The 230,686-nt window shown below is 37.1% G+C and carries 241 protein-coding genes, 5 tRNA genes and 4 pseudogenes (2 of these 250 cut by a window edge); 115 read left to right on the forward strand and 135 right to left on the reverse strand.

From position 1 onward, the window contains the following. The 5 genes in view from D1868_RS08155 to D1868_RS08175 are tightly spaced (at most 45 nt apart) and all read right to left on the reverse strand, a layout consistent with a single transcriptional unit that may run on beyond the window. A protein-coding gene (locus tag D1868_RS08155) for a 50S ribosomal protein L16 (RefSeq protein WP_156007284.1) crosses the window boundary here: on the reverse strand, positions 1 to 104 show its 5' end (the start). Its footprint begins 427 nt before the window's first position; the window shows 104 of its 531 coding nt (coding positions 1–104); it begins with the start codon at positions 102 to 104; its stop codon lies beyond the left edge, outside the window. A 45-nt stretch (positions 105 to 149) separates the two neighbouring features. After that, positions 150 to 398, reverse strand: a complete 249-nt coding sequence (locus D1868_RS08160; RefSeq protein ID WP_156007286.1) for a KEOPS complex subunit Pcc1 — start codon at positions 396 to 398, stop codon at positions 150 to 152. Then, the gene (locus D1868_RS08165; RefSeq protein ID WP_156007288.1) at positions 370 to 1,410 is read right to left on the reverse strand and encodes an SSO0295 family DNA-binding domain-containing protein; all 1,041 of its coding nucleotides are present in this window, start codon (positions 1,408 to 1,410) and stop codon (positions 370 to 372) included. The genes D1868_RS08160 and D1868_RS08165 overlap by 29 nt, the downstream gene beginning before the upstream one ends. After that, positions 1,395 to 2,306, reverse strand: a complete 912-nt coding sequence (locus tag D1868_RS08170) for a lysylphosphatidylglycerol synthase transmembrane domain-containing protein (protein WP_231112347.1) — start codon at positions 2,304 to 2,306, stop codon at positions 1,395 to 1,397. Before D1868_RS08170 ends, D1868_RS08165 begins: the two co-directional genes overlap by 16 nt. Before the next feature lie 7 nt (positions 2,307 to 2,313). Next, entirely contained in the window at positions 2,314 to 3,192 is an 879-nt protein-coding gene (locus tag D1868_RS08175) for a HesA/MoeB/ThiF family protein (protein ID WP_156007292.1), read from the reverse strand. A gap of 68 nt (positions 3,193 to 3,260) precedes the next feature. Here D1868_RS08175 and D1868_RS08180 point away from each other — a divergent pair, with 68 nt between their 5' ends. The 10 genes from D1868_RS08180 to D1868_RS08225 are packed head-to-tail and all read left to right on the forward strand — an operon-like array spanning position 3,261 to position 12,663. After that, complete coding sequence (locus D1868_RS08180; RefSeq protein WP_156007294.1) at positions 3,261 to 4,082, forward strand: transketolase; 822 nt, start codon at positions 3,261 to 3,263, stop codon at positions 4,080 to 4,082. Further along, on the forward strand, positions 4,051 to 4,992 hold the full coding sequence (locus D1868_RS08185; protein ID WP_156007296.1) for a transketolase family protein: 942 nt from the start codon (positions 4,051 to 4,053) through the stop codon (positions 4,990 to 4,992). The genes D1868_RS08180 and D1868_RS08185 overlap by 32 nt, the downstream gene beginning before the upstream one ends. Continuing rightward, positions 4,993 to 6,027, forward strand: a complete 1,035-nt coding sequence (locus tag D1868_RS08190) for a chorismate mutase (RefSeq protein WP_156007298.1) — start codon at positions 4,993 to 4,995, stop codon at positions 6,025 to 6,027. A gap of 1 nt (position 6,028) precedes the next feature. Next, a complete protein-coding gene (gene aroF, locus D1868_RS08195) occupies positions 6,029 to 7,021 on the forward strand; it encodes a 3-deoxy-7-phosphoheptulonate synthase (RefSeq protein WP_156007300.1) in 993 nt (330 codons plus the stop codon). After that, entirely contained in the window at positions 7,018 to 8,079 is a 1,062-nt protein-coding gene (gene aroB / locus D1868_RS08200) for a 3-dehydroquinate synthase (protein ID WP_156007302.1), read from the forward strand. The genes aroF and aroB overlap by 4 nt, the downstream gene beginning before the upstream one ends. Further along, on the forward strand, positions 8,067 to 8,858 hold the full coding sequence (locus D1868_RS08205; RefSeq protein WP_156007304.1) for a shikimate dehydrogenase family protein: 792 nt from the start codon (positions 8,067 to 8,069) through the stop codon (positions 8,856 to 8,858). Before aroB ends, D1868_RS08205 begins: the two co-directional genes overlap by 13 nt. Then, positions 8,836 to 10,008, forward strand: coding sequence for a chorismate synthase (gene aroC / locus D1868_RS08210; protein ID WP_156007306.1), 1,173 nt, complete (start codon positions 8,836 to 8,838; stop codon positions 10,006 to 10,008). The genes D1868_RS08205 and aroC overlap by 23 nt, the downstream gene beginning before the upstream one ends. Next, positions 9,981 to 10,793, forward strand: a complete 813-nt coding sequence (locus D1868_RS08215; protein WP_156007308.1) for a shikimate kinase — start codon at positions 9,981 to 9,983, stop codon at positions 10,791 to 10,793. The genes aroC and D1868_RS08215 overlap by 28 nt, the downstream gene beginning before the upstream one ends. Beyond that, the gene (aroA, locus tag D1868_RS08220) at positions 10,766 to 12,001 is read left to right on the forward strand and encodes a 3-phosphoshikimate 1-carboxyvinyltransferase (protein ID WP_156007310.1); all 1,236 of its coding nucleotides are present in this window, start codon (positions 10,766 to 10,768) and stop codon (positions 11,999 to 12,001) included. Before D1868_RS08215 ends, aroA begins: the two co-directional genes overlap by 28 nt. Then, positions 11,998 to 12,663: a type I 3-dehydroquinate dehydratase gene (locus tag D1868_RS08225; RefSeq protein WP_156007312.1), complete on the forward strand. Its 666-nt coding sequence runs from the start codon at positions 11,998 to 12,000 to the stop codon at positions 12,661 to 12,663. Before aroA ends, D1868_RS08225 begins: the two co-directional genes overlap by 4 nt. Here D1868_RS08225 and D1868_RS08230 read toward each other — a convergent pair. Then, positions 12,647 to 12,949: a Rieske (2Fe-2S) protein gene (locus tag D1868_RS08230; RefSeq protein WP_156007314.1), complete on the reverse strand. Its 303-nt coding sequence runs from the start codon at positions 12,947 to 12,949 to the stop codon at positions 12,647 to 12,649. The genes D1868_RS08225 and D1868_RS08230 overlap by 17 nt on opposite strands. A gap of 158 nt (positions 12,950 to 13,107) precedes the next feature. Between D1868_RS08230 and D1868_RS08235 the strand changes: the two genes are divergently transcribed. The 4 genes from D1868_RS08235 to D1868_RS08250 are packed head-to-tail and all read left to right on the forward strand — an operon-like array spanning position 13,108 to position 16,103. Further along, the gene (locus D1868_RS08235) at positions 13,108 to 13,401 is read left to right on the forward strand and encodes a hypothetical protein (RefSeq protein ID WP_156007316.1); all 294 of its coding nucleotides are present in this window, start codon (positions 13,108 to 13,110) and stop codon (positions 13,399 to 13,401) included. Further along, the gene (locus D1868_RS08240) at positions 13,385 to 15,058 is read left to right on the forward strand and encodes a helicase C-terminal domain-containing protein (protein ID WP_231112348.1); all 1,674 of its coding nucleotides are present in this window, start codon (positions 13,385 to 13,387) and stop codon (positions 15,056 to 15,058) included. Before D1868_RS08235 ends, D1868_RS08240 begins: the two co-directional genes overlap by 17 nt. After that, the gene (locus D1868_RS08245; protein WP_156007318.1) at positions 15,055 to 15,852 is read left to right on the forward strand and encodes a thioredoxin family protein; all 798 of its coding nucleotides are present in this window, start codon (positions 15,055 to 15,057) and stop codon (positions 15,850 to 15,852) included. Before D1868_RS08240 ends, D1868_RS08245 begins: the two co-directional genes overlap by 4 nt. A gap of 23 nt (positions 15,853 to 15,875) precedes the next feature. Beyond that, the gene (locus tag D1868_RS08250; RefSeq protein ID WP_156007320.1) at positions 15,876 to 16,103 is read left to right on the forward strand and encodes a sulfurtransferase TusA family protein; all 228 of its coding nucleotides are present in this window, start codon (positions 15,876 to 15,878) and stop codon (positions 16,101 to 16,103) included. Between the two features lie 32 nt (positions 16,104 to 16,135). On the opposite strand, the gene D1868_RS08255 is transcribed toward D1868_RS08250, so the two are convergent. Continuing rightward, positions 16,136 to 17,974 carry a hypothetical protein gene (locus D1868_RS08255; RefSeq protein WP_156007322.1) on the reverse strand — a complete coding sequence of 613 codons (1,839 nt, stop codon included), beginning with the start codon at positions 17,972 to 17,974 and terminating at the stop codon, positions 16,136 to 16,138. 231 nt (positions 17,975 to 18,205) lie between these two features. On the opposite strand from D1868_RS08255, the gene D1868_RS08260 reads away from it, so the two are divergent. Genes D1868_RS08260 through D1868_RS08300 form a run of 9 tightly spaced genes read left to right on the forward strand, consistent with a single transcriptional unit; the run spans position 18,206 to position 26,138 of the window. Then, positions 18,206 to 18,841 (forward strand): superoxide dismutase, encoded by a 636-nt coding sequence (locus tag D1868_RS08260; RefSeq protein WP_156007324.1) that lies wholly within the window; start codon positions 18,206 to 18,208, stop codon positions 18,839 to 18,841. Between the two features lie 30 nt (positions 18,842 to 18,871). Beyond that, entirely contained in the window at positions 18,872 to 19,963 is a 1,092-nt protein-coding gene (locus D1868_RS08265; protein ID WP_156007326.1) for a nucleotidyltransferase family protein, read from the forward strand. Positions 19,964 to 20,006: 43 nt separating this feature from the next. After that, complete coding sequence (locus D1868_RS08270; protein ID WP_196770232.1) at positions 20,007 to 20,666, forward strand: hypothetical protein; 660 nt, start codon at positions 20,007 to 20,009, stop codon at positions 20,664 to 20,666. Between the two features lie 32 nt (positions 20,667 to 20,698). After that, entirely contained in the window at positions 20,699 to 22,597 is a 1,899-nt protein-coding gene (locus D1868_RS08275) for a thioredoxin domain-containing protein (RefSeq protein WP_156007330.1), read from the forward strand. Between the two features lie 13 nt (positions 22,598 to 22,610). After that, positions 22,611 to 23,312 (forward strand): SDR family NAD(P)-dependent oxidoreductase, encoded by a 702-nt coding sequence (locus D1868_RS08280; protein ID WP_156007332.1) that lies wholly within the window; start codon positions 22,611 to 22,613, stop codon positions 23,310 to 23,312. Between the two features lie 47 nt (positions 23,313 to 23,359). Then, a complete protein-coding gene (locus D1868_RS08285) occupies positions 23,360 to 23,965 on the forward strand; it encodes a hypothetical protein (protein ID WP_156007334.1) in 606 nt (201 codons plus the stop codon). Between the two features lie 58 nt (positions 23,966 to 24,023). After that, positions 24,024 to 24,809 carry an endonuclease NucS gene (nucS, locus tag D1868_RS08290; RefSeq protein ID WP_156007336.1) on the forward strand — a complete coding sequence of 262 codons (786 nt, stop codon included), beginning with the start codon at positions 24,024 to 24,026 and terminating at the stop codon, positions 24,807 to 24,809. Continuing rightward, positions 24,700 to 25,737 (forward strand): glycosyltransferase family 2 protein, encoded by a 1,038-nt coding sequence (locus tag D1868_RS08295; RefSeq protein WP_156007338.1) that lies wholly within the window; start codon positions 24,700 to 24,702, stop codon positions 25,735 to 25,737. Before nucS ends, D1868_RS08295 begins: the two co-directional genes overlap by 110 nt. Then, positions 25,734 to 26,138, forward strand: coding sequence for a hypothetical protein (locus D1868_RS08300; RefSeq protein ID WP_156007340.1), 405 nt, complete (start codon positions 25,734 to 25,736; stop codon positions 26,136 to 26,138). The genes D1868_RS08295 and D1868_RS08300 overlap by 4 nt, the downstream gene beginning before the upstream one ends. A 48-nt stretch (positions 26,139 to 26,186) precedes the next feature. Here the strand turns inward: D1868_RS08300 and D1868_RS08305 are convergent, their stop codons facing one another. From D1868_RS08305 to D1868_RS08320, 4 genes are all read right to left on the reverse strand, one after another. Further along, positions 26,187 to 26,612, reverse strand: a complete 426-nt coding sequence (locus D1868_RS08305) for a hypothetical protein (protein WP_156007342.1) — start codon at positions 26,610 to 26,612, stop codon at positions 26,187 to 26,189. After that, a complete protein-coding gene (locus D1868_RS08310; RefSeq protein WP_156007995.1) occupies positions 26,612 to 27,271 on the reverse strand; it encodes a ParA family protein in 660 nt (219 codons plus the stop codon). Before D1868_RS08310 ends, D1868_RS08305 begins: the two co-directional genes overlap by 1 nt. 95 nt (positions 27,272 to 27,366) lie before the next feature. Next, complete coding sequence (locus D1868_RS08315) at positions 27,367 to 28,332, reverse strand: (Fe-S)-binding protein (protein WP_156007344.1); 966 nt, start codon at positions 28,330 to 28,332, stop codon at positions 27,367 to 27,369. Next, the gene (locus D1868_RS08320; protein WP_156007346.1) at positions 28,323 to 29,699 is read right to left on the reverse strand and encodes an FAD-binding oxidoreductase; all 1,377 of its coding nucleotides are present in this window, start codon (positions 29,697 to 29,699) and stop codon (positions 28,323 to 28,325) included. Before D1868_RS08320 ends, D1868_RS08315 begins: the two co-directional genes overlap by 10 nt. A gap of 43 nt (positions 29,700 to 29,742) precedes the next feature. Here D1868_RS08320 and D1868_RS08325 point away from each other — a divergent pair, with 43 nt between their 5' ends. Both D1868_RS08325 and D1868_RS08330 read left to right on the forward strand, forming a co-directional pair. After that, a complete protein-coding gene (locus D1868_RS08325; RefSeq protein WP_156007348.1) occupies positions 29,743 to 30,723 on the forward strand; it encodes an FAD-binding oxidoreductase in 981 nt (326 codons plus the stop codon). Next, positions 30,713 to 31,195: a hypothetical protein gene (locus tag D1868_RS08330; protein WP_156007350.1), complete on the forward strand. Its 483-nt coding sequence runs from the start codon at positions 30,713 to 30,715 to the stop codon at positions 31,193 to 31,195. Before D1868_RS08325 ends, D1868_RS08330 begins: the two co-directional genes overlap by 11 nt. Here the strand turns inward: D1868_RS08330 and D1868_RS08335 are convergent. After that, positions 31,192 to 32,121 carry a 2-oxoacid:ferredoxin oxidoreductase subunit beta gene (locus D1868_RS08335; protein WP_156007352.1) on the reverse strand — a complete coding sequence of 310 codons (930 nt, stop codon included), beginning with the start codon at positions 32,119 to 32,121 and terminating at the stop codon, positions 31,192 to 31,194. The genes D1868_RS08330 and D1868_RS08335 overlap by 4 nt on opposite strands. Beyond that, positions 32,108 to 33,991: pseudogene (locus D1868_RS08340) on the reverse strand (2-oxoacid:ferredoxin oxidoreductase subunit alpha). The gene D1868_RS08335 and the pseudogene D1868_RS08340 overlap by 14 nt, the downstream one beginning before the upstream one ends. 158 nt (positions 33,992 to 34,149) lie before the next feature. Here D1868_RS08340 and D1868_RS08345 point away from each other — a divergent pair. After that, positions 34,150 to 36,243, forward strand: a complete 2,094-nt coding sequence (locus D1868_RS08345) for a xanthine dehydrogenase family protein molybdopterin-binding subunit (protein ID WP_156007354.1) — start codon at positions 34,150 to 34,152, stop codon at positions 36,241 to 36,243. Here the strand turns inward: D1868_RS08345 and D1868_RS08350 are convergent. After that, positions 36,229 to 36,945: a hypothetical protein gene (locus D1868_RS08350; RefSeq protein ID WP_231112349.1), complete on the reverse strand. Its 717-nt coding sequence runs from the start codon at positions 36,943 to 36,945 to the stop codon at positions 36,229 to 36,231. The two genes, D1868_RS08345 and D1868_RS08350, sit on opposite strands and share 15 nt — an antisense overlap. A gap of 237 nt (positions 36,946 to 37,182) precedes the next feature. Here D1868_RS08350 and D1868_RS08355 point away from each other — a divergent pair, with 237 nt between their 5' ends. Next, on the forward strand, positions 37,183 to 37,683 hold the full coding sequence (locus D1868_RS08355) for a hypothetical protein (RefSeq protein ID WP_156007357.1): 501 nt from the start codon (positions 37,183 to 37,185) through the stop codon (positions 37,681 to 37,683). Between the two features lie 103 nt (positions 37,684 to 37,786). Here D1868_RS08355 and D1868_RS08360 read toward each other — a convergent pair whose 3' ends face one another. Both D1868_RS08360 and D1868_RS08365 read right to left on the reverse strand, forming a co-directional pair. Beyond that, positions 37,787 to 38,500: a carbon-nitrogen hydrolase family protein gene (locus D1868_RS08360; protein WP_156007359.1), complete on the reverse strand. Its 714-nt coding sequence runs from the start codon at positions 38,498 to 38,500 to the stop codon at positions 37,787 to 37,789. Beyond that, a complete protein-coding gene (locus D1868_RS08365; RefSeq protein ID WP_156007361.1) occupies positions 38,497 to 39,627 on the reverse strand; it encodes a CBS domain-containing protein in 1,131 nt (376 codons plus the stop codon). The genes D1868_RS08360 and D1868_RS08365 overlap by 4 nt, the downstream gene beginning before the upstream one ends. A gap of 52 nt (positions 39,628 to 39,679) precedes the next feature. Here D1868_RS08365 and D1868_RS08370 point away from each other — a divergent pair, with 52 nt between their 5' ends. Then, positions 39,680 to 40,723 (forward strand): acetoin utilization protein AcuC, encoded by a 1,044-nt coding sequence (locus D1868_RS08370; RefSeq protein ID WP_156007363.1) that lies wholly within the window; start codon positions 39,680 to 39,682, stop codon positions 40,721 to 40,723. On the opposite strand, the gene purT is transcribed toward D1868_RS08370, so the two are convergent. Both purT and D1868_RS08380 read right to left on the reverse strand, forming a co-directional pair. After that, the gene (purT, locus tag D1868_RS08375; RefSeq protein ID WP_156007365.1) at positions 40,718 to 41,914 is read right to left on the reverse strand and encodes a formate-dependent phosphoribosylglycinamide formyltransferase; all 1,197 of its coding nucleotides are present in this window, start codon (positions 41,912 to 41,914) and stop codon (positions 40,718 to 40,720) included. The genes D1868_RS08370 and purT overlap by 6 nt on opposite strands. A gap of 58 nt (positions 41,915 to 41,972) precedes the next feature. Continuing rightward, complete coding sequence (locus D1868_RS08380) at positions 41,973 to 42,578, reverse strand: hypothetical protein (protein ID WP_156007367.1); 606 nt, start codon at positions 42,576 to 42,578, stop codon at positions 41,973 to 41,975. A gap of 49 nt (positions 42,579 to 42,627) precedes the next feature. Here D1868_RS08380 and D1868_RS08385 point away from each other — a divergent pair, with 49 nt between their 5' ends. Beyond that, positions 42,628 to 43,272, forward strand: coding sequence for a phosphatidate cytidylyltransferase (locus D1868_RS08385; RefSeq protein WP_156007369.1), 645 nt, complete (start codon positions 42,628 to 42,630; stop codon positions 43,270 to 43,272). On the opposite strand, the gene D1868_RS08390 is transcribed toward D1868_RS08385, so the two are convergent. After that, entirely contained in the window at positions 43,246 to 43,911 is a 666-nt protein-coding gene (locus D1868_RS08390; protein ID WP_231112350.1) for a hypothetical protein, read from the reverse strand. The two genes, D1868_RS08385 and D1868_RS08390, sit on opposite strands and share 27 nt — an antisense overlap. A gap of 71 nt (positions 43,912 to 43,982) precedes the next feature. On the opposite strand from D1868_RS08390, the gene D1868_RS08395 reads away from it, so the two are divergent. Further along, positions 43,983 to 44,423 (forward strand): hypothetical protein, encoded by a 441-nt coding sequence (locus tag D1868_RS08395; RefSeq protein ID WP_156007371.1) that lies wholly within the window; start codon positions 43,983 to 43,985, stop codon positions 44,421 to 44,423. Here the strand turns inward: D1868_RS08395 and D1868_RS08400 are convergent. Next, positions 44,420 to 45,409 carry an FAD-binding oxidoreductase/lyase gene (locus tag D1868_RS08400; RefSeq protein ID WP_156007373.1) on the reverse strand — a complete coding sequence of 330 codons (990 nt, stop codon included), beginning with the start codon at positions 45,407 to 45,409 and terminating at the stop codon, positions 44,420 to 44,422. The two genes, D1868_RS08395 and D1868_RS08400, sit on opposite strands and share 4 nt — an antisense overlap. Positions 45,410 to 45,444: 35 nt before the next feature. Between D1868_RS08400 and D1868_RS08405 the strand changes: the two genes are divergently transcribed. Then, entirely contained in the window at positions 45,445 to 46,239 is a 795-nt protein-coding gene (locus tag D1868_RS08405) for a hypothetical protein (RefSeq protein WP_156007375.1), read from the forward strand. Further along, positions 46,236 to 46,772 carry a MogA/MoaB family molybdenum cofactor biosynthesis protein gene (locus D1868_RS08410; RefSeq protein WP_156007377.1) on the forward strand — a complete coding sequence of 179 codons (537 nt, stop codon included), beginning with the start codon at positions 46,236 to 46,238 and terminating at the stop codon, positions 46,770 to 46,772. The genes D1868_RS08405 and D1868_RS08410 overlap by 4 nt, the downstream gene beginning before the upstream one ends. On the opposite strand, the gene D1868_RS08415 is transcribed toward D1868_RS08410, so the two are convergent. After that, positions 46,749 to 48,641, reverse strand: a complete 1,893-nt coding sequence (locus D1868_RS08415) for a 4Fe-4S dicluster domain-containing protein (protein WP_156007379.1) — start codon at positions 48,639 to 48,641, stop codon at positions 46,749 to 46,751. The genes D1868_RS08410 and D1868_RS08415 overlap by 24 nt on opposite strands. A gap of 262 nt (positions 48,642 to 48,903) precedes the next feature. Between D1868_RS08415 and D1868_RS08420 the strand changes: the two genes are divergently transcribed. Continuing rightward, entirely contained in the window at positions 48,904 to 49,386 is a 483-nt protein-coding gene (locus D1868_RS08420) for an AAA-associated domain-containing protein (protein ID WP_156007381.1), read from the forward strand. Positions 49,387 to 49,449: 63 nt separating this feature from the next. Continuing rightward, positions 49,450 to 50,181, forward strand: a complete 732-nt coding sequence (locus tag D1868_RS08425) for a VIT1/CCC1 transporter family protein (RefSeq protein WP_156007383.1) — start codon at positions 49,450 to 49,452, stop codon at positions 50,179 to 50,181. On the opposite strand, the gene D1868_RS08430 is transcribed toward D1868_RS08425, so the two are convergent. Next, entirely contained in the window at positions 50,162 to 51,088 is a 927-nt protein-coding gene (locus D1868_RS08430) for an MBL fold metallo-hydrolase (protein ID WP_156007385.1), read from the reverse strand. The genes D1868_RS08425 and D1868_RS08430 overlap by 20 nt on opposite strands. 22 nt (positions 51,089 to 51,110) lie before the next feature. Continuing rightward, positions 51,111 to 51,368, reverse strand: a complete 258-nt coding sequence (locus D1868_RS08435) for a hypothetical protein (RefSeq protein WP_156007387.1) — start codon at positions 51,366 to 51,368, stop codon at positions 51,111 to 51,113. Positions 51,369 to 51,494: 126 nt separating this feature from the next. On the opposite strand from D1868_RS08435, the gene D1868_RS08440 reads away from it, so the two are divergent. The 7 genes from D1868_RS08440 (at position 51,495) to D1868_RS08470 (ending at position 57,789) form a co-directional block, all read left to right on the forward strand. Next, positions 51,495 to 52,679: a glycosyltransferase family 2 protein gene (locus tag D1868_RS08440; protein ID WP_156007389.1), complete on the forward strand. Its 1,185-nt coding sequence runs from the start codon at positions 51,495 to 51,497 to the stop codon at positions 52,677 to 52,679. Between the two features lie 2 nt (positions 52,680 to 52,681). Continuing rightward, positions 52,682 to 53,290, forward strand: coding sequence for a CRISPR-associated protein Cas4 (cas4, locus tag D1868_RS08445; RefSeq protein ID WP_156007391.1), 609 nt, complete (start codon positions 52,682 to 52,684; stop codon positions 53,288 to 53,290). Between the two features lie 49 nt (positions 53,291 to 53,339). Next, positions 53,340 to 54,554 (forward strand): bifunctional hydroxymethylpyrimidine kinase/phosphomethylpyrimidine kinase, encoded by a 1,215-nt coding sequence (gene thiD, locus D1868_RS08450; RefSeq protein ID WP_231112351.1) that lies wholly within the window; start codon positions 53,340 to 53,342, stop codon positions 54,552 to 54,554. Then, positions 54,551 to 55,420, forward strand: coding sequence for a ribokinase (locus tag D1868_RS08455; RefSeq protein ID WP_156007393.1), 870 nt, complete (start codon positions 54,551 to 54,553; stop codon positions 55,418 to 55,420). The genes thiD and D1868_RS08455 overlap by 4 nt, the downstream gene beginning before the upstream one ends. A 96-nt stretch (positions 55,421 to 55,516) precedes the next feature. Then, positions 55,517 to 56,212 carry an MBL fold metallo-hydrolase gene (locus D1868_RS08460; protein ID WP_156007395.1) on the forward strand — a complete coding sequence of 232 codons (696 nt, stop codon included), beginning with the start codon at positions 55,517 to 55,519 and terminating at the stop codon, positions 56,210 to 56,212. Further along, positions 56,205 to 56,930, forward strand: a complete 726-nt coding sequence (locus tag D1868_RS08465; protein ID WP_156007397.1) for a class II glutamine amidotransferase — start codon at positions 56,205 to 56,207, stop codon at positions 56,928 to 56,930. The genes D1868_RS08460 and D1868_RS08465 overlap by 8 nt, the downstream gene beginning before the upstream one ends. A gap of 34 nt (positions 56,931 to 56,964) precedes the next feature. Then, the gene (locus D1868_RS08470) at positions 56,965 to 57,789 is read left to right on the forward strand and encodes a zinc ribbon domain-containing protein (RefSeq protein WP_156007399.1); all 825 of its coding nucleotides are present in this window, start codon (positions 56,965 to 56,967) and stop codon (positions 57,787 to 57,789) included. On the opposite strand, the gene D1868_RS08475 is transcribed toward D1868_RS08470, so the two are convergent. Continuing rightward, a complete protein-coding gene (locus D1868_RS08475) occupies positions 57,786 to 58,769 on the reverse strand; it encodes a histone deacetylase family protein (protein WP_156007401.1) in 984 nt (327 codons plus the stop codon). The two genes, D1868_RS08470 and D1868_RS08475, sit on opposite strands and share 4 nt — an antisense overlap. A 35-nt stretch (positions 58,770 to 58,804) precedes the next feature. Here D1868_RS08475 and D1868_RS08480 point away from each other — a divergent pair, with 35 nt between their 5' ends. Continuing rightward, positions 58,805 to 59,866, forward strand: a complete 1,062-nt coding sequence (locus D1868_RS08480; protein WP_156007403.1) for a M24 family metallopeptidase — start codon at positions 58,805 to 58,807, stop codon at positions 59,864 to 59,866. On the opposite strand, the gene D1868_RS08485 is transcribed toward D1868_RS08480, so the two are convergent. Further along, positions 59,863 to 61,002 (reverse strand): aminotransferase-like domain-containing protein, encoded by a 1,140-nt coding sequence (locus D1868_RS08485; protein ID WP_156007405.1) that lies wholly within the window; start codon positions 61,000 to 61,002, stop codon positions 59,863 to 59,865. The two genes, D1868_RS08480 and D1868_RS08485, sit on opposite strands and share 4 nt — an antisense overlap. Next, the gene (locus tag D1868_RS08490) at positions 60,975 to 61,928 is read right to left on the reverse strand and encodes an ornithine cyclodeaminase family protein (RefSeq protein WP_156007407.1); all 954 of its coding nucleotides are present in this window, start codon (positions 61,926 to 61,928) and stop codon (positions 60,975 to 60,977) included. The genes D1868_RS08485 and D1868_RS08490 overlap by 28 nt, the downstream gene beginning before the upstream one ends. A gap of 60 nt (positions 61,929 to 61,988) precedes the next feature. On the opposite strand from D1868_RS08490, the gene D1868_RS08495 reads away from it, so the two are divergent. Then, on the forward strand, positions 61,989 to 62,303 hold the full coding sequence (locus D1868_RS08495) for a Sul12a family chromatin-organizing protein (protein WP_156007409.1): 315 nt from the start codon (positions 61,989 to 61,991) through the stop codon (positions 62,301 to 62,303). Here the strand turns inward: D1868_RS08495 and D1868_RS08500 are convergent. From D1868_RS08500 to sul7s, 4 genes are all read right to left on the reverse strand, one after another. Further along, positions 62,293 to 62,976, reverse strand: coding sequence for a polyprenol monophosphomannose synthase (locus tag D1868_RS08500; RefSeq protein WP_156007411.1), 684 nt, complete (start codon positions 62,974 to 62,976; stop codon positions 62,293 to 62,295). The genes D1868_RS08495 and D1868_RS08500 overlap by 11 nt on opposite strands. Further along, positions 62,948 to 63,427, reverse strand: a complete 480-nt coding sequence (locus tag D1868_RS08505; RefSeq protein ID WP_156007413.1) for an RNA-binding protein — start codon at positions 63,425 to 63,427, stop codon at positions 62,948 to 62,950. Before D1868_RS08505 ends, D1868_RS08500 begins: the two co-directional genes overlap by 29 nt. A gap of 3 nt (positions 63,428 to 63,430) precedes the next feature. After that, on the reverse strand, positions 63,431 to 65,551 hold the full coding sequence (gene cutA / locus D1868_RS08510) for a glyceraldehyde dehydrogenase subunit alpha (RefSeq protein ID WP_156007415.1): 2,121 nt from the start codon (positions 65,549 to 65,551) through the stop codon (positions 63,431 to 63,433). A 64-nt stretch (positions 65,552 to 65,615) separates the two neighbouring features. Next, positions 65,616 to 65,804: a winged-helix single-stranded DNA-binding protein Sul7s gene (sul7s, locus tag D1868_RS08515; protein WP_156007416.1), complete on the reverse strand. Its 189-nt coding sequence runs from the start codon at positions 65,802 to 65,804 to the stop codon at positions 65,616 to 65,618. Positions 65,805 to 65,874: 70 nt separating this feature from the next. Here sul7s and D1868_RS08520 point away from each other — a divergent pair, with 70 nt between their 5' ends. Beyond that, positions 65,875 to 66,234, forward strand: a complete 360-nt coding sequence (locus D1868_RS08520) for a hypothetical protein (protein ID WP_156007418.1) — start codon at positions 65,875 to 65,877, stop codon at positions 66,232 to 66,234. Here D1868_RS08520 and queC read toward each other — a convergent pair. Further along, positions 66,231 to 67,622, reverse strand: a complete 1,392-nt coding sequence (gene queC, locus D1868_RS08525) for a 7-cyano-7-deazaguanine synthase QueC (RefSeq protein WP_156007421.1) — start codon at positions 67,620 to 67,622, stop codon at positions 66,231 to 66,233. The genes D1868_RS08520 and queC overlap by 4 nt on opposite strands. Before the next feature lie 44 nt (positions 67,623 to 67,666). On the opposite strand from queC, the gene D1868_RS08530 reads away from it, so the two are divergent. Further along, on the forward strand, positions 67,667 to 69,904 hold the full coding sequence (locus D1868_RS08530; protein WP_156007423.1) for a DEAD/DEAH box helicase: 2,238 nt from the start codon (positions 67,667 to 67,669) through the stop codon (positions 69,902 to 69,904). On the opposite strand, the gene D1868_RS08535 is transcribed toward D1868_RS08530, so the two are convergent. Beyond that, a complete protein-coding gene (locus D1868_RS08535; protein WP_196770233.1) occupies positions 69,901 to 70,383 on the reverse strand; it encodes a M48 family metallopeptidase in 483 nt (160 codons plus the stop codon). The genes D1868_RS08530 and D1868_RS08535 overlap by 4 nt on opposite strands. Before the next feature lie 157 nt (positions 70,384 to 70,540). Between D1868_RS08535 and D1868_RS08540 the strand changes: the two genes are divergently transcribed. Continuing rightward, a complete protein-coding gene (locus D1868_RS08540) occupies positions 70,541 to 71,560 on the forward strand; it encodes a zinc-dependent dehydrogenase (protein WP_156007427.1) in 1,020 nt (339 codons plus the stop codon). Here the strand turns inward: D1868_RS08540 and D1868_RS08545 are convergent. After that, positions 71,483 to 72,400: a cobalamin biosynthesis protein gene (locus tag D1868_RS08545; RefSeq protein ID WP_156007429.1), complete on the reverse strand. Its 918-nt coding sequence runs from the start codon at positions 72,398 to 72,400 to the stop codon at positions 71,483 to 71,485. The two genes, D1868_RS08540 and D1868_RS08545, sit on opposite strands and share 78 nt — an antisense overlap. Then, complete coding sequence (locus tag D1868_RS08550; RefSeq protein WP_156007431.1) at positions 72,355 to 73,104, reverse strand: adenosylcobinamide-GDP ribazoletransferase; 750 nt, start codon at positions 73,102 to 73,104, stop codon at positions 72,355 to 72,357. Before D1868_RS08550 ends, D1868_RS08545 begins: the two co-directional genes overlap by 46 nt. 18 nt (positions 73,105 to 73,122) lie before the next feature. Here D1868_RS08550 and D1868_RS08555 point away from each other — a divergent pair, with 18 nt between their 5' ends. Together D1868_RS08555 and D1868_RS08560 are read left to right on the forward strand one after the other, a co-directional pair. Beyond that, entirely contained in the window at positions 73,123 to 74,508 is a 1,386-nt protein-coding gene (locus tag D1868_RS08555) for a cobyric acid synthase (RefSeq protein ID WP_156007433.1), read from the forward strand. A gap of 48 nt (positions 74,509 to 74,556) precedes the next feature. Continuing rightward, positions 74,557 to 75,675, forward strand: coding sequence for a GMP synthase (glutamine-hydrolyzing) (locus D1868_RS08560; protein WP_196770311.1), 1,119 nt, complete (start codon positions 74,557 to 74,559; stop codon positions 75,673 to 75,675). Positions 75,676 to 75,700: 25 nt separating this feature from the next. Here the strand turns inward: D1868_RS08560 and htpX are convergent, their stop codons facing one another. After that, a complete protein-coding gene (gene htpX, locus D1868_RS08565) occupies positions 75,701 to 76,669 on the reverse strand; it encodes a zinc metalloprotease HtpX (RefSeq protein ID WP_156007437.1) in 969 nt (322 codons plus the stop codon). A 154-nt stretch (positions 76,670 to 76,823) separates the two neighbouring features. On the opposite strand from htpX, the gene D1868_RS08570 reads away from it, so the two are divergent. Both D1868_RS08570 and D1868_RS08575 read left to right on the forward strand, forming a co-directional pair. Beyond that, entirely contained in the window at positions 76,824 to 77,219 is a 396-nt protein-coding gene (locus tag D1868_RS08570; RefSeq protein ID WP_156007439.1) for a CBS domain-containing protein, read from the forward strand. A gap of 109 nt (positions 77,220 to 77,328) precedes the next feature. Continuing rightward, entirely contained in the window at positions 77,329 to 78,096 is a 768-nt protein-coding gene (locus tag D1868_RS08575; RefSeq protein ID WP_156007441.1) for a cytochrome C oxidase assembly protein, read from the forward strand. A gap of 130 nt (positions 78,097 to 78,226) precedes the next feature. Here the strand turns inward: D1868_RS08575 and D1868_RS08580 are convergent, their stop codons facing one another. The 3 genes from D1868_RS08580 to D1868_RS08590 are packed head-to-tail and all read right to left on the reverse strand — an operon-like array spanning position 78,227 to position 81,127. Next, the gene (locus tag D1868_RS08580; RefSeq protein WP_156007443.1) at positions 78,227 to 80,524 is read right to left on the reverse strand and encodes a tRNA(Met) cytidine acetyltransferase TmcA; all 2,298 of its coding nucleotides are present in this window, start codon (positions 80,522 to 80,524) and stop codon (positions 78,227 to 78,229) included. A 5-nt stretch (positions 80,525 to 80,529) separates the two neighbouring features. After that, positions 80,530 to 80,775 carry a MazG nucleotide pyrophosphohydrolase domain-containing protein gene (locus tag D1868_RS08585; protein ID WP_156007445.1) on the reverse strand — a complete coding sequence of 82 codons (246 nt, stop codon included), beginning with the start codon at positions 80,773 to 80,775 and terminating at the stop codon, positions 80,530 to 80,532. Continuing rightward, entirely contained in the window at positions 80,765 to 81,127 is a 363-nt protein-coding gene (locus D1868_RS08590) for a hypothetical protein (protein WP_156007447.1), read from the reverse strand. Before D1868_RS08590 ends, D1868_RS08585 begins: the two co-directional genes overlap by 11 nt. 77 nt (positions 81,128 to 81,204) lie before the next feature. Between D1868_RS08590 and D1868_RS08595 the strand changes: the two genes are divergently transcribed. Next, positions 81,205 to 82,617 carry a gamma-glutamyltransferase family protein gene (locus D1868_RS08595; RefSeq protein ID WP_156007449.1) on the forward strand — a complete coding sequence of 471 codons (1,413 nt, stop codon included), beginning with the start codon at positions 81,205 to 81,207 and terminating at the stop codon, positions 82,615 to 82,617. Here the strand turns inward: D1868_RS08595 and D1868_RS08600 are convergent. Further along, positions 82,603 to 83,502, reverse strand: coding sequence for a BadF/BadG/BcrA/BcrD ATPase family protein (locus D1868_RS08600; RefSeq protein ID WP_156007451.1), 900 nt, complete (start codon positions 83,500 to 83,502; stop codon positions 82,603 to 82,605). The two genes, D1868_RS08595 and D1868_RS08600, sit on opposite strands and share 15 nt — an antisense overlap. 41 nt (positions 83,503 to 83,543) lie before the next feature. Here D1868_RS08600 and agl3 point away from each other — a divergent pair, with 41 nt between their 5' ends. Next, positions 83,544 to 84,707 (forward strand): UDP-sulfoquinovose synthase, encoded by a 1,164-nt coding sequence (gene agl3, locus D1868_RS08605; protein ID WP_156007453.1) that lies wholly within the window; start codon positions 83,544 to 83,546, stop codon positions 84,705 to 84,707. Here agl3 and D1868_RS08610 read toward each other — a convergent pair. From D1868_RS08610 to D1868_RS08625, 4 genes are read right to left on the reverse strand one after another with little or no spacing between them, the layout of a single operon-like run. Next, on the reverse strand, positions 84,688 to 85,455 hold the full coding sequence (locus tag D1868_RS08610; RefSeq protein WP_156007455.1) for a nucleotidyltransferase family protein: 768 nt from the start codon (positions 85,453 to 85,455) through the stop codon (positions 84,688 to 84,690). The two genes, agl3 and D1868_RS08610, sit on opposite strands and share 20 nt — an antisense overlap. Continuing rightward, positions 85,445 to 86,626: a glycosyltransferase family 39 protein gene (locus D1868_RS08615; RefSeq protein WP_156007457.1), complete on the reverse strand. Its 1,182-nt coding sequence runs from the start codon at positions 86,624 to 86,626 to the stop codon at positions 85,445 to 85,447. The genes D1868_RS08610 and D1868_RS08615 overlap by 11 nt, the downstream gene beginning before the upstream one ends. Positions 86,627 to 86,638: 12 nt before the next feature. Next, positions 86,639 to 87,457 carry a class I fructose-bisphosphate aldolase gene (locus D1868_RS08620; protein WP_156007459.1) on the reverse strand — a complete coding sequence of 273 codons (819 nt, stop codon included), beginning with the start codon at positions 87,455 to 87,457 and terminating at the stop codon, positions 86,639 to 86,641. Between the two features lie 9 nt (positions 87,458 to 87,466). Then, complete coding sequence (locus D1868_RS08625; RefSeq protein WP_156007461.1) at positions 87,467 to 88,969, reverse strand: MATE family efflux transporter; 1,503 nt, start codon at positions 88,967 to 88,969, stop codon at positions 87,467 to 87,469. 171 nt (positions 88,970 to 89,140) lie between these two features. Between D1868_RS08625 and D1868_RS08630 the strand changes: the two genes are divergently transcribed. The 3 genes from D1868_RS08630 (at position 89,141) to D1868_RS08640 (ending at position 92,070) form a co-directional block, all read left to right on the forward strand. Then, on the forward strand, positions 89,141 to 89,455 hold the full coding sequence (locus D1868_RS08630) for a hypothetical protein (RefSeq protein WP_156007463.1): 315 nt from the start codon (positions 89,141 to 89,143) through the stop codon (positions 89,453 to 89,455). Positions 89,456 to 89,662: 207 nt separating this feature from the next. Next, complete coding sequence (locus tag D1868_RS08635) at positions 89,663 to 91,078, forward strand: APC family permease (protein ID WP_156007465.1); 1,416 nt, start codon at positions 89,663 to 89,665, stop codon at positions 91,076 to 91,078. Positions 91,079 to 91,176: 98 nt separating this feature from the next. Further along, on the forward strand, positions 91,177 to 92,070 hold the full coding sequence (locus D1868_RS08640; protein WP_156007467.1) for a metallophosphoesterase: 894 nt from the start codon (positions 91,177 to 91,179) through the stop codon (positions 92,068 to 92,070). 22 nt (positions 92,071 to 92,092) lie between these two features. Here D1868_RS08640 and D1868_RS08645 read toward each other — a convergent pair whose 3' ends face one another. The 13 genes and pseudogenes from D1868_RS08645 to D1868_RS08705 all read right to left on the reverse strand — a co-directional run bounded on the left by D1868_RS08645 (position 92,093) and on the right by D1868_RS08705 (position 107,025). Further along, positions 92,093 to 93,283 carry a mandelate racemase/muconate lactonizing enzyme family protein gene (locus tag D1868_RS08645; protein ID WP_156007470.1) on the reverse strand — a complete coding sequence of 397 codons (1,191 nt, stop codon included), beginning with the start codon at positions 93,281 to 93,283 and terminating at the stop codon, positions 92,093 to 92,095. Between the two features lie 69 nt (positions 93,284 to 93,352). Then, a complete protein-coding gene (locus tag D1868_RS08650; RefSeq protein ID WP_156007998.1) occupies positions 93,353 to 95,119 on the reverse strand; it encodes a peptide-N4-asparagine amidase in 1,767 nt (588 codons plus the stop codon). Between the two features lies 1 nt (position 95,120). Then, positions 95,121 to 99,032, reverse strand: a complete 3,912-nt coding sequence (locus tag D1868_RS08655) for a protease pro-enzyme activation domain-containing protein (protein ID WP_156007472.1) — start codon at positions 99,030 to 99,032, stop codon at positions 95,121 to 95,123. Between the two features lie 567 nt (positions 99,033 to 99,599). Continuing rightward, positions 99,600 to 101,069 (reverse strand): MFS transporter, encoded by a 1,470-nt coding sequence (locus D1868_RS08660; RefSeq protein ID WP_156007474.1) that lies wholly within the window; start codon positions 101,067 to 101,069, stop codon positions 99,600 to 99,602. A 192-nt stretch (positions 101,070 to 101,261) separates the two neighbouring features. Further along, positions 101,262 to 101,711, reverse strand: coding sequence for an alanyl-tRNA editing protein (locus tag D1868_RS08665; RefSeq protein ID WP_156007476.1), 450 nt, complete (start codon positions 101,709 to 101,711; stop codon positions 101,262 to 101,264). Between the two features lie 74 nt (positions 101,712 to 101,785). After that, the gene (locus tag D1868_RS08670) at positions 101,786 to 102,178 is read right to left on the reverse strand and encodes a universal stress protein (protein WP_156007478.1); all 393 of its coding nucleotides are present in this window, start codon (positions 102,176 to 102,178) and stop codon (positions 101,786 to 101,788) included. 131 nt (positions 102,179 to 102,309) lie between these two features. Then, a complete protein-coding gene (locus D1868_RS08675; RefSeq protein ID WP_156007480.1) occupies positions 102,310 to 102,873 on the reverse strand; it encodes a DUF3501 family protein in 564 nt (187 codons plus the stop codon). Continuing rightward, positions 102,866 to 104,050 (reverse strand): annotated as a pseudogene (locus tag D1868_RS11370) (heterodisulfide reductase-related iron-sulfur binding cluster). The gene D1868_RS08675 and the pseudogene D1868_RS11370 overlap by 8 nt, the downstream one beginning before the upstream one ends. Next, complete coding sequence (locus tag D1868_RS08685; protein WP_156007482.1) at positions 104,047 to 104,481, reverse strand: rubrerythrin family protein; 435 nt, start codon at positions 104,479 to 104,481, stop codon at positions 104,047 to 104,049. Before D1868_RS08685 ends, D1868_RS11370 begins: the two are co-directional and overlap by 4 nt. A 73-nt stretch (positions 104,482 to 104,554) precedes the next feature. After that, on the reverse strand, positions 104,555 to 104,950 hold the full coding sequence (locus D1868_RS08690; RefSeq protein ID WP_196770234.1) for a CBS domain-containing protein: 396 nt from the start codon (positions 104,948 to 104,950) through the stop codon (positions 104,555 to 104,557). After that, complete coding sequence (locus D1868_RS08695; protein ID WP_156007483.1) at positions 104,947 to 105,762, reverse strand: helix-turn-helix transcriptional regulator; 816 nt, start codon at positions 105,760 to 105,762, stop codon at positions 104,947 to 104,949. Before D1868_RS08695 ends, D1868_RS08690 begins: the two co-directional genes overlap by 4 nt. A gap of 71 nt (positions 105,763 to 105,833) precedes the next feature. Then, positions 105,834 to 106,175 carry a DUF1634 domain-containing protein gene (locus D1868_RS08700; protein WP_196770235.1) on the reverse strand — a complete coding sequence of 114 codons (342 nt, stop codon included), beginning with the start codon at positions 106,173 to 106,175 and terminating at the stop codon, positions 105,834 to 105,836. Then, positions 106,168 to 107,025, reverse strand: coding sequence for a sulfite exporter TauE/SafE family protein (locus D1868_RS08705; RefSeq protein ID WP_156007487.1), 858 nt, complete (start codon positions 107,023 to 107,025; stop codon positions 106,168 to 106,170). The genes D1868_RS08700 and D1868_RS08705 overlap by 8 nt, the downstream gene beginning before the upstream one ends. Positions 107,026 to 107,214: 189 nt before the next feature. Here D1868_RS08705 and D1868_RS08710 point away from each other — a divergent pair, with 189 nt between their 5' ends. Both D1868_RS08710 and D1868_RS08715 read left to right on the forward strand, forming a co-directional pair. Continuing rightward, complete coding sequence (locus tag D1868_RS08710) at positions 107,215 to 108,075, forward strand: sulfite exporter TauE/SafE family protein (protein ID WP_156007489.1); 861 nt, start codon at positions 107,215 to 107,217, stop codon at positions 108,073 to 108,075. After that, positions 108,065 to 108,448 (forward strand): DUF1634 domain-containing protein, encoded by a 384-nt coding sequence (locus D1868_RS08715; protein WP_156007491.1) that lies wholly within the window; start codon positions 108,065 to 108,067, stop codon positions 108,446 to 108,448. The genes D1868_RS08710 and D1868_RS08715 overlap by 11 nt, the downstream gene beginning before the upstream one ends. A 137-nt stretch (positions 108,449 to 108,585) precedes the next feature. On the opposite strand, the gene D1868_RS08720 is transcribed toward D1868_RS08715, so the two are convergent. Beyond that, complete coding sequence (locus D1868_RS08720) at positions 108,586 to 109,044, reverse strand: hypothetical protein (RefSeq protein WP_156007493.1); 459 nt, start codon at positions 109,042 to 109,044, stop codon at positions 108,586 to 108,588. A gap of 33 nt (positions 109,045 to 109,077) precedes the next feature. Here D1868_RS08720 and D1868_RS08725 point away from each other — a divergent pair, with 33 nt between their 5' ends. From D1868_RS08725 to D1868_RS08745, 5 genes are read left to right on the forward strand one after another with little or no spacing between them, the layout of a single operon-like run. Beyond that, positions 109,078 to 109,329: a hypothetical protein gene (locus D1868_RS08725; RefSeq protein WP_156007494.1), complete on the forward strand. Its 252-nt coding sequence runs from the start codon at positions 109,078 to 109,080 to the stop codon at positions 109,327 to 109,329. Beyond that, entirely contained in the window at positions 109,298 to 109,960 is a 663-nt protein-coding gene (locus tag D1868_RS08730) for a hypothetical protein (protein WP_156007496.1), read from the forward strand. Before D1868_RS08725 ends, D1868_RS08730 begins: the two co-directional genes overlap by 32 nt. A gap of 9 nt (positions 109,961 to 109,969) precedes the next feature. Further along, positions 109,970 to 110,485, forward strand: coding sequence for a hypothetical protein (locus D1868_RS08735; protein ID WP_156007498.1), 516 nt, complete (start codon positions 109,970 to 109,972; stop codon positions 110,483 to 110,485). After that, positions 110,482 to 110,925 (forward strand): hypothetical protein, encoded by a 444-nt coding sequence (locus D1868_RS08740; protein ID WP_156007500.1) that lies wholly within the window; start codon positions 110,482 to 110,484, stop codon positions 110,923 to 110,925. Before D1868_RS08735 ends, D1868_RS08740 begins: the two co-directional genes overlap by 4 nt. 30 nt (positions 110,926 to 110,955) lie before the next feature. Further along, positions 110,956 to 111,849, forward strand: coding sequence for a mechanosensitive ion channel domain-containing protein (locus tag D1868_RS08745; protein ID WP_156007502.1), 894 nt, complete (start codon positions 110,956 to 110,958; stop codon positions 111,847 to 111,849). Here the strand turns inward: D1868_RS08745 and D1868_RS08750 are convergent. Next, positions 111,833 to 112,417 (reverse strand): DedA family protein, encoded by a 585-nt coding sequence (locus D1868_RS08750; protein ID WP_156007504.1) that lies wholly within the window; start codon positions 112,415 to 112,417, stop codon positions 111,833 to 111,835. The two genes, D1868_RS08745 and D1868_RS08750, sit on opposite strands and share 17 nt — an antisense overlap. A 41-nt stretch (positions 112,418 to 112,458) precedes the next feature. On the opposite strand from D1868_RS08750, the gene D1868_RS08755 reads away from it, so the two are divergent. Further along, positions 112,459 to 113,958, forward strand: a complete 1,500-nt coding sequence (locus D1868_RS08755) for a cation:proton antiporter domain-containing protein (RefSeq protein WP_196770236.1) — start codon at positions 112,459 to 112,461, stop codon at positions 113,956 to 113,958. A 57-nt stretch (positions 113,959 to 114,015) separates the two neighbouring features. On the opposite strand, the gene D1868_RS08760 is transcribed toward D1868_RS08755, so the two are convergent. Continuing rightward, positions 114,016 to 115,608, reverse strand: coding sequence for an APC family permease (locus D1868_RS08760; protein WP_156007505.1), 1,593 nt, complete (start codon positions 115,606 to 115,608; stop codon positions 114,016 to 114,018). Positions 115,609 to 115,912: 304 nt separating this feature from the next. Here D1868_RS08760 and D1868_RS08765 point away from each other — a divergent pair, with 304 nt between their 5' ends. Continuing rightward, positions 115,913 to 116,431, forward strand: coding sequence for a hypothetical protein (locus D1868_RS08765; protein ID WP_156007507.1), 519 nt, complete (start codon positions 115,913 to 115,915; stop codon positions 116,429 to 116,431). Here D1868_RS08765 and D1868_RS08770 read toward each other — a convergent pair. Next, positions 116,424 to 117,536, reverse strand: coding sequence for an MFS transporter (locus D1868_RS08770; protein WP_156007509.1), 1,113 nt, complete (start codon positions 117,534 to 117,536; stop codon positions 116,424 to 116,426). The two genes, D1868_RS08765 and D1868_RS08770, sit on opposite strands and share 8 nt — an antisense overlap. A 61-nt stretch (positions 117,537 to 117,597) precedes the next feature. Between D1868_RS08770 and D1868_RS11255 the strand changes: the two genes are divergently transcribed. Continuing rightward, complete coding sequence (locus tag D1868_RS11255; protein ID WP_269194903.1) at positions 117,598 to 117,726, forward strand: hypothetical protein; 129 nt, start codon at positions 117,598 to 117,600, stop codon at positions 117,724 to 117,726. Positions 117,727 to 117,811: 85 nt separating this feature from the next. Then, entirely contained in the window at positions 117,812 to 118,144 is a 333-nt protein-coding gene (locus tag D1868_RS08775) for a hypothetical protein (protein WP_156007511.1), read from the forward strand. Positions 118,145 to 118,494: 350 nt separating this feature from the next. Here the strand turns inward: D1868_RS08775 and D1868_RS08780 are convergent. Beyond that, positions 118,495 to 118,586, reverse strand: a tRNA-Asn gene (locus D1868_RS08780). Positions 118,587 to 119,682: 1,096 nt separating this feature from the next. On the opposite strand from D1868_RS08780, the gene D1868_RS08785 reads away from it, so the two are divergent. Continuing rightward, positions 119,683 to 121,974, forward strand: a complete 2,292-nt coding sequence (locus D1868_RS08785; protein ID WP_156007513.1) for a hypothetical protein — start codon at positions 119,683 to 119,685, stop codon at positions 121,972 to 121,974. 42 nt (positions 121,975 to 122,016) lie between these two features. Here the strand turns inward: D1868_RS08785 and D1868_RS08790 are convergent, their stop codons facing one another. Further along, positions 122,017 to 122,397 carry a putative metallopeptidase gene (locus D1868_RS08790; RefSeq protein ID WP_231112356.1) on the reverse strand — a complete coding sequence of 127 codons (381 nt, stop codon included), beginning with the start codon at positions 122,395 to 122,397 and terminating at the stop codon, positions 122,017 to 122,019. 51 nt (positions 122,398 to 122,448) lie between these two features. After that, positions 122,449 to 123,003, reverse strand: a complete 555-nt coding sequence (locus D1868_RS08795) for a metallophosphoesterase family protein (protein ID WP_156007515.1) — start codon at positions 123,001 to 123,003, stop codon at positions 122,449 to 122,451. 55 nt (positions 123,004 to 123,058) lie between these two features. On the opposite strand from D1868_RS08795, the gene D1868_RS08800 reads away from it, so the two are divergent. Next, positions 123,059 to 124,168, forward strand: a complete 1,110-nt coding sequence (locus D1868_RS08800) for a tRNA sulfurtransferase (protein WP_156007517.1) — start codon at positions 123,059 to 123,061, stop codon at positions 124,166 to 124,168. Positions 124,169 to 124,206: 38 nt separating this feature from the next. Here the strand turns inward: D1868_RS08800 and D1868_RS08805 are convergent, their stop codons facing one another. The 12 genes from D1868_RS08805 to D1868_RS08860 form a co-directional block, all read right to left on the reverse strand. After that, positions 124,207 to 125,262, reverse strand: coding sequence for an inositol-3-phosphate synthase (locus D1868_RS08805; RefSeq protein WP_156007519.1), 1,056 nt, complete (start codon positions 125,260 to 125,262; stop codon positions 124,207 to 124,209). Continuing rightward, positions 125,259 to 126,653: an NADH-quinone oxidoreductase subunit NuoN gene (nuoN, locus tag D1868_RS08810; protein WP_156007521.1), complete on the reverse strand. Its 1,395-nt coding sequence runs from the start codon at positions 126,651 to 126,653 to the stop codon at positions 125,259 to 125,261. Before nuoN ends, D1868_RS08805 begins: the two co-directional genes overlap by 4 nt. 4 nt (positions 126,654 to 126,657) lie before the next feature. Beyond that, complete coding sequence (locus tag D1868_RS08815; RefSeq protein WP_156007523.1) at positions 126,658 to 130,074, reverse strand: proton-conducting transporter transmembrane domain-containing protein; 3,417 nt, start codon at positions 130,072 to 130,074, stop codon at positions 126,658 to 126,660. A 3-nt stretch (positions 130,075 to 130,077) separates the two neighbouring features. Beyond that, positions 130,078 to 130,362 (reverse strand): NADH-quinone oxidoreductase subunit K, encoded by a 285-nt coding sequence (locus D1868_RS08820; RefSeq protein WP_156007525.1) that lies wholly within the window; start codon positions 130,360 to 130,362, stop codon positions 130,078 to 130,080. Then, positions 130,359 to 130,868: an NADH-quinone oxidoreductase subunit J family protein gene (locus tag D1868_RS08825; RefSeq protein ID WP_156007527.1), complete on the reverse strand. Its 510-nt coding sequence runs from the start codon at positions 130,866 to 130,868 to the stop codon at positions 130,359 to 130,361. Before D1868_RS08825 ends, D1868_RS08820 begins: the two co-directional genes overlap by 4 nt. Beyond that, on the reverse strand, positions 130,852 to 131,373 hold the full coding sequence (gene nuoI / locus D1868_RS08830) for an NADH-quinone oxidoreductase subunit NuoI (protein WP_156007529.1): 522 nt from the start codon (positions 131,371 to 131,373) through the stop codon (positions 130,852 to 130,854). Before nuoI ends, D1868_RS08825 begins: the two co-directional genes overlap by 17 nt. Then, positions 131,361 to 132,431 carry an NADH-quinone oxidoreductase subunit NuoH gene (gene nuoH / locus D1868_RS08835; RefSeq protein ID WP_156007531.1) on the reverse strand — a complete coding sequence of 357 codons (1,071 nt, stop codon included), beginning with the start codon at positions 132,429 to 132,431 and terminating at the stop codon, positions 131,361 to 131,363. The genes nuoI and nuoH overlap by 13 nt, the downstream gene beginning before the upstream one ends. Further along, positions 132,431 to 133,636, reverse strand: coding sequence for an NADH-quinone oxidoreductase subunit D (locus D1868_RS08840; protein WP_156007533.1), 1,206 nt, complete (start codon positions 133,634 to 133,636; stop codon positions 132,431 to 132,433). The genes nuoH and D1868_RS08840 overlap by 1 nt, the downstream gene beginning before the upstream one ends. Then, positions 133,620 to 134,126, reverse strand: coding sequence for an NADH-quinone oxidoreductase subunit C (locus D1868_RS08845; protein ID WP_156007535.1), 507 nt, complete (start codon positions 134,124 to 134,126; stop codon positions 133,620 to 133,622). The genes D1868_RS08840 and D1868_RS08845 overlap by 17 nt, the downstream gene beginning before the upstream one ends. A gap of 4 nt (positions 134,127 to 134,130) precedes the next feature. After that, the gene (locus D1868_RS08850; protein WP_156007537.1) at positions 134,131 to 134,520 is read right to left on the reverse strand and encodes an NADH dehydrogenase subunit 3; all 390 of its coding nucleotides are present in this window, start codon (positions 134,518 to 134,520) and stop codon (positions 134,131 to 134,133) included. A 130-nt stretch (positions 134,521 to 134,650) separates the two neighbouring features. Continuing rightward, on the reverse strand, positions 134,651 to 135,406 hold the full coding sequence (thyX, locus tag D1868_RS08855) for an FAD-dependent thymidylate synthase (RefSeq protein ID WP_156007538.1): 756 nt from the start codon (positions 135,404 to 135,406) through the stop codon (positions 134,651 to 134,653). A 112-nt stretch (positions 135,407 to 135,518) separates the two neighbouring features. Next, a complete protein-coding gene (locus D1868_RS08860) occupies positions 135,519 to 135,857 on the reverse strand; it encodes a DUF2175 domain-containing protein (protein ID WP_156007540.1) in 339 nt (112 codons plus the stop codon). A 44-nt stretch (positions 135,858 to 135,901) separates the two neighbouring features. Between D1868_RS08860 and D1868_RS08865 the strand changes: the two genes are divergently transcribed. Beyond that, a complete protein-coding gene (locus D1868_RS08865) occupies positions 135,902 to 137,062 on the forward strand; it encodes a YyaL domain-containing protein (protein WP_156007542.1) in 1,161 nt (386 codons plus the stop codon). A gap of 4 nt (positions 137,063 to 137,066) precedes the next feature. Here the strand turns inward: D1868_RS08865 and D1868_RS08870 are convergent, their stop codons facing one another. Continuing rightward, on the reverse strand, positions 137,067 to 137,771 hold the full coding sequence (locus D1868_RS08870) for a Rossmann-like domain-containing protein (protein WP_156007543.1): 705 nt from the start codon (positions 137,769 to 137,771) through the stop codon (positions 137,067 to 137,069). A 207-nt stretch (positions 137,772 to 137,978) separates the two neighbouring features. After that, the gene (locus tag D1868_RS08875; RefSeq protein WP_156007544.1) at positions 137,979 to 139,124 is read right to left on the reverse strand and encodes an NAD(P)/FAD-dependent oxidoreductase; all 1,146 of its coding nucleotides are present in this window, start codon (positions 139,122 to 139,124) and stop codon (positions 137,979 to 137,981) included. Between the two features lie 104 nt (positions 139,125 to 139,228). Between D1868_RS08875 and D1868_RS08880 the strand changes: the two genes are divergently transcribed. Further along, positions 139,229 to 139,675, forward strand: coding sequence for a PadR family transcriptional regulator (locus tag D1868_RS08880; RefSeq protein ID WP_156007545.1), 447 nt, complete (start codon positions 139,229 to 139,231; stop codon positions 139,673 to 139,675). Here D1868_RS08880 and D1868_RS08885 read toward each other — a convergent pair. The 3 genes from D1868_RS08885 to D1868_RS08895 form a co-directional block, all read right to left on the reverse strand. After that, on the reverse strand, positions 139,665 to 140,219 hold the full coding sequence (locus tag D1868_RS08885; RefSeq protein ID WP_156007546.1) for a thiamine-phosphate synthase family protein: 555 nt from the start codon (positions 140,217 to 140,219) through the stop codon (positions 139,665 to 139,667). The two genes, D1868_RS08880 and D1868_RS08885, sit on opposite strands and share 11 nt — an antisense overlap. A gap of 89 nt (positions 140,220 to 140,308) precedes the next feature. Continuing rightward, on the reverse strand, positions 140,309 to 141,088 hold the full coding sequence (locus tag D1868_RS08890) for a slipin family protein (protein ID WP_156007547.1): 780 nt from the start codon (positions 141,086 to 141,088) through the stop codon (positions 140,309 to 140,311). Between the two features lie 16 nt (positions 141,089 to 141,104). Continuing rightward, a complete protein-coding gene (locus tag D1868_RS08895; protein ID WP_231112357.1) occupies positions 141,105 to 142,409 on the reverse strand; it encodes a thermopsin family protease in 1,305 nt (434 codons plus the stop codon). A 33-nt stretch (positions 142,410 to 142,442) separates the two neighbouring features. On the opposite strand from D1868_RS08895, the gene D1868_RS08900 reads away from it, so the two are divergent. From D1868_RS08900 to D1868_RS08910, 3 genes are read left to right on the forward strand one after another with little or no spacing between them, the layout of a single operon-like run. Beyond that, a complete protein-coding gene (locus D1868_RS08900; protein WP_156007548.1) occupies positions 142,443 to 142,805 on the forward strand; it encodes an NfeD family protein in 363 nt (120 codons plus the stop codon). Continuing rightward, positions 142,792 to 143,112: a hypothetical protein gene (locus tag D1868_RS08905; protein ID WP_156007549.1), complete on the forward strand. Its 321-nt coding sequence runs from the start codon at positions 142,792 to 142,794 to the stop codon at positions 143,110 to 143,112. The genes D1868_RS08900 and D1868_RS08905 overlap by 14 nt, the downstream gene beginning before the upstream one ends. Next, the gene (locus tag D1868_RS08910; RefSeq protein ID WP_156007550.1) at positions 143,105 to 143,932 is read left to right on the forward strand and encodes a gamma-glutamylcyclotransferase family protein; all 828 of its coding nucleotides are present in this window, start codon (positions 143,105 to 143,107) and stop codon (positions 143,930 to 143,932) included. The genes D1868_RS08905 and D1868_RS08910 overlap by 8 nt, the downstream gene beginning before the upstream one ends. A gap of 132 nt (positions 143,933 to 144,064) precedes the next feature. On the opposite strand, the gene D1868_RS08915 is transcribed toward D1868_RS08910, so the two are convergent. Together D1868_RS08915 and cimA are read right to left on the reverse strand one after the other, a co-directional pair. After that, positions 144,065 to 144,964, reverse strand: coding sequence for a 4-hydroxybenzoate octaprenyltransferase (locus D1868_RS08915; protein WP_156007551.1), 900 nt, complete (start codon positions 144,962 to 144,964; stop codon positions 144,065 to 144,067). Positions 144,965 to 144,967: 3 nt separating this feature from the next. Further along, a complete protein-coding gene (cimA, locus tag D1868_RS08920) occupies positions 144,968 to 146,542 on the reverse strand; it encodes a citramalate synthase (RefSeq protein WP_156007552.1) in 1,575 nt (524 codons plus the stop codon). 62 nt (positions 146,543 to 146,604) lie between these two features. Here cimA and D1868_RS08925 point away from each other — a divergent pair, with 62 nt between their 5' ends. Further along, on the forward strand, positions 146,605 to 147,171 hold the full coding sequence (locus tag D1868_RS08925) for a hypothetical protein (protein ID WP_156007553.1): 567 nt from the start codon (positions 146,605 to 146,607) through the stop codon (positions 147,169 to 147,171). Positions 147,172 to 147,197: 26 nt separating this feature from the next. Here D1868_RS08925 and D1868_RS08930 read toward each other — a convergent pair whose 3' ends face one another. The 4 genes from D1868_RS08930 to D1868_RS08945 form a co-directional block, all read right to left on the reverse strand. Further along, on the reverse strand, positions 147,198 to 148,019 hold the full coding sequence (locus tag D1868_RS08930; RefSeq protein WP_156007554.1) for an ABC transporter substrate-binding protein: 822 nt from the start codon (positions 148,017 to 148,019) through the stop codon (positions 147,198 to 147,200). Continuing rightward, positions 148,016 to 148,822 carry a hypothetical protein gene (locus tag D1868_RS08935; RefSeq protein ID WP_231112358.1) on the reverse strand — a complete coding sequence of 269 codons (807 nt, stop codon included), beginning with the start codon at positions 148,820 to 148,822 and terminating at the stop codon, positions 148,016 to 148,018. The genes D1868_RS08930 and D1868_RS08935 overlap by 4 nt, the downstream gene beginning before the upstream one ends. A gap of 114 nt (positions 148,823 to 148,936) precedes the next feature. Beyond that, positions 148,937 to 150,913, reverse strand: a complete 1,977-nt coding sequence (locus D1868_RS08940) for a class II glutamine amidotransferase (RefSeq protein ID WP_156007556.1) — start codon at positions 150,911 to 150,913, stop codon at positions 148,937 to 148,939. After that, a complete protein-coding gene (locus D1868_RS08945) occupies positions 150,910 to 153,051 on the reverse strand; it encodes a glutamate synthase-related protein (protein ID WP_156007557.1) in 2,142 nt (713 codons plus the stop codon). The genes D1868_RS08940 and D1868_RS08945 overlap by 4 nt, the downstream gene beginning before the upstream one ends. Positions 153,052 to 153,439: 388 nt before the next feature. Here D1868_RS08945 and D1868_RS11170 point away from each other — a divergent pair, with 388 nt between their 5' ends. Continuing rightward, positions 153,440 to 153,508 carry a hypothetical protein gene (locus tag D1868_RS11170; RefSeq protein ID WP_231112507.1) on the forward strand — a complete coding sequence of 23 codons (69 nt, stop codon included), beginning with the start codon at positions 153,440 to 153,442 and terminating at the stop codon, positions 153,506 to 153,508. A gap of 29 nt (positions 153,509 to 153,537) precedes the next feature. On the opposite strand, the gene D1868_RS08955 is transcribed toward D1868_RS11170, so the two are convergent. From D1868_RS08955 to slaA, 3 genes are all read right to left on the reverse strand, one after another. Beyond that, positions 153,538 to 153,613: transfer RNA gene (locus D1868_RS08955), tRNA-Gly, on the reverse strand. Positions 153,614 to 153,742: 129 nt separating this feature from the next. Further along, positions 153,743 to 155,191, reverse strand: coding sequence for a hypothetical protein (locus D1868_RS08960; RefSeq protein WP_156007558.1), 1,449 nt, complete (start codon positions 155,189 to 155,191; stop codon positions 153,743 to 153,745). Positions 155,192 to 155,274: 83 nt separating this feature from the next. After that, positions 155,275 to 159,858 (reverse strand): S-layer protein SlaA, encoded by a 4,584-nt coding sequence (slaA, locus tag D1868_RS08965; protein WP_156007559.1) that lies wholly within the window; start codon positions 159,856 to 159,858, stop codon positions 155,275 to 155,277. Positions 159,859 to 160,333: 475 nt separating this feature from the next. On the opposite strand from slaA, the gene D1868_RS08970 reads away from it, so the two are divergent. Beyond that, a complete protein-coding gene (locus D1868_RS08970) occupies positions 160,334 to 162,277 on the forward strand; it encodes a hypothetical protein (RefSeq protein WP_156007560.1) in 1,944 nt (647 codons plus the stop codon). A gap of 145 nt (positions 162,278 to 162,422) precedes the next feature. Here the strand turns inward: D1868_RS08970 and D1868_RS08975 are convergent, their stop codons facing one another. Next, a complete protein-coding gene (locus D1868_RS08975; protein WP_156007561.1) occupies positions 162,423 to 163,115 on the reverse strand; it encodes a helix-turn-helix domain-containing protein in 693 nt (230 codons plus the stop codon). Between the two features lie 36 nt (positions 163,116 to 163,151). On the opposite strand from D1868_RS08975, the gene D1868_RS08980 reads away from it, so the two are divergent. The 3 genes from D1868_RS08980 (at position 163,152) to D1868_RS08990 (ending at position 163,595) form a co-directional block, all read left to right on the forward strand. Continuing rightward, positions 163,152 to 163,227, forward strand: a tRNA-Pro gene (locus D1868_RS08980). Positions 163,228 to 163,294: 67 nt separating this feature from the next. Further along, positions 163,295 to 163,368, forward strand: a tRNA-Ala gene (locus tag D1868_RS08985). Positions 163,369 to 163,521: 153 nt separating this feature from the next. Beyond that, positions 163,522 to 163,595: transfer RNA gene (locus D1868_RS08990), tRNA-Ala, on the forward strand. Positions 163,596 to 163,851: 256 nt separating this feature from the next. Here the strand turns inward: D1868_RS08990 and D1868_RS08995 are convergent. Then, positions 163,852 to 164,166 carry a nascent polypeptide-associated complex protein gene (locus D1868_RS08995; protein ID WP_231112508.1) on the reverse strand — a complete coding sequence of 105 codons (315 nt, stop codon included), beginning with the start codon at positions 164,164 to 164,166 and terminating at the stop codon, positions 163,852 to 163,854. A 94-nt stretch (positions 164,167 to 164,260) separates the two neighbouring features. Here D1868_RS08995 and D1868_RS09000 point away from each other — a divergent pair, with 94 nt between their 5' ends. Together D1868_RS09000 and D1868_RS09005 are read left to right on the forward strand one after the other, a co-directional pair. Then, positions 164,261 to 165,529: an MBL fold metallo-hydrolase gene (locus D1868_RS09000; RefSeq protein WP_156007563.1), complete on the forward strand. Its 1,269-nt coding sequence runs from the start codon at positions 164,261 to 164,263 to the stop codon at positions 165,527 to 165,529. After that, complete coding sequence (locus tag D1868_RS09005; RefSeq protein ID WP_156007564.1) at positions 165,526 to 166,695, forward strand: threonyl-tRNA synthetase editing domain-containing protein; 1,170 nt, start codon at positions 165,526 to 165,528, stop codon at positions 166,693 to 166,695. Before D1868_RS09000 ends, D1868_RS09005 begins: the two co-directional genes overlap by 4 nt. On the opposite strand, the gene glmS is transcribed toward D1868_RS09005, so the two are convergent. Beyond that, positions 166,682 to 168,451, reverse strand: coding sequence for a glutamine--fructose-6-phosphate transaminase (isomerizing) (gene glmS, locus D1868_RS09010; RefSeq protein ID WP_156007565.1), 1,770 nt, complete (start codon positions 168,449 to 168,451; stop codon positions 166,682 to 166,684). The two genes, D1868_RS09005 and glmS, sit on opposite strands and share 14 nt — an antisense overlap. Before the next feature lie 23 nt (positions 168,452 to 168,474). After that, positions 168,475 to 169,437 carry a mevalonate kinase gene (gene mvk, locus D1868_RS09015; RefSeq protein ID WP_156007566.1) on the reverse strand — a complete coding sequence of 321 codons (963 nt, stop codon included), beginning with the start codon at positions 169,435 to 169,437 and terminating at the stop codon, positions 168,475 to 168,477. Between the two features lie 31 nt (positions 169,438 to 169,468). On the opposite strand from mvk, the gene D1868_RS09020 reads away from it, so the two are divergent. Beyond that, on the forward strand, positions 169,469 to 170,542 hold the full coding sequence (locus tag D1868_RS09020; RefSeq protein WP_156007567.1) for a nucleotidyltransferase family protein: 1,074 nt from the start codon (positions 169,469 to 169,471) through the stop codon (positions 170,540 to 170,542). Here D1868_RS09020 and D1868_RS09025 read toward each other — a convergent pair whose 3' ends face one another. Then, positions 170,543 to 171,379 carry a DMT family transporter gene (locus D1868_RS09025; protein WP_231112359.1) on the reverse strand — a complete coding sequence of 279 codons (837 nt, stop codon included), beginning with the start codon at positions 171,377 to 171,379 and terminating at the stop codon, positions 170,543 to 170,545. Positions 171,380 to 171,432: 53 nt separating this feature from the next. On the opposite strand from D1868_RS09025, the gene D1868_RS09030 reads away from it, so the two are divergent. Next, the gene (locus tag D1868_RS09030; protein WP_156007568.1) at positions 171,433 to 171,951 is read left to right on the forward strand and encodes a cob(I)yrinic acid a,c-diamide adenosyltransferase; all 519 of its coding nucleotides are present in this window, start codon (positions 171,433 to 171,435) and stop codon (positions 171,949 to 171,951) included. On the opposite strand, the gene D1868_RS09035 is transcribed toward D1868_RS09030, so the two are convergent. Beyond that, positions 171,944 to 172,864 (reverse strand): ornithine cyclodeaminase family protein, encoded by a 921-nt coding sequence (locus D1868_RS09035; RefSeq protein ID WP_156007569.1) that lies wholly within the window; start codon positions 172,862 to 172,864, stop codon positions 171,944 to 171,946. The two genes, D1868_RS09030 and D1868_RS09035, sit on opposite strands and share 8 nt — an antisense overlap. A 92-nt stretch (positions 172,865 to 172,956) precedes the next feature. Between D1868_RS09035 and D1868_RS09040 the strand changes: the two genes are divergently transcribed. From D1868_RS09040 to D1868_RS11180, 3 genes and pseudogenes are all read left to right on the forward strand, one after another. Then, complete coding sequence (locus D1868_RS09040) at positions 172,957 to 173,757, forward strand: hypothetical protein (RefSeq protein WP_156007570.1); 801 nt, start codon at positions 172,957 to 172,959, stop codon at positions 173,755 to 173,757. Positions 173,758 to 173,944: 187 nt separating this feature from the next. Continuing rightward, positions 173,945 to 174,207 (forward strand): annotated as a pseudogene (locus tag D1868_RS11175) (oxygen-binding di-iron domain-containing protein). 32 nt (positions 174,208 to 174,239) lie between these two features. Further along, entirely contained in the window at positions 174,240 to 174,485 is a 246-nt protein-coding gene (locus tag D1868_RS11180; protein WP_231112361.1) for an oxygen-binding di-iron domain-containing protein, read from the forward strand. On the opposite strand, the gene D1868_RS09050 is transcribed toward D1868_RS11180, so the two are convergent. Continuing rightward, entirely contained in the window at positions 174,462 to 175,061 is a 600-nt protein-coding gene (locus tag D1868_RS09050; RefSeq protein WP_156007571.1) for a hypothetical protein, read from the reverse strand. The genes D1868_RS11180 and D1868_RS09050 overlap by 24 nt on opposite strands. 34 nt (positions 175,062 to 175,095) lie before the next feature. Between D1868_RS09050 and D1868_RS09055 the strand changes: the two genes are divergently transcribed. The 4 genes from D1868_RS09055 (at position 175,096) to D1868_RS09070 (ending at position 179,607) form a co-directional block, all read left to right on the forward strand. Further along, positions 175,096 to 175,836 carry a class I SAM-dependent methyltransferase gene (locus tag D1868_RS09055; RefSeq protein ID WP_156007572.1) on the forward strand — a complete coding sequence of 247 codons (741 nt, stop codon included), beginning with the start codon at positions 175,096 to 175,098 and terminating at the stop codon, positions 175,834 to 175,836. Positions 175,837 to 175,881: 45 nt separating this feature from the next. After that, the gene (gene ilvD, locus D1868_RS09060) at positions 175,882 to 177,567 is read left to right on the forward strand and encodes a dihydroxy-acid dehydratase (protein WP_156007573.1); all 1,686 of its coding nucleotides are present in this window, start codon (positions 175,882 to 175,884) and stop codon (positions 177,565 to 177,567) included. Between the two features lie 79 nt (positions 177,568 to 177,646). Continuing rightward, entirely contained in the window at positions 177,647 to 178,723 is a 1,077-nt protein-coding gene (gene asd / locus D1868_RS09065) for an aspartate-semialdehyde dehydrogenase (RefSeq protein WP_156007574.1), read from the forward strand. A gap of 101 nt (positions 178,724 to 178,824) precedes the next feature. Next, entirely contained in the window at positions 178,825 to 179,607 is a 783-nt protein-coding gene (locus D1868_RS09070) for a hypothetical protein (protein ID WP_156007575.1), read from the forward strand. Between the two features lie 3 nt (positions 179,608 to 179,610). Here D1868_RS09070 and D1868_RS09075 read toward each other — a convergent pair whose 3' ends face one another. Continuing rightward, entirely contained in the window at positions 179,611 to 180,555 is a 945-nt protein-coding gene (locus D1868_RS09075; protein WP_156007576.1) for a 2-hydroxyacid dehydrogenase, read from the reverse strand. 58 nt (positions 180,556 to 180,613) lie between these two features. Here D1868_RS09075 and D1868_RS09080 point away from each other — a divergent pair, with 58 nt between their 5' ends. Beyond that, a complete protein-coding gene (locus D1868_RS09080; protein ID WP_156007577.1) occupies positions 180,614 to 181,978 on the forward strand; it encodes a coiled-coil domain-containing protein in 1,365 nt (454 codons plus the stop codon). A gap of 9 nt (positions 181,979 to 181,987) precedes the next feature. Here D1868_RS09080 and D1868_RS09085 read toward each other — a convergent pair whose 3' ends face one another. Together D1868_RS09085 and D1868_RS09090 are read right to left on the reverse strand one after the other, a co-directional pair. Further along, on the reverse strand, positions 181,988 to 182,335 hold the full coding sequence (locus D1868_RS09085) for a hypothetical protein (RefSeq protein ID WP_156007578.1): 348 nt from the start codon (positions 182,333 to 182,335) through the stop codon (positions 181,988 to 181,990). Positions 182,336 to 182,457: 122 nt separating this feature from the next. Next, a complete protein-coding gene (locus D1868_RS09090; RefSeq protein WP_156007579.1) occupies positions 182,458 to 185,694 on the reverse strand; it encodes a protease pro-enzyme activation domain-containing protein in 3,237 nt (1,078 codons plus the stop codon). An 81-nt stretch (positions 185,695 to 185,775) separates the two neighbouring features. Here D1868_RS09090 and D1868_RS09095 point away from each other — a divergent pair, with 81 nt between their 5' ends. From D1868_RS09095 to D1868_RS09115, 5 genes are all read left to right on the forward strand, one after another. Then, on the forward strand, positions 185,776 to 187,002 hold the full coding sequence (locus tag D1868_RS09095; RefSeq protein ID WP_156008004.1) for an NADP-dependent isocitrate dehydrogenase: 1,227 nt from the start codon (positions 185,776 to 185,778) through the stop codon (positions 187,000 to 187,002). A gap of 438 nt (positions 187,003 to 187,440) precedes the next feature. Continuing rightward, positions 187,441 to 188,601: a Cdc6/Cdc18 family protein gene (locus D1868_RS09100; protein ID WP_156007580.1), complete on the forward strand. Its 1,161-nt coding sequence runs from the start codon at positions 187,441 to 187,443 to the stop codon at positions 188,599 to 188,601. Between the two features lie 24 nt (positions 188,602 to 188,625). Next, a complete protein-coding gene (locus tag D1868_RS09105) occupies positions 188,626 to 188,955 on the forward strand; it encodes a DUF6788 family protein (RefSeq protein WP_156007581.1) in 330 nt (109 codons plus the stop codon). Between the two features lie 51 nt (positions 188,956 to 189,006). Continuing rightward, positions 189,007 to 189,825, forward strand: coding sequence for a mechanosensitive ion channel family protein (locus tag D1868_RS09110; RefSeq protein WP_156007582.1), 819 nt, complete (start codon positions 189,007 to 189,009; stop codon positions 189,823 to 189,825). A gap of 74 nt (positions 189,826 to 189,899) precedes the next feature. Beyond that, on the forward strand, positions 189,900 to 190,178 hold the full coding sequence (locus D1868_RS09115; RefSeq protein ID WP_156007583.1) for a 4a-hydroxytetrahydrobiopterin dehydratase: 279 nt from the start codon (positions 189,900 to 189,902) through the stop codon (positions 190,176 to 190,178). Between the two features lie 32 nt (positions 190,179 to 190,210). On the opposite strand, the gene D1868_RS09120 is transcribed toward D1868_RS09115, so the two are convergent. The 9 genes from D1868_RS09120 to D1868_RS09155 form a co-directional block, all read right to left on the reverse strand. After that, positions 190,211 to 190,681, reverse strand: coding sequence for a hypothetical protein (locus D1868_RS09120; RefSeq protein WP_231112362.1), 471 nt, complete (start codon positions 190,679 to 190,681; stop codon positions 190,211 to 190,213). Positions 190,682 to 190,684: 3 nt separating this feature from the next. Continuing rightward, positions 190,685 to 191,401, reverse strand: coding sequence for a hypothetical protein (locus D1868_RS09125; protein ID WP_156007584.1), 717 nt, complete (start codon positions 191,399 to 191,401; stop codon positions 190,685 to 190,687). Between the two features lie 66 nt (positions 191,402 to 191,467). Further along, positions 191,468 to 191,716 carry an ArsR/SmtB family transcription factor gene (locus D1868_RS09130; protein ID WP_156007585.1) on the reverse strand — a complete coding sequence of 83 codons (249 nt, stop codon included), beginning with the start codon at positions 191,714 to 191,716 and terminating at the stop codon, positions 191,468 to 191,470. Positions 191,717 to 191,796: 80 nt separating this feature from the next. Further along, positions 191,797 to 192,081: a hypothetical protein gene (locus D1868_RS09135; protein ID WP_156007586.1), complete on the reverse strand. Its 285-nt coding sequence runs from the start codon at positions 192,079 to 192,081 to the stop codon at positions 191,797 to 191,799. A gap of 32 nt (positions 192,082 to 192,113) precedes the next feature. Continuing rightward, complete coding sequence (locus D1868_RS09140; protein ID WP_156007587.1) at positions 192,114 to 192,923, reverse strand: nitrilase-related carbon-nitrogen hydrolase; 810 nt, start codon at positions 192,921 to 192,923, stop codon at positions 192,114 to 192,116. Then, complete coding sequence (locus tag D1868_RS09145; RefSeq protein WP_156007588.1) at positions 192,914 to 193,756, reverse strand: NAD+ synthase; 843 nt, start codon at positions 193,754 to 193,756, stop codon at positions 192,914 to 192,916. Before D1868_RS09145 ends, D1868_RS09140 begins: the two co-directional genes overlap by 10 nt. A 3-nt stretch (positions 193,757 to 193,759) precedes the next feature. Then, positions 193,760 to 194,434 (reverse strand): hypothetical protein, encoded by a 675-nt coding sequence (locus D1868_RS11185; protein ID WP_231112363.1) that lies wholly within the window; start codon positions 194,432 to 194,434, stop codon positions 193,760 to 193,762. Between the two features lie 74 nt (positions 194,435 to 194,508). Then, positions 194,509 to 195,360 carry a hypothetical protein gene (locus D1868_RS11190; protein WP_231112364.1) on the reverse strand — a complete coding sequence of 284 codons (852 nt, stop codon included), beginning with the start codon at positions 195,358 to 195,360 and terminating at the stop codon, positions 194,509 to 194,511. A gap of 52 nt (positions 195,361 to 195,412) precedes the next feature. Beyond that, positions 195,413 to 195,925, reverse strand: coding sequence for an NTPase (locus D1868_RS09155; protein WP_156007589.1), 513 nt, complete (start codon positions 195,923 to 195,925; stop codon positions 195,413 to 195,415). 117 nt (positions 195,926 to 196,042) lie between these two features. On the opposite strand from D1868_RS09155, the gene D1868_RS09160 reads away from it, so the two are divergent. Then, positions 196,043 to 196,723, forward strand: coding sequence for a chlorite dismutase family protein (locus D1868_RS09160; protein WP_156007590.1), 681 nt, complete (start codon positions 196,043 to 196,045; stop codon positions 196,721 to 196,723). Here D1868_RS09160 and D1868_RS09165 read toward each other — a convergent pair. Both D1868_RS09165 and D1868_RS09170 read right to left on the reverse strand, forming a co-directional pair. Further along, positions 196,680 to 197,204, reverse strand: coding sequence for an NUDIX hydrolase (locus D1868_RS09165; protein WP_156007591.1), 525 nt, complete (start codon positions 197,202 to 197,204; stop codon positions 196,680 to 196,682). The two genes, D1868_RS09160 and D1868_RS09165, sit on opposite strands and share 44 nt — an antisense overlap. 7 nt (positions 197,205 to 197,211) lie before the next feature. Further along, complete coding sequence (locus D1868_RS09170; protein WP_231112365.1) at positions 197,212 to 197,811, reverse strand: hypothetical protein; 600 nt, start codon at positions 197,809 to 197,811, stop codon at positions 197,212 to 197,214. Positions 197,812 to 197,992: 181 nt separating this feature from the next. Here D1868_RS09170 and D1868_RS09175 point away from each other — a divergent pair. The 3 genes and pseudogenes from D1868_RS09175 (at position 197,993) to D1868_RS09185 (ending at position 202,546) form a co-directional block, all read left to right on the forward strand. Then, positions 197,993 to 201,008: pseudogene (locus D1868_RS09175) on the forward strand (FAD-binding protein). 42 nt (positions 201,009 to 201,050) lie between these two features. Beyond that, positions 201,051 to 201,884 carry a TIM barrel protein gene (locus D1868_RS09180; RefSeq protein WP_156007593.1) on the forward strand — a complete coding sequence of 278 codons (834 nt, stop codon included), beginning with the start codon at positions 201,051 to 201,053 and terminating at the stop codon, positions 201,882 to 201,884. Further along, positions 201,884 to 202,546: a phosphoglycolate phosphatase gene (locus D1868_RS09185; RefSeq protein ID WP_156007594.1), complete on the forward strand. Its 663-nt coding sequence runs from the start codon at positions 201,884 to 201,886 to the stop codon at positions 202,544 to 202,546. The genes D1868_RS09180 and D1868_RS09185 overlap by 1 nt, the downstream gene beginning before the upstream one ends. On the opposite strand, the gene D1868_RS09190 is transcribed toward D1868_RS09185, so the two are convergent. From D1868_RS09190 to cobT, 4 genes are read right to left on the reverse strand one after another with little or no spacing between them, the layout of a single operon-like run. Next, positions 202,523 to 203,155: an METTL5 family protein gene (locus D1868_RS09190; RefSeq protein WP_156007595.1), complete on the reverse strand. Its 633-nt coding sequence runs from the start codon at positions 203,153 to 203,155 to the stop codon at positions 202,523 to 202,525. The genes D1868_RS09185 and D1868_RS09190 overlap by 24 nt on opposite strands. Further along, positions 203,122 to 203,781 carry an HAD family hydrolase gene (locus D1868_RS09195; RefSeq protein WP_156007596.1) on the reverse strand — a complete coding sequence of 220 codons (660 nt, stop codon included), beginning with the start codon at positions 203,779 to 203,781 and terminating at the stop codon, positions 203,122 to 203,124. Before D1868_RS09195 ends, D1868_RS09190 begins: the two co-directional genes overlap by 34 nt. After that, positions 203,778 to 204,098 carry a transcriptional regulator gene (locus D1868_RS09200; protein ID WP_156007597.1) on the reverse strand — a complete coding sequence of 107 codons (321 nt, stop codon included), beginning with the start codon at positions 204,096 to 204,098 and terminating at the stop codon, positions 203,778 to 203,780. The genes D1868_RS09195 and D1868_RS09200 overlap by 4 nt, the downstream gene beginning before the upstream one ends. Before the next feature lie 3 nt (positions 204,099 to 204,101). Then, complete coding sequence (gene cobT, locus D1868_RS09205) at positions 204,102 to 205,139, reverse strand: nicotinate mononucleotide-dependent phosphoribosyltransferase CobT (protein ID WP_156007598.1); 1,038 nt, start codon at positions 205,137 to 205,139, stop codon at positions 204,102 to 204,104. 37 nt (positions 205,140 to 205,176) lie between these two features. Between cobT and D1868_RS09210 the strand changes: the two genes are divergently transcribed. Together D1868_RS09210 and nadA are read left to right on the forward strand one after the other, a co-directional pair. After that, a complete protein-coding gene (locus D1868_RS09210; RefSeq protein ID WP_156007599.1) occupies positions 205,177 to 205,542 on the forward strand; it encodes a hypothetical protein in 366 nt (121 codons plus the stop codon). A gap of 26 nt (positions 205,543 to 205,568) precedes the next feature. After that, positions 205,569 to 206,513, forward strand: coding sequence for a quinolinate synthase NadA (gene nadA, locus D1868_RS09215; RefSeq protein WP_156007600.1), 945 nt, complete (start codon positions 205,569 to 205,571; stop codon positions 206,511 to 206,513). Here nadA and D1868_RS09220 read toward each other — a convergent pair. The 6 genes from D1868_RS09220 to D1868_RS09245 all read right to left on the reverse strand — a co-directional run bounded on the left by D1868_RS09220 (position 206,488) and on the right by D1868_RS09245 (position 211,871). Beyond that, complete coding sequence (locus D1868_RS09220; protein WP_156007601.1) at positions 206,488 to 207,612, reverse strand: aminotransferase class V-fold PLP-dependent enzyme; 1,125 nt, start codon at positions 207,610 to 207,612, stop codon at positions 206,488 to 206,490. The genes nadA and D1868_RS09220 overlap by 26 nt on opposite strands. Continuing rightward, on the reverse strand, positions 207,599 to 209,317 hold the full coding sequence (locus D1868_RS09225; RefSeq protein ID WP_156007602.1) for an AMP-binding protein: 1,719 nt from the start codon (positions 209,315 to 209,317) through the stop codon (positions 207,599 to 207,601). The genes D1868_RS09220 and D1868_RS09225 overlap by 14 nt, the downstream gene beginning before the upstream one ends. 3 nt (positions 209,318 to 209,320) lie before the next feature. After that, positions 209,321 to 210,211: a hypothetical protein gene (locus D1868_RS09230; RefSeq protein ID WP_156007603.1), complete on the reverse strand. Its 891-nt coding sequence runs from the start codon at positions 210,209 to 210,211 to the stop codon at positions 209,321 to 209,323. A gap of 78 nt (positions 210,212 to 210,289) precedes the next feature. Continuing rightward, complete coding sequence (locus D1868_RS09235; protein WP_156007604.1) at positions 210,290 to 210,766, reverse strand: NOB1 family endonuclease; 477 nt, start codon at positions 210,764 to 210,766, stop codon at positions 210,290 to 210,292. Next, positions 210,766 to 211,509: an NAD(+)/NADH kinase gene (locus D1868_RS09240; protein WP_156007605.1), complete on the reverse strand. Its 744-nt coding sequence runs from the start codon at positions 211,507 to 211,509 to the stop codon at positions 210,766 to 210,768. Before D1868_RS09240 ends, D1868_RS09235 begins: the two co-directional genes overlap by 1 nt. A 5-nt stretch (positions 211,510 to 211,514) precedes the next feature. After that, entirely contained in the window at positions 211,515 to 211,871 is a 357-nt protein-coding gene (locus D1868_RS09245; protein ID WP_156007606.1) for a hypothetical protein, read from the reverse strand. Between the two features lie 87 nt (positions 211,872 to 211,958). Here D1868_RS09245 and D1868_RS09250 point away from each other — a divergent pair, with 87 nt between their 5' ends. Together D1868_RS09250 and D1868_RS09255 are read left to right on the forward strand one after the other, a co-directional pair. Then, positions 211,959 to 212,942, forward strand: a complete 984-nt coding sequence (locus tag D1868_RS09250; RefSeq protein ID WP_420824487.1) for an NAD(P)/FAD-dependent oxidoreductase — start codon at positions 211,959 to 211,961, stop codon at positions 212,940 to 212,942. Between the two features lie 68 nt (positions 212,943 to 213,010). Next, positions 213,011 to 213,772, forward strand: coding sequence for a methyltransferase domain-containing protein (locus tag D1868_RS09255; RefSeq protein WP_196770237.1), 762 nt, complete (start codon positions 213,011 to 213,013; stop codon positions 213,770 to 213,772). Here D1868_RS09255 and D1868_RS09260 read toward each other — a convergent pair. Genes D1868_RS09260 through D1868_RS09270 form a run of 3 tightly spaced genes read right to left on the reverse strand, consistent with a single transcriptional unit; the run spans position 213,680 to position 214,683 of the window. After that, positions 213,680 to 214,159, reverse strand: a complete 480-nt coding sequence (locus tag D1868_RS09260; protein WP_156007609.1) for a DUF371 domain-containing protein — start codon at positions 214,157 to 214,159, stop codon at positions 213,680 to 213,682. The genes D1868_RS09255 and D1868_RS09260 overlap by 93 nt on opposite strands. Further along, positions 214,152 to 214,421 (reverse strand): YhbY family RNA-binding protein, encoded by a 270-nt coding sequence (locus tag D1868_RS09265; RefSeq protein WP_156007610.1) that lies wholly within the window; start codon positions 214,419 to 214,421, stop codon positions 214,152 to 214,154. Before D1868_RS09265 ends, D1868_RS09260 begins: the two co-directional genes overlap by 8 nt. Then, positions 214,372 to 214,683: a ribonuclease P protein component 4 gene (locus D1868_RS09270; protein ID WP_156007611.1), complete on the reverse strand. Its 312-nt coding sequence runs from the start codon at positions 214,681 to 214,683 to the stop codon at positions 214,372 to 214,374. Before D1868_RS09270 ends, D1868_RS09265 begins: the two co-directional genes overlap by 50 nt. A gap of 26 nt (positions 214,684 to 214,709) precedes the next feature. Here D1868_RS09270 and D1868_RS09275 point away from each other — a divergent pair, with 26 nt between their 5' ends. Then, positions 214,710 to 215,369, forward strand: a complete 660-nt coding sequence (locus D1868_RS09275) for a 16S rRNA methyltransferase (protein ID WP_156008005.1) — start codon at positions 214,710 to 214,712, stop codon at positions 215,367 to 215,369. Here the strand turns inward: D1868_RS09275 and D1868_RS09280 are convergent. The 3 genes from D1868_RS09280 to D1868_RS09285 form a co-directional block, all read right to left on the reverse strand. Beyond that, on the reverse strand, positions 215,343 to 215,942 hold the full coding sequence (locus tag D1868_RS09280; protein ID WP_156007612.1) for a hypothetical protein: 600 nt from the start codon (positions 215,940 to 215,942) through the stop codon (positions 215,343 to 215,345). The two genes, D1868_RS09275 and D1868_RS09280, sit on opposite strands and share 27 nt — an antisense overlap. A 62-nt stretch (positions 215,943 to 216,004) precedes the next feature. Continuing rightward, entirely contained in the window at positions 216,005 to 216,160 is a 156-nt protein-coding gene (locus D1868_RS10945) for a hypothetical protein (RefSeq protein WP_196770238.1), read from the reverse strand. A 129-nt stretch (positions 216,161 to 216,289) separates the two neighbouring features. After that, positions 216,290 to 217,330, reverse strand: a complete 1,041-nt coding sequence (locus D1868_RS09285) for a hypothetical protein (RefSeq protein WP_156007613.1) — start codon at positions 217,328 to 217,330, stop codon at positions 216,290 to 216,292. Positions 217,331 to 217,508: 178 nt separating this feature from the next. On the opposite strand from D1868_RS09285, the gene D1868_RS09290 reads away from it, so the two are divergent. After that, entirely contained in the window at positions 217,509 to 218,078 is a 570-nt protein-coding gene (locus D1868_RS09290) for a hypothetical protein (protein ID WP_156007614.1), read from the forward strand. Here the strand turns inward: D1868_RS09290 and D1868_RS09295 are convergent. Beyond that, a complete protein-coding gene (locus D1868_RS09295) occupies positions 218,075 to 218,941 on the reverse strand; it encodes a menaquinone biosynthesis family protein (RefSeq protein WP_156007615.1) in 867 nt (288 codons plus the stop codon). The genes D1868_RS09290 and D1868_RS09295 overlap by 4 nt on opposite strands. A 28-nt stretch (positions 218,942 to 218,969) precedes the next feature. Here D1868_RS09295 and D1868_RS09300 point away from each other — a divergent pair, with 28 nt between their 5' ends. The 3 genes from D1868_RS09300 to D1868_RS11205 are packed head-to-tail and all read left to right on the forward strand — an operon-like array spanning position 218,970 to position 220,650. Next, a complete protein-coding gene (locus D1868_RS09300) occupies positions 218,970 to 219,482 on the forward strand; it encodes a DUF84 family protein (RefSeq protein ID WP_156007616.1) in 513 nt (170 codons plus the stop codon). Then, positions 219,482 to 220,132: an FAD-dependent oxidoreductase gene (locus D1868_RS11200; RefSeq protein WP_231112368.1), complete on the forward strand. Its 651-nt coding sequence runs from the start codon at positions 219,482 to 219,484 to the stop codon at positions 220,130 to 220,132. The genes D1868_RS09300 and D1868_RS11200 overlap by 1 nt, the downstream gene beginning before the upstream one ends. Before the next feature lie 23 nt (positions 220,133 to 220,155). Beyond that, on the forward strand, positions 220,156 to 220,650 hold the full coding sequence (locus D1868_RS11205) for an NAD(P)/FAD-dependent oxidoreductase (protein ID WP_338055781.1): 495 nt from the start codon (positions 220,156 to 220,158) through the stop codon (positions 220,648 to 220,650). A gap of 11 nt (positions 220,651 to 220,661) precedes the next feature. On the opposite strand, the gene D1868_RS09310 is transcribed toward D1868_RS11205, so the two are convergent. Continuing rightward, complete coding sequence (locus D1868_RS09310) at positions 220,662 to 221,312, reverse strand: hypothetical protein (protein WP_156007617.1); 651 nt, start codon at positions 221,310 to 221,312, stop codon at positions 220,662 to 220,664. A 1-nt stretch (position 221,313) separates the two neighbouring features. Next, positions 221,314 to 221,730 (reverse strand): thioredoxin, encoded by a 417-nt coding sequence (gene trxA / locus D1868_RS09315; protein WP_156007618.1) that lies wholly within the window; start codon positions 221,728 to 221,730, stop codon positions 221,314 to 221,316. Positions 221,731 to 221,798: 68 nt separating this feature from the next. On the opposite strand from trxA, the gene D1868_RS09320 reads away from it, so the two are divergent. Continuing rightward, on the forward strand, positions 221,799 to 222,728 hold the full coding sequence (locus D1868_RS09320) for an FAD-dependent oxidoreductase (protein ID WP_156007619.1): 930 nt from the start codon (positions 221,799 to 221,801) through the stop codon (positions 222,726 to 222,728). Beyond that, positions 222,725 to 223,444 (forward strand): D-aminoacyl-tRNA deacylase, encoded by a 720-nt coding sequence (locus D1868_RS09325; protein WP_156007620.1) that lies wholly within the window; start codon positions 222,725 to 222,727, stop codon positions 223,442 to 223,444. Before D1868_RS09320 ends, D1868_RS09325 begins: the two co-directional genes overlap by 4 nt. Here the strand turns inward: D1868_RS09325 and D1868_RS09330 are convergent. Continuing rightward, positions 223,430 to 224,047 carry a 2,3-diphosphoglycerate-dependent phosphoglycerate mutase gene (locus D1868_RS09330; RefSeq protein ID WP_156007621.1) on the reverse strand — a complete coding sequence of 206 codons (618 nt, stop codon included), beginning with the start codon at positions 224,045 to 224,047 and terminating at the stop codon, positions 223,430 to 223,432. The two genes, D1868_RS09325 and D1868_RS09330, sit on opposite strands and share 15 nt — an antisense overlap. Positions 224,048 to 224,164: 117 nt before the next feature. Here D1868_RS09330 and D1868_RS09335 point away from each other — a divergent pair, with 117 nt between their 5' ends. Beyond that, complete coding sequence (locus D1868_RS09335; RefSeq protein ID WP_156007622.1) at positions 224,165 to 224,659, forward strand: CBS domain-containing protein; 495 nt, start codon at positions 224,165 to 224,167, stop codon at positions 224,657 to 224,659. Positions 224,660 to 224,690: 31 nt separating this feature from the next. After that, the gene (locus D1868_RS09340; RefSeq protein WP_156007623.1) at positions 224,691 to 225,038 is read left to right on the forward strand and encodes a hypothetical protein; all 348 of its coding nucleotides are present in this window, start codon (positions 224,691 to 224,693) and stop codon (positions 225,036 to 225,038) included. 77 nt (positions 225,039 to 225,115) lie between these two features. On the opposite strand, the gene D1868_RS09345 is transcribed toward D1868_RS09340, so the two are convergent. Then, positions 225,116 to 226,864 (reverse strand): archaea-specific SMC-related protein, encoded by a 1,749-nt coding sequence (locus tag D1868_RS09345; RefSeq protein ID WP_156007624.1) that lies wholly within the window; start codon positions 226,862 to 226,864, stop codon positions 225,116 to 225,118. Between the two features lie 242 nt (positions 226,865 to 227,106). Here D1868_RS09345 and D1868_RS09350 point away from each other — a divergent pair, with 242 nt between their 5' ends. Beyond that, positions 227,107 to 228,030, forward strand: a complete 924-nt coding sequence (locus D1868_RS09350; protein ID WP_156007625.1) for a nucleoside hydrolase — start codon at positions 227,107 to 227,109, stop codon at positions 228,028 to 228,030. On the opposite strand, the gene D1868_RS09355 is transcribed toward D1868_RS09350, so the two are convergent. Next, entirely contained in the window at positions 227,993 to 228,415 is a 423-nt protein-coding gene (locus D1868_RS09355) for a Fur family transcriptional regulator (protein WP_156007626.1), read from the reverse strand. The two genes, D1868_RS09350 and D1868_RS09355, sit on opposite strands and share 38 nt — an antisense overlap. Before the next feature lie 254 nt (positions 228,416 to 228,669). After that, complete coding sequence (locus D1868_RS09360) at positions 228,670 to 229,176, reverse strand: hypothetical protein (protein WP_156007627.1); 507 nt, start codon at positions 229,174 to 229,176, stop codon at positions 228,670 to 228,672. 49 nt (positions 229,177 to 229,225) lie between these two features. On the opposite strand from D1868_RS09360, the gene D1868_RS09365 reads away from it, so the two are divergent. Continuing rightward, on the forward strand, positions 229,226 to 230,032 hold the full coding sequence (locus D1868_RS09365; RefSeq protein ID WP_156007628.1) for a CBS domain-containing protein: 807 nt from the start codon (positions 229,226 to 229,228) through the stop codon (positions 230,030 to 230,032). Here the strand turns inward: D1868_RS09365 and D1868_RS09370 are convergent. Continuing rightward, positions 230,022 to 230,324, reverse strand: a complete 303-nt coding sequence (locus D1868_RS09370; RefSeq protein ID WP_156007629.1) for an MTH1187 family thiamine-binding protein — start codon at positions 230,322 to 230,324, stop codon at positions 230,022 to 230,024. The genes D1868_RS09365 and D1868_RS09370 overlap by 11 nt on opposite strands. A gap of 37 nt (positions 230,325 to 230,361) precedes the next feature. Next, positions 230,362 to 230,686 carry the 3' end of a DNA double-strand break repair nuclease NurA gene (gene nurA / locus D1868_RS09375; RefSeq protein WP_156007630.1) on the reverse strand. It continues 677 nt past the right edge of the window, so 325 of the gene's 1,002 nt are visible here — the last part of the coding sequence; the start codon falls outside the window, past its right edge; its stop codon occupies positions 230,362 to 230,364.

Consider the following 230,686-nt stretch of genomic DNA (forward strand, 5'->3'; position numbering starts at 1 on the left):
GTGAATTTTGTTATTTTAGGCATTGGTACTCCAGGTATGTACTCCTTTCTCGTATAAGCTGGGCCGGAGAAGTGCCTGTAACATCTTCCAGGTCTTAGTGGCATAATTACACACTGTCTACTACTAATTTAAAACTTTCCCTTGAATGTTTACCTTACCTTATTTAGGGTCTTCTCTATCAAGTTTATCTGCTGTATGATTTCGTCAGCAGTGTTCTTTAACGTCAAGATGTCACTAGGTTTCTCTATATTCATTGACACAATAACTATTAAGTCATCATCAGTTGGCTCCACTTTTATTTCCATCCCTCTGGGAATATTTATATTGTCCACATTAACTATCTTTGCCACATTATTAGGCTGCGAAGTCCTAATCCTTAGAGTTATACTTATCTTCAACTCTTATCAACCCTTCTTTTCCGGAATTAACGTAGAAATATCTGCTTGTAAATAAGCCCTCTTGAGTCTTTATAAATATTGGTTTATCTCTTCTGACACGGCCTTGTTGTATGAATATTAGTTGAAGTAGTATCGGCGACCTCAGTGTTGAATCCACAATGTAATACTGTGTAGTCTCGGTTAATCCGTTTATTTTAAAACCCTTGGCCATGTCGTCCCTGAACTTAGTTATTAAGGTCTCGGCATAGTTCGGTGTATAAACGAGTTGAAATAGGTCTCCAATCCCTCTAACGTCTAAAAAATACAAGGTCGTAAAGGCCAGTTCTAAAGTATCGTACTCCATATAGTAAACTCTATCGGTTATCAGGTCTGTTCTATCGAATTTTGGATTAACCTTCATAACACTCGAAGCTATCCTCATCATAAGTGTGTTCAGTTTCGCCTCATCTAGATCCTCCAGTTTATCCGTAGCTTGGATTCCAAGTTCGTCTAACGCCTTTATTGTATCTTCTCTATTCCCAGTCATATCCGGTATATACGGATCTATGGACATTGTTAAAGATGAAAATAATGGCAAGTGTTTATAGTTAGGTATCTTGATATTTTTCTCTACTGAAACTCCTAAATTTTCCATTTGTGATACTACGTTACGTTCATATTCTGTCAAGGGTCTTCTCTCTAAGACCACTGACGAGAACATACCGGCAAGTATTGGAATTAAGTCATCTACTGATATGGGAAACAATGACGAAAATGAAGTTTGTCCTATGTTATACTGCTTGTCGAAAATAGTAATAACTCTACCAGAAGGGGTAATTTCTAATTTTATAGGACATTCTCCCCTGAGGCTTAGAGCAAACTCATCACCTTCGCTATTTGCATACTTACTAATTAAAAACGAAAATATTATGGCGTCCGGGTTATAAGGAGCTTTAATACACCTTACCTTTGACGCTATGATTTCGCTCGTTATTTGTTTGTCCGGACTAGGCTCTTTTAGATAGTTTTCCAAACTTCCTTCACCTCTTTTCTGATCTCATTAATACTAATTTCCCTAACATAAACAAAGCCTAATGAATATGACAGTAGCTCAAGAACTCTTATCTGAAGAACTAAGAGAGGAGGAACTAATGCAGTTAATGCAAGCTCAGATATCCCTGCTGCAGAAGGTATTGGCACTAATAAAGCGACTTGATAAGTAGTATTAATCAAAATTGATTCTATTAATGACCTTGAAACCAGATAAAAAGGCAAGGATTGTACTACATAGCTAAGAACTGTGAGAAACACCGACGATATAGTTAGAAAAGGGCTGCTTAACCTTTCTTTCATCTCACCCTTAGCGTTCAAGTAAGCCTCCTGCAAGGGCTTAAGATATTTAATAGAAAATATCTTTTGTTCTATTCTATTTAAGTTATAGTTAGATGTACCGTAAATATATCCTACCCCAAAGAACCAAAGTAAAACGTTTCCCAATGCTGTAAGAACCAAAATTATCTCGAAAGCTGAAAACTTAAACCAGATAAATACTAAGAACATTACCGCTATTACATTCACGTCATAAAATGATTCTAAAAGAGAGAGGGAAAATGCTTTATCGATACCTACCCCTTTCCTGACATAAATTACAGCTCTGGCTAGATCAGGACCCATTGCTCCTGGAATTATAAGACTTACACTATTTGCAAATAATCTTGCTTTAAACGCTGTATAGAAATCTATTCCTACTATCATCGAGTCCCTTAAAGACACTATTAAAATTTGGGTGAGATAAGCCACAAAGAAGAATATCACGAAATAAGGATCCAAATTCAAGAATACATTTAGAATATCAATCTTAAATATTTCAGAATATACTCCTATGATTATGATTGGAAGAAGTATGGCTAATACTAATTTTTTATCCACGTCTTCATTAGCGAGAAACTTTTTTAAAACATTTTCCGTCAGGATAACAAATAATAAATCCATCCTTCACTTTCTCTGTTTTTACGCCCTGATTTTTATATATATATCCTTCGGAAGTTCTTAGTCTCTTTATACCACAGCTCACTTCAAGCCTTGAGTTAAGATAAACATATTCACCCTTTGAACAAGCTTCACATTGGCTGCTCCTTTCGATACGTATTTTATCTAGTCTAAGGCTCTTCATGTCCAGGTAGTACAAATTTCCGTCGATTTCACCCATTAAATGTTTCAGCATTAATTGAACTTGCAGACTTGCGGTCACATCGATAACAGTATTTAAAGTACCTATTGTCTCACAAGCGTTTGTATCCGCCTCATTTGAGTAGTTCATAAAACAAGACAAACAAGATGTAATTTTGGGAACTATTATTTTTACGGATGAGTATTCTCCCATTACTCCACCGTAAATTAAGGGGATCCCAAGCTTTACGCATGCGTCATTTAAGACAAGTCTGTAGAATAAACTGTCCAGAGCGTCAAATACATAGTCACTACCCTTTATTAACTCCTCTACGTTGGTTTGATCAACAACATCGATTACTGCATCTATCTTTATACCTGAATTTATTTTAGCTAATCTATCCTTGCATACAAGAGCCTTAGGTTTTCCTACATCCTCTTCCGTGAAAAGCCTAGTTCTATGAAGATTACTGATTTCTACTATATCTGCATCGATAATTTTAATATAACCTACTCCCAGCCTTGTTAGGAGTTCAGCTAAGGCTGTGCCTAACGCTCCGCAACCAACAATAGTAACCTTTAATCCAGCTAGCTTCTGCTGTACTTCAAAGCCTAATACTAATATTTGCCTTGAGTATCTTTCCACACAATCTTGTATAACAAAGCTTATAATTAAGTGTTTGGAAGATGTGATGGGGGCTTGATTTTGCACCAATGGAAAAAGGTGGAAGTGATGGAACTCCAATATCATTAGAGGAATTAAATAAGCTCAAGTCAATAGCAGAAAGAGCTAGAAGGAATGTAATAAGGATGCTATTTTACGACCAGACAATCCATGTGGGTTCTTCACTAAGTAGTATAGAAATATTAACAACATTGTTCTTCAGGTATCTAAGGGAAGGTAAAGACCCGATTAACCGGGACTGGTTAATATTAAGTAAAGGACATGCCGCTCCCGCATTATATGCAGTATTAGCTGAGAAGGGTTACATAAGCGAAGATGAGCTATGGAAAATTCAAGATATCTCAGGACTACTTCAAGGACACCCAGAAATCTTCATACCGGGTGTGGACATGGCTACCGGTAGCTTAGGTCAGGGCTTAAGCTTCGGAATAGGAGTTGCCCAAGGAATTAAGATGAAGGGAGGTACTGGGAGAGTTTTCGTAATAATGGGCGATGGCGAGCAAGACGAGGGTGAAATATGGGAAGCCATGACACATGCCGTCACGAGAAAGTTAGACAACTTAGTTGCCTTCATAGAGATGAACGGGTTCCAGCTGGACGATTCGACGAGTAATGTAAAGCCTAAGGACTTCTTACCCGATGTCTGGAAAGCTGTCGGTTGGAAGACATTAAGCTGTGACGGACATGACTTCGTAAGTATAATAAACACAATAGATGAGGCACTCAAAGTAAAAGCACCAGTGGTTATATTTGCAAAGACAATGAGGGGAAAAGGTTTCCCAGTCATCGAAAACTCTAAGAGACAGAGGTCGAGTCCAGATGATGCAAGGAAGTTCCTACTCAATGCGTGATACTTTTGGTAAGTTATTAGCGGAGTTAGGAGAGAAGAACAAGGATATAGTAGTAATTACTGCTGATGTAGGGGACTCTACAAGGGCAATGTACTTCAGGGAAAAATTCCCTGATAGATATTTCAACGTAGGTATTTCAGAGCAAGACATGATTAACTTTGCTGCGGGTCTATCTGCAGTAGGATTTAAACCGTTAATAGTAAACTTTTCCATGTTCGTAATGAGGGCATGGGAGCAAATTAGGAACTCAGTAGCCAGAATGAACTTAGACGTAAAGATACTTGTAACTCATGCGGGCTATAGCGACAGCGGTGATGGATCAAGCCACCAGAGTTTAGAGGACATAGCATTGATGAGAGTTCTACCGAACATGAAGGTTATAGTGCCTGCTGATCCGGATGATATAAAGAGAAGTTTGCCCGTAGTAATTCAGGAACTGAGGGGGCCGCTTTACTACCGTATGGGCAGAGAATACTCGCCATCAATAACGACGGGAGTAGATTACGACTTCAAACTCGGTAAAGCATACGTGCTTAGAGACGGAGATGATGTAGCTATAATGGGTGCCGGAGTCGTACTATGGGACGCATTAAAAGCTGCAGAAGAATTAGAAAAGATAGGTATAAGCGCTGCTGTAATCAACTTATTCTCTATAAAGCCGATAGACGAAGATACGATAGAATATTATGCAAGAAAAACTGGAAGAGTGGTAACAATAGAGGAACATAGCATATATGGTGGTATAGGTTCTGCTGTAGCTGAAGTGTTAGCAAAAAGATATCCGACTAAGATGAGGTTTATAGGAGCCACCACTTTTGGCAGGAGTGCGAGAAGTCAAAGGGATCTCCTAGATTACTACGGAATCAATTACAAATCCGTCATAAGCGCTGCGCTGGAGCTAGTGAAATGAATGAGCACAGAGCTGGAAAAGCTGAGAAAGGAGATAGAGGATATTGACAATCAGATATTAGAGTTATTACACAGAAGGCTTAAGGTCTCTGCGAAGATAGGAGAAATTAAGAGGAGGACAGGGAAAGAAGTTACAGACGCAAAAAGAGAGGAATACGTTAAGACTTATTGGCTCGAAAAGGCAAGGTATTTGGGAATACCAGAGTCAATGGTGAATCTTATTTTACCTATTTTATTCTCTTATTCTAAACTTTATCAAATTTCCCCCGGGAAAAAGAAGAAAGTCGTGATAGTCGGATACGGGGGAATGTCACGTTCACTCACTTCACTTCTCACCCTCGCCGGTCACAACGTTGTTATAACGGGAAGGAATCCAAAAAAAGCTGAATCGTTGTCAAGACAGTTTAACGCTGTATTCATGGAACCAGAACAAGCACTTAATTGGGGGGAATATATAATTCTAGCCCTCTCTCCTTCCGCAGTAGATTACATTTCATCCCTCCTTAGTAAAGTACCTCAAGGAAAGGTCGTCATGGATATATTTTCCTCTAAAGTGGGTACTTTTAAACAACTCGAGGAAATGTCCGTAAAGAACAGGTTTAAGTTCGTGTCAACCCACCCGCTATTCGGACCCATATTATATCCTGTTGGTGAGAGAATTGCAATTATACCCTCATCTACTTCAGGAGATATAACTGAAATAGTAGAATTCTGGAGGGACGTAGGACTTCAACCCGTAGTCACTACAGTTGAAGAACACGAGAAGGCTATGGCTATAGTTCAAGTCCTCACTCACTTTTTTATTTTGGGCTTAAATAAGGCAATTCCGAGCCTTCAAAAGGAGCTTGAGATAAGTGATAACCATCTGAAAGAATTACAAACAACTAATTTTAGGGAAGTATCAAAGATAATCTCCAGAGTGAACGAGTTATACCAAGTGGTTATAGAAATACAAAAGAGTAACCCTTATGCTTATAAGGCTAGAGAAATAGGGATTATGAAGTTAAAACAAGTTAAAGACGAGCTAGGTGAGTAGATTGTTATTTATCCTAAAACACGGGGTAGATTATTCTACACTAAATGAGAAGTTAAAGGAATCCTCAGCTTCTTATAAATTCCTTGATCTGTATGGAAAAAAAATAGTAATAGCGTGGCCAGACGCATATGTTGAAAACATCACAGATCCGTCTATAGAAATAGCCGTAAAGCCGAAAAGACCTTTCCAATTAGCCAGTAACGAATGGAAAAAAGAACCTACGGAAGTTGACGTCAAGGGAGTAAAGATAGGAGGGGATAAGGTTGTAGTAGCTGCAGGTCCTTGTGCTGTAGAAGATGAAGAGCAAGTATTAACCGTGGCAAAAGCTGTCAAGAGAGCTGGAGCATCATTACTTAGAGGAGGAGCATTTAAACCGAGGACTAGCCCTTACTCCTTTCAAGGTCTCGGTGAAAAGGGTCTTCAGATATTAAGAAAAGTAGGAGACGAGGTAGGTTTACCCGTAGTATCTGAAATAATGGACACCAGACAAATAGATATGTTCAAGAAATACGTAGACATGCTCCAAATCGGGGCAAGAAACGCCCAAAACTTTGACTTGCTAAAGGTAGCTGGACAATCTGGGTTGCCAGTTCTTCTTAAGAGAGGGATGGGTAACACAGTCGAAGAGTGGATATTGACTTCAGAATACATACTTTCGGAAGGAAACGGGAACGTTGTTCTTTGTGAGAGGGGGATCAGAACTTTTGAAAAAGCCACAAGATTTACTATTGATATAGGTGGAATGGTAGCAGCTAAATTACAGACCCACCTACCTATATGTGCTGACCCCAGCCATCCGGCTGGGAAGAGAGAACTGGTTCACTCCCTCGCATTAGCTTCAGTTGCAGCTGGTGCAGACATGTTATTAATAGAAGTCCATCCTCATCCCGAGAAAGCTTTAAGTGACTCAGAGCAACAGTTAACCCCTGAGTCCTTTGAGGTCTTAATGAATAGAATTAAGGCGTTAACTAACGCTCTAGGTAGAACTGCATGATTAAAATAAGTGAAGATTTTTGCAACACGACTACCCATGTCATAATCGGTAAGGGTTCAGTCTCATCTCTTTCCGAAATAATAGGAGACAAGAAAGTTGCGTTGTATTACTCGAGAAAACTGAACGTTGACAAGGTCAAAGAAAATTTGAAGAATTATTATGAATTCCCCATGGATGACGGTGAAGAAGTCAAGGATATATTATACTCGTTAAAATTGATAAGAGAATTATTCGAGAAAGGATTCGATAGAGGAGATTATGTAATTGCAGTAGGAGGAGGGACGGTAACAGACGTAGTAGGCTTCATAGCATCGATATACATGAGGGGATTAAACCTAATTAACATACCAACCACGTTGCTGGGAATGGTAGATGCTGCAATAGGAGGTAAAACCGGTGTTAATTTCGAGAACGTTAAGAACGTATTGGGAACGTTCTACCAACCATCCTTTATAATCTCCGACATAGAATTTCTTGAGACACTTCCTCTGGAGGAAATAAAGAAGGGTATGGCTGAAGTAATCAAATACGGCTTGGTGCTAGACAAGGAGCTTTACGATTACTTGGCTATGCATAAGGATGAAATATACTCTAAAGAACCGGAAGCTTTAGAGACTGTGGTATATAAATCAGCATTGAATAAACTAGCAGTAGTAAAGGAGGACGAAAGAGAGACTAAAGGCATTAGGATAGTCCTGAACTTCGGCCATACAATTGGTCACGCTATTGAAGCGGGTTCCAACTTCAGGATCCCTCACGGTTACGCCATATCAGTTGGAATGGTATGTGAGGCGAAAATAGCTGAGGAAATGGGATATGCAGAGGAAGGAGTTGTAGAAGACACTACGTGGATGTTAACCCATTACGAATTACCTATAACAATAGACTCGTTGAAGGAAAATATTGACCTCAGGAAAGCAATTGAAGCTCTGACCAAAGACAAAAAAGTCAGGGGAGGTAAAGTCCTTATGCCTTTCCCGACTAGAATTGGTAACTGGAAAAAGGTAGAAGTACCGTTAGAAACTCTGAAGGGGTTTGCGGAACAATGCTTGAAATAAATTACAATACTAAACTACTGGGTGTAGTTGGAGAGAATATACCTTACACCTTATCTCCAGCAATACATAATTACGTGTTTCAAAAACTTGAGATAAATGCCGTTTACCTTGCGTTCGATATTAAGAAAGAGAAATTCCATGATACTTTCCCCGGTTTACTTAACATAAGCCACGGATTGAATATAACAATTCCCTACAAGGAGGATGCATTGAGATACGTAAGACCAGAAAAAGAAGCGGAAATGATAAGAGCTGTAAACACAATCTTTGAGAGAAGAGGCTATAATACGGATTATGTAGCCTTAAACACATTAATCAGAGAAAAAATAGATGTAAACGAGATTAAAGTATGTACTGTATTCGGTGCTGGTGGAGCATCAAGGGCAGTTATATACTCCTTACTTAACGCGGGTTGTGAGGTATTCGTGATCAATAGGAGCAAAGAAAGGGCAGAGAAATTGAGGGAAGAGGTATCACGGAATGGATTCAGTATTAAGATTGTGGAGACATGCCCTAAAAGCGACGTAGTAGTAAATACTACTCCAGACCCTAACTTCGTACCTGATGAGTGTGTTGAGGGAAAGTTGGTGATAGATTTCGTATACAAACCTGTAAAGACCTCACTTATTGTTAAAGCTGAAAAAAGAGGAATAAATACAATAAACGGGATCGAAATTCTTGTAGAGCAGGCTTTAGAGGCTGATAAAATTTGGTTCGGCAAAAGGTTAGATAGGAATGAAGTAATGGGGTATTTATATGCCAGGCAGCTCGTTCGGTGAAATGTTCAGAATAACTACATTTGGAGAGAGTCACGGTCCTGAAGTAGGAGTGGTTATTGATGGAGTCCCTGCAGGGTTATACTTGAGTAAAGACGACATACAGTTTGAACTCCTCTTCAGGAGACCGGGCAGACAATATGTAACCGGTAGACGTGAGAAGGACGAACCTGAGATCGTAAGTGGAATATATAACGGGAGGACTACGGGGGCACCAATAGCAATAATAGTAAAGAACTCAGACGTTATCTCGTCACTATACGAGGAAATAAGATATAAACCGAGACCGGGACATGCAGATTTACCTTACATTATGAAATACGGTTATGAAAACTGGGATTATAGAGGGGGTGGGAGGGCTAGTGCGAGAGAAACAGTTAGCAGAGTAGCTGCTGGTGCAGTAGCTAAAAAGTTGTTGATGCTTACTGACACGGTAATTGGTGGACACCTAAAGAGTCTGGGACCTATAGAGCTAAACGAAGATGTTACCTTTGAGGAGATTCTTTGCTCAAAGTATAGCCCCGTCAGGGCTAGTAAAAAGTGGTTGGAGGAAAAATTCGAAGAACTTATCAAACAAGCTACAGTAGAAGGAGATAGTTGGGGAGGAATTGCCGAAATTGTGGTCAAAAACCCACCATCAGGCTTAGGTGAACCAGTTTTCGATAAACTAAAAGCAGACCTAGCTAAAGCCATACTCTCAATTCCTGCTGTTACAGGTTTTGAATACGGACTTGGCTTTAAAGCGGGAAGAATGAGAGGTAGTGAAGCAAATGACGAAATTATCGTTAAGGACGGAAGACTCAGGTGGAAAAACAATACTTCAGGAGGGATCTTAGGAGGGTTGTCTAACGGAGAAGATATAATATTACGTTGTGCTTTTAAGCCTACTAGCTCCATAAGAAAACCCCAGAAAACAGTAGATTTAAGGACTTACGAAGAGACTACGATATCTGTTATAGGTAGACACGATCCTGCAGTAGCAATTAGGGGAGTCTCAGTAGCTGAAGCGATGGTAGCCCTAGTCTTAGTAGACCATGCGATGAGGACTGGGTATATACCTACTGTAAAACTAACTGAGGAGCAAGCAAAAATAATAGAGGAAAGGTGGAGGAGGTACGTTGAGTTATGCAAACCTATGCAGGGGTCTCAGTAGTTAACGCACTTCCAAGTTGGTACGGCTCATCAATGGCTATAAACGTTAAGGTTGACGTAAAAATAAGAAAGAGCAATGAGTGTACTACCCACCCATCTCAGCTGATAAACGAGATTGTGTCCTATTTTAGGGAGAACTATAATATACCTTGTATTGAAGTGGAGGTTAACTCCGAGATACCCCCGAAGAGCGGACTAAAAAGTAGTAGTGCTGTTTCCTCTGCTTTGATAGGGGAAATCGTAGAAAAGTTCCAGTTACCTCTAAAAGTCTGGGACGTACCAGTCCTCTCCGCAATTTTGTCTCTGAAGTCCCGTGTTTCGTATACCGGCGCGTTAGACGATGCCTCAGCTTCGTTCTTTGGAGGGGTATCTTATACGTATAATAAGGAATTTAAAATCATCGACATGAAAGAGCCACCCTCAGAGATCTCGATCATAGTCATACCAAGAGGCAACAGAGCTGTATCGGTGGATATGGCTAAGCTAAGAAAATTCGAACCCCTCTTTAGGGAGATCTTCACCTTAGCTAGACAAGATGTAATTACAGCCATGAAACTTAATGGGCTTGCTGTGGGAATAATCATGGGGTACGACCTTACTTTAGCGAACGAAGCTCTGAAAAAAGGTGCATTGGCAGCCGGTATTTCAGGAAACGGACCTTCCATGTTTGCTGTAACTAAGATAGGTGATGAAGGAGTTATTTTAGACCTTTTCGAAAAACATGCTGAGAAACCCATTATAGTCCAACCGGTGGGACTATGCGAGCAGAGATTAAGAAATCGATAATAAGAGGAAAAATAAAAGCCCCAACGTCAAAGAGTTTCGGCATCAGATTAATTCTTTACTCCTTATTAGCAAATGTCAAGTTAAAAAACGTCTCAGAACCCTCCGACGACATTCAAATTGCAAAAGAAGTGGTTAAAGAGCTAGGTATAAGTGAAAAAGGAGAGTTTAAGTTCATATCAAACAAATCAGAATTGAAAGTACCATCGTCATTATACTTCGGAGGTTCGGCAACGACACTGAGAATGATAATACCAATATTAGCAATATTAGGAGGGAAAGCCCTCTTAGACGGTGACACAAGTTTAAGAAGAAGACCCCTAAACGCTATTATCGAAGCATTAAAACCTTACGTCACTTTCTCCTCCACTAACTTACCTACGGTAATAGAGGGAAAGCTAAACACTGATCACGTTAGAATTAGCGGAAGTGAAAGTAGCCAGTACATATCTGGGTTCATATACGCTTTTTCTCTAAAGGGTGGGGGAGAAATAGAAATTATCCCACCTATCTCGTCTAAGAGTTACATAAACATGACAATCGACCTCATTAACTCCTTAGGTGGCAGAGTTACGATGAAGGGGAACAAAATAATAGTTGAGGAGGGAGAGTTTAAGGAATACGAAGGCGAAATACCCGGGGATTACGCCCTTTCCTCTTTTTACGCCATTGCCTCAGTCGTTACCGGGGGAGAGATAGATATATACAACCTTTATCCAATACCCTACTACGAGGGTGATCACAGCATAGTAAAGATACTAAGAGACATGGGGGTGAGGACTGTAGTTGAGGATGGTTCGTGGAGTGTTAGAGGAGCAGAAAAGTTAAGAGGGATAAGAATTAACGTTGACGATTTCCCAGACTTAGCACCCTCAATAGCGTCTATAGCCCCCTTCGCTGGGAGTGAAACCGTGATAGAAGGAATTAAGAGGTTAAAGACGAAAGAAAGTGACAGGGTCCATACTATCACCTCAACTCTGAAAAGTTTCTCTGTTAACGTTGAAAGTGATGACCAGAAAATTGTAATTTACCCCTCTGACGTTAAGGAGGGTCATATAGAATGTCCAAATGATCATAGAATTGCGATGTTAGCTGGAGTTCTTTCACTAACTTCAGGAGGAACGGTCTCCAATGCAGAGTGTGTAAGTAAAAGTAACCCCCATTTCTGGAAAGACTTAATTTACTTAGGGGCTAATATTAGACTAGAATGACGTGCGTAGTAGCGTCTTTACCGGTTAGAAGTATAGCAGAGTTAAATGAGAGGATAAAGAGGTTAAGGGATGCAGACCTAATAGAATTAAGGCTAGATTATATGCACGAATTACCACCAGTTGATGAGTTCATTAAAAAAGTTGAGGATTTCAAAGATAAAACTATAGTTACCGTAAGAGATGTAAACGAAGGGGGAGTTAATAAAATATCCGAATCTTCGAAAGCAGATTTTCTAAAAGCGATTTACAAAGAGGGCATTATTTACGACGTAGAGGTCAGGTTCCTTAAAAGAAATATCGTACCTTACGAGAATATGATAGTATCGATCCACTACTTTGACTACCTTCCTACCTTTGAAGAAGTGAGAAATAACTTGTCATCTTATGCAAATAGAGCCCTAGTAAAAGTAGCTGTAATCGGGACTGGAAAATATAAGCAACTCTTAGCCAGGGTCTTAGAGGAGTTTCCAAATTCAGCTGTAATGCCAATGGGTGTTAACCCGTTAGAGAGGATAGCCTTCAGCCTTCTGGGTTCAAAACTTATATATGCTCATACGGGAGAGGAAACAGCTAAAGGCCAAATGTATTATAAGGATGTTAAAAACATCCTTTCTTATTTCAACGTTGAATGTGAGAAATTGTTCCCTAATCCTCGATTATGATGTCTTCCTTTTCCACTGTCACCTTATAAGTCTTTATAGGTTTTTTGGTAGCTCCCTTAATTGCCTTTCCATCTACAAGGGAGAAATGAGTAAAGTGACACTGGCACACTAGTTCTTCCCTTATCACTACACCGACCTTACTTAGGTCGCATCCTAGATGAGGACACTTACTGTCAACAGCGTAAAATTTATCTGCACCTAAGTATATGATGAGTAGTTCTTTATCGTTAACCTTTATTTTTCTTCTATCTCCCGGTTTAAAATCAGACTTAGGGATCCTAATCATCGAATCCAATAATTTTTAAAAGATTTAAGGCTAATCATACGTGATGTCTAAGTCTACGGCCCAATTTGTGATATTTTTATACGGTTTGTCATATTTTATATACGATTAATTTATAATGTTAAAATGCTATATACATAATAGCAAAGAGGTGTGAAAGAATGACTACAACTATTGAGGAAAGAATTGCTAATAAAGTAGACTATAGGCTAATAGAGATAAATAATATTTCCCCGTCAGCTGAAGTACAAGCTATAATAATAACGTCAAGACCGCCATCCTCTGATATAGTTGAGGACGTTAAAAGAGTAGGTCACATTATAGCAGTGTTTCCGTTCTTATCTACCATAAAAGTCAAGGGCAAGGTAAAAGACATATTATCACTTACCGAGAAGGATTACGTTAAATATATAATGCTAGAGGAGATATTAGCTAAAATTGAGGAATTTTTCTAACATAGAGCTAAGAGAGTGGCAAAAGAAACTAAAAGAAAAAATTAAGAGTGCTATTAACAACAATAAGCTGGTATTTTTAAACTCCCCGACAGGGAGTGGGAAGACATTATTTTCTCTTTTAGTAGGACTTGAAACAAAAGGTAAGGTTCTTTTCTTAGTAAGAACACACAACGAATATAACCCCGTTTTCAGGGATTTCCTGAAAATTAACACTGATAAAAACCTGAAATTCTCATTCCTCATGGGAAAACCTACCGCTTGTTTATTTTCCGAAGGGGATGCAAGCACAGATGATATAAACTGTAACTTATGCAGTTTTAAAACTTCTATTATAGATCTAGAAGTGGAAAAATATCCCAATGAATTTGTTAAGGAGTTAAAAAAACAAGGTATTGAAGAAGGGTTTTGCCCTTATTTCTCTCTTTTTAACGACATAGGTAAAGCCGACGTAATAGTCCTTACATATCCTTACTTTTTCATAGACAAGTTCAGGGAATCTTTAGGTATAGAATTTGAGGATTATTTAATAGTAGTGGATGAAGCTCATAATGTCGAAAAAATAGGGGATTTTGAAGAGAGAACGCTCTCAAGCCATTTACTCGATATGGCTATAAAACAAGCCAAAAATGAGTTTGTTAAGTTCATATTGCAGAGAATAAAGGACGAGTTAATTAGAATAGCTTCTAATGTAGAGAGTTACATTAGAGCGAATGAGATTCCTGAAATCTCAGATGATGAAATAGAGGTTCTCAAAGAAGAGTATGAAGAACTAAGAGAGCAAATGATAAAGGAGAGGAAAATAAAAAGGATATATTTGGGTTCTGTAATTAAATTCTATGAAAGCTACAAAGATGATGAAGAACTAGTACCTTTTATTCATAAAAATAAAATAGTTCTGAAGAGCGTTGATATATCAAATTTCTTGCAAATACTAAACGATGATAACCTAACATTTCTATTAATGTCTGGAACTCTTCCACCTGAAGATTATATCAAAAAGATCTGGAATATAACGAGGAGTTTAATTTATATTAACGTCGAGAGGGAAATTAAGGAAAAAGTGTCTGGTGATTATGAATGTATTCTAGCAACCGATGTAACTTCTAAATACGACAGTAGAGGAGACGTAATGTGGAAAAAATATGGAGATTACTTGCTAAAAGTGTATTATCAAGCTAAGGCTCACGTGTTATCTGTATTTCCCTCATATGAGATAATGAATAAGGTGATGGGGTTTATACAAGTGCCAAAATACTTAGAAGATGAGGACTCCGAAATAGAGACATTATACTCGTTTGTACAAAAATTCAACAAGACTATAATAGGGGCAGTAGGTAGGGGGAAACTGACGGAAGGGGTAGAACTTGTGAAAGACGGGAGGAGTTTGATCAGTGACGTTGTGATAGTGGGAATTCCATATCCGCCACCAGACGATTATACTAAGTTAGTTGCTCAAAAAATATCGGAAAGATTAGGAAGAAAAATTGATGAGTACCTTTACAAAATCCCCGCATTAATGACTGTGAGACAATCCATAGGAAGGGGGATTAGAGGAATTAATGATCATGTAAAAGTATGGCTCTTAGACAGAAGGTTCGACAGCTTATGGTGGAAGAAAAACCTAAATTGCTTCAATCCAAAAAAGACTCGATTATGAAAGTAGAAATCTTTACTCACAAAACCTGCACTGAATGCAACTTACTGTTAGAATATCTAGAGAAAGAAGGACTATTAGGCAAAGTAATAGTAATTGATACACAACTTTATCCCTTCATAGCTTTGGAAAGGGGAGTGATATCTACTCCTTCTGTTTTCATAGACGGGAAATTAGTATATGCAGGTGTAGTGGATTTTGAAGAACTGGGTAAGATGATAAGAGAAGGTAAAGTAGTTACTCAACAAATCAATAAAGACAAACTCGTGGACAAACTGATGACCGGTATAATCAACTCTTTTGCTGCAACTGCATGGCTATTTGTGAATAGAGATTTCGACGCTTTTATGGCTCAAAAAGACTTCGTATACGCTGTTACAGGCCTCTCACTTACTGACGAAAACACTGCATCTGAAATGTATAATTACTTACGTAACGTGATGGTAAAGGAAGGAGAGTATTATATGGATAAATGGAAAGAACAGTTCTTTAGAGTTATATCTGTTAATTTCATCCGTGAACTGTACTATTTATACAGAAGAAAATTGACTTCTGAAGAGATAACTAAAAAATATCCGGTAGAAGTATTCGCCCACTGGCTAATGGTTAGGGGAGGGACTGTAGGAAGGGTAGGACTGAGGATTCATCCCTTGAATGAGGAAGATACTATGAAGAGGATCAGTGAGGCTTATACTTATATGCTATTAAATGTGGAAAAGTTTTGGTCCAAGGTTATGAGTGAGGATGAACTTTTATCAAAATCTAGCAGAGAAGAAGTTAGATTCATAAGTTTTTAAACTATAATTATTTAATGTTATTTATGACGCAAGAAATAAAATTGGATTTAAGAGGAAAATCTTGTGAAGAATTTATATTGGAAATCTCTAAAATTTTAGTTTCTATGAAACCAGGTGATATATTGAATATAGTCGCTGATCAAGACAGAGTACTTTGCACACACCAGTTGTTAAGAAATGCTAGAAACTTTCTATATAAAGGGGACGTAGTTGGTGATCATGCTGAAATAAGCATAAGGAGGCTGAGATAAAACAGTAATGAGTTTAAAAATTATTCCCAAAATTATTCCCCGTAAGTTCCATTTCTTAATATAATTTTATTACCTTCAAGTTTAGCAATAACTCCTCTATTATTTAGAGCTTTAACCAAAAAGTCTGCATATTTCTGATTTATTCCTAATTCTTCCAATTCTATAACACCTTTCCCCTTAATTTGAGGAAGTATTGCATCTATTATTTCTTCCAATTGCAGAATTACATCTCTTTCTCTTACGTATTCCATTATCTGTTGGACATTGGCTAAAGAGCTGTAAAGCCTATTTACTTTTTCACAATAAGGAGTATCTGCTGCCTGGAAAGTTATAACCAATGAATTCATTATTTCTTCAAGACTCTTTAGTTCAGGAGTAGAGAACCTAGTAGATATATCCTTAAACACACTATAAGACATTGACAATTCAGATAAGATCACATTTGTGAATCTTTCTAAAACTTTCGACGATTGTACTAGTTTATTTATTGTAAACTGTTGCAAAGGCAGAGTAGCGATATCTTTCTTTAGCTCAAACGTATCCGGTGTTGTTAGTAAAATTCCACTTATTTCAGTGGCTTTACTAAGACAAAGATTTAGCTTAGTATTTATGTCTTTTATATCTATGTTCTCGACTTTTTCTATTATACTATCCATATTGATGACTTTTACCTTTTGTATATAGATTCCAAGAGTCCGAGACAAGTTATCTATTAAGTTATTTACTATATTAGTAGCTGTTAAGATGTTTTTATCAATTACATTCTTTAGATTATGATAAAAATCTAAGAACTCCTCTATCTTTATTTCTTCCTTAGGATACTCCAACTCAGGAATGTTTATACCTAAGAATTTTAATCTCTCAGAGAAGTCATTATATGACTTTATTTCATCAAATATTATGTTATTCAATTCTATGGCTATTATTCTCCTCACATTACTTAGCTTGTTTTTTACCTCTTCTTCGCATTCAACGTTCTTACACTGTAGAACTTCCTCTTGAAGCTTAGTTATTTGAGTTATGTACCCATTAATTGCATTATTTATATCCGAGTTTTCTTTTGCCATTTCAGCCTTCAGATTATAGAGTATAGAGCTAATATTTTTCAGATCTTGTGTTAAGCTATTCTTCAACGTCTCATAAGCTTTCTTGTTTTCAAACTGAGAACTTAATATTGAGATCATCAAACTAGAAGAGTATATAGCTAGACTTACTACTACTGATAGAATAGATATAGTATAGCCTAATTTTGTCAACAACACATATGCCAACGTAACAAAGACTGCACCAACTAATCCGTAGTACGATTTTATAGTATAAGTAAGTGCAGCTATTATTATCATTACAACTACCACAATTCCTAAGAAATTACCGTAAAAGTACAAAGGAAATATTATGGCTATAGGGATAGCCGAAAGCACATTAATAATGTAATTATCAGATTGAGATATTCCACTAAATAACAGTAATGACCAAATAGGGTTAAACTGGGATAACAGTATGGATCCACTTGTGATAAAAGATCTAGAACTTCTGAATCTAACTAAGGATATTAGAGGTATTACAAATAAAAATATCAAAGATAGTAAAAATACTTCGAAATTAGAATTAAAGTAGAATTTCCCTGATAAAATGATAGAAGCTAGATAATTTTGGTATTTTGTTAAAATTCCACCTATTACTGTAAATGGAATTAGTATATCTCCTATTAAAAACGACAATGCAAAAATTATAGCTGATAAAATTTCTGCTGAACCAGTGTTTTTAATTAGTGAAAATGAAATCTCATATGTAAGTAATCCATTGGTGATCATTGTCAGAGCTTTCCTGATTAATGTGTTAGCTTCACCTAGACCACGTATACTATCCAACATTGGTTATAATTATATTTAAAACTTATAAAAAACATATCGTATTTAGGATGATTTATTTTCTATGATGAGAACATAAATAAAATTAGAACTGCTCCATAATAATTTTAATGACATGATTATTAAGAAAATCACACAACTCGCTTCACCAAAAACGACTTACATTAAAATGCCTTCATTGCCTAATTATTTAAACCAAAATATTTAACCTATCTCTAACACTCTCTCTATATGGCTCAAACAATTCAATTTAAAAAATACGAACTGCCTCCGTTACCCTATAAGATAGATGCATTAGAACCATACATAAGCAAAGACATAATAGATGTACACTACAACGGACACCATAAAGGGTATGTAAATGGTGCAAATACTTTCTTAGAAAGAATGGAAAAAATCCTTAACGGGCAACTGACCTCAGGACAATATGATATTCAAGGTTTACTTAGAGGACTAGTATTCAATATAAACGGACACAAGTTACACGCTTTATATTGGAAAAATATGGCTCCTGCTGGTAAAGGAGGAGGGAAACCTGGAGGAGTATTAGGAGACTTAATTGAAAAACAGTATGGAAGCTTTGAGAAGTTCAAACAAGTATTCACAGAAGCCGCTAATAGCTTACCCGGTACAGGTTGGACAGTATTATATTACGATACTGAGTCAGGTAATCTAGAGATAATGACGTTTGAAAACCACTTCCAGAATCATATAGCCGAGCTACCGATAATCTTAATCCTCGATGAGTTTGAACATGCTTACTACTTGCAATACAAGAACAAGAGAGCCGATTATATAAACGCATGGTGGAACGTAGTTAACTGGGACGATGCGGACAAAAAGCTTCAGAAGTACCTAAACAAGTAAATTTTTTATTATATTTTCTAAATTTTATATATGGTCTCCGCAATAGTTCTGGCTGGTGGTTATGCCACAAGGCTTAGACCTTTAAGCTTGACTAAGCCGAAAGCGCTGCTCCCGATACTAGATAAACCACTTATAGACTATATACTAGATGCTCTAGAGTCTTCACAAGTCGATAATGTATACCTATCTCTACGTGTGATGGCGGATAAGATCCTAGAGCATGTAAAGGCTACTAATAGGAACGTAATACCAATAGTTGAAAAGGAAAGGTTAGGCGATGCAGGACCCCTGAGGATGATAAGTAGGCAGTACGAACTATCTGAAGACGTTATAGTCGTTTACGGAGACATTTATAATGAGGTTGACTACAAAAGGCTTATAGAATTCCACCAAAGTAAGGGGTGCGATGCAACAATCGTAGGAACTCAAGTTGAAGATCCTAAAAGATATGGAGTTCTAGTAGTTGATGACTACAAGTTAGTTCAAATTACAGAGAAACCCAAAATACCGGTAAGTAACTTAATTAATGCAGGAATTTATGTTTTTAAGAAAAAGTTATTCGATAAAATAGACGGATTAGAAAATGGGAATAGAATTTCGATAGCTAGAGATTTTTTACCAAGACTTATATCTTCTGGGACATGCATTGCAGTTTATCCTTACAAAGGTCTATGGATGGATATAGGAATTCCTTCCGATTATATGAGAATTAACCTCGAGCTTTTAGCCCTTAAGTTCCCTAAAGGTTACGTTAGTGAAAACGCTAAAGTGAGCGAAAAGGCTGAGCTCAAACCACCTTTCTACATAGGCAACGAGGTTATAGTAAATGACGACTCGGTAATTAGGAATTCCATAATAGGTAGTAGAGGGAAGATCGGAAAGGGAGACTATATAGAAGAGAGCATATTAATGCAGGAAGCTAATATAGGAGATTTTACGGTCATAGCCGAGAGTATTCTAGGTGATAGTGTCACTGTAGGTAAGTGGAACAGGGTAGAGAGTTCGATATTAGCTGACGAAGTTTTAACATATGACAATATTTTGATCAATAAGCACACTAAAATACTGCCTAATAAAGAAGTGTCTGAATCCATATACGAAATCGGGAACATAATACTTTAAGTTTCGTACGCGTCCCTCTCTTTTTATGAGCTACTGAAATCATATGAAATTATTCTCCTTTATGTTATTCTCACTCGTTATCATACAAGCGTTGTATCCCTACGTTTTAACCTCCCTTGGTGAGACATCTTATCTAGTCAAGTTTTTACTAGAAGGACCAGTAATCGTGAACATCATCTATAATAACTCAAATATTTTAATAGACTCTAACACTACGTTAACCCTATCAGGTAAAATCACACTTAAGGCACTTCCTACATCACTAGGGTATGTCGTGCTCATAGACGGGAGAAAAGTTAGTAACACTTCATTGAATATTAACGGACCTACAACAATTAACATCACAGCAATACCGAGCTACGTAAATTTGTCTGTCTATGTTTTCGGAAAGGGCGTAGTAACTGTACAGTTGAGCAACGGAAGTTCGTACTCTATCTCAGAAAACAAAACGTTCACAGTCAAAAATTACACCTTCGTATATATAAATGCCCCCTTTAATCAGAACGTGATTTTTAATCACAATATAGAGAGTAACTTTTACGTCGTGCTTTTAAACGGCTCAACCAGTATAAACGTAACTTTTCTACCAAACAAAAATATTTCACCCCAATCTAAAACGCAGTTGAACCTTACAGGCATTGCCCTTGGTATAATAGCTCTGGCTTTTTACTTGTTTTTCAGGAGAAAAAGTTCTTCTAACTAACCGTTATTAACATGGAATACGCAAAATACTGTATGAATAGATTAAAAGACGCTGAAAGTGCATTTCTTAGACTATCAGCCGATAGTGAAATAGATTGGTATCCGTGGAGTGTTGAGGCCTTTAAAAAGGCTAGGGAAGAGGATAAACCAATCTTAGTAGACGTAGGCGCTTCATGGTGCCATTGGTGCCACGTAATGGACGAAACTACATATAAAGACAGAGAAGTGATAGAACTGATCAACAAGCACTACGTCGCTATAAAAGTGGATAGGGACGAGATGCCAGACTTAGATAAACAGCTTCAGCTCGCCGTAAGTTCACTGACTGGAGAATCTGGCTGGCCCTTAACTGTTTTTATGACTCCTGACGGTAAAGTCTTTTACGGGGGAACTTATTTCCCTCCTGAGGACGCTTATGGGAGAATAGGTTTCAAAAGGCTTTTACAAGAACTCAATAGAATCTGGAGGGAAGAAAGAGATAAAATACTACAAGTATCTTCGACCCTTCACTCTTCTTTGAAGAATATAGAGTATTCAGTAGACAACCCCGATTGGGATAAGGTAGAGGAAGTCGTATCAGCAATAGTCTCTAACTACGACTTTGATCATGGTGGTCTTCAAGGAACAATGAAGTTCCCGCACCCAACAATAGACGAGCTACTAATGGCATATTCCTACTACACAAAGGATGATACCGAGCTGAAACTTTCAACTTACACTTTAAAGAAGATGTACTATGGAGGGATCTTTGATCAGGTAGGAGGAGGATTTCACAGATATACTGTAGATGATGAATGGTATGTACCTCATTTCGAAAAGCTACTAATAGACAATGCTGAGTTATTATTAGACTACACACATGCTTACCAATTAACTCAAGACCCAGAAATCTTAGACGCTTTAAACTTGACTTCGCAGTTTATATTAAGAGAGTTGTTTATCGGTGAAGGATTTGCTAATAGCTTAGACGCGGATTCTGAGGGAAAAGAAGGGTATTATTATACGTGGACGGAAGATGAATTTAAAGAGGCATTACAAGGTGAAGACTACAGATTATGGATAAAGGTTTTTAACGTCGATAGAGGTGAAGAGGTTGAAGGAAAGAAAGTATTGAGGAGGATAATGCACGTTAAGGATCTATCAAAATTCGTCAACAACACTTTGGGCAAACTTAGCGAGATTAGGATGAAACTTCTAGAGTATAGAATGAAGAATAGGAAACCACCTTTCAGAGACGATAACGTTTACACTTATCCTAATGCCCGTGTCGCACAAGCACTTTTAGAGTCGAGCGTAATAACTGGCAAAGGATTAAACGAAGCGTTGAGAGTAATAGATAAATTCTCTCCTAAAATAACTAGAAGAATAGGAGGAGGAAAAGACGGACTTCCAGAGGACTATGCCACAGCCTTGTTGGCACTAATTTCAGCGTATGAAGTAACAGGAAACGTAAAGTACAAGGATCTAATATTCGCGTTAGAAGAAAAACTAAGGAGTCTAGACTACAGTTATCCTATTGACTCTCCAAATGAGTCAGTAGCCTCACTGACACTTAAAGGACTTTTGAAGACCAGCGTCATGAAAGGAGAGATAGCGAACGTAAAGGTTCCTTTCGCTCCAAGCCCATTATTCGTTGCAGGGATAACTCACGTTACTGCGTCATTAGTTAAAGGAACGGCTCATATAGTAATTATAGATGAAAAAGACGGAAAGGCTGATGAACTTCATAAAACCGCACTACTCGCTTATCACCCCATGAAAATGGTTGAGAAAGTTAGCCCCGATAACGCAGACTTCCTTCCATCATTTATCAAAGCGATGATAAAGTTTAACCAAGGAACAAGTAGGGCTTACGTATGTAAGGGGACTTCGTGTAGTATGCCTATAACATCGCCTGAAAAAATTAAATTATTACTTAAATTAAACGGTTAACTATAGTTTTATAATGGGAAGGCTGGAAGGAAAGAAAGTTTTTGTTGTAGGGACAAGTAAAGGACTAGGGTACGCTATAGCCTATTTTTCCTCAATTGAAGGAGCTGAGGTTATAATAAATTCAAGGAATGAAAAGAAGCTCAAAGAGATATGCGAAAATATACGAAACTGCAAATATTTTGTGGGAGACGTATCGACTCCGCAAAAAGCTGAAGAGGTCATAAACAAAGCGGGAGACTTCACTGATCTGGTGATAACAGTGGGCGGTTACGTAGAAGACAAAATAGATGACCTCAAGGGGTTAGACGAAATGTTGACTAATCACATTAAAGTCCCTCTATACGTAGTGAAGAGTTCCCTCTCTAGACTAAGGAAAGGATCTACGATAGTATTAATTTCAGCAATAAGAGGAATATATACTCCTCTACCTTTCCAACTATCTTACAGTATAGCAAAAGCTGGAATAGCAAAGGCAGTAGAGACTTTAGCCTCCGAGTTAATAGACCAAGGAATAAGAGTTGTGGGTATTGCACCAAGTGTAATAGATGGGGAATTTGTCCCAGGTAGGGATTGGAAGAAGATGAGAAAATTGGGAGACTTTAAGGCTCCGCCAGAAGACTTTGCGAAAGTTGTAGTATGGTTATTAACTGATGAGGCAGAATGGATAAATGGTGTAGTTATACCCGTAGATGGAGGGGCTAGGTTGAGAACATGAGCGAGGTTAGCTTCACATTTCGTTGCTCGGAGAGTTCAGTTGAATTCATGTACAACTATAAGCTAATAAATCTAGAGACTTCCCTCAGGAATAATACCAAAATAATAAAACTCCAAACTAGTAGCTCTAGAGTCAGTTTTGAAAACGGTAGATTCTTCGACCCTCACAATTTGATAGTTAAAAAAGGGAACGAGGCTGAAGAGTCCATTAAGGCAGAGCTAAAGAACATAAGAGAAATTATCATAGATGGTTTAACTAAAGCTTCCATAGAGTTCGACTTACCAGTATCTCTAATCAAACGTTATGTAGAAGACTTAGTGGAAAAACCTACTGCTATTAAACCTACTAGCTATTTGGACTTTGAGGTTTCAGAGCTGGAAATAGAACTTAACAAGATCTTCTTTGACAGGAACTTAAACATGCCAGGTGATGTAGTACCTCAAAGAATCCTTAAACTGTCTATAAGAACTAATAAAGGATGTACCAAGCTCAAGTTAAAGGAGAAATCTAACGTGACTCTTGAGTATGCTGAAGACTGCGAAACGTGGAGTGAAGAGTCACTAAAGGTTCTCTCTGTACTCTCGTCTCTACACCCTACTATTTTTGAAGTTAAGGAGATAATAGACTATCTGAAAAAGATGTGCAGAGTATAATTAGAGACTCTTCACTCTTCAGTAACTATTTAAATATCATTTTAAGTTTGGTAATACTGTGTATGAGGTATTACTAAATCCTAATTTTGAGGAGACAAAGTATTTTATTGAGAGAAATCTTAGCAAGTCACTAATTACGATTCTAGCAGAATGCGAAATATTATATGAGGGTAGAGCTTTTTCCAAAGCTTCCTCATCGAGAAGGCTTATTATAGTTAAGGCTGATGGAAGCGTTATTGTTCACGAGAGTACTAAAAGAGAACCAATTAATTGGCAGCCACCTGGCTCGAGAATAGAGGTAAGTATAGAAAGCGAAGTCTTCAAAATTAAGGCTATAAGGAAGAGACCGAAGGAAAAACTCGAGATTCTAGTGTCTAGAGTATTCTTTATAACCTCTTCTGTAGTAGAAGAAGGGGACTTCATGCTGGTGGGAAGTGAAAAAGACGAAGTGGACTTGGTAATTTCAAAACCTGAGCTAATTGAGGAGGGATTTAAACCTTTACAAAGAGAATATAGTACACCTTACGGTAAGATAGACTTGTTGGGTAAAGATAATAAAGGCAATTATGTTGTACTAGAATTTAAACGTGCTAAGGCAACTCTACAAGCTGTGTCACAGCTTTATCGATATGTGATGTATTTTCGAGAAAGAGGTCAATTAGTAAGGGGAATTCTTGTAGCTCCAGGAATTAGTGAAAACGCTTTAAACTTACTTAGACGTCTTGTATTAGAATATGTTGATCTACGTAGTATTATTGACTTTACCAATAATGGCAGACATACTGTTACTTTATCAAATAGTAAAGGAAATCAAGCTCAAGAGATCGGTCAGAGGGGACTTTAAAGGAAAAGTCTCGGTAATAGTTCCCGTAAGAGGTGTTGATATAAACGCTGATAATAATATTAAGTCCTTACTTAGTCAGGATTATGAGGATTATGAGGTTATTTATGTTGTGGATGAGCTAAGAGACCCGATTGTAGACGTATTGAAGAAATATAACGTTAAGATTGTAGTTTCCGAGGAAACTTGTTCCCATTGCAGTGGTAAAATTAGGGCACAACTGACCGGTTTAAAATACGCTAAAGGAGATATAATCGTCTTTGCAGACTCGGATACGTATTATCCTAAAAACTGGTTAAAAGATCTGGTTTCACCCTTATCAAACTACGTTGCTACTACAGTTTTCTCATGGCCTAAGCCATATAGACTCAGTATAAAAAACCTAATAAGGGCAGGATTTTGGACTTTCGGTTTTGAGTCACAAGCGATTGGTGGAACTTTTCTTTGGGGAGGTTCTATGGCTTTCAGAAGGGATTTCTTTAACAATGATGTTATGGAAGACCTTAAGACACAGTGGTGCGACGATTGTACCCTATCTAGGTTAGCAAAGGAAAGAGGCAAAATAGGTTTCGTATTTAATGCTATGCCTTTAAACGTTTTCGATGAAAAAGACTTACTCAGATGGGCCAAAAGACAGATACTAACGGTCAGAATGTATTCTAACAAAGGATACAAAGGGTTCTTAATAGTAGCTTTCTTCTTCTCACTTTTTATCTTCTTGTTCTTTCTAACCAATAACGATTTTTTCCTTACACCAATGTTGATATGGATAATAAAGAATTTAATAAGAGGAAGTTTTACGATAGGTATCACTAATTCTATTATACCGTCAATTATGTCAGTCCCAGCAATTTTCTTCACTTTGGCAGTAGCAGTATTAGCTTACAAGGAAAAGAATATATTTTGGCGAGGCAAAGTTTACAAATTGTGATTAAGTGGAAAATTATATTACTGATATCAATTCTCTTGCTGATAATTAGTATCGGAGTTGGTGACTATCTTATTTATCATTATGAAGAAAAAATTACAGTACCTCCTAACTCCTCAATAGTAGTGACGAGTGCTGATATGTTAGTCCAAGGACAGCCTCCTGCTCTAGCTCCTGCTAGCCTTCAAGAAATAGGTAAGGTTCAAAACAACAATCAAGTAGACAATATTTATAGCGTATCACAAGCTACAATAACTAATACACATACAACATCATTTACAGTATTACTAATTCATACTTCTGTATTATTAGAGGTGGATTTCGTCATATTAGGAGTTGGATTACTACTTTTCATAATCTCTGCATTAGGTCTGGTTTACGTTAAGTTTGTGAAAAAGACATAAGATCTAACAATCTTAAGTTATGAATGAGTGTTGAGGCACGAAATACCTTTAAATTTTCTTTTCTTCTTTAGCTAATTCCGTTGCTATTTTAAATAGTTCAGGATACATTTCACTTAGACCTTTCTCTAGGGCTTCTTTAGCTACTTTGCTCATTTTAAAGCTAGGTACCGTGTGATAGAGGTACTGAAGCACTAAAAATGCTTGGTAGCTCCATACACCGATCTTAGGATCCTTTTGAATGAACTCTCTCATTTTCTCCTTTATTTCAAGCGATTTATCCTTATCGAATTTTACATCTGGAGACTTATCTTCCTTGTTGGAACTATTTAATTCTTGTGTAGAGTTCCCTTCTATTTTACTTACATCTTTTGTCTCAACAACTTGTTTAACTTCGGTTTCTGAATTTTCTTTTTTTACCTCATTGCTCCCAATGTCACTTTTTTTCCTTTTTATAATGAGATCTAACTCACTCATCACTCGATCACCATCTTAGCTAACTTTTCGTAAAGGCTTCCTAACTTAGGTTTCTTGACTCTGAACTCTTCATACCTAATTGCCGGAACACCGAGTCTAGTGGCTTCAGAGAATAGTTTAGATTGAGGTATTGCAATATCTATACTCTTCACTGCAGAATAATCAACATTTACAGCCTTCTTACTCATGTTAGTTACAGCGAAGGCTTTTTTGTTAAGACTTACGAGTCTAGAGTCAAGATTTTTTGCCGCCTCGAGCACTAATGGCTGGGGGGTTATCGGCGTAACGATCTTATCTGCCGCCATCATAGCTGATACTGACAACGTACCTAAGTTTGGAGGCGTATCTATAACTAGGTAGTCAAAAGATTCGGCTATCTTACGTAGAGTAGAGACGGTAGACTCAATATCTCCGTTGAGTTCTACCTTTAATAGCCCAATATGGGCAGGGAACATCTCGACGTTAAAAATATTTACGCTTTTACCTCCTAGGGGATAATCTTTCTTTTCCCTTTTTATTCCAAAGGATACAGTGGCCCCTCCCTCAGGATCCAAATCTATTAACGCTGTATTTTTGGTTTTAGCCAAAGTATAAGCGAGATTTACGGAGGTAGTGGTCTTACCAACCCCACCCTTTTGGTTAATGACTGTTATTATCATGTCTAGACTCTTATCTTCGTAGTCTTTAATTCTGATTCTTCTCATAATACTTCTTAGTCTAAAAGGGTAAGAGAAGAGTGAAGCAAAAAGACTCGCTATTTAAAAATTAAATCAGCAATATGTGTTGGGTTTAAGCCCATTTTAATGAAAGCAATAGAACAAGAAGGATTTGTAGAGACTACTATATTCGCTCCGCTCTTCAGAGTCTTCTCTTTCTTAATTTGCATAACTTGACTAGCCATATCCTTATTGAAGATAAAGTAATCACCTCCAGCACCACATTCAAAAGACGGTTCCTCAGCTTCCCTAATCCTAATCCCCATCATTTCTAAAACTTGTCTGTCATACTTATCGATCCCTAATAAATGAGCGTGGCAGGGTTGGTGTAAAGTGACTTCCATATCCTTTTTAGGTAATTCCTTAATGAACTTGACTAAAAACTCCGAGAAGTCATACACGTTCAAACCCTTCTCTTTCATATGAGCAGAACAATTAGACGACAGAGAAACTATAGGCTTCTTAATTTCCTTCAGTTTACTTATTAGCTCTTCAGCTCTCCTAGTCTCTCCTACATGAGTGTGAGCCAGGCCACAACATCCGTTCAGAATCTTCACTCTATACCCACGACTCTTCAAAAACCTCAACGCATTCTCCACAGTACTCCTAAAGATTACGGACATTATACATCCCGGGAACAATACCAGATCATAATCCTCTTCCTCATGACTTAACGGGGTAGAGCCGTTCAACCTCAATACGGGTTTTATAAATGGAGTGAGTGTCTCTGGTCTCTCTAGCATTCTTACCAAAACTTTCTCTATTGCGTTGGGTTTACGAACTGAAGTTATTATATCTGAGTATTTCACCCCGCTAGGGCATGCAAGCTCGCATCTCCTGCAGAACATACAAGTGTTGAGACCTACACTGTCAATACCTAATTTCACGGCTGTAATCCTACCGCGTGGTGAATGAGTTTCTGACCTAGTTATTACGTAAGTAGGACAAGCCTCTAGACAGAACCCACAGTGCACACATTTAGAAAGTTCTTCTTTTAATCCCATTCCCATAACACCTTTAACTCTCTTGAACTTACTTTACAATTACCGAACATCTTACAAGGATTGAACAAACCTTCCGGATCGAACGTCATTTTCAACCTCTTCATTACATCCAAGCTTATCTCGTCGTAATATACTTCGAGATACTTTACCTTCTCGATCCCTATTCCGTGTTCACCTGAAGGTACACCACCGTTATTTAACACTAGCTTTTCTATTTCATCGCTCGCTTTGACTGCCCTATAAAAGCTATCGAAGTCTTCCGGATTATAGGAAATTAGAGGGTGTAGATTACCGTCCCCTGCATGAAACACGTTAGCAATATAAACATTATATTTCTTGGATATCTCCCTTATTTTTTCTAATGTTTCAGCTAAGTTACTTCTTAGCACGTTACAGTCCAGAGTTATATATGCGGGGGATATAGTTCCCATAGCAGGAAAAGCACCTTTCCTTGCATTCCAATACTTCGACTCGTCCTTAGTGTTTATTATTTCTCCTCTATTATTACTTATCACATATTTCACTCTACTCTCTTCCTCGGCTACTTGCGAACCGTCAAGCTCTATTAATAGCAGTGCTTCGCTCTCTGGCAAACCTGCCTTATATCTGCTCTTTTCTATAGCTATAATCGAGTATCTGTCCATCATCTCTAAGGCTGAAGGTATTACACCGCTTCTGAATATCTCCACTATCGCATTCGCAGCATCCCTTAATGAGTTAAATGAAGCTATTACAGTTTTTCTCTCCTTAGGTCGCACGAATAATCTAAGTCTAGCTCTAAGTATAGCTCCGAGCGTACCCTCTGCTCCTATAAATATACTACTCGGGTTGAGAAACGGTGAAGGCTTAAATTCCTCAACCTCACCATTCGGCAAAATTACCTTTAATCTTATTACACTGTTGTAAGTAGGGCCGTACTTAACAACATGAATACCTCCCGAGTCATGCGATATGTTACCCCCGATGCTTGAAACTTGGTAACTTGCAGGATCTGGTGCGTAAAATAAGTGAGGAGGAGCGTTTTTAGTAACCATGGCGTTAACTATACCCGGACCTACTTCTATTTCTAAGCCTTCTATACTGTATACTTTGTTAATCCTGCTTAAGCCTACAACTACTTCATCGCCATTAAGCGGAACTGTAGCTCCACTAAGACTGGTACCTGAACCTCTGACTATCACTTTCTTTCTCCGTGAAATTAACAACCTTATTACCTTAACGACCTCATCTTCGCTTCCCGGTAGAATAACAAGTTCTGGTTCTCCCTTAACAGCGGATAGACCATCAAAACCGTATAGCCTTTTTTCATCAGAAGAAATCACCCACTCCTCTCCTACGATCTGCTTTAGCTCCTCAATTAATTGCACAAGCTTAAATTGTTATTATGGTTTAAAATGTTTATACACAATCATGGAATGTAAAGAATTGTTTGAACCTACAAGTTATGAAGAGATCTTAGAAATCGTAAGAAACGCTAATGATAGCGGTAAGAAAGTTCACATTCTGGGACTGGAAACTCATCACGTAGTCGAAAAACCATTCGAAATTTGTATATCCACTATAAGGTTAGACAAGATCTTAGAAAGTTCTACTTCTGACCTATACGTGTCTGTTCAAAGCGGGGTTAGGTTCAATGACCTTCAAGAACATCTGTCCAATAACAACTTGTTCTTTCCTGCATTTTACGAAGGTACTATCGGTGGTCTGATATCAACTAATTTACCCTCGCCGTTCTCCCTATGGTACCCTTATCCTAGAGACTTAATATTAGGGGCGAAAATAGTCACAGGTGACGGAAAATTAATAAAGAGCGGAGGAAAGACTACAAAGTTCTCTAGTGGTTACAAGATTTGGAAAGCTCTCTCGGGAGCATTAGGAACCTTGGGTATTTACCTAGAACTTTATATCAAAGTTTTACCTAAACCCGAGAAAATAATATCAGTAAAAGTCGACAGACCTGAAGATATTATACGAGAAAACCCATGGGGAATAATATCGTTTCTAGATTCTTCAAAGATCTCCACCTATGCAATTTTTGCAGGATTTTCAAGTTATATTGAAAAGATCTCGAAAAACTCAGAAGTAATAGAAGGCATTTTACCAACGGATATGAAATGCGAAAGGATCTACGGGGTAGTTACAGCCAGAGGTGAAGAATTACAACTTTTAAAAAAATTCTCCTCTGGGATAGCGTTTTACGGAAGTGGATATGTTAGAACGTGTGACGAAAAAGCTCTTTCATTACGCAGCGAGGATTACACTGTAGTGATCGAAAAGGGGTGTAGAGATAGTGAGGATTGTTTGGGTTATTCCTATACCTCTCTAAGGTTACTGAAAAATTCATTAGATCCAAATCACGTTTTATGTTCGGGTATAGCTTTTGACTGTTGAAGAGTACTTCTTAAATTATAACGGCGAGAAGATTTTTGTAGTCCTACTAGGTTTTGCATCTAACAAGTACTACTTCTATTATCCGAAAGGCGATACGCTTGTAATTATTGATAATGAAGGAAAAGTTGAAATGAAAGAAATATTAGAAGTAGTAGGCACAGCTCCAGCAGGGTTTAAGGTCGGAGAAGTAGTTGAACCTTGGGAGAAAGTCAAGGCAAGACCGGTAGTATGGAGAGTATTAGATAAAGAAATACAAGCTGATAACATTTACGCTGTTTACTCAACCTTTCAAGACTATAAAGTGCTGGAAAGCTCCGTTCCAGATAGGTTAAAGTCGTTTTTCCTTAGAGATCAAGATCCATGGGATTATAAGGACTGGTGCTGTGTCATGATCGCCTCACAGAAAGACTTAACCAACTTGCCACCTACCTTCAAAAAAATCTATTTAAAAAACGGTAAACTTGAGATCTAATTCTCTACTTTCTTCTCTTTCAGGATCTCGTCTATAAGGGTATTTAATTTACCTTCTATCTCAATTGGTTGAGAGGAGGGGTAATATTGATAGTAAGAAGGTGCAGCTTGGCTAATTCTTTCCTCAAAAGATGGGATTGTTTCATTCTTATAGAATACTCCAATGGGTATCCTGTCTCCCCACTCTAGACTCTTCTCTATTGCTTTCTTTAGCTTATCCTTGACCTCGTTCTCATTCCTCACTACTGGATCCCAGTCAGGCTGTTCCTCAAGTTTATAGATCCTTTTATCGTACCATTCCTTAGTGTTTATATCATTATATGTTGGACAAGGTTGAAGTACATCTATTACTGCTAAACCCTTGTGCTTTATAGCCATCTTTATCAATTCTTTGAGATGTTTAACATCGTAGGCATATCCCCTAGCCACGAATGTATATCCAGAGGATAATGCCAAAAATAGAGGGTTAATCGCATCGTTAATATTAGGCTTAGGTAATGACTTAGTCTTTATTCCTCTCAGAAGTGTAGGAGAGGCTTGCCCTTTAGTGAGACCATAAACGCCGTTATCGTGAATTATTACCGTAATATCGATATTTCTTCTTCCTACTGAAACGAAATGACCGACTCCTATTCCCAGTAAGTCCCCGTCTCCACCATTCACTATTACTTCCAGTGAGGGATTAGCAAGCTTGATTCCAGTTGCAAATGCTATTGCTCTACCGTGTAGAGTATGGACTCCAGAGATTGGTACCCTCATGAAGTGCGGTAGTTTACCAGAACATCCGATTCCAGATACGATTACGACCCTTTCTAAATTTAGTCCTAGCTCCATTATTGCCTGCTGTTCAGCATTAAGTATGCCAAAATTACCGCAACCTGGACACCAGTCACTCCACTCAGGTTTGAACTGTTTAAGCGCCTCCATTTAAAACCACCTTTTTAACGTCCTCTTTAATAGTTTGCCTTAGCGCACTCTCTAACTCGTCCTTTAGGAACGGCCTTCCATTCCACTTCAAAATATAATTAGTAGGCTTAATTCCAGTAAACATCGTTACAAGTTTTGAGGCTTGAGCTAAATAATTTCCTTCAACAGCAATTATTTTTTCCTTACCACTGAGTATATTTGATACAAGCTTTGTAAGGAAAGGAGAGAACATTCTGAGTTGTAACACTAGAACGTCAATACCACCCTCGTTGATTATGTCTTCAAGGACTGAACCGCAAATCCCCATGTAACTACGACGTTCTTGGAATCGGTATCTCCGAATATCTTGACTCTAGACTCTTCCGAAATTTCACGGTCTGCTGTCTCGAGTTTTTTCATCCTTTTCTCATACATCAATGTTCTGTTCTCAGGGTCTTCAGATATGTGACCCATCTCGTTATGTTCGTCCCCCTGTATAATACATGAGAGCTCCTCCTAAAGGCGCTCTCGCTGATATTCCATCAGATGTCAACATAAACCTACGATATGTGAGGTCTGCTTTATATACTATCTTACCCCTATCTGCTTTTAACTCTTCTAACTTAAGTTCCTCCCTAGGTATTGTAGAATAGGAGTTAGCTAGAGTTTTCTCTACAAGGTGTATAACAGGCGTTTGATACCTTTCTGCCAGATTTAAAGCCCATACCGCGTCCCTAAACGCTTCTGCGTGGTCTCCAGAAGCTATTATTATTTTTGGGAATTCACCGTGTCCCGCAAACATTGGGAATAGGAGATCCGATTGACCTGTCCTTGTAGGCAATCCAGTAGAGGGGCCACCTCTTATATAATAGGTGATAACAACGGGCACTTCATTCATTCCTGCCCATCCCAAACCCTCAACCATTAATGAGAATCCCGGTCCAGACGTTGCAGTTGCTGATCTTACACCTGCTAATGCGGCTCCTATTGCCATGTTAACTGCAGATATTTCGTCTTCAGCCTGAACAACTACTACAGTACCTTTAATTTTATCGCCAGTCTTTGGATCTATCATCAGAACCTCTTGATGAGCTTCTATAAACGTGCTTTCATCCGAGGCAGGAGTAATAGGATAATATGACTGGAACCTGAGACCGCCGTATATTTTTCCTATTGCCACCGCTGTGTTCCCATCCAACCAATATCTTTCACTATTGGTCTTCAACGTTCTAAGGTTATAGACCGAGTCTGTTAGCGAAGAACCTTCCTCTATAGCTCTTGCGTTTAATTTCCTATAAAGATCCTGCTTAAACGTTCTATCACTTGCTTTGATTAGAAACTCTTTCTCTAATCCCAAGAGTTTGTAAGAAACAGCTATTCCTATAGTGTTTTTGACCCTCTCTACAACGGATAAGGGAAGCTTGAATTCGTCGACAATTTTCTTAGTTATCTCTTCATAGTTCACAGGAATTAACTTAACTCCTTTTTCTTGAGCTACCTTAAGAGCTGAATATACTGTCACTTCTTGAGAGTCTATGCGAAGAGACCTTTTTATTCTCTCCTTAGTTTCTTCCTCCATTGACTGAATAGAATCTAACTTGACATTTTCTACAGACTTATTGTATATTAAATAAGATGTAACGTCTGTAAAGTGGTGAAATATTGTTTCCGCGTCAAAGGATACAAGGATATCTACCTTTTGTGTATTGCTCTTTACCCTCTTATCTGAAATCGTTAGCGTAAAGTAACTATGCCTACCTTTTATATTAGAATAATACTATCTGTTTCCGAATACATAATACCCAGCTGAGGCTATGGCATTACCGAAAACAGTAGCCGACGTATCAATTCCAGTACCTTGTGCTCCTCCAATCATCCATGTTAATCTCATATCATCTTATAGTCTCGATGTTCCAGAATATAAATAATTTTGTAAATCAAATTAAACAATTGTTGAAAAATAAAAATTCTTTAAATAATTCCATTTATCTCATGAGGAATAGATCAGTTAAAAGAATGCTTTAAATACATTAGCACGATTACTTACACATGAGACGAAACGATGTATTAGATTTGCTTATAGGAAAAGGAAATTACGTAGACGATATACCGTATAAAGGTTATTTCGGTGTTTTCGTAAGGAGTCCATATCCCCATGCCCGAATTCTCAAGATAGATGCTGAGGAAGTGGTAAGGAAAGGAGGGCTCGTATTTACTGCAAAAGATCTCTATTTTAATAAAGGCGAAAAAGAAGAGAATGAAGGCACTGCACTCTTGACTCTACCCTTGGCTTTCAAAAAAGTAAGATATGAAGGGGAGCCTATAGCACTTGTCATAGCTGAAGATCCTTATAAAGCACAAGACCTTGCAGAGCTGGTTAGTATTGACTATGAAGTTTTACAACCGGTTTCTAGTGTAGAGGAAGCATTAAAGAACGAAGTACTGGTTTTCGAGGAGTTAAAGACTAACGTGGTATACGAAAAGACTTTAGAATATGGTACTATTCCTTTTGGTGACAAGGAGTTAGATTTAGACCTTTATTGGTCTAGATCTTCGGGAAACCCTATAGAGACCTTTGGTGCAATAGTGTATCCTGACGGAACAGTTTACTCTAATGCTCAAGCTCCAAAATTTTTGGCCGAAGAGATTAGCAAAATTAGCGGAAGAAAAGTTAAACTAATCCCGGTCAGAGCAGGTGGTAGTTTTGGCTCAAAGTTTTCATTAGCACCTTACATTTCAGTACTTGTTCAGGCTTCGGCTAAATTTAACGTACCTATAAAATGGATAGAGACCAGGAGTGAGCACTTAAAGGCATCTAACAGTTCAGGACCAGAAAGGACTTTCAAAATAAAAGTATACTACAAAGAGAACGGGTTAATAACGGGATTAGACTTTACCGTATTTGAAGACATAGGGGCTAGCTTATACAACGGACAAGCTTTCAAGCCTTCTGGTATTTTAGCTGGGCCTTACAAAATAAGAAACATCAGATACACTGCTAAACTTATAGCAACTAACAAAAATCCGCCGGGAGCATTTAGAGGAGCTGGAACTCCACCCCACACTTGGGCTTTAGAAAGAATAATGGACACATTAGCGGAAGAGCTTGGAATAAGCAAGAGCGAGATCAGAAAGAAGAACTTCATAGACAATTTCCCATATGAGGCTCCTTATACCTTATATGACTCAGGAGATCCGAATAGACTGCTATCTTTAGCCCTCGAAAGAACTGACTTATGGAACTTAAGAGAGAAGGGTTACGGTATTGGGTTGGCTTGTTCTACCGATCCCAGCACTCCATCAGGAACAGAAGGTGTTAAGATAGAGGTCAGAAACGGTAAAGTAGTTGTAAAAGTCGGTTACAGTCCGGAAGGACAAGGGAACGAACATACGGCTGTAAAGCTAGTCTCACAGTTTTTAGGTATACCAGAAGAACTAGTTACAGTGGAAACAATTGACAGTGACTCCTCTCCCCCTTCATTTGGCCCCGGAGGAAGCAGAATGGCAGTCTTTATGGCAGGTGCAATAAAAGGCGCTGTTGAAGAGCTGGTAAAGGTTATCTCCCAAAGGATAAGGAGGGAGTACGGAGAAGAAGTCGAGTTCTCTAATGGTTACTTCATTGCTAAAAACGGAGATAAGTTCCACATTTCTAAGTTTGAGGGCACAGAAGTAACATACACATTTAATCACCAAGGGAAGTACAGATTTACGGCTTATCCTTTTGCATGTGATATAGCTGTTGTTAAAGTGGATAGAGAAACTGGACTCATTAAACCAGTAAAGCTAGTAGTGTATATAGATCCGGGTACTCCTATTGACGAAGAGTTAGTTAAAGAGCAAGTAATAGGAGGTTCTGCTATTGGGGTTTCGCTTGCGTTATATGAGGCATACAAGTACGGAAAACAAGGTGAATTACTCACTACTTCATTAATAGATTACGGGCTTCCGTCAGCGTTAGATTTGCCAGAATTTGAGATTAATATAGTTCCAACACCATCACCTTATACTCCGTTAGGTGCAAAAGGTGTAGGAGAGATCCCAGTGGGAGTAGCAGCTGCTGCAATTACGAGTGCAGTTGAAGACCTAACAGGCAAGAAAATAAGAAGTGTACCTATTGATAAGGAAATTCTATATACCGGGTAATTTGTAAATGATACCGTTTATTATAGATTCTATTTCAAGTTTTTTACCAGCCTTGTAATCGTAGAATAGTTCAGCCTTACTCAGAGGATCGATCGTATCCCCATTAATCACCTCTTCCTTACTTGCCTTTCCTGATATGATTTCATATTCTAGGTTTTCTCCATTACGTGTAATTCTCACTCTATTAATCCACGGATATACGTTGTTTGCAATTACTGCTGCGAGGAGATATGTATCTAAGGTTGGGGCTAGAGTCACAATCACTTGCTCCTTAGACTGAAGAACTTCAGAAGTATTACGAAAATCAGTAAATATGTTTCTCTTCCTTTCATAATTAATCACTACTCCATTTTCGAACTCAACTATTATGTCGTCCTCGTTCTGAGTGTTTATTTTCTGTTCAAGTTCACTAAAGGTAGTATGGGGCATAAAGGTGAATCTAACTTTACCTCTGAGGATTATAGCTCTAGGTGGAACCCAATTATTCCTAACGATTGTGACTTCAACATTATCTATTGGGACTGCATAATAAATGTATTGAATATATTTTTTGTTTATGATTTTATCTTTTACACTTGCTAGCTTTTGGTCTTCTTCAACTAGAGTTTTAACTGCGTCTTGAATAAACCTTTCCCTATTGAATTTATTTTCCTGAAATAATTTACCGAGTTTATTATCTAATTTTTTGATTAAATTTCGCAACAATTTATCCTCAAGATAAAATGTAATAATTGGCTGTAAATCTAATTTATTTGAAAATTCAATAGTTTTCTCAACTAAATTTTTAATTTCATTTTTTGAGCTTAAAACACTTAATGATTTCACACCAAACTCTCATAGTGGAAAAATATATTATTTCTGTATCTGAAACACTATGAAACACTTTTTAACCTATGAAACCCTAATAAGGGTGAAACACGAAGTAATTTGTGACCAAAAATGAAATCACTACCCCTCTTGCTACTAATAGTGTCAAGTGTCGCAGCGACTGGTGTAATGATAGCTGGAATGCATGGCTACGGACCGCTAGGATATATATCGTATAATGTAATACAAACTAATAATAATAGTACTGAAATAATTCCTGCATACATAAATCTAGGCAATATAACAGCCGGTGAAACGGGAACAGTATCTGCAAATGCTACTCTTGTAATCTCATCTAATGGAACTTATGAAATAAAACTATTACACACAGAAAAACTGTCTAAAGTGTTCTCTTCTTTCAACGTAACGATATCCATCGGAAAAACTACATTAACTTTAACTTTAGATCATGACGAACAGGAACTCAACTTAACTACCGGTAAGTATAATGTAGTAATAACGATACATTACAAAGTGAGCGATAACCCACATGGAGACTTGAGTGTAAATAACGAGCCCCTATTAATAATTCATCCTTATGGAGACCACGAGAATTCAGAGGACAATTCGTAATCAACTGATAACTCTTTAGACACCTCCACTGAAAATAGTTGGTAAATCAATTAAATCCTTAATAATTTTTTAATTTATTTTTAATGATTATTTCTCTAGAAATTCAAATTTCGTTTATTTCAAAATTGGAGTACTCCTTTAGTCTATTTACTCTTAAATCCATATAATGAAGCGGGTTTATATCAACTACCAAGAAGTTTTCAGAAGATCCCATCTCTACAACTTTTTCAGCGTATACATATTTACCCTTTTTCACGGGAACATATACTACACTTTTACCTGGGTATTCTGGCAACTGTAAAGCGTTGGCGTTGACAATTGCTAACCTATTTTCGAGTACCCTAACTCTCAGATAATCCCTCCAAAGTTCCAATCCATCCTGAGGAATCTTCGATGGAATTAGTACTACTTCAACACCCTTTACGAACATCTGCCTTATTACCTCAGGAAAGTCAACATCGTAGCATATGACTATACCTATTTTTACACTCCTATATGTAAATATAATTGTTGAAGACCCAGGAAAAAGTCTGTTTTTTTCGTCTTCATAAAGGTGTATCTTTTTAGCTATTCCTTTTACTTCCCCGTTCGGGTCTATGACCGGTGAAACAACTGAGACACCGTCTTCTACGGCTCCAGGTATTACATAAGAGGTGTACTTTTTAGCAAGGCGTTGGAAATCCACTAAAGGTACATCGTCTAAGTGCTTAGTCCATTTCTCAGGTAACAACACTATTTCCGCTCCCGCCTTCAGTGCTTCCTCAGTAAGTTGTACTGCTGAGAAAGTGCTAGTAGGCTGAACTATTGCAAATTTCAACTCTCCTCTGCCTTTTGTTTCCTTCTAGTGGTCTCCATTTTTCTTAATTCCTTCTGTACTCTTTCTTCTAACCTTTCAACTGCTTTTCTTACGGCAGTTACTGGATCCCAATCACTGTCCTTAGTTACGAAGTCGCCTACTTTTGTTACAGCTCTGGCTGTTACTTGATATAGCTTCTTACCCTCGCTCTTGGACTCCTCTTTAAACGTCACTTTAAAGTTTATAATGTCCGTAAGTTTCTCTAATCTCGAAAGGTACCTCTCTAATATACCATCTATGAGAGCTTTCATATTCCCTTGTTTTAATTCACTTGTCAATCTTGCCTCAATAGGTATTTCCATCTGATACTTTTTAGCGATGATGGTTATTGCGTCAATACCACTAAACATACCTACTAAATATTCCCCCTCTAAGACCGGCGTTCCAGATATCTTCTTAGACAACATTGTCTCTACAGCCTTTTCTACACTATCGTCACCTTTTGCGGTTATAACTGGATAATTCATTATCTCCTTTACGGGTAATGACATCAACCTCTCTTCCTCTGTAAGGATTGAGGATTTTTTCTTACCCCCACTACTATAAAGCCTATCTACAATATCCCTAGCAGAGATGATTCCAGAAACTTTCTTTTCTTCCATTATTGGTAACTTCGTTATGTTGTTATTACTCATGAGCCATCTAGCTCTTGCTACCGAATCTTCAGCATTAACAGTTATAACTGGTGAGTTCATGTATTCCCTAACCTTTGCTTTTGCAAATTCACCACTACTTAAGAAATATGAAAGTAATCTCTCCCTAGTGATTATACCCACTAATCTTTTCTTATCATCAACAACTGGAATAGCCCTAGCCTTAGCCGTGTAGAACTTAGCCACTACTTTCTGAATATCGTCTTTTTCGCTTACCGAAAGCAAAGGGCTCATAAGGTTTATTACTTTAGACTCGGGACTGATCCTTTTTCTCAGCAGATCATTATAACTTAAAATCCCCACGACTTCTTTTTCTTTAATTACGGGTACTACCCACTGATTATTTTCCCTCATCTTGCTTACTATTTCCCTTATCCTATCGTTGTAAGTTGCTATTACCTTTGATTCCTCGATTAATTCTTTTATACTCATCATGGGAAAAAATCCAGTTTTACACTTATATAGTTTTTCGACGTAGATAATTGTAATGCACAAGACGGCATTCGTATGGGATGATCGTTATTTGGACTATTCTTTCCCTGGTGATCATCCTTTCAAATCACTCCGTGAGTCAATGACGAAAAAAATACTTGAAGAAAGAGGTGCATTTCACTATATAGATCTCGTAAAACCGGACATTATACCCGAGGAAATGTTGTACAAAGTTCACTCCAAGGAATATGTTGAGTTTGTGAAGAAAAAGAGTGAAGAAGGAAGAGGATATTTAGATGATGGTGATACACCTGCATTTAAAGGTATATTTGAATCCGCTTTGGTTAGAGTTAGTGGTACTGTGACCGCCGTAAAATTACTTGATAATTATGATCACACGATAAACATAGGCGGAGGATTCCACCACGCGAAATACACTTCAGCTTCCGGCTTTTGTGTATTTAATGATGTAGCCTTAGGGATAAAAATAGCCGAGGACAAATTCAACAGAATAGCTTTAGTAGATATAGACGGTCATCACGGTGATGGGACACAGCTACTCCTTGCAAATGATCCTAAAGTCCTTAAAATATCCCTTCACATGTACCATAAGGGCTTCTTCCCCGGTTCTGGAGACGTCGATGAGATAGGAGAAGGAGATGCAAAAGGGTTGACTATGAATATTCCTCTACCACCGGGGACTGCAGACGATATGTACTTATACGCATTCAACCAAGTTGTGGTACCTAAGCTTAATGAGTTTAAACCAGAACTAATTGTAATCCTGAACGGTGGAGACTCACACTTTACTGATCCTTTAGTTGAGTTAAAACTATCTAACAAAGGTTATTTAGACGTGATCAGAACTCTTCACAAACTTGCTCACGACTTTAATGCCAAGATTGTTATGACCGGAGGTGGAGGTTATAATTACGAGTCAACTGCAAAAATTTGGGCATTATCTATAGCGGAGTTAGCAAATCTAGACTTCACGGATTTCTTGGAACTTGAAGATTGTTGTTATTTAGCCTCATCTGGATTCGTGAAGAAAAGAGTAGTTGAGATAGTAGAAAAATTAAAGAAAATCCATGGGCTATGATACTAGTATAAGTGACGAAGCCTTTCTAACTTTCTCTTTAGCTTCCTCTACATCCTTACCAGTAGCTAGGACAACACCCATTCTCCTTTTATAGTAAGTAGAGGGTTTTCCGAAGAGCCTTATTTGAACACCAGGAATTTCTAGAGCTTTCTCTACATTAATGAATTTAGGGGCCCACTTTTCATTATTAGCCAAAATAACGTGAGCTGCTGCAGGTGTTACTAACTTGACCTCTGGAGTTGGAAGTCCTATTGCACTTCTCACGTGGATCTGAAACTCGTTAATATCCAGGCTTGCCATAGTCACTAGCCCAGTATCATGGGGTCTTGGAGATACTTCACTAAAGAGAACCCTATTACCGCTAATAAGTATCTCTACACCGAATATACCGAAACCACCTAGCTCGTCAACAACTCTCATTGCATATTCTCTAGCTCTGGCTGCTACGTCCTCTGGAACAGTCGAGGGATGCCATGATTCAACGTAGTAATATACGTCTTTAGGTCTCTGATGTTCTATCGGAGGTAAACTCTTCGTCTGAACTCCACCGTTAATCAATGGGTACCTATATGTAAGTACCGTAAGCTCTCTGTCAATATTTATGAACTCTTCGACTATAACTTTACTACTTTTTCCTCTGGCATGAGCTAATGCCTCCTTAAACTTTTCCTCAACTTCAGATTCATTATATATTACCTCATGACCATGCCCGCTTGAGCTCATCTCAGGTTTTACTATGCATGGATAACCTATGTCCTTACAAGCTTTTTTAACCTCCTCTGACGTCTCTGCAAAGGCATAAGCAGTAGTAGGCACTTTTACCTTCTCAGCAGCCAACATTCTAAGGTCTAGTCTGTTCATACAGATCTTCACGGCTCTAGCGTTAGGAATTACTCTAAAGCCCTCTTGTTCTAGTTCCAGCAATGCGTCAGTATTAATTGCCTCTATTTCAGTAATTATAGCGTCTGGATGTTCTTTTTTAATTATACTCTTTATTGCATTACCATCTAACATGTTCACTACATATTTTCTGTGAGCTACATGCATTGCAGGAGCCATATCATATCTGTCCACTACTACGGTCTCTAAACCCATCCTCTGGGCTTCTATCACCATTTCTTTACCCAGTTCTCCTCCGCCAAGCCAGAGGAGTTTTTTTGCACCTTCGAGAAGAGGCGTACCTATTTCCATACCCTCTCTTTACTTGCAAAATTTAAAAATTCACCTATTAACATAGGTTAATATTTACTTAACTAATTAAACTCCTTATATACCTCACTACCCTCTCATAATCCTTTAAAAAGTAGTAAAAGCAAACCCACCTTGAGGTCTTGCATGTGCCAGCCCAAGGGAAAACTATAACACCTTTAGAATATCTTCTCTCGTAGTCCCTAATTTGCTCTAACTCGTAAAGCCCTACCTTTGCTTCTACCACTACTTTGTCTTCAACTAACATGTCCGGTGTATTATGGTATGCTAAACCCAGTTTGGGCAAAGATATAATTCCCGAGTTTTTATACCTCTTGACGTTAAAGTAAGAGGATAAGACGGAATATACATATTCCTCAAATACGTAACCTACAAGTTGATTGAGTTTTAGTATTCTTATTTTGGGATCAGGAAAAGCTAAGGCATAATTTTCGTCAACAATAATTCCAGTAGCTTTCTCAAGTTCTTTTAATTTATTCAGGTGAGGTATTTCGTTTCCAAATAACTTGAACTTCACATCTTTTAGTTCTGAACCGCTATTACGATCGTAAACCTTAATGAGAAAGTTACTTACTGTTACTATGACATCTCCTTCTTGGGAAGGTAATAGGTAATCTCCAACCCTTTTATACAAAAAGACTTGCACGAGTAAGAATAGCTGAACTTATAATTTAATGTAACAGCTTTCATTATTGATGCTATTAACAATAGGAGACGTTGAATGGGGTATTGCATTAACAATCTGGGTGGCCTTCGTTACTCTTTACATATCAAAACTCATTAGCAAAATTACTACGACCTATGTGGCTAGAAAAGTTATGCACATATTAGGAGGAGGTGTTGTAGCCATACTTGCACCTTTTGTTTTCACCTCCCCACTTGTCCCTATTATAGCATCTTATGTTCTGATGGCATATTTAATATTTAACAGAGCGAAGAAAAACTACCTTAACTGGTTTCAGGATGAAGGAAATAGAGGTGAAGTCTACTATACTTTCTCCTTCGGAACATTACTCTTGATTATGGAATTTCTAGATCACGGCTACTGGTTAACTAAAGACGTATTCATTCCCTTGTTGCCAATTTATTACATGTCTTTCGGAGACGGTGTAACTGGAATTATTCGTAATTACGTGTACAAGAGGAGAGTGAAGGGACTTTGGGGAAGTGTAGGAATGGCTATCGTGTGTGTTCCTCTGGGTTATTACTTTTTCAGTATATACGGTGCAATATCTGGAGTAATAGCTACGCTAGTTGAGATCGCGCCTTTTTTGGACGATAACATAGGAGTGCCTTTTATATCCTTTGCCTTCTTATACCTGGCTATAAAAGTGCTTTAAAGTGGAGAAATTCTTTATATCAATCACTTTTACGTCCAATGTTTTAGTGTTTATAGTAATTATACCATTAATCTTGCTCGTCTTCACGTCGTCAAGAGTTACATCGGGAGATTTACTGTATTTCCTTATTAAGAACATTACTTTCCTAATATCTTCTTCCTTCCTTTCTTCTGGAGGGATTAATAGGGGCTCTGGAATTGGGGGAATGTAAAAGGAAGGAACGGCTATATAAAACTCGTGACCAACATTGCTATACCTAGCTGTTTTCAATGCTAATCTACCCATAAGGAATTCCTCAGCTGAAATAGCGTTGGTAGGAGGTACGTAACCTGTTTCGACCTCAATTGAAATATCTATTCCCTTTATTGCATATATATCTACTATACCACCCGATACTTCTACTTCAGCATAGACTTTAAACCCTTGATTTAAGAGGTGGGCTGCCAATATGATCTCTAAAACGGAATGGTTAATGTTCAATACTCCAGTCCTATGAAGACCAATAATTTTTCTCACGATATCGTCAAGACCATAAAGACTACCATACTTTTCAATTATCTTCTTCTGAACAGAAGTAATATCCCTTACGTAATCCATTTTCATACCAAACCCTCTCTCAGACAGGGAAGCGGTCTTCATCAGCTCTGTAAACCGTCACATCATCATTATTTAGAATCAAATTTATCACACTGGGTATATAAAGAGTTATTATGTTAAGCTGGATATTAGGCTCTCCTGCACCTCCTTGGCATTACCTAAGGGACATGTTTGAAGATTACAGGAACGTAGCAGTTTATCTAGATAGTAAGGGAAACATAGAGTTAGTAAAAGTTAGTGATCTCGATGAGTTTCACACTCCTACTTCTGTGTTGGTAAACGGGTACTATTTGTTGACGCTGAAGCCCTATTACATCAAAATGAAGAAGTTCGTAGCTTTTCCTACAACGAGATTAAAAGTAGTTAAAGAACTCTTAAAAAACCACGGTTGGAGGGCTATGGAATTTTATTACGGTGAGCAGTTCCTAAATGCGTGGATAGTGTATGACTGTGAAGACTGTGAAGAAAGACAAAGACTCCATTTAAAAATAAACGAAGAAGAACTAACTGATGACGAGTTAATAAATAAACACCTTGAAATATTTAGAAGTTAGAACTCATGAGGCTCTTTACTTATCTTAAATTCTTTTATCCCGTTAAATCTAGACGCAGAATAGTTCTTGTCTTCTTCTCCCTCTATAATGAAACGGAAGAGGATCTTTGCTAATCCTGGACCTACTTCTGCTCCGTACCCATTAAGACCACCTATGTAATATATCTTCTCAGTGAGCTGCCCATAGACTGGTCTCATGTCTGGAGTCCCCTCACAGTAACCATCCCCTTTGTAAAACGGTACAAGGGGTCCTAGCCTTTTACTTGCCTTTTCCACAGCCCTTTTGTCACCAACTTGTGGTGTGAAAGGAGAACACTCAATGATATCCCCATCTCCTACTATGGAAAGAAAAGAACCGATTCCAAGTACTGGTCTCGAATAAAACCCGAGTTCATAGTCGTATACGAATACTCTATCTAACTCTCTTTTAGGAGTAAGAACAGCCCAAGCCCAACAATAGTAGCTCTTAAGAGGGAGTTTAAAATCTGTAGATACAGAGTTCCACGCTCCAGAAGATAATATTATGATGTCATATTTACCACTAACCTCTTTTTCCTTGTTAATGAAAATCCTACCCTTAGCGTCCACATACACATTACCATGAGAATAAGGGACAGAGTCTACTAAGTTTTTGACACCTACAAGCCTGTCAGTTTTCTTCCCCTCTATGGCTGAAGTGTTCAACCAGTCCACGTATAGTTCTCTAACTTCGAATCCCCTCGTTAACCAATCGTCGAATACCTCTGAAGGTATTTCCCCTATAGTATAAGAGGGATACGAAAACAAAGGTACGTTATGAGATCGATAGAAATCCAGTGAATCTAAAGCTAAATCTATGTCCTTACCACGAAGTAATAAAGAATGAATTAGGGTAGGGTAAAATTTCCTAAAGCCCGATTCTATCACGTGGACTTGGTGTCCTTTTTCCCTAAATAGATAATATAATGTGCTACCGGCAATTCCTCTTCCTATAATTAATATTTTCACAAGATTTAAAGATTGGACGAACTCCTTTAAAGCTGATGATTACTGAGGGATATTTCCTCGTTTATAACAACGTTATTTGGGCTGTTAAAGGCTGTTTTCACCCTGATGGTTATGCAGTAGCTATTCCTCGAGTGTATAAGGGCAAAAAAATCAAGAGGTTAAACGATGCATTACTTCTCGTTAAGCAAAGATTTCCGCAACTCTTAAAATACCTATATGAGATCGGTTTCGAAGTCCCACTAATTCCCTTGGAAGAAAGTATCATCCTAGATCCTTTCGATCCAAAGAGAGAAAGACCCGAAATCGTTAAAAGATTTCTTAGTTATTTCGATGGGACAGTAGGAATAACTGGTAGTTTACTCTATGCTGATAAGTATAATGATATCGATTTTCTCTCGTTCAACCCGGCCCATTATTACACTCTAATGGAACTAAGAAGGAAAGGTATTACGAACCCACTGAATACTTCAAATGAAGAGGAAGTTGAAGTGCTTAGTAAAGAGGATTTTGAAACCCTAAAAAGAGATAGAGTACTTGAGGGAATATTTAATGGCACACCTTACACTTTCAAGATTGTAGAATGTATAGACTTTGGAGTGGTAATAGGAAAGAAAGAATTCAAGGGAATAGTAACGATCACTAAGGCAAAAAAATCTTATACTCTCCCTGTCATTTATGAAACAGCACAAGGTCTAACTCTGACCTCTTTTAGGACTAGATTTACCGAAATTAAGGAAGGTACAAGACTATATGTAGACGGAATATTACTCGAAAGAAATAAATTCCTCGACCTTGACTTAGACTTAGCCAAGGAGGTTAGAATTATATGACTCATGCTCACGAAAAACACAGAGAACATGCCCCTAAACAGATAAACTTTTACATAATAACGGTAAGCACATCAAGATACGAGAAACTGTCTAAAAAAGAACCCGTTGTTGATGAGTCTGGTGATATCATAAAACAGTTAGTTATTGAAGCTGGCTACACAGTTGTAGGCTACTCCTTGGTCCCTGACGACAAGGTTAAGATACTTAGAGCATTTGCGGAAGCGTTAGACGATCCAAGAGTTGACGTAATAATCTCTACTGGAGGGACTGGGTATGCACCTTCAGACCAGACTGTAGAGACAATAAGACCTCTTTTTGATAGAGAGATCGAAGGTTTCTCTGACGTATTTAGAAATATCAGTTATGGTGACCCTAAGGTGAGGGCTGCAGCGTATTTAACTAAAGCTAGCGCAGGGATAATTGGAAAAAAAGTCATCTACTTATTGCCAGGGTCTCCGGATGCTGTTAGGTTAGCAACAAAAGAATTAATTTTGCCAGAAGTAGGGCATTTACTTTATTTGGTCAGAGGCTAAAATTTTATTTACCTCTTTAATAATAACTTCTTTATCCTTCTCATTTATTTCGGCAAATTTGTCCATAAAGAAGTAAAGGGCCAGTAACTCTTCTTTGGTTAATCGACTGAGCTGAGTTGAAATTATCTTGTCAGCAACTTTTTTGAAAAGCTCCTCAGCTATATCCTCGTACCACTTTGCGTCATCCATTAACAAATCACCGCCCTCTGCTCCTTGGTGGAGTTTTGATATTGTATTCTTTAACGCCTCTAAGTTTAGAGCGGGAAAGACTGTATCTAATGGAGTCTTTATATTAAGTTTCCTAGCAGTTATTGGACATAACGTATATTTTGCTGGTAACTTACTTTCGACAGTTTTACCAGATATTTCCTCTAAGAAAGCAAGACTGCATTTGTTTAATTCTTTCTTTTCTGTCTTTATTCCAAGCATACATGGGATATGAAGATCTTTTCCTTCTATATCTGTATCCGGTAATATCAATTCTTCAACGAAGATAATATCGATTATTTTAAACCTCTTTATAGGTTGTAAATAGTGGTATTCTTCTGGAGTTATAGTCAATATTTCGTTTACTCCCTCTAATTTCTTAGATATATTCTCCCAATCAACCTTATCCAGCAACAAGTCTAAGACGTTAATATCCAGTTTTATTAGACCAACTTTTTTCCCCTTAGAGTGAAGATAAAGCAAAGCCCTGATTGCTCTATCTTCAAAGCCCTTACTTATAGGAGTAAGTACTATTACTGAAGTAGCAGGTAGCTCCCTCACTTCTGGTAATGAAGAGTCTATTTTATTATACCTCGCATACTTCCTTAAGTCAGAAATTATATCAAGCTTAGAAGGGCATACATCTACACACTTTCCACACATATGGCAGTTTATTAAACCTTCCGCAAATCCTAATGGTTGTAGCACGTAAAACCCTAATGGAGTATAAAGTGGGGAGCTCATCATTTCCCCGTAAGGACATACATCAACACATCTGCCGCAAAGTACACACCCGTTTAAATTGTTCTGCGCATCTGAGTCAGAATAAGATGTTAATTGGATTGTGTCAATGAATTTTAATGGAGTATTGGAGTAAATGGCAAAATAGACTTTTGTTCCCCTGAACCGAAGTATTGTTCTTTCGCTTAATTTCAAGTTTTCCTTCATCTGAAAAATACCGTCAAGGTCAGTAGTACCGTAATATCTATACTTGTGTCTCGGAGATAAATCTTCATACATCGGATCTACTTTCTGTAAATCAGAGATATACTTTAGCAAAAGTTGCTCTCTAGTGGACGGATAAGCGACGATTAACTTAGCTACTCCCCCTTGAATGTTAATTGCGATATCTCTAAACGCCGGAAAACCGTAGGAAAACCAATTCTTTAATTTGTACAATATTGCGTCTATGTCATCTGTAGTATAACCTTTGTAAACTAATTGTCGTTGCTCTTTCTTAATGTATACAGCGTATATTATACCTCCATTATATTTCCCTGTGTATTTAATTCCGTTAAGATACCCTTCTACCTCTACACGATCTTTAATCAGTCCGAATTCATTAAATCCGAACCCCGCATCACCAAAGAATACACTACCACCTACTGAGAAATCAAGATTACCGAATAATTCAGGGCTATATTTAATTACATCCCTCCAAGGAGTACCAGCTAATACTTTTAGCCTATCACCTAAATCCTCAACACCCTTCAACTCAGTCATATCTAATATTTCATTACCCTCTATACCTCTAGAAAACTCGTATCTAGGGACACCCCTTAATTTAGATAAATCAGAATAAGAATCAACTCTTATAATCTTTGGTAAAGATGAACTTCTTCTTGTTAATGATAACTGTGAATATAGTAAAGGCTCATCCATCAACGTATATATGTCATGGATGTATAAATTTTTTCTTTTTAGAATTGAATATGTTAAATCATATTTATTCTGATATTAAGTATACAACGAGAACTTTAATTTACTAATAAAAATCTAGATGATGATTACAATTCTAGCTTAAAATCGTTAACGAACGTAACAACAATGAAAGATATTTTTAATACTTTGGAGCAAACATGTTGTTGAATGTTAATGTAAATAAAGTTTTTATTAACTTACCAATACCTATTCTAAAGGGTATATGGCTACAAGTACATATAAGGTTATTCACCCTGATGCTAGAGTTGCAGATTTGTTAGGTTTGCTTACTACTTTACATAATACCTTTAATGATAAAGTGGATATATACATACTTGAGAAAGAGTTAGAAGTAGATATGGACGAACTAATGCCGATCCTTTATGCAGCAAATACGATGGGCTTTATAAATTTAGCTGAAGGTGATGTAATAATTACAGATAAAGGGCTGGATTTTCTTAAGGCAAATCTCAAAAAGAGAAAAGAGTTGCTGAGAGATTCAATAGATAGGCTCGAGCCTTTTTCAACGGCTAAGGAACTTAAATCTTTCACCGTAAAAGAGTTGCTAGAAAAACTTGAGGAAAAAGGGATCACAATTTATAGCAGCCCTACGGGCTACAACGATTTAGAGATCATTTTAGTTGAGTGGGGTATATACTCAGGATTTCTAGCTAGAGAAGGAGATCGCTACATAGTTAAAGTATAAATTACATTACGATTTTTCGTAATCCAAGAAGGGTTTAAAGATTTTTTAACAAACACACTAAACATGGAAGAGCCGGTAATACACTATACTAACGAGGCAGACACTTTTAGGACTAGAGTTTTCGGAATCCAAGATGGACTTATAGGTGTTGGTTCAATTGCTATAGGCGCTGCAGGTTATTCTCAAGACCCGTTACTAGTCCTTATTACGGGGTTAATTGCATCTATAGGACAAGCTTTTTCCATGGGTATAGGAGAATACATCTCTACGAGAGTCAGGATGCAAGTCATAGAAAATGAAATCAAAAAAGAGAGATTTGAAATTGAACACTATCCTGAAAAAGAGAAGGAGGAATTGAAGCAATTTTATATCCAAAAAGGTCTGCCAGAAGATGAAGCTGAAGAAATCTCAACTAGACTAATGAAAAACAAGAACATAGTACTACACGAAATGTTAATCCATGAGCTTAAACTGTTCCCAGAAGAATACGAGAGTCCAGTGAAATTAGGACTATTAATGTCTCTATATTTGATAATAGGCTCAATAATCCCACTATTCCCTTTTATTCTGTCACTATTCTTCAAGATTCCCTTCATCTATGACGTAGTCAGTTCAGTAGTGTTAATAACAATAACCTTGGGCATTTTCGGTTCTATGTCTTCAAAATATACTGGACTAAGTAAACATAGGGGAGCTTTCGAGCAGATAACAACGGGTATGTTAGCTATGGCGGGAAGCTACGTGGGAGGATTAATACTAGCTCACTTCTTACCTCTCACGAATCTCCCGCTGTAAGAAGTTTTGCTAGATTTCTAGGTATTTTGGCCGGTCTATTATCTTTTTGGAAAAGCTCTTTTCTCCTAGCCTCCAAGATCATAGGCTCCATTGACAAGTACTCTGCAGCAGTGATTACCCTACATCCTACTGACTTAGCTACTTCCTTCACAGGTTTAAGTATGTTTTCGTAGTTAAGATCACGCAAAACATGGTGATCGATAATAGCATATTGAAGACCGTTTTTAACTATATTTTCTAGATTCTTTATCTCAATGTCTAATTCTTCTTGTGATAATGCTCTACCTAATAAATAGCTTAATGGTCCATCTATAATTAGAAAGTTAGGCTTAACCTCATTGATAAATCTCACATGTCCTTCCTTTGGTGCACCCTCAATGTCAGAGGTGAAGAGAACTGTTCCGTCCTTATCATTAATTGCAACCTGAACCACATAGCCAAGTCTTTCATCAGCACCATGAGGAACCGCAGGAGAAAACTTTATCATCGTAGAGCCCAACCTTACTTCTTTCCCATCCGCACTCTCAATTACTTTAGGTCTATCTTTAACAGATTTTAGAAATCTAGGAGCTCTTTTGAACTTTTGGCTAGGGTTTATGTTATTCTGAGGGTCTTTGATAAATAGTACTTTTTTGTCGTAAATATCAATAGGAATTACGTAACCTGGATCATGATGGTCATAATGATAATGTGTAACAATGATTATATCAACATCTTTAGAAACCTCAAAGATTTTTCTAGCTAGCTCGCTTAGTCTGTCAACTTCTAATTGATGAGGGGGTAAATTATACCTCCTCGGAGCTAGTGAAACAGCAGGATCTACCAGAATTCTTACGTCTTTAGTCTCTATAAGTGTAGCCTGAGATCTCACCCCTAAGCTTTCAAAGGCTAGCGGTTTAACTTCCATAACTTTACTCTTCTCTCAAGGGTTAAAATCTCATTGTGTTTATGTCCAATATTGTTTCCCTTAAAGATCTTTTCATCTCTTGTATATCTCTGTACGCCATTCTGAGCCCGTAGTTCGTACGTCTTTCCATTAACTTACCTATTCCGTAAATTGTAAATCCAGAGATGGTAGTTATGTGAAAAGGATCATCAAGCCCGAAGGCGATAAATTTCCCTACAGCTTGGACTGTTCCTCCCTTTACTTCATAATCTCCTAATATCTCTTTAAACGTGTTTTTCATACTTATGATCTTTGTGGGGAAACGATTTAAAGGAGAACGCATCGTATCAAGGTATTTTAACGTAATAAGACCCATGTGTATTACCTTACAAAAGAATTTTAAACAAGATAAGACAGTGTTTAATTAATGCTAGATGATATCATTGCCATATTCAGTATCTTAGTCTCAGGCTGGAGTGTTTATAATTCACTTTTAGCTATGTATGGTTTCACATGGTCTCCTACGAAACTCACGAACTATTCTGGCAAGACATTTTCTATAATTATACCCGCTAAAAACGAGGAAAAAGTCTTACCGCGACTTCTAGATAGATTGATAAACCAAGAGTATGACAAGTCCAAATACGAAATAATAGTAGTTGAGGACGGTTCTACTGACAAAACATATGAAGTATGTAAACAATACGAAGAAACTTACACTAGAGATTTCATAAAATGTCTTAAGTTAGATCAGCCTAAAGTACCTAACGGGAAAAGTAGAGCTTTGAATTATGCATTAAAAATAGCCAATAATGAAATTATAGGAATTTTTGATGCAGACACAGTTCCGAAATTAGATGTCTTAAACCAAGCATCTTCTTGGTTTGATAATAACGAGGTAGTTGCTGTACAAGGGAAACTAATACCGATTAACGTAACGGAAAATATTGTGACAAGGTTTGCGAGCATTGAAGAACTCTTCCACGAATACTCTATTGCCGGTAGGGCACGCTTGGGCCTATTTGTGCCTCTTGAAGGGACTTGTACTTTCATAAGGAAAGAAACGCTGGAGAAAATAGGAGGATGGAATGAGTTCACCTTAACCGAGGACCTCGACTTAAGTATATCCTTAATCTCTCAAGGTTTCCAAATAAAATATGACCCTATGATAATAGCTTGGCGAGAAGTACCATCCAGCCTCAGATGGTTGGTCAAACAAAGGTTAAGATGGTATAGGGGACATTTCGAAGTAACGATAAGATTACCCCAAGGCAAAAAACTAGACCCTAGAATAATAGACGGATTCTTACTTATAGGTACGCCTTTATTCATGGTATTGAATTTAGTTAATTATTCATTAGTGTTAATCTACTCCACATCTCTGTTTGTTATAGCTGCATCCTTCGTTTCAGCAGCCTCGTTTATCTCATTCATAGCAACGGTCACTATTTCAAGAAAACATCTTATTGAGTTCTATTACTCAATATTATCACTCATTTACATGAATTTCGTTGTTCTCTTAAATTTAACAGCACTGTTTATGGAAATCGTCAGAGCACCTAAGGTCTGGATAAAGACGGAGAGGAGTGGAAAAATAACATCGGAGGTCTAGAGATGATAATAGATGAGTTAGTTAATTCAAAAATCAATGACACATTATCACATAAGCGTGAGGATAAAGTATTATACGTCACAGATCTAGTTAGATGTGCTCTTAAGATAAAATATGAAGAAAAATATAAGGAACTTTTCATAGCAGAGTCTATTAAACCGTCTACAATTCTCGGGGATTTAGTCCACGAAGGGCTGGAGAAATTCCTAGCTGAGAAATTTAATGCAAAGTTGGAAGTAGAAAGTGAGAAGCAAGTTACAGTAGCTCAAGACGTGTACAAAATAAAAGGTAGAGCAGACGCGATCATTGAGGGAGAAAAGAGAATAGTTATAGAGATTAAAACAGCTAGAGCTGATAAAGGCTTACCGTTAGAACATCATAAACAGCAGTTGAGGCTATACTTGTGGCTTTTCGACGCTAATGAAGGGATTTTAGTCTACATTACTCCGGATAGAGTAACGGAATATACTATCCGTAATAAGGCTGAAGATGACGAAGTAATGAGACTTGTAGAGGAGACAATCAAGTTGCTGAAAACCCCACGATATAACTGGGAATGCGGTTATTGCATCTTTAACGTAATATGCCCAGAGTCTAGGAAAAACAAGTAAAAACGTCTGTTATTATTTTATATTTTGATTGCCAGAGTCTTTACATAATATGGAAACCAGAAAAAGACCTACCGTAATGACTATAGCTGGAAGCGATTCTGGTGGAGGGGCTGGATTACAAGCGGATCTAAAAACCTTCACTTCTTTAGGAGTTTTCGGAACTACAATTGTTACTGGACTGACAGCTCAAAACACTCAAGGAGTTTATAAAGTCTTAGAAGTACCTCTAGATTTCATAGAAGCACAGTTCGACGTAGTAATGAAAGATCTCTCACCTCAATTTGCCAAGACGGGCATGTTAGCCAACTCGGCTATAGTCAAACTAGTGGAGAAAAAAGTCTTGGAGTATTCAATAAAACTAGTTTTAGACCCAGTGATGGTAGCCAAGAGCGGAGATCAACTTGTGACTGAGGACACCGTTGAGGCTTTGAAAAGCCTTATGAAACATTCCCTCATTACGACACCTAACAAGTTTGAAGCTGAGAAGCTCACGTCCCAGAAGATAAATAGTATAGAAGATTTGATGAAAGCTGCGAAAACAATCTATGAGGAGCACGGCGTGAACGTTGTTGTCAAAGGAGGGTCTACTTTAGGGGGAGTTGATGTCGCAATAATTAACGGAAACGTAATAACTCTAAGAGGGGATGAGATAAATACTACTAACACACATGGAAGTGGAGACGTGTTCTCAGCCGCAATTACAGCCTATCTGGCAAAAGGAGAGACCTTAGAGAATGCCTTGAGGCTAGCTAAAAATTATGTTAATGAAAGCATAAAGTTCTCTCTATCCCTCGGAAAAGGGCACGGTCCCGTAGATCCCTTCGCCCCTGTAGAAAGGATAGTAGAGAGAGAACAAGCAAGAAGTACTATCGAGAAAATATTATGGAGGATTGAAAAGGAACCAGAGTTACTCACTACCTTGTTAGATGAGGAGGATAAGTCGAATCTTGCAGTAGCAACAAGTTATGGAGATGTTGCGAGCCTTGCTGGAGGGATAATTAGATACCTTGACAAGCTAAAACTTGACGGACCAATATTAGTCAATATAAACAATAAAGTTACTGAAGTAGCTAGAAAATATAACAAAAAGATAGTATTATCCTTAACGGTTACAGATCGTCTATTGAAAAAAGCTGAAGAAGGAAAAATAATACCTACTACCAGTGGTAAGATCGGGGATGTTATAATTGAAGGCGGAAGAGCTTATCTGACAGCTTATAATTGCGAGGAATTAATAGGCAAATTAAGGGATTTGGTAAAATGATAACTGTCGTTGGAAGTTATAACGTGGACTTCATCTTAAAGGTAGATAAATTCCCTGAAGAAGGAGAGACTGTCTTCGCAAAAGATATTTATATAAGCCACGGCGGTAAGGGATCTAACCAAGCTGTCTCAGCATCAAGATTAGGAGCTAAAGTTAGATTAATTGCGGCTGTAGGTAACGATGAGTACGGTAGAAGGGCAATAAGCTTTTGGGAAGACGAGAAGATAGACGTGGGATATGTTAAAATAAAGAATGCACCTACCGGCTCGGCATATATTATTGTAAACGAGAACGGTCAGAATATGATAGTGGTAAACAGAGGAGCGAATATTTTTCTTTTACCTGAAGACTTAAACAGTGAATTAAAAGGTGAAGTGATGCTGACGCAGTTAGAAATAAGGGAAGACACTGTAAAAAAGGCTTTGAGAGAGTTTAACGGATTGAGAATTTTAAATCCAGCTCCTGCAACTCTTAACGATATTTCAATCTTGGACTATGTAGACATCCTCACTCCCAATGAAGTAGAATTTAAAGAGTTGAGTGGTGCTGACGATCTAGATTACGGTATCGAAGTGTTGTTAAAAAAAGTGAAAAAGGCTGTAATAATAACATTAGGAGAAAAAGGTGCACTAATAGGGATGAGGAATAAGAGAATAAGAGTGGAAACAATGAAGGTTAACGCTATTGACACAACTGGTGCTGGTGATGTATTTAACGCTACGTTGGCTGTGTATTTAGAAAAAGGTTATGAAATTGAGAGGGCAGTAAGAATAGCTAACATAATTGCAGCGTATTCGACCACTAAGATTGGAGCTTTAGGTCCTAGGTTAGAGGAGGTGAAAAGTTTAATTGAGGAAGAAGCTTAGAATCAAGAAAAATGAAGAAAAAGAAGAAGAAGGGCATAAGTGTATAGGTTTATGTTGTGATGATTTGGTAAGTATTGAAGAACGAGATGATGTGAAATGAAGATCATATTCTTAGGGACTGGTGCTGGAGCCACCTTCGGGAGTAGAAGAATGAAAGCGGGTATTTACGTAAAGGGAGAAAAAACTTCCGTAGTCTTAGATATGGGTACTGGGGCCAATTTTAAGTTAGAAGATATAGGATTACTGGACTTTTCGGCATTATTCATTACACATTTACACATCGATCACTTTAACGGAATTTTCGACCATTTAGTACAGAGAAAACTGAAGGGATTACAGACTTTGAGAATATATTCCCCTAAGGGTCTTACGGAAGTCCTTAACACGTATATAAAAAGTGGAAATAACATATACGCTGAAGTAATAGAATCTGATCTACCTTCGGCAGAAATTGGTGAACTACAAATTTACTCTGTAAAGGGATGTCATAGCATATATGATGTAGCGTATGTAATTTCTGATGGTAAGAAGAAAATACTTTACACTGGAGACACAGCTGAACCTTGTGAAGACATTCTTAAAGAGTCCGAAAAAGTAGACTTAGTAATCCACGAAAGCAGTTGTATAGATGACTGTTCGAAATGGGGACATACGTCTCTTAAACAACTCATGGAGCTTTTTCCGAGAAAGAAACTAATTCTTACTCACATCCCCGCTCAAATAGAAGATGAAATCAAAAATTTTGCTAAAGGATATAATATAGCTTTTGATGGTTTTATAATGGATGTGTAGATTACTGGCATTCGACGTAAAAGAGAAAGTCGAGTTAGAAGTGATTAAGGCCTTCGTAAATGCTGCTAAAAATGACATTTATTATAAATATATCTCACATTCTCACGGTTGGGGAATATCGGCGATAATCGAAATAAACGGTAAACACAAGTTAGTCTATTATAAATCTCCGGAACCAATATACGAGGATGAGTTCTTTTACAACGTGGTGAACTTACTAAAAGGTGATAGGGTTACCGGTATAATCCACGCTAGAAAGGCTGGGAAAGAATTCCTTATAGGGTTAAGGCATAATCACCCCTACCACATGAAAACTAAGACCCATGACCTTTACTTCGCTCATAACGGTTCAATAAACAGGAAGGCTTTCAGCCAGCCAGATTACCCTAGTACGGATAGCTATCTATTCTTTCTGGAGTTAGTAAAGGCCTTAGAGAGCTCTCAACAAGGGATAGAAAGAGCTTACAAACAAGTAATAGATAATTTAAGTAAGTTCTCTTCAAGCTTAAATTCGGCTCTCCTTACTTTTAACGAGATAGAGGGACCGGTAGTCTACTTCGCTCACTATTATAATAAGGAGAGGATTAAAGAGATGGAAGAATATTATAAAGTGTACAAGTACGGAAATTACGTCTTCTCTTCTACGGTAGGATATTATCTCAATAGAGACATCGAAAGTGTTGAATTGGGAAGTGTAATCAGATTGTTAAATGATTAAAGAATTTAAATAAACTAGATGAGAAATTTATTTTATGCCAAAAGAGGAGATAGTTGAAGCTAAAATTTTAGACTATGGTAAGCTAAAAACAATATATAGCTCAATCCAATTCGCCAGAGCTTATGCTAAAATAGTGAAAGACGGACCACCTCCTAGGGATATACCTAAAGAGCTGTACTATCAAGCTCTACAGTCTAACGAAATAAGATATGGACCGCTAAAGGTGATAAATAACGGAAATTTAATCAAGATAGCTGAAGTGAACGCTCTAGTTAAGTCCGATAGAGAAGGAATACCCCTCTACGCTATAGTGGATTTCACAGACGGAATCAAAGTATACCTTGCTTATGAAAAGCCAAAGACAGTCGTGGGTGTGGATATCGGTGTAAGACATTTATTTACTATCGTGGCAATCAGGGGGACGACAGCTTGGAAAGTAAGGTACTGGGGTAATGAAGTTATAATAAACGAAATGATTAAAATTTTAGGAGATCCACAAGGTTTACCAGAACTTAAAAACATGAGATCAAAAATAAAAGGAATCGTAGATGAGGTAGTAAAGTTTATAGATGAACTTGAGCCGAAAGTCGTGGCATTAGAAGACTTAAAACTATTTGAAGGTAAGGCAGGCCAAGCCCTAAGGGTAGTTGAGGAGATGTTGGAAGAAAAACTGTACAATGCTGGAATTAGGTATAGGAGGTTATCTCCGTTTAACACAAGCAAGATCTGCTCTAAGTGCGGATATAAGAAAGGAGAAATAATGGGACCTTTATTCGTATGTCCTTCCTGCGGATTTAAGTCCGAAAGAGATTATAACGCAGCCTATAATCTAGCTCTTCAGTGCTACTACCAATGCTAGATCTTCCAGTACTCCCTTAAGATCCTTTTTTCTGTAGAGAAGAATTCCACAAATTTACTTCTCGTTCTCTCAGCACTTTTAGTACCCGCATAGTCCTTTTTCTCACCCTCTAATCCCTCTACGAAAGCCTTTACGCCCCTCTTTAAACCAACGCTATACCCACCCTCTAATACGGCGTAAAACTTGTTTCCATATCCTAACAAACCTAGCGCATTATAAGTCCTTTCGGTAGCCCTGATACTAGCTAATCCGTCATCTTCGAAGGCGTCAAAACCGGCTGAAAATACTATGAGTGTCGGTTTAAAGTCGTCTAATATCGATTGGATTATAGGGAACAACTCCTCATATAAGTCGTCTCCGGCCAGTGGTGGCAAAAGTAGATTAACCTTAGTACCTTTAGCTTCTCCCCCACCTATCATATCAGGAAAACCAGTTCCCGGGTAAAGTGTATGAGGATCTTGATGAATATCTATGTGCACAACATCTGGATTATCCCAGAAGATTTCCTGTGTACCGTTGCCATAATGAACGTCAAAGTCTATGATGGCTACCCTTTTCAACTTAAATTTCAAGATGGGGTAAGCCACATTGTTAAAGATACAAAAACCTAAGGTAGGTGCACCAAAAGCTCTACCTGACTTACCTGCGTGATGACCCGGAGGGCGAACTAAAGCAAAACCCTTATTTTTATATGCTGTTAACGCTCCTCCTAAGGCTAACAATGCAGAATTCCACGTGTGTTCGTTAGTATATGTATCGGCGTCTAACCATTCCCCTCTCTTAGAAGATAATTTTACTAGATTTACGTAGTTCTCGTCATGAACAACTTTAGGCTCGTCCTCACCTACTTGCTCTGGAGAGATGATAGGATTCTCTTTCAGGACTGACAACACAGTCTTTAATCTTTCGGGATTCTCAGCGTGACTAGAGGGAGGTTGATGAAAAAGATATGTCTCGGAATAAACTAGCGGTATTTTCATTTACTTTAATACTTTCTCCTTGAGAATAAAAGTGTATGAATAGAGTGGCAAAAGTAAAGGAGTTAATGGTTAAAAACAACGTTGACTACATGTTGCTAGGTCCCGGAAGTAATATGTTCTATTTAAGTGGGTTCTCAGAAGAACAGATGGAAAGGCCTTTATTTCTTATCATTAGTCAATGGGACACTTACTTTTTAGCTCCGAAAATTTACGAGGAACAACTTGAAAAACTGAACTTTAACGTGGTTTCTTATAACGATGGAGAAAACCCCTATAAAAAGCTGAATATAGAGAAAGGTAAAAGTATAGCTATCGACGACACGCTATGGTCTGCCTTCACCATAGACATTTTAGATTCGTTTTCTCCTTCTCGCCTAATAAAGGCTAGTAGTATAATGAGAGAGGTAAGAATGATTAAAGATGATGAGGAGATCGCGATTATGAAAGAGGGGCTTAAGATCGCCGAAAAGTCCTTCCTTGAGACATTAGAAATAGTAAAAGAAGGGATGACTGAAAGAGAAATATCTACGTATTTAGTGCACAGGTTTATCGAAAACGGGGCTGACGGATATTCGTTCGAACCTATCATAACTTCTGGAAGTAATACATCGATGCCACACCTCCGCTCTACCAGTAAGAAAGTTAGAAACGGTGAGGTTATAATATTCGACTTTGGCGTGAAATACAAAGGATACTCGACAGATACTACGAGAGTCGCCTTTTTAGGAACTCCTACCGATGAAGTAAAGAAGATTTATGAGGTAGTCAAGGAAGCTCAAACGAAAGCTGAAGAATCCACAAGAGAAGGTATAAAAGCTTGCGAAGTTGACAAGATTGCTAGAGGAATAATATCTTACTACGGATATGGAGACAAATTTATTCATAGAACTGGCCACGGCATAGGAATAGATGTTCATGAAGAACCTTATATATCTCCCGACAACAAGAGAAACTTACAAAATAACATGACGTTCACTATCGAGCCTGGGATATATCTACCTGGAAAGTTCGGCATAAGGATTGAAGATATGGTTTACATTAAAAACGGAAAGTCTGTAATCATGAATGAGCTCGAGAAAGAGATATTTAGGATCTAAGAGTTTAACCATGCTTTTTTAAGTCTCTTTACACCTTCAACTATTTGTTCCTCTGTAGCTACGGATATGCTTAACCTAGCCATGGTCTCACCACCTCTTAAGAAGAAAGGCTTTGCGGGAACGAAGCTGAGCCCTAATTTGACCGCTTCTAAAAACACTTTCCATGAGTCCTTCTTTAAGTCTAACAGTAAAAAGAACCCGCATTTTGGAGGGTTAAAGTCCTTAAAACCTTCGTCTTGAAGTGAATCTGCAAGTATACTCATTTTCTTTCTGTAATGCTCCGATAACGACTTCATCCTACTTGTCACAATACCTTTTCTTATAAGCCTATCTACAACGTATTGATTTATTGTAGAAGTTGAGAAGTCCATTTGCTCCAGTAAAGCAAGTTTTTGTGATATATCCTCTCTAGCTATAACAAACCCTATCCTTAATCCAGGGGCTATTATTTTACTGAAAGAGCTGATGTAAATAACTCTACCTTCCTTATCGAAATACTTGATAGGTTTTGGAGTACTTCCAGCTATGGGCTTATAAGGATCATCCTCAAGGATATAAAAATCGTATTTACTTGCCAGCTCCACTAACTTTTTCCTTCTCTCCTCACATAAGTTAACTCCTGCTGGATTATGACAATTTGGTATAACATAAAGGAGCTTTATCTTCACTATCTTCAATAACATCTCGAGTTCATCGACATTAATTCCGTTTGAGTCTAAAGAAATGGGAACTATTACATTACTTCTCAGCTTAAGAGGAGTAAAGGTTTCGACAAAAGTAGGGTTTTCCACAGCTATTGTATCATTTTCGAGGAAGTACTTAGCTAATAACTCCATAGCATGTTGAGCTCCGCTCGTAACTACTATTTCGCTTTCTTTAGCTGATAAGTCGAGAGACGGTAATACGATATTTTTTATTTCCTTTATTAACTCCTCTTGACCACCAGCACCAGGATAAAAGAGAACTTTACTTCCGTATTCATCAATTACTTGTTCATAAGCTTCCTTTATTTCCTTCAGAGGCATAACTCTTGGATCTGGCGTCCCACTAGCTAAGTTTATCTCAACCTTCTTAGCTGTTTGTGAACCTAATTCTACTGGAGACAATTCTATTTCTTTTCCGATTCTGGAGACCATCTACCCTTCACCACTATCTCTGTACCTAAGCCTATTTTCTTAGCTTTTTCATATAATATTTTCATAACCACTACATCTTCCAGCCCTATCCCTAAGGATTTAAAAACTGTTATTTCGTCCTCGCTTTTCCTCTTTATTTGCCCATCTATAACGGAAGAAATCGGTACAACTTTGTTCCAGTCTAACATCTTCATTTTATCTGCTAAAATTAAGTCTCCCGCCTCTTCCTTAGCTTGTTGTAGATCTTCAACAACTATCAAAGATGCTACTTTGAGGACTTCTGGAAACAATTCCACCCTTTCTGGTAAATTAGAACCCATTGCGTTAACGTGAACACCTTTCTCTAGAAATTCGGATTTGAGAAAAGGATCCTTTGAATTAGTCACTGTGACTATTACTTCTGCATCCTTACACGCATCTTTGTAATCCTTGGCTTTTATCACGTTAAAGCCGTCCTTAAGTAACTGTTCCACTTCTAACTCTAGCTTCTCTCTGCTAAACACTTTAATAGTAACACCTTTCTTCAGTTCGTGAAATGCTCTAACTTGGAATTGACCTTGCCTCCCGAGACCTATGACCGTAATGTGAGAATAACTTGGTTTTGCTAAATAGTCAGCTGCAATTACTGAAATAACTCCCGTTCTAATTCTGGTCAGAAGATCTGCCTCGGTTATTAACAATAACTCCCCGTTCTCATCAAAGAGCATAGAAATGAAAGAACCTTTGAGAAATACCTTAAAGCCTAAATAACTGTCTATACCACCCGCTTGATAAGTCAGTACACTACCATGATACGATGTTCTCACCCTTTTCGTATTAGCGGCGAGACCAGAATTCAATTGTTTAAAAGCTCTGACTAGTGAATCATAAACTTCCCTATAGTTTAACACCTTTTCAACGTCATTCTCTCGGAGCAGTAATGCCATTTAGTCCCTATTATCTTATGCCTTTCTGCTTAAAAGTAAAACTAATATAATTTTTCAATCATGGAATTAACCCCGAGGTTACAAGATATTATATCAATTTTAAAAGAAAGGGGAACTGTAAACCTAAAAGATCTAGCCTTAGAACTTAAAATATCTCCAAAGACGGCTAAGGGTTACGCAAGGGAATTGTATCGGCTTGGTTTTGTAGAAATGGATGAAAATGATAACCTAAAGCTGAAGAATGAGAACCCTGATAGCGTAGAACATCTAAAGAAGACTGTCGAGATCCATGGTAACGAAATAGCTTTACTCAAGAAAGAAATTGAACAACTAAAAGAGGAAATAACGAGACTTAAAAAAGCCCCTAAGAAGTAAGCCCTAAGGATAGTTTCATGACATAAGAAAGCCATCTTAACATTTTTCCGTTATCAAGCTTACTATTCCCTTTTTCTCTGTCTCGGAATACTATTGGAACCTCGACAATACGTAAATTATTCCTCAATACTTTGTATATAGCACAAATTTGAAACTCATAACCACCGGCGTTCTGGCAAGATGAAACGACTTCAACAGCTTTAGCACTATAGACTCTATAACCCGAAGTGTTATCGTGAACGGAAGAACGAAGAAGTATTCTAGTGATCAAATTAGCCCCTTTACTTATGATTTTTCTTTTCAGAGGCCAGTTTTCGATCTTTCCGCCTTGTATGTACCTAGAGCCTATAACTAGATCAGCGTTCAAACTGACGTTAAACATTGAAGGTAAGAATGAGGGATCGTGACTGAGGTCTGCGTCCATAGTAGCGATATGTGACATCCCCATCTCAACAGCCTTTCTTAACCCGAACCTCAAGGCACTTCCTAGGCCTCTCTCGTTCGTTCTTACAAACACTACTGCACCCATCTGCTTGGCTATTTCTGCCGTATTATCCTCACTATTATCATCAACCACAATTACTACTACATCCTTTACCCTCTCCCTGATTTCCCTTATCAGCACCTTAATGTTGTCAGCTTCATTATACGTTGGAACTACTACTCCGTACATTGCACATATCCCATATTTTATCACTTACATAATGTAAATTTATTCCAAACTTTCCTTTCCTTTCAGCCATAGCTTTCTCCTTTGACATTACCACTTTTATTATGGATACAGGTAAACCGGTTTTCGTCTTTACCAAGACTATATCCCCCTCTTTACATTCACAATCGTAACTTACAATTCCAGGGGCAAACAAGTCAGCACCTTTAACCACGTGCTTCACCGCTCCTTCGTCAATAGTCACAGAAGGCATATTCAACTTAAACTTCTGTATCAAACATATTGTAGGAATGAGTTCTTCTGAGAAGAAAGCTAGTAAACCATCTATGAAATAGTATACTTCCTTTTTTTCCTTACCTATTTCCACTATACCGTTCAATTCCCAACCATACTTTTCTTTGACCCTAGATAAAAACTCCCTCTTATCCTTTTCAGACAACAAATGCTTCTGCAAGACTTACTTCACCAAGTCCTCAAATTTTACGGGCATTTTGTATATATGCTTGCCTACACATTGCTCAATTGCATTAATAATTGCTGGAGTTGCAGCTACCGCTCCAGCCTCGCCTATTCCTTTACTACCAGTTGGATGTGGAGACTTACCGAAGGTAATATAATGCCATTCAATCTCAGGGGCCTCCACGGCTGTAGGTAAAGGATAATCTGTAAAGTTAGAGTTTATCAGACCCCCGTTATCGTTAAACACAACCCCTTCAAGTATAGCCTGAGAAATCCCTTGCAATATACCACCAATAGCCTGACCCTCTGCTAGCAAGGGATTTATTACCACACCTACATCATCAATAGCTATATACTTCGTTACCTTTACCTTACCCGTCTCGTCAACGGTTACCTTAGCTAAATGAACACCATAAGGCGTTGTAGGTGGTGTGTTAACTTTATATACAGCAGTAAAGTCGAGACTTTCACCCATTGAATATGCGTTCTGGACTATCTCATCAAATTTAACCTCTCTACCGTCTTTCTTATGTCTAACTTTCCCTTCAGTGTATTCTACCTCTTCTACATCCGCGTTGAGAAGTTTAGCCCCTATTTCGATTAGTTTAGCCTTCAATTTTTCACTAGCTAAAATAACCGCCGAACCGCCAATTGTCACCGTTCTACTTCCCCAAGTACCTATTCCGTCTTCAATAATCTCTGTATCACCCCATCTTATCTCTATTTTTTCCATAGGTAACTGAAGGACATCTGCAGCAATCTGAACAAACGCGGTAGGATCTCCTTGACCATGAGGACCGGTTCCAGTTACAAGAGTTACTTTGCCATCACTTTTGACATATATTCTTGCTACTTCCCAAGGACCGAAAGCCGTGATTTCCACATATGTAGAAACACCTACACACCCATTGCCCTCATTCTTCAACTTTTCGTAATAACTCTTTCCGATCTCAAGAAGTTTCTTAACATCACCACTATCGTAAGTAATGCCGAAAATGTTTTTGTAAGGCAAAGAATCTATTACGTTCTTTAACCTGATTTCGTATTGGTCTATTCCGAGTTCGTTTGCAACTATATTCACTATTCTCTCTATAAAGTACGTACCTTCAGGTCTACCTGCACCGCGGTAAGACTGAGTGGGAGTTATGTTTGTGTGAACCGCGTAAGCGTCAATCTCGGCTCCGATCAGTTTATATAAGCCCGGAAGCATTCTAACTGAGCTCTTTACATTACCTAACTCATCGTCGTTCGCGTCATAATAAGGTGCACCTAGATTTCCTACTAGTCTTCCCTTTATACCTAATATTGTCCCATCCTTCTTAACGGCAACTTGGAAATCAAGGAACTTGTCTCTCCCATGACCTGCAGATATCATTTCCTCAGTCCTTGTAGGGATCCATTTTAAGGGTTTTCTAGTAATGATCGCTAACTTAGCTAAAGCATATTCTTCTGGATGAGCAATGATCTTACTTCCGAAAGCACCTCCAACGTCAGGTTGGATAACTCTGATGTTCTCCATTCCTAAGAAGCTTACTAAATTACGCCTCAAGTAATGAGCAGATTGTGTAGAAGAGTAGAAAGTTAACTTGGTGCCGTCATAATACGCCACAGCACCCCTTGTTTCTAAAGGAGAAGCGATGACCCTTTGATTGTAAAGTCTTCCAGATATTACCTTGTCAGCCTCCCTAAAAGCTTTCTCAACATCTCCACCTTTCCATGTGTGTTTATAAGCAATGTTACTCTCTAGCTTAGAGTACACTTTTACATGATCCTTTAAAGCCTCTTCTGGATCTAAGACGTGTTGAAGAGGCTCATAATCAACTTCAATACTCTCCAACATGTCATATGCCTCATATCTGTCCTTAGCAATTACTGCCGCAATAGGCTGACCCACGTAAGTAACCTCTTGTGAAGCTATAGGAAAGTCCTTTCCAGGGTTTATGTCCTCACCAGTATACACACCTTGAGTTTTCCTAACCCTTATCCTAGCATGAGGAGCTGTGCTCCTAAGAAAGGCAACAAATAACATCCCCGGAAATTCGATATCATCTACATAAACTCCTTTACCCGTAATTAACCTTACGTCTTCAACTCTCTTTATTGGTTTACCAACGTACATATCATATTTTTAAATATCAGTAAATTAAAAACTCTAGCATTAAAGTAAGTTAACGAAAGTGCGATTAATTCAAAGAATTTCGAACATAATGAAAGTACCTACCATGTCTGGTTATCTTATTTTCCTTCATTAACTCTATTAGGGCGTCGTTTACCTCTGGTGCTGGTCTGTTAACTAATTTCAATAGCTCATTAAAGGTTATCCAACCCCTCTCTTTCATTAGTCTCTCAACTTCGTCTTTCACTGAACTCATGCTAAGGTAAAGAAGTAATTACAGTTAAAAAATACACATAAAATAGAGATTATATAAATGTTAAACAAATATGAAGCTTTATTTTCCTATACTGGCTTCAGACGTAACAATAATTTTAGGTACAATACTCTTGCTCAATAAAGTCCCTTTTTTAATCACCGTTGGTAGTATAGTAGACATACTTTTGCTTACCATCGTCGCTTACCTAATTTATAAGGGCGTAAAATACTCGGATATTCTGGGGTTTGTCTTAAGCATAATTCAAATTCTAGGAAATTCTACTGATCCAGTTCATTTAAGAGCACTGAACGAGTTTGGCACTACATTATACTTGTCTGTTTTAGACATCTTAATGGTGTTGTCATTTTACGTGTTTCCTCTAACCTACATAATTATGTTTCTTATTAAGAGAAAAAATCCAGTCACTTAGCCTTCATATTCTACTGGGTCTTTTAATCCGTTAATTTCAAACGCTTTTTTCCTCATGTAACAAGGGCCACACCTACCACAATGTTTTTCACCACCCTCATAGCAACTCCACGTTAAATGTAACGGTGCACCTATCTCTACGCCTAACTTAACTATTTCATGTTTTACTAAATTCCCTACGGGCATCAACACGTCAACTTTCTTGTTAGGACCAGTAGCATAAGGTGATAGTTTGGCGAAAAGTCTCACAAACTCCATCTCGTTATCAGGATAAGCTCCCGCTTCCTCGAGATTTATTCCCGAGGCTATTGCATCATATCCATGTGCCTCAGCAATAGCCAATGCTACAGAAAAGAATACTAGGTTTCTAGCGGGAACCCACTCATGTGCGAACTCGGCTCCTTCTTCACCTCTTCTGTCTTTCACTATTTCTCCTCCACCCTTAAGTAGCGTAGAGTGTCCAACAATCTTGAAAAGGTCCGTGTCTATCATCATGTAAGGAACTTGCAAAAATTCAGCGATCTTCTTTACCGCCTCTTTCTCTTTTTCCTCCGCTTTGTGGTGATAATTGAAGTGTAGTAAAGTTACCTCATATCCATTCTTAAGTAAATAAGTAGCTGCAACAGTCGAGTCAAGCCCACCACTAGCTATCACTAGAACCTTCCTCTTTGGTTTCTCATCTAACAACGGGATTTCCTTTATTTCCATGTTGTTTGATACTTTAACGATTGAGTAGGGATTTAGCTTTCTGACAAAGACACTGTCTAAGGGCTTAATACTGAAATATTCGTCTAAAGAGGTAAAGAATATAGCCCCTAATTCTTTATCGTACATCATGTAAACAGGTTTAAAGTTTTGGGCGACGTAAATCGTGTTGGGATCTGACTTGTCACCTATTATGAAAGCAAAGCTACCCTTTACATCTTGAAGGATCTTCTTCAAGGCTTCAAGGTCTCCGTTCCATGCCTTATCTAAGATTGGAGGAATAACACTGCTATCTATCTTACTTTGCTTCCTGACTTTGTACTTCTTTTCGAGTTCTGAGTCATTAGCAATTATGCCATTGTGAGTAACGATATACCGTTCTCCTTCAAATGGCTGAATCTCGTTATAGTTCTTATCTTTTACATATTCCGTTGTGGGTTCAGCCCTATTATTGGCTATTACAACCCTACTGGTTTCATCTAAAATCCCTTTTAACTTCTCCTCATTTAACGAAGGTCTTCCGACCGACTTTACTACCTTAGTCTTACCATCACTCTGAATTACTGCAACTCCGAAACTATCCCTTCCTCTATCTTCCGCTTTCTTCAAAATCTCTATAAGCTTGACTTCGATCTCTTTATAGTTCTCAGGTTTAAGTATAAGTACTCCTGAAACACTACACATTAAAGGCACCTAGTTCATAGATATTTATAAAGTTAGTGAGAAAAATGTCACAAGACTATTTATTATCACGTGTTGAGGAGAGGCTTAGCTACTTTAATATAAAAATTGCACACGTATACACAGAAACAGCTCTAGAGCCCGACTTGGGAAGCGAAGTAGACCAATTAACTTACTTGCAGAAACAACTAATTGAAGAGCTGAAGAAAAACGGCATAAAGAGACTTTACAAATTTCAAGAGGAGGCGATAAAAAAGATCCTTGACGGAAAGAGTATCCTAATTATTTCTGGCACTGGAACGGGTAAAACTGAATCTTTCCTTATCCCAGCACTACAATTCGCACTAAACGGTAAGCGAAGCGTCTTTATCTACCCTACAAAGGCATTAGCGAGAGACCAACTAGATAGGATTAAGAAGTTTTCAAAAGACTTAGGAATTAGTGTAGGGGTATTCGACGGAGACACTCCTGATAAAGAGAGAGACAAGATGTATACAGACCCTCCTGATATACTCATTACAAACCCAGATATGATACACCTTGGACTTTCCTTAAGTTACAGGTTTAGAAATTTGGTAAGAGGTGCAGACTTGTTCGTATTCGACGAGGTACATGCTTATGAAGGGGTGTTAGGAGCACATATAAGGATGATAAGTGATAGGTTAAGAGAGTTTGGTAATGTTCAGATTGTAAGTTCTAGCGGGACTATTGATGCTTCTCCTTATCTGTTTTCTGAGTTGTTTGGGATAGAAGGGGAGATAGTAAAGGGAACCCTCAGGAGAAAGGGGGTAGCGATCCACTCTTTACTTAACATAGGTTCAGCAAGCAGGTGGACGATCTCAGCATTCTTAGCTTCATTTCTAATAAAAGAAGGATTAAAAGTTCTAGTTTTTACAGATTCCCAGCAAATGGCTGAGCTAATCGCAAAGATAGCATCTAAGTTCGGTGCTGACATAATGGTTCACAGGGCTGGGATCAGTAAAGAAGAAAGGAGAGTTGTGGAGGACGGAATCAAGAAGGGAAGAATTAATGGAATCGCAGCTACTTCCACATTGGAATTAGGAATAGACATAGGAGACCTTGATGCTGTTATCATGGCGCAAAATCCTCCCAGTTACACAAAATACTTGCAAAGAGCTGGTAGAGCGGGTAGGAGAAATAGAATAGGTTACATTTTTACCTTACTTGGTGATGATCCTATAGACTCCTATTACTTAAGAAGACCTAAAGAGTTCTTCGAGAGAAAATTGACACCGCTTACTTTCGACCCTACAAATATCGAAGTACTGAAAGTCCACGCGGCAGCATGTCTACTCGAGAAGGGTAAATTATCAGTGAGCGCCATTCCGCCTAACTGGGTTAAAGCGTTCAAGCTATTAGAAAGGGAGGGTATGGTAGTAATTAAAGGAGAGGTTATTTTGCCTACACAAAAGCTACTTCCATTTGTGAGGTCTTCACGTATAAGGAGTACCGGTCCTATTATAAGAATTTACGACGAGAGTGGAAAAGTTGTTGGAGAAAGAGAATTACCGGTCGCGTTATTCGACCTTTATCCAAGAGCGATCTACTTAATTTCAAAACATAATTATGTAGTAGAGTCAATCGATTTAGATAATCTTAAGGCTGTGGTCAAAAGGGTAAGAGATGACTTAGACTATTATACTAAGCCTATTTATTCCTCCCACTTAATGTCCATTGAGACTCTTGAAGAACGGAAAGTATACGGTTTACCAGTAAAGTACGGTAATGTAAGGATCATGGAAGTAGTTGAGGGCTACGCGATCTACGACCTAATGGGAAGGAAGGATAGACCTAGAGAGGAGATCTATTACAAAGAACCTATAACTTTCACTTACGAGACTAAAGGACTGTTAATAAAACATCCTATCCTACCAGAATTCAATGAAATTGATGCCATGGAAGCGTTTCACGCAACAGAGCACGTTCTGATATCAGCTGCTAGAGTCGTAGCTGGAGCTGGTATGACGGACTTATCGGGAATAAGTTACCCTAGTGGCCACGTAGTCATTTACGACTCTGTAGTCGGAGGGAGCGGTGTAGCTAAGCTACTATTCGAAAGGCTAGAAGATGCGTATTTAGTAGCTAAAGATATTACGAGTAGTTGTGATTGTGAGGACGGTTGTCCTAAATGCATTTACAGCCCGTTTTGCGGAAACAACAATAAGGTTTTATCAAGGAGGAAGTCCTTCAGGTTAATAAAGACGATAACTGAGGAAAGATTAGAGGAGAAAAACGACGAATTATTTGGAAAACCTATTGCCTAACTAGACAAGTTAGAAACCCTTGTCACAACAGATGGATGAGTAGAAAATACACTAGAAGACCTATCCCCGTATTTTAGGAGTAAACTCGCCATCTCGTTAACTCCCACAACCTTGCTTGCTAGCTTGTCAGCTTGCAGTTCCAATTTCCTTTGTATATACCTTTGTACAAATAAACTACTCATTAGGAAAATCACGAGAGTAGGAAATTGATTTAAGATACCCAATATAGCTCCCACAGTGACTGTAACTACCAACAAAATCTTATTTATTAAGTAATGCCTCAACTCCATATGTGCGAGTTCATGGGCTAATATCGCTCTTCTCTCATTTGGAGTTATTTCTAGAATTTTAGACGTTATTACAAGCTTATCTTTACCTAAGGTAAACGCGTTTATCTGGTCAGAGTTTTTTACATACACCTTAATTCCACTAACAGTAAATACGTACTTGGAACCCAGTAACGCTAATCTCTCTGACAATAATAACAGAGGGAGTAAAGTGAAAATAATCATTTTTAAGCTTTGATCCGCAGTATTACTATTAATATTTTTACATATATGAAAATTTCAGAATTATATTGCAACTCGACTAAATCTAAACGATGGGTTTAATATCTTTTTTACGATAGCATGATTAATGAAGGCTGTAGTCCTTGAAAACGGAAAAGCTGTAATAAAAGAACTACCGAAACCTACAATAAAGGATATAGGAGACGTCATAGTAAAGATGAAAGCTTGTGGTCTCTGCGGGACAGACGTGGAAAAAATATGCGGGCAATACACTGCTTCCCAACCCATTTTAGGACATGAACCTTCGGGAATTATAGAGGAATCTTCAGTAGATTTTTTACACAAGGGACAGAGGGTTTTTGCGCATCACCATGTGCCTTGTTATGAATGTTACTATTGTAAACACGGAAGTCCCACCATGTGTCCCTATTACAGAAAGACAAATCTAGATCCAGGAGGATTTGCGGAGTACTTTAGAGTTCCTGCATGGAACGTAGTAAGGGGAGGAATACTAGTCTTACCAGATAATGTGAGCTTTGATGAAGGGGCGTTTATAGAGCCGTTAGCTACAGTGGTAAGGGCTCAGAACAGAGTGAGGGTTAACAAGGGAGATAGCGTACTGGTAGTAGGGGCAGGACCTATGGGATTACTACACGTAATGATGGCTAAGGCACAAGGGGCGGGAACAGTGATAGCCTCTGACATAAGCGATTATAGAGTCGAGTATGCAAGTAAAGTGGGGGCAGATTATTCACTAAATTCTAGGAAAGGTGATGTAGTATCTGAAGTCAAGAAGTTAACTGATGGAAGGGGTGCTGATATCGCTATAATAGCCTCTGGTGCACCTCAGGCAATACTTACAGGTCTCTATGCCGTAAGAAAAGGGGGATACGTACTACTCTTCGGTGTTCCTTACAAGGGAACTATTCTGAATTACGATATCAGTGAATTGTTAAACAATGAGATCTCAATAATATCAAGCAATGCAGCAGTAGAAGAGGATACAAAGAAGGCATTAGAATTGATAGCCCAAAAGAAAGTCGATGTGGCGAAGTTAATCACTCATAGATTACCGCTTGATCAGTTCAATGAGGCCGTAAGGATAGCTAAAGAGGGCGAAGCCGTAAAGATAATAATATACGATTGAGATAACTAATAAATAAAAAAACAAGGTCAACTTGAACAATTTGAGAGCCCTTTTTAGGTCGTTCTCAGTAGGTAAATTACCCTTTCCCACTGTATAATATCCGGGTTTCTCCAGTTTTACACCTAGAATTATAGCGGCAGTTGTAATTGGATATTTGGCATTAAAACTTTCTATTTTACTTCTTCTAATTTCCTCAAAAATTCCATTGGCTTTGATCCCCATGATATATGCTGAGATAACCATAAATATAGACGTAAGCCTTGCAGGAATGTAATTGAGTAATGTATCGACCTTAGCTGAGAACCAACCTTCTTTAATCAGTTCAGGCGTTTTATATCCAACCATAGAATCCATGGTATTAGAAAGTCTCTGTAACAGGGCACCAGGAAATCCCAAAAGAAGAAACCAAAATAGGGGAGAAGTTATTCCATCTACAAGGCTTTCAAATAGAGACTCTATTGCAGCTGAAATAACGTGTCCTTCATCAAGCTCATATACGTTTCTTCTTACTAACTGCTGCGTATATTTTCTCGACTCCTCGTTAACTGGAACCGATTTTTTGACAAGTGTGTATAACATTTTAATCGAAAAAGTGGTCTTTAAGAAGATTATTGCTAAAATTAACTTTACAATAGGTACTGGGATTAAAAAAAGCAAGGAAAGGATAAAAAGTATTGGTAATACTGATACGAACCAGAGTAAAATTCCGTAAGCTTTACCTTTGTAAGGAACAATCAACCTTTCAGAAATTTTTCCGCTCCATACTACAGGATGAAACCAAAAGGGAGGTTCGCCTAATGCAAGATCAAGAGCAATTGCAAGATAGAGAATTGGCAACAAAGCTTCTCCGCAACTAATAAGTAAAGGGGAAAAGATAAAGTTATAACGAAACCCACATAATCACCAGAAGACCCCCTTAGTGTTGTCTTACACAGAAATAAGAAGAAGACTGTCAGTAAAAAGTAAGCGAGGAGTAGAGGTAAAGGGGAAAAGAGGAAAACCTCTACCTGGATCAGTACGAACTTCCACCATTTACCGTTCAACTTATCGTAAAAAACCTTAGCTAAAAAGCTGCCTTCAATTGGTGGTAATAACGCTAAAATAGATATAGCTGACGCTCTGCTTAGGACTTCTGCTGATAAGAGAATAAAAACAGAAAGTTTTAGGTTCATTGTAGCTACTATAAAGATTATCACATAAACTAAAAGAAGACCCACTGCTCCAGACCCGGTTTGAACGTCATGTAAAACCTTGAGTCTCTTTTGGTAGTCTTTAACCATCAGAGCATCGCCGTAATCCAAGAGCCCGTCAAGATGATGAAAACCCCTTATTATCTCTACGAAAGGTATTAAAAGAAGAAATGCTGTATTTCCTAAAAAGAAATGAAAAATATAGAGAAATAGAAAGTCCAAAACACCAGTGAACACTCCTACTACTAGTGGTGCTGTAAATGAAAACTCCGCTATCTCTTCTAAGGGAGCTGAAATAGTAGGGATAATTGTGAAAAAGGAAAGTTGAGCTAGAATCGCCTTAAATACCTTCATCCTAATTATCTGATAAGTATGGCTATTATAATTGCTTCTACGATGAGTGACTCGGGGAAATCTACTATAACCGCGGGTCTAGTAAGACTGTTTTCCGCTATCCCTTTTAAAGCCCAAAATATGTCACTGAACAGTTATCCTACATTAGATTACGGGGAAATAGCATTTATTCAAGCTTACCAAGCTATAGGCACCGGATTAAGACCAGAACGATATATGAACCCCGTCCTCCTGAAACCGGACGGGAAAGGAATAGAAATAGTTTTTATGGGTCAGCCTTTGGGTAGCTTCTCCGCGTCCTATTATTACGAACAATTTCTACCTAAAGTATGGGTTCAAGTGAAGGAGAGAATTAGGGATGATATGGTAATTGAATCTGCAGGGGGGATAGAACCAAACTTTGTCGAAAAGGACATAACCGCTGTAAAACTTTCGAAAGAACTACAAATCCCAATTATATTTACCTTAGACATAGATAGAGGAGGAGCTTTTACCTCAGCTTTAGGGGCTTATCTGAGTTTACCTCAAGAAGTAAGAAAAAAGGTTAAGGGGTTCATTATAAACAAGTTCAGAGGAGAAGAAAAATACCTCGAACCTGCAATAAAGTGGTTGGAAGAAAAAACTGGAATGAAGTATTTAGGCTACCTCCCTTTATTTGATGAGCCCCTTATAATGCCTGAAGACTCTATGAACGTCCGAAACTTAGGTGAAGGAGAACTCGATGTTGCGATAGTGTCTTATCCCTATATGAGTAATTTCAACGAATTTTACGCACTTAAGGACTCAAACGCGACAGTTAGGTTCATTAAAAAGCCAGCGGAAATTGCTAAAAGTGATTTGATAATTTTACCTGGGAGTAAAAATACTTTAGAGAGCTTAAAATATCTAATAGATAAAGGCTTCGTCGAAGTCCTCAAGAAAAAACAAATCCTCGGAATTTGTGGTGGATTTCAGATCATGGGAAGGAGGCTGAAAGACCCATATAATGTGGAGATTAGCGAAGGGGAGGTAAATGGGCTCGGATTACTTGATGTGGAAACGATTTATGAGAGGGATAAGATCGTATCTTTATCAGAGACAAACTTGTCGGTAAACGGCTACGAAATAAGAAGGGGGAGAATCAAGTATTTAGACTCTGGAAAACCCTTGTTTACTATAACTAAAAGGGGTTTGAAGGAGGTAGACGTACCGGACGGAGCTGAAAAAGATAATTACTTAGGCTACAGTATACACGGATCCATGTTCTCTGAGGGGGGTAAAAAACTCCTTAGGGAAAAATTTGGTATAAAAATAAACACGAAAAGTTTCAAAGATACTGTAAAAGACGAGGTCGAAAAATTAACTATTATCATGGAAAAATACTTATATTTGGACGAAATAAGAGACATTTACTTAGGTAAGTAAATAAATAGTAGGTTTTAATAGGAAGTATTTTACTCATTTATATAAATGCTGTTTGATCCCGTTAAGTTCATTGAGGAAGTAAAACCACAATTAGAACAGATAGTGGATGGAAAAGCTATAGCTGCGGTAAGCGGTGGAGTCGACAGTACCACTGCAGCAGCATTGGCCTATAGAATTCTTGGCGATAAGGTTATTCCCGTAATGATTGACACCGGATTCCTAAGAGAGAGAGAAGCGGAAAAAGTAAAGTCGATGGTAGGAAACCTTATGCCTTTACAAGTAGTTGACGTAAGCGAGAAGTTCATATCTGAGCTAGAAGGAATATCAGACGCTGAGGAGAAGAGAAAAAAATTTAGGGAGCTTTTCTATAATACATTATCAGAACTTGTTAAGAAGTATAATGCTAAATACCTAATCCAAGGTACCATTGCAGCCGACTGGGTGGAAACCCAAGGAGGGATAAAAACACAACACAACGTCCTAGTACAATTGGGTATAGATACTGAAAGGATGTGGGGATTTAAAGTAGTTGAACCTTTAGCTGACTTGTATAAAAATGAAGTAAGAGACCTAGCTAGGTATTTAGGGTTACCTAAGGAAATTTATAACAGACAACCGTTCCCCGGTCCAGGATTGCTAGTGAGAATAGTAGGTAAAGTTACGAAGGAAAAGCTAGAACTAGTGAGGAAGGCAACAAAGGTAGTAGAGAAGTACTTGGATAGCATGGATTACTCTCAATATTTTGCAGTTATTTTTGAATCGACTTCGAGTTACGAGCCTGAGATTTCTAAAGGAGTTGGTTGCGACGTATATACCTACACCGCTAAAGCTACCGGAGTAAAGGGAGATGTAAGGGCTTATGGGAGAATAGCCAAAGTTGAGTGTAATAATAAGGATTATGAAAAATTGAGAAAGGTTATGGAAAAAATTACCTCATACGATATAACTCACGTTACGGTAAAAGTAGGTGAGGATAACCCTGAGGGGAAGTACACTATAGGCATAAGGGCGGTTTTAACACAAGATTTTATGACTGCCGAATTTGCAAAAATTGACTGGGAGTTCCTCGAGAAAATGGAATCTGAGATCTCTTCACTCAGCAAGAATATAAAAGAAGTAGTTTATGACATAACTACTAAGCCTCCTGCTACGATAGAATTTGAATAATATCTTTTTAAGAAAAACTTTTATTTTAGCTAATAAATTTGTCTAGCATTTTAATCCTTTTTGCAGGATGAGGATGATCACTGAATATATCACTAAGTATACTTACTTTCTGCGTCTTCCACAGCTGTATTAATTCCTCTACATCTGATGAGCTTATCTCAGGTCTTTCCAAAGAAGAGAAGAATAGCATCTTACCTACACTGCCTCCCGCTGTTTTCTTAGCCTTTTCTAATACTCTTGGGTCAGTATATAGTACAATTTTAGCCAATGCTGTTTGAAGGTTCTTAGCTCCTTGAGGAATTGTTAAAGCTGCGTTGACATCAGCATAAGATTCTCTCATCCTATTCAGGAAAAGGACTAGAATATTGAAAAGGTAACTCACAGCGATCATTACTATACCTACTAGGAATAGAGAACCTCCATTATTATTCCTCCCATTTCCTCCTCCTAAAATTCCGCTCCACCAAAGAGAGTAACCTAGCCAGTAAAGTAGCGTTGGTATCAGACCTACGGCAAGTAAAAGCTCAGTGTCCCTATGCTTTAGATGACCAAGTTCGTGCCCCAGTACAGCCTTAATTTCTTCAGGAGATAATATTCTAAGTAATGGCAAAGTAATTGCAACATTCTTACCGTAAAGTGGACTGCTGAACGCGAATGCATTCGGAAAAGGAACATCTGCAATGTAAACTTTGGGAATTGACATCCTATTGTAGATAGAAACCTCTTGCACTATATTATACAACCAATTGTAATTAGGGTCTGATGGAGTAACCTCTCGCAATTTGTAGAACGATTTTATGAGAAGGGGGCCAAAAAGCCACTGTAATAATGTGATGGCCGTAAGAACTGATAATGCTCCAGTTATTATATAAGGAAGTTCTCCAAATCCTAAGAAATAGCCTAAAATTCCAAAAAGCAATACAAAACCCAATACTAATGTACCAATTACTGCAGTTATCATCCCTAATCTAAACTTTGTTAACTCTTTTATCATAGGTTTATTATCCTTCCACACTTTTAAAAACCTTATGCAAATATGAAAATTAAAGTGCAAAAACTTTTTATGATATTATAGTTCTCACTTATAAAGATATTAAACTGAGGGGTAAGCTAAGAAGTTTTATTAATCTCTAGAGATAGTGATTGTTATGGCAGAGGAAATTGTAAAAGAGTATATGAAAAGTTCAGTTGTCACAGTAAATAAGAACACTATCCTTTATGAAATAGCAAAGATAATGACTGAAAAGAATATAGGATCTGTTATCGTGGTCGAAAACGGTAAACCGGTAGGCATTATTACTGAACGTGATATTGTAAGGGCAATAGGTAAAGGAAAAAAGCTAGACACAAAAGCTGAGGAGATCATGACCGTTTCCCTGATAACAATTAAGGAAGATTCACCAGTTACGGGAGCATTAGCTTTAATGAGACAGTTTAACATAAGACATTTACCGGTAGTAAATGACAAGGGTGAGCTTACCGGTATAATTTCCATACGTGATATAGCTAGAGCTGTAGATGATATGTTTGAAAATCTTGAATAATTTTTTCTCGTCATTTTTGACATTTTATCAAAAATCTAAAATGAGAATAATCGTTACGCTTTAATTAACAGTGCAAGGTTTTTTAAACTAAATGTGGAAATTTTTACCTATGATACCCAATTTTGTATTTCCGACATTAGCTTATATAGACTCGGGGCTAGCAGCCACCACAATAATACTAGGCGGAATAGTAGAGGGATATGGTTATGGTTTGTCCTTAGGTACTAATTGGCCTTACACAAGAGATATTATGTCAGTAGCCATGAAAGGAGATCCTGAAGCTATACACAGGATTTCAGCAACATTAGTAGGTTTGATCTCCCTCACATTATTGGTCCTAGATTTTAACATGATAACTCTAATTGGCTTCGTCGGCATTATCTTTACAGCGCTTTTAGGCATGGCAACCTTGTACGTGTTAGCTGGAAAATTACCGTCTATATTTCAAGGACTCCATAACATTGCAGCTTACACGACATTTGTAAGTTACCTCTTATTAGCTACAAATTATCCAGCTTCACAATTCATAAGCTTCCTAGAAGATGCTATAATACCACCTCACTTTCTATACTTCGTCATATTCATGGGAGGAGTGGTTACCGGCACTAGAAGGATGAGATTGAGTATCGGAGATGTCAGAAGACCTAGGAATAAACTTCAGTGGGCTTGGGTTATACACGGTATTGCCACATTAATATTCTTCGTAGCCCTAATTTACCTTCAGATGTGGATAGCTTTAGCATTTGGAATTGCTGAAGCCATTATAGGAATATTGGCCTATAAGGCTATAAATAAGAACCCTGAAAAACCTGGAATTTTAATTGGGCTTCATCAGCTATTTTCATTGGCTGTAGTAGTTGCATTACTTTTCACATGAACTTTTAGATACATGATGTATGTTTTTCCTATTCTTATTGTTTTTAAGCAAGAATAAAAATAATTAAATATAACAAGATCGATCAGTCGAGGTGCACTTCTTCATCGATTCCGAGTTGTGAAATTCATCATTAACTTATATCTTTAAGTTCCACCCCGGTTTTAACATCAGCTGTTATCCCGTAGTACTTATAAAGAAGTTGAGCTACTATTTCATATAACATTTCATTAACATGTGTTCTGTTAGACCTTAGAGACGCTGATGTAAACCGCCATGGTCTCCCTTGTAGGACTTTGGCAATTAACAACATTTCTTCTTCCGGAGTTAAGCTCCAATCCCTTCTGACGTCCCAAAAATACTTGAGAGTTAACATGTGAATTCCGTCGGCAGAAGACTCATAAGGGCTAACCCCTTGTATGAAAGCCACGGCTTTGTCTATGTAGATCCTATTTATCTCTACGTCTTTATGAGCTCTTGTCCCATAGATTACTAGTCTAGCAACTTCAGGATCCATTCCGAAATATACGTCATGGATAGTATTGAGCAATTTATCCTTCAAAATGTAGGACGCAATTTCAACTGCTTTCTCAGCTACTTCGGTTAAAGGATAAATAACAACTACAGGAAAATCGCCAAGTTTTTCATTTCTCTTAGGCGATACATGCACTATTCTAAACCCATTCTTGATCCAGAAATTTATTACTTTTACATCACCCATGAAAGCTGAGCCTATCCAGTCCAATCCATGAGATTGCCCGCTTTCTATTACCATCTTTAACACTTCACTACCGAAACCTTTACCCTGAAGTTCCTGCATTACAGCTATTCTAACTATTCTCCAACCTTTCATCCTTCCGAATTCCTTCAACCTAGCGTGTTTAATGAGCCTATCAGGGATGAGGTCACCATCGAACGTAACCCCCTTTAGGGCTGACTCTATCATTTCCTCTGTGAGCCCTCCTTCCTCAGCAATTTGGACTACTCCTATGGGTATTCCGTCGGAAGTATTCAACGACACTAATCTATGGTGCACTCCGTCTCCCATTATCATCAGATCGTTAGGATTATTTCTATAATGAGCAGTAACTAGAATACCGTATACTTGTCTTAACTTCTCATCATCAGCAAATAACTCTTCTTGGTTTAACGTTTCGAACTGAAGTATAGTAAGCTTTTCTTTTTCCGGTTCCTTAGGCTCAGCATCCAACAAGAGAGTATCGTATAACCACTTCTCTATGGGATCTCCTTCACTGTATCTTAGCGGTCTTCTCATCTCCTGCCAGTAAACGGTAGACTTCCTTTGCTTTAGGACTCTGTTTAAATATCTAAGGAATGCCTTTCCAGATCCTTCATACCCGTGAACAGTAGTGACTAAAACCACTTTCCTCCAAATCTTAAGTGCTGAATCTATAATCCCTATGCCAACCGCAGCAGCTTCATCTACTACTAATATATCTCCTTCTGTCTCAAGTATCGCCTCAGGTGCTTCAAAGAAAACTCTAAAAAATTCTCCCTCTATCGAGTTAAGAAAACCCAAGTTAGACCTTTTCTCTCTATGCTTTATACCTAATACTTCCAAACCTTTCTTTAAAAATTCCATTGCCTGAGAAGTACTTGTAATCGAGGGAGCAGTTATAACTATTTTAAGCTTTTTTCCTCTTTCTCTCTCTGCGATTCTATAAAGATAACCAGCTAAACCTAAACCTGTTACTGCACTTTTTCCCCTCCCTCTGGATGCTGTAATTACTAAGACTCTTCTGTTGGATCCTCTAAGGTTTATAAACGATTCTAAGACCTTATTTTGATCAGGGCTCAAGCACAAGTTATGAAGAACCTCGGGCATTATTGGATTAGGCGGTATGAGTGGTCTAGGCTTATCTCCGATTTTACCCTTAAACGGTTTCGCATTATAAACCGAGTTAACGATCGTAAATATACCTTCATGCTCCTCCAATTTTCTCTTGAATCTCTTCTCGTATACATCCCTGACCTTTCCGTTCTTAATAAGTGAATTTCTGAAAAGTTTTCCTTCTGTTAAGGAGTTAGTATATAGAATTATTATACCTCCTCCTCTAACTAAATCCACCAACCTTCCTATATAATTTGGTTCGAAGTTGTCCACTAGATCTAGAATCACAACGTCAAATGTAGCTCCCAAATACCTCTCTGAGGCTGAGTAATCAATATCTACAAAATTTTTACATAGCGATCTCATTTCTTTCATTCTGTCTTTAGCTCCCTTAACCCAAGGATGAAATGCATAAGCAACTTGAGCTTCAGGATTTATAGACAAGTAAAGCGAGAGAACTTCTTTAACCAAATCGAGGTATTTCTCTGGGTCTTCAATATAAACAAGATTTCTGTAATATCTTTCCCTACTGTCCTCTATAGACTCCTTAAGGAGTTGAAAGAATTGCTCTTTTTCCACGGTGGTTAAATGTTATATTTCTTCCTTAAAGCTTCTTCTACATCTACACCTAGAAGATTTGCTACAGAAACTGTCCAAGCAATAACGTCAGCAATTTCCTCCTCTATTGCATCCCTATTTCCGCTCAATAATGCCTCAGCCAACTCTCCTACCTCTTCAACTAACCATGTAAAAGTGGCATAAGTCCCTCTCATCTTGTCTTTCTCAAAGAACATTTCCTTCATTTTTTCTTGGACATACTTAATTTCCAAGACCTATTTCCCTCCTAATGAGTTTTAGATCTTCTTTGTCTATCTTTATTTTAAAATTCATCTCCTCCCTAAACTGCTCGTCTACAAAATACACAACTACTTCACCATTCCTTTGAGTTACAGCCTCAACAAACTTCTTATCAACAGAATACTCTATTATAAGAGGATTTTCAGGATCGTCTTTAATTATATGCCTTAAAATCACACTTCCGCTCTCCCTATCCACTTCAAGATCCATCTCTACATCCAAACGTCTAGGTACATCTTTACTCATACATATGACTACGTTTTCATTACGTACTATACAAACTCCTTCGTTAAGCTGTTTCTTTATTTCCTCAGGCAAATCCATTTCAATATTAACCTATTGTCTTATTTTCCTCTTTTAAAAAATTAAATATAACATGAAAACAGCTATCGGAAAAAAAAATTGTTTCAACTCAAAATTATATAGCAACATATGTAGGGGTTAAGATTCTAGAGCAAGGTGGTAACGCATTTGATGCAGCTATCGGCATAAGTGCTGTGTTATCGGTCGTTATGCCCCATACCAGCGGATTAGGAGGTGACGGTTTCCTCTTAGCAAAAACTCCTGAAGGGATAATAGCTTATAATGCGTCAGGTTGGTCTCCTAAAAGACTTAACGTTGAAAAGATACCCTCAGTTAGGGATCCTTCTACGGTAGTAATACCAGGGTTAGTTGACCTATGGGATTTCGTATACAGACAATATATGACGATGGACTTATCAGAGGTCTTACGACCCGCGATATCTTTAGCTGCTAATGGGTTTTACGTGGGAAGAGAGTTAGCTAAAGTTATATCAAAATCAAATAATATGCCCAGAAGTTGGAGTGAAATTTTTGAAGGAAAAAGAATGGGAGATATTTTGAAACTCAGAGAACTTAGTGAAGTGTTAAAGATAATATCAAAAGACCCAAAAGATTTCTACGAGAGTAAACTCACAGAAGAGATAGTGAATGGCTTAAACTCTCAGGGTGTAAATGTAGAATTATCCGACTTCGCTGACTTTAAAGGGGAGGTGGTAAAGCCCTTAAAGTCCTCATATAGAGGTTACACTCTTTACGAATTACCTCCTAATAGCCAAGGGATTACTACACTTGAGTCATTAAAAATGGCTGAAATTCAAGAAACTTGGAAGTTAAGATTTGACGACACTAAAAGAGTTAAAGAACTCGTTAATATCTTCATATTAGCTTATGAAGATAGAAACAAGTTCGTTACGGATCCGAGGTTCTACTATCCTGAAGAAGACTTATTATCTGAAGAAAGGTTGAAAAGAAGACTTTCCAGTTACTCGGCATCTGAAATGAAAATGAACACAAAAGACACCACTTTCTTTGTAGTTTCGGATGGCGAAAATGAAGTTGGGTTCATACAGAGCTTGTTCTTTCCATTTGGCTCTGGAATAACAGTCAAAAATATCGTGTTCAACAACAGAGGTTACGGATTCACTGAAGGGCATAACAAACCTGAGCCTAGAAAGAGGCCCCTTCACACGCTCTCGATACTTATGGCTGAAAAAGACGATGAAAGTTTGATAATAGGTTGTGCTGGGGGTGACTTAAGACCACAAATCCACACTCAGGTATTGCAATATTATGTAGACTACGGATTGGAAATTGATGATGCTGTATATTATCCGCGGTTCGTATTCTTAGGAGACAGAATATTTCATGAAAAAAGAATGAATTTACCATTTCAAGAGCTTGACTTCTTTACTAACGAAGTAGGGGTAGTGCAAGCTCTGAAGAGAAAAAAGGACATATACATAGGTGTAGCTGACCCCAGAAGCGAGGGAGTAGCCTTACCTGCTAACTAACTTGGAAGGATTTAAACCAAGTTCTTTAAATGCTAATATTACAGCGCCTAGTTCTGGGGATCTAGTTCCTATATCCCCAGAAATATTGTATAGAGAAAGATAGTTTTTGAAAACCGATAAATATATTGGTGACTTAAACATTCCACCCTTTAGATAAACCTTGTCTACCCTCAGTTTCTTAGCAAGAGTCACTGCCTGATGAGCTAGGATTTCTGCACCTTGTTTTAGAATAGATATCGCTACATGATCTCCTTCCCTAGCTGCTCTATCTACTGCCTCCGCAATCGATGACACTATGTCTATATGACAGCTACTCGTGTATGCCCAAAGAACCAAATCGTCAAGATCTCTTACCCCGATTTTCGATGTCACGTAGTTAAAAAGAGGAGTTTTGTCTTCTAATCCGTCCATCATACGCATTATTTTTCTTAATGCTTCTCTTGATACCCAATACGCAGATCCGTCATCTGACAATAACCAACCTCTTCCACCCAGTCTGTAAAAATCCTTTCCATCATATCCTTCTACTACACTTCCAGTCCCTGCAATTACTACAACACCCGGTTGTCCTAGGGTTTCAGCAAATAATGCTATAACACCATCGTGCTTTATAATTACTTTCTTAGCTATGTTCATAGCTAAGGGTGAAAAGTTCTCCCAGTCATACCTAGAGTCAAGACCGGCTACACCCATTGCAACAACGTCTGGCTCTTTACCCTGGGTGGATTGGTAGATTGATTCTTTTATATGAGCAATAGCCTTGGATAAACCTACGTTGTGATAATTTCCTGAGCCAGAATTTCCTTCGCCTATTAGATTACCTTCCTCATCGTAAGCTACAGCCTTAGTTTTAGTGCCTCCAGCATCGACTCCTACTATTATCATTAGGAATAATCTTATATACGTTACTCATAAAGATTATGTAAATGAAGGTTCTAATACTAGGAATAGATGGATATCTGGGTTGGCCATTAGCCTTACGATTAGCTAGAAGGGGTCATGAAGTCATAGGTATAGATAATCTTTCCACAAGAAAGTTCTCACAAGAGGTAGGGGCAGATTCCGCTTTTCCGTTACCCGAGCCTGAAGAAAGAGTTAAAGAAGCGAAGAAACATCTTGGTGTCGATATAACGTTTTATAAAGGAGACGTCACGGACTATCCTTTCCTCAAGGAAATAGTTAGTAAACATAAGCCCGACGCTATTGTTCATTTCGCCGAGCAGAGGTCGGCCCCATACTCGATGATAGATATGGATCACTCAGTTTTTACCGTAATTAACAATGAGGTCGGAACCCTTAGGGTTATTCAGGCAATTTTAGAAGTAGACCCTACTATACATCTCCTTAAAATGGGAACAATGGGCGAGTACGGTACGCCTTCATTTAACATACCAGAAAGTATATACGTAGACGCCATAGTTAACGGAATGAAAGATAGAATAATAGTTCCTAGAAAAGGAAGTTCAATATATCACATTACTAAGATACATGATACTGACTTTATCCTTTACTTTAACGAGATCAGTAAAGAACTTACCGTAACAGATATAATGCAGGGACCAGTATACGGTACAAGGACTGAAGAGATAATAGAAGAGACATTAAGGACACGTTTTGACTTCGATGAAGTTTGGGGGACTGTTGTAAACAGATTTTGTGTAGAAGCCATAATAGGACAACCACTAACAGTTTACGGGAAAGGAGGTCAAACCAGAGGTTTTCTGTCTCTTGAAGATAGTATGCAAGCTTTAACACTACTTCTGGAACATCCTCCTAAACAAGGAGAATATAGGGTCGCTAACCAGTTTGCTGAGATTTACTCTGTTAGACAGATTGCTCAGATTGTGAAAAAAGCAGGAGAAGAACTTGGCTTAGATGTTCAGATAGGCAACTATCCTAATCCCAGAGTAGAGGCCGAAGAGCATTACTATAACCCAGAGATCAAAATCCTTCCGTCACTAGGTTTCTATCCTAAGAAAAGGTTGCCTGAAGAAGTTAAAATTATGATAAAAGACTTACTACCTTACAAAGAAAGGTTAGAGAGATATAGACACGTAATTCCTCCTAAAACTAAGTGGAGGAAGAAGTAAAAGTCCTACTCAACGCCTCATAATAACTTGCTGGATCTCCTACGTTAAGCCACTTCTCATCTTTTAGTAGTATTCCGTAAACTTCTCCACCATCATTAATAACTCCCTGAATTCCGTAGGTTAATTCCAGTTCTTTTCCCTCTTCAACGGTAATAGACTTTAACGCCCTGAACACTTTAGGAGTTAAAATATATACAGCTGATATAGCTATATTAGACTTAGGGTTTTCTGGCTTTTCTTCTGCTTCTAATACTTTGAATAACTTGTGATTCATGTATATACCTTTATCTTGCACAGTAACAACTCCATATCTCTTAGGATTCTTAACTTCTCTCAATAAGAGAACAGCTTCAGGTCTAATCTCACTGAAAAGTGAAGCAGCCTCCTTATACCCTCCAGTTAATACACCGTCATCTGCATGAACGAAAAAGGGATCAGAACCAGCAAAATCTTCGGCCTTTAAAACTGCATCCCCGAAACCCTTAGGCTCTTTTTGAAATACAAAAGTCACCTCCCTCTCGAATAAGTAATCCATCAGTAGTTTACCATGTTTACCAACTACTATGCAGAATTTCTCTACACTAGCAGCGTGAAGAGATTCGATTATTAAGTCTATTATAGGTCTCATAACTATTTTTCCGTCCTCGGCTTTAAATAAAGGTAATAATGCTTTTGGTAAAACCGAGGTTATGTATTTCATTCTGCTACCTTTACCTGCTGCTGTAATTACAGCTTTCTTAACTGACATTAGAAGGACTCCCAGAATTGTCTTGTTTTACAAAATTATTAACTTTCTCCGACCTCATCGTAGAGATCCATTTATAGAATTTAAAAATTGAGACTGGAACATAAACATTTATTATTCCAGCAAAGTCAGTAACATAAAAACTAAACAGTGTATGATTACCTAGAATATATACAACACAAAACGATAGCCATATTGTCCATGCAGACATCGTAAGTATAATACTTTTCAGGTCTCGTATTATGAACGCGAGGGGTGTAGTAACTACCCATGCCCACATTATAAATGGATTAGTACTCGCGTAGAAGTTATAGCCAACGTAAAAGGGGTGTATATCCAAAAACCAATCCCAAGGAGTCGATATCTGGTCTATAGCTGTAAGAGATATATGCCCATTTGTAGCATCCCAGCCTAGCATATATAAAAAGGAATTATGAATCCACCCCGATATACCATCGAAATAAATCATTATCGGAATTGATAGTATTGTAAATGCAGTAACTGGAATTCCTATACCATATACGGCCCTCTGTATAGGACTTCTCTTAAATTCTCCAATATAGTAGAGAAAGGGAAGGATTAGAGGAAACGCACTTTCCTTAGATGCAAATGCTAAACCTAAAGTAATAGAGGCTAGTAATAGATTATCACTGAGTAAAAAGTAAATAGATAATAATATGAAGAAACTTACGTAAATGTCTAGCATTGCTATACCATGCAGTAGCCATATATTAGGGGATAGTATTATTAGCATAGCGGCTACTAGACCCGCTATATTTCCTAACTCCCCTCCTACAAGTTTTCTAGCTAATAAGAAACCGACTACAATCATTAAGTCGCCCATTATCCAACTCCCTAATCTCCACGCTAGAGGTTTATAACCCATTAAGACTATGAAAATCGCCATTATATACTTCGCTAAAGGAGGATGTTCAGGGTTAATATAAGTCTGAATGTTAGACTCCTGAGGATAAGGATAATACATAGGAGGAGTTATGTGAAATATAAACTTCAGGATATTATAAGCAGCAGAAGGATACCACACTTCATCTCCAATATAACCGTTAATCGGGGCAAAGGTGATCACGGTAAAATACGTATACAAAAAGATCATTACTGCTAAAGCGATTTCTGATAGCAACTCAGATTTCTTTATAATAAACTCCTTTAGCATTAAGCAAAATGTCTATTTTAATACTTTTAAGATTTCTCCAAGATCTTTGTTATCGTGAACTAGGTAGGAAATTGCTCGAGCTAGTTTATCAGGATTATCGGATTGCCATAAGTTCCTTCCTACAGTAATTCCTTTAGCCCCCGCATCTAATGCTTCCTTCAACATTTTCAAGAATTCCTCATCAGAATTAGTTTTTGGACCTCCCCTTATAAGGATTGGCGCAAAAGCATAACTCACTACCTCCCTAAAAGATTCCTTGCTCCCCGTATAGTCCACTTTTAGTATATCGGCACCTATCTCTGATGCTAGCCTCGTTACATATTTTACCAACTCAGGCTCTTTTATAGAGTCAGGGTTATCCGGTGCAACAAATAAAGGCTCAATTATAAATGGTAACCCGTAGTCATTAGCCTCTCTTCTCAGAGCTGCCAAATAATCGACATTTACACCCTCAACTTGATCTTCACCGTATCCTACAACTAAGTAAGTCACTACAGCATCTGCTCCCGCCTCTATAGCGTCCCTAATAGTATAAACAACTGAATAGTAACCACTTTCATATTTTCTGTATTTTTGCCTCCAAACGTTAGCAGTGTCAAGCCTTGCTATCAACATCGGAGAAGATCTCGAGAAAAAGTTCTCCTTAAGGATCCTTACCATAGCTGGCGTCATTTGAAGAGCGTCAGGTCCTTTATCCGATATTTTTCTCACGGTCTCCGCAATTCTTTCCAAGCCTTTTAGGGGACCCATAACAAGACCGTGATCCAACGCTACCACAAATGCTCTGTTCTTCTCGAAGAGTTTTCTCATCCTAATTTCAAGACCGGTCATAGCACTTAATTAAATTCTCGACATAAGAATTTTTCTTATCTCCCTAAGGGAAGCTTTAACTAGATAACGGGCATAAGGGTTGAACAGATAAAGTAATCCTATGAACATAAATGTCGAAATCACGGCATTCAGCAACATCCATTCATAACTCACGTTTTTCGATAATTCCAACATAGCCAAAACCACTATCAACATTGCCGAAACTGAGGACGTAATTTCCTTGTAGGGAACACTGAAGTTATATAATCTTTTGCTTAATTTGTATGATGAAAATAGCATCCAGAGGGAGTTTATAAGAAGACCTATCGTCATTATAGCCGAGATCTCATAAGGTTTAGCTCCTTTGAATAAGTATACAAGAACCATTGAAACCGCAATTCCAATTATTGAAAACGTAAGATTCGATTTATTTAATGATGCCGTATATCCCTTAAATGAAAGATCGTCGTCAACTCCCATACTTTTATCGATCATGAACACGGAATAGTAAAAGATCGTGTATAGATTCCTTGCGAAATTAGATATTGACAGAAGTACAATGGTATAGATAGACATAACGTACTCAGGTCTTATATGATACAGAAATGCGTGAGCCTCGACAATAGTAAAGACCATAAAAAGCGCAGATGTAACAAAGTAAAGCTTTATTGAGGTTTCTACAACATCTTTAGATTTAGTTTCGCCTAGTTTTGCTATCAGACCGTCGTAAACTGATTGTGACCATCCTACAATATTTGCTATAATTAAGGCTGATTCAAAATAAGATACTATTTCAGCATCTCTAGTAATTATTAGAGTCAACCAAACTAATGATGCCTCCACTATCAACTGGATGTAATAAATAATAGTGATTAGTGACTTCTTTATTATAACCAATGTCGTTTTAAGATCTATTTTTAAGTTAGCATCAACGTATGAAATGTTATATAAAGTTTGCGCAACATATCCTATAACGTATGCTAGTGCTACTCCTATAATTGTCAAGTGCAAAAAGTAAAAAGCTAGAATTACGAAGCCAAGCCTAGAGATTTGAAACAAACTATAGCCTATACCTATTGTTATAGGTTTCCTACCTCTTGCTATAGCCATGACCACTTTATTAATATAGAACGTAATAATTACTAGAGAAGAAACTAGGAATGCGAAAGGATCATAATATCCTAATGTAGACATGAAATAAGGAATAAGAAGAATATAGACCATTGTTGCTATAATACCAGATACCAAATTCACTATTATTGCTCCACCAACAGGTCTATTTTCGGCAGCATATCTCGACGTTAGAAGGGAAAATATATCAGATGGAATTGTAAAATAGCCCGTCACTAAAACAAATATCGATTGCCATGTAGCGAAGAGCAGTACTCCATTCCTTAGACTACTTAAGTAGTGGGCTACTAAATACATAAAAACGAATGATAAAGGTGATGTAAATAACCTCAAACTCAAGTTAACCAGTCCAGTATAAACCAGTCTTACTCTACTTTTCTCGGTATTCCCTTGTTTTTCCATTCGAAATCAATTTGTTTAGTTCACAAATATAAAATGTTTCCAACACTTTATTATTAGTAGTATTACAATATTCACACCTTACCTCCAGTTAGTCCTTATGCTAAAGCTAATCATACCACCTAAAATACCTTCAGTTAAATCTTTAATCACATAATATTTATTTTAGGTTTAATGAGTGCTAAGGACATCTTGTGGAGACTGATAGATAACGATATACCTCTTTCTGATGACGATTTTAGAACATATTTAGTAAAAGATGGCATAATCACGGAAGAAGACCTTAAAGTATGGAATGAGGCGGTAAAAAAGGTCAAGGAGGCTTACAAAAACCTAACTGCTACGCATACCGCAGTAAAATTACTTAATGAATCCTTAAATCTATTAAATTCTATAAATCCTAAGAAGCCTTTTCCGCCTGACACTAAAGTCAGGTTCGAGGAAGTTAAGCAAAATATAAAGAAAGTAATAGAAGAACTAGAGAAATAACAATAGGAATAATTTAGTTTCATTTAATTTTTTGACAAAAAAGTCTGTTATCAATTTCCAAATAACTTTAAACATTTTTTAATCTCCCTATAAGCTAACTAAACATTTCCTCAACGTATTGTCTTATAAGCTTTGCTGATCCGGAAGGGATGAAAATTAGATAATTTTAAAAATAGTTTAGGACAGTAAAGCTTATAGGGAAGTTTTATGGGCCTCTCCAAGGCAAGTTTATCAATTAGAGAAGCTTACGGTCAAGCTATGGCAGTTACAGCACCATTGGGTAGTGTAGTTTCCACAACTACAGCTGCAATAGCTTATGCTGGACAAGCAGTAGTATTTGCAACAATCCTTGGTTTGATAGGAAGCGCATTATGGGTTTATACACTCACTAGATATTCAACCAAGTTAGCTTCAGCTGGCGGTTTCTACACGTATGGAGCAGCAGCGTGGAGAAGCAAAACAGTAGCCTATTATGAAGCTATATTTGAGATAATAGCTTACTCCAGCCTAAACGCAGTTAATGCTTTAACTATATATCTCGTTCTTAGCGTAATATTCCAGCTATTAAACATAACTTTACCTCCTTACACGCTAGGTTTGGCAATACTTGTGGGTTTAGCTTACCCTACAATAGCCTCATATCTTATTCACATCAGGAGATTACTTAGCTATATTGTTAGTGTGAGTGCAACGTTAGAGGTCGTTTTCCTTTACGCTCTCTTCGTTTACGCAGTAGCTACAAAAGGATTTAATCCTGCATTCTTTATCCCTGCCCCCGGTACTTCATTCAACGCAATAGGAACCGCAATGATCTTATCTATTGTAAGTATATCTGGAGCTGGGGCTGCTACTTATCTTGGCGAAGAAACTAAGACACCCAGAAAGAACATAACAGCCGGTATATGGTTAGCCTTAATATTAGGAGGAGGAGCAATATTAGCTGGAACTTATGGTTTAGTAGCATTATGGAACGGCTCTCTTTCTTCATTGTCAAATTATCCTCAACCGCTTTTATATGAACTGTTCAAATTCGGACTTCCTATTGTTATGCTAGGGCTTGTGTTGTCGATAAACAGCTTGCTGGCATCTAACATTGGAACAACTGTAGGAGCAGCTAGAGTACTATTCAACTTAGCTAGAGAAAAAGTAATGCCTAAAGTATTCGAAAAAGTTAACAAAGAAAATGAACCTATTGTTGCAACAATGATAGTTGGGCTAATATCAGCCTTATTCACATTAATCCCGCTAATTGTTACAGGTTCGCCAGAAAACGCGTTCACTGAAATAAGTGTAATAACAAGTATATTCTGGCTAAGCGGAAGGATAATTGATGGTTTTGGTGTTCCTTTTCTATACTGGTTCATAGGAAGACTAAATATAGCTACACTTGTTATTCCAGTGGCCTCATCCGTGATTAACTTGATCGGCATAGGTCTATCACTTCAGATACCTGATATATTCCAAACGACAACACTAATAGCTATCCTATCAGTAGCAACACTATGGTATGTCTTAAAAGGTAGGTACGGTAAGCCTGGAACGTTGGTAGTTGACGATAATAACGAATTGATTACAATCGATGAGTACTTAAAGAGATATAAACAAACGGCGACAATAACTTAACTTTTTTTGAGGAAAATTTTTCCTACTTTCCTACTTTTATTCCATCTATAATAAGACTCCTTAAACCTTTAAAATATATTTTATACAAATCATATAGTATGTCAAACGAAGAGCAAAGAGTGGAAGAACAAGAAAACATTTTCGAATTGCTTGAAAAAGCTAAGGATATATTCAAGCAATATGGAACATTCTTAGGGGAGTTTAAAGCACAAAAAGTTGTATTTATAGGTGACACACACGGTGCAATTGACATCACTAAGTACGCCTTTGACAACTTTTACGATAAAGTAGACCTAATGGTATTTCTAGGCGATTATGTAGACAGATACCCACCTCTAGGTGTTGAAAATTTACAACTTATATTAGAAAAAATGGTTCAAACAGATGGTAAAAAAGTTCTGGTTTTACGCGGAAATCACGAGAGCCCGATTACAAACTATTATTACGGCTTCTATGATGAAGTAAAGCAAAAGTTTGATGACGAGAATGCGTACGAAAAATTCAAAGACTTCTTCTCTTACATGCCTTACGCAGCTGTAGTTAACGGATATTTTTGTGTTCACGGAGGTTTACCGTCTAAAGTTGATAGTGACGGAAATCTAGTCTTAGGTATTAATAGCGTAGATGACATTAGAAAATTGCCTTACCCAGACACTGAACCTTCAGATAGTATAGCAATGCAGCTACTATGGAATGATCCAAGAGAAGGATTAGAAGAGCTAACATTTGTACCAAACATAAGAGGTGAGGGGATTTACTACTTCGGAAAAAAAGTAGTAGACCAGTTCCTATCACAAACCGGTCTTAAGGGGATTATAAGAGGACATGAGGCAGTAGACGGATTTAGAATCGATATAGATAAAAAGATAATTACAGTGTTCTCAAGCGTATACCACGGTCAGTCTGCGGGAATATTGTATAGGAATGGAGATGAAATAAAAAGAATATTTATAGGACAAGATAAAACAGTTTATGAACTAGACGGACTTTAAAAAGTCACTTTTATCAACGTTTTTAACTGAAATGCTTCCATGTACCCTTTACTACCCAAACTGGTTCATCTACAACATCCAATTCTTTAGGCTCTACTTTCATACTCTCGATCGCTTTTTCATTTATAGAGACACCTATTCCAGGTTTTTCAGGAATTTTTACATGTCCGTTATCGACCTTGGTCTCATCATATATTATATCTCTCTTCCACTGAGGGAACCAATCATAAAAGCTTTCCAATAAATACAAGTTTTTAACAGTTGCACTTAGGTGTAAGGAATAAGCGTTTTGGATAGAACCAAATGCATTATGAAAAGCCACTTCAACGTCATTAGCCTCAGCAAGATTTACAACCTTTCTACCTACAGTAATTCCACCAATATTACATAGGTCGGGCTGTATTATATCTACTAATCTTTCACCAATGTAAACCATTGCCTCCTTAAGACTCACTAACCTTTCACCTAATGCTACTTTGAGCGAAGTCACAACAGACTTGTATTTTCTTAAACCCTCTATATCCTCGTGGTGAACTGGTTCCTCCATAAAAACTGGATTATATTTTTCAAGTCTTTTTGCAATAGCTATTGCACTGTTAGCATTAAAACGCCCGTGATGTTCAATTAGTATATCCACTTGGTCACCAACTGCTTCTCTTACAGCCCTCACCCTAGCTTCTGCTTCCTTCAATCCTTTTTCGTCAATCCAGTCATAATAAGGACCGAAAGGATCAAATTTCAATGCTTTATATCCCATGTTCACTACTCTTTTAGCCTTTTCAGCAAAATCTTCAGGATATACAGCATCTTGATACCAACCGTTAGCATACACTGGTATTTTGTCCCTCACCTTACCGCCTAGTAATTTGTATATAGGGGCTCCTAATTCTTTCCCCAGTATATCCCATAGAGCCTGATCTATTGCACTAGTAGCTGTAGCTGACTCAAAAGATCTCGCTAAGTAGAAGTCTTGTTTATACCATTCATGATAATTTTTCTCAGGCTCCTCTGCTTCTTTTCCTATATAACTCTTAGCTACTTGTTTTATAGTATTATATACATTAATAACTCTAAGTGTAGGGACAGCTTCTCCATATCCTACCATTCCATCAGAGGTCACTACCCTTACAAGTATCATCACTGAAGCCCATGTGGCACTCCCTTTTTCGGGATTAGCTAATACTATAGGCACTATTTGAGAAATCTTTGACATAAGAAAAAATTCCTAATCTACAGTTTTAAGTTTATCAAAAAGCGGACAGACAAAAAAGTTGGGGAAAAATCAGCTAATCGGAATATAGTTCACTGAGATCTTAATGTAGTAGCCAGCTAAATTAGTAGTACTGTTTTGCAAAGCTTCAGCATTAAATAACTCTTTATAGCCTTCACCATTAACTAGGAACTCGGCGGTAAGGCTCTTTTCAGTTAGGGCATTATTAGATGTAAGACTTACTAATATTGCCCCACCATAACTGTTTATAATCTCTAGGATGCCACTGAACCCTCCTATACTTGTCTCATTTTCTTTGATCCACATAGTAGTATTACTCGAAGAATAGGAGGTGCTAAAGTAGTAATATAATCCTAATGATAGTGTACCGTTCTGAATATAAGTCAGGTTGTAAGGAATTACATTGGGATTAGATATTGGAGTTGCAAATGCAGAGAATTGTAACAGTATTGGATAGTAACCTCTTATGACCATTGAGGAGTTTACTAACCCTCTTTCTAATGAATATTCACTAAACTTTTCATCTAGGTATGCTTTCTCATATATATTATTAAAAGTCTGATATGCAGTAAACCTACCTTCTTGTGTTACTAGAGAATATTCAGTACCACTCTTAAACTTCAAAATTGCCGAGTAATTTAAGAGATAGTTCCCCACCTCTTGATAATATATTCCTGGGAACCCAGGGGTAAATATTGGAGTAGAGTCTATGTATCTTGCATAGCTCGTTAATAACTTACCTGAGATAAGTGGATTAGAAGTGTTAACCCATAGCATTAATACGCCTGCAACATCCCAATCAAAAGCAGTAGACCCAGTGATCTGTAATGCCTCCCTTAGATTTGTGACATGAACCGTAATAACACCCTTATTACCTAAAGCTAACATAGGAGTAAGGTCGATTATATACGGTGTATGAAATGCTAATGTATTAATGGATGGCATAGGTTTCCACCAGAATAGATCTATTCCTCCAGTATAGATAGTTTCGTAGGGGTTTACAACACCGACAAGGCTACCATTATAATATACTTCAATACTTCTTGTAGCAGGCTCATTAGCATACCAGAATTCATCAAGTCCTCCTCCTTCTTCATAAATCAGTAATTTCATCATATATGTTCCATTAGGAATATTAACTACCTGGCTAACGGAGGGGTTTAAAGGATTAAGAATGATATAAGAGTAGTTGTACTTAGATACGAAGAGAGGGATAAACATATTAGGTAAGCCTTTGGGTTTAATACCGGGATATAGTAACAGAGTAATATTAAGATGGTAAACACCTGTTATGCCTATCTTAGCATCATAGAAGTTCTCTATAACTGCTTGAAACGTAACATTTCTACCCACTAACAAATTCTCAAACATGGTTAAGTCTACAGAAGCAGTAGAATTATTGATCTCTTGTGTAGATCCCCAGAATATAGGGACACCATCAACAAATATGTAAACTGCCCTATCGTATTGAGTACCGTTACTTTCCGAAATACTCACGTTCATTATAATCATACTATAACTACCATTAGGAACCTCAACTGTGAAGTTCTCAGGCGTCAAACCGGTGTTATTAAATATTGCATTGGTGGCTACATGAATTATAACTGGTGTAACGTTAGGAGGCTTTACCTCGTAGGCCTGGAAGGAGTAATACTTAGGATCTGTAAACCCTTCAAGGATAGGAGAGGTGATGTTATATAAGAGTTGAGGCTTAGAGATTGTTAAGTTATTTTCATGAATATTTACAATATTTAGAGAGTAATATGTGGGAGAAAAAACTATAAGAAAAACTAGAAATAAAATAAAGAATTTTTTCATCTCATTTACCACTTTTACCACCTCCCTTCCTAAAGGTTATAATTATAGCTAAAACGGACAAGATTATAGCTACCAAACCTAACGCTAATGCTAATGTTCTAGTTGAACTAACCGAAGAAGCCACTGATGACGATAAACTCTGGAACGGATATTGATTATCCACACTAAAGGAAAGATCGTAATACATACCATTATAAACCTTGAGTAAGACAGTATTCACTCCAGAAGGCATCTCGGTTGAGTTGAACGGTATCTTAACTTCTACTCCGTTAATTCCCTGACTTACACTAAAGTTCACCGGTTTGCCATCCACTAGAACTTTTATGATTTTCAACACAGAGGTGTTATAATTGGTTATATTAACCAATATGTAGGAAGTAGGATAGGTGATTTGATTGGGGTAGGAAAGTTGAGGTGTTGGGAAGTTACTTATTTTACTAACATTTATAAAACTCGTACTGGATGTAACTATATTACTATTTACGTATTTCAGAGCTAGATTTATATTCTCAAATGTTATCGAACTTAATGTTATATTAGAATCTATTGAATATATTCCTACCTGACTATCCTCTATTTTAGTATTTTCCAACTCTAAATTGGAATTCAAAGAAGTAATAGTCGATATTGTTGATCCTTCTATAATCACTGTTGAATTCTGAGATACTAGCGAACCTATTATTGAATTCTGTATCATGTATTTTCCGTTTGAGAGATTTAGAGCTGGAATATAAACACCTTGAATCTCATAAGTACCATTTACCTCAGTTATAAACGGTGGTAAATACATTATTTTTGATGAGCCTAGATTTAGTGATGGCAAATAAACATAAGGTTCAACTTGAACATACTCTCCATAAGATAACGAGTTGTACCCATTATAGCTTGCCCCAGCTATAGCTATTTTCCAAGGACCAGCCAGAGAGTATAGAGAGTTCCCAGTATATACAGTAGCATTTATACCTCCCGGCACTCTAAGTAAACCAACCCACTCTTTCAATGTAGAGTTATATTGAAGTGGAACCCCGTTTTCAGACTCTAAAAAGATCTGTTGATTCTCGTTCTGATATGGTATTAGTGTAGCTGTAAATATACCAGTAGTTACTTCTGTTCCATTAGGATAAGTTATATTAGCGTAGACTTTTATGTATTGACCTTCAAATACTTCACCTACACTTTTAACATCTACAGATAAAGTCGAGGGGGAAACATAGAAGTAAGTAGTATAATTCATCTCTTCTAAGCCTATAGACCCGTTATAAACTCCTACTATTACTACTCTATAGAAACCTGGTGAAGCATTTGCTGGGATAGTAAAATTACCCTCTTGGAAACCGAACAAATTGTAGACGCCGAACTGCGTCGCTTCAGTTGCAGGCTTTAAGTTAACTTCGCCAACTAAATTCCCCTTAGGTGAGTATATATATGCAGTTACGTTACTCGTGAATATACCTAGTCCTGATTGATCAAATGTAAAGGCCAATATTGTAATGTTCTGGTTCGGTGAAATTGATGGAAATCCATCATCAATAGGAGTAAAGATGAAAGTGAATAAGTTGAGCCCTCCTATGGTCTCATAAGAGAATGCACAGCCATATGTATCATTAACGAACATTACAAAAACTCCTTCTTTAGATGGAGTGACCACAGCAAATACCCCTCTATATAAACCTGGAGTGGAAGTAGGTAAAAGTGTTACGTTATATACTATAGCATTATTTTGAACGAAATGAGCTTCTAAGGACACATTTGCAGGGGTTAAATTTGGATAATATACACACGCTTCGATTGAAAATGGAGTGTTAGGCGGTATAGATAGACTATAGGGGAAAGGCACTGGTGAAATTATGTTAACTGAGAGACCTACGTCTATCTCATAAGCTCCAACTCCACTTAAATTGCCAACTGTTCCGTTCACTACTATATACCATATGTTTGGAGGATCGCTAGGTGTAATTGTGTATTCTGCCTCCCAATAAGAGCCGTTAAAGATCAACGGTAACGAGGTAAGTAATCCTTTAATCGTGTATATGTAAGCATTAAAGCTTCCATTCGTAACCTCGGTTCCGTTAGGATAAGATATCTTTGCAAGAATTGTGAAAGTAGAATTATACATAAACCATGGATATTGTACGTTAGATTCTACAGCTGTAACGGATACATCTAGCCTTGGTATCGATTCGTAATATTCAACTGCCTTAAGTAACCAGTAATAATCAGGAGACCCTAAACCAGTTACCAAGTTATAGCCTGAATGAGCAGTATATAATCCGTTAAACCCAAATGTAATTTGATGGAAAGCTTTCTGATATAATGAAGAGTTAGAGTATATCCAGTAAAGTATGTTATTTAAGAGTCCTATTGGTTTGTGAGTCTGAGATATTATATCAGCTACAATACCGGCCCAAATAGGAGCGGATAAGCTAGTACCTCCTATTACTTCCTGCTGCCCTAAAACATATATTATTTCGCCAGTATTTGGATTAGCAACAGCTGCTACATCTGGATTTGGCCTAGTTGTACCGTTGATCATCATTTGATACCAAGGTTTAGGATATATTTCGCTATAACCTCCGTCAGAGGCTACATATGGGAAGTAGAACATGTTATCAAAAGACCAAGCTGTTTCATACCCGTAAGTCGCTGTAGAATTTTCTGTTGATAGATACCCCGATGTTACGTTAACGAATAATGTCGTTCCTCCTACAGCAGTTACAAAAGGACTTGTGGCTGGATAAGATACACCACTATAAGTTGAAAGTCCTCCTGCCGTCGCACCCTCGTCGCCAGATGATGCCAGAAAGGTTATACCTTCAACAGTTCCTAAGGCGAAGTAATAATCCCAATATGGTGTATTTGGATAAGCCGTTCCCTGAAAAACGACAAACAGTCCAGATGCACCTAAAACGTTCTCAGGAATACCAAAACTCATAGAAACTACTTGAGCAACATCATTAGAGACAATATAATCTATTGCCTCAGGTATAAACGTAACACTTGACGGGACCACCAAATCTATATGTGCATAAGGAGCTATAGCATGAGCTGTTTCAACATCTAAAGCTGTCTCAATATACCAACCAGTAGATAAGCCGAAAATAGGATCATAAGGACCTATTGGAATAATTGATATATTAGCTGGAGGTAAATGAAACTCCTTATCGAACAAAGCTAAGTCTTCTAATATTGTTGGATCCCCGTAAGGATCGATTATTGCTATTGTTACATTCTTTCCTCCTTGTGTAATGTTATAAGCACCTATTATATCTTGAGGAGTGTACATATTAGCGGCGAACGATAGGTACTTAAACCCAGTCACGTTAGCTATTTCAGGATTAACATTAGGTATAAGAGTATTCCCCTTTACTTTTCCTAAAACGATCAAGTTTAGTTGATAGTTTACGTTAGTATAATTAGTTAGACCTTGGATCATAACACCACTAAATTCGGATGGAACTATAGGTTTTGACGTAGGCATGTAATAGACAATATTACCATCTTTATATAGAGCTAATTCAGTATGAAACGCTTCTTTTACTTGATATACATATCCTTCAGCTATAATAGCGAAGGGACTCCTATAGACAAGATGGAAACCACTTTCATTCAAGAATTTTATTATCTGATCCTCCTTATCCTTTTGGGCAAACATTGAAAATAATTGCGAAGTAGGAATTGGCTTTATCTGATGATAAGCTACTTCCTGAGCTAATAAGTAAAGTTCATTCATATTTTTAGGCGGTATAAGGATACCTATACATATTGGCTGTTGAGGGTTCAAATAGCCTATAGGTTGTGAGTTCCCAATCTCTGGTCCTACATACGATGCATAAGTACTTGTAGATATGCCAAAGAATGTTAAGAGATTTATCATAAAAAGTATTAAAAGAATTACCGAATGTAGTTTTATCATATCATAAAATGTTTAAGTAAAGTAATATAAAAACGTTAAACTAAAAGCTCACTAATATATTTTCCATTTAGAAATCAGAAAGGATAGAAAATAAGAAAATGAGTAATAGAAAAAGCTTTTAGATGAAACTTAATAATATGTGTGGTAAACCTTGACTGATTACCCAATACTCATCTTCGACACTTCTTCTCAAATTTAGTCTGAGGACTTGTTTCTAGTATAAACTACATAGAGAAGGTATTTTACATCTCGACCCTTTGTCTTAATCCTTGAGTTCGCTTTTAAGAAATAGTACTAACTAAGCGCTTTTATTAATACATTGGAGCAGAAGAGGTAGTTTAGATGAGTAAAGGTAATAATATGAAGAAAAATTAACTATTCGATCTCAAGGACTTCTACTTGTTAGTAGCTGTTCTCAACTTAATATCGGTTAATCTGGTATTCACTACCACGTTTAAAGAACAAGTAGATCGAGTAGAGAGGGATTTTCTATCAAGATTTCTCATTTTCCTTAATAAATCAAGATGTTAACAGACTTTATATGAATGAAAAACATAAATTGTAAAGTCACTGACTAACTTCTATCTTTTCCCTTGAGGCTTCCTCTAGGGGTTTCATTTTAGGCTCTGGGACAAATGCATATGTTATTATGCCTCCTATCACGCTCAGTATCGCGAGCATTATAAGTATTTCCTTTATCCCTATTGTAGCTATTAATGATGGAAATAAATATGTGGTTATCGCAGCACCAATCTTGCCAGAAGCAGCTGATATACCATGACCAGTTGTTCTAAATTTAGTCGGATAAACTTCAGCTGGGATTACAAATGTAGTAGTATTTGGACCAAAATCTATGAAAAAGTAAGATAGGGAGTAAATGATAAACGCTAAAGTAGGAGGTATACTGAAACCTTCTACCTTTGTCCCATTCACAATCATAACTGAAGATACCACGGCATAAATTATTGCCATAGCGATAAATCCTTGAAGTTGTATCCATTTTCTACCGAGCTTATCTAACAAAGCAACAGCAGCAAAGTAGCCTGGAAATCCTACTAAGAAAGGTACTCCACCTATGAACAATGCTTTAGCTAAATCGGACTGAAACTCGCTAAGAGATAACGCTGTTGGATGGGATGGGAAGGGATTCCCGAACACTGGAGCTAAAGCAGAAGAAGAGTATATACCAGTTCCATAAAAGGCTATATCGAGTATAAACCATGTACCCGCAGTCCCTATCAGAACGGGTAAGTAAGTAGATAAGAACTCACTAACTCCTTTTATTCCGCTTCTCACATTAGAGTTTACCTCAATACCAGTTCCTAAAAATTTAGCTGCCTTCTTAGCTTCTTCTATGTTACCCTTAACTAAAAGAGAGTATCTAGGAGTCTCTGGGACTTTCCTCCTCAGATATATTACCGTTGCTGCGGGAATAGCTCCTAATCCTGCCATTACTCTCCAGGCTATATCAGGAGGAAGTATACTGACCGATATAACACCTACAGCAAGTGCAGCTAATGAACCCAAAGCTTGATTCGAAAAGACTAAGGCTATTAACTTTCCCCTATCTTTCACGTTTGCGTATTCACTCATTATTGTAGCAGATATTGGATAATCTCCACCTATCCCTAGTCCCATTATAGACCTAAAGAATATGAGGGAGGGTAAGTTCCATGCAAATGCACTTAACAAAGCACCAATTGTTAGCAAAGATGCCTCAACACCGTATACGGATTTCCTACCTAACTTATCTCCTAAAAACCCGAAGATTAGTTGGCCAAGTATTGCAGTTATTATCGCTGATGAAGCCAGAAGACCAATCCAAAAGTCGCTATTAGGGCCTACCAGGTAATTTGTGAAGCCCGGCACTGACATTCCGTAGTATTTATACGCATCTATAAACGTAGCCAATATATAGGATATAACCAATAAATCATAGGCATCAGTAAAAAAGCCCATTCCGGCTGTATACCATATCTTTATGTGGTTGAATGTTAACTTCAAAGAGTCCATGCTCTTAAAGGGATTATTTGACATTTCAAATTCCTATACTGGATATATGAATATAATATTTACCTTAGTAGTTTATATTTGAAAATATAGTCTATTGTCAACTATATATTTTATATAGTGTTTAAAATTTAGTAAAGTTTAACAAATTGTCACACACCAAATTCTCTCACGGAAACTCTAACTTAGAAGAACTATAAACACTTTGACAATTAATCATTACTCTATATCGAAAGATACCTCCAATAACTTTTTTGTATTTCTATACCTCCAATCATCTCCTATGATTCTACCTATCTCTCCAGTAGTTTTAGTGTGTTCTTTGTTACACGCGTTTATATTCCAGTCAGGTGGGATAATGACTATTTTTAGGATTTTAACCTCTGATGGGACAGGGAAGAGATCGTACATCTCGTCACCGTATTTCCTTTCAGCTTCTTCTCGAGGCAATTCCTCTATGATTATTGGTATGTTTTCATTTACCTTGGAATTTGCCAACTGGAAGACCTTTTCCATTTCTTCATCTGTGGGCTTTCTTTCGGACACGACTGTTATCCTGCCGTGGTTACCGTTAACGTAAGTGCTTGCCGTCCACTTAGTTTCCAAAACCTTCCTCAAAGCGCCCTTCACTATATGCAATGCCGTATGTGTTCTAACTTGAATATCCATATAAAGAATGTGTTACGTTAAACAATATAAAAAATTATATTTTGTTTGTGAGTTTATTTTTAATCAATTTAGGACTACTTTACTATAAGTACCGGAACGTGAGATTTATTTAAAATAGCTTGAGAAACACTACCTAGAACTATCCTCTTTAATCCTGTCAACCCCCTACTACCGGTAACTATCATATCACACCCTATTTTACTACAGTATTCTATTATTGCATCTGAGACGTCTAAACTTTCTAATATATCTGCCTTTACTTTAAAATCGGATAATTCCTTTATAATCTCCTTCTGTACTTCTTCTGCCTTACTTCGTTCCTCAATTATTTTCTGCTCCGGAGATTTAGGAGGTTCTTTAACTACTGTTACTAAATAGACCTCGTCTTCCTTCTTTAACATTTTAAGTAAAAATGATATTGCTTTTTTTGAATACTCAGATCCGTCATAAGCTACTACATATTTCATAAATTACCTTTCTCTCAGAATAGTATATAAATGTTGATCAGTAGAAGTTAAAAATAGTTTAGATTACACATAACTATTATTAAATTTTATTTTAAATCAATGTCTTTCAATAATGAGATTTTTAAAATATTTTAACATTCCTCGTTAGCCTCTTTGATAAGTTCTCTAGCCAAATCCCTATCTAACTTCTTCGACACACGATAGTTTTCGTGAATTATATGAACCTCTATATCGTCGCTTTTAGCCCCTTCTAAATCGAAAGTTAAGTACTGTACTGTGCTAAAAGCCTCACCTTGCTCTCTACCGGCTTCCGGTATTCCTTGAATTAATTTATCACCTACTTTCAGAAACACTGAGTTATATATACCCTTTAGCTCCTTAAAGACCTTCAACAAGCCTACTTGGTCAAAGGCGTTAATATAAAGGGTAGCCTTTATTTTACCTCCGCAAGGCAGTAAATCACTGTAAATCTTTATTTCCCTCTCGATATCTTCTTTCTTCTCCAGCCTGTCAAGATACACCATCTCTTGAATTTGATGTAATACAGTATCTCTGTTCTCGAAAAGAAGTGTCAACCTATCTCCTAAATCTATCCTTCTTCTACTTTTTACATTGACTATCCATTTAACCCTCTCCATTCTGATCTTTGCGTATTCGTTCCAAGGAATTATATCATAAAGAGTTATTTTACCCATTTTTCATCGCCTCCCTTATAACTTCTAATGGGTGAAGGGGTCTTCTTCCGCTCGCTTTAGTAATTTGAAGTCCAGCTAGTGGACACTCGGTCATAAATACTTCAGCCTTATTCTCCTTAAATGCAGCCATCATTTTACTCCCTACATTTTTAGCTTTCTCATAATTTCTCAATCCCCATCTATTCCAGAGCAACCCTTGTCTGAGATCTCTATCTTGGCTCCCATTCTCCTTAATAAATTCACTCCACTGTAACCTACTTTTAGATATTTCAAGTGACAAGGTGGATGGTAGAAAATAGACTTAGGGAATTTCCCTTTTATTTTTATTTTCCCCACGTTCCAGCTTTAATAAATACTCCAGCGAGTCATACACCTTTATCTCATCCTTACCAAGTATTAACGTGTATTCTTTGGATAGCATTAACGTACAAGTTGGGATAGGACACACTATATCATATCCTTCACTAACAAGTTTTTGCATTAACGCATAATTATGTTCTGCATTATCCTTTAGCCTCTTCACATCACCTACATCTAGCATAGGTGCTCCGCAGCATTTGAACTCCTTGACTATCTTTACTTCTATTCCCAGATTTCCGTAAACCTCAAGCAATGCTTCACCGATCTCGTGGTTAAAGTTGTCAACTAAACAAGTGTGGAAAAGGGCTACCTTCTTTATCGGTTTTCAACCTTCACGGGTTTTGCTATGAAAGTAAATACGTCCTTTTTCATCTCCGACATTGGTGCATCATCACTTATTTCCATAAGCCTCCTACTATGCGGATACATCTTAATAATGAAGCTTCTACCTATCTTACTATAGTCGAGCATCTCGTTTAAAAAATCCCTGAGCGTTAACGGCTTTCTGCCCTTGTAACTCAACCAAACCCACTCCATCAAGTGGGCAAAGTCCATTTCAAACTCGTGTGGGGTGTATAAGGACAATTTGTATAACACATTTTACAATGGAAACAGTCCGACGCAATATCAACGGCATCCTCATATGTTAGGTTTTTGGGTCCCTTAGAGTCGGTTAGCTTAAAAGTTTCGGAAAGACGTAACAGTAATTAAAGCAAAGTCTACACCCGTGACAAATTGAGGCTTGTCTCACAAACTCTGATGTGATTAAAGAAGTATCAAAAAAAGACTTGTCTTCTGGGTTCAACACCAGTTTCATTGCTCTCCCTTTAACATCTTAAGTACGTTCTGGAATTTTTCAGCGTGGCTTTTCTCTGCTCTCGCGAGGGTCTCAAACCACTCAGCTACTTCATTAAATCCCTCTTCCCTCGCTACCTTAGCAAAACCAGGATACATCTGGGTAAACTCGTAAGTTTCTCCAGCGATTGCAGATTCTAACATCTCCTCTAAAGTTCCTATGGGCTTGTCAGTAGCTGGATCTGTTAACCCTCCTTGTCTTATAAAGTCTAGGTAACCGAAAGCGTGGGCTGTTTCTCCCTCGGCAATACTCCTTAATAACTGAGCTATTTCTGGATAACCTTCTTCATCCGCTCTCTTGGCGAAGTAGAGATATCGTCTGTTAGCCATCGACTCTCCTATAAAGCCTTGTTTAAGGTTTTCAGCTGTTTTAGTACCTTTTAGGTTTACTATAGCTATTTATTAATTATTCTGAATGTAAAAACCTTTCTAGTTAAAGTTTATTTTTAATTAAAAATAATTCTAATTACCAAAAGGCTAGATCAAGTGCTATGCTACCTACAGCTTTAACGACGTCCTTAATAGAAATAACACCTACTACTTTACCTTCCTTATTTATGACTACGAGATGCCTAATTCCTCTTGAACTCATTAATGCCACAGCTTCGCTTATGTCAGCATCACCATCAATAGTAACGGGGTTTTGGCTCATTATCTGGTCTATTGAAGATTCTAGAGGAATTCCGTCAGCTATTGCGTAAATTATGTCCCTCTCTGTCACTATACCTATTGGATTATAATCTTTGTCAGTAATTACTATTGAACCCACACTTTCCCTTTTCATTATCTCTGCGGCTTGTTTGATACTTATTTCGGAATTAGCTGTGACTGGTCTTCGATTTACGAGTTGGATTATTTTCATATATTATTATCATTCTCACCTACATTTTTATTTGCAATGTATCTGATTTTATTCCTCTCTCTTATTTCCTCAACGTATCCAAGACTTATCAGTTTCTTAACCCTTCTATAGGCAGTAGTTCTAGGCAGGCCTGTTATCTTACTAATTTTAGCTAGAGTATCTGCCCCTTGTCTTATTGCTTCTAGAACTACTTTGTCTCTTTCATCTAGATTATTATTATCTATTTCTACTTCCACATTATCTAGATTTTCCCGGATTTTTTCTTTTCTAAAATTTTTGAGTAATAGGTAAGCAAGTGTTATTGTGGAAGTTACGCTAATTATCAGTAATACTACCAAAATAGTAAAAAGCCCGTTTGAATTTTGATTATACTTTATAGTTGAAGCAGAAGGTGAAAACACTATAGTTATATTTGAACCATAGAAAGTAAGATTTAGAAAGCCGCTTTGTGTTATGGTAGATGATATTGGGGCTGGATACAAGTATAGTAACTGAGTCTGATAAGGTAATATAATACAAATTGTGGAGTTATAAGGTTGTGAAATCTTTATTACTCCGTCAATTTTAGCTTGATAAGTTAGAACAGAATCGGGATTAGCTAGAATAACCTTATTATTCTGTAATGTGAAATGAGAACTAGCCTGCAATCTAGTTATGTTTTGCAATGGAAGATATACTACTGATTGATTATAAGTCCTTATTATTACAGTCCCGTTATAAAATATTGTTTCAGCAACTGAAGAGGAGACACCAGTAGATAATATAGATAAAGTCAGAAATGAGAGAAGCGTTACTAAGCCCAGTAGTTTCACACGTTATAATAAAACAACTAAGGAATTAAATTTAACATAAAATAGGGAAGTAGAAGGAAGAAAAAACTATCTTAATGCAACAATCTAGGCATTATAATTATCGCAAAGATCATTAACGACAAAACTACTAAACTAATAAGTATATAGATCTTATCTCTCTCTGTAGAGTATATTATTACTTGTTCTCCGACTATTAGAACCGGCAAGGAGATTAATACAATCAGACCATAAAGAGAAATATTCAAAGGATTGTTAAGGTTAAAGATATCAATATTTGATGTATTATATGCGTATATGTTAACAGAGGAGTTACTATGCAACACTATGAAAATTAGCATTCCACTTACAATTAGTATAGAAGATATAATAACCCCGTATCTAAGTGTTGAACTTATGACCTTTTTTTCATCCAAAAATACCAAGCCCCTTCAAAATTAGCTGGATTCCAAGAGCTACTAGGACTAAAGTAAATATTTGCCTTAACCTTCTACTCAAAAATCTGTTTAAATACCTTGATCCTAACGAAGCACCCAAAAATACGCCAGGGACAGTAGCCGCGATTATTATTGGATCTATGAGACCTAGTGCCCAATATACTCCTGAGCTAGTTGCCGCTGTTACACCAATCATAAAACTGCTAGTAGCGGTACTTACTTTAAAAGGTAGGTTCATTCCAAGATCCATAGCTAATACTTTTAGTGCACCAGAGCCAATACCTAATAATCCTGAAACGAGTCCAGCGATATACATTCCAGCTAGCCCAACAGGATATCTTACTCCATGATAACGGATCTTTTGTCTTAAAGCTTCGTCGTAATAGTCTCCTTCTAACTTCATTAATTTTGATAATCCGTCTGGACTTATATATGCTGGAATCTCACTAGACATTCTCATAAAATTAGGTATAGTTGAAAATATTAATACTATACCGAATATTATGTCCAAAATTGCAAATAACTTATATTTTTCAACCAAAAATTCTAGGAATGAACCAGTAATAGCACCAGCAGTTGTAGCTATTTCAAGAGATATAGCAATCCTCATGTTAGCTATTCCAGCATTTAGATATCTAGATCCTGAAGAGGCTGAGGTAGATATTGTAGATATTAGACTTGTTCCTACTGCGTAAGGCACTGGAACGCCTAAAAATAGAACTAATATTGGCGTTAATACTACTCCACCACCCAAACCTGTCAAACTCCCTAGTAACCCTGCGACTATCGCTGATAAAAATAGTAAAAACAAAAATAACTCAACTAACATTTCGATTACACACATTCCTTTTAGTGAATTAAAATTTTCCTTAATTTACATTTACATAAAAACGTCAATATGATCGTTATTTTATTTTATTAAAATTCCAAACTACAACTTTTATAAGATGTTGATTAAAGAGTTTTAATATAAATAAGAAGTGACAATTTTAAAACTAACAGATTAGAGTATTAAAGTATGTTAGAGCCATTACAGTTTTTTATTGTGATAGTTATTATAAGTGCTCTTTCTGGTATTCTTGGTGCATTAACCGGCCTAGGTGGAGCAACATTCCTTGTCCCTATTTATACCTTATATCTGGGAATTCCTATAGTTTATGCCTCAGGCGCCAGCTTAATTTCCACAATAGCGACATCTAGCGGTGCTGCTAGCGCATACATTAAAGATAGAATCACTAATATCAGAATAGGAATGGGATTAGAGATAGCAACTACTTCTGGTTCTATTGTGGGTTCCCTAACGACAGCTTATATTTACTCACACAACTTACAGTTTATCATATACATAGTTTTCGGTATAGTCTTACTCTCGCAAGTTTTTATCCAGATATCTAAATCTAAATATGAACTTCCCAAAGCCGTAAAACCGGACTGGACTACTAAGGTATTTGGCTTATATGGAAAATATTATGATACCGCCCTAAAAATGGAGGTCGAATATATAGGAATAAGATGGTGGCTTGGGGAAATAATAATGTTTTTTGCAGGGTTTATCTCAGGACTTTTAGGAATAGGATCGGGTGCGTTAAAAGTTCTGGGTATGGACTGGGCTATGAACTTACCTATGAAGGTAAGTACTACTACTAGCAATTTTATGATAGGGGTTACAGCAGCTACTGGTAGCTCGATTTACTGGTTATTTGGGTATATTCAACCTTTCCTAGCCGCTGGAACAGCTATTGGAGTCCTTATAGGAGCTTATATAGGAACTAAAATTTTAGTGAGAATTACCAATAAAGCCATAAGATACATCTTTACAGCGATTCTAGTATTTTTAGGAATACAAATGATAATGAGAGGGATGGGGTTTGGATTTTAATGATATTATAGGATATGCTTTAAGAATAGGAGTAATACTGAGTGCAATATTTATAATATTAGGTATAATCTTCCTTTTTACTTTTCAAGATTCAAACGGATTTAGCATAACTCAGATAGCATCTCCTAACTCAATAGTTAACAGTTCCATTTTTATGCCATACGAAATTCCTTCAGGATTATCTACCCTTAGTCCTCTAGATTATATATATTTAGGACTAATGATCTTAATAGCAACTCCCGTGATCAGAGTACTCTTAGGAATTATCCAATTCGCTATAGAAAGAAATAAGTTATATACTATTATAACAATTATTGTATTCTTTAATTTAATGTTTGCAATTTTCATATTACCCATATTAATAGGCAAATAGAGCATCTTTCTCAATGATTTTTGGTGTTTTTCGTTAGTTTTTACATAATTTTTTACATATTATTATGTTAATTCCTTTACTTATCAAGAATAGAATCTATCTTGCAAAATTCTATCCGTCATATGTAACAATGTATCCTATTCTTCATCACTCGAACTTACACTAATATTAACGGAAATTCCGCTTATATTTAAGTACCCAGAATAAACCACACTAAATTCCTCTTCTACTTTATAAACACCTTTATCTAACTCAATAGTAACAGATTCATTATGAGTCGTTAAGATTATCACTTTTTCTTCATGATGTCCTTCGTGTATTAATGTTATTATTACTAATGCATAAGTTATATTGTTACCATTATTAACTAGAGAGAAAGTGACTTGAGAATCATGTGCTAAGATCAATTTAACGGAACGGGTAAAAGATGATGTATAAGAATTGATTGAAGAGTGAGAACTTGCAAAAGAATTAGTAGAAATATTCCTAGCATAACCTATATATTGAGTCTGTATTACGTGCGATAATAAATAAGCTAAGTAGACATTAGTTAGGACGGAGATTACCAAAAGAATCGCCAGTAATTTAGTATTCACAAATAAATACTGTGAAAACGAAGTTTAAAAGATATGGTTAAAGCAACAGTAGGAATTCCTAGTTTGTTAAGAAAATCTCTGCATAAAACATTAAGGGCTTTAATGCAACAGTCAGAAGACGATTTTGATATTATAATCACCTATAAAGGTAACTTAACACGTGAATTTGAAGAGTACGAAAAAGTTCTTAACATACGGTTTCTAGAACAAAAAGAAGAACTTTTTGAAGAAGGACTGAATTTAGTTTTAGAAAATGCAGACGGAAAAAATACTATTAACTACTGATGATGCAATTCCCGACAAAAACTGGGTTATGGAACACGTAGAATTACACGAGAGTAATAAAGACGTAGGAGTTATTTCAGGAGAAATCATAGGAAAGAAATGGATCAATTATCCTAATAGTTTATACATGAGATTCAAAAATACAGAATTCATGCAAGAATATTCATCTATCTTCTCCGAATATAAAGCATATTTAACGAAGACAGGTTTCAGTGTTGACAAAGAGAAAGGTTACGGGAAAAGTATTGCAATAGCAGGGGTAAATATGAGCATTAAGAGAGAAGTGTACTCGAAAACAAGAGTTCTAACGTATAGCTTAAGAGGAAGTTATAATGAGTCCTATATTGCTGTAAATGCAATAAAATTAGGTTATCATTCAGTTGTGGTAAAAAAAGCTAAAGTAGTACACTTAGATAATGACTCCTTATCTAGACCATTGAATAACGATTGGGAATTAAGAATCGAGAAATTTACTTCTTCTTATATGTTTAACTTTCTTTTACCTATAGATTTGGATTTATTAAGGAGGTTACTTGACCAGGTTGAAATGGAGGAAGAAAAGATTGGAATAAGCACGGCAATTGAAGGGATTAAAAATAAATTACCCCCAAGAAATTTAGGGAGAGGTTGAAAGAGGTAATTGAAAAAAGTAGAAATATGTATTACAAAAGACAACAAAGTAGGAATTAAGGGCGAAAAAGAAGAAGTTCTCTATGTCGAAAACAACTCAATAAAAAGGACGAATAGTATAAAAGAATGCATAGTTACGGATTTCTCAATAAGCAGTGATATTCTAACTTTTCGCAAAATAGAAATTAAGTTACCATTCTCTAGTGAAGAACTAAACCTCTTAAAGGCTCTTTATATCGTAACTGGAAAGGCGAAACATGAAGTGTTAACTTATGATAAAAAAGTAAAAATCCACGTTGATATACCGTTCAGGGAACTAAAACTCAGTCAAAATATAGAAGTAAAATTTACAAGATTCTGTGGTGATTACGGCTTACTTTACCCTCACTATTGTATTTCCATGAACAATTTAGCGATCTACGGGCATAGCAGAGAAAAGGTTGTAGAAGCTTACTTTACCCTCAAAGAATCAGTGGAGGAGGTAGGAAAAGTTTTATTAAAACTAAAGGAAGAGGAAATTGAATGAGTCTTAGCAAAATTATCGATTATTATTCATATGTCATTGCACTAACAATATTACTTATAATCATAGCTCTAGCTTTTGGACCTTTAGCACCAATAGATGAACCTACGCATTTCCCTAATTACGACCTACAAATTCCAGTGGGTTTGTCTTTCTCCGGCTTTATCCTTCTTATGTTCTTCATTGTTTTCGCTGTCTTGTTCTGGGGATCTAAAAACATAATGATTAACTCATTAATAGATGCCTCTGCTCTTTCGTTTAGCATAATAAATTACCTGAATTTTTATTTAGTCTATACCATTTGGAAACCGGAAATGATAATCCTTCCCTTCTTTTTTTATATAAAATACAGTGCAGCATCGCCAGAATTGGTTCTTGACTTCGGTCAAATAACACTCATAGTATTTTTTTATAGATTATATAGAAGACTAAAGTCTAGTTAATCTTTTTAATAATACACTCTAACTACTTTTATGCAATGGAGGAATCAGCTCATTAAAATTTTAGTTATATTAGTAGCTTTATCAATACTTTACTACTTAACGGGAGTTATCCTAACTTTGCTAATACCAAATCTACCTAAGTCAATTGCTTCAACCGTATCTCAGTTAGAGCCAGACATAAAGACTGGAATCGGCGTCATTATTGTTGCTATAGGAGGTTATCTGGTAATAAGGTTGATTCAACAACTGCTTTCAATGACACTTCTTGCTAAACTTGAAAGAGGGTTAGCAAATATTATAAAATTCTCTTTAGATGTAGTGTTCTACACTATATTAGTTCTGGCTATACTTACAGCACTTCACGTAAACCTTACAGGTGTCGTAGTGGGAGGTGCTGTAGGTGGTATAGTAATAGGCCTTGCGGTTCAGACAGTAGCCCAAAACCTCCTTTCGGGTGTTTTAGTTACATCAAGCAGGACTCTAAGTCCAGGCGATGCAGTATCGTTAATTTCTTGGATTTGGGGATCTCCCATTATAGGAGAGGTAAAGAAAGTCTCTCTACTCTTTACAGAGGTTCTTACCATTAACGGGAACCTAGTAAAGATACCTAACTCAGCCTTTTTGGGTAACACAGTATTCTATAAACTAGAGAGAACTGAAGGGGGATTAGTTTATCCATTACAAGTCACTGTGAATGCTGATGTGGAAGGAGTGAAAGTTATGGAGAGAGTTAAGGATATCCTGAAGGATTACCTTAAAGATGAGAACCAACTTCCTAATATAGTTTTTTCTAGTAAAAACGGAGGAACAAACGTCTTTACGGTAATTATAAACTTAAATAACGTAAACAATCTTAACGATTTGATTAACATAGTAAATAAGGCTTTTGACCAAGCCTATTGGCAAATTAAGAATGGGAAGTGAACTTAAGTCTATACAAAATGTATATTGCAACTGCTATAACGAATACTACCAGTAACGCTTCTGAGAACCTCTCAGCCAACGTGATTACGTAATTGACTTGTTGGTAAAGCAGAAAACCTGCATAAGCCAACGAGGAATCCCAGATTAAATGACCTAAAAATGTGACAATTAAAAACTTTGCTAAATTCATCCCAGCCAATCCAGCAGGGAATGATATTAACGCTCTAAACTCAGGAATAAACCTGAATCCAAACACAGTTACTACACCATGCTTTTGAAACCATATGCTAAGTTTTCTTTCCTTTTCCTCATCAAACATAATGTATCTTCCAAACTTCCTCACGAATTTTGGCCCTAGCTTTAACGCTAAATAATAATCTATAATTGAGCCTATTAGGCTTCCGGTTGTACCTATTAATACTCCTATAACTATATCGAGATAACCAAGCTTTGAGAAATAGCCAACCAAAGGCATTATAACCTCACTGGGTATTGGAAAACCTATTCCTTCAAGAATCATTAAGGCCAAGACCGTGATGTAACCAGAAATTCCTTTAAATACATACATCGGTAGACTTTTTACCGGTAAAGCATAAAAAGTTCTTTGCTATGGACATTGCCGTAACCAGTCTATTATATCTGGGAGTATTGCTACTAACAGCTAAGTTGATAGAAGAGCTATTTGGAAGGCTTAACGTCGTAAGATTTGTAGGGCCAATACTTATAGGAATTATCTTAGGGCCTGGTCTTTTGGACCTAGTGAAACTTAACAATATTATATCGTTTATTGCATCGTTAGGAATAGTATTTTTACTTTTCCTTGCAGGAGCTGAGGAAATAGGTGAAAAATTTAACGTAGACAAAAAAGACTTACTAACATCACTAATAGAGATAATAATACCATTAATAGTGATCTCTTTAACCTTATATTATTTAGGAATGTTTGATTTAGTTATTGTAATACCTTTGGTAATGACTAGTGTAGGACCTTTAACAAGACTACTTACAGACATAGGTATAGCGAAGGAAAAATTGGGTATAAAGATCTTCAACCAATCAGTACTAAACGAGATCATATCGATCTTCACGTTTTCGATAATTACCCACCTTTCTCTCTTACAGCTTATAGGCACGATATTACTTGTAATCTTAATAACCGTTTCAGGTAAGTATATAGCGAAAACACTAGAAGCTGTAGAGGGGTATTTTAAAGTTAGGGAAGTAGAATTCGCAACAATAATATCAATTATTCTTATCGTAGGTTTCTTTGCGGAAATTTATGGATTTAACTCGGCTATAGCTGCCCTTTTCTTGGGCTTTTTACTTAGAGATTACTTTGCAGACAGACCCCATCTCAGGGAGAGATTGCATGCCTTTACCTATGGCTTTTTCGAGCCTCTTTTCTTCGTGAGTATAGGACTGTATTTTGTCAGGATAACTCCGCAACTCTTGTTCTTATCGGTAGCCTTGTTCTTAGCAGTCATTTCAAGTAAGTTCGTCTCGGGCTTTCTAATGGCGAAAGTTCATAACATAGACCCAATACTTAACGGAATAGGAACATCGATCAAAGGAGGAGTTGATGTCTCCTTGCTAATCACTGCATTGTCTTCAACACTTATATCTCAATTTCAGTACTCTTTAGCAACATTAACTATAACTTACGTCGCACTCTTCTTCCCTCTCATATTTAGGTTAAAGTATGGAAACCCTAAAGCTGAGACTAAGAAAAAATTGAATCTTAGTATACCAGTAAGAGAAGTGATAGAAGAAAAAGTGTTTGTAACATGTGATGATAATTTGAGACAAGTAGTAAACTTAATGAACGATAAGAGAGTTAGAGCGTTAGTAGTAGTTAATGAGGGAATGAAACCTACATCAATAATCACTGTGACTACTTTGTTAGAAATTGACCCAGCTGACTATGAGAGATTAAACGTTTGTGATGTAGAGTTAGAGGATGTAGAAATTGTAAATGAGCAAACAAAGGTGATAGACGTGCTTCGTAGGTTCAAAGAAAAGGAGACACCAGTGATAGCCGTAGTAGATAGAGAAGGTAAACTATTAGGTGTAATATATGAAAGGGAACTATTAAGAAAGATAATTCAGTAAAAAATTGGAATAAAAATAAGAATATCTTACTAACAAAAAACATTTAAATGATGGAAATTACTCTGGAGGAATTTCTTTGAACAATATACTTAGGTCTATCCCTTTTCTCTTATTATTAATGTAGGCTATCGTGTAAATTACAATACCAGAAGCATAAATTACCGCTAACGAAGCCAGGGTAGGTAAGTTTATCGGCAATAGCACTGGATTACCCCATGTAATATAAAGAATATACATTAGGAACGCAAACACACTGAACCCTATTATGCTAACTATCGGCACTTTACCTATGGTCTTTCTATAAACTACTGCATTTTTGAACAAATTTGCCCTTAAAATGGGCATAAGAGCTATTGAGAGAGCGAAAACAGCATATCCTATCTCGAACACGACAGTAATATCTACAATCGCTATTGGAGTATTAAATGCGTATAGTAAAACCCCTATTTCACCTAGTATCCCCACTAACACAGTAGACTTAACAGGAGCCTTTAGACTTTCGTTGACATCTGCCAGCCATGCAGGCATTATACGGTCAAAAGACCACGCAAACAAATACCTGACTAACGCTACTACTAGTGGTGGATTGCTGTAGAAGTTAGGTAGCCATAGTGCTATGAACATAATGATGAAGAGGGGTAAACTATGTATTGTTATAAACGCGAAATAAGGAGTGAAGTTGCCTATATTCTGTAAGGTGTTATATACTGTATCATTTACACCATTATTACTTATATAACTCCAGGCCGTTAGAAACTTGTAACCGAAAGCATTTAAGTTAAGATAAGTAAAGACAATGTAGTAAAGGGCTATAATCAAAATCGAAACTATAGTCGCATACAATACATTTTGTTTAGGCTTTCTCATTTCACCACTCCAAGACACAGGTAAGTTATACCATGTATAATAGTACCACACCACGGGTCCTGCCAACGCAGTAGCATAAAGTGTAGGATAAAATGATAAACCATTAGAAGTAGCGTCATTTATCACTTCATTATACGCGTTGGTTATACCGGTATTCTGTGCTAGTGCATTAGCAAATTCTGAAGGGTGAATAGTGGCTAACGCACCAAACATGATGACCGATGTTATTAGTGATATTATTCCCCCATAAACCACGAACTTCCACTGATAGCGCGTAAATGCCCCCAATAATGAGGATATAATTACTACTATAGTTCCCAGTAAGATCTCAGCTTGAGTAGTACCTAAGTAATTTCCTATTGATAAAAAATAAGAATTGTTATAAGCCAAACCTATCCCAGAGAACAAGTAGGAAAACCACTGGGCTGCCAAATAGCTGTAATAACCTAAAGATAGTGCAAACCCTATAAAAAGACCCCAATAATTGACAAAGCCTACAGCAGGGTGAATAGCCCTACTGTTAAACACGTAATCTCCTCCAGCCCTAGGCATGGAAACCCCAGCTATATAGAATAGGAAAGCCATACCCAGAGTCGCGGGTAACATGAATAAAAAAGAAAGTATCCAGTTAGCCCCAGGGGCTGTGAAGAGCCACGAAAGTATAAGGATTGGAACTCCACCGGTTACAAGACCGAATGTAGCTGACATTGATGCCCACGGGCTTACTTCCCTCACTAACCCGGAGCTTTCCCTGAGAAATAAGGACTTATTCTCTTGAGTCATTTCTCCATTTTTCACGCGTTACAACAGTTCTATTAAACTTAACTATATGAAGAGCCTTCAAAAAACCCTTAATTAAATTCTGTAAAGATTAAAACTCGTAAAAAAGAATCGAAATTAATTTCTAAAATAATACATTATATAAAACTTTTAAGTGAACAGTTATACTATCTACGTAACTCAATATTATTACAATGTATAAAGATAATTAAAATATAATTCTAGACTTATCTCCTTATACCTGAGAAAAAGAGATAATAAAACACACCACAAGGCTTTACATCTTAAAGTAATAAACAATATCTTAATGCCACGAATTGAAATTTACACTAACTTACTTGAATTTCGTAACTCCATCACAAATTACATAATGGGGGACGTTAATGAAGAGGGTTGGTATTACGTCATCGGCATAGAAGGGAAATATATTTACAAACAAGTAGGAAACTACGTGATACTTGTGACTACTGACTTTCCTAAAGAGAAACTAAAAGATCTAGAAAATATAAAACTCGAAAGACTGGCTGAAATTCTTGAAAAACCCGGAAATGTTAAGTACGTGCTACCGCTAGAACTAAGAAACTCCACCATATCTACCACTAGTGAACTATGTCTAACACCATTCCCAGGTGTTGATCTGGTAAACGATCTTACTAAAGACTTTCAATACAAGGAGAATGAAAATGGATGTTTGACAGTGGAGAGTGAAACTCATGACCTGAAAAAAGGTATTGAAAACGTAATAAAGGGGCTGTCCCTTTACTACAAAATAATAAGTGAACAAGAAGACATTGCAGTAAAGACAGCACTTTCATTTCTTAGCTGACAACCTTAGAAGAACTACTACCCTTTGTTACTAAGAAAATGAGTAAGAAACCGATCACGGCATTAATAAGGACAAAAAGCCTGGCGTAAAAAGGATCGTAGAGTAATAACAAGCTGAAAACAGTACTACCTAATACACCAGCTACAGCCTTTCCAGTATAGAGAATAGCATTATTAGAGGTAGAATATTTTTCCCCGAATATATCACCAGATAAAGCAAAGAAGAGAGTTATCATAGACCCTCCAAAAAAGCCTATTAATAATACAGAAGGAACTACGAGATTAAACAAGAAAAAAATACTACCTAGAATCATTACAAAAAGTACTGCAGAAGTAGTCCTCTCCCTGCCCAGTTTGTCCGAAATATAACCTATAATAGGTCTACTAATACCACTGAGCAAGGGAAAGATTGTAACTAATAAAACGAGGAGATCTTTAGGAGAAAGTACGGAAAGAGAGGAAGAGAGAACAGTTAGGGGCACGGCTGACGTTGCAAAGGAGACATATATCAACCACCATGTGAGTGTTCTGACCACTTTAGTTGGCTTTTTACCCTTCACTCTCTTGGGATAGTCTACTATGAATAATAAAACGGGCAGTATCATTAACTCTACGAGTCCAATCACAAGGGTCGGTAACCTGAAGTTTGTGGCTGAAGTAATAAAGGGATTTGCTATAGCTGAACCTAAGCCGAAACCCAAGGATACAAAGCCTGTTGCAAATCCTCTCTTTTTAGGAAACCACTTGACGGCAAGGTTAGCTGCTATCCCGTAAAGGATCCCTTCACCGATACTCCCGAGTGACCAGAACATGTAAAATTCGTAAATTGAAGAGCTAAAAGACGTCCCCAAAAAACCAAATGCCGAGAGTAAAGCCGAGATAATACCTATTCCTTTGGGTCCCCTATAATCAGCAATACTTCCCCCTATAATCTGGGAGGTCGTAGAAAATACTGTAAATAGAGTAAAGGCTACCTCGATCTCTACCAAGGAAGCATTAAACCCAGACTTAAATAACGGTAGCAGTGCATTCCAAGCATACTGATAAAGAGAGTTAAATGACATTACCACAAATCCTATTACTATAAATGTTCTACTCCTAACCATTTACTCCCTTACTTCTATTTTATGACAAAGTTTTATATACGGTTGTTGATAGGTTTTCAAAGTGGGTTATAAATCAAGACTCTATCATATAGGCAGGTGGAGATACTATTTGAGGGCAAGGTACCACCTGATGATGAGTAGGAAAATGGCAATAAAAGTGGCTAAGAGGAGATGGTTAGATAAGTTCTAGAGAGCAATCACATCGGCGTGTGGTCTATACAATTTTACAATTTTGTTGCTTAACACATTTTAATGACGAATTATAAAGATTCTTTATGGCAAAAGTACTCTTCCTAATAATGTCGGATGACCAAAAGTTCGATATGGGAATGAGAATGGCATATAACAGCCACTTTAAAAAGAGATATGAAGATGTGAAAGTAGCCTTCTTCGGGCCTAGCCAAAAGAGATTAACGAAACTCGAAGGAGAAACCAAAGAAATGTTTCAGAAAATGCTTGAGGAAAGAGTGATAGATTCCGCTTGTATTGGTGTTGCAAAGAATGAGGGGTTAGTAGAGAAACTGACCGAAATAGGAATAAGGCTCGAGCCAATGGGAGACAGAGTAGCATATTATGTTAACAACGGATATGAGGTAATAACATTCTGACTGAGAAACCACAGACGTTTTTCCTATAGACCATATATTAAGATTACTGTGATTTTTTGTAAAAATCTATTTAGCAGGCGGACATAAACTAATCCTAATTTATGACTAATACTTAGTGAAAAACCTTATTTTTCTATAATACTTCAGTAACTCGATCATACAGTTCTCTTGTTTAATATCGAGGTAAAAGGAAGTACTCATTATTGTTATCATCGGCGATAAGTCATCCAAAGGAAAAATAGTACTTTCATAATTTTTATAAATATCACAAAAAGTTCACAAGAATCTTCAAATTTTGAAAGAAGGACAACACTAATTTTTTTAAAAATCATGAGAAATTTCCTACAAGGCGCCGCGGGGTGGACTCGAACCACCGACCACCGGGTTTCTATGCCAAACCCGGTTTAACAGCCCGGCGCTCTGCCAACTGAGCTACCGCGGCACCGCGTTATTTATACATCAATTTAAACTTTAATGTTTTTCGATAAGTTTTCCAGTTGTGAAACCGTTATGAAGTCTAAGAAGGGAATAATAATACTGGTTAACATTTTGAAATCTTTGGAATTACATATACGTTGGTACAAAATAAGTGAGGAGTGAGTTATAAAGATATAATAAAGAGAAAGACTATTTAGAATTAATGGAGTAATTACTGTTCTATAAATCATTTCTACATCCAGCAGGCTACTCTTTATCTGTTTTTCTTAGTAGGATTTAACTCATAAATTCTATATAAAAAACTATAGCATTAGTATAGAATATTATACCGTATCTGAACAAGTGTTATCCTCTTATCTAAGCTATCCTCGTTCTTTTCTAGTACTTTCTCAGCTATTGAAGCCCAGGCTAAGGAATAGGGAATAAATGTTCTTAAAAGCGTTCTAAGAGAGGAGTAAATAGAATTAAAAGGACCTTATCCTCTCCTATTCTCAATTCCAGATTTTATAGCTATAAAATATACCCTCAATATCGATTGGACAGAAATAGATTATGAAAAGGGTGATAAGCACACAAGTCAATTAACTGAAGAAGTCTAGGAGGATTATAAAAATATTATAAGGAAGATAAGTGATAAGAATTCTATAAAGGAAGATGCAGTTTTTATGAGAGATGATTTATGTTAAAAGAATATACTGAGAACTATGCTAAGAAATTTCTCGGCTACATATTAATGTGAGTCTAAAATGTACGAGAAAGTGCAAAAAGATTTTTTGTCTGGATAAAATTAAATAACACAAATTCATTCGCTTATAGTCCTCCTAGTAGAACTAGACGAATAAATGATGAAGCTGAGAGTAACTAAGGTGGTTTACTTTCTTCTAATAAGTTTGTTATTCTAATAATACATAGCATTCCATACTTTTTCTTACGCTATGATTAACTAGCCTTAAAATATCCCCAATCTTTACGTTAATAAACACCAGAATTGAAACTATAGTAATTATGGATAAATACTATCTGTTTATCCTTATTAAAAGGGTGACATGATTTGGTAAAAAGTTTATAAACCTATTCTCGATACGTGTTTTCGAATTAAAATGGCGAAAGGTTCATCTATTGTCTTCGGGGTAGTAGTCGTAATATTATTAATAGTAGCTGCGTTAGGTTTTTATGAATACTCAATAGCAAATAGTAATTATTTAACTGCTGAATCTTCTCTATCAGCACTTAGTTCTAGTTCGGCAGCTCTTCAAAGCAGTTATAGTCAGCTAGCACATAACTATTCTGTATTAGAGCAAATGTATTCATCACTTATGCAGAAAACTGTTACTTCAACTGTTACAGTTACACAAACTGTTACAGCAACTTCAACACAAAGTATAACAACGACTTCAGCACCAATAACTATTTCACCCTCAGAGGGAGGCGCGTTAGCTGCTGTAATGCAATTCTACGACGGAATAGCTATTGAGAGCCCTGCTGATGTATTACCTTTCTTAGCTCCTAACTTTACAGCTACGATAACTGGAGAACCATTCCCTGGAACTTACAACTATATGACCTTTAACACAACATGGTTAGCTGACTTCTTCGGTACTTATGAAACAGTTTACTTCTACACTACAGCTTTACCTACAATAACGATGTTATCAAATGGAACTTATGAAGTAACTGATGTTGTTCAATATTTCGTGGCACCTACTAGCGATCCTATTTACCTGCAAGTATTCAATGCTTCTAATACCATAATTGTACAGAACATAGGAGGAAAATTATTAATGACGAAGTTAATTTGGAATGGTAATGAAGTTCTACCTTCAACTGTAATAGCTGGATATCCATCACAACATCAAATGCAGGCAAACCAGATTCTAGAGGAATACCTATGGGAGGTAAACTCCTTAGGCGCTGAGTTCCCTGGGAATGTGACAGCTAAGTATTTTGCTCCTAATGCAGTATTACAGATTAATGGTGTTTTACCTCCAGCTCTTAAGAACGGCACTTATTCAGGATTATCAAATATCGCAAACTTCTTTAACCAATGGGATAACAACTTTATTTTCGTCCTTGAGTACCTACAAGACTTAACACCTAGTGGTGTTGCAATCCCACCTACAGTTCAAGTTAACTTATCACCTAATGGTAATAATGCAACGTTAACAGTGAATGATACTGTAATATTCGGATTCTTAAATAAAGGCATCACTGGATTCCCAGCAATTTATGATATGCATATAAGTGTTACCAGTTACTACGTCTACAATTCTACTGCTATGGAGTGGCAGATAGAGAAGCAGATTTGGAACGTACAAGAGGTTCCAATCCCATCTGATACGGTATACTATCCATTAGGTCCAGCAACATTTAACGTAGTAGCTGAAGACACTGTAACAGTTAACGCGACTCAAGGTGCTGTATTACAAGCAGGAAACATAATAACTGTAATTCAGCCTGGAACTTATGCATATAATATGAAGCTGAACAAGACTTTTAGTGTTTACAACTTCTCACTAATAATATTCAGTATGACTGGAGTATATCCTCCTAATGGTACAGATCTAACGCCTTTATATGCATTTGCGTTTGCTATTAACGGTCAAATATCTCCTGTTTGGAGCTTAGTTACTAACGCAATGAAGCCAAGTCCAGCCTACACAATAGTGATGGGAGGTAATCCATACTGGACATCATGGACATGGTTCGGAGGTACATTTAACGGTACCACTTATGTAGGAGGTAGTTACAAGTTCGCTGACCATTGGATATACGGACAAGGCGTAATGGCTAACATACAGTTCTTCAAACCAGTAATATGGATATTCGAATCCTCACCTACACCAGTAGGAGTAGCCCCAACTCCAGTCTTAATGACACCATCTCCAGTATTCGGTCTTAATCCAGTAGCAAGCTACACTTACGAAGTTAATGCAACATATGGCGGCGTAATACAAGCTGGTAATATAATTACAATAATAAAGCCTGGATCTTATGTAATTGCTAATTCCACTGGAACTCCTATGAACCTAACAACTTATAACTTCTCAGAAATATTCTATCAGCTAAACAACGTACCAAACTACAATGGTGGAACTCCTGTTTTGGCATTTGCCTATGCAATTAATGGCTACGTAGGTACAAAGGATTTCTCAACACAACCATGGATAACGATAATAATGACACCGTCTAATGGTGCCAAGATGTACACATGGTTAGCTAGTGGATATGTGTTCCAAGATCCGATATTATATGGTAATGGAGTAGTAGTAAACTTGACTTTCTTCAGACCCGTGCCATGGATATTAACATTACCAGTTTCATCAACCTCATCATCTACAAGTAGTATGAGTTCAATGAGTTCTAGCACCTACTCGTCTACCGTAGGATATTGAGCCTAAATCAAATTTGATAAGTTTTTTCTTTTTTAAAAAATTTTATTTACAAATTTCCTTTGAAATTTTCTCACTTTTTCGCTTTATGACTTTGAAATCCTTATAGTTATGAGTTCTGAGACCACCACTCATATTTTTAGGTAAGTGAGTTAGTTCATGAAGAATCACACCTACTTTTTGTTGACAAGATAACATTTCATATCTCTCGGCTATTACTTCAACTATATAGAGGATATTGAGGTTTAACACAAATCTCCATTGAGAAGGCAACATAAGTACTCTAGCGATAGCGTTGCTTTTAGAGTTCCAACTTCTGATAAATACTACTTTGCTTAAATCTAGACCCAATTTACCAACTTCATTAACTTTAGTAGCAAGGAGTTCTACATCTTTAGCAAATTCGTATCTAATTCTTTTGCCCACGGACAATTAATTTATTTCCCACTTAAATGTATAACACTTTTAGAACAAAAGTTACAACCTAACAATCTCAACTCTGCCGTTAACGATCTTGACGTATCCTCTGTCATTATAAAGATTCCTTACGAGACTTAAAGTCCCGCTGTTTACACACTTGAGTTTTCTAAAGTTCACTAGGGCATGAGAATGTCCTAATATAAAATAATCGGAAAAATTACTCCTGAATATTCGAGCTAAAGTACAGAAACCTAAAGGTGGTAAATAATAATTGACTTTTTTCATTATTTTAGCCAATGAATACTGTGTTGATTCACTCAAAATTTGATGACCGTGAAAAAACACAAATTTCCTATTACCATTAACGACATCTAAGTATTCCGTATCGCCTTCTATTACGTCTTCATCTCCTTTAATGTACACTACTTCTTCGGCCTTAAGCTCTTTCAGAAAATTTCTATATTCTCCTCCTTCATTGACTACTATATCACCTAATAAGACTAGCAGTTGAGGCTTTTCTTTTTCCACTATTTTCTTGACCTCTTTCTCATCACAATAAGGGTAGTGAACGTCAGAGAGTACCAAGATTTTCCCGTTTACAAATTTTATCATTAATTAAAGATGACTTTATGGGAATAAAAATTGAGGAATAAATGTAGTATAGATCATGACATTAGTACTCATAAGACCTGCAGGAGAACTTATGATTAAGTCAAGCTATGTGAGGAAATATTTCCTTAGAAAATTAATTGCTAATGTTTCTTCTGTCATCACTGTTAAAAGCTGGAAGGCTGATCAGGGTTACGTTATTATAGAAGGGGAAGGAGACATAAACAAACTATCTCATGTTTTTGGCATATCTTATTACTATACTGCCGATGAGGTTAACTTTTCTAGCACTCAAGAACTAGCTGTAATGGCGCGTGAGAAGTTTAAAGAAATAGTTAAAGGTAAGAAGTTCGCGGTAAGGGTGAGAAGAAACGGTAAACATAACTTTACTAGTTTAGATGTAGCCAGGGAAGTTGGGAAGGAGTTATTACCCTTTAGTTCTGGCGTTGATCTTGACAATCCAGAAGTAGTTGTTAGAATAGATATCCTACAAAATAAGGCTTACCTTTATTCAGAAGAGCGAGAAGGCCCTAGAGGCTTTCCAGTGGGTAGTACAGGGAAAACTATAGTGTTATTTAGTGGAGGAATTGACTCACCAGTAGCAACATGGATGATGATGAAGAGGGGTGCTAGGCCTTTGTTATTAAACGTGATGCTAGGAGGAGATATACAAAAGAAGATTATAATAGAGGAAGCGAAAGTTTTGAGAGAATGGAGCGGAGTAGAAAAAATAAAAGTGTATTTTGTTGATGGAATAAAACTGTCTACTTATTTAGCAAACGTAAACAAGTTCATAAGAGTCATCATGCTAAAGAGACTAATGTATAAACTAGCTGATGAACTTGGAAAGAAATCGGGAGCTTACTCCATTACAACCGGAGAATCTCTATCCCAGGTCTCGTCTCAGACTATGAAAAACCTCTTCGTAAGTGAGTTTGGCATTAGTAGACCTGTATTTAGACCTTTAATAGGTATGGATAAAGAAGAGATTGTAGAGATAGCCAGGAAAATAGGCACTTTTGAACTTTCCTCAAAAATGCCCGAATATTGTATAATATCATCTAAGAACACAGTAAGAGCTAGATTAGGAGAAGTACTAGAAGACGAGAATAAGTTAAACATAGATATAAAAGAGTTACTGAGCCAAGCAGAAGTAGTTGAGATCTAGACAGTTAGGAAAATAGTATCAGCACTCATACGATTATATCACCTATCAAGCCGGGGTTCTGTCATCACTTTACTCAAATAATCCAACATTAATCTCCTTGACTCTTCCGTACTATCATATATAACTGGAGGTTTTTTAAAGTAATATCCACATATCTCTGGGATAGCCCCTCCTATCCCTTTATCTTTTAATACTTTCGCTATCCTTATCAAGTCTATCAGAGGGGTTACAGCATTAAAAGAATCATAAGACTTAAAAGATATGTCAACCCTTACGGGTATACCTATGGAGTACTCCCCCTCTATAACCATATAACTCACTCTTCTATCTCCTAGAAACTCAACATAGTCTGACGTCCCGGCGACAACACTTGCACCGTTCGAGTGCTTAGATATATATTGACTTTTTATTCCCTTCTTCAGATCCTTTCTCCATTCCTCAAGGGTGATTAGCGTCTCGGTAGTTCCAGAAATATCTATCTGATAAGTTCTTGTAACCCTTACACCTCTACTTTTAAGGAATTCAATAATTCCAGTGTGTAAAGCTGTTCCGCCTATTTGGCTTAATAGATCATCTCCTAGCAAAGGAATGTGTAAATCCTTAAACTTTCTATCTAAGATCTCAACTATCGAAGACGGAGTAGCGTTTATAAACGCTGAGGAAGCTATTAACGACTGTTGTGCATAATATTCGCTAGCCTTCTGTGCTCCAGTAGGCAACAAGTTCACTACTACATCTACTTTCTCCTTCTTTAACTCTTCTGAGACATTTGCTGGGGGGATCTCTGACTCTTCTATTATCCTCTCAAGTACTCCTTCCTTACCGTCTAACGTCTCTCCCCTCATAACAATTACGTCGCTCTTTACCTCCACATATTTAGGCACTACATTCGGCTTTTCGAAAATAGCTTGCGACAGCCTTTTTCCTACTTTTCTCTTATCTATATCAAAAGCCTTAACAACCTCAATATCTTCTGGTTTATAAGGAAGTGAGGTAAGAACACCGTATATAGGTTTGCCTTGTTTAACCCATTCAAGTGACTGTAGTAAAGCACTCGCCACATTGCCTATACCTACAAGAGCGACTCTTATCAAATTAACACCCCAAAAATTAATGGGGCTAATATTCCCACTATAATACTTAAGATTGACGCCACTAAAGCCGAACTTCTCTCAGGAGAACTTACTCGTTGGAAATTACCCTCTCTAAACATCTCCCTTATTGGCGGTATATAGTAACCTGCAGCTATTGCACTGTTCAAGAAACCAATTAGAGTGAGCCAAGGCTGAGAGAAAGAGGATTCCAACACGAAAAGCTTAGCCCAAAAACCTATAATAGGTGGTAAACCTAGTAAGCTCAGTAGCAATATTGACACTGCAAAGGCTAATGCCTTATCTACAGCTGCAACTCCTCTGAACCCCTCATAGGTACTACTTCCACTAATTTTTTCCACATGTGAAAGAGCTAGGAATAGACCAGCTTGAGCTATAGAATATGCTACTAAATATATCATTAATCCAGCTAATCCCACAATCTCGTCATACGGGAACATGGCTATCGGAATTAGCATAAAGCCTACTTGTGCTATACTGCTGTAAGATAACATAGCCGCAAAATCCCTTCTCGAAAAGGCTGAAACGTTTCCAAAGACCAAGTTTGCTACCGCGATAATAGTAAACATCACAAAAACGACTAAAGATACTGGGTAGCTCATAGGCTGTATGTAATATAGAATGACCACTAGAGGGGCTATACCGACGATTTTACCTACGCTAGAGACGAAAGCAACTGAAACTCTATCAGCCATTGAGTAAACGTCAGGCAACCACCCTTGGAACGGGAATGCCCCTATCTTGAACAGAAAAGCTACTGAGAAGAACAGTATACCTAAGATAGTTAGTGTCGGATAAGATATTGACGCATCTAAAGACAAGTTATTTATCCCTAGTACATAAAATGCTAAACCCGCTATCATGAGCGAGCTTGAGAGCAATCCCATTACAAGATATTTAATTCCAGCTTCAGTAGAGTTATAGTCCTTCTTAAGCATAGCTATTACGTAAGTTGCTGCCGATGCTATACCCCAGGAAGCAAATATCGTCAATACGTTATACGCAAAGGCTAAATAAACTATTCCAAGGTTTGTTAATGTAACCAGAGATAGGAATGAGCTTCTATTATCCCAATTCTTTAGTTCTGTAATTCCTCCACCTATCACTATTAATGATGCAAGTATAGAGGCTATAACTATGAAGTAGCCAAAAGGAGTCAAGTATACTGAGTTAGAGAACAGAGAATAATTATAGTACTTTAACAAGAAAGATGCTAAGAATACGAGAAGAGAGACTAATAAGGTCACAAAAGTAAGGTAGACTGACCGTAAGAACCCCTTTTCCTCTCCGTTATCAAGGAATAAGACTATAATTGATGACGCTACCATAATTAATGAAGGAATAACTAAAGGTAAGTAGAGAGAGAATTGCATCTATTCACACCCCCATTATAATTATTAAAATAATAAAGATCAGGACTACAAACCCACTTAAGTATAGTAAAATATAATCCCTCAAGATTCCCGTGTCTGTAACCTTGACCAAACGTGTTCCCACATTTATTATCCCTTGAGGTAATTTGACGTTTAGACCCATATCAATTACACCGTGTTCAAAGTTATTGTAAAGGCCCTGGGCGAACTTGAAGCTAGCAAACCCCAATAAATCGAGGATCGGATTTACATACCAGCCATAGTAAAGGAAGTTTGCCAAAGGTTGAAGAGGAGTCCTACCAATATCTATTCCATTAAGATACAGACCTAAGGATAACAACAAACCAACTAAAGCCCCTATTAATGATATCAAGTCCAGAGAGGTGTAACTAGCGTAAAGACCCAGTGACAATAAGTAAGGTTGGATAGATACGGTAAACAATAAGCCCAAAATAATTGAAGCTATAACTGTGAAGGCAGGGGCAACAACCATTAGAGGGTGAATATGGCCTTCTTCGTGGACTTCCTCACCATTTCTCCAAATGAATGTTTTCACTATATATCTGATTATGTAAACTCCGCCTAGTAATTCCACGATCGCGTAAAGAGCTAGTAAACCGGCGTCAGATACCAAGTTTCCTATAAGGTTGTGAGCCCAGAAACCTATCAAAGGCGGAACGCTAGCGAGGTTTAGAGCAGCTATTAACTGAAGTGTGAAGACTGAAGGTATTTTCTTGTAAAGTGTTCTGAAGACTCCCACGTATCTGTTTTCAGTGTAATGAATCGCACTTCCAGCATTCATGAATAGCGATGCCTTGTATAAGCCGTGGGCTATCATCTGTATTAAACCAACTATAATTCCTGAGGTTAGGAACACTAAATTGCCAGTGGTGGATGCTAGTAATGCACCAACTGATGAAGAGAGTATCATAAGTGATATTTGGTCTGCTGTTGAATAGGCAAGAATTATTTTTTGCTCGTTTGCTGCCAAAGCACCAGTACTGGTATAAATTGCAGTAAACATGGTTATTCCTACCATAATACTCATCAGTATAGTGGTTTGCGGATCAGGGTATAGGAGATAAGGATACATCAAGAACGTAAGAATAGCTCCTAAGTTTACCATAGTGGCAGCATGTATTAAAGCACTCACGGGCGTAGGACCTGTCATTGCTGTTAAAAGCCACTGTGTTAACGGGAACTGCGCACTCTTCCCCAGCCCACCTAGTAGTATCAAGAATAGTATAACCCATCCGTATGGTAAGAAATACACTGTATGTATAGCTGTAAACAGCCCTTGATATAATAGGGTAACTCCTGAGTAGTGAGTACCACTTGTGAGGAATAGCAAGTACCCAAGCCCAACAATTAGACCTACGTCTGCTAATCTTGTAAATATCATAGCCCTTATACCGCTTGTGGTTGGTCTCGACAAGTATTCTATTCCGAATACTTTCCTTCCAAAGTCACCTACTACATTCCTATCATTATCGTCGAGCCAGTAACTTATTAGTCCGTATGATGCCAAACTTGTTCCTTCCCAACCTGCTAAAAATAGTAACACGTTATCTGCGAATACAACGGTCAGCATAGAGGATACGAAGAACCCGAAGAACCCCCAATATCTTCTTAGCACGTTATCTTCCTTCATGTACCCTATACTGTACAAAGATATGAAGAAAGCTAAACCCGATACAAAGACTCCTATAATGCTCTGAATTAAGGAGGAACTGTAGACTAAATAACCGAATAGAGTAAATGCTTGTGTCTGACTGAACAACGGATTGCCGATGGAGGACACCAGATTCTCGACTGACAAAACTAGGGAAATACCTATGAGAAGAGTTATCACAACACCCCTTAAATCCTGATTAACACCCCTAGGAAGTAAGAGAGCTATAAGGGAGCCTAAAGCAGGTAGAATTGTAATCAGGAATAGAGAAATATCGGAACCTTGTATCGTTTGTAAGAAGTTCATGAAAGAGTGAACTAATAACTGAGGGAAGAAAAAGAAGAATATACTGGCTACAGCTATTATCGTCATAGGAATCGTGTATTCGTACGCTTTATCTAAGTCTTTCTTAACCTCCTTAACGCCACCATATACTTTTTTGAATAAATAAGTACCGTAGGCTGAAGACACTCCTATTGCTATCATCAGCAATGCGACAAGTAATATTAGCCAACCTAACCCTATTATCCCTGATAACTGACCTACAGCAAGCAATAACAAAACTTCACTAATCAGTCCAATCGAAGGAGGTAGACCTAGAATATTCAAAAGACCTATAAAGGCTAAAGTTGAATGGAGAGGCGACACGAGATATAATCCTCCCAGTTTTTCTATCTCTCTCTCTTCTAGTTCTGTAATTGATGCACCTGCACTCATGAAAAGTAAAGCCTTACCAAAACCGTGAGATACGTAAATTAATACTGACGCTAACACTCCTAACGGGAGGACTTGTAAAGTTGAGTTAATCCCCAAAAAGAAGGAGACCGAAGCACCCAATAGCATATAACCCATCTGTGAAACACTAGAGTAAGCTAAGAACCTCTTAAAGTCCCTTTGAACTAAAGCATTAAGACCTCCGTAAATCATCGTTATAATAGCCCATCCAATGAAGATGGGAGCTAGGTAGTAAAACGAAGGAAATAGGTAGTAGTATAATATTACAACGTAAATACCTAAACCTACCATGTTAGGGCTTAACAGTATCGATATGGGAGTAGGAGCCTCACCGTGCGCATAAGGTAACCAAATATTGAAACCGGCAATTGCACCCTTTATTAGCACTCCAATTACACCTATAAAGAAAATTAACTCTGCATAAGAGATAGTTGAATAATCGTAAGGAACTCCATAAGATGAATAAATGTCCATTTTACCGGTTGTCAAGCCCAAAACAACTATAGAGGTCAAAGTCAAGATTGTCCCTACATGAGTCCATATGAAATACATTAAACTAATTCTCCTTCTGTCACCATAGCCATAAAGAAGGATAAGTAGGAAAGAGGTGACTAGAGCTACCTCTAGGAATACATAAAGCTCCAGTAAATTAGTGGATATGACTACGTAAAGCATAGAAATCGCGAATAACGTGTATAGACCATAATATAGGCTCCATGACTCCTTACCTAACTCGTGGAACTTTTTCTCCATATATCGCGAGGAGTAATAAGTCGTTACGAGGGTTACCACCAAGATTGTAATCACAAAGGCGTAGTTGAAATTGTTTACAGTAAACCCAAAGCTCCCTATATTGCTCGCTACATAAAATGTGTAATAAAGACCGTACTTAAATACAAAATAGACGTTAACTAGGATAGATAATGCTGCTACAACCCCGCTTTGCTTACCTCTAACAAAAAAGGTAATTAAAGCGAGAGCGAAAGATATAATGAAAACAATTAAGGACAACATTCCTCATTCCACCTCTAAACTACCTTTGGACCTATAATATAGAAATATAGCTGCAAAAGCTACAACGACCTCGATAAGAGCCATACCAATTGCAAAAATAGAGAAAAATATGGGTAAATAAACTTTATTTAGGAGGGATGAAGCTGAAAAAACCATTAGGATTGAGGCATTAACAATAATCTCCGAGGATAGTAAGATTCTGATTATATTCTTGCTATTAACTAAACCATAAGCTCCTATAGCAAGTAGTATTGAGGCTACAGTTAAACCCAAATCACCTAGTATCATGCCTTCTCACCTCTAGCAAGAGACAAGGCTTCAATCACAGTAGTGAGTAAGGCTACTATTAGAATGACTGTTGGGAACCAATACTGTTGCAAAAAAGTATTTGCAAATTTCACTAAACTAAATACAGTTGACTCCGCTGAGGCTGGAGATATAGACGAGAACGTCACAAATAGCCCTATGTAAACTAAAGCCCCCACTATAACAGCAGCTACGCCAGCCCAAGGTATCTGCACCTCCTTTACTTCTAATCCTCTAAGTATTACAAGTGATATGGAAAGAAATACTACTGCAGAACCTACGTATAGGAGCAAGTGAAATACTGAGTAAAAAGCATAAGCCGACGGGCTTAGCAACGCTATAAGTACAGCTATACTTATTCCTAGAAAGGCAAGCCCTATAGAGGCGTAGAACACGTTTCTTTGTCTAGTTATAAATATTGCCGAAGCTATGCTTAAAATTGAAAATAAAAGAAATAACATTATTTGAAGATCATTCGTCTGGAACATATCTTATCCCCTTCTTTTCATCTATTATCGCTTTCACTTTCTTTACGACACCTTCTACCGGGGCTGGCTCATCGAAATCTTGACTAAACTTGTCTGGTCTAAACACTAGATCTCTTCTATTAGTAAATACAGCATCATGAACTCTAGTCTCCTTAAGAGCATCTACTGGGCATACATCGACACAGAAACCACAAAACACACACCTCCCATAGTTGATAGTTGGTAACTTTTTACCTTCCTCAGTGACCATTTTCATAGCATCCGCTGGACAAATTAATGCACATAAAGTACAACCTATACATATGTCCTTGTAAAGCCTTATCATTCCTCTATAACCAGTAGGCAGACTCAATGACTCTTCTGGGTACTTTAGTGTTATCCTTTGCGGAGATATCATATATTTAAGCCCTGTACCTACTGCTTGAAGGTGATCTGCAAAGAGCCTGAAGGGATTCTCCTTTTTATACTCCTTAATTTTATGGTTTTGTTCCTTTACCTGATCCATATCCAACCCACCACCAAACCTAAAATAATTGAGGAAAAAGCTACGGGTAATAAATACTTCCAAGACCCACGCAGGGCTTGGTCTATCCTGTATCTACCGTAAACACCCCTCAAAAAAACTGAAAACCATAAAACTGCTATTGCCTTTATTGACGTAATTAATGCTCCAGGTAGCCCTGAAAGAGGTGCCCAACCACCTAAAAACAGATCAGCAAATATGAAAGAATAAGCGAATGTGGCTATGTAACCTCCACCCATAGCTAGAACAAATAAGAAACCACTATACTCTGTTGCAGGCCCTACTACTAACTCACTTTCAGCTTCTACAATCTCGAATGGAAACCTACTAGTGGCCATTATCATCCCTACGAAGAATACTAAAGCCGCTAATGGATTAGCTATGATACCTGGAATTCCAGTAGTTACCACCCTTGCTATATCTAAAGTGTGGTACTCTAGGGCTATAGCTACAACTGCCATGAGTATTAGAACGTCGTAAGATACAGACAATAACGATTCCCTAACAGCACCTAAAATAGCAAATCTGTTATTAGTAGCCCAAGCTTGTAGAAGTATAAATATTGGAATTATAGCCAATATGCCAAGCACTAGAACCATATTATACTCGACAAAGTAACCTACTAAAACCCCTTGTCCTATTTCGGGGTCGTAAAAATCATGATAATAGGGTGAAAAAACAGAACCGCTTTGTGGTATTGATGAAAAGGGAATTAACACCATTGGTATAAAACTAAATGCTAATGGTAATATAGGGGCTAATACGTACAAGGTGGGATTTACTCCGTTAGGTATTATTATTTCTGAGAACACTAATCTAATTGCGTCTGCTACTAGCTGTAATATTCCTCCAGTCCTCTTGGAGACGTATAATGGACCTATCCTCATCTGCACTCTCGCAGCTGCTTTTCTCTCAAACCATATGGTTATCAACAGTATTATTGTAGTAAATATTAGCCCCGGAAATATTATTACTGCAAAAAATGAAGGATAAAAGAAATAGAACTTTATCAAACTAATTATATGGGAAAGGGACAACATTACCTATCCGCCTCCGGTGGGAAGTAATCTAAACTACCGTAAATTGCAACTAAATCTGCATATCTAGAGCCTTTAGCTAACTGCTTAAACACGTAAATCAAACGATATGAAGGTGTTATCATCCTTAGCCTGTAAGGTTTAGGTGAACCGTCACTTACTATATAATATAATAGTTCACCCCTAGCTGCCTCTACCCTACTTACAGCTTCCCCCTTAGGAGGTCTAAACGATGCATAATATCCAGGGAATACTATTTTTTTCTGACCTTCCCACCATTTCTTTAACCTAGTTGGTGGAATTTGTTTAAAGAACCTGTCACTTAGAATGTTACCCTCCGGAATTTCCTTTATAATTTGTTCAATCATCCTCATACTTTGCTCAACCTCTTCGAACCTGACTAATAGCCTAGCATAAGCATCGCCCTCTTTGTAAACGGGTATCTCAAAGTCTAGCTTACTATATGCTGCATAAGGCTCTATCTTCCGCACGTCATAATATACACCAGAAGCCCTAAGGTTAGGACCTACAGCTCCCCATTTTATCGCATTCTCATAAGTCATCACTCCGACGTTTTCTAATCTACTCCTTATATTAGGATTATTAACGAATATCTTATACCAGTCCTTAATTTTCCTTCTTTGATAAGCTAGGGCTTTTTCGATCATCTCCTTTATTGCTGGAGTTAGATCTCTCCTGACCCCGCCTGGGATAACATAGGAATTGGTAACTCTTGCCCCGGTTAAAGCTTGAAGAATCTCTACCCACACTTCTCTATCTCCAAATCCCCACATAAACCCCGTTGAGTGACCTAAGAAAATCGCAAGAATACCCGTACCGTAGAGGTGACTGGCTATTCTGTTTATTTCTGCAGCGAGAGACCTTAGATACTGTGCCCTTTCAGGCACATCTACCCCTAATATTTTCTCCACGGCAAGTATGTACCCCAAATTCATGTGTATTGAATCCAATATAGCAGGCCTTTCGACCAAAGGGATCAAATGCATATAGTTCCTTATTTCGCTTAGTTTTTCCACCGCTCTATGTACATATCCTACGTCTAAATCTACGTCCTCAATAATATCACCGTTGAGCTTTACATAGATTCTCATGTGCCCTGAACCAGGATGCTGAGGACCTACGTTAAGCTCTCCTCGCACTGGAATAATATCCACCTGTATACCTGAAGGTTCAGGTTGACTTGTCAATAAACAACCCCTCCTGTTTTAATTTAAAGCTCTTCCTCAGGGGATATACCCCTTCAAAGTCTTCATCTAAAAATAACCTTCTCAACTCAGGATGACCTTCAAATATAATCCCTAGCATTTCGTAAGTTTCCCTCTCACCAGTCCACACACTTTCCCAGACTGAATAAAGGGAAGGGAATTTAGGATCTTTGTAGCTCGTTTTAGACTTAACGGCTAATATGACTTTAGCGAGCTCAGGAACAGAATAAGAAGATACGTGGTAAACTACTTCAAATTGGTTCTGCTCGGGATAATCAATTCCTGTTACACTTTTAACGTGATCAAATCCTATTTCTTTTAGATAACTGGCTACTTGAATGATTTTAGATTTGTCTACCTCTACATACCCTCTAGTATCTGATTCAGCTTTTCCAGTAACCTTAAACTTTCCAATTAGGTCTTGAATAACTTTTGAGAGAAGAGATTGAGGGACTTGTTGAGAAGACGACATTATATCACCTCCTAATTATCCAATACTGTATTATATTAACTTGCTTTACTGCATAGTACAGAACCGGATAAAGGACAACTATAGTTGTAAATACTATTATTAGGAGATTCCTAAACAGTATAAACGAGGTAAAGTAGGATGCCTCAGATATCGAGAACAAAAGGACAATGATCGGTTCAATTGAGGTGTATACTAATAAGTACCCGTAATACTGAAGGGGAAACCAAAGCCTACCTTCTCCAAAAGGAATGTTGCCGGCTTCAAATCTACTAACCTTTAAAGGGTTAAATTTCCCTTCTACCACTAGAGATAGAACCTTATATCCGCCATAGCCTGCAGCTAAGAATAACACGAGAGGGAGACCAAAGGCCAGAATTGCCTGCGTAAACGCCATCAGGAATATTCTAATTTTATCACCTAAAATACCTTTCTATCAATTGTTAGGAAAAGATAACATAAACTAAAAAAGAGATTTAAACTATAACGTTCTATTTCTGTTTATTACCACTTGAAGATAAGACTAATTAATGTGATAGTTTTGAATTTTGTATGCATTTATAAATCCCTTCTTTCGGGACTCCTTCTATACAACGCCTTGATATAAACTCCGTCTTCTCACTTATCTCGTCAAGAGTTATAGGTGAATCACGGATGAAGTTTTCGTGAATAATGCAATTAGGTCCAGCATAGCGGAATAACTTGGGATGTACTTTCTTCACCTCTTCTAACATCTTCCACGCTATTTGGCGTATTTCCCACTGTGCCCTTGAACACAAACGCAAAGCGAAAAAGTTGTATAACTCTCTAGCATTCATAGTTACAACGACGTTTGTATTGACACCATTAGGCAAAACATAACGAGCATCTTCTTCAGGTACACCAGCCTCTAGGAGTTCATAGTAGTATTTGTACGCTTCTCTATATGCCTTCTCTACTGTTTGCCCAGCCCGATTCTTAGTAGAGGGTGGTATAACGGGTTGGTAGTATTCATCAACTGGTTTTGCAAAGCGATGACTCATTTGAGTGTATGAGGCAATTCTATGCCTCACCAGTTGATGAGATGCTACTCTCGAAATACCTTCAATCGAGAAAGTGTAGACTGAATGCTCAAGCACAGACCAATACCCGTGGATTATTGCGTCCCTTATCCACTCCTCTACTTCCTCATCACTCATAGTTTGTTCGTGGTACTCCCACCCTTTTCTCGATCTACTCATTTTTGCCGCAATTGCCACAACTCTCTCTCCGTCTCTAGTATAAGAAACTAATATGACTTTCATTTATATAAATACTTACTCATTGAATTAAATTATATCGTCTTGGACCTAGTATTACGTATTACCTCATCTAGAATCTTTTAGAATCTTTTAAAATAAACATAGAATAAAAAGGTTAACTTGTTATAGAGCTTAATTTCTCTACGAGCCGGGTGAGAATTGCAGCGTTCTTCTCAGCATCTTTTTCAGTCTGTTCTAATGCCTTTTTAACTTCTTCATTGTCACCAGCTTTTGATATCCTCTGTTTATACACTACTATTTTGTTTAACTCGTCTTGAAGCGAATCAAGAACTATGTTCATTGTGTCTTGGCTAACTCTTGCTGTTTTGAGCGCTTTCTCTTTTAGGCACGTGAAGTGTACTACTGCTTTATTTGATAAATAGGTGAATAATTCGTCCCAATATATTGGATTCCCGCATAGCCCGCAGCTCCATTTAGTTTGTGGTCTACTCATTAGAGAGAGTAAGTTATTAAACTGAAATAAGCATTACGGTATGTATGATATCCGAAAAGACTCTGGCTGACGCAAAATTCTATGGAAAATTATTAGCTATATTCTTTACTTCTGACAAATGTAATATATGTGATGAATTGTTTGAAAAGATAAGTAAATTACAAATAGCACAGAAGTTTTATTTGATAAAATTAAACTCCATAGAGTACTTACAATACACGGTAAGGTATAGTAGAGGTATAATACCATCTATAGGAATAATAAGTCCTGACGGTAGACTATTAGGAATAATAGAATCAGAAAAAGTAGATTATATAGAGGATAGACTAAGAGATATTTATTCAAATAAGGACAAGATCGCGGGAATATTACCCACAGTACCGCAGAGTGTAGAGGATGTTAACCCAGTAGAATTTTATGACATCATCAATTACGCTATTGACGGTAACCCGATAGACTTCAGAGGCATTCAGTTTCTAAAGTTTTATTCTAGACTACATAAAGAATACGAGAAAATCCTAAAACTAGTTACACCTGCAGACTCAGTTGCAAATTTTTTATTATCCGGAAAGAAGCCGAATTTAGACGAAAAATACACCTCTAATCTAGCGTTAAATGTAATATTGGGAATTGATACTGATGAGTATTCTAAAAAGCTAATGGAAAGAATTAAGGAAGACGGAAGCGTTATAAGGAGTAGTAGAAAAGAGGTGTCTGGTCTTTTAATAGACCAGGCTATGGTAGGAAATGCACTACTAACGTTGTATCAAAACTCCTTTAACGATAGTTACCTTAGCTTAGCTATTAAAGTAGCTGAATGGACATTGAATAACTTAGCTGATAATTTGGGTTTCAGAGATTGTAAAGCAGAAAATGACCTTGTGAAACTTCCGGTTTACGAACCTATTGCTAACTCTGAAGCTGCAATATTTTTTGCAAGACTATGGGCTGTAACTGATGACCAAAAGTACTTAGAAAATGCTAAGAAAGCTATGAACATAAGCTACACTTTAGGTACTGATATAAGGACTTTATCAAGAGTAGCTATAGCCTATCTCAAGATAAACGAACTAATAAAGAGTAAAGAAAAAGTGCCTGATGACATAAGGGTGGAAATCGTTAAAGATAACGGATGCCAGGGTTTAGAGTTTAAATTTAAGGACAAGTGTTATAAAAGTATTGACGAAATAAAGAGTACAATCTAATTTTTCAAAGCTTTGTATAGATTTTATATGTATATTTAGCTAGTTGCCTTCCTGAACCCCCTTCACACACAGTCCTAAAAGCTCTGAATTTATCAAAAGTCTCTACTTTGCTCACATACTCAAATCCGTAGCTTCTAAGAGTAGACGGCGCGTAAACTGAAGATACACCGCTCAAAATCAGGTGGTCAACTGATATCCTCTTAAGTATACTCTCCGTATAACCTGCTACCAATGCAGAAGCAAATATAACAGCAGTATTACATATCTCGGAAGTCAGTGAGGAATACGGTTTTACTATTACTTTGCCGAGGTTCTGAGTCTCGGGGTTTCTAAAATCATAAATAATGATCGAAGAGAATTTATTAGTTTCTACCGTAGGGGAGTAGCCAAATAGGCAAAGTTTATTTCCTTCCATAATATCCAATGGATCGCCCCTTTCAAAGGTCGGTAAAACACTTACCGCGTTTAACACCGATAATGCTACCGACCTCTCTAGCGGATTTGAAGTTAATTTTTCTACTACTTCCTCAGCTTCTTTGCCCATTATTTCTCCACTCATACTATTTTCTCCGTCCAGTATTGTGTGAGAAATCCCAAGACTTCCGTCACTAAGTAGACTTGCTGTAAAGGCAACACCTATACACGAATTTGTAATTTTTTTGCCTTTTAATGCGAACCGTAACTCATTTATTATCTCATCTAAAATCATTACTTACTTAATGATCTTGAAAAGTAAAAAATGAAATGATCACTTCACAGATGAGGATGTTCCACCCCTTGCGATCGGTGAGCTAAACCCGCAAATACTGATGATGAAGTGGGAAGAACCTGAGAAGTGAAGAACGCTCCTTGTCTGATTTTAGCTTAATTTATTTACCTCTTATGTTATAAATTATTGGCGTGATGACACCGGGCACTAACGAGTTTTGATGAGTTGAGGACCACCACTGAAGTATTTTCTTGTTATTTCAAGAAAAGGATCAATAGTTCCCTTTAACGATAACCAGTACAAACTTGTAAAGGATCTCTTAGCTGAGTGGAATATACTGGAAGGACCTAAAGCCCTGCTTTTATTATAGTTCATATAGATAAAGTAACCATTACCGTAACCTCCATACACAGCACACATTGCACTACCGTCAAACTTAATCTTACCAAAACCCATAATATCATTATATATACTGTGAGCGACGTGAATTGCACCATAATGGGCTATTGCTCCCGTCTTAGGAGGTAACATAATGTTAGTCACATCTCCTACAGCATAAATATTGTCAAAGTCATTCACCTTAAGAGTCTCCTTATCTACGGGGATAAAGCCCGAAGAGTCTACTAAGTTACTGAATTCCTCCGCTACATATATAGGAGTATCAATTAAGGCTAAATCGTAGCTTATCTTTTGTCCATCATCAGTTTGAATTACTTTATCTGAAACATTCACTGTCGATATCTTTGCTCCTCTTAAAATCTCTATTCCCAGTTCTTTACTCCTTTCGGCTAACTTCGAAGCCATTGGTTTTTGTAGTTCTGGAGGTTGTGCTACTGGATTAATAAGAGTAATTTTTGCTTCGGGGAACTTCTGTCTGAGTAAGAATGCAAACTCAAAGGGTGCGGCTGGACATTTGATAATACCATAGTATCCGATAACAATCTTTTTACCCGAGAAGGAGTCTATTATTTGCCTTAATTTTAAGGCATTCTCTTCGCTGTGCCAACTAGGTAATGCACCTTTCTTATTTTTAACCCCGGGGGAAAGAACTAAATAATCGAACTCTATTTCCTTACCTTTCTCAGTTACGACCTTTCCATTCTCAGGAGAGACTTTTACAACTCTGTCTTTAACTATTTTAACTCTTTTATCTAGAAGATTATTAATCTCTCTTTTTATGCTTTCAATCCTTTCGTGACCTACTACAAAATCGACTATACCGGGCTGATAAAGATTATAATCTGAAGGTTCTATCACCGTAATTTCCACTTTATCCCCTAGTTTTTTTGCCAACTCGTTTGCAACTGTAGTACCAGCATTCCCTGCTCCTACAATCACGACTCTTTTTTGCATATTTTATAAATCTTGATAATTTGATTTAAAGTTTTTTTACGAAAACTAAGAATTAGGGTATGCCTAAAATTATTTTTAATTTATCAGGGAATAAGTAATAGTGTATGAAAAGAGTAACGATAGAGCGTATGAAAAGAGGAGCATTACGATTTATGGTTCTCTCATCCCTCACTGAAAAACCCATGTATGTTTATGAAATTATAAAAAGCATAGAAGGGAAGACAAACGGTATATATAAGCCAAGCCCTGGCTCTATTTATCCAGTCCTGAGAACTTTGATCAAACAGAATTTAGTTAAAGTAGAAGAGAGAGAAGAAAAAAAGATATATATCTTAACAGAAGAAGGAAGGAAAAAGTTCGAGGAGATGAAAGCTGAAAAAGAATTACTAGTAGACGATAATCCATTGAAGAGAAAAATATTGGACTCACTATTCGAAATAGGTTTTATCCTATACAAACATAGAAAAAAACTAGACGAGAGAAAAATGCAACAAGTTATCGAGATCCTTGAGAAATGTAAACAAAACGTGGACGACCTTTTTAAGGACTGAGAAAGTTCAAAAGCTTCAGGCTTTTCTCAGCAACTATCACTGGGTCTTTATCAATAACATATATTGTTGGCTCCTTTCCTAAGTCTCCTAAGTCAACGATATACTGAGGGATTTTTCCGAACTTCTTGTAAGCCATTTCTACCATGAAGTTCATAGTGTGATGTTCAATTTTTCTACTTTCTTCGGGCTCTTGTTTTCTATCAAAAATATAGGTATCATCTGATGGTAAATTCCTCACTATTTCTTCGTAATACTTCAAGTTTATTGCACTCCTTTTTTCTTCCTCATGTTTCATAGCTGTTATTATAACCCTAGCAATGTGATCAGAAGCACCAAATGCCGGAGGTAAACAGTATATAACCCTATTAAAAGCTACAGTGAGCCTACCAGGAATCGCAGCTACATCTTCAGTAGTTTTAGCCTCTCTCAAAGCATAACCGAAATTTGTACGTATTTCGGGGATTAACAGATAAGACCTTTCGTTATTGGTAAAAATATCTACAGCTTCTTTTAACCTTTTTAAGACCTCCGCTCTTTCATCCATACTTAAATTTTCATTTGTAAAAATTAAAAATCATTATAAGGATGATGAGAAGACCACCTTTGAACCGTGAAATCTTCTAGTCCACCTGACTAAGTATTTGGCTTTGCCTTTAATACCGATAGAGCTGAATAGAGTTCTTGACCTGCTGGAACTACAATTACCATATTACCTCTTTGGGAAATGTCTGAAAGCATCTCTAAGAACCTTAACTGTAAAGCTACGGGATTATTCTGATAAAATGTCGAGGCTTCAGATAATATAGATGCCGCTTGTCTCTCTCCTTCACTCAGAATTATCTTAGCCCTTCTAAGCCTCTCTGCCTTAGCTTGTTCAGCCATAGCAGATAATAGTTCTTGAGATAACCTTATGTCCCTAACAGTCACATTCGTTACTTTTATACCCCATCCTTCTGTTACTTCATCGAGAATAGCTTGAAGCTTCTTGTTTATTTCTTCCCTCTTACTTAAAATCTCGTCTAGTTCCATCTGTCCTATTATATCCCTTAAAGAGGTCTGAGATATATTCAAGACAGCGGTTTGATAGTTACTTACAGAGACTACGGCTTTTAAGGGATCTATTACCTTGTAATACACTACAGCGTCTATTGTAACCGTAACGTTATCTTTTGTAACTATCGTCTGAGGAGGTACGTCAACGTTAACTATTCTTAAGTCTATTACCATGGGCTTATCAACAAATGGTATTAGAAATATTAATCCTGGTCCCTTGACTCCTAATACTCTGCCAAGCCTTAATACCACTGCTTTTTGCCATTCGGCAATAACACGAAGAGATAATGTTAAAAGTATAATAACAATTATTAGCAGGAAGATGATTCCTATAATATCTCCTATTAATGACACGCTCATACTCTAAATTATGTATTCAGTGTTTAAATTTTAATAGTATAGCTGATATAACGACTCCTATACTGAAAGCTAGAATATAGAGCAACAAAACGTAATTTATTGATACTTGCGCGGAATATTTAACTGTATCAGATTTATTACCGAAAAATGAAGATATTGTCTTCTTAAAATTATAATGAGCAATGAAGTTAGCCAACTGGTTATAAGTGGATTTTAAGACTGAAGAAAGCGAAGAAATATAAGGAACCGAAACATAATAAGTTGACGCTAAACTAAAGTTACCTGGAAAATATATTACATAAGTACTTAAGTTATAGTTAAACTCTACGACCCCGCTTGAGTTCGTAATATTTGTCCCAACTGTCGTGAGAATTGAAGGGAACGAGAACTTTTCTAACTCTATTTTTTGCCAATCCAGAGGTTTCCCATTATAGCTTAGTTTTACGAAAATTTTTGATCCATTATTTTCAACTTCTAGTTGAGGTTTAACTGGCCATAATACTTTTAGCTCGGCCTTACCGTAACTTAGTTCTGTATAGGGGGCACATATGTCTGTTAAATTTGATGAGGAGTTTATACCAATTGCACTTTCTGCCGTATCGAGACCTACGGAGAACGCTTGAGGAACTATTTCAAGTTTATTATCTGTCTTATAATATAGCTCCTCTGTACCATGGACGTACATCTGCACTACACTTCCTCCACCAGGTCCGCCAAACACCAACTCAAGATCGTTAGGAATTCCCCTAATCGACAAACCCCCTATCTGAAACAGACCCCCTATAGGTACACGATAGTATATCGACACGTTATTCCCTAATGCATATCCGAAGTCTAAATAAGTTGAGTTAACCGTCATAAAGAGTGCGAGGGAAAAGGGAGTATTAACCTTGAAAGTAGGGCCTAGATAACAGATAACACCTAGTCCTTGATAAGTAGATACGACCCCACTGCTAATATTGGTAGTGAAGGGGCCGCTTAAGTCCCATACATTAACGACAAATGTTACGTCAAAGGTACCATTATTAACTTGATGAAAGAGAGCAACGTCTTGTGCCCAATATAACCCATCTACCATAGCGTTTAGCTGCAAAGACGCGTTCCCGTATGTGAAGTATTGGCCATTAGGGAAATAACTACTACCTATATACATCGAGGTGATATTAACAACCCCTACAACTTCATCAGTATAGTATATCGACGTTAAAGGAAAAAATGACATACCAACTGGGTAAGCTATTTGGGACTGAGAATGAAATTCTAAAGCTAAGGCTATAGGTGCTATTAGAATAATTATCAAAAATATTGATAAAAGTTTCACAAACTTATTACTTCCCTTATTAATTTAAGTATTATGGTAAGCCATATTGCAATACCCATAATTCTCATTCTCGTTGTGATCTTGCTCCTAGTGTTAACGGGACAGTACGCTGATCCAATCGTCGCAGTACCCTCACTAGCAATTGTAGGTTTCATATCTTATAGAATTTTTTACGTAGTTTGGAAGACAAGAGGAAGGAATTTGTATACATATACCGGTAAAATAGGTAAAGCATTAGACGATATCTTACCCGGAAAAGAAGGCTACATTTTAATTGAGGGTGAAAGGTGGCTAGCAATATCGGATGAACCAATATCAGAGGGGGATGAAGTGATAGTAATAGGAATGGAGAACTTAAAACTAAGGGTTAAGAAATATACTCGTGTTAGAGCTTGAACTTAATAAAATTCTGAAATTACGTTCTTACCCTAATTACCAAGTTGAGGAACTGACAGAAACTGACGATAAAGGTGTAGAAAGGAAGATTATAATAATTACCTTCGTCCCTCCTAGTATTTCAGACGCGAGCGGTCTCGATAATGTGGATACGGAGCCTAAATACATAGAAATTAGGGGAGAAGTGAATGAAGTTACTAGAAAAGTAAAAATAGTAAAAGTTGAGATAATTGAGGGAAGTAGGAGGAGAAAACTGGACGAGACTGAACTACAACTTTGGGCGGAATACGTCATTGGAGGTGAGTAGAATTCCGTATTTGTTCGTTTACGGTTCATTAAGATTCGGCTTTGAGCTAAATCATTTTTTAAGAAACTCTAGGTTTGTGGGGTTAGGGTTTGCCGAAGGCTTTAAGATGTACGATCTGGGAAATTACCCAGGTGTAGTTAAAGGAGATGGAATAATCCACGGAGAAGTTTATGAGGTTTCCAATGAAACTCTCAGAATACTCGACCAGGTCGAGGATTTTAACGGAAGGCCTGACGACTTGTATATAAGGGAGAAAATAAAGGTGTATTTTGATTATAAAAGAAGATACAGTATAGACAACGTGAACATTTATGTTTACAATCAAACTATAGAAGGAAGAGAAGTTATAGAGGATGGTGACTATTCAAAATATGCAGGAATGCCAGTAATATTAAATTATTTTGCATATGCTGAAAACACCAACGAAGAGATACTTAAACAGAGAGGTGTCACAAAGATTTTCAAAAAGATACCAGCAATACTCCGAGGCTATAAGATAGTATTTAACACACCTTGTAGATGGGGCTATTGTGCAAATTTGAAGACTGAAGAAAAAGGAAAAGTATGTGGTTATATATACCTCATGTTAGAGAGTGAGCTTAACTCATTAGATAAAGCTGAAAAGCACCTCATAAGGTATATGCGAGACGTGGTAAAAGTTGAAGATGAAAACAATAACGTTTACTTTGCTTATACATACTTGTCTCCATCTGAAGAAGGAGAATTCGAGCCATCACACGAGTACGTTAATTATATACTGCAAGGAATAAAAAGCGGATGGAAGAATTGTATCAGTAGTGGATTGGAAAAATACACGTGATGACGCCCGCCCTCTAGTGAGTGAATGATATGAGAACCCGAGACTGATCTTTATTTTAGTAAAACTTCATTCTATTTTTCAGTGATGAACAAACCCCTGCCTGAATAATGATGATCCTGACCGATTCTGACATTAAATTAGCATCACATCTAATATTACACCCAATCCCAGAACTACCGAAGAGTATATATTATAATAGAAAGCTTTCCCGAAATTCCCTTTAGTAGCAAGGTAGTATGCATACGCCATTATTAGCCCGTGTAAAACAGTAGCTATATAGGCTATATATCCTAAGCCGTAAAAAATGTCCCCCATAAATGCTAATACTACAGACAATATCTGGTTAAAACCAGCAAAAGGCAGAGCCTTGTTTCCCAAAAGTACAGCAAAACTGTGAAGACCCATATTTCTGTCAAACTCCGCATCGGGTATATGATTATATAAATCAAATCCTACAGCCCAGAATATTGCAGATAGAACAAAAAACCACGGCACCCCCTCTAAAAGTGTGAAAAAGGAGTGAACGTATAGTCCTAGAGAAGCCACGGCACCGCTGAATATAGCTAACCCTTGAATAGTAGCTAAGTGATAATTTGCGAAAGCGGTATATCTCTTCATATAAGGATAGGTCATAACAACTAAGGCTACAAGGGGGGAGAGCAGGAAGGCGTAAATGTTTACAAAATAAGCAGACACGAAAAACCCCAAAAGTGAGAATACAATTAACATTTTAGCTTCCTTGACCGTTATCTTTCCAGTAACTAGAGGCCTCGTCCTAGTTCTCGGATTTCTAGCATCTATATCACGATCGGCTAAGTTATCATTAGTCATTCCAGCAGTTCTGAGGAAAAATAATGACAGAAAGATCAAGAATAATATTGAAACTGGAGGAATTTTCTTTATTGCGACAAAAGCACCTAAATATGCCATAGGTAAACTGAAAAATGTCTGTTCTATTCTTAAGAAACGGAAATAGATGTATACCTTACTTCTACTTTCAGTAGCCCCACCTGGATCCCAGCTGTGAACCATTTGTTAATTATTAACCTCAGGGACTTTTAATTTCTTGTTATTAAGTTGCAAATAATAATCTAACCCCTCAATTAATGCCATTACACTAGCCTCGATCACACTGGTAGATACTCCCTCGGTCCTCCACGTCTTCTCATTATCCGTAAACTCGATAGTGACCCTTACCACACTCTCTGTATTTTTGATCTCTCCGGGAAGTATAACCCTATAATCGGTCAGCTTAACTTTACCTATTTCAGGATAAACTTTCTGCAACGCTTTTCTCATGGCTATATCTACTGCATGTACGGGACCCACCCCCTCTGCTACTTCTAATTGTCCGTTTACTTTTACAACTGCTATTGCCAATTCCCTCTCGTTAATGACTTTCCAGTAATCTACTTTTATAAGTGGTTGGTACAACCCCAACTCCTTTAACGCTATTAGAATTGCCGATGCGGGAGCTAGATCAAAACTATACCCTCTGTTTTCAAGTTCTTTTATCTTTGCTAAGGCTGACCTTAACTTGGGATCTTTCTTGTCCACCCTTATTCCGACATTTTCTAGATAAGTTATTAAGTTAGATGAGCCTGAGACTTCAGATATTACAAACCTTCTTGTGTTTCCTACTAACGAGGGATCTATATGCTCATAAGCTCTACTCACTTTCATCACTGCATCAGCGTGTACTCCTGCCTTATGGGTAAAGGCGAAATCACCAACATAAGGCTGATATGGGTTCGGATGTAACCCGGCAATCTCGTAAACTATACGTGATACCTCTTTTAACCTCTTCAAACTCTCTTTTCCTCTCAAGACCTCGAAACCCATCTTCAAGGCTAGATTAGGAATTATCTGGATTAGATCGGCATTTCCAGTTCTTTCCCCTATACCGTTTATAGTACCTTGAACGTGTCTCGCCCCAGCAAGAACACCCATTAAAGTGTTAGCTACTGCACAACCAGAGTCATTATGCATGTGTAAGCCGACCTTAGTCTTCACGTTTTTTACCACATCGGCAGTTATTGTATAGACTTCGTGAGGCAGACTCCCCCCGTTTGTATCTGCTAACACAAGTACGTCGGCTCCTGCATCTTCAGCAGTCTTTAACACACTCAACGCGTAGTCTTTATCTTCCTTATAACCTTGATAGAAGTGCTCAGCATCGAATATTACCTTTAGTCCGTGAGATTTTAAGTAACTGATACTATCGTACACTAAATCCAAGTTTTCCTTTAAACCTATCTTTAGAACGTCTGTAACGTGAAGAGTCCAAGACTTTCCGAAAAGAACAGCAACTTCAACATCAGACTTGACTATGGCATTCAGGCTGGGATCTTCCTTTGCAGGGAATTCCTTCCTTCTCGTACTTCCGAATGCTGCTACCTTAGCTTTAATCAAACTATACTTCTTTATCTCTTTGAAGAACTCCTCATCCTTAGGGTTTGAACCCGGCCAACCCCCTTCTATATAATTTATGCCTAACTCGTCTAACAAGAGGGCTATTCTTATTTTATCATTTAAAGTAAAGGAGATATTTGCGGTTTGTGCTCCATCTCTTAATGTAGTATCCAATACCTCAACAGATTTCGTAAACACCGGTCATAGGTTTACATTAATTAAATAAGAATTTAAATTTTGAGTATAGGACAAGATATCCTATGAACAAAAACTTATCATTTGTATTAGTAGGTATTTTGATCTTTGTTATAGGTCTGGCAGGTAACTTGTTAATGCCTTTTTATTTACCCTATTACCACGAGTTAGATACCGAACTTGTTAACCACAGTGTAAACCTGAAAATTAACCCTGTAACCACCGAAAAAGTTATCAACGTAACAACTAACTCTGAAAATAATACCATATACGTAGTAACTAATAACACGAACGTGAATATTTTTGTATATTATAGTAACCTAACTCTAGCCTTAAACAACAGCAACGGTTTTATAGCAGCTAAGGTTTCTCCAGGTAATTACATAATTGCAGTAAACAACCCCACGCAGGTATCTCAATACGTGTCTTTTCATTACGCTGTCATACCTGCATATGAGTTGACAAACTTCAATAGCTATTCTTCAATAGCGGGTACGGCAACCGAATTTATAATGGCTATAGGAATAGTTATTGCTGGGATAGGTTTAATAAAGATAATGTTTGGTGGGAGATTAGGAACTAAACTCGATAAAATATTACAGACTCCAGAAAGAGGGAAGAAAAGAAAATAGAGGAAAGAGTTCACTTTAATTTCCACTCATTTAAATCCATTAACCGATTCGTAAAGGAACTTAATACCATCAATAATGAAACTAGGCCCCTGATGAGCTAAAAAGTCACCAACAGTGAAGACCACTTTCTTCTTCTTAACTAACTCTTCTAAACCTCTTTCTCTCATCCTTCTTTGAAATCTCTCCTTTTCATAATCCGTAAGCCTTTTCGGTTCATATATTATCAAATCTGGATCTCTCGACAAGACCTCGTCATCACGAGGAGTAAAATAAGCCTCGTCCTTATCATCGAATATATTCTTGCCTCCTACTAAGCTAATCGCGTCACTTACATGAGTAGGATAGCCTGGGGTTATAACACCGCCCAAGTCAAATTCTACATAAACATTCACTCTATTCTTAACATCCTTCTTTTTGTATCTAACTAGAGTATCAACTAAATATCCTGCGAGTTCTCTACCTCTTTCTTTAGCCCCAGTTACTAACGAGATTATTTCTACGTTAGTGATTATCCTGAACACTGAGTTAGTCACACCTAACGGATACACAGTATATCCCTTATTGATTAATCTCTTAGTAAGCTCCTTTTGGGCACCAGTAGTCGTAAAAATAATATCCGGCTTATTCTCCTCAAGAAAATTCTCGTTAACATGAGTATAGCTACCGATCTTAGGCTTTTTTCTAGCTTCCTCAGGCCTGTAACTGAAAGCATCAGTAGCTATTATTTTATCTCCTAACCCCATCATAAACAGCACTTCTGTAGTTGCGGGATCAAGACTTACAATCCTTTCAATCCTATCGGGTACAGAAACAAACTCATCAAGGATCTCATTATACACTTTTCTCATAATTTCAATACACCTAAGCAAGTTTCAAGACCTAAAGCCCTCTTAACACCTTTTAAAACAACCTTACCCCCGTAATTTAACAACAACGATTCACACGTATCGCCTTCAATTACAGACACTTCAGCACCTATTAACTTAGCTAGAGACTCTACCATTCTGTTTCTTACTCCCGTCACTATTACATCAATTCTTTTCTCATTAAGATAAATTGACTTTAACGTTAACTTAATACTATAAAGGATCACCTCAATTGGGATAGGTTGAATAAACTTCAAACCTACTATAACTTTATATGGTTTTAGGGTGAGTCCCTTACAACTGTTCTCCCCTATCAATATATCGGCGTCACAGGGAAAGTCAGCCTTCTCATATCCCTCGGGAAGTATCAACCCATCTATTCCAGAAGAGTATACATAAACCTTTCCCCTTTCTATCAACTTCCTATTCACGTCCCTTAACATTTCTCTCCTAGTCCAATACAACCCGTTTATCCATGAAAACTCCTGAACACTGTAAACACCCATCTCAGACGTTTTAGATGTCAAAACTAAAGTACCGTTTGTGATATCTGATATAATTGAAGCGATAAAAGATACTCCACTCTCAATATTAGTTAAAGGGACAACATATTCACCATTTTCAGATACTGAAATAACAGGTTTTGAATCAACATGTTTTACAGCCCTTGAAATAGGTCCTACCACTACTTTCAGATTCTCCCCTCTGTTTAACACGTAATAACCTAAAGTATCCAACCCCTCCTTAATCTTCTCTGCAGTTTCCGAATTACCTACAACTTTCACTCTAGTAAAATACAACTCGTAATACTAATACGTAAAGATATTATATAAACATTAACATGTAGAATAAAAACATTTAGAGGATTTTTTAATAAATTACCCTATTTAAATTAAAAATCATTTCCTACCCCTAGCTTTTATTACCGTAAACTTCTCCTTTAATATTTCAGTATAATCAGAACCAATATCCTTTGAGAACTCTTGCAAAACGGGTAACAACTCTTTATACTCCGCCTCACTAAGCTCCCTATACTCAAACTCAGGTATTCCTACTTTCTCTTCGAACAATCTCTTGGCGTACTCTTTAGCTTTTCCCTTAAGCAAGTCCATTATCTCTATATATTCACGTTCTAGTAAAGACTCAAACTCTTCCTCACTAATTAAGTTTTCTAGTAATAGCGCTTTTAACAACCTAACTACTTCGACCTTAGGTGGTTGTAGCCCTATTTTAGACGGGGAAACCTTACCCCTTATGTATATTCTACCGCCAACCATTCCGGTTCCTACAAAATTCCCTACCGGTTCACGCCTCACGTTGGTCCCTAGAACTACTATTACACCGCCAGCCATATACTCCCCGAGATAATCGTCCACCATACCCCCGATCACTAGGTAAGGTCTTCTGTCCTTATACTCACGCATCTGGATTCCAACTCTGTTCCCAGCATTACCCTTTACAAACACTTTACCATTTTGTAAAGTTTGAGCCAAAACGTCCCTCGCATCACCATATATAACTACCTTTCCTCCGTGCATTGTATCACAACAGTCGTCAGCTACATTCCCATAAACATAAAACTCGTTATTCTCGTTTAAGTTAGCCATAGCGTTACCTACAACTCCGTATAAATTCACCCTGATTCCGTTAATTCCCAAACGCTTAAAGCTAATTCCTATAAACCTGTGACCCATTACATTAGCCACAGTTACCTCTTTTTTGCCCTCATTCTTTACCACCGATGCGATCAATCTGTTTAGTTCATTATAGTTAACATTCTTAGCGTCAATATCATACTTCTCAGGTACAAATATTGGAGGAGGAGAAAACGAACTCCTCTCCTCTTCATCCCTCCCGTACTCTATTACACCTTTATTAAGAGAGGCAATAAAATACGAGCCAGGCTTCAAAGTCCAAACCTTAGCCTTAGGACTTATCTCCCTAATCTCGTTTTCTTCACTGGCAACATAATAATAGCTCTCGTCTTCACCTATTATAGCAGGCCTGAACTTAGACCTGTCAGCTAATGCTATTAAATAAAGATCGTCACCAGAATCGTAACCTATTACTGCTGTGAAAGGCCCATCAAGCCTAGCATTACGATAATAGTAATCTAACTCCTTGTTTATCACCGAAAACCTCCTTGAGGGATTTACTAAAATTCTCGTAGCCTCTTCCACCGTAAACCCCTCGCTCAACAACTCCTCGAAGAGAAAAGCGATTACCTCGCTATCAGTACCGACCATTCCCTCCCATCCTCTCTCCATTAAGAACTCTAAATTGGCACCAAACGAGCTTACATCACCGTTATGAACTATTGCTATATTAAAGGACGAGAAGGGATGAGACCAATAAGGATAATGACCGGGTGAGTTCGTAGGTTGTCTCGTATGAGCTAACCATAAGTCTCCTTCTAACTCTTCTACCTTGTAAGTAATCGCTACATCTCTGGGATATCCTACCCCCTTATAAACCTTTAAAGACGAACCTATACTATATATTCTCCCCATCCTACCTTGCTTCCACATTATCTCGTTTATGTTTCTAAAGGCCTTCCTTAACTGAGTCAAATCTGAAATCGTTATCTCATATTTACAATCACAAACGTCCCCATCCATATACTCGATCTCACGGGACTTTACCTTAATTCCGTGAGAAGCAAATATGGATTCGAGTTGGGAAGGATCCCTCTCAAAGAACACCTTAACCAAATATTTATTATTAGAACTCTTATCAAATACTGCAAAGCCTGCGCCCCTATCACTCCCCCTATATCTTACTCTTTCTATTCCCCTTACCACCACTTCGCCCTTAATCCTCGGTGCGTTTTTCTTCCTTAATACGCCTAAAACACCACAACCTGATGGATGGATCATAACGAACCAGCCACCTTAACTCTCAGTTTTTTCAACACGTAAGAGTTCAGGTTAACAGCCCTTAACAATTCCCTATTTCCAGTTAGGGAGGACTGTACACTATATACACCTGCAGCACCAGCTAACAATGCGATCTCCTTCTTAAACCCCGCTATCAAATTAAAGGCCTTATCCTTTAATCCCGACCTAGAACCTTCACCTATCGCTACATCCAATACCTTATGACTCATTATAACACTATCAGCTCCCAACGCCACAAACTTAAATACGTCTCCAGAGTCCCTTATCCTACTGGACTTCGCTATCAAGTCAAACTTCTTCCTTACTCCCATCTCTTTGAGCTTAGTATCAACTTCTGATATTACTATTTCTAGATCTTCATTGCCAATATCCTCGTTGAATATAAATCCTAGAACACCCTTCAACTCCATTACCTCTTCTATAGCCTCCGAAGAGGAAGGCAAACATACGTAAGTGAAAGGTTTATAATCCTGACTCCACGTCATAGCTCCTTTACCATCAGAGGTTATAGAAACTTCTGAGTATCTGATGTCCGTCTCCAATGAGAAAACTCCAGAGCTTAGAGCCAGAGCAGCCCAACTCAAAGCTTCCCTCACTTCAGACTGAGCATCAGTAACGTCAAATATTATAGGTAGAGACAAGTAGAACCTCCCTTGAGCCAGATAGAAGCTAGTGTCAATATCTTCTCTATAGGGGTCTATTGAGGGTCTTGTAACCTGAGCACCATCTGACCTAAGCCAGTCAACGATCCTAGCGGGTTTTTCTACATCAGGTGGTGCAGTACTCCCCATGCTTGTTATCACGGGCTCACCCTTGTTTATCAACTCGTGAAGATATACTTTCCTCCTCTTGCTCCAAAGCTCACCTAATTTCGGCGGTAACTCCTCCTCTTCACCTTCAATTCCTAAAACTTCAAGCGTCTCCCTTGATAGTCCCTTACCTACTAATAAATCCCTCCTATTCTTTAATTCCTTTAGACTACTAAGGCCCAGATTTTCGAGTATGTTAGCTAACTCCAATGTAAAGCCTCTAATGTAATTAGTTAGGGTCTTAAAGCCGAACTCCATATCAAGCTCTCTAGTCCCGTCTATCTTATTAGTCAAGGCTGAAGGGCACGAGCCAATATGACACTTATGGACCATTGCACAACCCATCGCTATTAAGGCACCAGTACCTATACTAACAACATCTGCTCCCAAAGCGATCAGTTTCGCCGCATCAGTCGCATCAGCTACCCTACCTGCAGCAATTATAGTAAACTTATCCCTCATACTCTGCTCCCTAAGTACACGATCGCTTATAGCCACAGCTAACTCTATTGGAATCCCCACGTTATCCCTTATTACCACGGGTGTAGCACCTGTACCTGCACCGTGACCATCTATTATTACTCCGTCAGCACCCATCCTCGCAACACCTGAAACTATATAGGGAATGTAGTTAGTCGCCGCTACTTTAACGAAAACCGGCTTACCGGTGGCTTCCTTAAGGGCTTCAATCCTCTGTCCTAAATCTTCTATCGAATATATATCGTGATGTGGGGCTGGGGAAATTGCGTCAATACCCACTGGAATCCTTCTGGTCATGGATATAGGTTCGGTAACTTTACTACCAGGCAAGTGCCCACCTATACCAGGCTTCGCTCCTTGGCCTATTTTTATTACAACAGCAGCACCATGGGATAGAACGTCGTAATCTACTCCGAATCTTGCCGAAGCCCATTGTACGAATATCCTCTTATATTTAGCGACTTCAGGATGAAGTCCACCTTCACCAGTACCTGCTAAAGTTTGAGTATAATCAGCTGCCTTAGCTATTACTATATTCGGATTACCGCTTAACGCTCCATAAGACATATCTCCCAAATACAATGGGGCTGACATGTATATTCCTGCTATTTCCGTAGAGGTGTCAGAACTCGGATTCTCTCTCAGCGTAGATTTCTCAATTTTAAACCTTACCCTATCTAAAATGCGGAGTGAATTACCCCAGTCAGGAAAAATTTTATACGGTTTCCCTGTTAGGGCAAGTTTCCTAATATGCTCTATCCTTTCTATGTTCCAAAATTCTCCGTCAAGCTGTTTAGGCAACGGAATATAATCCTTTATGATCAACAACAGAGGTCGCTGGTATTAATTTGCTCAATATCACTATATATTTGTTTATAAGAATAGAATCAAACTTTACGGTTTCATATTTCCTCATAATAGGTATTAATCCTCGTAAATTTATGTCCCATATTATGAAATTTAAGCTCAAGTTTTAAAAATTATAGATAAGAGCTAAAAAAATATGGAAAGTATTTAGTTATTTAAAGTATAAACTACCTAGATAAGATGCTAGTATCGTCATTTTATTAAAAATTTTTTAACTTTAATCAAAATGAAGGAAATGAAAGGGTGAATCCGTTATTTATCTAGAAATTGAAACATTAGATAAAATAAATCTAAAATAAGATCATAAGAAATCTATCCCGTTTTTAAGAAAGAGAACGTAAACGGTGAGATAAAGGAAACTTACATAGGCTCCTTAATTGACGTCGTTGGTATATCTGAAATTGAAATCGGGGTATAGGAGGTGTCCCCCACTCGGATATCCCCTAATGCGGCCGCCGGGATTTGAACCCGGGATTACCGGCTTGGGAGGCCGGCGTCCTAATCCAGACTAGACGACGGCCGCAATTAGATAGTTGAATAACGTCGTAATAAATTTTACTCCGGTAAAATGAAAAACAACGTTAAAACATAAAACCCTAAAAAGAAGATTTAGGAGAATTTTTGGAAAAAAAGTAAAATAGTTAAAAAAAGTTTAACTTATCTTCCTATAGACAAGGACTATAGCTATTATTGCTACTATTAAACCGAGTATACCTGCAATTATTCCTCCGTATACTAATGGTGTGATTCCGCTTACCTGAGATTTCAACTGGGATACGGTAGTATTTAGGCTTGATAACTCAGAGCTTAGTGTACTAACAGATGTCTCTAGGCTATTCACAGTCCCACTTAATCCACTTGCTGTCTCATTAACAGTGATTAACTCTTGGTTCAAGGTATTAACCTCTTTCGTCACTGTAGTTATGCTCTGGTTCAAGGAGGATAACGAAGTAGTTAGAGAGGTTATGCTTGCGTTCAATGCTTTGATCTCACTGTTCAGTGAATTGATCTCTGTTTGAATTTGTTCAATTAAGTGTTGCAAGTAAGCTAATGAATTGTAGTAGGCTTGTACAACTAATGGATTGGATTGTGTTAAAGTCATATAACTGGCGTTAATAGTTAAAGCAACTTCATATGGTGCTGAAGTAGTGTTAACTACCATAGCTTCTATAGTTATGTTATAGTCACCAGCATAGGGACCACTTGTAATTGGAGATACTGATAACACCTTTACTAGTGAAGGATATGCTGAGGAAGCCTGAACAGTAGCATTGCTAATTGGCATTCCAGCGAATTCTACTTTAACTATAATAGACGCAGGTATACCTTGGGTTACAACCACACTAGTTAAAGGAGCATTAACACTACTTGCGTCAACAACTGTTCCGTTCTGCATTACCATAAATGGTATTATTGTAAGCACAGCAGGATACAGTTTTATAACCTCAGTAACACTCTGGTTACCTACGATAGAGAAAGTAACAGAGCCATTTACGAACCCACTGGACATTGCTACTGCTTCAAATGTCTGAGTGAAGTTAAACGATATTACGGTGAAAGTTACAGTTCCAGAAGGCCCAGTAGTCCCTTCAGTGATCAGTTTATGAACACCGTTGGTCACGTTATATAGATATACCGTAGCTCCGCTTAATGGAGTACTAGTTTCTCCGTTAAGTACCTCTATAGTAACAGTGGCTTGAGCTGGAATGTACACAACTTGTATTACTCCAGTTTTAGTTCCTAAAGGACTTGGAGCTTGTACTGAGACAGCTATTGTATACGTGCCAGGTGTTGATAGTAATCCTTGTCCAAAAGTTCCCAGTGTTTCTATTATAAATCCTTGAGCATTTGTTTGGGCTGGAGGTAAGTCAACATTAACACCAGATGGAGTTGTTATAGTTATTGTTACTGGATCATTAGCATATTGAGAACCTGCAGATGCATTAAGGAACAACGTCTGACCATAATGATATACTTGCCCGTTAGTAGATGGGGAATAGAAAGTTATACCATTACTAGTATAGGCTGCATTAAAAACTGTAGCCATCGATATTGCTACTAAAACCAACATTATACCAGATATTAATGTAGGATTTTTCATATTTTACACCACCCATATATAATTCGGAAATTTTCAATAAATAAAAAAAGGATTTTTAACTTTTTTACCAAAACCCCCTCACTTCATGTAGTTATATTTACGTTAGTAAAGTACAACGATACTGGATATTCAGAGATAGTAGGTCCGCCAGCATAAGGTACTGCGAATAATATTATCACGTACTTCCCTGCAGGTAATGAAGATATACCGTTTAATTGTACGTACACTAGTAAGCTCTTTACACCTTGTGAAGTAGCCAGATAGTATAGATATGGCTTAGCTACTACTTGTGAGTAGGAGTAGTAGACTATCTCTGTCGGGTTAATTATCTTTCCAGTAGTTGCATTAAAGTCACTAGCTGGGTACACTAGTGCTTCTATGTAGAACTCTAACGGATATGGTAATACGCTAGTTACCCATATCTTTATTACTTGGTCGGTGGGCGTTATGGTTAATGATCCGTTGTAGTAATAGGTGAACTTGTTAGCACCGGGTATAATACCACTTGGATAGTTGAATGGTGCTAGTCTTATCGGAGTGAAGTTCAAGGCAGTCATATATGTCATTCCGCTATAGCTCTCTACTGGGTCAGACACAGTGTAGTATATTATTGCATTGAATCCTACTGATATGTTCCTGTATGGCACGCTAGGTAATAGGAAGTATCCAGCAGGTCCTAGTACATATTGTTTACCACCTAATATTATCGCAAGGCTTCCGTTAGTGTATACAGTAGTGTTGCTAGCAGTCTTTACTGTTACTGCAGTGCTATTAGGTACTATTATGAATGGTAACGTACCGTTGAATATTGTACTATTTGGAGCTGTCTCAGGTATCGTTGGCATCACGTCACCAGATACCGTAGTTGGCTTCCCGTATACGTTAACTACTACAGTCTGTCCACTTGTAGCATTATAGTATATCATAGCCTCATACTTAGGTCCTACAGTGTTATTGGTGACAATTGTTATGTTAGTTAACACTAAGGACAATTCTGAGGACACAGCACTGGCTGCATATTGTTTATCAGAGAATGACAAGAACGGCTGTGTATACACCTTCTCAGCTATGAACCATGGTGGAGCAAATGTTGGAACTGGGTAGAATGGATATGCAGTAAAGAAGAACTCTACTAGTCCAGGCTCCTGAACTATTGGCATAATACCTTGTTGAGCTAAGATCTTTGCAGTAGCTACCTTAGTTTGGCCAGTTATGTAGTCGTGATAAGATATAGACAAGTTGCTACCGTTTAATGCAGTGACCGTTGTGTGCAATATGCTCAATAAACCTGGAACGCTTATCTGGAAGTAGAAGGTACCGTTACAGTACATTTGTTCTTGTCCAATTAGGGATACGAACAATGTTGTCAAGTTGCTGAAGGATGGAATTATCCTTACTACATTTCCGTTAGGATAGGTTACGTTAATTGATAGCATCTCACCTAGTAGTTGCTGTGTAGCATAAACGTTTACTAGCTCATAATTCTGTGAATTCCACTGCGCACTCACTAGAATACCATTAGTAGTATTAATTGCTCCTAGAGCTAGATATGTTGGTAATATAGAACCATAATATGGTTCATATAATACCAAAGTTGCGGAGGTCGCGTATAGTGGTATAATGTTACCCTTGAAGTAGAATGTTAAGTTAACTGGAGGTACTTGCATTGTAGCTATTACCTTGTATGCTCCACTGTACTGGAAGTCGTGGTATACTGCATAGTCTGTGGTTTCGTATACAAACTTAAAGCCGCTGCCTATGAAGGATGCGTTAGGCACTATTAAGTATATACCGGGGCCTTGTCCTACATAAGTTCCATTAACTGTCACACTACCACTTGCTGAAGGGAATACATATCCGTCTACTTGATACCTTACATATAAGTTGATCGTGAAGTTGGGTTCAGCAGCTCCTGGGTATGGCGTTCCAGCAGGTGCAGCTTGTGGTAATAGATCCATGTAACCTACAGTAGCCATGTTTCCAGGCAATACGTTATTCATCATTACCTTTCCACCAATTATTGACGTTACATTGAGACCGGCTATACCATATATAGGAACTGCATAATCACCATATCCACTGTTTACTGTCTCGGACTGTAGGAAGTAGTAGTTTACTAACGGATTGTTACTACCGTAGTATTGTAGATAGTATAATGCTTCAGCATCGGGCTTTGAATTCGGAATACTGTATATTGGAATAACGTTACCATTAACAGAAGCATTTACTGTTGTTGGATCAAATGGAGCTACTTGTGAATATGGTAAATAGGATACACCAGTTGAAGTTACTGTACTATACTTTCCGAATTCTCCACTTACATTGTATACAGTGCTAGAATTGAATATCACTGCGCCAGGAACAACCCTATTGCTGAAGTTCAGACCACCAGTAGGTATAGCAACAGTGAAGCTTCCTTCAACATATCCTGGATCTAGTATTGCATCAGGATCGTATATAGTCAGTGGGACGGAGTTACTACATATGAAATAAGTAGACGGAGGTTTTTGAGTAACACTTATTCTTGGAGGTATTATTATAGCGTAGAAGTATCCGTGATTAGCCGATACTGTACCATTCTGAGTATTGTATGCTGTTACTATTACGCTGGTTTCATTAGTCCATAATCCAAAGTCCACTAACGTGATATATGCAAGCTGGGGTACTGCCTGGAATTCGAGAGTTATTGGAGACTGACCAGTGGCTACAGCTGGAACATTAGGAGCTTGTAGTAATAAGGCAAAATATGGTAACTGAATTGTTCCAGCTAAGTTTAGATAACTATTGTACATGTTCACTGTGAAGGTCTCTTGAGTTCCATTGATGTATAATGGGTACTCACCATTGGTAAATCCTTGATAGAATACAGATATCATGTATCCCATTGCACTGGTTCCATTTATAATGGGGTATGCAGGAGTTATTATTAAGCCATTGAAGCTGTAGTCTTCAGCTGGTACGTTAGCGTAGGTTAAGGTGGCGTTAGTAAGCAGCGTTGTAGTTACGGATGCCGCAGTTGATGTGAAGTGACCTACCGCAGATATCTGGGATGATCCTTGTATTGCTAAACTGGATGGTGGAGTGGATAATAATGCGCTCTGATAAATGGGACTATTAACACCGCTTACCCAAAGTCCTTCATAACCTGTAGCAGTTAACTGGATTGTACCACTGTAATAGCTTAAAGTAGGCTGTGTAGGTTCCACTAGATTTACAGTATAGGTTTTACCATTAAATGTACCCGTTAGAGTTGCCCCAGATGGAATGTAGTATGCATATACCGGTAGTGTGAAATTAGTGGGATAAGGTTTACCGTTAATAAATGCTACTGCTGTTACATTTCCTATATTCGGAAGATAGAAGTGTAAGTTATGTACTGTTTCATTTACAGTACCATTCTTGGGAACTGGTGTTAATGTTAGTAAGTATAAGTAGTATAATATTTTCCCATTATAATACAAGACGCCGGAGGGAGGAATTACCATACCATTTAATGTAGTAGTGTTAGTGGACGTTATTACGCCGAAGAACTCTAGATACCCGTTGGAGAATTTATACGCATTAAACTTGAAAGTACTGGGGTAGTTATCAATTGACGCTATAAATGCCATACTAGCAAAGCTTAATGTTACTGGGCCTGGTGATGAGTAGTTTAACTGGAATGTAAATTGACCAGGTTTACCGGCGCCTAATAATCCATCAACTAAAGTGAAGTTAATTAGAGCTCTACCCCATATCACGGGCTTTGTTGTTGCTACACTAGCTAGTGCGGAACCTAGATAATCATTAGCTTGAGTTGGATTAATGAATCCAGTTTGTGATGGTGAGGTAGAAAATACGAGTGGACCAAATATTATTACATGGTTACTATATGAGGAACCTAACGTAACTCCACCTATTGTAGTAGCTTGTAATGTAGCATATGCAATAAACTCTGCTGACTGATTCTTTGCAAGATTTTGCAGAGTAGTGAGGCTTGATAAGTCTTGTAGGATTGTATAAGCAGAGGTACCTACAGATTGATTTACGGCCTTACCGGTTGTTGGATAGTATAGAGTGCTGTATGGGTTAGTGACTATGTAATTCACATTAGCTGAAGATAACGTAGTTACGTTGTTTATACTAGCATCGTAATAGAATATATCAGATTCGTATGCTTGACTAACATCTGGCAATACACTCTGTAAGTAGTTTATGGGTATTTGCTCAGGCTTACTTACAGAGCCATTATACCCTACACCTACTAGGAAGAACACTATCTTTGATGCTGCATCATAATAAACATAGTAGGTGTAAGTAGTGCCTGGTAGGGTTAGATTTTGAGGTAATGTTACTAGCTGCGGAGAAATATATACTTGGCCAGTAACAGCATTTTGTTCTTCAAAATACATCTGTATGTTATTAGATACTGCTAAGATCAAGTCAGTTATAGCATTGTATTCATTAGAGTTTATCTTAGTCAAGTTAACATTTGAAACATTTACTACAAATGCAATCGACTGTATCTGCAGACCATTAACATTAGTTATATATATAGCACCTATCTGCCCAGCAGATGGTAAACCTCCTGCTGCTTGTGGTATTATAGTTGTTAATAATGGACTTGCCTCAATTACAATTGAAGCTATAAATAACGTAGATAGGATTAGACCTAACAGTCTATTCATATCACTTCTAAGGGAATGAAGTTCTCTCTATTTATAAATTCTTTTATACGATTGTATACACGTAACAGTTTGGTATTTAGACCAAATTTTATAGTTTTAAACGTTGAATTAAACTATAAAATATAGCTTTCTAATACATCTTAAGACCGGTATTATGCTAAAAATATTTAGTTTTAGTTCTAATATACAAATATTATTTGATATTTGTTTCTGGTATATTTCGACATATAAGGTCTAAAAAGCAGTTATAATACAATAAGGAAACACCACTTACACGTAGATATATCTTGATTCCTAAATCACTTATCTAGTATTGTAAAAAGTATATCCTAATTATTAATTTTAAATTTAGACTAAATATAGGGTGTAGGTTTTAAATCAAGTACTTAAATAATATTACCAAATTATAATAAGTCGATGATAATACCTTTGGCCAAAGAACTTATTTACCTTTTTTAGTTTAACCTAATTTAACATGAATAGAAGATTCTTATTAGGCATTATACTACTGATACCAACACTTTTAATGCTTTTTTCACAGATACCGCTCTCATTAGCGCAAACGACTTCTAACTATTCAACTGCAGGTATATACATATTACCAGGGCCTCAGGTTAACCCACTAGGGATGAGCCCACCGCAAATAGTTTTGCCTACTTCGACCGGAAGTGCGACTTATTCACTGATAATAATAAACAGTAGGGACACCCTAGCTCAAGTTCCAGTATACTTAGATTCCTCATTATATACCACTGTAACACTACAACCTTATTCGTATAAGGTGCTAAATCTGAACTTGAATACCGGCCTTCATGAAATTCAAACTAACGGCGAAACTTTTTACGTAAATGTCACTAAAGTAAATAATGCTACTAATGGAGAGATGACATTAAACGGAAGTGTCAACGTTTATGTGTTCAAAGCTCAGCCGGGACATATCTATAAAGTATACTATAATATGACATCCTCCTTGTCTTCCTTATCTCAAGAATATGGCTACTTTGTGACAAACCTAGCTAATAATGGGTACGGTGACGTTGTCTGCCAAGCTTCTCCATCTGGAACTTCAGGTAGTATTATCTTCGCAGTACCGCAGGATATAGCCCAAGGTCTTTACTACATCTATTTGTACCGTGGTTATGAGGGTTTTTCCAATAACGTTTCTTATCCTGCTGCGTATGTGTACGGGCTTATCATAGTCAATGTATCTTACGGGATTCCAACAACATTATCTACACCTTCAGTGTTTTCAGAGAACGGAGTAACATTTGAGGTTCAGAATGTCAGCGGATATACTTACTTACAAATCAATTATCCTTTCAGCGAAGAGAATATGTATACAATTACCGTGTACACTACGAGTGGTACTCAAACTTATACTATAACTAACACGAGCGGTGGAAGTTACTCCTTACCCGGAGCACCCTTTGGAAGTTATAATGCTGAGGTGTATGGAGTAAACGTTCCTTGGGCTTTCTCTAACGGCTCGACAACTCTAAAGTTGCCACAATTCTATAAAGCAGTTATTCAGATAAAGTCCCCTCTAGGTACGGTGACATTAACATATCCATCCACTCCTATATCTACAGTTACTGTAAACCTTGAAATATTGTCAACAAGTGGTGTTCCTATACCTAATGCAAAAGTGACCTTATATAACATTAGTAATAAACAGCCTATTACTACTTACACTACTAATCCGCAAGGTTTAGTGCCTATTACTTTACCGCAAGGGACTAAAATTAACGCAACAGTAAGTGCTTCCGGTTATATTAGTAACTCTACCGTAATAGTCTTCAGCCAAAACGAGACTGTAAAGATATACCTAACTCCGATATATCTGAACTTTAGTATAACTCAAATATCTGAGAAACTCAATAACGGAACTACTGTAACTGTAACACCTTCATCTATACTAAGTATCTATGAGGGAGCTACCCTAAACTTAAGTTTTAAAATTATGACCAACAGTCCGTATAACGTCTCTGTAAATGCGACTCTAAACAATGTTGAGATCCCGGTTGTCATGAAAAATGGTTTGTATACAATAACTTACACCTTCGCAAATGTCAATACTTACACCTTGAAGTTAGAGGCTAGCAGTAACGGGGCATCAAACACCGCGGAAATAGAGATTAAAGTTATACCTATTAGTACGTCTTTAACTACTACCACAACAACGACTACTACCTCACAGTCTACTACAACTACAACACAGTCTACTACAACAACTACCTCGACCACTAGCAGTACTACACAGTCTACCACCACCACCTCGACCACAACAACAGTAAGCTCGTCTGTTATAGTCCCACCTACTTCAACTACGTCAACCTCGCCCAGCTTTGTACCTATCCTAATAATCGTGGCAATAATAGTGATAGCAGCAGTAATTGCAATAGTAATTCTAAGAAAATAAAAAGATTTTTTCTACAAATTAAATATTATATAACTTTTTCTTCCTTCTTTCTTCTTTTTTTTATTCATTATCAATTAAAGATAATAATAATAATAACAACAAAAAAATTACTATTTTAGTTTAGTATATGTAGCAGTAGTAGTAGTTATATACTTCTTAACCTCTCCCTTATTTCTTTAGGATCTTTTAATATAGATATTATTAGAGTTATACCATCTTTCTCAGCTAAGAGAAGAGCTAAGGGATCTAATTTCACTGGCCTATGTAATACAATAATTGAGGGTTTTATAGGGGCGATCTTTAGGGCTATAAGGGGTGACCTCCCTGAACTCACGTTGGTGAACACTACCACTCTGCCCAGCATGAAATTTAGGAGTTGATAAAACTCGAGACCTTTAAGGCTCATTATAGCCCTTATACTATCGGTAATAACCCAGCCGTAAACCTTTGTTTCTGGAATTGATGAATTTGGTATTACACCATCTAAGGCTTTGGCTATATCATCTACATTAACCGGTGATTGGAAATCGCCCATGTCGTCTATAAAGGGTAACATAAGTGTGTAACCTTTGATCAATTCGTTAATTACTCTATACCCCCTTTCAGCATCTATATCTATGAGCCCCCTAACAAATTTCCTTAAAAAGTCTATACCAGGCTTCCTTCTTCCTCTTTCATAATCGGCTATAACTGATTGGGATATCCCCATGTATCTGGCTAGTTCCCCTTGAGAGATGTTAAAGGCCTCCCTCCACTTCCTCATGGATGCACCGGGGGATTCACTCCAGCTTATATCTCCGGCGATTCTTTTTGCAAGTGTTTCAATTAGATAATCCATAGTAAAAGCTATAAGTGAAGAGGAAATATTCTTAGTGGGCCCGTGGTCTAGCTTGGACTAGGATGCGGCGTTCGGGTCGCCGTGGTCCCGGGTTCAAGTCCCGGCGGGCCCAGAACCTTATATGTTGTGGATTTTAGAGTGCTGAATTTTTAATTACTTGAAGCGCATTTTATAGTAGTGGGCCGGTAGCTCAGCCTGGAAGAGTGCTCGGCTCGCAACCGAGAGGTCCCGGGTTCAAATCCCGGCCGGTCCACATCATACTGATATCTCAAGGAACCTAATTCACAATTACTAGGAATAAAGTATGTTAAATAAACATGGTATTTCAGGCTCCTATACGTTTACCTTTATCACAATTTCCTGAGGAAAAACTTAAATCCACTAACTAAATGTTACAAGTTAAAGTGGGCCGGTAGCTCAGCCTGGAAGAGTGCTCGGCTTGCAACCGAGAGGTCCCGGGTTCAAATCCCGGCCGGTCCACTCTGTCGGTCCTTCGACTTCCACGAATTAACTTAGCTATTAAATTCCGTTTGCCTAAAATTACCATCTCAGTGTGCAATTATTACTTTAGAGTACAAGAATAAATTGACATAAAAATAAGTTAAAACACTCTTGTACAAACTGCTCATTGCTGTAATTATTTCACCTTATGGTTTTTCACATTACATGTAAGCAGAAAAGAAGTATAAGATCGATCAATTATGTTACAAAACCGCAGATTATGAAAAGTAATCGATCATGTACTACCTTTTCCCTCTCCGCTTGTTAAAAGTAATATAGCCTGCGCTATATCACCGTTAGTCTTTTGTAACGCTTGTCTAACTTCAGCTTCACTCTTACCCGTCTGTTCCATCACGAATTTCACGTCCTCATCCCTGATTTCTATTTTCTGTTCCTTAACTTGTTCCTTAGCACTTCCTATGACTGTATATATCTCCTGCCCTTGTTGTGTCATTTTAAGAACTGACGGGTTTTCAATTACCAAAGTTTTATCTTGTAGCTCAATAATTACTCTCAAGGCGTCTATTTGTTCTGTCTTTATCCCTAGCATTCTCTCTAAGTTTTTGAATTGATTAGGTTTTACTTTCACATATAAACTTCAGTAAAACAAACTTAATAGCTTGGCGGTTAAAGATTAATGCATAATGAGTAACTATATGATAAAAATACTTGGCGGAGGAAAAGAAGTAGGAAGGGCTGCTATTGAAATCGATAAAGGAGATTCTGCAATTATTTTAGACTACGGCGTTAACTTTGACCCCAACGACAACCCTAACCTACCTTTACAAGACACTCCAAGTAAGATAAAGGGTTTCATAGTCTCTCACTCCCATTTAGACCATGTAGGAGCTTTGCCTTTGTATCAGATTTCTGGAAATTACCCCGTTTATGGCACTAGGATAACCAGGTTGATAACAGAAATTATGTTGAAGGACTTTCTGAAGCTTTCAGGGGCCAAACTTCCCTTTGAGTGGGTAGAAGTAAAGAAGACTATGGATAACTTCAGGAGCGTAGACTACTATAAGGAGTTTGAAGTCGATTCTTTTAAAGTAGAACTCGGAAATGCTGGACACATTCCAGGCAGTGCTATAATTAAGGTTAAGACAGAAAAACAGACCATAGCCTACACGGGAGACATTAACTTGACTAACACTCATTTAGTAAGCCCGGCTGATCTGGAGTTTCTCAAAGACGTTAACGTATTGGTGATGGAGAGTACTTACGGTAGGTTCAATCACCCCGATAGAAAAGTCGTTGAGGAGGAGTTCTACGAAGCTACGAAGGAAGTTCTAGAGGAAGGTGGAACTGTCTTAGTTCCTGCTTTCAGTTTATCGAGAAGTCAAGAGATTCTATCAGTTTTGGCTGACAGAAAGATCGAGTATCCGGTGTTTTACGACGGCATGGTAAAAGAGATTACCGAGTTAATGATCCAGAACCCCGAATTCATAAACAACTACCCAGCGTTGAAGAGGGCTTATGGCAATTTCAAATACGTCGAAGGTTGGGGGAGCAGGAACAAAGCAGCAAGAGGAGAAGGCGTAATAGTTAGCAGCGCGGGGATGCTGAAAGGAGGCCCTGCAGTGTACTACTTTAAGAAGGTCGCAGATAACCCTAAGAACGGGGTGTTCCTAGTTAGCTACCAGGCGGAAAATACTCCGGGTAGAAGACTTCTGGAGACAGGCAAGTTCGATGAGTACTCGCCTATGTTAAAGGCGAGGTTTCAACTATTTGACTTTTCAAGCCACGCCGGGAAGAATCAGTTAAAGCAAATAATTAAGGCAGCAAGTAATTTGGAAAAAGTTATTTTAGTCCATGGCGACCCTTCGAGCTCCTCTAGGTTAGCAGAAGAGGTTAAGAGAGAGTTAGGAATATATGTGGAAATTGCCGAAAACGGTAAGGAGATTAAGCTATGATCCTTTTGTTAATCCACGCATCTAAGTTCTCGTTTTCCGTTAAAGAAAAAGCCGTAAAGGAACCCGAAGAACCTAGCTTAACATCTTTACAAAAGGATAACACTTTAGTAGTCTTTACAACAGTAGAAAAAGGGGATGATGATAAGACCGTAGAAAAGGCTGTTAACGAAGTTGTTAGAGTGTTAAATGACGTTAAGGCTAGCTCTGTAGTCATATATCCTTATGCTCACCTTTCCGATAACTTGGAGAAACCCAAATTAGCCGTCCAGGTCCTGAAGGACTTTGAAGAGAAGTTGTCGAAAGCAGTAAGCGTTGAAGTTTATAGAACTCCTTTCGGCTGGTATAAGCAATTTATGATAGACTGTTACGGTCACCCCTTAAGCGAACTTTCGAAGAGGATAAGGGCTGATGAGATCAATTATCAGAAGAGTGAGGAACTTAAAATTTGCGAGAAGTTCGGCTTCCCTAATTCTCCTCATGCATCTTTCATGAGAAGGGCTGTGATAGAATACATAAAACATCAAGTTAAACCTGATTCCATAATAGAAGGTGAGGGAGAACCGGAAAATGGAGAAATGGTTATATCTTATAGCACTCCCTCGGGGAGAAGGTTACCTTGTGTAAATGAAGAACCCTTAATTAAGGTGAAAGTGAAAAGGGATTTAGATGGTATCCCCGAGTCCTTCTCCGATTCTAAAAACACCTACGTTATAAAGACTAAGACGGACAAGGGTTACGCAATAAACGTGAACATTCTCACTTACTATTATCTGTTAAATGCCTCCAGAGATAATCCTCCTACTTTACCTCTTTGGCTTTCCCCTATTCAGGTTAGGATAATTCCCGTAAAGAAGGATTTCATAGAAGATTCAATAAAAATAGCTACACAGATGAAGGTAAGAGTTGATGTAGATGACTCTGACGAAGGTCTGGGTACTAAAATAGCGAGGGCAGGTAAAGAGTGGATCCCCTACTTAGTCCTTCTCGGAGAAAGAGAAGTCAAGACAGGTTCCCTAACGGTTAAGGTGAGAAAAGGGAATGAACAGAGAAGCTATTCCTTGGAGGAACTACAAAAGGAGATTATATCACAAGACCAACTACTTCTACCCTCTTTCCTACCCCTTACTTTAAGTAAAAGGAACAAAAGGTACATTACTCTACAGTAACTGTTTTAGCCAAATTTCTGGGCTTATCAGGATCAAGACCTTTGCTAACAGCTGCATAATAGGCTATCAACTGAATCACGGGAGATATGGATAACGCGGGGAACTTTGAGTTAAGGAATATTTCAAGCTCTGCCTCCCCTAATTTTCTATTGACACTGATCATGTAAATTTTCCCACCTCTAGCCTTCATCTCCATAACGTTGTTTTTCAGTAATTCAGGCATTTCGCCGTCGTTTATAAACACTATTGGGAACCCGCTCTCTACTAGGGAAATAGGTCCATGCTTGCTCTCCCCAGCTGGGTACGCTTCAGCGTGGACGTAAGATACCTCTTTAATTTTTAATGCTCCTTCCATAGCTAGCGGAAGTGAAAGACCCCTCCCCAAATAGTATATGTTCTGTTTCTTTGCCAGTTCTTCACCAACCCTTTTGGCAAAACCTTCTGTCGCATTAATCGCTTGTTCTACTTCCTTATCTGCGTCCTTTAATGCTTTCCAATCCTTTCCAAAAGCATAAGAATAAAGGAAAAGGAGGGATGCAACTTGAGTAGTAAAAGTCTTGGTAGCCGCTACACCTATTTCCGGCCCAGCCCTCATGTAGATCTTGTAATCACTCTCTCTAGCTATAGCACTCTCAATGACATTTGTTATAGAGACTACTTTAGCCCCTTCACTTTTCAATTTACGTATAGACTGTAATACGTCTATCGTCTCTCCACTCTGACTTATTGCGATAATTAGGTCTCCTCTCTTTCCCTTTACGTTATAGTATTCTGAGGCAATAAGCGGAATAGAAGTTATCCCTTCTCTAGTTAAGAGTAAGGAGAAATATAAACCTGCATGATAACTGGTCCCAGCTCCCGTTACAATCACCCTTTCTGCTTGCCTTATTTCTTCACTTATCTTTTCTACTACGTCCAAGTCAGACATAAGACTGGAGATCGTGTCCCTAACCGCTTTAGGTGACTCATGTATCTCCTTTATCATGAAGTGGGCATAGCCTTCTTTTGATGCCGTCTCAACGTCCCAATCTACTATCCTTATCCTCTTATGCACGTCTACTACGTTACCGTTCAGATCTTCAATGTAAACGCTTGTATTCGTCAGGAACCCGATCTCACCGTCAGATATTACTAGAATCCTTTTTGTATAAGGGAGAAATGCCGGTATATCACTCGCAATATAGTTCTCCCCTTCTCCCAGTCCTATAACTAAGGGGTTGTCCCTCTTAGCAAAGAAGATCCTTTTTTCACCGTCGATTATCGCTAAAACAGCGTAACTGCCATCTAACGATTTTATTGCTGACTTGAATGCCGTAAAAGAGTCCATACCCCTCTTTATAAATTCCTCTATTAAATGAGGGATAACTTCCGTGTCCGTCTCACTGTTGAACTTATGCCCTAAAGACTCTAGCTCTGCCCTTAGCTCTTTAAAGTTCTTTATTGTCCCATTATGTATCACCGCTATCCTTCCGGAACAATCTGTGTGAGGGTGAGCGTTATAGTCGCTTGGAGCCCCGTGTGTAGCCCACCTTGTATGACCAAGAAATATATAGCCAGACATTTCAGGTATTTTCTTCTTTAAAGTGACCTGCTCTACAGTACCTTTAGCTTTCCTTACTTCAATTCCTTTACTGCTCAATGAAGCGACTCCTACGCTATCATACCCTCTGTATTCGAGCCTCTTAAGTGCCGAAATTGTGATCTCGGAGAGTTTTTTGCTCTCCTTTGATGAGATAATACCTATTATACCACACATAATTTATTTTTGAGTCGGTCTCACTAAATTAATTTTACCGTAACACCTTGAAACGTAGGGTTAGCGTTTATTGTTTTACCTCCCAACGCGTTAAGTAGCAATTCTGCCCTTTGGTCTTTTATACAGATTACTGCACCACCTCCCCCACCGCCGCTGACTTTACACCCTTTAACCCCTGAAGCCCTAGCCATCGAGACAAACTGATCCAACACCGGAACTGTGATCCCCAAAGAGAATAGAAAACCGTGATTTACGTACATTAATTCCCCTACTCTATCCGCATCTCCTGAGGTAAGAGCAGTTCTAGCTTCTACAGTGACCTTTTCAATACTGTCCAACAGAGTCGTAAACAGGGAAGGATTTTTTTCTTTCAAACTCTTCACATTACGAAGCATCTCGGCTGTGGTCATAATACGCCTAAAATAACCTGCAGAGAAGGAGATCGAAGGAGGAACTTCCAATTTCTCTACTTTTCCCTCTTTAATGAAAACGAACCCTCCGTACGTTTCTGTATGCGTGTCCATAATACTGGCAATTCCTTGAACCCTTAACTCTACTTCATGAGATATTTTGGCTATTTCTTGTTTCTGTAACTCTAATCCTAAAAACCTGGAATAGGCTGCAACAGTCCCTACTACTACCGCTGCACTAGTGCCTAGTCCTACTGAAGGTTCTACATTTGATTCTATTTCAATAGCAGCTTTTTTCCCGTCCTTATAACTGTAATGCTCATTGAAATAGTTAATAACTTCCGTAACATAAGCGATAAGTTTTCTCACATTGTCATTCTCTATTTTAAACTCATGTAGGTCTACCTTGACGCCTTTTATCTGTAAGTTCTGAGAAGAGACGTAAAATTTCTCGCTTTCCCTCACTCTGACTTTAATGCTTTCAGACACTGTATACGCTATCGCCGGCTTTCCATATACTACAGCGTGTTCTCCAAACAGTGTCAGCTTAAGGGGTACCTCTGCTTCTACAATCATTATTATTAATTCCCCAATTAGATATCACAATATGGAAGCTATTATCCTTGCTGGAGGGAAAGGAGAGGGTTTAAGTCCCTATTCAGACAAAGAACAGAAGGAGACAATAAGCTTACTCGGTAGAATGTTAATCTCTTATTCTATTCAAGGTTTAAAAAAGGCGGGTATAAAAGACTTCATAATTGTTACGTCGCAGAAGGGGGAAAAGAGACTTGAGGAGGAATTACAAAACGAGAAGGAGATCAGCATCGACATCGTTATCCAAAAAAGAGAGGGAATTAACGGGGCTATAAAGGACGGAATGGAGAAAGCCAGTGGTGATAATGTCGTTATAGCTTTCGGAGATATCGTAGCACCTGAGGAGTTTTACGTTAGCCTAATTAACGCTTATCTGACTTCTGGTGCCGAAGTGGTAGTACCGTTAATTCCCATAAGTGAGGGGTTACAGACATATGGTTTAGCGAGGTTGACAGATAAAGGAATCGAGATAACTAAAGAGGGTTCTACTTTAGCTCTTGGCGGAGTTTATGTAGTGAAAAATGAAGAGATAGATGACTTTTTGACATATTTACAGTCCAAGGGAGACAAACTGAAGTACTTTATATGGAGTGAGGAGTGGCTTGACGTTGGTTATCCTGAAGATATTATTAACGGAATCGAGATGATGTTAAGGAGAGAGAAAACTAGGATTTCCGATAACAGCGAAATCTCTAAGACGGCAATAATTGGTAAGAAAGTAATAATAGACGATTATGCTGTCATCGACGATTATGCTGTCATCAAGGGACCAGCATATATAGGAAGAAACGCATATATAGGAACCTATTCGTTAATTAGGGACTATTCTTCCGTGGAGAATAACGCCATAATAGGAGCTTACTGTGAAATAGCAAGGAGCTCAATCCAACCTTATGCTGAAGTAGGATCCAAGAGTTATTTGTCATCTACTATAGTAGGTAGGAAAGCTAAAGTCGGAGCAAATGTAATTACTTCTAGCTACCCTGCAACCGTGATAAGAGGAAGGATTAGTAAATTGGGAACATTGATCTCCCCAGAGACCCAGATACCTCACGGTGAAATCCTAAAACCGGGGAGTAAAGTCTAATTACCGTGGAAGTGCTCTATTGATTTTCTGTGAGATTATAGTCAGAAATACTCCCAACAGTACTATTGCAGTGCCTAATAGTTGCTGAAATGTTGGAACTTCACCTAACATTATAAACGAAAATAGATAGGACATGGCCGGCACAAGTAAGGAGAGAGAACTTGATAAAAAAGGGCCCAATTGCTTTATAGAGCTAAACCACGCTATGAAGCCTATTGCCTGAGCTGTAATACCGATTATCACAGCGACTAAAATTCCGGATATATTGAACTTAAAGTAAAAGTTAATCGGAGTAAAGGGTAGCAAGAATAAGGCTGAAAACAACGCCATAAAAGAGTTCAGTTTAATGATGTCCTTCTCTATTAGAAACACTTGGTAATATAACGTACCTATTGCCCATATAAGACCGCCTATGAGTGATAGTATACTACCCAGGTTGAACCCAGTTATCCCAGCTGAGTAAATTGCCCCTGAAATTGCAATAATTGTCCCGAGAAGTTGAAGTATTGTAGGTTTCTTACCTAAAAAGACTGCACTCAATATGACTAGGAAAATCGGTTGTGTATATATAAGGGTTGCAGACAGAGCTGGATTTACTGAAAGCATTACGCCAAAGTTAAGAAAAAGCATGAAGAGTGCTACATTAATCAGCCCACCTATCATTTCCTTTTTACCATAAGAGAGACCTCCACCATAGACTGTAAGGATTATCCCCCCAGTAACTAGCCTAATTACCGCTAGTAGTATTGGGGAAACGTAATTGAGTGCTATCTTTATTAGGGGATATGCGGAACTCCAGACCAAAATTACCGTAATTATCGGTAAAAGTTTTCTCATTTGGTATAACTCTAAGTAAAGCTAATTAAAGCTAAATAACGATGTTAAGTGAAATGTGGTATACTGGGAGTGGAGACAGCGGAAAGACTAAAGTACCTTCCGTAGGAGAGGTATGGAAGGACGAGGATATTGTTAACGCCTTAGGGGATTTAGACGAGTTAAACTCCTCGCTCGGTGTTGTTTCATCACTTTTCCCAGAAATAAGACAAGACATTGAGAAAATTCAGAACGACATATTCACTATTTCATCTGAAATTGCAGGGTTCGAATTAAACTTTAGCACTGAGAAGATTAAAGAACTAGAGGAAATGATAAAGAAATATTCGGAACCACTCAAACCATTGAAGAATTTTGTATTACCCGGTGGCCACCTGGCTTCCTCATTTCTTCATCTTGCAAGGGCAGTATGTAGAAGAGCTGAAAGGAGTATAGTTCGACTTTCTCGAAACCATAAAAACGTAAAGCATGAGCATGTGGTTTACCTTAATAGGCTTTCATCTTTGTTATTCGTCATGGCACTTTACGTTAACGAGAAGACTTTTAATCCCAACGTAATTTGGAAGCCTAAGTGACCTTTATACCTATTCCCCTTTTTACAGCTTCTTCATAAGCAGTTAGTGCTGTAATGTTATCTTGAGCCGCAATTCCTACGGTTTTAAATATAGAAGGTCTCTCGACTTTAATGCCTTTGTTTATGATCTCACCAATCTCGATGGCTTTTTTAAGTATCCCGCTCCTTACGGGTTGCATATAATCTCCCGTCTCTTTAGATACAGCCTCTAAGGAATCTACTAAGTATGTCCTAGCTTTTTTCACAGTTTCATCATCTATTTCTCTAGCTTCAGGGGTATGGGCTCCTATGCTAGAAATATGAAAATCATCTTTCAAGAATTTTCCCAACACTACTGGTGTAGAAGAGGAAGTTGTTGCAAATATGACGTCTGAGTTCTTCAACAGAGTTTCTAGATCTACAGCTTCAGCTCCGAATTCTTTAGCTAACTGAACATGAGAACTCCTAGCCGTTACCATTATTCTTGATAACTTTAGATAGCCACTTGCAATCTTTATATGATATCTTGCCTCCATACCAGCACCTATGACTCCTAAAGTGCCGATATTCCTTCCCCCAAACGCTAATTCTGTTGAGAGAACACTTGCAGCTGAAGTTCTTATTGCAGTTAATGTAGTACCATCTAGAAGAGCTAAAGGCTCTCCAGTATCGGGCGAAAACAGTAATACAGCACCTTGAACTGAGGGCAATCCCTTCTTTTTATTCTCGGGTATAACATTAACTATCTTAACTGTAACAGACTTATCCCAATAAGAAGGCATTATCCCCCACCAGTTACCTTTTATAGTAAGCAATTGCCGTTGAGGTTGTATTATCCTTGAGGAGGAAAATAATGAGAAAGCTTGTCTGACTGCACTTACTGCTATTTCAGGGGTCAATAATTCTTCTAGATTGTTTGACGTTAAGACGATCATTTCCAACAGTAATTTAATTAACACTGTTAAGGTTTTAAATCTCACTTTATGACTAGTTATATTTTTAATCAACTAAATTAGAATTATAATTGATGATCACTCATTTAGCTGAGGAGACGGTTAATACTAATTCAGATAACGTTATTGCAGTAGTAAAAGATGTCGATACTATACTCTCATACTTTCCATATCAAGTAGAAAGAGAAAGGAATATAATCACTTTACAGTTCTCGAGATTTATCATTTTAAGCTTAAGAGATACTTTTGAGGTGACTTTTTCTCAGCAATCATCATTAATGTTTGTATATACTCTTAACTCTCTTAGGAAAAATAACAAGTTCCAAATATTTATTAATGTAAAAGATAACAAAAACTTTACTAGTCTAGTTCACTTAGCAATCGAATATAGTGGAGAAAAAGAATGGATAGTCAAAAAATACTTACCACATATAGCACACAGCTTGCTAGAGGGGATAAGTAAGGAAGCTAAGAGAGCTTATGAGATCAAAGCACAGGAAAATGAGAAAGAGTTTGATTACTCAAGACAATTAAACAAACTAAGCTTTGTCTCAAAACTATTGTTGAAGTCACGTCTGATAAAGTCTGAAGGGATTTCAACACCTAAAGGACAAATTATAGATACAATCCTAAGTTCCATAGCGGATATTCTATCAAAGTACAAGACAATTTATGTGTCTGCCTCATCAACTTTCTCGTCGTTCAGATTATTATTCATTAATGGAGACTTAAAGGGTATTTATGTTAATGAAAACGGTAAAGAATATTTTAGCGACGAAAATATACTAAATTCCTTATCTGGAGAGTTTAAGGTAAACGTGTATGTACTTCTAGTACCTGAAATTCCAAGTGTTGTTAAAGATGAAAATTCATGAACCATACATTTTATATGAATCAGATAATCACAAGTTCATTTGGTTAGGTTTAGACGAGAGTAAGGCAGAAAAAGGGATTCTAACAAATAAATATCTTATTGTCTACGGAGATTAGAATATACTACTAGACCTACTTCATAATTTTGAAAATACATCTAGATTTGCAAAACCTGAGAATATTAAGGCTATTCTTTATAGCCATCAAGACCCAGATATCATAGGGGCTTAACTTTGTGGTTGGATACTGCCCCTAATGCCAAGATATATGTATCCCATCTATGGGAGAGATTCACTCCGCATTTAGGGGTAGATCCTAGAAATAGAATTATAGACCTTCCTGACGAGAGCATGGATATTGGTTTCGGTTCTTTCAAAATTAAAACAATTCCAGCCCACTTTATGCAGTCATCAGGTAATTTTCACCTAGCAAGATTTTACTTCTCGGAGTAAATGGGTGCAGCAGTGATAAGTGGTACTTAACAGTGGATAATTTTGAGGAACACGTTAAGCTTATGGAATGGTTCCACAGAAGATATATAGCGTCTAGAAGAGCAATAGAGCTATGGGCTAAGAGAATTGAGGGTTTAGAGATTAATATAGTAGCACCTCAACATGGCTCAATATTTATGGGAGAAAATGCTAAGAAATTCTTAAACTGGTTGAAAAACCTTGACAAGGTAGGAGTTGATTTTATTTCATCTAACTTAGATTTTTCCTATTTTTATTAGTAAAAGTACACCGATTATTATGAAAACTACAACGATTGCTAAGATTATATAATTACTCTCCGTTAAAGACCCTTGAGTAAAGGTTTCTTGCAGATTGTTATATTCGTTAATTAGTGAGACTTGTAAAGAATAATTATCATAATTACCGTTAGCATAATTTAGAATTCCGTTTACATAATAAGCTTTTATTGGTATTTCTAAATTAGAAAAATGGTAATATCCAGAATATACTGATGCGTTTTTCCCATTAAACTCCTCGTATCCGACGAACGTTAAATTCATCGTATTAAACATTGAACCGTTATATGGAAGGCACTCTAACTTAGACAAAGGGAATATGTAATTCTTTGTAATGCTTGTTCCGTTATTAAAACTTGCAATTATTACTGTAAAATTAACTATATCTTTGTTAATCGAATTTATGATGAAGGTGTAATTGTAAGTATAAATTTGGTTGCCGTGAGTAATAGTAACTTCATATACTAAGACATCTCCAGTGTTCAAGGAGTTGGTAACTCCGTTAGCAATTATAATCCCAATTCCCAATATTAAGAGTAAAATAATGACGGATTTCATCAGTTTTATTACCAAGCCATCATAAATTAAGTTAATGGATGAATACTGGTTAAAGATCTTTGAATCCGACCTTTACATAAACGAAATGCTTAAGCTTTGGGAGGAAGGAAATAAGTGGGCTAAATGGATAGACGAAGTGTCGAGAAAATATAACGTTAAAGGAAAGAAGATTCTTGATGTACCTTGCGGAATTGGTAGAGTTAGTTATTTTCTATCGAAACTAGGTTATGAGATAACTGGCGTCGATATCTCCGAAAAAATGGTGAAAAAATCGAAAGAGAACGTACCCACAGGTACCTTCCTTAAAGGAGATATGAGGAAATTAACTCAAGTATTAAGTGGCGAGTCCTACGATATCATTATTAATATTTTTAACAGCTTAGGATATTACGAAGAGGAAGATGACTTAAAGATCCTCAGAGAGTTCAGGGGAGTAATAAAAGATGCAGGATTATTAATTGTAAACCTCGATAATAGGGACTTCCTCATTTACAACAAGCCCGAGATAATACACTCCTACATTCCACCGTACTTGGTTATAGATAATAACAACTTTGACCCGTTTACATCGAGATTGCAAGTAACAAGATCTTATATAAAGGACGGCAAAGAAGTCGAGAAAGTTACATTCTCTCAAAGATATTATAGCTTACATGAGATAGTAAACTTGATGAGAAAAGCGGGGTTTGAAATCATAGATGTTTATAGTGGTTACTCGTGGAAGAAGTTTGAGATTAGCGATCCGCAAATGACCATAATAGCTAAACCTATGTAATTACCCATTATAATTTAAAAATTTTGAGCTTGTTTATATCATTTGATGTCTGAATATTCTCCTAAAAAGAGGTCTAACATAGTCTATGGGGGGTACGAAAAAGCACCTAATAGGGCATTCCTAAAAGCTATGGGACTTACGGATAACGATATCTCCAAACCTATAGTGGGAGTTGCAGTAGCGTGGAACGAAGCAGGGCCTTGTAATATACATCTACTGGGACTTTCTAACGTAGTCAAGGAAGGAGTTAGAAGTGCTGGAGGCACTCCTAGAGTATTTACTGCTCCAGTAGTTATAGACGGGATAGCCATGGGTAGTGAAGGAATGAAATATTCATTAGTTAGTAGGGAATTAGTTGCCAACACTGTAGAGCTTGTAGTAAACGGTCACGGTTACGACGCATTCGTAGCCTTAGCCGGTTGCGATAAGACCTCGCCAGGTATGATGATGGCAATGGCAAGACTTAACATACCTTCGATAATTATGTATGGAGGTTCAACTCTGCCCGGAAACTTTAAGGGTAAACCAATAACTATCCAAGATGTATACGAGGCTGTAGGTGCGTACTCTAAGGGTAAGATCACAGCCGAAGACTTAAGACTCATGGAAGATAACGCAATACCAGGGCCGGGTACTTGTGGAGGTTTGTATACGGCAAATACTATGGGTATACTTACGGAAGCTTTAGGGTTAGCCTTACCAGGTAGTGCTTCGCCTCCAGCCGTGGATGCTATGAGAACTAAGTATGCATATGAGACTGGAAAAGCCTTAATGCATTTAGTCGAAATAGGACTAAAACCCAGAGATATTCTAACATTTGAAGCATTTGAAAACGCTATAACCGTGCTTATGGCTTCAGGGGGGTCTACAAATGCCGTACTTCATTTACTCGCAATAGCTCATGAGGCCGGTGTAAAGCTCACTCTTGATGACTTCGACAGAATTAGTTTAAGGACTCCGGAAATAGTGAACATGAAACCTGGAGGAGAGTATGTGATGGCAGATTTGCACAGAGTTGGTGGAGCTCCGCTGATAATGAAGAAGCTGCTTGAAGCAGGACTACTACACGGAGACGTGATCACCGTCACAGGAAAGACCTTAAAACAGAATTTAGAGGAGTATAAGATCCCTGATGTCCCTCATGATCATATAGTAAGAGACGTTAAGAACCCGTTTTCTCCAGTAGGCGGAATAAGGAGACTAAAGGGGAATCTAGCAGAAGAGGGTGCAGTTATGAAAGTGTCAGCCAGTAAAGTAAAATACCATAGAGGGCCCGCAAAGGTGTTCAATTCTGAGGAAGAAGCATTTAAGGCAGTCTTGGAAGGAAAGATCGTTGAGAACGATGTGGTAGTTATTAGGTATGAAGGACCTAAAGGAGGTCCAGGAATGAGAGAAATGTTAGCAGTTACGAGTGCTATTGTGGGACAAGGTTTAGGTGAAAAAGTTTCGTTAATAACTGATGGAAGGTTCTCAGGAGCTACCAGGGGAATTATGGTTGGTCACGTAGCTCCAGAGGCAGCAGTAGGTGGGACTATTGCATTGCTTAAAGATGGGGACATAATAGTTATAGATGCTGATAGAGGAAAACTAGAAGTAGAATTATCTCCTGAAGAAATAAAGAAAAGAAGAGACGAGTGGACACCGCCACCACCGAGATACAAAAGTGGGCTATTAGCACAATACGCGAAATTGGTTTCGTCTTCTTCAAAAGGAGCAGTACTTTTAACATAAACTGTTTTTTATCAAATTGTAAAGCTTATATTTTTAAAGCAAATTTATATTTCCCAAATGAGTATAATAAGTGATACTTATGAGGAGAACTCTTAAAGCTGCAATTCTCGGAGCAACAGGTTTAGTAGGTATTGAGTACGTAAGAATGCTAGCAAATCACCCTTACATAAAACCGGCCTATTTAGCCGGTAAAGGATCTGTAGGAAAACCGTATGAAGAAGTTACAAGGTGGCAAACAGTAGGTCAAGTGCCTAAAGAAGTAGCAGATATAGAAGTAAAACCAACGGATCCTAAGTTAATGGAACAAGAAGGAGTAGATATTATATTTTCGCCATTACCTGCAGGTGCTGCAGGTCCGGTTGAAGAACAGTTTGCAAAGTTGGGTTATCCCGTTATAAGTAACTCTCCAGATCACAGATTTGATCCTGACGTACCACTGTTAGTACCTGAATTAAACCCGCACACTATTTCATTAATAGACGAACAAAGGAAGAGAAGAGATTGGAAGGGCTTTATAGTAACAACGCCCCTATGTACTGCACAAGGTGCACTGTTCCCGTTAGCTCCAATATTCATGAATTTCAAGATGGACGGAGCGTTCATAACTACGATGCAGTCCGTCTCTGGTGAAGGTTATCCGGGAGTAGCCTCGCTTGACGTAATCGATAACATAAAAGTACTCGGTGACGCTTATGACGCTAAAACCATAAAGGAGATCTTCAGAGTCTTAAGCGAGGTAAAGAGAAACGTTAATGAGCCCAAGCTGGAAGAAGTAACCCTCTCAGCAACTACTCATAGAATTGGAACAATTGTAGGCCATTACGAAGTATTATATGTTACATTTAAGGAAGATACACCTGCAGAAAAAGTTAAAGAAACGCTTGAAAACTTCAGAGGGTTACCACAAGAGTTGAAGCTACCGACAGCTCCTTCTAAACCAATAATAGTAACGGATAGAGACAATAGACCTACCGTATATTTTGACAGATGGGCTGGTGACGTACCAGGAATGAGTGTAGTAATAGGTAGAGTCGCACAAGTTAACAAGAGGACAGTGAGGTTGGCATCTTTAATACACAACACCGTAAGGGGGGCTGCTGGAGGCGGAATATTAGCTGCCGAACTGTTGGTAGAAAAGGGATATATTGAGAAGTAATAATTTTTTATTATACGGCTTCTTCTTTTATAATACTTGATGACTACACTCTTTGCTGATTCAATGAGGAGAGTGGCCAGGGCTGAAGAGGATGATCTCGAATGAATTATATTGCATTAGCACATAAATCAGGTTTAGACAAAGATCTTACTGTTTCGGTTTATAAGAAAATTAATGGGGGTTATTTCGTCTCATTAAGTTATGCTAAACCGCCTATCTTATACGTATTAGATAATTGGCCTAAGAAATATTTAAGGAAGAACTTCATTATTTGGACAGTAACTAAAAACTACGAAAACGTAGATAAAATAATTTCTTTATTTATTACGTTAGATGTTTATTTACTTCATTCTATGGCTTCCTTACTTTCAGGAAAGAGCTTCAGTTTAGCTTTAGCTGAAAAAGATATACAAGAAGTTTTCAGAAGGATAGAAGAGGAAGCAATTTCTCAGGGATTTACATCATACCCGACTAGAGAGGATGTGGTAATTGACCCTAAAGATATTCAGATCCTTGCTAAGGAGATAGCTGACAGAAGGAATAGTGAGGAAATCAATGCCGATATATATTCTGTTATAAACGAAATAGCCTATCAAAGTGAGTTTTCTAACCAGCTACGAGAAAAGAAGAGTTGGTTTAAATCGATAAAAAGGGGTGATATATTAAAGGCAATAGGACTGCAAGGTAAACTTGATGAGTTCTTTGATTTCGAAAAAGTTAAATTGACATATCTTATAGCGTCTACAACGCTTTACTTTGATAATAAAGTGACGGAGGTAGGAATAACGGAGACTGTAAATGCAATAAAGAACGGAGACCCTATGTTAAATGACGAATTCAATAAAGTGAAAGAAGAAGTAAAACAAAAAGCTCAATACTTTTGATAACTACAGCTCATATACTAACTTTTCTTCTCTGAGACCTCTTAATAGATTCTCAACAGCAATTTCAGCCATTTTGTGTCTTGTCTCGAATGTAGCACTTCCAATATGAGGAGTTAATACAACATTACTGAACCTCAGGAGAGGGTGATCCTTGTTAATAGGTTCCTCTTCAAACACGTCTAACGCAGCCCCAGCAATCCATTTTTCCTCTAGAGCTTTAACAAGTGCCTTCTCATCTACTACTTTTCCACGAGAGGCATTAATTAAAAATGCTGTCTTTTTCATCAACCTTAATGTGCTTTCATTTATCATGTGGTATGTAGACTCGTTCAGATCAACAGTTATTACTACGAAGTCTGATTGTTTAAGTAACTCCTCAAAACTTACAAATTCGGCATCTATATCATCCTTTTTAGTCCTAGATGTGTATACGACTCTCATATTAAATCCCTTAGCCCTTCTGTAAACGGCTTTACCTATTCTACCCATCCCTATTATCCCTAAGGTTTTACCGTATACGTCATATCCCAGTAAAAAGTCGGATTGCCAAGGGATCATCCATTTTCCCTCTCTTATCAGCTTATCCCCTTCAACAATCCTTCTAGCCACTGCCAAGATAAGCCCGAAAATCAGATCTGCTGTAGTCTCTGTCAATACTTCTGGTGTATACCCTACTCTTATACCTCTACTTTTTGCCTCTTTTACGTCTATGTGATCAAAACCGACACTGTAAGTGCTGATAACTTTCAAATTTTTAGCAGCTGAAATTACTTCCTTATCAATCTTAGTATTGAGAGTGCAAAGAATTCCGTCTACATTAATTACGTTATCTAAGATCCACTTTTTAGGAGGTGCCTTTTCCTCTTTCCATCGGATAACCTCGATCCCGCTCTCAACTATCTTTTTTACCCATTCGTCGAAGAACCGGAATGTGATTAGGACTTTCATTCTATCTCTATCTTAAAGTCTAAACAACTTAATATAATACTAATTGATAAGTATTCATGTGGATTCAATATATCTACCGCTTGCTGTAGATTCAAATAAACAGCCCTTAAGCGTTGAAAAGCAAATAGCTATAGCACTAGTTAGGTTAACCGGGAGAGATATTAAGATAAAAGCGGGAGAATTGATAGGGTGGCCCTTAACTCTTGTTAAGAATGAAAAAAGCGGAGGGTATCTAATTTTCGACCAGACTATGAATTTAATGACAAAGTTACAATTTACTATTCTTCAAAATTATGATAGAATACTAAATACTATTCAAGGAAATAAGAACGAATCAGAATTACTTGCTTTGCTTAAATCATTTAAATGGCATGCAACTAAAGGTTATGAAGAGGTAACCTTTAGAGGGCTAGTATATTCAGATTTAACGCCAATTCTCTCCACCGGTAGCCCCCAGTTACCTTTAACAGTTATTCCCAAAGAGGCTTCTCAGTTCGACTTAGATACGTTAATTCAAGACTTAAACGTTAGAGAGAAGATAGTTACAGATAATATTACAACAATTGAAAGTGTTATCAGTAAAGTGACTACAATAGTAACTATATTAAAAGGCAAGAGAGCTGAAGAAAGAAAACAGATTGAGGATAAGTATGACCAGTTACTTTCCGCTAAAAATGAAGAGTTAAAACAAAAAGTAAACGAAACTAAGAAAAACTTAGAAAATGAGCTTTCATCAGAGGCTAAAAAACTATACGAAAAACTTGCAAACATAGAAGTCTTGATAGGTAAGGGAGAAATAGATAAGGAAGCTGGCTTCGTCACAGAAAAAGATATAGACGCGTTAAATACTATGAAATTAAAATACATGAATGAAGTAAATTCAACCTTAACTTCTATAAAAAACAAGTATAAAAATGAGATAAGAACATTGGTAAACGAAATACGCCTACTTAATCAGCAAAAACGGAATGAATTAGAAGAAATTAATATTAAGATAAAGGAACTGGATGAACTACTTCAAAGTGTTGTTAACCAATTGAATACTATAAAGAAGGCGTGTGAGGAGGAATTAAACAAACTTAAACTTGTATATAAGAGAGCACCATATATGGACGAAAAAGTAGATGTTATAGTGCCCTTCCTTCTGGTGAAAGACTATGCAGATAGGGTTTTAGCAATAGGTATTCAAATATATAAATATAAGAAGAGCTTATTCGGATTCTTTAAAAAAGAGCCGAATGAGATATCTGAAGACCTCCTTAACTTAAATGATTTTATATCTATTCTAATTTCTAAATACGGACACAACATTTCCGATAACTTAAGGCAGTTGAAAGCACAAGTAGACAAAGGATTTGAAGAGCTTTATGATGAAGGTTGGAACGTAAGAAAGAGAATAGAAGAGTACTATGTGCCTCCATAAAGAAATTATTCATTTCACTTCAGTTATTACTCCCATCCACTTTCCTTCATCGTAAATCATGTACTGAACTTCTAAGTTTATTTTCTTAGAGCCATGTCTAGTCTTAACTTTTATTGGGTAAACGAAATAATAGATATCCCCTTCAATGTCTTTTTTCGCTCTCTCCGGGAACTCTATTTCATAACCGTAAGACTCTGCCATCTCCTCTAACTTAGACGTCAATCTGGTAATAATATCTTTTATATTCTCCCCGTAGATAGGTTCAAGCATCATAGCTCGAAGCTCTTTTTTAAAAGCTAATATACTTTCTTTGCTCTTTTTTCTCTTCTTTTGTTGTTTACTTCTGTTATTCTCCACAATAATGTTATCATTAGATTAGGGTTAAAAACGGTTTCCCTATTCGTTTAATAACGTCTAACCAGCCAAATTAAGAGGGCTTTAGAAGACAGAAGAAAGGGGACAAACGAATAGTAAAAAGATTACTTATTTTTCCTAAGGCTGAAATATATGAGAGGAATGAAAGATACAAGAATTGCTAAAACCTCTTCAACAGTGAAGAAGTCAGTCTGAGTAACTATAGAAGAGGAACTATTAATACTATTAACATTATTAATACTAGATACTTCATTTGAAGGTATAGTATTATTAATATTTAGAGCTGTTAGATTGCCTACTATTTTAGAGTTTATCAACTTAACGCTATAAACATGAGTGTTTATGAGCGTAATTGTAGAGTTAATTGCAGTGAGGTTTTCTACTATAGAATCTATTAACGTTACATTTTCGTCCTTAAATACCGCGTTTTGTATATACAGACCGTAGCCTATATTTCCACTAAAGTTCTTTATAAAAGTATAAGGTAAAACTACAAACGTTAGTCCTTCATAAAGGGGACTTATAGTAAGACTCTGATAGCTTAATGTTGAGTTGAAAGGTATAGGATACCCGTTAAAAGAAGAGCCAACTATATATACATCCCACTCACCTGCGACACTATCTGTAGACATTCCACTATTAGGATTATTTCCAGATGGAATTGTGAAATTGCCTATCCATTTTCCGTCGGTATAAGTTAACTGGACTGCATTGGATATCTCCAAATTGTTAAATTGGGAGACTAAATATTTAGGAATAAATATTGCAGTAAACGTTCCGAACTCCACTGGTGTCCCGTTGGGATATAAGATAGTAGCTTTAATTGTAACTGTTTGGTTTTCGAAGGCTACTGAATTAACTGATGCTTTGTACTCTAAGTAACTTGGAGACACGTAAACTTGTGTATATCCTTCACCGTAAGTAGTGTAAGTATCGTTACTATAAACAGCATATGCCTTAACTTCATAATAACCTGGGGAAAGGTTCATAGGTACTGTAACTTGATTTATATAAAATGCGTTATTTCCGAAGGTTATTGAGTTCACGGTGAAATTCCAATACACTTTTCCGTCCTTGATGAAAGATACAGTAACGTTTGGCATGCCTAAGCTTTCCACTGCAACTTCTACAGTTATATTCTCCCCAGGGTAAATCACTGTAGGTTCTTCAAAGGAATTGGGTATTATGATAGGTACTACATAAGAGCCTAGGACTATTTCATCCAATCCAATAGTATTTACAACCTTTAATACGAGAATTCCTCCCAACTCACTGGCATTCGTGTAGTTTATATAACCCTCTAGTATTCCAGTTTTGTATTTGATAGTTATATTAAGAGCTGAGATATTGATAATAGGAACATTTGTCAGAGACGTTGAACCTATCAATGTTAACTTACCGTTGATCTGATTCTCAGAATATACATTCAATTGGGTATTATTAAAACCAGAAACCAATGTACCGTTAGGATATTCGATTATGACCAAGACGGGTATTGCCATGGGCATAGGATACACTGCTAACGGCGGGTATATGAAAACTGCTTGATAGCCGTTAATGAAGTATGTAAATCCGGTTAAATTCCCATACCTCGCTATTACTTCGTAAACTCCAGATTGAGGGGCTGAGAACGAACCTACGTAATAAGTTCCATTATATACTAAATGAGCAGTATGTATTACAGTAGTTCCGTTAAAAATCTCAGCCGTAAGAGTAGAAGGTAGTGGAGAGACTCCGCTTAATTTTCCTATCACTTTCACTGTTTGTCCAGGTAAATATGTAGTGTTCTGAACTGCCAGAGAAAGTGATGAGTTTGGTACTTTTAATAGCTTTACAAAATATCCCGCGTTAATGTATCCTAACCCAGTGACCGGGTTATAAGATGAATTTGCCACGTAGGGAGAGTTATACCCAAAAGTCACAGGATGAAGTGCTGGGGTTCCGTTTAGTGCATATATTAATGGATTTATAAAACCGAGTTTACCGTGAACTTCTGAAGCGAGAGCTATTATTCCTGCAACTGTAGGTGTAGCTACTGAAGTACCTCCTACTAATATACTTTCTCCGTGATAATAAATCACGTTTACTCCAGTATAAGGATTAGCTAGAGCCACTACATCTGGTACCTCTCTGAAACCCTTTAACATTTGGTAGGGAGGAGCAGGGAATATATTACTAAATCCTCCAGTTGTACTTCCGAGAACACTTTCTCCGCTCCACGCAGTTTGCATACTTTCGTTACCAGATACATAAAGACTGCTACCTCCTACAGCTAAAACGTAAGGAATTGCAGCCGGAACTATTTGGGATCCTAATGGACTTAAGTAAAAATTGTAACCGTTTCCACCTGCATCACCACTAGCCCCTAGAAAAGTTATACCTTCGACTTCTCCCAGCCAATATTCATATACCATCGATTGCAAATACGATAAAGGAAGAAGACCCAATAGGAAGTAAATTTCTGGAATACCGAAGCTCTGTGAGACTACATTTACTTCATCTTGTTGGTCTATAAAAGCTATTGCCTGAGGTAAGGATATAGACGGATTTGCTACATAAAGGATTATACCTGCACCCGGTGCCGCCACATGTGAATACTCTACGTCTAGGGAGATCTCTAGCGCCCAACCGCTTTGTATACCATCATTTGGATTGTAAGGACCTATGGGAACTACTTTGAATAAGGGAGGAGGTGATATATTATACTCTTGATCAAACGCTGTCAATTGTTGATAAATATAAGGATCCCCTTCGAAGTCTAAGATCCCAATATTAGTCCCACTACCGTTGATACCATGTTTTAACAAGTAAGTAATATTGTAAGCTTGCTGTATCTGCTGAGGAGTTACCGTAGAATATGCTACAGCTTGAGTTATATTATATAAGGTATTAGGCCTACTGAAAAGAGCCTCAGTTAAGTTAGTAGCAATAATCATACCTGGTATCGACTTATCCGCGGAGATAAAAGTATACACTTTCTTACCTTCGAAAGTGTAGGTAATGAATTGACCTTTAAACATCTCTTCAACCTCTTTAGCAGGAGCTGAGAAAGAGATAACGTTCCAATTCACAGTAGGTTTAATGCCCTTAGATTCAAGTTCTTGGACTAGTTGATTGATCTGCTGGAAAGGGATAAACAATTTCTCTACTTGGCTCTTGTTTAAAATTATATGTTGTTGAACATAGAGTTGTAACATCTCAAGGTTTTTAGGCGGAATAACTATACTGACGTAAACATTTCCTTGAGGTAATGTAGAGTTAACAGAGGGGGTAAAGAAAGGAAGGGTAATGATACTAATTCCACTTAATACAAGTAAGAGAATTGCTAATGACGACCACATGGTATTATGCAATTTTACTAGATCCTTAAAACCTTTTTCGTAAAGCCTAATAACTTCGCTGTAAATCTACTGAATGAAATGCTGTATAAAGAACCTGAAGACGGAGAAAAGATCACATTTGATAAAGGTAAATGGATAGTGCCTGATAAACCTATCATATTATATATAGAAGGAGATGGAATAGGACCAGAAATAACGCAAGCCGCTATTAAGGTAATTAACGCTGCTGTTGAAAAAGCCTACGGAAGCAAAAAGGAGATAAAATGGATGGAAGTTTATGCAGGTGAAAAAGCAGAGAAATTAACTGGTAATAGGTTTCCTCAAGAAACCCAAGATATGTTACTGAAATATAGAGTAGTGTTAAAAGGACCCTTAGAGACTCCAATAGGTAAAGGTTGGAAATCTGTAAACGTTGCAATTCGTTTAATGCTAGATCTGTATACAAATATACGCCCAGTTAAGTACATACCGGGATTAGAAAGCCCTTTGAAAAATCCTGAGAAAGTAGATATGATTATATTCAGAGAAAATACCGACGACTTATATAGGGGCATCGAATACCCATACGATAGTGAGGAGGCAAAGAAAATAAGAAACTTCCTGAAAGAGCAGTTTAAGGTCGAGATCGAAGATGATACAGGTATCGGTGTTAAGGTAATAAGTAAGTTCAAGACACAGAGGATAACCAGGCTTGCCATTAACTATGCAATAGCCAACGGGAGGAAAAAGATCACGATAATGCATAAGGGGAATGTAATGAAATATACAGAAGGAGCCTTTAGAGAATGGGCTTATGAAGTTGCACTAAAGGAGTATAGGGACTATATAGTCACGGAAGAAGAAATTAACCGGGGAGTAAAATCCGATGGAAAAATTGTAATAAATGACAGGATTGCAGACAACATGTTCCAACAAATAATAACAAGACCGGAGGAATACGATATAATTCTAGCTCCTAACGTGAACGGAGATTATATTTCAGACGCTGCTGGAGCCTTGATAGGTAATATCGGAATGTTGGGAGGAGCTAATATCGGTGATGACGGCGGAATGTTCGAGGCGATACACGGTACCGCACCTAAATATGCGGGTAAAAATGTAGCTAACCCTACTGGAATAATTAAGGGAGGTGAGTTAATGTTGAGGTTTATGGGTTGGGATAAAGCTGCTGATTTGATCGAGATAAGCATAAATGAGGCGATAAAGAGGAAACAAGTGACTCAAGATTTAGCGAGGTTTATGGGTGTAAAACCACTAGGTACTAAAGAATTTGCAAATGCTTTAATAGAGATTATAAATCAATTATAATAAGTTACAGTATTTTTCCTTTGTTTCCTCCTCTTACATTCCCTAACGTAAAGAGACACTGCCAGGTTTTCTTCTGTTAAAGCTTATAGTAACTCTTTCAGTACTACAGTGAAACATTCTGCTCATCATCTATATTATACAAACTAAATTATTTGCAGCTTGATTAATCTCAGTATGAAACGTAGGAAATTCACTCTCTCTCTTTTTAGGTTTTGAAATACCATACTTGCTTGTATTACGGTTAAAAAAGATCTTTTTTGTATTGTAAAAAATTATGAAATTTGATAATTAGGGAAAGTGTAATACTTGGAAACATATGAAATTTACTGTAAAACTGGGGGGTAAAACAGATGGTATTTTTCTCATTCATTGTGATTAGGTAACACCAACTGAAATATCTGATAACCAAAATAACAAATGAAACATTTGAAATAATCCGTGGCGATTAGAGAGACATTAAAAGGCGGTAAAGGCGAGGTGATAAAGAACCCTAAAGTCTTTATTGACCCGCTGTCAGTATTTAAGGACATCCCCTTTAGGGAGGACATACTAAAAGAACTGGCTATCGCGGTACGATATTTTGTAAAGAATTCGGTGAAATTTTCAACATTGTTTCTAGGTCTCACTGGTACAGGGAAAACATTTGTGGCAATGTATATGTTCAACGAAATTGAAGAGGTTAAAAAGGAAGATAGTGATTATGGAGGAGTAATTCAAGCATATGTTAACTGCAGAGAAGTAGGTGGTACTCCTCAAGCCGTTCTCTCAGCGCTTACTGAAAAACTAACTGGTATAGATGTTCCTAAGCACGGGATTAACTTGGGCGAATATATTGAGAGGATTAAAGAAGAACTGCTGAACCGTAAGGCGTTAGTGTATTTAGACGAGGTTGATACGTTGGTGAAAAGAAGAGGAGGTGACATAGTCCTCTATCAATTATTACGTGTTGAAAGTAATATTTCTGTTATAATGATCAGTAATGACATTAACATCAGAGATTATATGGAACCTAGAGTTTTATCTTCCCTGGGGCCAACTGTTTTCTTTAAGCCTTACGACGCTGAGCAATTAAAACACATACTTTCAATATATGCTGAATACGGTCTATTCAAGGGTTCCTATAATGACGAAATATTGTCATATATAGCAGCAATATCAGCAAGGGAACACGGTGATGCGAGAAAAGCTGTTAACCTGTTATTTAGAGCTGCTCAGTTAGCCTCTGGCGAGGGAATTATTAGGAAAGACCACGTAGATAGAGCGATAACCGAATACGAGCAGGAGAGACTTATCGAAGCTATTAAGGCTCTTCCTTTTCACTACAAGTTGGCATTAATGGCTTCAATAAGGGCTGAAGATGTGGTTACTGCACACAAAGTGTATTCTGACCTAGCTTTAGAATACAAGCAGAAACCTCTTTCGTATAGGAGATTTTCAGACATAATCTCTGAGCTGGATATGTTTGGTATTATAAAAGTTAAGATAGTTAATAGAGGAAGAGCCGGTGGAATTAGGAAGATTATAGAGGTGGCAGATAAAGAGAAGATTATGAAAGCACTTGAAGAGACTATGCAAATGGAATTAGATGACGGTTTGTAAAATCTCTTAGCATGAGGGAGAAAGATGATCTGGGAGAAAGTAAAACAAATTGAAGAGAGAAAGAACGAACTAGAAAATGAGATAAAGGCACTTACCGAGCAACTCAAGTCCTTGCCTACTGGACATCTTGAGGGAAAGGTGATTAAAGGCAAGAAGTATTATTATTTACGGTATTGGGAAGACGGTAAGCTTAAAAGTAAGTATGTTGGAAAAGAGGTAGATGACTTACTAGAGAAATTTAAGATAGCTAGTGAAATTAAAATAAAGCTAGATAAATTGAAAAGAGAAAATGAAAAGTTAGGAAGAGTCCTTGAAAAAATAGTGAAGATAATTGAAGAAGAAAAGTTGAATTAAATATGGTTATTTCGAAAGTCTTTTATACTAATATAAAGCATAGTTTACCTGATGTTGTTCCTATATCAAGTAAGTAGTATATCTCAGGCATTAACTAATTTAGCAACAGAAATAATAAATGCAATACCATCAATAATACTCTTCATAATCATAGTTTTAATTGGGTATATAGTTGCTGTGATAGTCAGTGACATAGTAGGTAGGGTGCTAAGGACTGTATTCGCTCACTCTTCCGTGAACTTAAGTGCTTCATTAGTTGCAGGAACAGTAAAGGCATTAATTATATTACTGAGCTTGGCTATTGCATTATCTATACTTAATCTTGGAGCGGCTACTGTCTATATTACACTAATAGCTAGATATTTACCTTACTTGGCTGGAGCAATACTATTACTAACACTTGGAATGAGTTTAGTAAATGTATTATTAGATTACATGGCGAGACAAATGCCCGTTCAAGACCCGTTTATAACTGTTATTTTAAGTGTGTTAAGGTTCGGTCTGTACGCGGTAATAATTACCATAGCTGCTGAGCTAGCAATTTTTGAATGGGTACCGTTAGTGAGTTCATACCTATTCTATGACATCTTGATCGGTTCTATCGTATTACTCTTTAGCTTTGCCATTACCGACAAGGCCTTAGATACTATTGTTAAGGCTGATCCTAATGCAAATTATATAGCTACTTACGGAAGATTTCTACTTTACACAATTTTCATACTGATAGCAGTAGCAATAATTGTTCAGCCATTCGGTAATGTAACGGCGATTCTACAGACTTTATCTTGGGGATTAGCAATAGCGTTTGGAATATTATTAGTACCTTTAATATACATGTTCATCAAAAAGATGGTAGCAGAGATAAAATGATGAGAACTCCCCAGACGGATAAGTGAAGACTCCTTTAAGTGCTGATTTTATACTTTGTAGGCACAATATATCTCATGAAAAGACTTACTCAAGATGAAATAAGGATTTTTTTAGATAATTCTAAAGGTTGGAACTTAAAGGATAATAAGCTAGAAAAAGTCTTCTTGTTTAAGGATTTTAGAGAAGCAGTCCAATTTATAAATAGGATTCAACCCATAGCTGATGCTATGAATCATCATCCAGATATATGCATTTACTACAATAAAGTTATTATCCAACTTACTACTCATGACGTAGGTGGTATAACGGATCTCGATGTTGAGTTAGCAAAAAAGATAGATGAAATTAAGTAAGTTTGAAAATTATTCCTTCTTTTCCACCAACTCTAGTACCTTTTTTTTACCCTTACCCTTAAGATATTTTCTTCAATTCTTATATCCCCAGCCATATCAATCTTTACTATTTTGCCAGGTAGATACCAGATAGCTTCGTAAGGGTATTCAGCAATTTCTTCACGATATACGTTATAATACTCATTTAAACCTTTTCTTAACTTGCCCGAGAAATATAATAGGAACTCAATAATAGGGTGGTGTTTATCTAATAACTTAATTTTCGCCCATTTTACATAAGCTTTAACTCTTTCCCCATTTATAACTATTTTCTCTTCATCAACCAGTTGTTGTAGATTTCTCTTTATAGTGATAATTTCTCTCTTAACTTCATTTTTGTTCAGGGATACGTAATAACCAGTTTTATCTATATAATAAAAAGTCGTAAACTGAGTTACTTTACCGTCTCTGCTAAAGTTGAAAAAACCTGATGCGTATATAGGAATCACATTATCGGAGCTCATATTTTACTTTTTAGCCGATCTTCTTTTTCTTCCACTTTCATACTGTAATAATGGCTCTATGGCTTCTTTTAATCCTTGACAGCTATTAACTTTAGCAATAACTAAGTTTATGAAACAACACAAACTTCTCAGTCTCTCAAATGAGGTAAACTTTATCGAGTTCTGTGGTCTCTCTGTGGAGATTGCTAAGAATTTTGCTTGACCAGCTAATGCTTTAAGTACTAACCTTTCACTAACCAGTAGCTCGGTAGATGTCCATTTCCCCTCACTTGGTTCTGGTAATTTAAGTTCGTTTTGCTGAATACCTTGACAATCCTCATTAACTTCTACTTCCTCTTTTTTGTCTATAAGGTCTACAACTTCTGATTCATTAGTAGTTTGAGTTCCTAAAAATTTCTCAAAAAGTCCTTTAAGTTCCTGATTATTGTAAGCGCAGCAGCTTAATTTTGCTAGTTCTTCTAGCATAGAGAAATCTCTCAAGGTAATGTTATTTGTTCCTCGACTAGTTGAGATAGACAAAAGAGTAGGACCATTTGGTATCATAAGTAATTCAAATCGGAAGTAGTTACTTTCAGCTATTCTGATAATGTAGGTCTTATTCCCTTCATTTGATAGTTTTCTAAATTCTTCTAATTTTGAAGTCAAAAATGTTTTATCACAAGTAGAAACGAGAAAGTTAAAACCTCTGATGTCTTTCACACACTCCGTTGAACACAACATATATACTAAATCTCGATTTGTAGAATATAAAAATATTTGAGGCTTTTAGGCTAAAACACTTTTAGTTTACACGCTTGCTAATAGTAGATTAGCGTTTTTAGTTAATTCATAGTAATATTTTCTTCCTTTTCTGACACTTACAAGTCCAAATTTCTGTAATAATTCTAAATGATATCTAGCAGTTGAATAATTTATTTTAAGTTCTTTAGATATTTCATATGCGGTTTTAGGCCCATTTCTCAATGCTTCTATTATCTTCTTTCTAGTCTCCCAACCTGGTAGGGCTAATAACTCATCTACTTTTGTTATGCTCATAGGATTATTCTAGCTTTCCATTATGCTTAAATCTAAGCAGTTTTTTATAGGAATAATTTCATTTTCAGTGGATAAATTCATTATCTAATAGGAAAATACCTGTCTCTATTCACGAACATTACAACTAGAAGAAATAATAGCAATGCAAAGACAGCAAATGAGTAGTACGGCTCTCTAAGTCCTAATAAGAGTAGAAGAAATATTGAAAAAGGTATAGGAAGAAAAGTCTTGTTATTTAGACCATGGAACAGTGAAAAACCAATGGCAGGTACTAAGAATAGAGGATTGTAGATCGATAGTACAAGTAGGATGAGTAATATCATCAAAAGCAGGATTCTCAGTATGTTAATTCTCTGTGTTAACATAATTATTTGTTAATTATCGGTTGAGTATAAATTTATAGCTTATGTAAAACTTCGTGGAAACCTTGTAAATGATCTCTGAAACTGCTGAAAAATCTATTTTTCCTAACTTCATTTAAATTAATCTCTGTAATTATTCTATCCTCTTCAAATAATTTTGCTGTACTAATAATTTCTCCTAAAGGTGACACTACCATTGAACCTCCCCAGAAGAACTCTTCTTCTTGGCTACCTACAGTATTTACAAAGACGCTCCATACACCATTTATGATAGAATGGGCTTTAAGCAAGGCCTCCCATTGCTCCTTGATCGCTAGGGTAGAAGAAAGCCTTCTCATAGGTGAGGCAGCTGGAATCATAATTACTTCTGCCCCCATTAGCGCTAGTGCCTCTATCGGTTCGTAGTGCCACGCATCTTCACATATTGTGACACCGAACTTATATCCTTTGTATTCATATATCCTCAAATCAGTCCTAGGATCGCCTGGTTGAAAATACCTTCTTTCTTCAAAAAGCCCGTAGGTGGGTAAATAGAACTTGTAAATATAATCTATTTTTCCCTCGATTATTACGGCGGCACTATTTCTCAAAATACCAGGTCTTACCTCTTTAACCAGCCCTGCGATTACACATTTAGAATGTTCTGAGAGCTTATTTACTGCTTTTTCGCTTTCCTTATATATCTCAAATACAAGGTCTCTAAGCACGTAACCCGTAAGCGATAACTCTGGAAATACTACACAGTCTGCTGACGAGGTGTTAATTATTTCTATGTGTTTTTGAAAATTATGTGTAACGTCACCTAATTTAGGTCTGATTTGTGCTAACTCTACTCTTAACCCCATTGTCTAGGATATCTCCAATCTGAATTTATAGCCCTTCCGCTCAATCTGAATATTTCGGGAGGAAGTCTTTTGTGTTGAGAAGTCTTAACCATTTTGATTATTCTATTAATCAGTGAGATGTCGGTATTAGTCATCTTACTTATAGTTTCTTCATCAAGCATTTCCTCAAATTTAAGGTATAAGATCGAGTCTATTGTTTCGTAATCTAATCCTATTTCTCCTTCTGCAGTTTGTCCTTCCCAGAGAGCAGGAGATGGGGGTTTCTTCACTATTTCTTCGGGAATTCCTAAGTGTAATCCTAGAGCCCTTACTTGGGTTTTATACAAATCACCTATTGGCAATATATCGACTCCTCCGTCACCATATTTAGTAAAGTATCCTAACATTAGTTCACTTTTATCTCCGGTGCCAACGACTAAGTAATTGTGTTTTTGAGCAAAGGCGTATAGAAGAATCATTCTAACTCTAGCCTTTATATTTCCTACTACTAGCTTATCATCAGTCCCAGCAGCTTTACTGAATAATGAAGTTATTTCGTCAATATTAATCACAGAATAGTTTTTCTCAGTAGCGTTTACAAGTTTTAAGATAGAGTAAGCGTGCTGTAAGTCTTGATGTGGGGTAGAGCTAGAAGGCATAAGTAAGAAGTAAGCGTTTTTAGTAGCTTTAGAAAGAAGGACAGCCGTTACTGAAGAGTCTATCCCTCCGCTTAATCCTACTATTCCTCCTTCTTTTCCGCTTTCCTTAATATATTCTCTTATTCGTTCAACTAGGTACTCGGTTATCTTGTCAAAATCAACTAAAAGTAACTTTTTCCTTACGTAATCTGGCATCATCTACAATATATTAGAAGCTGAAGTATTTACAGTATACGTTGCAAAATAATAATTGTAGTAAACTTGAACCGTAAAAACAGTACTGTTTATGCTCTCGTTAAATTGCGGTGCGTATGCGAAGACCAAACCCGTCGAGTTGGGTGGTATTATTCCCGATGAGAAATCCCAGACCATATTTAAGTTATTAGGTATTGAGACTCTAACTAAAGTTATATTTACGGGATAAGGTTTATCATTGTATACTTTAATTAGTAATGCGTCATAAGGAAGTTTTCCTAAAGGATAAACGCCTTCTATTGTTAATGGGTTTGATTGTACGTAATTTATGTGAGCATAAACAGCTAGAGAACTTAGTAAGGTTACGAGTAAGGATAAAGGAACTAGGATATGTCTCTTGAAATCGACTTTTACTGTGGGAATCTTATTATAGTCGATATTGTACAAGGATAGAAAAAGTAAGGGGATCCACATAATGAAGTATTCTGTTAATGTTCTCCATAAGAACCAGTTTATTATTATCGGAAAGATCCATATGCTTTCTCTTATTGCTTCAAAGTACCTGCTGTAAAGGTAAATGAGAAATAGGCTTACAGTCCCGAGGCTTATGGTGAAGAACCAAGGTTCTAAGGGATAGAATCCTGAATAAGATATTACGCTAAGGCCTATTTGCCCCACCGGAATTGTACCAGAATCTGTGGTAATAACGTTTGTAATAAATGATGTGGAATTCCAAATAAGGAATGGTATAGTTAGTATAGAGACCGAGAGAGAGAGAAAGGTAACAGATATTCCCTTAAGAATCTCTTTTTACTCTCATAAGTCTTCAGCTTATATATTAGGAGAAAAGGTAGAGCAAGCCATGAAAGTTGCGTGAGCATAGTTGCGAGACCTAAAGACGTACCTCCTAGTTTATCTTTTCTTACGTAGGCTATGGCTAGAAAGGTAGTTGGAATTACGATAAAAACACCGTAAAATGGAGGTATGGATACTGCTGTCATAATATAGATGAATATCATAGGTAATAGAGCGAAAGGATCTTCTTTTTTTCTTCCTTCAATATAAATTAAGATTGCCAATATTACATCAAAAATTATGTTTTCCAGGTTAAGAAAGTATGGAGGCAGATTGAAGACTTTTAGGAATACGTAAAGGGGTATGTAGATTATAAAAGAGAGAGGTGGATAAATGTAAGTGTTAGCTATACCCCCCGCTAAGGTATAAGTAGGACACACCCCTTGAGGGTAGTAAGTTACTGCGTAAGGATCTTTACCTTGAAATAGTGAGTTTAATGCTTCATATATATACTCCATATCGTCTGTTCCAAACGAGTTAACTAAGGTTATACTTATCAGTAGAAAGGTAAAACTAGATATAAATGCTATGTAATCGTCTACACTCGTTATCTTTCTGTTAGGATTAAGTAGTTGCGGATTCATTACTAGAATTAGTATAGCTATTAAGAAGAAGAAGGAGAGAGAAATTATGGAGGCTGAAATAGGGTCAGAGAGTACGCTAGTTCTGAAATTTATCACTATGAGTACGTATAAGATCACGGAGGTCAGTATTAAGTATACTATTCTATGACGGAGAGTATTATCCACATCAATTCAATAACCTTAAAGGCTTTAATCGTTTTTCATTATGTTCAGGTAATCATTGATTTACCAGTTCTAATACTTTCTTACTTAAATAGTAGAAAAGATTTTCTCTGTTTTTCTCTGTTATCTCATATATTTCTCCTCCTAGCTTTATCGATCTGTGAACCACAGCAAAGAGAGGGATTTCAGAGTCGAGTATTCTCTTTATAAGAGCCTTTAGGCTAGGCACAGAGAGCTCCATAGGCCCTATTTCATCAATCGTTATTAATTGCGGGTTATTAAATATCTCTAGCTCTAGTGATTTTACGAATTCTTCATTTAGAACAACACTGTATTTACCTATTTTCACACCTCCTTTCTGTTCTGTAGATGCGAGCATAGCTTCTTTTCCTGAAGATATGCTTACTATTTTAAACCCTACTCTATTAGTCCCTTTCCTAATTTCAGGACAATAGAAACCGGTAACGTTAATGTTTTTAGAGCGGAGTTCTTTCACGATTTTCATTAAAATAGTAGTTTTACCTACTCCAGGTCTTCCAGTAATGAATATCTTGTTTTTTATGCTCATTATCGTTATTATTTAAGGTTAAAAAGGGATTGAAAAGTGTATTGGTTAAAGATGAATAAAGCATGAGATTTACTAAAAAGGCGAAAAATGTTAATATGAGGAAGTGAACGTAGTATTATGTCACCAAATAGTCAGCAAGGAGTATATATGTATGTTATTTCACTTAAGTTTTCTAGCAAATGGTGGGAGTTAAGTAAATCTCAGAAGTTGCAGATACTTTCGACAATAGAAGAAACAGAGAAATCTTACCGCGATAGGTTGGGCTCCTTAAAGAGGTATAACTCTCTGAGGGATAATGGAGACTTAATATACTGGGTTGCAGATGTCGAAACTTCTCTCCTTAACGAGTTCAGGTATTCTCTTGCTTCTTCCTCCTCAGGTCTTTTAATCCCTACGTTAACTTTCTTTTCGTATTTTAAGCCTTCTCCGTATACGGGTAATACATCAGTCGAAATCTTAAAGTATTTGAGGCAGGAACCTTTAAGGTATTTCGTAGCTTATCCTATGAAGAAGACGGTAGACTGGTACCTGCTTCCTTTCGAGGAAAGGAAGGAGATCATGGATGAACATATAAGGGTTGCAAGAACTCATCCAGATAATAAAGGGATAAGGTCATATACTACGTATTCTTTCGGCATAGGCGATTACGAATTCGTAGTAATATATGAGATCCCTGAGTTAGATAAATGGATTAACGTAGTTGAAAAGCTGAGAGAAGTCAGAGCTAGAAAGTGGGTTGCTTTTGAGGAGCCCATTATTGTAGGAGAGTTAGGATCTCCTGATATTTTCTTGAAATGAAGAGGAGAGATAACATAGTTTTACCGTCTTCAATTTTTCCTTCTTCAACCATTTTTACGGCTTCGGACAGTTTAACTTCGAAGGGTTCAATCACTTCATAATCCTCAAGTTTTTGTTGAGTTTTTTCCAATTTTGTAGCTATGAAAAGATGCATTATTTCTGTCATAACTCCGGGTGATACGTAAAACGAGATCAACTTGTGGAGTTTCCCAGCTTTGTAACCTATCTCTTCCTCTATTTCTCTTTTAGCTGTCGTTTCAATGTCTTCCCCTCTTTCAATCGTTCCTGCTGGGAGTTCGATTAGCCACTTTCCAATAATAGGTCTGAATTGCTTGATAAGTATTATCGTCCCACTGTCCAGAAATGGGGCTATAACTACTGAACCTCTATGCTTAACGTAAGCCTTCTCAACTGACTTACCGTTTGGTAAATTAAAATTATCTATCTCTACATCAAATTTTTTTGAAGAGTAAATTCTCATTTTGAGTTTATAAGCTGAATTTAGGGTATTTTTGTTTAATTGTCGAGTAAATTTTTTCCCAATCTATTTTAGCTAAGATTACTCCTAGTACGATAAAAGTTATGGACGAAATTACAGTAAGCTCTAATGGGCTCAGTCCACTTATTACACTTATCTGGATTATCCCTAGTATTTCAAGAGGTATCTCTACCCCACTTTTCAGGATTTTGGCCGGTATTGTTACTTTTAACATTCTAATTAATGAAGTTCTCACTACTCCTCCGCCGATATATAGATAATCGTCCAGAGGAAGTCCTGGTAGTATGGCCAGGATGAAAAGGGAAAGGATAAAGTATTTAGAATTTATAAATCGTTTGAGCAGGGGTAAGTTCTTATTTTTACTCAAAGGTTTTTCTATACCAATTCCTAATACGTAAGTTAATACTTTGGCTAAACCCGCTCCGAGTCCCGACACAATAATATAGATTATTATTATTATAAGTGAGGTGTGATAATGTATTATGAAATATGAAGTTATAACTGTATAAGGTGCACCAGCAAAGGGCAAGATATTAGACACAAAACTTATTCCAAAAACTATAACTAAACTCATTATAATGTCATTCATTAAGTACAAATAATGAACATTCAGTTTTTAATTTTTCCCAATTTTTTACACTACAATTCATTGAATTTAATAGAATTTACTATTAACAAGAGTTTTGCAATGATAAAAAATATTATTTATTGTTACAAAAGATTATAAGTAGGTATAAATAAAGGTTATTTATAATAATGAGGTGGCAGTAGTGGGATTAAGAGAGGAATTAGAGTCCAGGTTTGGAAGTAACTTTTCTGATAGCATTACAGAGAGATTCTCACACTCGGCTGATATGGGTTTTGTTCCCCAGCTGGTGTGGTCAGGGAATATAAAACTTAACTTAATTCCAGATTACGTTATATACCCAACTTCAGTAGAGGACGTTGTAGACCTAGTGAAAATTACATTAAAGTATAAAGTCCCATTAATTCCTTACGGTAGGGCCACAAATAGGTACGGTAACGCTTTACCTGTAGATGGAGGTATTGTAGTAGACTTTGCTAAAATGGATAAAGTAGATGTAGATGAAGTTAATTCGCAAGCAATAAGTGAACCTGGCGCTACCTGGAAGTTAGTCGATTTAGCAGCTCAATCTAAGGGTTTGCAGTTAAGGACTTTCCCTTCATCTTATGATTCCACTGTTGGAGGAGGAATAGCTGGAGATGCCTTAGGAATAGGATCATATGAATACGGATTCACTTCAGATAATATCTCCTTTGTTGATATGGTAAACCCTAGAGGAGAAGTAGTCAGGCTTGAAGGTCCAAATTTAGCCTTAGCGTCTGGTGCTGAAGGCATTACTGGTATCATAGTAAAAGCAGGTGTCAAGCTTAGGAAGTATGCACCTACTGAAGCTATAGTATTAGCCTTTAATTCCTTTGAAGACACTGTAAAAGCGATAGGGGAATTCTACAGAGAGGTAATACCGGCATGGCACGTTCAAGTTAGAGGTCCTTCTATATCTACCAATATTGCTGACAGGTTTAACGCTAAGCTCAGTAGAGGAAAATGGAATATGATCATCATGTATCCGTCTACAAGATCTACTCTAGTTGAGCCAAAAATTTACAGAATAGCGCAGACATTTAACGCTGAAATTTATGAAGGTGAGTGGACTGGTTGGTGGTCATTTAATCACGGTGTTGTTGCTGCTTTAAGGTCAAAAGGTCTACTAATTCACCAACATGGTCTTATACATTACACTAAGTTAGTGGAATTAGTTAATGAATTAAAAGGATTTTTGGGGGACTTAGGAAAGTTAGAACCGAATTCCGGGTTTGATTTAGATATAGGCTTAGAAAAAAGAGAAGTTTTGTTAGTAAATGCTTTCACTGAAGTATCCTTGAAGAATGAGGACAAAAAGATCATTTACGATTTAGCTAAGAACACTCTAATGATGGACTCATTCATAAAGGTTGGCGGTTCATTGCTATCTGTAGGAATTTTTGCTCATAGGTATGCTAAGAATAGGCTAAGTGTTATGGGCAAGACTTTCCAGCAACTCGGTGTTGATAGATACGAAGTTATAAAGAAGTATAAAGAGGAAATGGATCCTGAAGAACTGTTTAATCCAGGCAAAGTATTAGACCCTAAAAAGAGAGGTAAAGTAGTTCTTGAGATTGTAGGAAGACAACAAGAAGCGTTGAGGTTCAGGTTTGGAATAGGATTAGCCAAAGCAATAGTACCTGGAGGAGAGGTACAAGGATTTACAGTTGTCAAGAGGTATCTGGATATATTTGCTGATTATGCCATGCAATGTATGGACTGTGGAATGTGTGTAACAGTATGTCCGCAGTTCAAACTTATTCCACAAACGCCTTATGCACCTAAGGGTATGTTTGACTTCGTAAAAGGTGCAATAACGTACTATCACCTTAAAGGAGGAGTTGATATACCAGATGATGCTATAGCCGAGCTTTCAGGATGCCATAAATGTGGTTTATGTGATGGCGTTTGTCCTGCTAAAATACCCATATCTTCCCTCTTGGTGAGGCTTAATGGTATAGTTGCTAAGAAGATGCCAGAAGAGCCACCAGTAGACGTTCCGTTACTTCAAGACCCCGAATTGAGATCCATAAACGATAACTCAAGTGATATAATACTTTGGGTTGGAAAGAATTTAGTGGATAATCCAAACGTTGCAATAACTGTGATGAGGCTTCTAAAGTTAGTAGGAGCTAAAGTCAAGGTAATAGGGACTACTTACGATAGCGGATTTATGGATTACATAAGCGGTGGTGAAAAGTTAAACGAGAAAATGGAGGAAAAACAGGTCAGTGTTAGCATCTGCTGTAGAGGTTATAACTATAGCACCAGAGGATTATAGAGTATTCTCTGAAGCTTACAAGGATTATTCTAACATGAACAATATGAGAATGGGATTTGAGGTATCTCCCATAGAGTTAAGGCTACTAAAGTCTCTTCAGATAGATGGGAACGGAGAAGAAATTTATCTTCACGCTGCTTGTTTCGCGACCCCGTATGTGGGTGAAGTAATTAAGAGATTAACAGATCTAGGGTTTAGAGTTAGGAAAGTAGAAGGGTGCTCAGGTGCAATACTGGAGAAAAACTTAGGTAAAAGAGCTGATAAAATGGCTAGGGCTTTAGGTGCAAAGTATCCTATGTTAGTAACGTTATGTCCACTGGCTTCACTTAAATTCAAAGAAAACGGAATACCAGCAAAAACTTTAGTTGAATTTATAGCTGAAAAAGTAGGGCTAACTACAGTAGTAACAGCAGGTACAAAAGCTAAGTTAGAGTTATCCGACTCAGAAAAACAGGAATTAAGAAACACTATCACTACGTCATTATTAAAGAGTCTCTCCAGTAAATCTAGTATTATTGTAGACACAGTTACTTTTACCAGTAGTGGTATAGACGAATACAAGAAGATTGTAGAGAGTGTGATAGTTGAAGCATTAAGTGAGGCTGGAGACGGAATAAAAGTTCATATTAAGAAGTTATTAGAAAATAAAAAAGCCCAAGGTGCTACATATGATGATATAGTGAACTATTTATCAGCACTTATTAGAGAGCTTAGCAATGTAATTTCCACGATGCAATTAGATTCAATCATAGACATAATAATAAATCAGGTTAAGGGACTTACATCAGAGCAGTTCGATGAAGGAGTATTGAGGCAAACTCTAATATTATTAGTGAGAGAGAACGAAAAAGTTATCAAGGAAAGGGCGACAGCACTTACTGCAGATGCGACTAGTTAAGGTATTCTCATCCTTTTAAGTTATTCGAACAAATAGCAAATTATGGTCAAAATTTATTTAGGACCAGCTGGAGTTCCATTATCCTCTAAGAAGAGGAGTACCATAGATGGAATAAGAACCGTAAAGGAGTTAGGGCTTAATGCTATGGAAGTGGAGTTCGTCCAAGGAGTTAAAATGAAACCAGAGGCAGCGGAGGAAGCCGGAAAAGTCGCGGAGGAGTTAGGAGTGAGGCTGTCGGTTCATGCACCTTACTTTATAAATTTGTGTTCTGATGATAAGGAGAAAGTGAAGGCTTCTAAGGCAAGAATACTAGACACTGCTGATAGAGCTGAGAGGATGAAAGCGGATGCAATTGCTATTCATATAGCGTTCTACGGTAAAATGAGTCCAGAAGAATGCTATCAGCAGGTCAAATCCGAATTAGGAGAAGTAGTGGATACAGCAAGGTCCCAAGGTATCAAGAACGTAAAATTCGGGGTAGAAACTATGGCAAAAGAGTCTGCCTTCGGAACAATCGACGAGGTAATATCTATATCCAAGGAAGTCAAGGGAGTTATACCTTATATAGATTGGGCTCACACTTTTGCCAGACAAGATGGGAAGATAAATTATGGTGAAATTATAGATAGACTTCAAAAAGAACTTAATCTAACTCATATAAATTCGCACTTTGAGTCTCTCGTATTTAGGAACGGCAAGTACGTAGATGAGCATTTACCTATTGATAATGAAGCTCCGCCATTCAGGCCCTTAGCTGAGGAACTTCTTAAGAGGGAGAATTTATCCATTACGTTAATTTGTGAAAGTCCAGAACTAGAGAGAGATGCTTTGAAAATGAAAAAAGTATTAGAAGAGTTAGGTTACAAATTTTCGTGATGGCATATCTTTTCGTATCGGATTATGATAGGACGTTAGCAGATGAAAAAGACGGTTTTGTGATAAGGGAGAATCTAGCGGAGTTCATAAACCATTTCTCATCTAAGTATCCCTTTTTTGTAGTTACCGGAAGAGAAAGAAGGTTCATAAGCAGGCTCGCTCCTACTCTAAAGCCCACGGGTTGGGTTCTGGAGAACGGTGCAATAATACTTTATGGTGAAAAAACTTATATTAACGCACCAAAAAACTGGGCTGAAATCAGAAAAGAAATAATTAAAAGATTAGAAGAGAAGGAGATTAAGTATAGTGTAGGAGAGGTAATTGTATATGTTAATAATATTGATAGTTCCTCTCTTGACTTACATCTGGAGGGCGCAAAAGTAGAATGGAATAGAAACGATGCAATGATATTACCTAAGGATGTCGACAAGGGTAGCGGAGTTTTATTTATTAAAAACCTCCTCAACTTTAAAGGCAAGGTCATAGCTATAGGAGACAGTCAAAATGATATCCCGTTGTTTAGAGTTGCCGATGTAAAAGTCGCTGTAAGTAATGCGTTACCAGAAATTAAGGAGATAGCTGATATAGTTCTTGATAAACCAAACGGGAAGGGGGTAATTGAGTTTCTGAGCAAAATTTTATCCGGTGAGATTTTCCTTTAAAAGGTAAATATCGACAAGGAATTTATGATATCTTTCTTTATGCCACGGGTAATAGGGCTTTAGATCATATCTTGTTGTGATAACTTCAACACTATAGTTCTCACTCTCGGCTATTCTTCTAATTATCTGACTACTTTTAGGGTTAGACTTATGAATAGTATACACCACTTTACCTATTTCTAAGGCCTTTTTTAAGAATAAGATATCTGCACCTTTATTAATTACTCCGAATGGCGGGTTCTGAATTACGGTATCTATCTTGCGAGACAATTGTAGATGTGATACATCAGTTACTATCGGTTCAAAGTCCAACATGTTTTTTCGGAAAAATTCTTTTGCTACGTAAATTGAATTCTCGTCAATTTCGATACACAGACAGTAGGCACCGAGGAGAGACGCTCCAGCACAAAGTCTACCGGTGCCACAACCTAAATCGGCTACAAGCTTGTTCTTTTTTATATCACCCCTTAAATATGCAGTCCAGAGTAATGTAGATCCGAGGTTAGATGGTGTAAGATATTGTTCTAGCTCATAATTAGGATTAGGATGTGGAGGAATTTGTTCTAGAAAAATCTCTAGTTGTTTTTTATTAATTTTAGTGCTTGTAATAGGTTTTTCACCTTGTTAGCCTTTATATCATCATAAAAGTTGTATCTATCTAAGAGTAATGGGTTGATTCCAGCCCTTAAAGCTCCTACGTAGTCTATTTCGTATATGTCTCCTATATGGAAGATGGGATTTCCGTATTTCTCTATAGCTATTCTGAAAATTCTCGGGTGAGGCTTCATAATTCCTAGATCACATGATGCGATTATGTCGTCAAGATAATTAATTAGTCCTAAATCATCCACTATCCTATATACGCTACGCGTAGCATTTGTAATCATTATTATTTTATATCCATCCTTTTTTAGCTCATTAAGAAACGGCTTCACATCATCAAATAATTCCCAGTGTCCAGAGAGCAAGGTGAGGTTTTTTAGTTGGTCCAACAAGCATTTTTTAGGTGAGATTTTCAGCTCGTATAATACTTCTCTGAAATTAAGTTCGCTTAAACCGCCAAGTACCGGATCTGGAAAATGTTCTCTTCCCAATTGCTTAGATACTGCACGAAAAACTTGTTTCTCTGTCACTTTATATCCTTTCTTAACTAGAAATTCATAGAGGGGTTGATGAAATTTTGGAATAAAACTTACTAACGTTTCTCCCATATCTACGAAAACAGTCTTGCTCATTTTCTATCCCGTCCTCTAATGAGGAACCTGGGTGGTTCAATGTCTTCACTTTTACAACTTGGGCATTTACTTGGTTTCTTTGGCTTTTCCAAGTTGAACGTATACCCGCACCTCCTACACTTTGGTAAGTAGACTATTAACTTCATATCTTTTCTCTTAAGGGATTTAGCTATATGTAATAAGTGTTCGTATACTAGCTTTTCGCTTTCTATCCCTAATCTCTCTTTGATTTCTTTTGCTGTTAACGGAGAATCTGAGTATTTGAGAAGTATTACTATCTTCTCCCTTGTTGTTAAAAAGTCGAAATCGGTAAACATTACTTAACTAATATTAACTAACTGTGAATATATTTCTTCTACTTTCTTTAATATGTCGTTAGGTGTATAACCGTTTGCAAGTGCTAAGGTTGATGCACCTCCTGCTCCTACTCCCTCTTTGACGTAACCGCGTTCGTATACCTTGAGCCCCTCATACTTTGAGGAGGAAAAGTCTAGCATAGACGCTACAACCGAGACTCCCACTTGTTCAGCTAAGTATTTAATGTCTGAAGAAGGATCCTCTACGATCCATCTAGTTGTCGCAATTGTTACGTTATTTAACGTCTCTTTACTTAACTCTTTTATTATCGCTGAGGCGGCAGCCATTTGCGTACCACCAGCGAGTATAACTTCCTTCTTAAATCCTATACTCAAACCGGCTACAGCTATTAACATAGGGTCAGATAATTTACTAATCTTTCCAAAGGTATCCGTAGGTAAGTCTCTTAATGCCTCCATAACTATTCTCCTCTTTAATTCTTTAGGATTTTGGGGAGACGCGGAACTTACCTTATCTAATGCGTCATATCCTAGTCCAGCTAACACTGCCATAGCTGTGGTTGTTCCTGCAGGGATTGACTCCCCGATAACAAGAAGGTCATAAGACTTTGATAGCTCTTCACCTAGAATCATACTGTTTTCGAGTATTCTCTGAGCAACCTCTATCCTTAAAGATCCTTTCCTTATGTCTCCACCAGGCTCTCCTCCTAAATCAATCACTGGGAGTTTTGGTATTACTCTACTTCCAGCATTCACAACTAGTTTAGGTATTTTAAATAATTCGAGTGCTGCTCTCGTTATAATTGCTGGTGTTGGAATACCGTCTGGAGTAACTGGTATAGTATTTATGGATTTACACTTACCTAAAAGTAAAAACTCCGCATCAGCTGCTGGAGTAAAGTGGGTGAGCTCGGGTGTCGCCCCAGCTATTGTTATTCCCGGTATTAAGCTTATGTCTGTTGTGGCAATTACTAGGACAAATAGTGTTTTTTTATTCCTAATGTCTTTTAACTTTCCCACTATTTCCTTTATGTATTGCATAATTGATTTTTTGATGACTTTTCCGAATTTTAATTTTATGGAGAATTTTTGGATGTACTACAGAGGTATTGAAAAAGGCACTAAAGTTACTTACGATGAGTTTATTTCAGATCACTCCCTAAAATCAGAGGTATTAAATTCTATAAAGAATATGTATAACCTAATTAGACAAGAAGTTAAGAAAAGGTTCGGAATAGGGGAAATCAGATTAAGTGATGCTATCTGGGAATTGGCAAAGAGGAAGATCATAAAATCTGAATTAATTCAAGAATACTTGGATGTGTTAGAAGCTGTTGAAAAAATAGACATGATAGATGATTTTACTATATACACTATGCTTGTTAGAATTATGGAAGATTTAGAAGAATTATATTTTTCAGTAATAAAGTTTAAAACTGACTAATTCACAGAACAAATGTTCGAGGGAGAATGTCTGCTCAGTCAAACATAGTGATCGAAATAAAGAAACTAAAAAGGGAAAAGAACGCTATAATACTTGGACATAATTACATGGATTACGGCGTTCAGTTAGTCTCGGATTTTACAGGTGACTCGTACGACTTAGCAGTGAAGGCTATGAAAACTAATGCAAAAATGATAGTATTTGCTGGAGTTTATTTTATGGCTGAACAAGCTGCTGCATTGAATCCGGATAAAAAAGTACTATCGCCCGATCCGAATGCTGGTTGTTCGTTGTCAGATTCTCTTGACGTAGATACTTTAAAGAAATATAAAGAGATATATCCAGATGCTCCAGTGGTGTTATATATAAATACGAGTATATATACTAAAGCATTAGCTGACTATATAGTAACTTCCTCTACTGCAGTTAAAGTCGTGAGTAAACTCGACGCTAAGAACATAATTTTCGGTCCGGATGCGAATCTGGCTAATTATGTAGAGCGCAAAACCGGTAAGAAATTAATTAAAGTCCCTCCTAACGGAAGATGTATAGTTCATGCAAATTATACGAAGCAGTTAGTATCGATAGCTAGGAAGAAATATCCTAATGCACTTCTTATGGCTCACCCAGAAAGCCCATTAGAGATTCTTGAGGCAGCTGACTTTGTTGGATCTACTAATCAAATGATAAAATTCGCTAAGGAAAGCCCTAACAAAGAATTCATTGTAGCTACGGAACTAGGAATGATAAATGCATTAAAAATTCAAGTTCCAGATAAGGTATTTTATCCTTTAGTAACCACTGAAGCTTGCGGATGTGCAAGATGCCCTTACATGGCAATGATAACTTTAGAAAAGATTAAGAGATCCCTAGAAGAAGAAGTTTATGAGGTAAAGGTACCTAAGGATGTTGCTGAGAAAGCTAAAGAGGCTTTCGAAAGAACCATTAAGATTCTCGGAGATAATAAATAATATTGTCTATTGCAGATTCTATCTCTTCTAATGTATTGTAGAAATGAGTAGATATTCTTATCCCTTCCCCTCTAGGTGACACGATAATTTTTTTCCTGAGTAAATATTCTGAAGCTTTCCTAGGATTCTTTATCTTGATTACTACTATTCCCGCTTTTTTATTTTCTGGAGTTATAACCTCCAGACCTCTTTCATTAGCTATCTTTATTACGTAGTTAGATAGGTACTGTATTCTTCCAAATATTTCATCTCTGTGTTGGTAAATAATCTCACATGATTTGGCAAGACCTAGATTTGACGCAACATCTAAAGTTCCTATCTCGAATCGTCTAGGACCTTTTTCCAGATCAAACTTTTCTGGGTTAAACTCTAAGAAATTAGATGCACTTTTCCAGCCATAAAATGGCGGGTCTTCTAATAGTCCTTCTTTAACATACATGAAACCTGAACCTTGGGGACTCATTAGCCATTTATACCCACCAGCTACGGCGAAGTCTACATCAAACTTTTTCAAATCTACTTCAGTAGCTCCAGCGCTTTGAATTATATCTAATAGCACATATGCTCCTACTTGTTTAGCCTCTTTAACTATTCTACTTATATCGACTTTTACACCTGTGCTAAAACTAACATGACTTAAGCTAATTAGTTTGGTATTTTTATCTACTCTTGAGAGTATCTCATCTTCTATTTTTTCTGGGGATACTTTAGCTATTCTTAGCTCGATTTTCTTATTCTTAACTAACTTAAGAAAAGGGTAAACTGTTGCTGGAAATTCCACATTATCTGTAACTACGTTTTCACCTTGCTTAAAGTCTAAACCGTGAGCTATTACATTAATTCCATAGGAAGTGTTAGGTATTAAAGAGATTTCCTCACTTTTTGCATTTACTAGTTTACCTATTTTCTCTCTTATGTGATAAAAGTCGTCGGCTTCATGTTCGTTAACGGCTATCGTTCCCTTAGTCATAACACTTATCAGATATTTGTTAACTTCGAGGTAGACAGAAAGAGGGGTAGGAGATATGGCAGCGTGATTAAGATATACATAATGTTGAGTTAAAGGAACTTCGCTTCTAAACTCTTCAATAAAGTCCACTCTTTACTACCTCCTTAATCTCGTTCACTACGTCAGGATCTTCGAGTATGGTAGGATCTACCTCCTTTCCGAGCACGAGATCTCTCAATATTCTTCTTACTACTTTACCGCTTTTAGATTTAGGTAGTCTATTTACCTCTATAACCTTATCTATCACATAAATTGGACCTAGAGACTTTCTGATTTTCCCCCTTATTTTTTCTGGGTCTATATTGTGTCCCACCACAAACACGATCATTTTCTCTCCTTTCACTTCATCGGGTATCCCGACGACAGCAACCTCTTTGACCCCGTTTACCTCCATTAGAACATTTTCTACTTCTCCAGTTGTGATTCTGTGCCCAGCAATTTTTATCATATCATCGCTTCTACCGACGATCTTTACGTATGGATTATTGATTATTGCAATATCCCCAGTATCATGATATCCGAATCTAGAGAAATAAGAAGCAAATTTCTCAGGATTGTTTAGCACACCTATAAACTGAGTGGGGAAAGGTGTTTTACAGATTAAGTAACCAAGTTTATCATAAACCGGTTTTCCTTCGTCGTCAACAGTCTCTAATAGTGCCCCAGGAAATGGTACTCCTGCATAACCAGGTTTAGGTTCTATATTTTCAAGGGAGTAGGGAATTCCTACTACATAACCAAGTTCGGTCTGTCCATAAACATCAGTGATCCTCTCTGCAAAAGTTTTAGCGTACTCCCATGTTTGTTCATCAAAGATTTCTCCTGCAGTAGCTAAGAATTCAACTCTTGGCAATTTTAAGTCGTACTTTCTCAACGTTCTTAGAAGTGTAGGTGATGTAAATAGAACTTTAGGTCTTAATTCATCGATTATTTTTACAAGCCTATCTTTCGGATAATCTGGGGCTCCCTCCATAAACGCGAAGGTAGAACCGTGAAGTAATGTTCCGTACATAATTCTTGAGAAAGTAATCCACCCCATATCTGAAGTAGTTAAGACTATATCGCCTTGCTTTAGGTTGAACATTAGGTTAAATACGGTATAATCACCTACCATCCAGGCTCCATGCGGTAATATTATGCCTTTGGGTCTACCAGTAGTTCCTGAAGTATACATTACCTTTAACGGCTCATTACTTTCGATTTTCTCAGCTTCGTTATCTTTATCGCTTTTTTCAACAAGTTGTTTTATCTCTTCAACGTCACTCTTCTCTCTGAATGTCAAATCTCCCTTAATAAATAAGGGAATTTTGTTTCCTCTGCGGACTGTGTAGTTCGCTGTTATTATGTAATCAGGCTGAAAATCATCGAGCCTTTTCTTAATAGCCTCTTCTCCTAATCCCGCGAAAATTATCGTATAAATTCCTCCTATCCACGCTGAAGATAAAACGGATATTATCCCTTGGGGGGTGTTAGGTGTATATACAGCTATCCTAGAGCCTTTTTTAATTCCTTTTGATCTAAATTCACTGGAGACCCCTTTAACAGCCTTTTCCAGTTCGTTAAATGTAAGCTCTATTTTTTCTCCGTTTTCGCCGTACCAAACTAACGCAGTCCCAGTGTGTGAAATTGCATTTAACGCGATATTAGTCTTACCTCCCACAAACCACCTAGCTACATATTCCCCCTTAGATACTACTGTACTCCACTTGTTAAACCACTTTAACTTTTCAGCGAACTCTCCCCAATACCAATCTGGTTTTTCGAGAGATTTTTGATAAAGGGTAAAGTAGTCCAACTTTTACTCGATCTTAATTTTAGGTATTTTCCATTTATTATCTTTGAATACTTCATAAGGTATGCTGAAACCGTGAGCAAATGCTAGATCTTTTATTGATATAATTATTTCCACGTCTTTAATTTTGTTCACGCTAGAAATTACTCTTTCTAGACTTTCCTTGTCTGCATGGTATTCTATTATATAATAACCGTTATCGAGCTGTGCAATTGTCAGTAAGCTAGGGTCGTTTACGATTCTTTTAGACTTTACGTCGAGTATATAGTTTGTTTTGCCTAAAGTATACATGAAGCCGTATAAAACTTCTTTTATGTGCTTGTAGTGGTAATTTCTCCAGTAAGGTATTGCAGGATTCACCTGGATATCTGCCAATAAGTTTACATCATATTTATCTAATTTTAGAAGTTTTTTTGACGGGATTGATATATATACTTGTTTTCTATTACATACCCATTCCTTATTTTCAAAATCGTAACAGTTTTCATCATTAATGAATCTAAAATTTTGAACCGAAAGATTTATAGAGCAATTCATGTTAAGTTTATTAAAAACTTTTTCATAAGTTTGTTTCATTTCGTCAAATACTTCATAACTTGTATAAAAAACAAGCATAAATGAATTATCTTCAATATCTCCTCTGAAAATGTTTGCTAAAGGTCCAGCTATTTGTTTTGCCTTTTCGTAGGGTATAGTCGATTTCTCACACCATATTACAGCTTTCCATAAGCCCAACTTTTCAGAGTTTATAATGGGGAACACGGTTATCTGATGTTCATGAAATAAGCTAAGAATCGAATAGTAAACATCATTTACGGGTACCCCGGAAAGAGATGAAATTATGTGAGGATTTAATCCCACGAGTCTTATGTATTTTATCAGATCACTTAGCTTCAACTCTTGGTATTGTTCATTTGATAAATATATAAAATTTTCTGCAAAATGTATTAAAAGATTAGAAGAAAGTTATTTCTCTTATTTTTCTCTAATCTCAACTATTTTATATCCACAATAAGGGCACTCTGTAAGTTTTTTCTTAAAAATTCTACCACAAGCCTCACACTTATATACTACTTTTTTCTTGTTCTTCATCTTAAATCCTAATTTTACGGAGTTAAATTCTATATCAAGATACAATAGTACGTTTTGTACGCTTAAATCGTCGGTAAATACTACCGAGGGTCTTAATTCGTGTGCTAAGGCAATCACACTGATATCCGTTTGTGATAATTCACTTTCCTTTATTTGATGTAAAGTCTTGTTGACGTAATTCACTGATTCTCTAGATGGATATTGTATAATTATTTTTCCTGAATTAATAGATAAATCCAATAAATTTACTGAGTTCGAATCTCTTACTTCTTCTATTACATCTGGTGTTGTATAAACTAAGGGAAATAGGTTCTCAAGTCCTGCCAGAAAACCCGCTGTATCGAATATTATCCTTTTCATTACAGGTAACCTAGGTCAATTCTTTTATAGAAACGTAGAATTTTAGCTTTTCTTTCATGTTCGGTAATTATAGCCTCCTCGTCTTCACCACTCCTTAAATACCCTACTACTTCACCATCTACTATTATTTTAGCTATTTGAGGGCGTCCTTTATCTTCTAACTTAATAGTGACTTTCTCCTTCATAGGGATAATAATATTCCGCATATCTGGAACTATACAGTTCATAAAAGTAATTTCAATACCGTTCACACCTTTATGAAGTAGAGTTCTTGTAGCTGAATAACTCCAAGCCCAGCTTCCTTGAGGGGTAGAAGCCAATACACCGTCTCCTTCAAATATAATTTTCTTTTCTCCCACACTGACGCTGCCTAGAATAGTCTCAGGATTATCAAATAATATAGCTACCTCGTTGAATGCCACGGCTCTAGTCTGTTTAGTCCTCAAGTTCAACATTACATACTCATCTACTATATAATCACCGTTTTTTAGCCTAACCAAAACATCTTTTACGTTTTCTGGATTTATATCTAATAAGGCTGATCTTCTACCGAACTTGATTCCTATAACTGGGGAGTTTAATTTGACAGCTTTAAGTAATGTACCATCACCGCCTATCACAATAACAAGATCATGGTTATTTCCTTCGGTTATTTTAAATCCCATTTCTTCTGCTAATTTCTTAACTTTTTCACTAAATTCAATAGCATCTGGCGAGTTTTTTGTAAGTATTTTGAGTAACATCTACGTTAGTTATGATACTCCTTTAAGATAATAACATTTACCGTGAAGACTTTACTTTCGTTAATTAGCTCGACATCACCATCGTAATTTATTAACCTAACCTTGTAAATCTTTTGTTTTATTCCCTTATATCTTACACTTATCCAGCTGTTCACTCCGGTCGTCATTATCGTTGTCTTTCCATGAAGTCTTATTGTTACATGTTCTCCAGGCTTGAGTGTGATGGTTGTCTTCTCATGATTCTCACCTACATATTCAACTGCCGCTATCATAATTTTTCTATAATAGTAGAACCATCCGCGCATTAATAGGATAAATCCTAAAGATAAAGCTAATATGAGAAGTTCCGGTAACAGATACATATTGATCTCTCATTATAAATCTGTGTAAAGGTTTAAATAGTATAAACAAAATGAAAAAACGGGGATATAATTTTGGCAGAATTTGACATGGTAGTTATTGGCGGAGGCCCAGTAGGTCTATATGCTACTTTTTATGCAGGATTAAGGGATATGAAGGTTGCTCTTATAGATGCACAAGATGAGTTAGGGGGACAGCTTGTCACTCTATATCCTGAAAAGATGGTTTATGATGTTGGAGGTTTCCCTGGTATATTAGCATACGATTTAGCTCAAAATCTAATCGAACAAGCTAAGATGTTCTCTCCAGAAATAAGAGTAAAAGAGTGGGCTGACACTCTTCAGAGGACTAACGATAATATGTGGATAGTAAAGACTGACAAAGGGACGGAATTTAAGACAAAGACAGTGCTAATTGCAGCTGGAATTGGGAAAATAACCCCAACTAGGCTAGGTGCTAAGGGTGAGGTAGAATACGAGAATAAAGGAGTTTATTACACTGTTAGGAGGAAGAAGGACTTTGAGGGTAAGAGAGTACTGATTGTAGGAGGTGGAGACTCGGCGGTTGATTGGGCCTTAACCCTAGCACCTATAGCTAAGTCCGTGACGTTAATTCACAGAAGAGATCAGTTTAGGGCTCACGAAAGGAGCGTAAAGCAGCTATATCAAGTCGCCACAGTCTATACTTGGCACGAGTTAAAGGAAGTTCAAGGCGACGGTAATAAGGTTACTCATGCAGTAATTTTTGACAACAGAACAAAGGAGGAGAAAGTGCTAGATGTAGACGCTGTCATTATTAGCATAGGACACAAAGGAGACTTAGGTAACATGCTAAAGTGGGGACTTAATATGAAAGGAAGGGATATAATAACTAACGCAAAGATGGAAACCAATTTGCCTGGAGTATATGCTGCTGGTGATATCGCGAGCCAAGAAGGTGCGCCAAAGCTGGCTCTAATTGCAGTTGGTTTCGGACAAGCTGCTATAGCTGTAAGCGTAGCTAAAAAGTATGTGGATCCAAATGCATCATTATTTGCGGGACACAGTTCTGAGATGGATAAGTTTAAGAAGTAATTTCCTATTTCTCCCTTTGTTTACAACTCTACTTTTTTAGCTTTCTTCTTCTTTAATTAATTTCAGTCTTGACAAGCAAAAGGACTACCCCTAGGCTGAACGAGATTATAAAAGGAGTCAGAAGCTACTACATAATCGGAGACATTGCACTAGTCTCTCCAAAAGAAGAAGTTAACAAAGAGGAATTAGCTGAAGCGTTGATGAAGATAAACCCTCGTATAAAATCAGTTTTTATTCGTAAGAAAGTCAAGGGAGAATTGAGAGTTAATGAACTAGTATTCGCTGGTGGTGAGTACAAGACTACTACGGTTTACAAGGAGACTGGTCTTAGATTCAAAGTTGATATTTCAAAAGTTTATGTTAATGTGTCTTTATCTTCTGAAAGAGACAAACTCGAAAAAGAAGTAGAGTGTAAAAAGGTATTAGCGGATCTGTTTACAAGTTATGGTGCAATAGCTATACATTTAGCTAGGAAATGCAACTACGTAATTGCTGGAGACTTAAATATCGACGGTCTATATCTTTTGAAGGAGTCTTTAAACCTCAACAAATTAAAGGGGAACATAGATATAGTGCAATACGACGCTCATTACTTACCCTTTAGGGATAAGAGCGTAGATATAGGAGTTGCTGATAATCCTACTATGATTGAATCCTTTAAGAGCGAAGTTTGTAGAGTATGTAAGGAGGCGATTTTTTACATTTTATGTAAGTCTAAGGACGAAGCTACTCAAAAACTAGGTGAAGCTGATTGGGTAAGAGTTAACGATTATTCTAAGGATCTCTTCATTTTTAAGGGGAGAGTTAGATGTGATAATGAAAAGAGTTAGGTCTGAACCTTGTTGTAATTTCTTAATTATTCTTCTGTCTATGTCTTTCGCAGATTTGTCAGCGTTTAACATAATTGTACTGTCTGAGATGAAGGTAGATTTCCTGATTATTATTTTATTAGGATTGGTTAGTTGCAACTGACTCGACCCTCTACCCGAAACAATGTCGTATATTCCATTTACCACAATAACGGCATATATATAACTAGTATCCCTCCTAATCTCGTCCTTGACCCTTTCGTCGAGTTGGGAAGCTCCCTTGTCCGCGTTTATTCCTATTATACAATCTCCCCTAGGGGTTAGAAAGCTATCTTTGGTAACTTCTAAAGTAGTTTTATGGGTAGCTTTAACGTTATAATGTCCTTTAGCCTTAATTACGTCAATCATTTTTCTTAGCTAGTATAAACGTATAACCTCTTATTTCTATCAACTTTGCGTTAGCCTTCTCAGCTATTAATCTAGCAAATTCTCTTCTGTCTTCTACTTCTATTCCTATTTTCACTTTTACTACTTTATGTTCATTTAGCCTCCGTTTTATTTCTTTAATCACTTCTTCAGTAACTCCTTTCTTTCCTATTCTAACATCGGCGTGGCTAGCTTTAGCCTCCTTTATCAGTCTTTTTAACGGGATATCTTCTGACCCAACCACAGTATATACATGTTCTAACTATAACTTTATTTTTTATCCTCCTACGTTCTGTTAGCCCCGGAATTAAAGGCACGAAACACTTTCTACAAATTTTTCTCTTATAGACTAATGGAAGCTTAAATCTGAATTTACTTGAATATGTTAATGCCAATCGTACATATCTCCTCGCTAGTTCTATATCTCCTTCTTTTACAATTTGCTCAGCCATGTCAATAAGTTCTAAAGCTCTCTTCCTATGTTCTTTTACTACTTTTATTTTCATCAACATTGATCTTCTTTGTGAGTAAAATTAATCTCATCTTATTGGACTCTTCCCTTGAACTGATACCAAAAGAAATCTTATCTCATCCGGCAGTCATAGTAAACGCTAAGAAAAGAGAAAAGGATCCGCGTTACATGATCTTAGACAAATCACTCCATTACAGTGCAATGGCTAAGCTTAAGGACAAGGAGAAGAGGGGCAGACCGGACATTGTTCACTTATCACTGCTGAATTTCTTGTATTTGGAGGACGAGATAAAAGGTGAAGTCTTCATACACACAATAGACGGGAAAATAATCAGTGTGAGAAATGATACTAGAATACCTAAGAACTACGAAAGGTTCGTGAGCTTAATGGAACAGTTGCTAAGATATGGTAAAGTCCCGGTAGATTCGGATAAGCCTTTTATGGAGATTACAAGTGAGAGTTTAGGTTCTCTAAAAAAGAAGTATAAGCTAGCAGTCCTTTCTGAAAACGGAGAAAAAGTATCTTTAAAGAAGATTTGCGAGCTAGGTGAAAATTGGTTAATAGGTGTTGGAGCGTTTCCTCATGGAGACTTCTCAGAAGAAGTAAAGGTAAATGCGGATGTTTTTTACTCAATTACTGATAGAGTTTTAGAAGCCCATCAAGTAATATGTAGACTGTCATCTGCTTGTCTCTTATTTCTTGGGTTCCTTAGAATTTGAAGCATCGAGTATTTTAGCTTTAGCAAAGATTATTCCGCCTGGTGTAGGGTTTAAGGATATTACCTCAAATCCATATTCTTCAAGAATCTTCTTAAGGATTATTGAGGCACAAGTAGTAGATTCCAGCCCAAAACCTGTACCTGTTATTCTAATATCAATTGTTTTACCATTTTGTTTTATTGCAATGTCCTTTATTGGAATAAGTTCTTTAATTTTTTCATAAAGCTCAACTAGATCGGATAGATTGCTAGCTTTAGTCTTTAGGTAGGACGCTAACTGGATTCCAGTTATCTCACACACCTCTGATGCCTTATTTTTATCATATTCGTAGGCTAGCTTAATCATATTTTCCAAGTACCATACTGTAACTGGAACTATTTCTAAGTCTTTTACGGTCTTGTAGTACTCGACTAAAGAGTTTAAAGTCTCAGAATCTCCTCCCTCTTTTAAGATCTCTAGCATTGCTCGCAGAGCTAAGTTAGTGATAGCATACATTGTATAGCCTTTCTTTTTGACCTCTTGTTCTAACTCCTCTATCAACTCAGCATCTGCAGCTAGGTTCGCCCTTGGCAACCAATCATCACATAATTTAATTTTAAAAAGTATGTTAAATAGCTTATCTTTATATAATTTTATTAAGAATGTGGAGTGAATAATGCTATATCCATTAGTACAAACAATATAAGCAAAATTACGAAACCACCTAAATACCAGTTATCATATTTAAATAGAGCTTTTATCAAATCACTGAAAGAATTAATTTCTACCTCTTCTTTTTTACTCTCAGCCATAACTGATCCCAATATTTCATTTAACTTTTAACTAATAAATTTTAGTTAAATGAAGAGAAGGAAGTCTAATTAACAGTGTTTTATTTAATAAAGTCTTATTATTGTGTAAATATCTTCATTTTTAAGTTTTTAATAAACTATTACTAAGTTGTAAGGTCCATTATAAGTGGAAGAAAGTTCGTTCATAGTCACTGTTATTATGTCCAGTCCTAAATCCCTAAATATCTTGTGAAGTTCATCAGATTTCGATTTTTCTTTCACAAGGACTTTCCTATCAATAACTAGAAATGACATATCTTTATTTTCTGTAATTATTATATTTTTATAGTATAATTTAAAGAAGTTTTTTAGGTCAGTCGAATACTTGAAATGGTAATTATTTCCGGTAAACTCATAAGCATCAACTCTGCTTTTTTCAAAAATCTTTTTGTTTACTATGACACTATCTCTTTCTAGAAATCTAATGAAATTAAATATAGGTAATTTGTCATTAATATTATCAAGGTATACTTCACCTAAAGTTGAGTATCTTAATTTGAATAGTTTGGAAAGACCCTCTACGTTAGTTGAACCTCCTATTTGAGCTAAAAGTAAATTATTTAGTTTATCTATGATTATATCATCAAAATTTAATAAAGATGGTGGGTAATCAGCAATTAGTGGCTCTTGGTTTATTTCCTTTTTTAAAGAATAATATAAGAATTTTATCTCCAACTTATTAGTAGAAATAGATGGAAATCCTATCACTGGAATTTTATCTATTAACGCGTATTTATGTAACCACATTAATTCTCCTCTTATTTTTTCAGAGAATACCCTAAGCTTAGGTACTTTTCTGTTCTCGTTCTCTGATATAATTACAGTGGGATTAAGAATGAAAAGGTTGCATAATTCTTCCCTATCCAAAGACAGTATTGAATTCTCTAATTTCTTTTTATCAATTTTTCCTTCTCCAATTGTTGATATTGACGTATAAACTAACTCGAATAGTTTTTCCCTTTCTACGATATCACAAACGTCTTTTACCTCTCCTAATTCTTTTAGTTTTTCTAAGAAATTTTCGTATTCTAACTTAGCCCTTACAGGGTTAACAAAGTCTTCTAATCCAAAGTCGAAAGGATTTAATGTCACTAGTTCCCATCTTCTAGGGTTAAAAACTAAAAATCTCATTACTAGTGATTACCTTATTAGATAAATGCATATAAAACTAATTCCTTAACTATTATAGACAGTTATGTTTACTCATGCCCAATTAATTCGACAAATGAGGGTCTTTGGCGATAATTATGATTTGTTAGCCTATACCCTTGGGGCCAAAAAGGATGATATTTTTAAGCTTATAACTAGTATGAAAAAGAATCTATATTTAACGCCGATAATTAAATTGGAAGGCTTTTCGCTGTGTAAAGGGTTACGCGACAAGAGCAAAATTTTGAGGATTAGCATTAAGGGTAGGAAAGCACTAATCGAAGAGAATAAACTGAAAATTAAGGAGATTAGGAATTACTCAGGAAAACCTGATGAGTATGATCCTGGATTGGATACATGGAACCCTAACTTCAACAAAAGAGCAGATTATATCAGAGTAGAACCTACTGAATTCGATTACAACAGAGGGTTAAAAGAAGGGGATAATACGAGGGTGATAGATGTAAAAGGGTACATAGTAGACTACGGGAAGAGGGACTTTTTTGTAGATTTGATAACACCGGATGAAGAAGTTTTCAATGAACTTGAATATTTCCCTTTTATAAGGGTAGCATATAAGCTTGAAGATCTGGAAGGATTAAGCCTACATTTAGTAGAATTGTATGTACCAGAAAGTTATCTGAATTTAGTTATAAAAAGCGTCGATTATATGTGTAGAATAACACAATGTGAAAAAGTAATTAGCTTTTCGTCATCAAAGGGAGGCTAAATTATATCAAGATTTATTACTTTAGGTAGTATTCCTCTTTCGGCAGTAAGTTTATAGAAAGTCTCTAAGCCCCTCTTTACGTCCGCTAAAGGTACGTTATATTCTTGAATATCAGCCCATATGGTCTTTCTAATAATTTCTTCTTCTATATTTTCATTATGAGCTTCTCTCATAATTTCAGCATCTTTCTTTATAATTTCGTCCAAATGTTTTTCTGCATAAGCTTTACTCTTTAGATAGGCTTCTTTGAACTTTATAGCTATATCCTTACCTAGATCTTTATTCACTACTACCATTCCCATAGGCATGGGAGCGTTTCCGGCAACTTGCTTCCATAACTCCCACATGCTAGCAATTCTGTGCACTTTGATCCCTAATTTTTCTAAGGCATACATCATTTTCAGTTCATGTACAGCAACTAATACATCTCCTTCTTTACCTAATCCTTTTATCTCATCAAGGACTTTTTTAATTATAACAAGCTTTCTATACTTACCTATAAGCAGCTTGTACAAGGTATATGCTGTTGTATTATGGCCATGTACTATAACTCTGGAATTCTTTAAGTCTTCTAGGGTTAAAGGCGACGTAGATAAAATGGGCATTCCGGTTATCCCGTCTATGGCTGAAGCTACGGCTTCCCCTATCACGTAATAATCTTGCTGAATATAAGGATACATTGCAGCAGATGGTACAGCTACATCTACATCTTTTTTCAAAACCTTCTCGTTAGTATCTTGTACGGTTGTAATCACTTCAAATTCTAAGTTAATCCCCTCGGGCTTTACTTTCCCCTCAATTAATGGTATAAATGGGTATAGGTCTCCTGAGTCTGCTAATGGTCCAACTTTTATTGTTACCATACCAAATTCTTGGTTAGTGTGAATAAAAATGTTTGTTGCGGTAGGTTCTACAAACAAGGCAAAGGTAGAGGCTGTCAAGGAAGCTCTCAGAATTATAGGTATGAAAGCTGAAGTTAAAGCCGTAAAAGTAGACCCGGAAGTACCTCCTCAACCAGTTTGCAATCAAACTTTTGTAGGTGCTAAAACTAGGGCTTACAAAGCGTTAAGATACACAAATGCTGATATTGGAATAGGAATAGAGGGCGGTGTATTTTATTATGAAAATAGAATGTTGGCCTATGCAGTGGTTTATGCAGCAAGTAAAGAAGGGATAGAGAATTTCGCGTTTTCAGCATCTTTTCCTTTACCTCCCTCAATGACTTCACTTTTAGTCGAAGGAAAGGAGTTAGGTGAAGTTACAGATATTATATTCTCTACGAAAGAGAGTAAACAGAGTGAAGGTGCAATAGGGTACTTAACTAAAATGCATATAACTCGTAAAGATCTTTACGTTCAACCTGTTGTAATAGCCTTATATCCTTTTTACAATAATGTAGATTAATGGCAAATAAAAAGAGAGTTCTAATACTAGGGGCTGGATTTGCTGGCTTAACTGTTGCTCACCGTTTGAGGGAAAATATTCCAGATAAAGCTGACGTTATAATTATTTCAGAATCAGATCGAGTTTACGACAATACAATATTTCCAGCTCTGCTTACAGACGATGTAAAAATTGAAAAAACGTATTTTCTTGCATCTCAAAAATTACCGTCAAGAGGTATTGAGTTCATCGAAAGTAAGGTCTTAGAAATACGACCAGAGTCTAATGAAGTAAAGACAGATAAAGGCACATTTGATTATGATTACTTAGTTGTTGCTCTAGGCGGAGCTTATGAAGAAAACTTCAATAAGATTAAGGGCCATGAAAATGCATTTATGCATCACACACTTGAGGGATTTTTAGGTATAAAAAAGGTTGTAGAAGAAAAAGACGAAATAACATCATTCATAGGTAATGCAATGAACAGTCCTATTGAAGGTCCCTCCTATCAAGTTGCCTTTATACTGGAATACTTGGGTAGAAAACTGGGGAAGAGGGTAACAGTGTATCTAGGTACACAAAGCCCTAAAGGTATGTTCGGGATGTTACCGGTAGATTGGATTTCAAAACAAGTGAACGAATACGCTGAAAAAAAAGAGGGATTAAGTTAATAAAAGGAGTTTATGTTAAGGAGATCTCTAGAAACAAAGTTTTGCTAAGTAACGGAAACGAGATTGAGGCTAACTTAATTTCAGTTCTTCCTACACTCTCCGCACCCGAAATAGCAAGGAAAGCTGGGTTAACAGACGAATCTGGGTTCATCTCAGTGGAACATCCCACTTTTAGATCTACTAAATTTAGGAATATATTCGCAATCGGCGATTCTGCAAAAGGTATGATTCCAGCAAAGACCGGAAGAGCAGCTATGATATCAGCTGAAAATGCAGCTGCTACGATAATAAAGGAGCTTGGTGGTAAAACTCTACCTTATTATACACAAGGAGTCATATGTATGATGCATGCAGGAGATTATTCAGGGATGTTAATATTTGATGTAAATAAATATGTTAAGAAAATAGACTTTAGGTGGGGCTTAATTTACAAATACCTAAAGAAGTTATATTCTGCTATGTTAATATCGTCTGCATTCAATGTACCATATCACATGGCGTTACCATATTACAATTAATTTTTTGTAAATCAATAAAATACATCTCCCTTAACTAGCTTTGAAAAGAGGATACCAAGTTCAGGCAGTTTTACAGTATCATGCTCATTAGGTCTAGGAACCGTTGATAAGTAAACACCGTAGTCTTCATGTTTTCCGTCCTTAGGTTCTCCATAAGGTGAGAATATTATGAAATCCTGAACTCTATTTACTATTTCTTTAACAAAGCTGTCAATCTCTTTATAGATCTCACACTTATCTATGCTCCCGTTATTTACTAAGAACCTGTCTAGAGCTGTCACATCTGCTATTACCGGGGTTTCATCTATGTTTTTAAATATAGCTTCTTTAACTTTGTTTAGTTCGTCCTTTATGGGAACAGTTTTGTCATAAGGTAATTTAACCTCTCCATAGGTAGGATTAGTTATAGGAATATTAATTGCAACTGCCTTAGTAATCTTGATTAACTTCAAGTCAGGGAGAGAAGATAGAAAACTGCTTTCGTTGATATCATCTGTCATTTCTAAAATGCTAAGCCATGCTGGAGTAGGATGGTTATTCTTGTTCTTATTAGCTACTACACCCCTGAAAGTACTACTGAAGAGCATTAATAAAGTTCTAGGATTACATTTCATAAAACTTGAATAACTCAACCCATCAATTCCTAAAAGCAACGGTTTCATATTATTCACCTAGCAATGCCTTAATTCTTGTCTCTATCTCTTCTCTAGGAACTGCTCCCAACACTTCATCTACTGGTTCTCCGTTCTTGAAGAATATAACTGTAGGTAAGCTCATTACCCCATATCTGGCTGAGATATCTGGATTCTCATCACTGTTAACTTTTCCAAAACCTACTTGTGGGTAATCATGTGCTAGCTCTTCAATTATAGGTGCTAATATAAGGCAAGGAGCGCACCACTCAGCCCAAAAGTCTACAACAGAAACCTTATGTGAGTTTATGAAAGAGTCAAAGTTACTGGAATCAAGATGTACTACTGGCTCTCTCATCTGCTCTTCTTTTTTAGATGCTACTTTAGCTAGTTTTTTAGCTTTTTCCTCCAAAAGCTTTTGTAACTCAGGATCATTTTCCTCGTTCATAACTATCCAGATAGTCTTTTCCTCGCACTTTAAAAAGTTTATTTTGTTTAATTTCTAAAAATGATGTTATGGTTGAAACTATCATAGTAGGTGGAGGAATTGTAGGTGCTGTCGTCGCTGATAAACTTCAAGATATGAACAAAGATGTGAAGATTATAGAAAAAGAACGTAAAGTTAAACAGCTTAACTCCAACCGGAGCATATGGGCTATTATACCACCATTATGTGGTGACTTAATGGAAAAGTGTTTATCTTCAATAGATTATTATGTGCAGTTATCACATAAGTACGGTGTTATATACAAGGAAATGAGTGTTATATCAGATAAACAGATAGGGAGAGAAATTTCGATGAACAAATTGAAAGAGATAGAACCTGATGTTACCGTACCTGAGAGTATAAAAATGTACATATACGAAAGGGCTCTTTATTTAGATGGAGAGAAACTTTTAGAAAAGCTAACGAAAAATATTATGATAAATGAGGAAGTAATCGGATACGAGATTAAGGATAATAAGATAACGAAATTACACCTTTCGTCAGGAGAGAATATTTCGGTGAATGGGGACGTTATTTTCTCTACCGGTTATCTCACTGGAAAACTTTTTGATATCAAAGATCTCGAGGTCTATAAGGGTCATTTGATCTCGAGTTCTTCTTCCTTCACTTTAAATAATATCTTCTTTTACAACGGTAAGATATTCTTAAAGAGAAGAAGTTCAGAAGTTATTATCAGCTCGGATGCAGAGAAAACCACAGATAATAAGATAAACTATGAGAAAGTAAAAGATGCGGTGAATACAGTTAACTCCATATATCCATTGAGTCATCGAATTTTAGTTAGCGTAGGTTTCAGGACAGCTTCGAGCAGCAAAAAGTATGTTATTGAGAAAATTGCTGAAAATGCGCTAGTTATTACTGGATTTAGATTTGGGTTTGCAATGGCTCCCTTTATTGTGGATGAGGCTTTAGGTCTTCTAAAGAGTGGGTCGTCATGAGAGTCAATTTCTTATTATCTATAAAAGACCCTGTAGGAATTACGATTAAAAAACTAGGGTATAAGTTTGATGAAATAGAAGATGATGTGATAGATTTCAGGTACGACAAGGGAGACGTTATTATTATATTCTCACGTCATGAGAGCTCTTCTAAGACTCCTTCATTAACTGTTCATTACCCTGGAAATCCGGGATCTAATGCTTTTGGAGGAGAACCTTTTAAACTAGGGATAGCCTTTCCTAAATTATTATCCTCAATTTTTAGAGAGATATTAAGTTTACCCGTGAATATCCAAAAGGCTATTGAAGCTACTCATCATGGTCCCACGTATCAGACTCATCCGGTGATCTTTGTTGAGATAGGTAGCGATATAACTTACTGGCAGAACGAGAACCTTGTGAAAATGATGGTTGAGGCTACTTTGAGAGGTGTGGATAAGTTAGATCAAACCGTATGTGAAGAAATTATTGCGGGAGTAGGAGGGACTCACTATACACCTTATTTTTCGAAGATAAGTACTTCTAAATGTATAGGGCATGTGGTATCCAAATATTACTTAAACGAGATAAACCAAGAGGTAGTGAGGCAAGTTATCATGAATTCTGTTGAGAAAGTAGATAAAATAATATTCGATAACGTTAATTCTTCCATTAAGAATAAAATTGTAGAGTATATAAAATGGATCGATAGTAATATAAAACTAGAGTCTAGATAGGATTTCAGTTGTTAAAATAGGAGTTCCGATACAGATTATCTTGCAGTTTTTTGCATTCTCGTCATTGCATTTGACTATACTTATGCTTGAATTTGGTAGTGAAATTCCCCAAGAACTAATGTCGTCTAAATCTATAAGATATGATAGAAAAGCCCTAATCGGGTCGTAATGACTTACGGCGATAATTGTTCCTTCCTCTTTCTTAATAGTATCTTCTACGAAGCTAACTATCCTCTTCATCAAGATCTCCCATGGCTCTAATCCTTTAGCCGAGATTTCTCTTTTGTAAACTTTTACTCTCCAGTTATTGATTTCGTCAATTCTAAAGTTATTGAATTCGCCTAATTCCCTCTCTCTTAATCTATCATCTATGATTGGCACTAGGCCTAACTCCTCTCCTATTATCGATGCAGTTTGGTAAGCCCTTAGTATAGGACTACTATAAAGTCTCGTTACTGTTGGGATTTTCCTTAACTCTTTAGCGGTCTCTTTAGCTTGTTGTCTACCTTCGTCAGTCAGTGGGTATTTGTTTATATCGTCGGAAAGAATTCTTTGAACATTTGAGACTGATTGGGCATGTCGAATAAACACTATAACAACCATGTTAAAGAGCTTTTATATGCTGATTATAAAAAATTGTTTTTGAATAATTTTCGATAAATTACCCCTTGTCAAAATAATAATAAAGTTTATCAGAGGGTATATAGCCAAAAAGATCTTATGGAGACAAAAGTAGGAATTGTAGGGAATAAGGTGATTCACGTCATAAGAGATACTGATCCTATATCACTAGCAGCAAAAGAGCTTAAAGAACATAACATAGGTGCACTTGTAGTAATAGATAATAATAATAAGATAGTCGGAATATTCACAGAAAGGGATCTAGTTAAAGTAGTTGCTGATGGCAGGACTGATGCAAAAGTGTCTGATTACATGACTAGAAATGTAATAGGAGTTACAGAAGATACAGACATAGTAGACGCACTAGAAGTTATGCTAGATCATGGTTTTAGACACCTGCCGATTTTAAGTAAAGACGGAAAGATAACCGGATTAGTGAGTATAAGAGATTTAGTGAAATCTTTATTAGACCCTCATGTATTTCAATTTAAAAAAGAGGCTTCGGAAGTCAAGGGTTCTGGTTATATATGTCCAGTCTGTGGATTAGAAATTGATGAATTTGGATATTGTGGTTGTGGCACAGGCTCTGGATAAATTTTTTAGTATAGTATTCATTTTTTATCTAATGATAATATTCTATGCGATCGGTGAAAGAGATAGGGCAAAGGAGCTTGTAAAAATTATTACTAAAACTAGATGGAAAACAGTATCCAAACATGCCATAAAAATTGCTAGTTCATCAATAGGTGCTTCTATAGTTTTATTCAAGCCTACAAAAGCAGGTCTAGCAGTAGCATTATGGTTAAAGAAAAAAGCCGAAGAGTTGGGTATGATGGCGATGGTAGGTTGGTTCACGCAAATCGAGAATATACCGCCTGAGGTGGAGGAAGCGATAAAAACTGATTTAAATAAGCTCTTAATGAAGGAGTTAGACGTTCCTTGGTCACCTGAGATTAATGTAAAAAATCCGTAAAAATACTTATTAATCAAAAATATAAATTTAAGTTAAAATAAATATTTTCCAAATTAGAGTTAAGAGAAAGGTACTAATTAACCCATTATCTGATTCGGTTCAAGTAATTTCTCGTTCCTGAATTGTACGGTATCATTACTCTTAGTTATTATCGTATAGTCCACTATGCCGGAAAGGTACTTCTGAATCTTCTCAAATCTTCTCTGGTCAAATGTCATAAATGACTCATCAATTATGAAGAACGGACTCTTGAAATACTCTTTCAGTCCTATCAATACTAATACCAATGCTATTGCAGTCTTCTCTGAAGTAGACAGTTTCTTCAAATCCATCTTCACATTGTCCTTCTTTATTACTATTCTATATTTCTCATCTATTTCAGCTGTATAATTAAATTCAAGATCCCTCATTAACGAGTTAGCCAGGTTGCTAAAAGTATCTTTCACTACAGTTAGTCTTCTAATGTATTCCCTATCTAGGGTAGAAATTTGATCTTCAAGATCCTTTATATTCTTTCTGAAGCTTTGTAGTTCTTCCATAATTCTTTTAGGTATGCCTATTCTTTGTAGTTCTAACTCTATATTGCTCCTTTGTTGCTGAAGCTCTTTTATACGCTTATCAAGTTCACTTTCTCCACTCAAGCTTAAGTCTTTGGTGTCAAGCTCCTCTATTTTTTCCTTTAATTCTCTAATTTGTCTCTGTAATGTTTCAATAGATTTCTGTATCTCACTTACCTCTAGTTTATATGTTTCTAGTTCTTTTTGCTTATTAGTTAATTGTTGTTCATATTTCTCTATTTCTTTTAGTTTATTAGTAATTGTATTAATCGTGCTTTGTATGTTGTTTATTTCCTTTGTTATCTCGTCCCTTTGTCTAGTTACTTCTGTTAGTTCTTTCTTTATGGTATCCAATCTCTCCTTCCAAATTGAAGGATTTACTTCATGACCACAGACGTAGCATACGGCTAAATGTCTCTCATCAGCCTCTTTTATTTCATCTAATACTCTCCCAAGCATTCTGTAGTCTACGTCTAGGTTATACTTTTTTGAGTTAAGATTTTGTAACTTTGTGTTAAGTTCTTCTATCTCTTTTAATAGATTTTCTTTAGAAATAGAGTTCAGATGCTTTTTTAGTTCTTCTATCTCTCTCTCAATTCTTTTTTCTTTAGCTTCCTTTTCTCTCAATTCTTTTTGCCTTACTTCAAGTCTTTTTTCTAAGTCTTCTAATCTATTCTTCTTAGTTATCTTGATACTATTTTCAGTGTTTATTCTTATACTCTCTCTGTCTTTTTCTAGTTTCTCTAACTGTTGATTTATTGCCTCTAATTGTTTCATATAATTTTCAGCTTCATTATATTTCTTTTGATATTCGTCATATGTTGCTTTTATTTCTCCTAGTTTATATTGTAAGTTTTCTTTTTTCTTCTTAATTTCATCAATTTTTGATGCCGCAGATATAAACCACTCTATGTTCTCGTCCCCGACTAATATTCTGGCTACTAACGGGTTCTCGGGTGAGAAATACGATAGTAGTAATGCATTTTTATCATCCATATACAGTTTTTTCTCCTCCTCTATCCTATTCTTAATTCTCTTAAATCTTCTGTAATATAATTTGCCGTCTATTTCAGCTTCAACATACCCTTCATCACTAAAAACATTCAGTAAATCCTCCGCTGTTATTTCCGATGTTAACAACGAAATCAAAGCTCTCGCTAACGATGTTTTACCATATGCATTAGGCGCTTCGTATATAGATATACCCTTCTTTATAGAGAGATAAAGTTCTCTGTTAATACCACCTACATTATAAAGCCTAACTTGCATCAATCATAATACGTGATACTCACCTTAAAAATATTTTGATTAAACTAATAACGATATTAAGGTTTAGGCTAATTCTAATGACATTTATATCTCTTTAGGAAGAATGAAAACAGTTAGCTCGTACTTACTCAAGTAGAATTATTTTATTTTTATTAAGAATTATTCAAGTAATTAAGGGCTAACCTCTCTGTTATCAAGAGAAAAATAAAGTTTAAAGTAAATTGCAAAAGTATTAATCCTACATGAAAAGAAAGGTTATTTTTGATACAGATACAGCAAGTGATGACACTATAGCTCTCTTATTGTCACTAGAATTCTTCGACGTGGTAGGAGTTACAGTAGTTGCTGGAAATGTGAAGTATGAAAATGAGATAAATAATGCTTTATTTACTTTAGAATATTTTGGATATTCTCATGTACCGGTCTTTTTAGGGGCTTCTAGGCCAATTAGAGGTATTTGGAGGACGGTTGAAGAAGTTCATGGAGAGAAAGGTATGGGGAGGTTGGATATACCAAAGCCCTCGAAAAAACCAGAAAATATTTTTGCAAGCGATGCGATAATAGAACTATCAAAAAAATATAATGGAGAACTAGAAATCTTAGCCGTATCACCTTTAACGAATTTAGCATTAGCGTACTTGAAAGATCCTTCCATAGTAAAGAGAATTAAGAAGGTCTGGATTATGGGAGGTGCTTTTACAAGAGGCAATACGACGGAAATCGCAGAGTTCAATTTTTGGGTCGACCCAGAGGCTGCTGAGATAGTCTTGAAAAGCGGTTTTGATATTACAATAGTACCGTGGGAAATAACTGAGGAAGCCGCTACAATAACAGATGATGAGTGGTCAAGAATTTCATCTATGGGTACAAAACGATCGAACTTTTTCATCAAAGTTAATGAAGTTCTAAGAGAATACTCCAAAAGTACAGGGGCTAAGGGTAGTGTACATCCAGATTCACTAACTGTAACTATTGCTTACGACAACAGTATTATTCTCGAATCTGTAAAGAAAAGAGTGGATGTAGAGGTTTGTGGAAAATCAAGGGGGGCTATGCTGGTGGACTGGTATGATATGACAAAGAGTGATATAAAGGCAGAAATAGTTACAAAAGCAGACTCCTCTAAGTTTAAGAAGTACCTATTTGAGGTTCTTTCAAAAGCTTAGAACATTCTGCAATAACAACGACGTTTAGGGATTTAACATTTATTCCTTTCTCACTCAGTTCTTTATATAATCCCTCGAGGTCTACATTAACGTCTATAATTTGATTAGAGTCTTCACAGTAAACATTTACGTGTAAATCCCTCTTAATTTCATACCACGTTATTCCGTTAACTTCGAACGAATTTAGTAGCCCCGCTTTTTCCAGGGTATTAAGCGCGTTATATACTGTGGATAAGCTTATACTTGGCTCTGATTTCTTAAGCTCATTATATATCTGCTCACCGTTAAAATGACCTCCACTATACAATAGTTTTAGTATTGACAGTCTCTGAGGTGTAACTTTCAATCCTTTTTGTCTTAATAGGTCAGCTAAGTCTATTTCCACAAGTAATAACTACTAACACAAAACAATTTAAAAATTATTTACAAATGTGATTTATTCTATAATTTTCATGGGATATAGCTCAGACCTTATAATTGGAAAAGGCATTTTATATTGATGTTTAGGTACAATTCATGTGCATTTTATGGATATTTCTCTGTAAAAACTTTAAATGCCGCGGGTAAAATTGTTTTTAATAGGCAGGATCACCTCTGGGAGTATGAGTATTAACTCAACGATGACCAGAGGGCCAATGTTTAAATTGTGGATTCCTCCTCGTTATCTTCAACAGTTCTTTTATCTTCGACACCCTCCACTTTAATTATCCGTTTGATGATGTTAATTTTTTCATTAATATTTTCAAGGAAGATAATAAGGTCCTCTCTTCTTCTCTTCAATGATAAATGGAAGGGATTCTCTTCATACCTTCTGTCTAGGAAGAGCAGCTCACGTTCAACTAACTCTTTCTCGTTCTCATAATATACGTAAAGCTCTATTATATCAAGGATATCTTTCCTTTCCTCGGCTTTTAAAGAATAATAAGGGCAAATATAGCATAGAAGAGGGTGGGGTGTAGCTCTTCTATCTTTTCCGATCCACTCAAGCAATATTGAATCTTTTTTGATTACATATCTGGAACAAACTCCATTCATAAAGTAAATGCAGCTGTCCCTCTTCTTTCTCCCCTCTTCTATCTTGTCTTCATAATTATTTATCTCCTTTGAAAATACCATGTCAGCAATTAGCTCTCTAAACTTCTCCATCAAATAATATACTATGAATTTATGAGTTTAAATTTCATTATGATATACCATGGGAATAGTAAGAGAGCCTATAATCGTGAGGCCGCACGACTCATTGTTACATACAATAAAGATTATGACGATGGAATATGTGCCTAAGTTGATAGTAGGGGATGAGAACGGCAATCCTTTAGGGGTAGTGACACAAAAAGATGTTCTCAAGTTTATAAGTAAAATGGGAAGTAGAGAGCTTGATAGCGTTTACGTCTCCGAGGTTATGAGAAAGGATATAGTGACGGTTACAAGTGACATTGAACCGCTCGAAGCCGCTCAAATATTGATAGAGAAGAAACAACCTATGCTAATAGTCACCTCGGACAGCGGGAGAATTCTAGGTATGATAATAAAAAGCGACCTATCTCAGTATTACGGTAGTTTGATTAGAGGAATACAAAAAATTTCGGAATATATGTCTAAAAATCCAATAATTATCAATGAAAATTCTAGCATGCATGAGGCATTGAACTTAATATTGTCGAACGACATCAGCAGATTAATAGTGGTCAGTGACGGGAAAATTGTCGGTACAATAACTACCACAGACCTCTTATATTTAGCTCCAGTGTTGAAGATGAAAGAAGTTAACGTAAAAGTTAAGGAAGTAATGACACCAACTATTGTTATAGTAGATGAATATGAGGACCTAAATTACGCTGCTAGATTAATGGCTAATAGAAAGGTCAAAGGTCTTCCCGTAGTAGGTGTTTCCGGAGAACTAAAAGGTATACTGACTACAACTGATATTGTTAGAGCGTTAACTGACGAGAAAATTAGAAAATATCTTCTAGAACTTAAACTCTATACTACTACCTTTTAATTACTTCAAGCTTATGTTCGATACTGTTTTCTTTATCTCTCCTATCATCTATTTTAATAAGGGCGACTATCCTCTTAACTCCCATCCTTTCCAGTTCATCATTAATTTCTTTCAGTATGTATCCAAGTTTGGTTATATCGTCTAGTTCTAATGTGGTCATTGAGGGTGAAGGGTAGTATTTTATACCTAATCTATCTAGGACATCAAAAACCTTCTTTATATAAGGCGAAAGGCTTGTACTAGATGTTCCTATCGGTTCGACACTTATATCTACAAGAACTTTTTTAGGCATACAGAAATTCTATCACTTACACTTAAAAAAGATAATTTTATAAGAACTGACTTGGCCACCACTCCTCTTGTTTAGGTTTAAACCCAAGTAATCTCATAACCCTTTTCACATCATCCCTACTGATCCTTACGTCTTTGTGAACTTCTAATAACGGGTACGGATACCCTCTTACTGAAATTGCCGCTAAAGTGTTTATGAATTCTAACAGTTTTTCTCTTTCAAAAAAGTCAAATTTCAAGATCCTACTATCTTTATCTAGCCTCACTAATGAAGTATAAAATTTTAGGTTTGACAATATCCTGCTTGCTTTTTTACTTACTATATACTTATCCTCGATTGTTTTCTCCATGGGTTGAGTATAA

This window comes from Stygiolobus azoricus (assembly GCF_009729035.1).
In the GTDB taxonomy this organism is placed as follows: Archaea; Thermoproteota; Thermoprotei_A; order Sulfolobales; family Sulfolobaceae; genus Stygiolobus; species Stygiolobus azoricus.

What these genes read in the sequence shown, in the direction of transcription:
- D1868_RS08440 (WP_156007389.1), top strand. Translation starts at nt 51,495, where the DNA reads ATGCTAGATGATATCATTGCCATATTCAGTATCTTAGTCTCAGGCTGG.
- D1868_RS09210 (WP_156007599.1), top strand. Translation starts at nt 205,177, where the DNA reads ATGGAGAATTTTTGGATGTACTACAGAGGTATTGAAAAAGGCACTAAA.
- D1868_RS09285 (WP_156007613.1), bottom strand. Translation starts at nt 217,330, where the DNA reads ATGAGATTTTTAGTTTTTAACCCTAGAAGATGGGAACTAGTGACATTA.
- D1868_RS08590 (WP_156007447.1), bottom strand. Translation starts at nt 81,127, where the DNA reads ATGGATTTGCCTGAGGAAATAAAGAAACAGCTTAACGAAGGAGTTTGT.
- D1868_RS08470 (WP_156007399.1), top strand. Translation starts at nt 56,965, where the DNA reads ATGCCAAAAGAGGAGATAGTTGAAGCTAAAATTTTAGACTATGGTAAG.
- D1868_RS09135 (WP_156007586.1), bottom strand. Translation starts at nt 192,081, where the DNA reads ATGTTAACACAGAGAATTAACATACTGAGAATCCTGCTTTTGATGATA.
- D1868_RS08465 (WP_156007397.1), top strand. Translation starts at nt 56,205, where the DNA reads ATGTGTAGATTACTGGCATTCGACGTAAAAGAGAAAGTCGAGTTAGAA.
- D1868_RS09320 (WP_156007619.1), top strand. Translation starts at nt 221,799, where the DNA reads ATGGTTGAAACTATCATAGTAGGTGGAGGAATTGTAGGTGCTGTCGTC.
- D1868_RS08570 (WP_156007439.1), top strand. Translation starts at nt 76,824, where the DNA reads ATGGCAGAGGAAATTGTAAAAGAGTATATGAAAAGTTCAGTTGTCACA.
- D1868_RS08665 (WP_156007476.1), bottom strand. Translation starts at nt 101,711, where the DNA reads ATGGATATTCAAGTTAGAACACATACGGCATTGCATATAGTGAAGGGC.
- D1868_RS08930 (WP_156007554.1), bottom strand. Translation starts at nt 148,019, where the DNA reads ATGAGAAAAGTGTATAATGAGATCCTTGATGAGTTTGTTTCTGTACCC.
- D1868_RS09165 (WP_156007591.1), bottom strand. Translation starts at nt 197,204, where the DNA reads ATGAGAATTTACTCTTCAAAAAAATTTGATGTAGAGATAGATAATTTT.
- nuoH (WP_156007531.1), bottom strand. Translation starts at nt 132,431, where the DNA reads ATGTTGTCCCTTTCCCATATAATTAGTTTGATAAAGTTCTATTTCTTT.
- D1868_RS08370 (WP_156007363.1), top strand. Translation starts at nt 39,680, where the DNA reads ATGCACAAGACGGCATTCGTATGGGATGATCGTTATTTGGACTATTCT.
- D1868_RS08645 (WP_156007470.1), bottom strand. Translation starts at nt 93,283, where the DNA reads ATGTCAAAGATTTCTCAAATAGTGCCTATAGTATTAGCTAATCCCGAA.
- D1868_RS08485 (WP_156007405.1), bottom strand. Translation starts at nt 61,002, where the DNA reads ATGGTCTCCAGAATCGGAAAAGAAATAGAATTGTCTCCAGTAGAATTA.
- D1868_RS08865 (WP_156007542.1), top strand. Translation starts at nt 135,902, where the DNA reads ATGATATCCGAAAAGACTCTGGCTGACGCAAAATTCTATGGAAAATTA.
- nadA (WP_156007600.1), top strand. Translation starts at nt 205,569, where the DNA reads ATGTCTGCTCAGTCAAACATAGTGATCGAAATAAAGAAACTAAAAAGG.
- D1868_RS09200 (WP_156007597.1), bottom strand. Translation starts at nt 204,098, where the DNA reads ATGTTTACCGATTTCGACTTTTTAACAACAAGGGAGAAGATAGTAATA.
- D1868_RS09035 (WP_156007569.1), bottom strand. Translation starts at nt 172,864, where the DNA reads ATGATCGTCTTAACGTCAAACAATCTAGAAGAATTATTGACCCCTGAA.
- D1868_RS08630 (WP_156007463.1), top strand. Translation starts at nt 89,141, where the DNA reads ATGAGTGCTAAGGACATCTTGTGGAGACTGATAGATAACGATATACCT.
- D1868_RS08970 (WP_156007560.1), top strand. Translation starts at nt 160,334, where the DNA reads ATGAATAGAAGATTCTTATTAGGCATTATACTACTGATACCAACACTT.
- D1868_RS09140 (WP_156007587.1), bottom strand. Translation starts at nt 192,923, where the DNA reads ATGGGGTTAAGAGTAGAGTTAGCACAAATCAGACCTAAATTAGGTGAC.
- D1868_RS08915 (WP_156007551.1), bottom strand. Translation starts at nt 144,964, where the DNA reads ATGGTTCACAGCTGGGATCCAGGTGGGGCTACTGAAAGTAGAAGTAAG.
- D1868_RS08295 (WP_156007338.1), top strand. Translation starts at nt 24,700, where the DNA reads ATGTTGATCTACGTAGTATTATTGACTTTACCAATAATGGCAGACATA.
- D1868_RS08640 (WP_156007467.1), top strand. Translation starts at nt 91,177, where the DNA reads ATGTCAAACGAAGAGCAAAGAGTGGAAGAACAAGAAAACATTTTCGAA.
- D1868_RS08655 (WP_156007472.1), bottom strand. Translation starts at nt 99,032, where the DNA reads ATGATAAAACTACATTCGGTAATTCTTTTAATACTTTTTATGATAAAT.
- D1868_RS09180 (WP_156007593.1), top strand. Translation starts at nt 201,051, where the DNA reads ATGGTCAAAATTTATTTAGGACCAGCTGGAGTTCCATTATCCTCTAAG.
- aroA (WP_156007310.1), top strand. Translation starts at nt 10,766, where the DNA reads ATGCGAGCAGAGATTAAGAAATCGATAATAAGAGGAAAAATAAAAGCC.
- D1868_RS08260 (WP_156007324.1), top strand. Translation starts at nt 18,206, where the DNA reads ATGGCTCAAACAATTCAATTTAAAAAATACGAACTGCCTCCGTTACCC.
- D1868_RS08705 (WP_156007487.1), bottom strand. Translation starts at nt 107,025, where the DNA reads ATGTTAGTTGAGTTATTTTTGTTTTTACTATTTTTATCAGCGATAGTC.
- D1868_RS08460 (WP_156007395.1), top strand. Translation starts at nt 55,517, where the DNA reads ATGAAGATCATATTCTTAGGGACTGGTGCTGGAGCCACCTTCGGGAGT.
- glmS (WP_156007565.1), bottom strand. Translation starts at nt 168,451, where the DNA reads ATGTGTGGTATAATAGGTATTATCTCATCAAAGGAGAGCAAAAAACTC.
- D1868_RS08265 (WP_156007326.1), top strand. Translation starts at nt 18,872, where the DNA reads ATGGTCTCCGCAATAGTTCTGGCTGGTGGTTATGCCACAAGGCTTAGA.
- D1868_RS08280 (WP_156007332.1), top strand. Translation starts at nt 22,611, where the DNA reads ATGGGAAGGCTGGAAGGAAAGAAAGTTTTTGTTGTAGGGACAAGTAAA.
- D1868_RS08675 (WP_156007480.1), bottom strand. Translation starts at nt 102,873, where the DNA reads ATGGGTAAAATAACTCTTTATGATATAATTCCTTGGAACGAATACGCA.
- D1868_RS08500 (WP_156007411.1), bottom strand. Translation starts at nt 62,976, where the DNA reads ATGTACGGAGTAGTAGTTCCAACGTATAATGAAGCTGACAACATTAAG.
- D1868_RS08455 (WP_156007393.1), top strand. Translation starts at nt 54,551, where the DNA reads ATGATAACTGTCGTTGGAAGTTATAACGTGGACTTCATCTTAAAGGTA.
- D1868_RS08335 (WP_156007352.1), bottom strand. Translation starts at nt 32,121, where the DNA reads ATGGAGGCGCTTAAACAGTTCAAACCTGAGTGGAGTGACTGGTGTCCA.
- queC (WP_156007421.1), bottom strand. Translation starts at nt 67,622, where the DNA reads ATGTGTAGTGTTTCAGGAGTACTTATACTTAAACCTGAGAACTATAAA.
- D1868_RS08490 (WP_156007407.1), bottom strand. Translation starts at nt 61,928, where the DNA reads ATGGCATTACTGCTCCGAGAGAATGACGTTGAAAAGGTGTTAAACTAT.
- D1868_RS08730 (WP_156007496.1), top strand. Translation starts at nt 109,298, where the DNA reads ATGCAGACGGAAAAAATACTATTAACTACTGATGATGCAATTCCCGAC.
- D1868_RS08875 (WP_156007544.1), bottom strand. Translation starts at nt 139,124, where the DNA reads ATGCAAAAAAGAGTCGTGATTGTAGGAGCAGGGAATGCTGGTACTACA.
- D1868_RS08345 (WP_156007354.1), top strand. Translation starts at nt 34,150, where the DNA reads ATGAGACGAAACGATGTATTAGATTTGCTTATAGGAAAAGGAAATTAC.
- D1868_RS09030 (WP_156007568.1), top strand. Translation starts at nt 171,433, where the DNA reads ATGTGGTATACTGGGAGTGGAGACAGCGGAAAGACTAAAGTACCTTCC.
- D1868_RS09195 (WP_156007596.1), bottom strand. Translation starts at nt 203,781, where the DNA reads ATGAGCAAGACTGTTTTCGTAGATATGGGAGAAACGTTAGTAAGTTTT.
- D1868_RS09300 (WP_156007616.1), top strand. Translation starts at nt 218,970, where the DNA reads ATGTTTGTTGCGGTAGGTTCTACAAACAAGGCAAAGGTAGAGGCTGTC.
- D1868_RS08995 (WP_231112508.1), bottom strand. Translation starts at nt 164,166, where the DNA reads ATGCTAGGGATAAAGACAGAACAAATAGACGCCTTGAGAGTAATTATT.
- D1868_RS08325 (WP_156007348.1), top strand. Translation starts at nt 29,743, where the DNA reads ATGGAATGTAAAGAATTGTTTGAACCTACAAGTTATGAAGAGATCTTA.
- D1868_RS08775 (WP_156007511.1), top strand. Translation starts at nt 117,812, where the DNA reads ATGGCAAAAGTACTCTTCCTAATAATGTCGGATGACCAAAAGTTCGAT.
- D1868_RS08750 (WP_156007504.1), bottom strand. Translation starts at nt 112,417, where the DNA reads ATGTATGTATTTAAAGGAATTTCTGGTTACATCACGGTCTTGGCCTTA.
- D1868_RS09260 (WP_156007609.1), bottom strand. Translation starts at nt 214,159, where the DNA reads ATGATTGACGTAATTAAGGCTAAAGGACATTATAACGTTAAAGCTACC.
- D1868_RS09365 (WP_156007628.1), top strand. Translation starts at nt 229,226, where the DNA reads ATGGGAATAGTAAGAGAGCCTATAATCGTGAGGCCGCACGACTCATTG.
- D1868_RS09075 (WP_156007576.1), bottom strand. Translation starts at nt 180,555, where the DNA reads ATGAAAGTCCTAATCACATTCCGGTTCTTCGACGAATGGGTAAAAAAG.
- D1868_RS08180 (WP_156007294.1), top strand. Translation starts at nt 3,261, where the DNA reads ATGGAAAAAGGTGGAAGTGATGGAACTCCAATATCATTAGAGGAATTA.
- D1868_RS09125 (WP_156007584.1), bottom strand. Translation starts at nt 191,401, where the DNA reads ATGTTGTGTTCAACGGAGTGTGTGAAAGACATCAGAGGTTTTAACTTT.
- D1868_RS09340 (WP_156007623.1), top strand. Translation starts at nt 224,691, where the DNA reads ATGATAATATTCTATGCGATCGGTGAAAGAGATAGGGCAAAGGAGCTT.
- D1868_RS08615 (WP_156007457.1), bottom strand. Translation starts at nt 86,626, where the DNA reads ATGCTAAAGGAGTTTATTATAAAGAAATCTGAGTTGCTATCAGAAATC.
- ilvD (WP_156007573.1), top strand. Translation starts at nt 175,882, where the DNA reads ATGTCTGAATATTCTCCTAAAAAGAGGTCTAACATAGTCTATGGGGGG.
- D1868_RS09295 (WP_156007615.1), bottom strand. Translation starts at nt 218,941, where the DNA reads ATGGTAACAATAAAAGTTGGACCATTAGCAGACTCAGGAGACCTATAC.
- D1868_RS09345 (WP_156007624.1), bottom strand. Translation starts at nt 226,864, where the DNA reads ATGCAAGTTAGGCTTTATAATGTAGGTGGTATTAACAGAGAACTTTAT.
- D1868_RS08770 (WP_156007509.1), bottom strand. Translation starts at nt 117,536, where the DNA reads ATGGTTAGGAGTAGAACATTTATAGTAATAGGATTTGTGGTAATGTCA.
- agl3 (WP_156007453.1), top strand. Translation starts at nt 83,544, where the DNA reads ATGAAGGTTCTAATACTAGGAATAGATGGATATCTGGGTTGGCCATTA.
- D1868_RS08760 (WP_156007505.1), bottom strand. Translation starts at nt 115,608, where the DNA reads ATGACTCAAGAGAATAAGTCCTTATTTCTCAGGGAAAGCTCCGGGTTA.
- D1868_RS08415 (WP_156007379.1), bottom strand. Translation starts at nt 48,641, where the DNA reads ATGGATGAGCCTTTACTATATTCACAGTTATCATTAACAAGAAGAAGT.
- D1868_RS08795 (WP_156007515.1), bottom strand. Translation starts at nt 123,003, where the DNA reads ATGATAAAATTTGTAAACGGGAAAATCTTGGTACTCTCTGACGTTCAC.
- mvk (WP_156007566.1), bottom strand. Translation starts at nt 169,437, where the DNA reads ATGATTGTAGAAGCAGAGGTACCCCTTAAGCTGACACTGTTTGGAGAA.
- D1868_RS09005 (WP_156007564.1), top strand. Translation starts at nt 165,526, where the DNA reads ATGATCCTTTTGTTAATCCACGCATCTAAGTTCTCGTTTTCCGTTAAA.
- D1868_RS08250 (WP_156007320.1), top strand. Translation starts at nt 15,876, where the DNA reads ATGACGCAAGAAATAAAATTGGATTTAAGAGGAAAATCTTGTGAAGAA.
- D1868_RS08670 (WP_156007478.1), bottom strand. Translation starts at nt 102,178, where the DNA reads ATGAAATATGTAGTAGCTTATGACGGATCTGAGTATTCAAAAAAAGCA.
- D1868_RS08365 (WP_156007361.1), bottom strand. Translation starts at nt 39,627, where the DNA reads ATGATGAGTATAAAAGAATTAATCGAGGAATCAAAGGTAATAGCAACT.
- D1868_RS09245 (WP_156007606.1), bottom strand. Translation starts at nt 211,871, where the DNA reads ATGTATCTGTTACCGGAACTTCTCATATTAGCTTTATCTTTAGGATTT.
- D1868_RS09025 (WP_231112359.1), bottom strand. Translation starts at nt 171,379, where the DNA reads ATGAGAAAACTTTTACCGATAATTACGGTAATTTTGGTCTGGAGTTCC.
- D1868_RS09000 (WP_156007563.1), top strand. Translation starts at nt 164,261, where the DNA reads ATGAGTAACTATATGATAAAAATACTTGGCGGAGGAAAAGAAGTAGGA.
- D1868_RS09155 (WP_156007589.1), bottom strand. Translation starts at nt 195,925, where the DNA reads ATGAGCATAAAAAACAAGATATTCATTACTGGAAGACCTGGAGTAGGT.
- D1868_RS08900 (WP_156007548.1), top strand. Translation starts at nt 142,443, where the DNA reads ATGGTAAGCCATATTGCAATACCCATAATTCTCATTCTCGTTGTGATC.
- D1868_RS08825 (WP_156007527.1), bottom strand. Translation starts at nt 130,868, where the DNA reads ATGTTCCAGACGAATGATCTTCAAATAATGTTATTTCTTTTATTTTCA.
- aroB (WP_156007302.1), top strand. Translation starts at nt 7,018, where the DNA reads ATGATTAAAATAAGTGAAGATTTTTGCAACACGACTACCCATGTCATA.
- D1868_RS08410 (WP_156007377.1), top strand. Translation starts at nt 46,236, where the DNA reads ATGACTCATGCTCACGAAAAACACAGAGAACATGCCCCTAAACAGATA.
- D1868_RS09110 (WP_156007582.1), top strand. Translation starts at nt 189,007, where the DNA reads ATGTTGTTCCTATATCAAGTAAGTAGTATATCTCAGGCATTAACTAAT.
- D1868_RS08555 (WP_156007433.1), top strand. Translation starts at nt 73,123, where the DNA reads ATGGCTATTATAATTGCTTCTACGATGAGTGACTCGGGGAAATCTACT.
- D1868_RS08235 (WP_156007316.1), top strand. Translation starts at nt 13,108, where the DNA reads ATGACTACAACTATTGAGGAAAGAATTGCTAATAAAGTAGACTATAGG.
- thiD (WP_231112351.1), top strand. Translation starts at nt 53,340, where the DNA reads ATGGAAACCAGAAAAAGACCTACCGTAATGACTATAGCTGGAAGCGAT.
- D1868_RS08185 (WP_156007296.1), top strand. Translation starts at nt 4,051, where the DNA reads ATGATGCAAGGAAGTTCCTACTCAATGCGTGATACTTTTGGTAAGTTA.
- D1868_RS08395 (WP_156007371.1), top strand. Translation starts at nt 43,983, where the DNA reads ATGTTAAGCTGGATATTAGGCTCTCCTGCACCTCCTTGGCATTACCTA.
- D1868_RS08690 (WP_196770234.1), bottom strand. Translation starts at nt 104,950, where the DNA reads ATGAAAATAATCCAACTCGTAAATCGAAGACCAGTCACAGCTAATTCC.
- trxA (WP_156007618.1), bottom strand. Translation starts at nt 221,730, where the DNA reads ATGAACGAGGAAAATGATCCTGAGTTACAAAAGCTTTTGGAGGAAAAA.
- D1868_RS08225 (WP_156007312.1), top strand. Translation starts at nt 11,998, where the DNA reads ATGACGTGCGTAGTAGCGTCTTTACCGGTTAGAAGTATAGCAGAGTTA.
- D1868_RS09170 (WP_231112365.1), bottom strand. Translation starts at nt 197,811, where the DNA reads ATGAATGACATTATAATGAGTTTAGTTATAGTTTTTGGAATAAGTTTT.
- D1868_RS08880 (WP_156007545.1), top strand. Translation starts at nt 139,229, where the DNA reads ATGAAAAGAGTAACGATAGAGCGTATGAAAAGAGGAGCATTACGATTT.
- D1868_RS08650 (WP_156007998.1), bottom strand. Translation starts at nt 95,119, where the DNA reads ATGAAAAAATTCTTTATTTTATTTCTAGTTTTTCTTATAGTTTTTTCT.
- D1868_RS09240 (WP_156007605.1), bottom strand. Translation starts at nt 211,509, where the DNA reads ATGTTACTCAAAATACTTACAAAAAACTCGCCAGATGCTATTGAATTT.
- D1868_RS09070 (WP_156007575.1), top strand. Translation starts at nt 178,825, where the DNA reads ATGAATTATATTGCATTAGCACATAAATCAGGTTTAGACAAAGATCTT.
- D1868_RS09115 (WP_156007583.1), top strand. Translation starts at nt 189,900, where the DNA reads ATGAAAAGACTTACTCAAGATGAAATAAGGATTTTTTTAGATAATTCT.
- D1868_RS09185 (WP_156007594.1), top strand. Translation starts at nt 201,884, where the DNA reads ATGGCATATCTTTTCGTATCGGATTATGATAGGACGTTAGCAGATGAA.
- D1868_RS09360 (WP_156007627.1), bottom strand. Translation starts at nt 229,176, where the DNA reads ATGGAGAAGTTTAGAGAGCTAATTGCTGACATGGTATTTTCAAAGGAG.
- D1868_RS08355 (WP_156007357.1), top strand. Translation starts at nt 37,183, where the DNA reads ATGAAATCACTACCCCTCTTGCTACTAATAGTGTCAAGTGTCGCAGCG.
- D1868_RS08660 (WP_156007474.1), bottom strand. Translation starts at nt 101,069, where the DNA reads ATGTCAAATAATCCCTTTAAGAGCATGGACTCTTTGAAGTTAACATTC.
- D1868_RS09370 (WP_156007629.1), bottom strand. Translation starts at nt 230,324, where the DNA reads ATGCCTAAAAAAGTTCTTGTAGATATAAGTGTCGAACCGATAGGAACA.
- D1868_RS08435 (WP_156007387.1), bottom strand. Translation starts at nt 51,368, where the DNA reads ATGAAAAACACGTTTAAAGAGATATTAGGAGATTATGAAGTAAAGGGA.
- D1868_RS09325 (WP_156007620.1), top strand. Translation starts at nt 222,725, where the DNA reads ATGAGAGTCAATTTCTTATTATCTATAAAAGACCCTGTAGGAATTACG.
- D1868_RS08305 (WP_156007342.1), bottom strand. Translation starts at nt 26,612, where the DNA reads ATGAGTGAGTTAGATCTCATTATAAAAAGGAAAAAAAGTGACATTGGG.
- cutA (WP_156007415.1), bottom strand. Translation starts at nt 65,551, where the DNA reads ATGTACGTTGGTAAACCAATAAAGAGAGTTGAAGACGTAAGGTTAATT.
- D1868_RS08925 (WP_156007553.1), top strand. Translation starts at nt 146,605, where the DNA reads ATGAACAAAAACTTATCATTTGTATTAGTAGGTATTTTGATCTTTGTT.
- D1868_RS09055 (WP_156007572.1), top strand. Translation starts at nt 175,096, where the DNA reads ATGGATGAATACTGGTTAAAGATCTTTGAATCCGACCTTTACATAAAC.
- D1868_RS08245 (WP_156007318.1), top strand. Translation starts at nt 15,055, where the DNA reads ATGAAAGTAGAAATCTTTACTCACAAAACCTGCACTGAATGCAACTTA.
- D1868_RS08635 (WP_156007465.1), top strand. Translation starts at nt 89,663, where the DNA reads ATGGGCCTCTCCAAGGCAAGTTTATCAATTAGAGAAGCTTACGGTCAA.
- htpX (WP_156007437.1), bottom strand. Translation starts at nt 76,669, where the DNA reads ATGATAAAAGAGTTAACAAAGTTTAGATTAGGGATGATAACTGCAGTA.
- D1868_RS09330 (WP_156007621.1), bottom strand. Translation starts at nt 224,047, where the DNA reads ATGGTTGTTATAGTGTTTATTCGACATGCCCAATCAGTCTCAAATGTT.
- aroC (WP_156007306.1), top strand. Translation starts at nt 8,836, where the DNA reads ATGCCAGGCAGCTCGTTCGGTGAAATGTTCAGAATAACTACATTTGGA.
- D1868_RS09335 (WP_156007622.1), top strand. Translation starts at nt 224,165, where the DNA reads ATGGAGACAAAAGTAGGAATTGTAGGGAATAAGGTGATTCACGTCATA.
- D1868_RS08850 (WP_156007537.1), bottom strand. Translation starts at nt 134,520, where the DNA reads ATGGCGTTTACGCAGGCAATTCTGGCCTTTGGTCTCCCTCTCGTGTTA.
- D1868_RS08540 (WP_156007427.1), top strand. Translation starts at nt 70,541, where the DNA reads ATGAAGGCTGTAGTCCTTGAAAACGGAAAAGCTGTAATAAAAGAACTA.
- D1868_RS08270 (WP_196770232.1), top strand. Translation starts at nt 20,007, where the DNA reads ATGAAATTATTCTCCTTTATGTTATTCTCACTCGTTATCATACAAGCG.
- D1868_RS08315 (WP_156007344.1), bottom strand. Translation starts at nt 28,332, where the DNA reads ATGGGATTAAAAGAAGAACTTTCTAAATGTGTGCACTGTGGGTTCTGT.
- D1868_RS08550 (WP_156007431.1), bottom strand. Translation starts at nt 73,104, where the DNA reads ATGAAGGTATTTAAGGCGATTCTAGCTCAACTTTCCTTTTTCACAATT.
- D1868_RS09310 (WP_156007617.1), bottom strand. Translation starts at nt 221,312, where the DNA reads ATGAAACCGTTGCTTTTAGGAATTGATGGGTTGAGTTATTCAAGTTTT.
- D1868_RS08480 (WP_156007403.1), top strand. Translation starts at nt 58,805, where the DNA reads ATGAATAGAGTGGCAAAAGTAAAGGAGTTAATGGTTAAAAACAACGTT.
- D1868_RS09040 (WP_156007570.1), top strand. Translation starts at nt 172,957, where the DNA reads ATGATCACTCATTTAGCTGAGGAGACGGTTAATACTAATTCAGATAAC.
- D1868_RS09290 (WP_156007614.1), top strand. Translation starts at nt 217,509, where the DNA reads ATGAAAAAGAATCTATATTTAACGCCGATAATTAAATTGGAAGGCTTT.
- D1868_RS08620 (WP_156007459.1), bottom strand. Translation starts at nt 87,457, where the DNA reads ATGACCGGTCTTGAAATTAGGATGAGAAAACTCTTCGAGAAGAACAGA.
- D1868_RS09350 (WP_156007625.1), top strand. Translation starts at nt 227,107, where the DNA reads ATGAAAAGAAAGGTTATTTTTGATACAGATACAGCAAGTGATGACACT.
- D1868_RS08870 (WP_156007543.1), bottom strand. Translation starts at nt 137,771, where the DNA reads ATGATTTTAGATGAGATAATAAATGAGTTACGGTTCGCATTAAAAGGC.
- D1868_RS09250 (WP_420824487.1), top strand. Translation starts at nt 211,959, where the DNA reads ATGGTAGTTATTGGCGGAGGCCCAGTAGGTCTATATGCTACTTTTTAT.
- D1868_RS08475 (WP_156007401.1), bottom strand. Translation starts at nt 58,769, where the DNA reads ATGAAAATACCGCTAGTTTATTCCGAGACATATCTTTTTCATCAACCT.
- D1868_RS08845 (WP_156007535.1), bottom strand. Translation starts at nt 134,126, where the DNA reads ATGTCGTCTTCTCAACAAGTCCCTCAATCTCTTCTCTCAAAAGTTATT.
- D1868_RS08275 (WP_156007330.1), top strand. Translation starts at nt 20,699, where the DNA reads ATGAATAGATTAAAAGACGCTGAAAGTGCATTTCTTAGACTATCAGCC.
- D1868_RS08430 (WP_156007385.1), bottom strand. Translation starts at nt 51,088, where the DNA reads ATGGAAGTTAAACCGCTAGCCTTTGAAAGCTTAGGGGTGAGATCTCAG.
- D1868_RS08765 (WP_156007507.1), top strand. Translation starts at nt 115,913, where the DNA reads ATGCCACGAATTGAAATTTACACTAACTTACTTGAATTTCGTAACTCC.
- cas4 (WP_156007391.1), top strand. Translation starts at nt 52,682, where the DNA reads ATGATAATAGATGAGTTAGTTAATTCAAAAATCAATGACACATTATCA.
- D1868_RS08960 (WP_156007558.1), bottom strand. Translation starts at nt 155,191, where the DNA reads ATGAAAAATCCTACATTAATATCTGGTATAATGTTGGTTTTAGTAGCA.
- D1868_RS08800 (WP_156007517.1), top strand. Translation starts at nt 123,059, where the DNA reads ATGACATTAGTACTCATAAGACCTGCAGGAGAACTTATGATTAAGTCA.
- D1868_RS08600 (WP_156007451.1), bottom strand. Translation starts at nt 83,502, where the DNA reads ATGATAATAGTAGGAGTCGATGCTGGAGGCACTAAAACTAAGGCTGTA.
- cobT (WP_156007598.1), bottom strand. Translation starts at nt 205,139, where the DNA reads ATGCAATACATAAAGGAAATAGTGGGAAAGTTAAAAGACATTAGGAAT.
- slaA (WP_156007559.1), bottom strand. Translation starts at nt 159,858, where the DNA reads ATGAATAGACTGTTAGGTCTAATCCTATCTACGTTATTTATAGCTTCA.
- D1868_RS09105 (WP_156007581.1), top strand. Translation starts at nt 188,626, where the DNA reads ATGATCTGGGAGAAAGTAAAACAAATTGAAGAGAGAAAGAACGAACTA.
- D1868_RS08390 (WP_231112350.1), bottom strand. Translation starts at nt 43,911, where the DNA reads ATGAAGACCGCTTCCCTGTCTGAGAGAGGGTTTGGTATGAAAATGGAT.
- D1868_RS08285 (WP_156007334.1), top strand. Translation starts at nt 23,360, where the DNA reads ATGTACAACTATAAGCTAATAAATCTAGAGACTTCCCTCAGGAATAAT.
- D1868_RS08755 (WP_196770236.1), top strand. Translation starts at nt 112,459, where the DNA reads ATGGACATTGCCGTAACCAGTCTATTATATCTGGGAGTATTGCTACTA.
- D1868_RS08815 (WP_156007523.1), bottom strand. Translation starts at nt 130,074, where the DNA reads ATGTTGTCCTTAATTGTTTTCATTATATCTTTCGCTCTCGCTTTAATT.
- D1868_RS08860 (WP_156007540.1), bottom strand. Translation starts at nt 135,857, where the DNA reads ATGAGTAGACCACAAACTAAATGGAGCTGCGGGCTATGCGGGAATCCA.
- nuoN (WP_156007521.1), bottom strand. Translation starts at nt 126,653, where the DNA reads ATGCAATTCTCTCTCTACTTACCTTTAGTTATTCCTTCATTAATTATG.
- D1868_RS08740 (WP_156007500.1), top strand. Translation starts at nt 110,482, where the DNA reads ATGAGTCTTAGCAAAATTATCGATTATTATTCATATGTCATTGCACTA.
- D1868_RS08725 (WP_156007494.1), top strand. Translation starts at nt 109,078, where the DNA reads ATGGTTAAAGCAACAGTAGGAATTCCTAGTTTGTTAAGAAAATCTCTG.
- D1868_RS09090 (WP_156007579.1), bottom strand. Translation starts at nt 185,694, where the DNA reads ATGTGGTCGTCATTAGCAATTCTCTTACTTGTATTAAGTGGAATTAGT.
- D1868_RS08215 (WP_156007308.1), top strand. Translation starts at nt 9,981, where the DNA reads ATGCAAACCTATGCAGGGGTCTCAGTAGTTAACGCACTTCCAAGTTGG.
- D1868_RS09050 (WP_156007571.1), bottom strand. Translation starts at nt 175,061, where the DNA reads ATGAAATCCGTCATTATTTTACTCTTAATATTGGGAATTGGGATTATA.
- D1868_RS08425 (WP_156007383.1), top strand. Translation starts at nt 49,450, where the DNA reads ATGGAAGAGCCGGTAATACACTATACTAACGAGGCAGACACTTTTAGG.
- D1868_RS08495 (WP_156007409.1), top strand. Translation starts at nt 61,989, where the DNA reads ATGGAATTAACCCCGAGGTTACAAGATATTATATCAATTTTAAAAGAA.
- thyX (WP_156007538.1), bottom strand. Translation starts at nt 135,406, where the DNA reads ATGAAAGTCATATTAGTTTCTTATACTAGAGACGGAGAGAGAGTTGTG.
- D1868_RS08530 (WP_156007423.1), top strand. Translation starts at nt 67,667, where the DNA reads ATGTCACAAGACTATTTATTATCACGTGTTGAGGAGAGGCTTAGCTAC.
- D1868_RS10945 (WP_196770238.1), bottom strand. Translation starts at nt 216,160, where the DNA reads ATGGCTGAGAGTAAAAAAGAAGAGGTAGAAATTAATTCTTTCAGTGAT.
- D1868_RS09145 (WP_156007588.1), bottom strand. Translation starts at nt 193,756, where the DNA reads ATGCCAGATTACGTAAGGAAAAAGTTACTTTTAGTTGATTTTGACAAG.
- purT (WP_156007365.1), bottom strand. Translation starts at nt 41,914, where the DNA reads ATGGAAATAGGTACGCCTCTTCTCGAAGGTGCAAAAAAACTCCTCTGG.
- D1868_RS08420 (WP_156007381.1), top strand. Translation starts at nt 48,904, where the DNA reads ATGGCTACAAGTACATATAAGGTTATTCACCCTGATGCTAGAGTTGCA.
- D1868_RS08230 (WP_156007314.1), bottom strand. Translation starts at nt 12,949, where the DNA reads ATGATTAGGATCCCTAAGTCTGATTTTAAACCGGGAGATAGAAGAAAA.
- D1868_RS08885 (WP_156007546.1), bottom strand. Translation starts at nt 140,219, where the DNA reads ATGGATGAAAGAGCGGAGGTCTTAAAAAGGTTAAAAGAAGCTGTAGAT.
- nuoI (WP_156007529.1), bottom strand. Translation starts at nt 131,373, where the DNA reads ATGGATCAGGTAAAGGAACAAAACCATAAAATTAAGGAGTATAAAAAG.
- D1868_RS09120 (WP_231112362.1), bottom strand. Translation starts at nt 190,681, where the DNA reads ATGAGCTCCGATAATGTGATTCCTATATACGCATCAGGTTTTTTCAAC.
- D1868_RS09130 (WP_156007585.1), bottom strand. Translation starts at nt 191,716, where the DNA reads ATGAGCATAACAAAAGTAGATGAGTTATTAGCCCTACCAGGTTGGGAG.
- D1868_RS08940 (WP_156007556.1), bottom strand. Translation starts at nt 150,913, where the DNA reads ATGATCCATCCATCAGGTTGTGGTGTTTTAGGCGTATTAAGGAAGAAA.
- D1868_RS08405 (WP_156007375.1), top strand. Translation starts at nt 45,445, where the DNA reads ATGATTACTGAGGGATATTTCCTCGTTTATAACAACGTTATTTGGGCT.
- sul7s (WP_156007416.1), bottom strand. Translation starts at nt 65,804, where the DNA reads ATGAGTTCAGTGAAAGACGAAGTTGAGAGACTAATGAAAGAGAGGGGT.
- D1868_RS08785 (WP_156007513.1), top strand. Translation starts at nt 119,683, where the DNA reads ATGGCGAAAGGTTCATCTATTGTCTTCGGGGTAGTAGTCGTAATATTA.
- D1868_RS08625 (WP_156007461.1), bottom strand. Translation starts at nt 88,969, where the DNA reads ATGGAAAAACAAGGGAATACCGAGAAAAGTAGAGTAAGACTGGTTTAT.
- D1868_RS09020 (WP_156007567.1), top strand. Translation starts at nt 169,469, where the DNA reads ATGGAAGCTATTATCCTTGCTGGAGGGAAAGGAGAGGGTTTAAGTCCC.
- D1868_RS08310 (WP_156007995.1), bottom strand. Translation starts at nt 27,271, where the DNA reads ATGATAATAACAGTCATTAACCAAAAGGGTGGGGTTGGTAAGACCACT.
- D1868_RS08190 (WP_156007298.1), top strand. Translation starts at nt 4,993, where the DNA reads ATGAGCACAGAGCTGGAAAAGCTGAGAAAGGAGATAGAGGATATTGAC.
- D1868_RS08890 (WP_156007547.1), bottom strand. Translation starts at nt 141,088, where the DNA reads ATGAGCGTGTCATTAATAGGAGATATTATAGGAATCATCTTCCTGCTA.
- D1868_RS09235 (WP_156007604.1), bottom strand. Translation starts at nt 210,766, where the DNA reads ATGAAAAGGATAATATTCGATACAGCGGGTTTTCTGGCAGGACTTGAG.
- D1868_RS11200 (WP_231112368.1), top strand. Translation starts at nt 219,482, where the DNA reads ATGGCAAATAAAAAGAGAGTTCTAATACTAGGGGCTGGATTTGCTGGC.
- D1868_RS08975 (WP_156007561.1), bottom strand. Translation starts at nt 163,115, where the DNA reads ATGGATTATCTAATTGAAACACTTGCAAAAAGAATCGCCGGAGATATA.
- D1868_RS08610 (WP_156007455.1), bottom strand. Translation starts at nt 85,455, where the DNA reads ATGTCAGTTAAGAAAGCTGTAATTACAGCAGCAGGTAAAGGTAGCAGA.
- D1868_RS08820 (WP_156007525.1), bottom strand. Translation starts at nt 130,362, where the DNA reads ATGATACTAGGTGATTTGGGTTTAACTGTAGCCTCAATACTACTTGCT.
- D1868_RS08205 (WP_156007304.1), top strand. Translation starts at nt 8,067, where the DNA reads ATGCTTGAAATAAATTACAATACTAAACTACTGGGTGTAGTTGGAGAG.
- D1868_RS08745 (WP_156007502.1), top strand. Translation starts at nt 110,956, where the DNA reads ATGCAATGGAGGAATCAGCTCATTAAAATTTTAGTTATATTAGTAGCT.
- D1868_RS09160 (WP_156007590.1), top strand. Translation starts at nt 196,043, where the DNA reads ATGTCACCAAATAGTCAGCAAGGAGTATATATGTATGTTATTTCACTT.
- D1868_RS08520 (WP_156007418.1), top strand. Translation starts at nt 65,875, where the DNA reads ATGAAGCTTTATTTTCCTATACTGGCTTCAGACGTAACAATAATTTTA.
- D1868_RS08710 (WP_156007489.1), top strand. Translation starts at nt 107,215, where the DNA reads ATGTTAGAGCCATTACAGTTTTTTATTGTGATAGTTATTATAAGTGCT.
- D1868_RS08575 (WP_156007441.1), top strand. Translation starts at nt 77,329, where the DNA reads ATGATACCCAATTTTGTATTTCCGACATTAGCTTATATAGACTCGGGG.
- asd (WP_156007574.1), top strand. Translation starts at nt 177,647, where the DNA reads ATGAGGAGAACTCTTAAAGCTGCAATTCTCGGAGCAACAGGTTTAGTA.
- D1868_RS08385 (WP_156007369.1), top strand. Translation starts at nt 42,628, where the DNA reads ATGCTATTAACAATAGGAGACGTTGAATGGGGTATTGCATTAACAATC.
- D1868_RS09270 (WP_156007611.1), bottom strand. Translation starts at nt 214,683, where the DNA reads ATGAAAATAAAAGTAGTAAAAGAACATAGGAAGAGAGCTTTAGAACTT.